General features: G+C 50.9%; 153 protein-coding genes and 1 tRNA gene (1 of these 154 cut by a window edge). 87 read left to right on the top strand and 67 right to left on the bottom strand.

Features of this window, described 5'->3' with window-relative positions; translation table 11 throughout:
• From hemE to K9N57_07635, 5 genes are all read right to left on the bottom strand, one after another.
• Positions 1-221: the 5' end (the start) of a uroporphyrinogen decarboxylase gene (hemE, locus tag K9N57_07615; GenBank protein ID MCF7804040.1), read on the bottom strand. 820 nt of this gene lie to the left of the window's left edge; the window shows 221 of its 1,041 coding nt (coding positions 1-221); the start codon lies at positions 219-221; the stop codon falls past the left edge of the window.
• 115 nt (positions 222-336) lie between these two features.
• Positions 337-1,155, bottom strand: a complete 819-nt coding sequence (locus tag K9N57_07620; GenBank protein ID MCF7804041.1) for a uroporphyrinogen-III synthase — start codon at positions 1,153-1,155, stop codon at positions 337-339.
• Positions 1,148-2,095: a hydroxymethylbilane synthase gene (gene hemC, locus K9N57_07625; protein ID MCF7804042.1), complete on the bottom strand. Its 948-nt coding sequence runs from the start codon at positions 2,093-2,095 to the stop codon at positions 1,148-1,150. Before hemC ends, K9N57_07620 begins: the two co-directional genes overlap by 8 nt.
• Positions 2,088-3,368, bottom strand: coding sequence for a glutamyl-tRNA reductase (hemA, locus tag K9N57_07630; protein ID MCF7804043.1), 1,281 nt, complete (start codon positions 3,366-3,368; stop codon positions 2,088-2,090). Before hemA ends, hemC begins: the two co-directional genes overlap by 8 nt.
• Before the next feature lie 17 nt (positions 3,369-3,385).
• Entirely contained in the window at positions 3,386-4,201 is an 816-nt protein-coding gene (locus tag K9N57_07635; protein ID MCF7804044.1) for a cytochrome c biogenesis protein, read from the bottom strand.
• A 485-nt stretch (positions 4,202-4,686) separates the two neighbouring features.
• Here K9N57_07635 and asnA point away from each other — a divergent pair, with 485 nt between their 5' ends.
• Positions 4,687-5,748 carry an aspartate--ammonia ligase gene (gene asnA, locus K9N57_07640; GenBank protein ID MCF7804045.1) on the top strand — a complete coding sequence of 354 codons (1,062 nt, stop codon included), beginning with the start codon at positions 4,687-4,689 and terminating at the stop codon, positions 5,746-5,748.
• Positions 5,749-6,038: 290 nt separating this feature from the next.
• Here asnA and K9N57_07645 read toward each other — a convergent pair whose 3' ends face one another.
• A complete protein-coding gene (locus K9N57_07645) occupies positions 6,039-6,911 on the bottom strand; it encodes an aldo/keto reductase (protein MCF7804046.1) in 873 nt (290 codons plus the stop codon).
• Positions 6,912-7,686: 775 nt separating this feature from the next.
• Between K9N57_07645 and K9N57_07650 the strand changes: the two genes are divergently transcribed.
• From K9N57_07650 to K9N57_07660, 3 genes are all read left to right on the top strand, one after another.
• Positions 7,687-8,745, top strand: a complete 1,059-nt coding sequence (locus tag K9N57_07650) for a hypothetical protein (protein MCF7804047.1) — start codon at positions 7,687-7,689, stop codon at positions 8,743-8,745.
• Between the two features lie 586 nt (positions 8,746-9,331).
• Positions 9,332-10,777 (top strand): right-handed parallel beta-helix repeat-containing protein, encoded by a 1,446-nt coding sequence (locus tag K9N57_07655; GenBank protein ID MCF7804048.1) that lies wholly within the window; start codon positions 9,332-9,334, stop codon positions 10,775-10,777.
• Entirely contained in the window at positions 10,668-11,738 is a 1,071-nt protein-coding gene (locus K9N57_07660; GenBank protein MCF7804049.1) for a T9SS type A sorting domain-containing protein, read from the top strand. The genes K9N57_07655 and K9N57_07660 overlap by 110 nt, the downstream gene beginning before the upstream one ends.
• A gap of 393 nt (positions 11,739-12,131) precedes the next feature.
• On the opposite strand, the gene K9N57_07665 is transcribed toward K9N57_07660, so the two are convergent.
• Positions 12,132-12,722, bottom strand: a complete 591-nt coding sequence (locus K9N57_07665; protein MCF7804050.1) for an ATP-dependent Clp protease proteolytic subunit — start codon at positions 12,720-12,722, stop codon at positions 12,132-12,134.
• Positions 12,723-12,935: 213 nt separating this feature from the next.
• On the opposite strand from K9N57_07665, the gene K9N57_07670 reads away from it, so the two are divergent.
• From K9N57_07670 to K9N57_07685, 4 genes are all read left to right on the top strand, one after another.
• Positions 12,936-13,784 (top strand): SDR family oxidoreductase, encoded by an 849-nt coding sequence (locus tag K9N57_07670; protein MCF7804051.1) that lies wholly within the window; start codon positions 12,936-12,938, stop codon positions 13,782-13,784.
• 611 nt (positions 13,785-14,395) lie between these two features.
• Positions 14,396-15,193, top strand: coding sequence for an aminotransferase class I and II (locus tag K9N57_07675; protein ID MCF7804052.1), 798 nt, complete (start codon positions 14,396-14,398; stop codon positions 15,191-15,193).
• Positions 15,183-15,578, top strand: coding sequence for a DUF3037 domain-containing protein (locus tag K9N57_07680; protein ID MCF7804053.1), 396 nt, complete (start codon positions 15,183-15,185; stop codon positions 15,576-15,578). The genes K9N57_07675 and K9N57_07680 overlap by 11 nt, the downstream gene beginning before the upstream one ends.
• 34 nt (positions 15,579-15,612) lie before the next feature.
• A complete protein-coding gene (locus K9N57_07685; GenBank protein MCF7804054.1) occupies positions 15,613-15,900 on the top strand; it encodes a cytoplasmic protein in 288 nt (95 codons plus the stop codon).
• 3 nt (positions 15,901-15,903) lie between these two features.
• On the opposite strand, the gene K9N57_07690 is transcribed toward K9N57_07685, so the two are convergent.
• The 6 genes from K9N57_07690 to K9N57_07715 all read right to left on the bottom strand — a co-directional run bounded on the left by K9N57_07690 (position 15,904) and on the right by K9N57_07715 (position 21,371).
• A complete protein-coding gene (locus K9N57_07690) occupies positions 15,904-16,245 on the bottom strand; it encodes a P-II family nitrogen regulator (protein ID MCF7804055.1) in 342 nt (113 codons plus the stop codon).
• Positions 16,246-16,297: 52 nt separating this feature from the next.
• On the bottom strand, positions 16,298-17,512 hold the full coding sequence (locus K9N57_07695) for an ammonium transporter (GenBank protein ID MCF7804056.1): 1,215 nt from the start codon (positions 17,510-17,512) through the stop codon (positions 16,298-16,300).
• 155 nt (positions 17,513-17,667) lie between these two features.
• Entirely contained in the window at positions 17,668-18,375 is a 708-nt protein-coding gene (locus K9N57_07700) for a hypothetical protein (protein MCF7804057.1), read from the bottom strand.
• 752 nt (positions 18,376-19,127) lie between these two features.
• Positions 19,128-19,445, bottom strand: a complete 318-nt coding sequence (locus K9N57_07705) for a phosphotyrosine protein phosphatase (protein ID MCF7804058.1) — start codon at positions 19,443-19,445, stop codon at positions 19,128-19,130.
• Positions 19,446-19,449: 4 nt separating this feature from the next.
• The gene (locus K9N57_07710) at positions 19,450-20,541 is read right to left on the bottom strand and encodes an aldo/keto reductase (protein ID MCF7804059.1); all 1,092 of its coding nucleotides are present in this window, start codon (positions 20,539-20,541) and stop codon (positions 19,450-19,452) included.
• Positions 20,542-20,795: 254 nt separating this feature from the next.
• On the bottom strand, positions 20,796-21,371 hold the full coding sequence (locus tag K9N57_07715) for a thioredoxin family protein (protein MCF7804060.1): 576 nt from the start codon (positions 21,369-21,371) through the stop codon (positions 20,796-20,798).
• A gap of 608 nt (positions 21,372-21,979) precedes the next feature.
• Between K9N57_07715 and K9N57_07720 the strand changes: the two genes are divergently transcribed.
• The 5 genes from K9N57_07720 to K9N57_07740 all read left to right on the top strand — a co-directional run bounded on the left by K9N57_07720 (position 21,980) and on the right by K9N57_07740 (position 26,134).
• Complete coding sequence (locus tag K9N57_07720; protein MCF7804061.1) at positions 21,980-22,183, top strand: cold-shock protein; 204 nt, start codon at positions 21,980-21,982, stop codon at positions 22,181-22,183.
• A 312-nt stretch (positions 22,184-22,495) separates the two neighbouring features.
• The gene (locus tag K9N57_07725) at positions 22,496-22,741 is read left to right on the top strand and encodes a hypothetical protein (GenBank protein MCF7804062.1); all 246 of its coding nucleotides are present in this window, start codon (positions 22,496-22,498) and stop codon (positions 22,739-22,741) included.
• Positions 22,742-22,855: 114 nt separating this feature from the next.
• On the top strand, positions 22,856-23,377 hold the full coding sequence (gene cyaB / locus K9N57_07730) for a class IV adenylate cyclase (GenBank protein ID MCF7804063.1): 522 nt from the start codon (positions 22,856-22,858) through the stop codon (positions 23,375-23,377).
• An 83-nt stretch (positions 23,378-23,460) separates the two neighbouring features.
• On the top strand, positions 23,461-25,566 hold the full coding sequence (locus K9N57_07735; protein MCF7804064.1) for a S9 family peptidase: 2,106 nt from the start codon (positions 23,461-23,463) through the stop codon (positions 25,564-25,566).
• Between the two features lie 16 nt (positions 25,567-25,582).
• Positions 25,583-26,134 (top strand): GNAT family N-acetyltransferase, encoded by a 552-nt coding sequence (locus K9N57_07740; protein MCF7804065.1) that lies wholly within the window; start codon positions 25,583-25,585, stop codon positions 26,132-26,134.
• Between the two features lie 50 nt (positions 26,135-26,184).
• Here K9N57_07740 and K9N57_07745 read toward each other — a convergent pair whose 3' ends face one another.
• The 4 genes from K9N57_07745 to K9N57_07760 all read right to left on the bottom strand — a co-directional run bounded on the left by K9N57_07745 (position 26,185) and on the right by K9N57_07760 (position 30,787).
• Positions 26,185-27,504, bottom strand: coding sequence for a pectate lyase (locus K9N57_07745; GenBank protein MCF7804066.1), 1,320 nt, complete (start codon positions 27,502-27,504; stop codon positions 26,185-26,187).
• Positions 27,505-27,748: 244 nt separating this feature from the next.
• Entirely contained in the window at positions 27,749-27,931 is a 183-nt protein-coding gene (locus K9N57_07750) for a PKD domain-containing protein (protein MCF7804067.1), read from the bottom strand.
• Positions 27,932-27,940: 9 nt separating this feature from the next.
• A complete protein-coding gene (locus K9N57_07755) occupies positions 27,941-29,365 on the bottom strand; it encodes a DUF1593 domain-containing protein (GenBank protein MCF7804068.1) in 1,425 nt (474 codons plus the stop codon).
• A gap of 147 nt (positions 29,366-29,512) precedes the next feature.
• Positions 29,513-30,787: a radical SAM protein gene (locus K9N57_07760; protein ID MCF7804069.1), complete on the bottom strand. Its 1,275-nt coding sequence runs from the start codon at positions 30,785-30,787 to the stop codon at positions 29,513-29,515.
• 252 nt (positions 30,788-31,039) lie between these two features.
• Between K9N57_07760 and K9N57_07765 the strand changes: the two genes are divergently transcribed.
• Together K9N57_07765 and K9N57_07770 are read left to right on the top strand one after the other, a co-directional pair.
• Positions 31,040-31,492: an Hsp20/alpha crystallin family protein gene (locus K9N57_07765; GenBank protein ID MCF7804070.1), complete on the top strand. Its 453-nt coding sequence runs from the start codon at positions 31,040-31,042 to the stop codon at positions 31,490-31,492.
• Positions 31,493-31,751: 259 nt separating this feature from the next.
• Positions 31,752-32,192 carry an Hsp20/alpha crystallin family protein gene (locus tag K9N57_07770; GenBank protein ID MCF7804071.1) on the top strand — a complete coding sequence of 147 codons (441 nt, stop codon included), beginning with the start codon at positions 31,752-31,754 and terminating at the stop codon, positions 32,190-32,192.
• 64 nt (positions 32,193-32,256) lie between these two features.
• Here K9N57_07770 and K9N57_07775 read toward each other — a convergent pair whose 3' ends face one another.
• The 24 genes from K9N57_07775 to rpmH all read right to left on the bottom strand — a co-directional run bounded on the left by K9N57_07775 (position 32,257) and on the right by rpmH (position 60,800).
• Entirely contained in the window at positions 32,257-32,490 is a 234-nt protein-coding gene (locus tag K9N57_07775; GenBank protein MCF7804072.1) for a cold shock domain-containing protein, read from the bottom strand.
• A gap of 83 nt (positions 32,491-32,573) precedes the next feature.
• Positions 32,574-33,041 (bottom strand): peptidylprolyl isomerase, encoded by a 468-nt coding sequence (locus K9N57_07780; protein ID MCF7804073.1) that lies wholly within the window; start codon positions 33,039-33,041, stop codon positions 32,574-32,576.
• Positions 33,042-33,360: 319 nt separating this feature from the next.
• Entirely contained in the window at positions 33,361-34,047 is a 687-nt protein-coding gene (locus tag K9N57_07785) for a hypothetical protein (protein ID MCF7804074.1), read from the bottom strand.
• An 84-nt stretch (positions 34,048-34,131) separates the two neighbouring features.
• A complete protein-coding gene (locus K9N57_07790) occupies positions 34,132-34,563 on the bottom strand; it encodes a single-stranded DNA-binding protein (protein ID MCF7804075.1) in 432 nt (143 codons plus the stop codon).
• Between the two features lie 125 nt (positions 34,564-34,688).
• Complete coding sequence (locus K9N57_07795) at positions 34,689-35,204, bottom strand: hypothetical protein (GenBank protein ID MCF7804076.1); 516 nt, start codon at positions 35,202-35,204, stop codon at positions 34,689-34,691.
• Between the two features lie 257 nt (positions 35,205-35,461).
• Positions 35,462-36,091: a DivIVA domain-containing protein gene (locus tag K9N57_07800; protein MCF7804077.1), complete on the bottom strand. Its 630-nt coding sequence runs from the start codon at positions 36,089-36,091 to the stop codon at positions 35,462-35,464.
• Positions 36,092-36,104: 13 nt separating this feature from the next.
• A complete protein-coding gene (locus tag K9N57_07805; GenBank protein MCF7804078.1) occupies positions 36,105-36,422 on the bottom strand; it encodes a YggT family protein in 318 nt (105 codons plus the stop codon).
• Positions 36,422-37,135, bottom strand: coding sequence for a YggS family pyridoxal phosphate-dependent enzyme (locus tag K9N57_07810; protein MCF7804079.1), 714 nt, complete (start codon positions 37,133-37,135; stop codon positions 36,422-36,424). The genes K9N57_07805 and K9N57_07810 overlap by 1 nt, the downstream gene beginning before the upstream one ends.
• A 56-nt stretch (positions 37,136-37,191) precedes the next feature.
• Positions 37,192-39,786: a M6 family metalloprotease domain-containing protein gene (locus tag K9N57_07815; protein MCF7804080.1), complete on the bottom strand. Its 2,595-nt coding sequence runs from the start codon at positions 39,784-39,786 to the stop codon at positions 37,192-37,194.
• A gap of 189 nt (positions 39,787-39,975) precedes the next feature.
• Positions 39,976-42,384: a DNA gyrase subunit A gene (gyrA, locus tag K9N57_07820; GenBank protein ID MCF7804081.1), complete on the bottom strand. Its 2,409-nt coding sequence runs from the start codon at positions 42,382-42,384 to the stop codon at positions 39,976-39,978.
• A gap of 94 nt (positions 42,385-42,478) precedes the next feature.
• Positions 42,479-44,404, bottom strand: coding sequence for a DNA topoisomerase (ATP-hydrolyzing) subunit B (gyrB, locus tag K9N57_07825; protein ID MCF7804082.1), 1,926 nt, complete (start codon positions 44,402-44,404; stop codon positions 42,479-42,481).
• A gap of 13 nt (positions 44,405-44,417) precedes the next feature.
• On the bottom strand, positions 44,418-44,702 hold the full coding sequence (locus tag K9N57_07830) for a DUF721 domain-containing protein (GenBank protein MCF7804083.1): 285 nt from the start codon (positions 44,700-44,702) through the stop codon (positions 44,418-44,420).
• The gene (gene recF, locus K9N57_07835) at positions 44,699-45,811 is read right to left on the bottom strand and encodes a DNA replication and repair protein RecF (GenBank protein ID MCF7804084.1); all 1,113 of its coding nucleotides are present in this window, start codon (positions 45,809-45,811) and stop codon (positions 44,699-44,701) included. Before recF ends, K9N57_07830 begins: the two co-directional genes overlap by 4 nt.
• A gap of 87 nt (positions 45,812-45,898) precedes the next feature.
• Positions 45,899-47,017 (bottom strand): DNA polymerase III subunit beta, encoded by a 1,119-nt coding sequence (gene dnaN, locus K9N57_07840; GenBank protein MCF7804085.1) that lies wholly within the window; start codon positions 47,015-47,017, stop codon positions 45,899-45,901.
• 596 nt (positions 47,018-47,613) lie between these two features.
• Entirely contained in the window at positions 47,614-48,969 is a 1,356-nt protein-coding gene (locus tag K9N57_07845; protein MCF7804086.1) for a peptidylprolyl isomerase, read from the bottom strand.
• Positions 48,905-49,744 (bottom strand): peptidyl-prolyl cis-trans isomerase, encoded by an 840-nt coding sequence (locus K9N57_07850; GenBank protein MCF7804087.1) that lies wholly within the window; start codon positions 49,742-49,744, stop codon positions 48,905-48,907. Before K9N57_07850 ends, K9N57_07845 begins: the two co-directional genes overlap by 65 nt.
• Positions 49,737-51,389, bottom strand: coding sequence for a peptidylprolyl isomerase (locus tag K9N57_07855; GenBank protein ID MCF7804088.1), 1,653 nt, complete (start codon positions 51,387-51,389; stop codon positions 49,737-49,739). Before K9N57_07855 ends, K9N57_07850 begins: the two co-directional genes overlap by 8 nt.
• Positions 51,390-51,495: 106 nt before the next feature.
• A complete protein-coding gene (gene mfd / locus K9N57_07860; GenBank protein MCF7804089.1) occupies positions 51,496-54,750 on the bottom strand; it encodes a transcription-repair coupling factor in 3,255 nt (1,084 codons plus the stop codon).
• A gap of 15 nt (positions 54,751-54,765) precedes the next feature.
• Positions 54,766-56,679 carry a tRNA uridine-5-carboxymethylaminomethyl(34) synthesis enzyme MnmG gene (mnmG, locus tag K9N57_07865; protein ID MCF7804090.1) on the bottom strand — a complete coding sequence of 638 codons (1,914 nt, stop codon included), beginning with the start codon at positions 56,677-56,679 and terminating at the stop codon, positions 54,766-54,768.
• Positions 56,680-56,932: 253 nt separating this feature from the next.
• Positions 56,933-58,297, bottom strand: coding sequence for a tRNA uridine-5-carboxymethylaminomethyl(34) synthesis GTPase MnmE (mnmE, locus tag K9N57_07870; GenBank protein MCF7804091.1), 1,365 nt, complete (start codon positions 58,295-58,297; stop codon positions 56,933-56,935).
• 42 nt (positions 58,298-58,339) lie between these two features.
• Entirely contained in the window at positions 58,340-60,097 is a 1,758-nt protein-coding gene (gene yidC, locus K9N57_07875; protein ID MCF7804092.1) for a membrane protein insertase YidC, read from the bottom strand.
• On the bottom strand, positions 60,090-60,329 hold the full coding sequence (gene yidD / locus K9N57_07880; protein MCF7804093.1) for a membrane protein insertion efficiency factor YidD: 240 nt from the start codon (positions 60,327-60,329) through the stop codon (positions 60,090-60,092). The genes yidC and yidD overlap by 8 nt, the downstream gene beginning before the upstream one ends.
• Entirely contained in the window at positions 60,326-60,673 is a 348-nt protein-coding gene (rnpA, locus tag K9N57_07885) for a ribonuclease P protein component (GenBank protein MCF7804094.1), read from the bottom strand. The genes yidD and rnpA overlap by 4 nt, the downstream gene beginning before the upstream one ends.
• Entirely contained in the window at positions 60,666-60,800 is a 135-nt protein-coding gene (gene rpmH, locus K9N57_07890; GenBank protein ID MCF7804095.1) for a 50S ribosomal protein L34, read from the bottom strand. The genes rnpA and rpmH overlap by 8 nt, the downstream gene beginning before the upstream one ends.
• Positions 60,801-61,358: 558 nt before the next feature.
• Between rpmH and dnaA the strand changes: the two genes are divergently transcribed.
• The 10 genes from dnaA to K9N57_07940 all read left to right on the top strand — a co-directional run bounded on the left by dnaA (position 61,359) and on the right by K9N57_07940 (position 72,852).
• Positions 61,359-62,729 carry a chromosomal replication initiator protein DnaA gene (dnaA, locus tag K9N57_07895; GenBank protein MCF7804096.1) on the top strand — a complete coding sequence of 457 codons (1,371 nt, stop codon included), beginning with the start codon at positions 61,359-61,361 and terminating at the stop codon, positions 62,727-62,729.
• Positions 62,730-62,874: 145 nt separating this feature from the next.
• Positions 62,875-63,480 carry a transcriptional repressor LexA gene (gene lexA, locus K9N57_07900; protein ID MCF7804097.1) on the top strand — a complete coding sequence of 202 codons (606 nt, stop codon included), beginning with the start codon at positions 62,875-62,877 and terminating at the stop codon, positions 63,478-63,480.
• An 85-nt stretch (positions 63,481-63,565) separates the two neighbouring features.
• The gene (locus K9N57_07905) at positions 63,566-64,957 is read left to right on the top strand and encodes a sigma-54 dependent transcriptional regulator (GenBank protein MCF7804098.1); all 1,392 of its coding nucleotides are present in this window, start codon (positions 63,566-63,568) and stop codon (positions 64,955-64,957) included.
• 113 nt (positions 64,958-65,070) lie between these two features.
• Complete coding sequence (locus K9N57_07910) at positions 65,071-66,465, top strand: sigma-54 dependent transcriptional regulator (GenBank protein MCF7804099.1); 1,395 nt, start codon at positions 65,071-65,073, stop codon at positions 66,463-66,465.
• 301 nt (positions 66,466-66,766) lie between these two features.
• Positions 66,767-67,369, top strand: coding sequence for a hypothetical protein (locus K9N57_07915; protein ID MCF7804100.1), 603 nt, complete (start codon positions 66,767-66,769; stop codon positions 67,367-67,369).
• Between the two features lie 76 nt (positions 67,370-67,445).
• On the top strand, positions 67,446-68,708 hold the full coding sequence (locus K9N57_07920) for a hypothetical protein (GenBank protein ID MCF7804101.1): 1,263 nt from the start codon (positions 67,446-67,448) through the stop codon (positions 68,706-68,708).
• Between the two features lie 244 nt (positions 68,709-68,952).
• Positions 68,953-70,350: a hypothetical protein gene (locus K9N57_07925; protein ID MCF7804102.1), complete on the top strand. Its 1,398-nt coding sequence runs from the start codon at positions 68,953-68,955 to the stop codon at positions 70,348-70,350.
• 155 nt (positions 70,351-70,505) lie between these two features.
• Positions 70,506-70,970, top strand: a complete 465-nt coding sequence (gene bcp / locus K9N57_07930) for a thioredoxin-dependent thiol peroxidase (protein ID MCF7804103.1) — start codon at positions 70,506-70,508, stop codon at positions 70,968-70,970.
• Positions 70,971-71,035: 65 nt separating this feature from the next.
• Positions 71,036-72,322: an MFS transporter gene (locus K9N57_07935; protein MCF7804104.1), complete on the top strand. Its 1,287-nt coding sequence runs from the start codon at positions 71,036-71,038 to the stop codon at positions 72,320-72,322.
• A gap of 134 nt (positions 72,323-72,456) precedes the next feature.
• Positions 72,457-72,852: a hypothetical protein gene (locus K9N57_07940; GenBank protein ID MCF7804105.1), complete on the top strand. Its 396-nt coding sequence runs from the start codon at positions 72,457-72,459 to the stop codon at positions 72,850-72,852.
• 15 nt (positions 72,853-72,867) lie between these two features.
• Here K9N57_07940 and K9N57_07945 read toward each other — a convergent pair whose 3' ends face one another.
• From K9N57_07945 to K9N57_07975, 7 genes are all read right to left on the bottom strand, one after another.
• Positions 72,868-73,497 carry a DUF3108 domain-containing protein gene (locus K9N57_07945; GenBank protein MCF7804106.1) on the bottom strand — a complete coding sequence of 210 codons (630 nt, stop codon included), beginning with the start codon at positions 73,495-73,497 and terminating at the stop codon, positions 72,868-72,870.
• A gap of 361 nt (positions 73,498-73,858) precedes the next feature.
• Positions 73,859-75,034, bottom strand: coding sequence for a glycosyltransferase (locus tag K9N57_07950; GenBank protein ID MCF7804107.1), 1,176 nt, complete (start codon positions 75,032-75,034; stop codon positions 73,859-73,861).
• A gap of 6 nt (positions 75,035-75,040) precedes the next feature.
• The gene (mgtE, locus tag K9N57_07955; protein MCF7804108.1) at positions 75,041-76,393 is read right to left on the bottom strand and encodes a magnesium transporter; all 1,353 of its coding nucleotides are present in this window, start codon (positions 76,391-76,393) and stop codon (positions 75,041-75,043) included.
• A gap of 125 nt (positions 76,394-76,518) precedes the next feature.
• Positions 76,519-77,421 carry a CPBP family intramembrane metalloprotease gene (locus K9N57_07960; GenBank protein MCF7804109.1) on the bottom strand — a complete coding sequence of 301 codons (903 nt, stop codon included), beginning with the start codon at positions 77,419-77,421 and terminating at the stop codon, positions 76,519-76,521.
• Between the two features lie 274 nt (positions 77,422-77,695).
• Positions 77,696-78,487 (bottom strand): RNA methyltransferase, encoded by a 792-nt coding sequence (locus K9N57_07965; GenBank protein MCF7804110.1) that lies wholly within the window; start codon positions 78,485-78,487, stop codon positions 77,696-77,698.
• 177 nt (positions 78,488-78,664) lie between these two features.
• Positions 78,665-79,945: a histidine--tRNA ligase gene (hisS, locus tag K9N57_07970; protein ID MCF7804111.1), complete on the bottom strand. Its 1,281-nt coding sequence runs from the start codon at positions 79,943-79,945 to the stop codon at positions 78,665-78,667.
• On the bottom strand, positions 79,942-80,301 hold the full coding sequence (locus K9N57_07975; protein MCF7804112.1) for a DUF2007 domain-containing protein: 360 nt from the start codon (positions 80,299-80,301) through the stop codon (positions 79,942-79,944). The genes hisS and K9N57_07975 overlap by 4 nt, the downstream gene beginning before the upstream one ends.
• A gap of 122 nt (positions 80,302-80,423) precedes the next feature.
• On the opposite strand from K9N57_07975, the gene K9N57_07980 reads away from it, so the two are divergent.
• Positions 80,424-80,870 carry a PTS sugar transporter subunit IIA gene (locus K9N57_07980; GenBank protein ID MCF7804113.1) on the top strand — a complete coding sequence of 149 codons (447 nt, stop codon included), beginning with the start codon at positions 80,424-80,426 and terminating at the stop codon, positions 80,868-80,870.
• A gap of 848 nt (positions 80,871-81,718) precedes the next feature.
• Here the strand turns inward: K9N57_07980 and upp are convergent.
• From upp to K9N57_07995, 3 genes are read right to left on the bottom strand one after another with little or no spacing between them, the layout of a single operon-like run.
• Entirely contained in the window at positions 81,719-82,348 is a 630-nt protein-coding gene (gene upp / locus K9N57_07985; protein MCF7804114.1) for a uracil phosphoribosyltransferase, read from the bottom strand.
• A 16-nt stretch (positions 82,349-82,364) separates the two neighbouring features.
• Complete coding sequence (locus K9N57_07990) at positions 82,365-86,123, bottom strand: hypothetical protein (GenBank protein ID MCF7804115.1); 3,759 nt, start codon at positions 86,121-86,123, stop codon at positions 82,365-82,367.
• The gene (locus tag K9N57_07995) at positions 86,123-87,463 is read right to left on the bottom strand and encodes a replication-associated recombination protein A (protein MCF7804116.1); all 1,341 of its coding nucleotides are present in this window, start codon (positions 87,461-87,463) and stop codon (positions 86,123-86,125) included. The genes K9N57_07990 and K9N57_07995 overlap by 1 nt, the downstream gene beginning before the upstream one ends.
• A 735-nt stretch (positions 87,464-88,198) precedes the next feature.
• On the opposite strand from K9N57_07995, the gene gap reads away from it, so the two are divergent.
• The 33 genes from gap (at position 88,199) to K9N57_08160 (ending at position 146,846) form a co-directional block, all read left to right on the top strand.
• Positions 88,199-89,197: a type I glyceraldehyde-3-phosphate dehydrogenase gene (gap, locus tag K9N57_08000; GenBank protein ID MCF7804117.1), complete on the top strand. Its 999-nt coding sequence runs from the start codon at positions 88,199-88,201 to the stop codon at positions 89,195-89,197.
• Between the two features lie 172 nt (positions 89,198-89,369).
• On the top strand, positions 89,370-89,813 hold the full coding sequence (locus K9N57_08005; GenBank protein MCF7804118.1) for a hypothetical protein: 444 nt from the start codon (positions 89,370-89,372) through the stop codon (positions 89,811-89,813).
• Positions 89,814-89,825: 12 nt separating this feature from the next.
• Entirely contained in the window at positions 89,826-90,428 is a 603-nt protein-coding gene (gene rdgB / locus K9N57_08010; GenBank protein ID MCF7804119.1) for an RdgB/HAM1 family non-canonical purine NTP pyrophosphatase, read from the top strand.
• A gap of 239 nt (positions 90,429-90,667) precedes the next feature.
• Positions 90,668-96,841 (top strand): cell surface protein SprA, encoded by a 6,174-nt coding sequence (gene sprA, locus K9N57_08015; protein MCF7804120.1) that lies wholly within the window; start codon positions 90,668-90,670, stop codon positions 96,839-96,841.
• Positions 96,842-97,774, top strand: a complete 933-nt coding sequence (locus K9N57_08020) for a M28 family peptidase (GenBank protein MCF7804121.1) — start codon at positions 96,842-96,844, stop codon at positions 97,772-97,774.
• 68 nt (positions 97,775-97,842) lie between these two features.
• Positions 97,843-98,655, top strand: a complete 813-nt coding sequence (locus K9N57_08025; protein MCF7804122.1) for a hypothetical protein — start codon at positions 97,843-97,845, stop codon at positions 98,653-98,655.
• A complete protein-coding gene (locus tag K9N57_08030; GenBank protein ID MCF7804123.1) occupies positions 98,652-100,259 on the top strand; it encodes a hypothetical protein in 1,608 nt (535 codons plus the stop codon). The genes K9N57_08025 and K9N57_08030 overlap by 4 nt, the downstream gene beginning before the upstream one ends.
• Before the next feature lies 1 nt (position 100,260).
• Complete coding sequence (locus tag K9N57_08035; GenBank protein MCF7804124.1) at positions 100,261-101,217, top strand: hypothetical protein; 957 nt, start codon at positions 100,261-100,263, stop codon at positions 101,215-101,217.
• A 204-nt stretch (positions 101,218-101,421) separates the two neighbouring features.
• On the top strand, positions 101,422-102,345 hold the full coding sequence (locus tag K9N57_08040; GenBank protein MCF7804125.1) for a hypothetical protein: 924 nt from the start codon (positions 101,422-101,424) through the stop codon (positions 102,343-102,345).
• 64 nt (positions 102,346-102,409) lie between these two features.
• Positions 102,410-103,006 carry a hypothetical protein gene (locus K9N57_08045; protein ID MCF7804126.1) on the top strand — a complete coding sequence of 199 codons (597 nt, stop codon included), beginning with the start codon at positions 102,410-102,412 and terminating at the stop codon, positions 103,004-103,006.
• A 1-nt stretch (position 103,007) separates the two neighbouring features.
• Positions 103,008-103,559: a hypothetical protein gene (locus tag K9N57_08050; protein ID MCF7804127.1), complete on the top strand. Its 552-nt coding sequence runs from the start codon at positions 103,008-103,010 to the stop codon at positions 103,557-103,559.
• A gap of 83 nt (positions 103,560-103,642) precedes the next feature.
• Positions 103,643-104,737, top strand: a complete 1,095-nt coding sequence (locus K9N57_08055; GenBank protein MCF7804128.1) for a divergent polysaccharide deacetylase family protein — start codon at positions 103,643-103,645, stop codon at positions 104,735-104,737.
• Between the two features lie 91 nt (positions 104,738-104,828).
• A complete protein-coding gene (locus K9N57_08060; GenBank protein MCF7804129.1) occupies positions 104,829-105,518 on the top strand; it encodes a pyridoxine 5'-phosphate synthase in 690 nt (229 codons plus the stop codon).
• 366 nt (positions 105,519-105,884) lie between these two features.
• A complete protein-coding gene (locus tag K9N57_08065) occupies positions 105,885-106,862 on the top strand; it encodes an asparaginase (GenBank protein ID MCF7804130.1) in 978 nt (325 codons plus the stop codon).
• Positions 106,863-107,023: 161 nt separating this feature from the next.
• Positions 107,024-110,518, top strand: a complete 3,495-nt coding sequence (locus tag K9N57_08070; GenBank protein ID MCF7804131.1) for a lamin tail domain-containing protein — start codon at positions 107,024-107,026, stop codon at positions 110,516-110,518.
• 513 nt (positions 110,519-111,031) lie between these two features.
• Positions 111,032-113,212, top strand: a complete 2,181-nt coding sequence (locus tag K9N57_08075) for a hypothetical protein (protein MCF7804132.1) — start codon at positions 111,032-111,034, stop codon at positions 113,210-113,212.
• Between the two features lie 34 nt (positions 113,213-113,246).
• The gene (locus K9N57_08080; protein MCF7804133.1) at positions 113,247-115,877 is read left to right on the top strand and encodes a T9SS type A sorting domain-containing protein; all 2,631 of its coding nucleotides are present in this window, start codon (positions 113,247-113,249) and stop codon (positions 115,875-115,877) included.
• Positions 115,878-115,938: 61 nt separating this feature from the next.
• Positions 115,939-117,501 (top strand): hypothetical protein, encoded by a 1,563-nt coding sequence (locus tag K9N57_08085; GenBank protein MCF7804134.1) that lies wholly within the window; start codon positions 115,939-115,941, stop codon positions 117,499-117,501.
• Positions 117,502-117,505: 4 nt separating this feature from the next.
• Positions 117,506-120,271 carry a TonB-dependent receptor gene (locus K9N57_08090; protein ID MCF7804135.1) on the top strand — a complete coding sequence of 922 codons (2,766 nt, stop codon included), beginning with the start codon at positions 117,506-117,508 and terminating at the stop codon, positions 120,269-120,271.
• Positions 120,271-121,380: a PorV/PorQ family protein gene (locus K9N57_08095; protein MCF7804136.1), complete on the top strand. Its 1,110-nt coding sequence runs from the start codon at positions 120,271-120,273 to the stop codon at positions 121,378-121,380. Before K9N57_08090 ends, K9N57_08095 begins: the two co-directional genes overlap by 1 nt.
• A gap of 1 nt (position 121,381) precedes the next feature.
• Positions 121,382-122,791 carry a hypothetical protein gene (locus K9N57_08100; protein ID MCF7804137.1) on the top strand — a complete coding sequence of 470 codons (1,410 nt, stop codon included), beginning with the start codon at positions 121,382-121,384 and terminating at the stop codon, positions 122,789-122,791.
• 410 nt (positions 122,792-123,201) lie between these two features.
• Entirely contained in the window at positions 123,202-125,835 is a 2,634-nt protein-coding gene (locus tag K9N57_08105) for a T9SS type A sorting domain-containing protein (protein ID MCF7804138.1), read from the top strand.
• A 4-nt stretch (positions 125,836-125,839) separates the two neighbouring features.
• Positions 125,840-127,828 carry a lamin tail domain-containing protein gene (locus K9N57_08110; protein MCF7804139.1) on the top strand — a complete coding sequence of 663 codons (1,989 nt, stop codon included), beginning with the start codon at positions 125,840-125,842 and terminating at the stop codon, positions 127,826-127,828.
• Between the two features lie 302 nt (positions 127,829-128,130).
• Positions 128,131-129,033 (top strand): type IX secretion system membrane protein PorP/SprF, encoded by a 903-nt coding sequence (locus tag K9N57_08115; protein ID MCF7804140.1) that lies wholly within the window; start codon positions 128,131-128,133, stop codon positions 129,031-129,033.
• Complete coding sequence (locus K9N57_08120) at positions 129,030-131,540, top strand: helix-hairpin-helix domain-containing protein (GenBank protein ID MCF7804141.1); 2,511 nt, start codon at positions 129,030-129,032, stop codon at positions 131,538-131,540. The genes K9N57_08115 and K9N57_08120 overlap by 4 nt, the downstream gene beginning before the upstream one ends.
• Positions 131,541-132,014: 474 nt before the next feature.
• Positions 132,015-133,352, top strand: a complete 1,338-nt coding sequence (locus K9N57_08125; protein MCF7804142.1) for an outer membrane protein transport protein — start codon at positions 132,015-132,017, stop codon at positions 133,350-133,352.
• Positions 133,353-133,363: 11 nt separating this feature from the next.
• The gene (locus K9N57_08130) at positions 133,364-135,337 is read left to right on the top strand and encodes an endonuclease/exonuclease/phosphatase family protein (GenBank protein MCF7804143.1); all 1,974 of its coding nucleotides are present in this window, start codon (positions 133,364-133,366) and stop codon (positions 135,335-135,337) included.
• Positions 135,338-135,659: 322 nt separating this feature from the next.
• A complete protein-coding gene (locus K9N57_08135) occupies positions 135,660-136,574 on the top strand; it encodes an endonuclease/exonuclease/phosphatase family protein (protein MCF7804144.1) in 915 nt (304 codons plus the stop codon).
• Between the two features lie 241 nt (positions 136,575-136,815).
• Positions 136,816-140,652 (top strand): carboxypeptidase regulatory-like domain-containing protein, encoded by a 3,837-nt coding sequence (locus K9N57_08140; protein ID MCF7804145.1) that lies wholly within the window; start codon positions 136,816-136,818, stop codon positions 140,650-140,652.
• A 400-nt stretch (positions 140,653-141,052) separates the two neighbouring features.
• Positions 141,053-143,428: a T9SS type A sorting domain-containing protein gene (locus K9N57_08145; GenBank protein ID MCF7804146.1), complete on the top strand. Its 2,376-nt coding sequence runs from the start codon at positions 141,053-141,055 to the stop codon at positions 143,426-143,428.
• Between the two features lie 89 nt (positions 143,429-143,517).
• Positions 143,518-144,906 (top strand): hypothetical protein, encoded by a 1,389-nt coding sequence (locus tag K9N57_08150; protein ID MCF7804147.1) that lies wholly within the window; start codon positions 143,518-143,520, stop codon positions 144,904-144,906.
• A gap of 159 nt (positions 144,907-145,065) precedes the next feature.
• A complete protein-coding gene (locus K9N57_08155; GenBank protein MCF7804148.1) occupies positions 145,066-145,857 on the top strand; it encodes a TonB-dependent receptor in 792 nt (263 codons plus the stop codon).
• A 233-nt stretch (positions 145,858-146,090) separates the two neighbouring features.
• Positions 146,091-146,846, top strand: coding sequence for a hypothetical protein (locus tag K9N57_08160; protein MCF7804149.1), 756 nt, complete (start codon positions 146,091-146,093; stop codon positions 146,844-146,846).
• A 530-nt stretch (positions 146,847-147,376) separates the two neighbouring features.
• On the opposite strand, the gene K9N57_08165 is transcribed toward K9N57_08160, so the two are convergent.
• Positions 147,377-147,766 carry a DUF423 domain-containing protein gene (locus tag K9N57_08165; protein MCF7804150.1) on the bottom strand — a complete coding sequence of 130 codons (390 nt, stop codon included), beginning with the start codon at positions 147,764-147,766 and terminating at the stop codon, positions 147,377-147,379.
• A gap of 367 nt (positions 147,767-148,133) precedes the next feature.
• Here K9N57_08165 and uvrA point away from each other — a divergent pair, with 367 nt between their 5' ends.
• From uvrA to K9N57_08195, 6 genes are all read left to right on the top strand, one after another.
• Complete coding sequence (gene uvrA / locus K9N57_08170) at positions 148,134-150,977, top strand: excinuclease ABC subunit UvrA (GenBank protein MCF7804151.1); 2,844 nt, start codon at positions 148,134-148,136, stop codon at positions 150,975-150,977.
• A 312-nt stretch (positions 150,978-151,289) separates the two neighbouring features.
• On the top strand, positions 151,290-152,315 hold the full coding sequence (ruvB, locus tag K9N57_08175) for a Holliday junction branch migration DNA helicase RuvB (protein ID MCF7804152.1): 1,026 nt from the start codon (positions 151,290-151,292) through the stop codon (positions 152,313-152,315).
• Positions 152,312-153,388, top strand: a complete 1,077-nt coding sequence (gene queA, locus K9N57_08180) for a tRNA preQ1(34) S-adenosylmethionine ribosyltransferase-isomerase QueA (protein ID MCF7804153.1) — start codon at positions 152,312-152,314, stop codon at positions 153,386-153,388. The genes ruvB and queA overlap by 4 nt, the downstream gene beginning before the upstream one ends.
• Positions 153,389-153,447: 59 nt before the next feature.
• Positions 153,448-154,176, top strand: coding sequence for a 2-C-methyl-D-erythritol 4-phosphate cytidylyltransferase (gene ispD / locus K9N57_08185; protein ID MCF7804154.1), 729 nt, complete (start codon positions 153,448-153,450; stop codon positions 154,174-154,176).
• Positions 154,173-154,649, top strand: a complete 477-nt coding sequence (ispF, locus tag K9N57_08190; GenBank protein MCF7804155.1) for a 2-C-methyl-D-erythritol 2,4-cyclodiphosphate synthase — start codon at positions 154,173-154,175, stop codon at positions 154,647-154,649. Before ispD ends, ispF begins: the two co-directional genes overlap by 4 nt.
• Before the next feature lie 3 nt (positions 154,650-154,652).
• Complete coding sequence (locus K9N57_08195; protein ID MCF7804156.1) at positions 154,653-155,282, top strand: DedA family protein; 630 nt, start codon at positions 154,653-154,655, stop codon at positions 155,280-155,282.
• A gap of 608 nt (positions 155,283-155,890) precedes the next feature.
• Here K9N57_08195 and K9N57_08200 read toward each other — a convergent pair.
• Together K9N57_08200 and K9N57_08205 are read right to left on the bottom strand one after the other, a co-directional pair.
• Entirely contained in the window at positions 155,891-159,139 is a 3,249-nt protein-coding gene (locus tag K9N57_08200) for a T9SS type A sorting domain-containing protein (GenBank protein ID MCF7804157.1), read from the bottom strand.
• Between the two features lie 18 nt (positions 159,140-159,157).
• Entirely contained in the window at positions 159,158-160,831 is a 1,674-nt protein-coding gene (locus K9N57_08205) for a T9SS type A sorting domain-containing protein (GenBank protein MCF7804158.1), read from the bottom strand.
• A 1,076-nt stretch (positions 160,832-161,907) separates the two neighbouring features.
• On the opposite strand from K9N57_08205, the gene gltX reads away from it, so the two are divergent.
• The 10 genes from gltX (at position 161,908) to rplI (ending at position 170,067) form a co-directional block, all read left to right on the top strand.
• Positions 161,908-163,371: a glutamate--tRNA ligase gene (gltX, locus tag K9N57_08210; GenBank protein MCF7804159.1), complete on the top strand. Its 1,464-nt coding sequence runs from the start codon at positions 161,908-161,910 to the stop codon at positions 163,369-163,371.
• Positions 163,371-164,270 carry a 4-(cytidine 5'-diphospho)-2-C-methyl-D-erythritol kinase gene (gene ispE, locus K9N57_08215; protein ID MCF7804160.1) on the top strand — a complete coding sequence of 300 codons (900 nt, stop codon included), beginning with the start codon at positions 163,371-163,373 and terminating at the stop codon, positions 164,268-164,270. Before gltX ends, ispE begins: the two co-directional genes overlap by 1 nt.
• A 24-nt stretch (positions 164,271-164,294) precedes the next feature.
• A tRNA-Gln gene (locus K9N57_08220) sits at positions 164,295-164,365 on the top strand.
• Between the two features lie 49 nt (positions 164,366-164,414).
• A complete protein-coding gene (locus K9N57_08225; protein MCF7804161.1) occupies positions 164,415-165,362 on the top strand; it encodes a ribose-phosphate pyrophosphokinase in 948 nt (315 codons plus the stop codon).
• A 21-nt stretch (positions 165,363-165,383) separates the two neighbouring features.
• Positions 165,384-166,055: a 50S ribosomal protein L25 gene (locus K9N57_08230; protein ID MCF7804162.1), complete on the top strand. Its 672-nt coding sequence runs from the start codon at positions 165,384-165,386 to the stop codon at positions 166,053-166,055.
• A 22-nt stretch (positions 166,056-166,077) separates the two neighbouring features.
• Entirely contained in the window at positions 166,078-166,647 is a 570-nt protein-coding gene (gene pth / locus K9N57_08235; GenBank protein ID MCF7804163.1) for an aminoacyl-tRNA hydrolase, read from the top strand.
• Between the two features lie 20 nt (positions 166,648-166,667).
• Positions 166,668-168,710: a sodium-translocating pyrophosphatase gene (locus tag K9N57_08240; GenBank protein ID MCF7804164.1), complete on the top strand. Its 2,043-nt coding sequence runs from the start codon at positions 166,668-166,670 to the stop codon at positions 168,708-168,710.
• A gap of 21 nt (positions 168,711-168,731) precedes the next feature.
• Positions 168,732-169,241: a 30S ribosomal protein S6 gene (gene rpsF / locus K9N57_08245; protein MCF7804165.1), complete on the top strand. Its 510-nt coding sequence runs from the start codon at positions 168,732-168,734 to the stop codon at positions 169,239-169,241.
• A gap of 122 nt (positions 169,242-169,363) precedes the next feature.
• Positions 169,364-169,588: a 30S ribosomal protein S18 gene (gene rpsR / locus K9N57_08250; protein MCF7804166.1), complete on the top strand. Its 225-nt coding sequence runs from the start codon at positions 169,364-169,366 to the stop codon at positions 169,586-169,588.
• A gap of 35 nt (positions 169,589-169,623) precedes the next feature.
• The gene (rplI, locus tag K9N57_08255; protein MCF7804167.1) at positions 169,624-170,067 is read left to right on the top strand and encodes a 50S ribosomal protein L9; all 444 of its coding nucleotides are present in this window, start codon (positions 169,624-169,626) and stop codon (positions 170,065-170,067) included.
• A gap of 260 nt (positions 170,068-170,327) precedes the next feature.
• Here the strand turns inward: rplI and K9N57_08260 are convergent, their stop codons facing one another.
• Positions 170,328-170,828, bottom strand: coding sequence for a DUF2231 domain-containing protein (locus K9N57_08260; GenBank protein MCF7804168.1), 501 nt, complete (start codon positions 170,826-170,828; stop codon positions 170,328-170,330).
• A gap of 513 nt (positions 170,829-171,341) precedes the next feature.
• On the opposite strand from K9N57_08260, the gene K9N57_08265 reads away from it, so the two are divergent.
• The 6 genes from K9N57_08265 to K9N57_08290 all read left to right on the top strand — a co-directional run bounded on the left by K9N57_08265 (position 171,342) and on the right by K9N57_08290 (position 175,615).
• The gene (locus K9N57_08265; GenBank protein MCF7804169.1) at positions 171,342-172,481 is read left to right on the top strand and encodes a hypothetical protein; all 1,140 of its coding nucleotides are present in this window, start codon (positions 171,342-171,344) and stop codon (positions 172,479-172,481) included.
• Between the two features lie 98 nt (positions 172,482-172,579).
• Positions 172,580-173,122 (top strand): hypothetical protein, encoded by a 543-nt coding sequence (locus tag K9N57_08270; GenBank protein ID MCF7804170.1) that lies wholly within the window; start codon positions 172,580-172,582, stop codon positions 173,120-173,122.
• A 5-nt stretch (positions 173,123-173,127) separates the two neighbouring features.
• Entirely contained in the window at positions 173,128-173,706 is a 579-nt protein-coding gene (locus K9N57_08275; GenBank protein MCF7804171.1) for an FMN-binding protein, read from the top strand.
• Positions 173,703-174,194 carry a hypothetical protein gene (locus tag K9N57_08280; protein ID MCF7804172.1) on the top strand — a complete coding sequence of 164 codons (492 nt, stop codon included), beginning with the start codon at positions 173,703-173,705 and terminating at the stop codon, positions 174,192-174,194. Before K9N57_08275 ends, K9N57_08280 begins: the two co-directional genes overlap by 4 nt.
• Before the next feature lie 549 nt (positions 174,195-174,743).
• Positions 174,744-175,079, top strand: coding sequence for a DUF2268 domain-containing protein (locus K9N57_08285; protein ID MCF7804173.1), 336 nt, complete (start codon positions 174,744-174,746; stop codon positions 175,077-175,079).
• Positions 175,080-175,261: 182 nt separating this feature from the next.
• Positions 175,262-175,615 carry a DUF3467 domain-containing protein gene (locus K9N57_08290; protein ID MCF7804174.1) on the top strand — a complete coding sequence of 118 codons (354 nt, stop codon included), beginning with the start codon at positions 175,262-175,264 and terminating at the stop codon, positions 175,613-175,615.
• Between the two features lie 3 nt (positions 175,616-175,618).
• Here the strand turns inward: K9N57_08290 and K9N57_08295 are convergent, their stop codons facing one another.
• The 4 genes from K9N57_08295 to K9N57_08310 form a co-directional block, all read right to left on the bottom strand.
• On the bottom strand, positions 175,619-176,998 hold the full coding sequence (locus K9N57_08295; GenBank protein MCF7804175.1) for a tryptophanase: 1,380 nt from the start codon (positions 176,996-176,998) through the stop codon (positions 175,619-175,621).
• A gap of 327 nt (positions 176,999-177,325) precedes the next feature.
• On the bottom strand, positions 177,326-177,658 hold the full coding sequence (locus K9N57_08300) for a tRNA-binding protein (GenBank protein ID MCF7804176.1): 333 nt from the start codon (positions 177,656-177,658) through the stop codon (positions 177,326-177,328).
• A 205-nt stretch (positions 177,659-177,863) separates the two neighbouring features.
• On the bottom strand, positions 177,864-178,313 hold the full coding sequence (locus tag K9N57_08305) for a peroxiredoxin (protein ID MCF7804177.1): 450 nt from the start codon (positions 178,311-178,313) through the stop codon (positions 177,864-177,866).
• A gap of 89 nt (positions 178,314-178,402) precedes the next feature.
• Positions 178,403-179,305 carry a complex I NDUFA9 subunit family protein gene (locus K9N57_08310; protein MCF7804178.1) on the bottom strand — a complete coding sequence of 301 codons (903 nt, stop codon included), beginning with the start codon at positions 179,303-179,305 and terminating at the stop codon, positions 178,403-178,405.
• Positions 179,306-180,038: 733 nt separating this feature from the next.
• Between K9N57_08310 and K9N57_08315 the strand changes: the two genes are divergently transcribed.
• From K9N57_08315 to K9N57_08330, 4 genes are all read left to right on the top strand, one after another.
• The gene (locus K9N57_08315; protein MCF7804179.1) at positions 180,039-181,175 is read left to right on the top strand and encodes a Zn-dependent exopeptidase M28; all 1,137 of its coding nucleotides are present in this window, start codon (positions 180,039-180,041) and stop codon (positions 181,173-181,175) included.
• Complete coding sequence (locus K9N57_08320; protein ID MCF7804180.1) at positions 181,172-183,592, top strand: penicillin acylase family protein; 2,421 nt, start codon at positions 181,172-181,174, stop codon at positions 183,590-183,592. Before K9N57_08315 ends, K9N57_08320 begins: the two co-directional genes overlap by 4 nt.
• Positions 183,593-183,627: 35 nt before the next feature.
• A complete protein-coding gene (locus tag K9N57_08325) occupies positions 183,628-185,454 on the top strand; it encodes a M20/M25/M40 family metallo-hydrolase (GenBank protein ID MCF7804181.1) in 1,827 nt (608 codons plus the stop codon).
• Positions 185,455-185,969: 515 nt separating this feature from the next.
• Positions 185,970-187,907, top strand: a complete 1,938-nt coding sequence (locus K9N57_08330) for a T9SS type A sorting domain-containing protein (protein MCF7804182.1) — start codon at positions 185,970-185,972, stop codon at positions 187,905-187,907.
• 215 nt (positions 187,908-188,122) lie between these two features.
• On the opposite strand, the gene K9N57_08335 is transcribed toward K9N57_08330, so the two are convergent.
• The 3 genes from K9N57_08335 to K9N57_08345 form a co-directional block, all read right to left on the bottom strand.
• The gene (locus K9N57_08335; GenBank protein MCF7804183.1) at positions 188,123-189,112 is read right to left on the bottom strand and encodes a Ppx/GppA family phosphatase; all 990 of its coding nucleotides are present in this window, start codon (positions 189,110-189,112) and stop codon (positions 188,123-188,125) included.
• 255 nt (positions 189,113-189,367) lie between these two features.
• Positions 189,368-191,530 carry a S46 family peptidase gene (locus tag K9N57_08340; GenBank protein MCF7804184.1) on the bottom strand — a complete coding sequence of 721 codons (2,163 nt, stop codon included), beginning with the start codon at positions 191,528-191,530 and terminating at the stop codon, positions 189,368-189,370.
• Positions 191,531-191,685: 155 nt separating this feature from the next.
• Entirely contained in the window at positions 191,686-192,324 is a 639-nt protein-coding gene (locus tag K9N57_08345) for a LysE family translocator (GenBank protein MCF7804185.1), read from the bottom strand.
• Positions 192,325-192,602: 278 nt separating this feature from the next.
• Here K9N57_08345 and K9N57_08350 point away from each other — a divergent pair, with 278 nt between their 5' ends.
• A complete protein-coding gene (locus K9N57_08350) occupies positions 192,603-195,890 on the top strand; it encodes a protein kinase (GenBank protein ID MCF7804186.1) in 3,288 nt (1,095 codons plus the stop codon).
• A 149-nt stretch (positions 195,891-196,039) separates the two neighbouring features.
• Positions 196,040-199,285, top strand: a complete 3,246-nt coding sequence (locus tag K9N57_08355) for a UvrD-helicase domain-containing protein (protein ID MCF7804187.1) — start codon at positions 196,040-196,042, stop codon at positions 199,283-199,285.
• Positions 199,286-199,313: 28 nt separating this feature from the next.
• Here K9N57_08355 and K9N57_08360 read toward each other — a convergent pair whose 3' ends face one another.
• The 5 genes from K9N57_08360 to K9N57_08380 form a co-directional block, all read right to left on the bottom strand.
• Positions 199,314-199,901: a YdeI family protein gene (locus K9N57_08360; GenBank protein MCF7804188.1), complete on the bottom strand. Its 588-nt coding sequence runs from the start codon at positions 199,899-199,901 to the stop codon at positions 199,314-199,316.
• Positions 199,902-200,111: 210 nt separating this feature from the next.
• On the bottom strand, positions 200,112-200,540 hold the full coding sequence (locus tag K9N57_08365) for a DoxX family protein (GenBank protein MCF7804189.1): 429 nt from the start codon (positions 200,538-200,540) through the stop codon (positions 200,112-200,114).
• A gap of 37 nt (positions 200,541-200,577) precedes the next feature.
• Positions 200,578-200,946: a DoxX family protein gene (locus tag K9N57_08370; protein ID MCF7804190.1), complete on the bottom strand. Its 369-nt coding sequence runs from the start codon at positions 200,944-200,946 to the stop codon at positions 200,578-200,580.
• A 161-nt stretch (positions 200,947-201,107) separates the two neighbouring features.
• Entirely contained in the window at positions 201,108-201,572 is a 465-nt protein-coding gene (locus K9N57_08375) for an SRPBCC domain-containing protein (GenBank protein MCF7804191.1), read from the bottom strand.
• A 348-nt stretch (positions 201,573-201,920) separates the two neighbouring features.
• Positions 201,921-202,313, bottom strand: a complete 393-nt coding sequence (locus K9N57_08380) for a GxxExxY protein (protein ID MCF7804192.1) — start codon at positions 202,311-202,313, stop codon at positions 201,921-201,923.
• Positions 202,314-202,461: the final 148 nt, after the last annotated feature.

Here is a 202,461-nt window from a genome sequence, read left to right on the forward strand (position 1 = left end):
ATAATCGCCGCATCCACACCAACGATATCCACCGGCTGGATGGTTACCTCCGCCGCCAGTTCCGGCGTTTTGCACATGGTCAGAAAATCTGCCTTTTCCCGGACTGCCCGGTACTCCGGCAGATACCGCCCAGCCTGGCGCATCATCCAGACTGGACGACGTTCGGTTTGTTCTCGTTTTGCGGCTTGTAAAATTAAATCGTTCTGTAAGTTTTTTGACATTTAAAAACCGTGTTATAGTGTTAGCGTGTTACTGTGTTTTAGTTGTTGAAGTCTTTTCCATCTTCATTCATACTTCTTGGCGCTTTTGCGAGAATCTTTCAGTGTATTTCGGTGTTTAAAGAGTTTTTCTCCGTGACCTCTGCGTCTCAGCGGTAAATTTTTTATGTTTCGAAATTTCTTCCAGCATGTGCTCAACCGTATATTCCTCCGGAACGACCGCAACCTCAACTCCCGCCGACTCGATTGCTTCTGCCGTGATCGGCCCAATGGCGGCAATTATGGATTGGTTGATGAGTTCGCCCGGTGATTCAGCGGTTTCCGCCAACAATTCATAGAAATTTTCGAAGGTCGACGGACTGGTAAAGGTCAGATAGTCAACAGAGCCGTCTCTGAGCAGGGGGATCAACCCAGAGGCGGCTTCTGAATCCGGTGATACGTTGCGGTATGCTTCCAGCCTGGTAACTTCAGCACCGTGCGACTTCAGCCCTTCTTCCAGCGTCCTCCGCCCTTTATTTCCGGTTACCTGCAAAAAGCGCTTTCCATCGATATTCTTCTTCGCGAAGTATTCGAGCAATCCCTCTGCAGAGAAGTCCTCCGGAACGACATCAACTTCGATAGTGCTCTCTCGAAGCGCCTCGGCGGTTTTGCTTCCCACGGCGGCGATATTGGATTGTTTCAACCGGGATAATTCCGAAATGTTAGAGAGTCGAACAGTCAAATGCTTTACACCGTTGGCACTTGAGAAAATTATCCAGTCATACTCTTCCAGAGTTTTGATAGCAGCATCAACCTCGTCCCAGATCTCCGGCGGCTCGATAGCGATTGTCGGAAAAATCACTGGCTCTCCGTCCATTTCCCGGATCAACTCAGCCATCTCAGAAGCTTTGGGCTGAGGCCTGGTCACCAATATGGTTGCTCCATCCAGATTATTCATTCGGTTCCAGCGCCTCGCGGACTTCCAGCAAGATTTCTTCGGCTCCGTCCTTCAGCAGCTGGTTGGCCAGTTGGATACCCAGCGATGTGGCATCGTCCGGCGACCCGGAAATTTCACCGCGCACAGACTTGCTGCCGTCAAGTGCGCCTACGTAGCCTTGCAGGTTCACCTCACCGCCAATCACTTCGCCGTATGCACCGATGGGCACCTGGCAGCCGCCTTCCAGCTTCCGTAAAAATCCCCGTTCCGCGCGGGTACCGGCTTCGGTATCCGCGTCATTAATTGGCGCAACTATCGCTTTAATCTGGAAATCGTCGGAACGGGTTTCAATACCCAGCGCACCCTGTCCCACCGCCGGCAACATAATATCCTGGCTGATGGTCTCGGTGGCTTCGTCTTCCATCTCCAAACGGACCAAACCGGCTTTTGCCAGCACCATCCCGTGCCAGTCTGAGTCTTTCAGTTTCTGGATACGCGTTGGCACGTTACCGCGGATGTCATGAATAATGAAATCCGAGCGGTAATTCAGAAGTTGTGATTGCCGGCGCAAACTTCCGGTGGCGATGTGAGCGCCTTCCGGTAAATCCGCCAGCAGAGTACCGCCTTTGGAAACAAGTACATCGCCGGGATCTTCGCGTTCGGAGATGGCAGAAATTGTGAGTCCCTCCGGTAAAACCGTTGGTAAATCTTTTAAACTGTGGACGGCGAGATCGACAGTGCCGTCCAGCAGACGATCTTCCAGCGCTTTGGTGAACAGTCCCTTGCCGCCGATTTTTGAAAGCGCCGTATCAAGGATTTTATCTCCCTCGGTCTGAACAATCTGGATTTCTATGGAAAGTTCCGGGTGATGCTCTTCCAACTGGCTTTTCACCCAATTCGACTGCCAGAGCGCCAGATCGCTGCCCCGGCTGCCGATGATTAATGTATTATTATTACTCATGCATTGTTTCCTTCAGGTCGAAGAGTTCGTAAGCCGCTTCAATTCGTTTCAATTCACCGTTGCCGTTCTGTGCTGCTTCCCGGAGTTGCATCATCGGAGTATGCAGAAATTTTTTCATCAGGATTGAAGTCAGCTTGTCCAGATCCTCCCACTCGTCCTCATCAAAATATTTGCGCGCCTTTTCCAGCTCCTCCTGCCGGAGCTGTTCGAACTTTTTGTGCAGAGAGGCGATCACCGGCTTTACATCCAGGGTTTTTATCCAGTCCGTAAACGAGGCAACTTCCTCATCCACGATTTTCTCTGCGACTGGAATTTCCTCTTTCCGTAGATCCAGATTTTTATTCACGATGGTATTCAGGTCGTCGATATCGTTGAGAAACACGTTATCCAGCTTGTTCAATGCGGGATCGATATCTCTGGGAACTGCAATATCTATGAGAAATAGCGGTCTGTGGTTTCGTTTGGACATTACCTTCTTCACCATCTCTGCGGAAACCGTAAAGTCCGGCGAATTGGTGGCAGAAATGACGATATCCACCTCGCCGATCTTCTCGCCATAGGAATCAAACGGCAGCGCGTATCCACCAAGTTCTTCGGCGACTTTTTCCGCTTTCTCAAATGTACGATTGGTAATGTAGAGCGTTTTGATATCCCGGGATTTAATATGCCTGGCCGTTAATTCACCGGTTTCCCCGGCCCCAATCAGTAACGCCGTACGTTTTGACAGGTCGCTGAAAATCTTGTTTGACAGTTCCACCACCGCCGAACTCACGGAGACTGCCCCAGCGCCGAGCTCTGTCTCATTTCTTACGCGCTTACCGACATGAAAGGCCGAGTGAAACAGTGTATTTAAAATGGTACCGGTGGTTTCCATATCCGAGGCCATCCGAAATGCGTCTTTCACTTGTCCAAGGATTTGCGGCTCCCCCAGTACCTGGGAATCCAAACCGGATGCAACTCTGAAAAGATGTTTGACCGCATCGGCTTTTTTCTTCACATATGTAATTTCCGGGTTCGACCAGATCTCGATATTCCCGGAGATATTCAGTAGTGTCCGCAGGCACATCAGGTAGTGCGGGTTAGATGGCCCAACGATATACCACTCAGTCCGATTACACGTGGACAGTCCCACCACCTCTGAAAAATGCCCGGTCGCTTTTATGGCATGCAGAATGGAAGACATCCTGTCAGGCGACACCGCAGCACATTCCCGCTGATCCACCGAGGCGGATTTATGATTCAGGCCGAGAACGTATATTTCAAACGCTTTCATGGTTCTTCCTGATTTACTTAATAGAACTTGTGAAACGAGGTTAAAAAGTAGTTTACCACCGTCATCGAAATCACCACTGTGGTAAATCCCGTCAGTGAAACATAGGCGATGCGCTTCCCGCTCCAGCCCAGCCACCTCTTGCTGGCGATCACGAACCCGAAAATGGCCCAGGTAATCAATGCGAGCATAATTTTCCAGTCAAACACGATCAATTGCTCAAACGCAATTTTCGTCCAGACAGCCCCCAGGAAGATGGTGATGGTCAGGAATGTAAACCCCGCCGTCGCCGCCTTGGTGTTCATCGCATCCAACACTTCCAGGGAGGGGAGTTGATTATAAAACACACTAAACCGGCTACCCTTAATATCATAGAAAAGCAAAAGGTAGAGCAGTGCGTAGAGCGCAGAAATCGCGATACTGGAATATCCGAGAATGGCCGAACCGGTGTGAACACTGAACAGCGGTGACTGTAGGATAGGATTAATATCCGGGATAAATTCGATTGTTGCCGAAGATGCTACCTGAAAAATTGCCACGAGACCTATTACGAAAACCCCGGTCGTTTTGACGGACAAGATTGATTCAATCCAGAGATAAATGAGTGCCATAGCGAAGGCGATGACGGTCATCACTTCTGCCGGGGACGCCGTCGGAAAATGCTGATATGCGACCGTCCGCAGGGTGAGGTCCGCTGCATGGATCAAAAGCGTAACAATCAGGAGAGGCGTCAGATACCGTTCAACATCAACCTCATCAGCAAAAAAGTGGATGGCATACAGGATGGCGGTCGCCAAATAAAAAACGGGAAGCAGAATATTGAGCAGGTTTATCATTTTCGGTTCTCGCGGTTAGTATTCAGTCGTTAATATATTTACAATCTTCATGCCACCAGCGATGAAAAACACAACACCCTCCTGAAAGCGTTGTAATATAAGCGCTGATGAATTATGAGCAAAACCCTCTTATTCATTTATAATAAAATTCGGGAATGCGTTGTTTCAAAATGAAACTCCGTTTTTCAGAATGGAAGAACCGAAAAGGAATATGGGTATATGGTATAGGGGAAAACAGGGGGAGATTGAAGGTTGGAGATGGGAGACTGGATATTGGAAACTCGAAATTAGAAACTAGTCACTTGGAGTGTGACACTTAATATTATATTCTTTACAAAACGCAGAATATTCGGTTCATGACTTTTTATAACTTGAACACTTGAATACTTGAACACGATATCGCTGTTGTTTCGAACCCCGTTTTTTCATAGACTTTTGTTTCGTTTTGCAGGGATCTGAAAATATCAAACGGACGGGAGATGAATATGACCACGGAATCGGCGGACGACGGACGGCTGCATATTCCCAAAGATTACACATCTGCGCTAGATTTGCGGGCCACGGAAGAGGCCATCAAATTTATTAAAGATACGTTTCAGGAAAATATTGCTGAGGGACTGAGTCTCTCACGGATTTCCGCTCCGATTATGGTGCTGCAGGACACCGGAATCAATGATCATCTGAGCGGTACGGAAACACCGGTGACATTTGACGTTCCTGACATTCACCAGTCGGCAGAAATTGTACAATCATTGGCCAAGTGGAAGCGGCTGGCGCTGGCGGATTACGGATTTGAGCCGGGCGAGGGCCTCTATACGGATATGAACGCCATTCGTCCCGACGAGACACTGGATAACCTGCACTCCATCTACGTGGATCAGTGGGATTGGGAACTGGTGATGCACGAAAATGAGCGAACTGTGGAATTCCTGCAGGAGATCGTGCGGGAAATTTACGCTGAAATCGTCCGTACTGAGCGGAGAAATCACGAGGCGTATCCGGCTCTCAAAGAACCGTTTCTCCCGGACGAGATCACCTTTATTCACACCGAGGAACTCGCTCAGCGCTTTCCGAATATGTCACCGAAAGAACGGGAAATTGCCATATGTAAAAAGCATGGCGCGGTATTTCTCCGCGGAATCGGCGCCGATCTGGAACACAGCGGCCAGGCCCATGACAACCGGGCGGCGGATTACGACGACTGGACATCTGTTGGTGAGGACGGTCATCCCGGGCTGAACGGCGATATTCTGGTCTGGTATCCGGTGCTGAACCGGGCGTTTGAGATCTCTTCCATGGGTATTCGCGTCAATCCGGAATCACTGCGAACTCAACTGGAGTTAAAAGGCGAACTGGAGAAGCAGAATTTTTATTTCCACAAGCGGTTATTAAATGGCGAATTGCCGCAGACCATCGGCGGTGGCATTGGGCAGTCCCGGCTCTGTATGCTGATGCTGCGGAAGGCGCACGTGGGGGAAGTTCACGCCAGCATCTGGCCGGAGGAGATGCGAGTCACCTGTGAGAAGCACGGGATGCAACTGCTGTGAAAACCGGTATAAGGTAGAGGGGAAAAGCGTGTTTGTGCGTTAACTGTTATTGTAATCAAAACCTTCCTTTTGTATCAGAATCGGAAAGCAGGTCAACCGACGATATAAATTAGCCCCCCAATTTATTGTGGGGATGGGGATATTTGAAGTATGGAAAGTCCCTGCAGCGGCGATCGTAATTGGTGGAATTTATCCCAACGGATCCCCGGGCTAAAGCCCGGGGCTATTCATCCGTTCCTTAGGTGCGGATAACCTGAACACCCGAACACCTGAACACTCTAACACTTTCTTTACGCCGTCACCTTCGGAATCCGCTCGATTAAGTCGTCGAGTTCCTCTTTGGCCTCTATACCGATGGTGAAACAATCCACAAAATCGTGAGTCAGCGAGTAGCGCAAAGATTCGTCAATTCTATGAACGAGCCGACCGTCGCCGAGGAGCTTCATGCCGATGACACCCTTGCCGTTCCGCTTCATTTCTTCCAATACGGAGGCGACGGTTTCGGTATCCGCATCCATGCGGATGCCGAACGGGTTGATCCGCGCCAGATCCACCTCTACCCAGTCGGAACGCGCCGCCGTCTTCAGCGCCCGGAGCGTGTGACACGACACGCCGTGGGTACTGACGATCCCGTCCTGCTTGGCTTTTGCAATGACTTCCATGGCACCTTGCTTCTGCTGATCCCAATCCTCGTCGCGCATCATATGCAGCAGGAGAATGTCAATGTAATCGGTGCCGAGCTCCTTGCGAAACCGATCCAGGTCGGCTTTCATTTCTCTGGCTGAAGAAGCGTGGGTCTTGGTCAAAATCTGCACCTCTTCTCTGGGAACGTAATCCAGCGCCTCGTTGAGGTGCGGATGCGAACCGTACGCGTCCGCCGAATCCCAGAAGGTAATCCCGTTCTCGTAGCCGTGGCGCAGCAGGTCAGCCAGTCCGCTGATGCCGAGATCTCTGGTCTGCTCCGAACTCCCGCCAAATCCGGAGGTGCCGGTCCCGATAGCCAGCCGGCTCACTTCCACATCGCTGGGACCGAGTATAATCCGGTCATCGGCGTAGAGCGTTTTCTGCTCCGCCAAGATATCAGTTCCGGCAGCACCAAGTGCCAAGGTGCCGACGCCGCCCAGCGTTTTTCGAAGAAATTCCCGTCTATTTAGTTTGGTCATTGTTTTTCACCGTTCGTTTATTGATGCGTCCGAAAGAAGATAGAGGATCCCAACGAAAAAGAAAAATTCCGCAGTCGCCGATTCTTCCTTTGCCCATCAAAAACTCCGGTCTTCCATCATCGCTATCATTCCACTGGGCAACGCCTTGTTCGTCAGCTGACCTCGCCGAAGGTTATCCTTCGTTCATACACCTTTTCTCTTGATCTGAAAAAAAACAAATTTTTAAAAGCGATACAGTCACTACTGTCCGGTTATTGAAAATTTTGAGGTATAATCGAACGCTATATTATAGATATAAAAAAATGAAACTGTCGAATATTTTTCTTGCAAATCCATATAGGGGGGGGGGGGGGGGGGGGGGGTATCTTGCAATTGGTACAGTATAAATCTCGTTTTATAGTTTATGTGTTCTTTTTTTTAGGGGATCTGGTCGGAGAAGGTTTTTACAAAAATTAGCCCAGGGACCTCGATTGATGACTCCAAAATTTCACTAGCCATTCCGGGATTTCGCCCTTGAAAGACTTTACCTCTTGAAAGGGAGACATAATTCTTTTTAATCACTTAGAACAGAAGGCGCCGAATAATGCAAAACAGGACTAAAAAATTTTCCTTTTCCTAGATAAGGAGCCTTAGTTTTTATGTATATAAAACCTTACCTGTCATAGGAATGATCGGGTATTGTAACCAGAGGGATCTCTAGGAAAAGTTCCTGTACCTCTCAGCGCAGGGAGTTTATAGATACATCGATTCAAGTCATTCTTCATGAGGTGTAAAAATGTGTATTCCTCATTCTGTTACCGATGGCTTTTCATCCCTTATTGTCTTTCTCGCTTTTTTTATGGCAGGGTGTAATAATAATCCCGTCACCCCCAAAGACCTGGAACCCGGCCGCCGGGACTACATCTGGACCGTAGACACCCTAAATATGCCGATGAATTATATTGCATCAGTCTGGGGCGCCTCCCCCAATGATGTCTGGGCGGTGGGCGCCGGCGGCACCTATAAGGATCGATTGCTGCACTATGACGGGGAAGATTGGTCAACTTACACCAACGAACCCATCTGGTGCACCGGAAATGTCATCTTTGGTTTTAGTGAGGATGACATCTGGATGGGAGGAGGCGCGGGCTGGTTGGAGCACGGGGCGGGCATCTGGCATTATGATGGCGCCAAATGGTCGCAATATTATGTATACAATATCAAAAACTCCCCTATTATGTATGTACAAGATATTTGGGGGGCAGCACCCGATAATATTTATGCTTCTGGTTTGTTCGTTTTTAACGAAGATTCGACCGAAAATGCCTATGGATTTTTATTACACTTTAATGGAAAAAACTGGGAGGAGATTGCAAAGGCAGATTTTGAATCCCAATTTTTAACAGTCAGGGAAGAAAACGGTACCGTATATCTCTTTTCGAGTTCTTCGAGGGTTGATGGTAACTATCATTTCTATAAATTGGAAGAGAAAAAACTGGTACGGCTCTATTCAAACTCAGATGCTCGCGGTTTGTATAGTATAGATGGGAATGTATATTTCGTAATCGGCCAAGGTATCTTCAGGCATTTGAATGAGAAGTTTGTAGAACAACTATCTATTAACAATGAAAATTTTACTGGGCCCATTTATGGAAGAAACGAGGTTGACCTTTTCTTCGGTATGGTTGATGGACTTACCCACTATAACGGGACTGGAGTTGAGTACCTTTATACATCTCCACAAAAAAACATTACCTTGAGGAAAAATGCCGCCGTTTTTAAGAGAGAAGTATTTTTTTGTGCATTAAATAAAAACTTGAAAAATTTAGTATTCCATGGAGAACTAAAAGAATAAAGGAGATCCCACCGCCCTAAAAAAAAACAGGGAGCGGTGTTGCGACCACCGCCCCCTGTGACCGAATAGCTTTTTCAGGTTGGCGCCCTACTTAACAATCTGTCAGGATTGCTGTGGCTATTCGTGTTTCTAATAATAGGAATCTTTCATCCAATCGAAAAGGAATATTGCTATGAAAAAGTATCTGTTTTTGATTTTGAGCCTTGTATTACCGTTAAGTTACCTTATTGCTCAGCCACCATTAATTGGTACGATAACGGTTGAATGCTCGAAATATCAAGCAAAAGAGCGATACTGGTACAATCCTAATATACCAGAGGAGGAGACAATCTATTTAGCAGGTGACGAGTCGGTAGGAACTGATGAGGAACCTCCTTATGTCACAAATACGTATCGGGCACTATTCTATGCAAATTTCCCAATCCTTGATATTCCAACTAATGCAAATGTGACAGAAGTAAGAGTAAATTATTCAAATGATGGATCTAGTCAATATACCTTTACTCTAAGAGCGAGTGATTATGTTGAAGATGACCCGAATGATGATCCAGACACATACGATGAAGATGTGTGGAACGCTGCCGGTTTGGGACAAACAATTGAACAAGGGATTGGTTATGGGAGTGGTTCATTTATCTCTCCCGAAATTAAGAATAATATAAGTACCAATTTCCCCAACGAGGGATTTACTATCGGTGCTGTATCTGACGATGAGGGTGTGGATGGTTCTGAAGCAAATCTGGATATCGAACTCGTAGTGACCTATGAGTATGAAGGAGACCAGATCATTTCCCTTACTGCTAAGAACGATTTGGATGGGGAGGATGGTGCTCATATAGGGGTAGGATTCTATCCAAACGTCTCACCACAATCCAAACAAAGCCCATATGAATTCGATGCATATGTTACACAACGCATTCGATTAGAAGCGTATGATAACAATCCAGATGCTAGTGGCAAGCTCTGGTTCTTTAATGATACGGAGCACACGCAAGAAAAAAGCGAATGGAGAGATGAAAGTGGTGGTTCTGAATTTCTTTCTAGCTCTGCGTCATATACTACTGCTCCGCTGGCCACTGCCGATGACGGCGCTGTATATACCGCCTACCTGCGCACCACGGATTACACCACCAGCGGCACTATGACCGGAAATGAAACCTGGTGGACTCCGGTTACCGTGACTAATAATCTGACTATAGGCTCGGGCGTAACATTAACCGTAAAGGAAGGAACGACCGTCCAGGTGTCCAACGATAAAAAGATATCGGTCTACGGCACCCTGAATGCGGACGACGCCACCTTCACCGCCAGCACCAACGAATGGGACGGCATCGTGTTTGAGTCCACCGGCACCGGCGATATCGAATATTCGACCCTGAGCTATGCGAGCACAGCCGTTCAGTGTAATAGCACGTCGGCCATCCTCTTCGGCAACACCTTTCATCATAATGGGTACCATTTCAAGGGGATTGGACGAGGCTCGCTGACCACCATTTGGGAAAACGACTTGTCCAATGCAGATTATTATGCGATCTATTTAGATAATCATAGCGCCTGGATAGACGGTAACACTATCGATCTCACCAACGGCGCGGTGTATGGGCTTGCCATTTATAATAACTATTACAATCCGGGCGCGATTATTATCGAGAATAATAGTTTCGCCGGCGGCACCTGGACAAGTGGAATTCGGGTGATCAGCGGGACTGCCACCATTCAGGACAACGATATCTATAATACTGGTACGGGGCTTTTGTCCGACCGAATGTCCAATCCCAAGCTGCGGCTTAGCTCTAACGACGGCAAGAACGTGATCACTGATAACAGTACGGGAATTAGTGTTATGGAAAATGCCCTGATCGATATGGGCAGTGGTTACAATACCATTGCAGATAATTCGTCAAGGAATCTCCGCAATTACAATGAAAGCAATGAAATCAACGCAGTTTATAATTATTGGGGCGCGGATCCCCCCGCCGGCGAACAAATTCTATGGCGACATCGACTACAGTCCCTGGCTCGACGAAGATGAAACCAATCGGTACCCGCTGGGATTTCTCAAACCGACACAGCCCGTCTCGGTTGAGGAACCGGTCACCCTGCCGGAAAGCGGGAAGAGAGATGCAGACCAAGCCCTTCAAGACCAGTTCCAGCAGGCCCGTGCGCTGGAATATGAGAAGCGCACCGCCGAAGCGGTGTCAGCGTATACGACCGTCATTGCCATGAATCCGAATCATACGTTGGCGGTCCATGCCCTGCATCATCTCATTCTGTTAAAAAATCAGGCGCATCTGAGGGCCGGCGGAACCGCAGTCAGTCGATCCGTCCGGGACAGCTACCCGGACGCCACGGTAGCAGGCTGGGCCATGAACTATCAGCTCCAGCAAGCCCTCAACAGTGGGGACTATCAGACTGCGCTGGCGCTTGGTCAGCAGATCCGAACCAAATTTCCACGAACCTTGTTGGCCCGGGAATCCTTGCAGCAAACCTGGACGCTTCACCACTTTTTCCTCCAAGAGCCTGAGAAAGCCAGGGACATCATTGCGCAGTATGAACAACAATACGGAATGGATGAAGAGTTGTTATTCATGAAAATCGAAGCCAACCTGATTAGCAAAGAAGAAGCCGAAGCAATCCAGGTGGCGTTGATGCGAGGGATGGCGAAGCCGGGAACGACTCCAGGACGGGAAACTCCCGCGCAGGCAGCGCCAGCCACCTATTCGCTCTCCGAGAACTACCCGAACCCATTCAATCCGGCCACCACAATCCGATACGGGCTTCCGGAACAGAGTAGTGTCACGATACTGATATATGACCTGTCCGGCCGGTTGGTACGGGAGTTAGTAAATACGGATATTGATGCCGGGTACCATACAGTTGAATTTGATGGTAGCACGCTACCATCGGGCATTTATTTGTACCGAATGAATGTGCGCAGTCTCGAGAGCGACAAGCGGTTTACAAAAGTCGGCCGCATGATGTTGCTGAAATAACTACCGGTTTATACGTTGAACTTACCAAGCCCCGGCTCGTGGTGAGCCGGGGCTCTTGTTTGTATATTCGAAATTTCCCTTTCTTCAAATTTAGATCAGAAATAAGGTTAGTTTCGGCTGGGATTCCTTTACGTAGAGACATGACATGCAAAGGGTGTGTGAGAATATTGTGTCAAAAAAAATTCCAGCCGGCACCCCGCAATTCTCAAACAGTCAAAAATATACCTTATAAACCACTGATAATATTTGATGTAGAGACGTTCCATGGAACGTCTCTACTGGGAGGGTTATCTGATTATCACGCACAATTTCCCTCTTGATATTCTGTTTTACACAACCTCCATGGTGCGCCTCAACTCTACAAGATCCTTACAATATGTCAACCCATTGGAATTACGCACCCAAATCCTTCCGGTTGGTAACGACCTTGGAAATCAACCCATACTCCACCGCTTCATCCGGGCTCATCCAGTAATCCCGGTCGGTATCCTCTTTGACTTTTTCCAGGTCCTGGCCGGTCTCCTCGGAGATGAGTTTATTGATCTTCGTCCGCATCTTGTCGATCTCCTCGGCAAAGATCTCGATTTCGGTGGCCACGCCCTGCACGCCGCTCAGCGGCTGGTGGATCAGATAGTGGCTGTTGGGCAGACCGACTCGATGATCTGCCTCTGCGCCCAGCAGAATAATGGCGCCGGCGGAGGCGACCAGTCCCATGCCGATGGTATACACTTCCGGCTCCACGAAGCGGATCATATCCAGGATGGCAAACCCGGAGTCGGCGTCGCCGCCCTGGGAATCGATAAACACTTTGATTGGGTCATCGCCATTCGCCTCCAAAATTAGGAGCTGCCGCGCGAACCGCTCGGCCATCTCTTTGTTCACCTGCCCAGTCAGCAGAATACTCCGGGTGCCGAGCATCTTTTCCATCAGCACATTAGACTGCTTCTCGTCCTTGTCATTATCTTTGGAATGAATCGAGTGCATCATATTCATCATTACTCCCTTATCTGTTATATCAGTCATCTGTCAATTTTTCTCCGAAACACTAATTTATCCATTCAGCGCGAGGATTTCATCACCTGAGAAGAATTACTCCCAGCGAAGGAAAACAGCGTTTGGCTTTCCCTTTGTTGAATCTCCGTAATCTGAAATGTAAGCTAAAATCAATGATGAGGCGAATTCTATAATGGAGATCCTATGGAAAACAAACGCATACTGGTCACAGGCGCCACCTCGGGAATCGGTCGAGAGACAGTTCGGGGACTGGCGAAGAAGGGCGCTCAGATAATCGTTATGAGCCGGAATGAACAGAAATGCCGGGAAACCGTCGACGAGTTGAACGATACTACCGGCCGCTCAGATGCGGATTATTTTGTCGCCGATCTCTCGATCATGGACGATATCCGCAGCGCCGCAGAAAAATTTCAGGAGAAATACGATCGCCTGGATGTTCTCCTCAATAACGCCGGGGCCATATTTACCTCACGACAGGAGACACCGGACGGATACGAAAAAACCCTGGCGCTGAACCATCTGAACTACTTCCTGCTCACCAACCTGCTGCTGGATACGCTCCGGGACAGCGCTCCCAGCCGGATTGTCAATGTCGCCTCCGGTGCGCATTACGGCAACGACATCGACTTTGACGATCTCCAGCGCGAACAATCCTACAGCGGATACAAAGTCTATGGCGAGTCCAAACTGATGAATATCCTGTTCACCTACGAACTGGATCGCCGGCTGGACACCGACGACGTGACGGCCAACGCGCTGCACCCGGGATTCGTCGCATCCAATTTCGGACACAATAACAGCCTCCCGGTACGAATACTGATGTCCCTGACGCAACTCTTCGCCCGCAGCGAGAAAAAGGGCGCCGAAACCAGCATCTATCTCGCCTCCTCTCCTGATGTGGAAGGTGTCTCCGGAAAGTACTTCTCTGATAAAAAACCGAAGGAGTCCTCGCCTCAATCCTACGATGAAAAAACCGCACGGCGACTGTGGGAGGTAAGCGAGGAGCTTGTCGGGCTGGAGATGACGATTTAATGAAGATTGAGGAAGGGAAAAAATCGGAGTCCGGAAAGGGTAAAACGGTATATGGTTATAGGGTATAAAGGTATAAGGGTATAACACATTATCCTTGATGTTGTATCCTAATTTTAGCCTCGAATGATGTGATAAGACTGGATGAAGAATGAAAATGGAAAAGGGTGAAAAGGCGAGTCATGATCATTTGAAGGGGTAGAAATTGAGTCCCGCAGGGACGCTCTGCTATCAGCCCACCAATTTATTGGTGGGAAAACAAATGCCTAAAAATTCAGACAAATCCCGGCAGGGATGACTGAACGGATACATAAATATCCAACCGATGAATCCGGATAACAGATGTTTGTTGTCCGTCGTTAGTGGTTCGTTGTGAGTGGGTAGTTGGATAAAACTCGCGGGATTCCCCGGTGAATTTTTCACGAATTTTACGACCAACAACGAACCACCAACGACGAACAACCCCGCTAAAGCGGTAACTACCAACCAAATTGTAGTTCCCCTTCTCCTTTCTCCCGGAATTATCAATGTGACCATTTTTACGGCTCAACGTTAACCCCCCGTAAAATTTCCCATGCATTCCATACGGTGAATTCCCTACATTTACCCCAATTATGACAATTTCCACAAAAACGGACATCCATATCCCAACCGTCACCGCCATGCGGTACCATACGCCGTTGCGGCAGGGCGGTTCGCTGCCGGCGGTGGTGGAGTGCGACGACAATAATCTGTACGTCATGAAGTTCGTCGGTGCGGGACAGGGTCCCAAGGCGTTGATCGCGGAGCTGGTTGCAGGGGAGATCGCTCGTGCGCTGGAGTTGAATGTACCGGAGCTGGTTTTCATTGAGCTGGAGCCGGAACTGGCGCCATCCGAGCCGGATCCGGAAATTCACGATCTCCTGGACGCTAGCGTGGGACTCAATCTCGGGATGCGGTTTCTCCCGGAGGCGTTTGAGTACAGTGCGCTCAGAAAAAATCGACCGGATTCGGAATACGCCTCCAAAATCGTCTGGTTCGACGCGTACGTGTTTAATATGGATCGAACGCCGAGAAATGTAAACATGCTCATCTGGCAAGATGATCTCTGGTTGATTGACCACGGTGCCGCGCTGTATTTTCACCATAACTGGCCGGGATACGAGAAATATATCACATCGCCGTTTGACCGAATTCAGGATCATGTCCTTCTACCGTTTGCGGAAAACATACCGGCTGTTGACGCCGGGATGCGCGAAATCCTGACCGATTCACTCTTGCGCTCCATTACGGCACAGATACCGGACGCATGGCTTGCGAACGACACCTTTTTCGAAACGCCGGATGAATATCGCTCCGCCTATTCGAATTTTCTGATACAACGTCGGGACCAATCGGAAATTTTTGTGAATGAGGCCAGTGATGCCCGATAAGCATCCGTACAATTATGCCGTCATCCGGGTAGTACCACATGTGGAACGGGAGGAGTTTGTCAATGCCGGGGTGATTCTGTTCTGCAAGGCGAAGCGCTTTCTCCGGGCAAAGATCTGTGCGGATTACCGGAGGATCAAAGCGTTAGCACCTTCTCTGGACGAAAAGGAAGTCCGGGAACAGCTAGAGCTCATTCCAAGGATTTGTGCCGGCGGAGACTCCGCGGGTTCTATTGGACGCGAAAGTCAGTCAGAGCGTTTCCACTGGCTGACAGCCCCACGGAGTACCATTATTCAGACTTCCCCGGTACATGCCGGACTCTGCTCCAATCCTGAGACAGAACTCAACGACCTGTTCGACCAATTGGTAACGGTGTCACCGAACTGACGTGACAGCACAAATAATATTTTTTAAGTATTGAATGTTGTTCGAAACTATCCAGGTCGAAACGTACAGCGGTTATAAAGCAGATGAGCGCCCCACTTCCTTTATTTTGCAGGGAGAAGCCTACACAATCAGCGAAATTGAGGATCGCTGGTATGAGGGGGGCAGGAGAGCAGGACGCCCGACTCTGCGATATTTTAAGGTGCGAACCACTTCCGATCACCGATTTTTACTCCGGTATGACCCCGGCCGGGACGTCTGGGGAGCCCGAATACACGGACAACAGTCCTCAGACAACGGCCGGAGCTCCCGGAGGGAGAAGTAACCACTATTCGATAGCGGACTTGCCGGATTCTTTCGTCCGGATCCGGATGCTGTCGTCCACATCGTAGATAAAGACCTTGCCGTCGCCGACATTCCCGGTTGAGGCGTGCTCAATCAGGGTTTCCACGATATCTCGATACTGTTCTTCGGTGGCAACGATCTCGATTTTTATCTTTGGCAGGAATTCGATGTGATATTCGCTGCCGCGGTAAAGTTCCGTCTGACCGCGCTGGCGCCCGAATCCTTTCACCTCACTAATGGTCATCCCGTGGATACCAATCTCCGCCAGCGCCTCGCGGACTTCGTCCAGCTTAAACGGTTTGATGATAGCTTCTATTTTTTTCATGCATTACACTCCTCTTGCAGTCATTTCATGTGGTAAAAATTTCATCGACCGGTTATTTATCCTGTAAGATCTGAAACTGTGGGTAGGCTTCCATCCCGTGCTCGCCTACATCCAGGCCTTCGCGTTCTTCGTCCTCCCCGACACGGAGTCCCATACTCATTTTAATGCCAAGGAAAAAGAGGTAGGCCAGTCCAAAGGAAAAGACACCGTAAGCAATCACCCCCACGAACTGCATGCCCAGTTGTCCGATTCCAGCCATATCACCAAAAATGCCAACCGCCAGGGTACCCCAGATCCCGCACACCAGATGCACTGAGACGGCACCCACGGGATCGTCGATTTGAATCTTGTCGAAGAACACCACTGAGAACACCACAATCGCTCCGGCGATGAGCCCAATTATTATGGCCGAACCCATCCACATCTGATCCGCGCCGGCGGTGATGCCTACCAGCCCGGCCAGTATGCCGTTCAACGCCATAGACAGATCGGGCTTTTTGCTGACGAACCAGGACGTAAACATGGCGCCCAGGCCTCCTGCGGCGGCCGCGATGCTGGTGGTCATCAGGGTACGCGACACGGCGGCCGCGTCGGCGCTTAGCACCGAGCCCCCGTTGAATCCGAACCAGCCCAGCCACAGCAAGAAGACGCCGATGGCGGCCAGGGGCATATTGTGACCGGGAATAGGCCTGATGCGACCCTTCACGTATTTACCCAGGCGGGGTCCCAGCAGCATTGCGCCGGCGAGTGCTCCCCAACCTCCCACGCTGTGTACCAGGGTGGATCCCGCGAAGTCATAGAAGCCCAGGGCATCTAACCAGCCTCCGCCCCACTTCCACGAACCGGCGATGGTGTAGACCAGTGAGACGTACAAGGTGGTGAAGACCATGAAACTGGACAGTTTGATACGTCCGGCCACCGCCCCGGACACGATGGTACCGGCTGTGGCGGCAAACATGGCCTGGAACAGGAAATCCGTGTAATAGGTATAGCCTGTACTATATGCCGAAGTGCCCCCGCCCGCCGGAAGTGGAATTCCCAAACCGGCGATCCCTATAATTCCATTGAATTCGCCGGGATACATGAGGTTAAACCCAACGAGAGCGTAGGTAATTATCCCCGCACACACGATGAAGGTGTTCTTAAACAGGATGTTGACCGTGTTTTTGGACTGGGTTAATCCCGATTCCAGGGTGGCGAATCCCAGGTGCATGATAAACACCAGGGCCGACGCAATTATTATCCAGAGGTTGTTTACGGTGAACATTTCCAAAGAAACATCACCTTCGCCGGCCCATACAGGCCCGGCGGCCAGGAGCAGTATCAGTCCGAAGACCTTTCCAAAGAATGATATATCCGTTTTTGTTTTCAATTGATTCCTCCGTTTGCTTCGTACTTTAGTGTCACCAACGTTATTGATTCCTACAGACTCAAACCGAAATACAGCCAGTTCACCTCCATGTCCGGATTGATGACATAACTTGCGAAATAGGATCCCCTGGACGCAGAGAGTCCGACCTGGACCGGCGCAAACTCACCATCTGTGGTGTAGACGCCGTTTCCGAGGCCAACCACCAGTCCGGATGACACATCGCCTTCTTCATAGAAATCGTAGGAACCTTCGATATAGATGGAGTTATCATCGTCACCGAAGACGTTCACACCGGCGGCGACCCCGAAATCACCGAACGCTCCGGAGCCGAGGACTTCAACAATGTGTCCAGTTGCATCCGGATCGAATTCGAAGAATCCGTAGGTGCCGTCCGCCCCCGGCAGTGCCGGGAAAAAGTAATCCGTCAGCGTGACACCGAAATCGCCAACCCTGTAACTCGCATACAGATCGTTCTCATTTGCTCCCGGCGACGACAGACTCCAGGATGACCAGGCGCCAACTTCGAGGTTGCCTGCAGCGTAGCCAATCCACGGCTGGACGGCGGCGCTGCTTCCGAAATCCACACCGCGCCAGACGTACCGGCTCACCACGTCCGCGCCGAGATCCAGCTGGGCAGACACACTATTTGCGCTGAACATCACTGCCAGCGCCAATAATACACCTGCCCATGGACGGCCAGACCGGATTCCGCCGGTTCTTCTATTTGTTGACTCTGTTGATGGTTTCTGTTCTTTCATCTTGTCTCTCCTTTTTTTATAGTGCCAGATGTTGGTCGTGTATCCCACTGAATTAATGGAACAACAGAAACTTAAACGGCGGATATTTTACCGTTTAAAGCAAAATAACCGCCAAAAAGTTATTATCAGCTTTCAAAGTGCCATTATAACTGACAAAACATCCGTTTATTGAGCGGTTTTTTCATCAGTCGCCAAAAAACTACTTTCCAAAAATTTACTAGTCAAGCTTTTTTCGATAAAAAAAGACCATATGAATACTATTTACATATAACTATGGACAATTATTAATAATAATGATGTATTAATGGACAAATGACATTCCATTGTACGAGAAACATATTATTGCATAGAATGAAACGGTATTGGGTGCTACAGAGGAGGTTTTAAATGCGATACCTGATAAAAGAGTGAGTTACCTATTGAACTGAATCAGTAGTGACCCATTAAATTTTCATTAATTGGTATAACATACTGATATAAAGTAACTTATAAAGAATAGATCATTTTTCGATTCGAAATCCAAATCAGTCTTTTACCGACTGTAAGTTCAATATTATCAATAAATATATTTTTCATTTTTTGCTTAACGAGACAGTAGTGGAACTGAATAATAATTATAAACCGGAGGAGGGAAACTAATATCCGGTAGACAACAAACAACTAACCACGAACAACGAACTAAAAACAACCGCTAAAGCGGTGACAACCAGCAGGAACAACGTGTTTACTTGCACGCTGATTCTTACCAAAACTCAGTCTAAATACGGCTCCACTTTCTCTTTGAGCAGAGATTTGAGTTCCGGATCGTCGCGGAGGTAGATATCAGGGATGCCGAGCATGTGGACTTTTAGGTCCGGGTAGATGTCCGGGAACTGCTGCTTCAGGAATTGCCGGTGGCGCTCTTCCATCACAAAAACCTGATCCGCCCAGCGAAGTTTTTCAGGTGTGACCGCATCCTGCCCGGTCGCAATCATACCGACATAATCCGTGGAATACCCCATGTCGCGGAAGAGCGCAGCCCCGGTGGGACTGCGCTGCATAGCCGCGGTGCACATAAACAGAAGATTCATCACTCTAAGAATCGAACTCTTGTTTCTTAAACCGGAGATCTTCCCAGGCTTCGTCACGCTCATACATCTCCGGATTCAGCACCTTGTTCCGCGGATCCTCGCCTTCGTTGAGCTGGCGCACCATCCACTTGGGATACGGTGTTCTTGTATCGGATACATCATCAAGGAGCCGCAAATCCTCGTCGGTCAGTTCCAGATCCACGGATTTGATATTGTCTTCCAGATGATCCAACGTCCGCGCCGCAATAAGTACGCTGCTTACAGCCGGACGCGAAAGCGTCCACGCCAGCGCGACCCGTGCCGGACTTGCATTGTGGCGTTTTCCGACCGTTCGGAGCGCATCGATGATCTCAAATCCCTGCTCCGAATCCAGCGGCACGAATTGTCCTGCATCGGCAAACCGGGAATTTTCCGGCGGCGGATTGTCGCGATCGTACTTTCCGGTTAGAAATCCGCCGGCCAGGGGACTCCAAGCGAGAATCCCGAGGTCGTGATATTCTGCCAGAGAAATAAATTCGGTCTCCAGTCCGCGTCCTGCCAGACTGTAGTACATCTGCGCGGTGACGAATTTTTCCAGGCCCTCCTTTTCCTGGATGCCCAGCGCCGTCGCCGCCTGCCAGGCGAGATAGTTACTGAGCCCGATATACCGCACCTTCCCCTGGCGCACCAGATCATCCAGGGTTCGGAGCGTCTCCTCCAGCGGAGTATGGTAATCCCATCCGTGCATCTGGTAGAGATCGATGTAATCGGTCTGCAGCCGCTTCAGGCTGGCGTTAATCTCCCGCATAATGTTAACGCGAGTGGCGCCGCTGTGGTTAAAATTTTCGTCGCTCATGGGCAGACGAGCTTTGGTCGCCAGCACCAGGTCCTCGCGCTTTCCTTTAATAGCATTTCCTACCAGTGTCTCGCTCTCACCGCGACTGTAGACGTCGGCAGTATCGATAAAATTGATGCCGTGGTCCAGGGCGAAGTCAACCATCTCGTTGGTCTCTTTTTGACCGAGATTTCCCACGTTCATCCCTTTGCCAAATTGCATGGTGCCGAGACCCACTTCGCTAACGATGAGGCCCGTGTTGCCAAGTTTCCGATACTTCATAATTATACCTCCTTTAGATAGAAGAATAGCACGCAGATGAACGCAGAAACAACGGATCGCAGATAAAGAAATAAACTTAAGCCGCCAAGATACGCGAATTGACACGAATAAAAACACCAATTAATTGTATCATTTTTTACAAAGAGTTTTCTTGGCGGTTATTGGCGTTTCTTCGCGGCCTTCTGGCTTTTAGCTGTTTTTAAATCTGCGGATATCTGCTTAATCAGCGTCATCTGCGTGCTATTTCATCGTATTTACCCGAAGTACTCCGGAGCGTTACCGGGCTTCCACTTGATATTGCAGCCGACCGACGGGGCTTGCTCTTCCGGAATCCCCTCACCGGCCAGCATCTTGTTCACAGCCGCCGTGAGGTCCGCTCCGGTCGGCTCCACGCCGTTCCCGGGACGGCTGTCATCGAACTGTCCCCGGTAAACCAGTTCATGATCCGGGTTAAAAAGATAGATATCCGGGGTGCAGGCCGCCCTATATGCTTTTGCCACTTCCTGGGATTCGTCGTAGAGATACGGAAAATCCAGGTCGTGTTTTTCGGCGAATTGCTTCATCTTCTCTGGCGAGTCGTCAGGGTATTCTTCGACATTATTGGAGCTGATCCCGACTACGTGCACGCCATTTTCCCGATACTCTTTGGTGCGCTCCGAAAGTTTCTCAACAATATTTTTTACATAGGGACAGTGATTGCACATAAAAATCACCAACACCGGATCACCCTCAAATTCATCACTTGAGACTGTGTTGCCCTCATAATCCGGAAGCTCAAAGGGCGGCAGTTTCGTGCCCAACTTCAACATGGTTGATGGTACGGATGTCATACTTTCCCTCCTTCATCTTCAAGTTTCATCTCACTTCAACTTTTAAAGCTTCGAATTTTTTGTGTCAAATGCAATTCTCCTAACTGCCGTGTTATCGAGTTCATGTGTTTCCCAGGGGGATCCCTTTGGGGCAAGTGGTTAAATAAAACCAATGATTTTCCTTAGCCCCGTGCGAATACATTGCGTATCGCAACTTACGTAACAAAAATGTTCTTCGTCGGTTAGTCGGTTATTAGTTGTTAGAGAAAAATTGCTACCTGGAATATACCGTCTACTGAGGCCCCCCGACATTCATTCCACATCAAACAAAGAACCACCTACAACAAACATATTTTCGGTCTCCGGCCTCCGTCCCCTTGGTTTCTATATCTAACAATTGGCGTTCATACCCGTTTATTTGCGTAATTGTGGTCCAATTTTCACCGATTTGATAAAAAACAACCCATTTCGCTTGACAAAGCCACGGAGTTATGGTATTCTTGCGTTGCAAGTGGCAGTAGTAGTTCGAAAGAAAGAAGTTCCGCATTCCGGAATTATGTTTTTGATTAGAAGCTCTGCCCGAAATAAGAGACACAACGCAACAAACAAAGGAGTTACCAATGGCAGAGCTGACAGAAGGCACTGTAAAATGGTTTAACAATGACAAAGGCTTCGGCTTTATCGAACGCGAAGAAGGCGACGACGTCTTCGTGCATTATAGCGCGATCGAAGGTTCGGGTTTTAAATCGCTGAACGAAGGCGACCGGGTCGAATTCAAAGAGACCTCCGGACAAAAAGGCCCACAGGCTGAAAACGTACGGATTGTTCAGTAACGAATAATCCAGACGTAATCTATCAAACGCCCCCGGGGAAAACCCCGGGGGCGTTTTTTATTTACACGCACCTAAAAAAACACAACTCACCCCTTAATCCCCTCTCTTCAAAGAGAAGGGAAACAGAACTTTATTCAACCCGCGTCCCCTTTCTCTTTGGAAAAGAAAGGAGACAGGTGATTGAGCGGTATTCCGTCTGTTTTTCCTTTTAACCTTATACCAAATTCCCCCCTATACCTCTTTCTGTTCTCAATTGACTTTTCTACCGGAAATCATCACATTCAGTAAAGTGAACTAATCCCAGAGAAGTATATGAGCAAACGCCCCCAACAAGGTGAAACGCCGGAAGGATTTTATCTTCGGACAAACCGCTGCATCCTTGATCCAACCGACGGCGAATGTCCAAAAGCCGTGATGGTCAATGGCCGGTTGTTTTGCGGTGTTGTTAGTATTCCGGTCATGTATCTTGATGACCTGTGTGGTGTTCTCTGGCGTGATGAGCCGCTTGAACAACACCTGGAGAAATACCAGGAATCGGATCTACGGGTTCCGGTATAATTCGCTTTCCTTACATACTATTATACAAAGAACTCTAAAAAAATCGGCCGGTTACATCCGTCTTCCCAATTTTTCAGTGACGAGTAGGCCGCAATCGTGTAAATTTAGTCTCCTATGCCCTCCAATATCGAAATAAAAGCGCATATCAGGGACACCGGGTCCCTCGAAAGGAAACTCAGGGAACTGGTGGGCGACCCGGTGAGTAAATTCACGCAGAAGGATACCTTTTTTAACGCACCATACGGCCGGCTGAAACTTAGGGAATCCCCGGATTCTCCCCCGGAATTGATCTATTACGAACGGGATGACACGCCCGATCCGACAGAATCCAGATACAATAGAATGGCTTTGAGTGAAATGAATTATTTCGCGGAAATCCTCTCCGCCTCACTGGGCATCCGGGGGGTCGTGGAGAAAAAACGGAAGCTCTATCAGTACAAAAACACACGGATTCATCTGGATACCGTAGAAGATCTCGGCACATTTGTGGAGCTGGAAGTCGAACTCACGGATAACCTGTCCCGGGAAGAGGGACATCAAATGGCCTCCCAGCTGATGGCTTCTCTGGGAATACAGGAAACGGACCTTATCGACAAAGCCTATATTGATTTGCTTGAAGAACGCCAGAAACAATAAAGTCAGACTGAACGACGCCTTGGAGTTCGATCAATACACCGTAAATTATCGTAAGTATCAGACATAGCGTTGAGGAGTTTATAATGCAAAAACGGTTCTTATCCTTTTTTCTGCTGATAATTTTTGCCCTTCCGTTATCAGGCCAGCAGCGAGCGTTTACTTTGGACGACTATTACCGGGTCAAATCTGTGGGTGGTCCCCAAGTGGCCCCGGACGGGGAAATACTGGCGTTCACCATGACGGTCTACGACCTCCCGCAAAGTGAGAAGGAGACCCAGATCTGGCTCGTGAACGCAGACGGCAGCAATCCCAGGCAACTTACCGATATTGAGGAAAACGCCTCACGTCCACGCTGGCACCCCGATGGAGACGAATTATTGTTTGTTTCCAAAGATACGGTCACCGAAAAATCGCAGGCATTTTCTATCACCATCGATTCCAAAGAAGTGAAACAGCTGACGAGTTTCAGCATGGGTGTTGATAACCCTCGCTGGAGCCCCGACGGACAATACCTGGTATTCTCTTCCAGAGTCTTCCCTGAAGCCGGCGCTGATTCAGAACAGAATAAAGCACTCCAGGAGGATACGGATGCCGGCCCGGTAAAAGCGCACTATGCCGATAACCTCCTGTACAGGCATTGGACCTATTTTAAGGATGGAAAGCGTCGTCACCTGTTTTCCAAAGATCTCACGAGCGGCGAACTGGTGGATCTAACGCCAGGCGATCGGGAATCTCCCCGGTTTGACCTGGGTGGTGGTCCCGGATTCGACATCTCTCCGGACAGCAAAGAGGTGGTATTCGTTTCCAATCCGGACAGCGTGCCTGCCGCCTCCACCAATGGTGACCTCTGGACAGTCCCGATCGCCGGCGGAAAACTCACGAATCTTACCAAAGATAATCCGGCCTTCGACGGCCATCCGCGCTATTCTCCGGATGGCAAATACATTGGGTATACCATGCAGCGGCAGCCGGGATACGAATCCGATCTTATGCGGCTTGCGCTCTATAACCGGAAAACCGGCGAACGCCGGGTGCTCACCGAAAATTTCCGCAACAATATTTCTGATTTCCAGTGGACACCGGACTCGAAGACCATTTACTTCGATTCTCCTTTTCAGGGTTATTATCCCCTCCGGCAGCTGTCAATTCATTCCGGAGATATCGAAATGGTTGTCCCGGAGGTGTACACCCGGGGATTCGACATGGGCCCGGACGGGAAAACCATCTTCTTCGGCCACACCGCCGTTGATATGCCGACTGAGATCTTTTCGGTGCGCTCGGACGAGAGCCGTCAGACCCAGTTAACGCACTTCAATAAGGACCTGCTGAAAGAGGTGGATTTTCGTCCGGTGGAATCCACCTGGGTGGAAAGCACTGACGGGAAGAAAATTCAGGTATTTATTGTGAAGCCGCACAATTTTGATCCGGACAAAAATTACCCGCTTATCCTGAATGTGCACGGCGGCCCGCAGGGAATGTTCGGGAACAGCTTTCGCGGCGATTACCAGATGTATCCCGGCGCCGGCTACGTGTTGGCTTTCAGCAATCCACGGGGTTCCACCGGATACGGGCACGAATTCACCGCTCAGATCTCTGGAGACTGGGGTGGACAGGTCTTTGAAGATCTGATGGCGGTCAGCGATTATCTGGAGAGCCTGCCGTATGTAGATGCCGACCGAATGGGCGCCATGGGATGGTCGTACGGCGGCTACATGATGAACTGGTTTGAGGGACACACCGACCGCTTCAAGGCACTCGTCTCCATGATGGGCGTGTACGATCTCCGATCGTTTTACGGCGCGACTGAAGAGCTCTGGTTTCCGGAGTGGGACCTTGGCGGCCAGCCCTGGAATTCGGGGCAGTACGAAAAATGGTCCCCATCCAGTTATGTCGAAAATTTCAGCACACCGTGCCTGGTCATCACCGGGAAAAAGGATTTTCGCGTCCCGTATACCCAAAGCTTACAACTGTTCACCGACCTCCGGAAGATGGGAGTCAAATCCGAACTCATCGTCTTCGAAAATGACGGACACTGGCCGGACCGGCTCAAATCCATGCCCTTCTACTATAATGCGCACCTCTACTGGTTTCATAAATACCTCGGCGGCGATCCGGCGCCGTACGATATGACCGATATGTGGCGAAACCAGATATTACAATGGGGCGCCGAAGATTCCAGCGACGAATAAAAAACCGGCCGCTGGGATGAGTCCCCATCGAACGTTCACGGAAAACCGCATCAAGATCCGCCCGTACCGGGAGGACGATCTTAAAAAACTGTACGAGGCAGCCAAAGAATCAGTCGAGGAGGTGTATCCCTGGCTGCCGTGGTGCCATCCGGCCTATTCCAAAGAAGACAGTGAAGCATGGATTGATCACGCGACGCAGTCCTGGGAGGATAAAACGGAATTCAACTTCGCGATATTTGCGGAGGATGAGAGTCGATTGCTTGGGGGCGTGGGACTGAATCAGATCGATCAGCCGCATAAAGTGGCAAATCTCGGATATTGGGTGCGAAGTTCGGCCACCGGGCAGAGTATTGCGACGACCGCCTCATTAATGACAGCCCGGTTCGCCTTTGAGGAATTGGAATTCAACCGGATCGAAATCGTGATGTCTGTAGATAACGTGGCCAGTCAGCAGGTTGCCGAAAAGATAGGCGCTACGAAAGAAGCCCGGCTCCGGAATAGACTGGAGTTACATGACGAGCTTCATGACGCATTTCTCTATGCACTCCTGCCGGAGGATATGATATAAAAGTTGATATTTGAGAGAATATCCACTGATCTACAGCCTGATTCTCCTTGTTAATCCGTCCAACCTGAATCCACCAGACTGTTCAGATATTTTTCCAGCATGGTATATCCATCGGGTGCGACATTGTTCCGGTCACTGGCATCTTTGGGATCAAGCCCGTTCTTCTTTTCCCAACTATCGGGCATGCCATCACGATCAGTATCGGTTGGTGCTGGCTGGCTCTGTAAATCCGGCCAACCGCCGACTTCGCTATGGCTGTCGATGATATTTCCCGAGTGGTTTTGGACATGCACAACAATACGTGAGTCCACAGCATCACGATTCGGGATACTTGCACCACCATGGGTAAGCACTTTTTCAAATGCCCTCTGTGGATCATCGGTTGCTATTGTTCCCGCTGAGAACGGCTGATTCTGTTTGTACGCGTCAATCTGCTCTTGACTCCAGTCGGCACCGAACCTCACCACCTCCCACCGGTTGCTCGGTTTCTCGTAGTCATAGTAGTTGTTTTGGAAGTACGCCTTGTTGAACGGCGAACCGGTCTGATAGGCAATACCGTTGTTTTCGGAATTGGCGCCGGGAATTAAATAATTTCCAACGTAGTTCAGTTTGGTAATACTTTCCGAATCGGCATTGTAGCCGGCATGCGCCCCTCCCCAGTTGTATATGACGTTATTGCGAAAATCGAGCAGGAGGCCGTCCGGATCTTCCTGGCGGGGATTCCTGTCGTAGTTGCCGGGACGGGGGTTGCGTCCCCGGTTATGGGCGTAGAGGTTATGATGGTAACTGTACCGGGCTCCCCCGGTTCCCCGGATGAGTGAACCGAAACCGTGGTTTTCGAAATTCAGCGCCTCGGTGATAAAACACCATTGCACGGTCACGTCGGTCAGATCAGGGTCGCCGGTCGAGGCCGAGAGGACCTCGTCGGTACTCCAGCTGGCGGAGCAATGATCGACTATGATATCATGGCCTTCAGAAATGGAAATCGCATCGCCTCGCTCCCCTTGGTCACCAAGCCTGGATCGGAGGTAACGAATCACCACGTCATGGGTGCTTATTTCGAGTGGGGCGTCCCGGAGACAGATGCCGTCGCCGGGAGCCGTTTGCCCCGCAATGGTGATATACGGATTTTCAATGGAAATCTCGCCTTCAAGGATAATCGTTCCCGATACATCAAAGACAACCGTACGAGGACCTTCCTGCTGGATCGCCCACCGTAAGCTTCCCTTTCCATCATCGGTGAGGTTGGTTACGTGGAGTACACGGCCATCACGACCGCCCTGCGCAAAGGCGCCAAATCCTTCCGCGCCGGGGAACGCTTTTATCTTCTGCTCAACCTGCTGTGTATCTTCTTTCGCACCTGATGAAATACGTGGTTGCGCGGGTAAGATACGAACATTCCATCCCAGGAAAATAATCAGTATTACAATTTTGCCAAAGTCTGTCACCGTGCCTGGTTTCATGGTTCCTTTCTTTTGCACTCTTTTTCATATGCATTGGATCATGGAGTTATTGTTACGATCACTCTTTTATACCAGGTGAGCGGAGGCTCTCCCTTATCGGTCACCTTTAAGATAAAATGAGCTGTGTGTTCTTGTTCGACCTCAGGGGCGTTTACCCATACGCCCCGGGATAGTGAAACCACCGGCAACTCAGATTATCGCCATCCGGATCGCTCGTGCCGCTCGCATCCAAATCAAACCCCTCGCCCGATTGTATGGTGATTGCTTCAGGGTGCCCCAAGGCAGGAACGGGCGGATGATTGGCTTCCTCATATGATTGCGTGCACCAGTCCAACCGGGGTTCTTATGATCCCGCAGTCACAACCACCCGTTGATACCGAGTGAGGGGCGGCGTCCCCTGATCCGTCACCTCACAGATTACATGGATGGTTTCGCCACCACCGGCATCGGCGGGCATTGTGAACAAAGCATCTTGCGTTTCGGCATCCTGAAGAGCGATAGCCCCGCCATAGGAGTCCGCCGCCTGATACTGCCACCAGCGGTAGTTTAGTTCATCCCCATCGGGATCCCGGGTGCCCCGGGCACTTAGTTGGACTGTTTCGCCGGGCTGAACGGTTAATTCCCAATTGTGAGCCAGTTCGACCGCTGGCGGATGATTCGCTTCTGCATACGACTGGACGCACCAGTCGGCCCGGACGGTAAAATCGTTCTGGATGGCATCAATCCAGCGCCACTGGGGTTTGAAATACTCGGTGAGTATTTCGCCGTTCGGAATTTCCTGCCGCAGGCGTACGCGGCCGTACGCCGTTTCCGTGTACCATCGTCCCTCGGGATACTCATATCCGACTTCCGGCACGGGATCGAGCCAGGTATTATCACGCACGCTCACAAAACGACCGCCCCAACCCCCCCAGCCGGGTGACTCTGCGCTACGCAATCCGGTCGGTATAACGTGCAGAAACGCAGGCGTGTCGCCCTCGGACCGGAACCGTCCATTATCATGCGCCTGGTACAAATTGAGCAGAGGGCCGTGATCCTGCAGCAGATGCTGGTTCATCCATTCTGCGGAATAATAGTGTTTCTTTTCCTCGGGTATCTCCCTCCGCTGATGGTCGTACGCCATGGCAAGGAACTGATCGGAGATGATCGTTGGAATATTGTGCTGCCCCCAATGGGGCCGGATATATGATTGATACGTCGAATCCTGCTCCCAGATGAAGTAAAACCGGATCTTGTTCGCCACCTCCTCCATTTTTTCCGGGTGCTCTTCCTCAATGGTCTTCAGCGCCCGCGCGATGGTGTTGGGTCCGCCCCAGGCTTGCAGCCACACCGGCCGGTCGTCCGACTCATCCAGGAGGACGTCCACAATCAGCCGGGAGCCCGGAGTCTTTTCATCCATGGCGCCTTCTGCCTTTACATTCCCGAGCTTGGTCACCGATTGTAGATACTCCGGCGTGGGATAGTCCGGGTCATGCTTGATCAGGTTGGGGTAGACGTCAGCGTATGCCTCCAGGTATGGTTGAACCCAGTCATCGCCGGCCCAATTATGACCGTGTGCGTGGTATTGGGAGCTCGAAGTGACAATACCCTCGACGTCCAAATCATTAGTATAGAGCAGAAATCGCACTATGGAACACTGATCGTCAATTTCGCCATCCGTGGTGGCAATCACCCTTGGGTTGTTGAGATCTGTGGTTGGAGTAGAGCATCCGGAAAAGAGGAGTGCCGAAAATACAATGAGTACCAGAGCAGCTATCAGGTGTTTCATTGAGTCGCCTCGCATTTGTTTGGTAAATCGAAGGATCCTCTTTGGGGCTGATTTCCGGAAATATTGATTCTAAATATAGCGCTTTTAATAACGCAATTCCTTAGCTCCGCCGGATTCCACTCGGAATGACGATTTCTAGGCACACGCTTAATATAAGAATTCACGAATATCGTACCTTGTGATCATCGGGCCGGTTTTGGGATCCCGATAGCGTAATCCTTCACGAATCTGCTGTTCCTGCGCACGTCGATCATGCCAGGACAATGCCTCAATACCCGCTTCTTTAGCAACATCCTGATACGACGTGTTATCCTGCGGGTAAAAATCGGAAAAGTAAATAAAATCATCGGCGTCCAGATTCATGCGGTTCACCGCATCTATGGTATGTTCAACATGGACCCGCTGATACTTCTTGCCACCGGCACCAATCAATATAATGACGCCGACATTCACTCCGCCGGCTTTGATGTTATTTACGGCGTCCACCATTTCACTTTTGCTACCGGGTTTTTGTAGAAACTGTAGCAGTGCTTCACTTCCGCTCTCCATCCCGATGTAGACCCGTTGGACTCCGTGGTCGGCCATCTCGCGGAACTGCGACGCTGATTTATATTCCCCGGTAAACAGGTCGATGAATGAGTAGATCCCGTCAAAGATGACTTCGCCGTTCCGCCGGCGCCGGGCGACTTCCCGTTTTCTCTCGTTATCGGCGATGATAGTATAATGTTCGTGTATCAATCGAAGGATCTTCAGCAACCGCTCCTGGGGCATGATAACCGCGTTGGCATCCGCCAGGAAAATGGATTGTCTGAGTCCGATACTCTCACCAAAGAAGTCATTCACCCCGTGAATATGTCCTTCAACCGCCTCCGGCGATTTGATTCGAAACGGACGATCCTGATAAAAATTACAAAAGGTGCACTTATTGTAGGAGCAGCCTTCCGTGATCTGCAGTACCAGGGAGTAATACTGATCCGGCGGCAAAATGGTAACCGGTTTGTATACTTTGTGGAATTGATCCGCATCCGCTTCCAGCGCCTCAAAGTCGTATGCCAGGCATCGGTTAAACCATTCCCAGGCGATATCTGTGCCTTCCGGCATCTCGATGTTATAACGTTCCGAATGTATTTTAATGTTGGTGAGCCGCCTTGTCATCCGTTGGAAAAAGTCTTTGCGTTCGTCATCGGAGAGTTTCCGGCGGCGCCGGCGCTGCCCTTCACTGGAATAATCGGTCCATTTCATGAGTACGCTGTTATCCAATCCGCGCTTATAATTGATGCCGTCCACGTAGGCGCCGATGAGGCGCCCCTTCCGGTCAAAGGAGTAACTGGTGATGATATCTATAGATACGGAAAAAGCGTACGGCTTCGCTTTAAAGAGTACGGCGCTCTTTTCTTCAATGGAATTCTTGGAGTCTGGCATAGTACGATAAATTAGGGGATGGAACGGAACTCTGCCAAGTTGAATCTCCAGTGTGTCAATTTGCGTTTAGTTCTGTCAATTTTTCCAATGGCGTGTTTCGGTTTGGCATCTGGAGTGGCCTCCTGACTGCCAAATTTTCCATTCAAATCGATTGGCATATCCCTTGTAACTATAATTAGTGAAAATGAAGAAAAAAGATTTCAAAACTCTGATAAAAACCAAATAAAGAATAACTAAAAGGAGGTATTCATTATGGCTCTTACACGATGGAACCCAACAAATGAACTGATGAGTGCATGGAATGATTTCGATCGGCTGTTCAATCGGCTGACGCGTAACGTGGACACGGAAGACACCGAAACCAGCGTTGGTAACTGGCGTCCCGCCGTTGACATTACGGAACGCGAAAAAGATTATGTGGTCACCGCTGAACTACCGGGAATTGATGAGGACGATATCAGTATCTCCATCAAGGATAACGTGCTGACGCTGAAGGGCGAAAAGAAGTTTGAGAAGGAAGACTCCGACGAAAACCGTCACTATCGTGAGCGGGTATACGGCTCCTTCCAGCGGATGATTCGCCTGGACAGTGACATTGACAGCGACAATGTGAAGGCTGACTACGAAAACGGTGTTCTCACCATCACGATGCCGAAGACGAAAGAAACCATGCACAAACAGATTCCGGTGAACTTTAAGAAATAACTGAGTTCACCAACTGATGATTCAAAAGCCCGGCAGTCGCCGGGCTTTTGTTTTTATACCCTGTTCTTATCTCTGCCAAAATGGTTTCCTTTATGACATTTGACGAAAAATTCTGCGTCACCGTGGCATCGGGATCATGCAATCCGACAGCTCCGTTTCACTAAATATGCCAAGTTGGCGAGTAATTCCCGCTGGCACGAGACTTGTTTTATATACAGCAACTATGAATGATAATACACCGACAACCAAGGAGGACAAAATGACACGCATAAGACTTGCCCCCGCTCGCCATCGCACACGCAATCACCGGAGGGGTTTTGACCAACTGTTTGACTCAATGCTTTCGGAACGGGAATCCGAATCTCCGGAATTTACGTCACACTGGCGACCAAACCTGGATGTTGTGGAAGATAAACAAGAATTTGTGCTCTCTGCCGAGCTTCCCGGAGTGGCACAGGACTCCATTAACATCTCATTTAAAGATAATGTGTTGGAACTTCGTGGTGAAAAACCGCTGAATGAAGAAAACACCCCGCATTACAACGAACGCCGTTTTGGGACATTTCATCGCGCTGTTCGGTTTGATGCCGACATTGCGCAGGATAAAATTCGGGCCGATTACAGCAATGGGGTTCTGACTGTTACCTTGCCAAAAACGAAAGATTCACGTCAACGAGAGATTGCAATCAACTTCAAGTGATGTTGCGAACCCACAACAGGTAAACTACGAGCCGGTCCGACGTGGCCGGCTTTTTTACTGCGGATTATTCTTCTTCCGTCTTCGCCTTATAGGAATAGTTAAAGGATCCGGGGCGTTTTTTCTTAACATTCGTCGCCTTTTTCCCCTTTTCCGTCTCCTCCACTTCAAAGGTCACCTCGTCCTCCTCCAGGAGGTCTTCTTCCGTTTCAGACCAATGGACAAACAGGTCTTCGCCCTTATAGACGATGAATCCGTAGCCCTTTTGCGCGTTAAACCATTTTACTTTTCCCTGTGCCATGATGTACTACCTTCTTTTGATTTGAACAGACTAACCGGATTAACTGATTCCGTCGAGTCTATTACACTGTTTTGTTTTGCGGATTACTGGTTCTCTTGTCCTGAACTGTAGTCGCCTTCTTCTGCTTCTCGTACTTCCTGAACGAATACATTGAACTTCAATTTTTTTCCGGCGAGCGGATGGTTGAAATCGATGGTAACCGCATCGCTGCTGACGTTTTTCACTTTCACAACCCGCTCTTCCTGATCCGGGACCTGGGCGACAAACTCCATCCCGGGTTTAATTTCCTCGTCTTCAGGAAACTTGTTTCTCGGGACTTCCGTCACCGCTTCATCATCGTATTCGCCGTAGGCATCCTCTGCCTTTAGCGTAACGGTTTTTTCCTCTCCGACTTCCATACCAATCAGTTCTTTTTCCAGTGCGGGTAGAATTTTTCCTTCACCGACAACAAACTCTAAGGGTCCGCGCTCATCAGATGAGTCGACCTGCTCCCCGTCTGCGGTCTGAACGTTATAATCCAAAGTAACAAAAGTATCATTTCCTATTTGCACGTGAGCCTCCGTGGGCTATTTTCACAATTTGCTATTATCTGACTTAATATAATTCTCTTAAAAAAGACCAATGAGACCGATCGTTCGGTACTATACCGAAATATCCCGGCCCATCAGATTTTTACAGGAATATAACTAGCTTATGTACAACCGTAATCGAATTTGTTTTCGTTCTATTTGAAAAACACGTCCCCTATGCCCGAAAAAAGTACCTATTTGACGAAATAGTGTCAAGATATTAAATGCGAACGTTCCATTATTTATTTCAATTTATCTGTACAGAGAAGAGAAGCACCCTCTTCCAAGAGGATCAACTTGATTACTCCGGCCGCTGACGAAACGACCGATCTACTCTGATCGGGAGCGGTGTAAATGGCACAGGCGGTAGCAGGTGAACCTGGAGTGAATCCTTAATTATCTGTTTTGCCCATTGATCCCGAACCTGCGGATGCCCCTGGATGGTAACATATACCGTAAAACGGTCTGAGAGGCTGTACCGGGCGACCATCTGTTTCATCCAATGATAATCTTTGCTGGTATCGAGCGTAAAGAGGATTTCTCCCTCTTCACTGAGATAATTCAGGTTGGGCCAGTAGTTGACATCCGGATCGCCCCGGCTTGGCATAATCGGCGTCAGAACGACATTTGTCCGGGGATCCACCAGGGAGATATCTGTGGCATTGTTGGTGTGCACAATCACCCGGTTATCAAAATCGCCAAGCAAATAGGTTATAAAGTGGTGAATGTGCGTCTGACTCAGGGGATCATCAACCGATACAATTTGTCCTTGTGCATCGAAGGACACAGCGTGTATCTGAACCGTATGTAATTGACGTAACGGGCGGGTCAGCAGATGAACCAATGCCTGAAATGATATGGACGTATAGGTCTCATCCTCTTCAGGGAAAACGCGTTCGCTGGCAAGCTGTATCTGTATTGACGGCCGCCCGGCCTGCGCACATCCCCACGCAAGACTCCGCCAGATTCCGGCAATTTTAAACTGCACTGTTCTGATTTCTCCCCTTTGAAAAATCGATATCTGTCAGAACAAGATTATTACTTTCCGCCAGAAGAAGCAAGGATCACTGCATTAGAACGGCAGATCATCCATTTCATCTTCTTCCGGTTCAGGCTGCGGCGCGCTGGATTCGCTGGACGTCTGGCTGCCAGTATCTCCTCCGCGTCCACCCAGCATGGTCAGCGTGTCCACCACAACTTCCGTTGTATACCGCTTTACGCCGTTTTTGTCTTCCCAGTCCCGGGTTTGTAGCCGGCCTTCAATATAGAGTAACGACCCCTTATCCACATACTGTTCGCACAACTCGGCCGTTTTCCGCCATGCCACGATTCGGTGCCATTCCGTGCGATCCTGGCGATTCCCGTTATTGTCGGTCCAGGTTTCGTTTGTCGCCATTGTGAAATTGGCGACAGCCGCCCCGGAATTTGTATACCGGACCTCCGGCTTTCCACCGACATTTCCGACTAAAATAACCCTGTTGGCACTACCACGTGCGTATGCCATTTTCTCCTCCTTTGCTCACTATTGAATATCAGTTAAACTCTGAACGACCTGGTGTCGACAAAAAAACGAACAAACTTCGTACAAATAAATTCTATCCAATTGCTTTATAATATGCAAGTGCTTTCCTAAAAAAATTTTCCTGCCCCCCGTACCAACAACTGATGGAGACACTCCGCATCATCTGACGAGATATCACGGTCCTTTTCGTCCGAAGAAACCAGAACAGCGCCAATTTCCATACCAGTGTGCTTTGCTCCGATTGATTCAGGTACTAATTCACTGGTCAGATAGCACTGCCCGACTTCCCCGATCGCCTGGCGTTCCGACGGCGACATATCGGCGATATCATCTACGGCGACCAATACCCCGTCGATTATTTCCTTCCCGGTGAGAAACCGTAATTCGTCTCGTATTTTTCCGGCGAAATCAGCCGGGTAGACATCCGTCATGTCCGGAAACCTGGTGCCAAACCTATCTGCATTGGGGCCAATCAGCGGATTATCTCCCAGCAAATTAATATGATCCCGGACGATCACAAACGCGCTTTCGCTCTCCCGGAAAGAAACGGCAGTCCCAATCATTAGTAACCGGTTAATTCCGCACAGCCGGGCTACGCGAACCGGAGTAATCCTATCCTGCAAAGAGTCTGTGTCAACCACCCCCGCAAACAAAATTTGTTTTGTGTTTGTCTCCGCGAAATAAAAGCCCCCACCCACCAAAAGCTCCATTCCAGGGATATCTGAATAGGAAATTTTCTTAATATCGTCGAATTTGCGTATAGCCGGGAGGACCCGAGGGGTGAGAAGAATTACAGTCGATACTGTGTTAACCGGAAGACCAGCTTCTTTCAGTATATCTGTGTTTGGAAGTGTATTGCTAAGAGTTGCCACCGGAGAAATTACGGTCTGCCTTCATCATCTATAGTGATATCGACTTCGTCGTCGTCCAAATCCTCAATATCTTCCTCATCAATATCCTTGTATAATTCTTCGTCCAGTTCGCGCATTTCCTTTTTCATATTCTCTGCGTCAAATTCCTCGTCGTCCTCAATCTCATCAAAGTCCATTTCGTCGATATCTTCCACCTCATCCATGGCTTCCAACAGTTCCAACTCGGAACGGAGCAGGTTTTTGATTTTTACAATAAACGTATCCCGCTGAATTTTCAACCGTGTGATTTCCTGCTGAATTTTACTGGCTTCCTTCCGGGCCTGCTCCACTATACGGTCCGCGCGGGCCTCAGCATCCGCGATAATCAGCTTGGACTCCTTCTTGGTATTGGCCAGTGATTTGTCGGACGTCTCCTTCGCAACGATGAGGGCATTCTGCATGGATTTTTCGATCTGGCGGTACTCATTCAGCTGTTCATCGTATTGCTGAACCTTTTGCTCCAGCGAGATCTTTTCCCGGTTCAGCGCCTCCATTTCATCCGCCATCATCTCCAAAAAGTATCGAACTTCATCCGGATCGTACCCGCGAAACGTCTTTTTAAATTCGTATTTCCGTATCTCTATCGGCGTAATTTTCACAGCAGCTTCCCCCTCAGGGCGTTAATGTTTGTCCTAAATCAAAAAGCGATTCAATTAAAAAGATGTCAATGAAGTAGAGCGCCAGAAAGGCAACAATGGGTGTAAAATCAAATCCCAGGGATTGGCTTTGTTGGCGGAGCTGCGGGATATATCGATGAAACAAGTTTAGTAGCGGATCGGTGACATTTTCCAACAGGATCACAAGTTGGTTGCTCCGGTTTACCGGCACCCAGGAAAGCACCACACGGATGATCAGAAGCCAATAATATACCGTCACTACAATCTGCAAAATTGTCGCCACCGCCGTCACCAAATTTCCGATTAGAAACATCAGCGACTTAACCTTTCTCCAAAGATAGCGCGCCCGATCCGCACGTGCGTCGCGCCCTCCTGGATAGCAATTTCGTAGTCGTTAGTCATGCCCATCGAGAGGGCTCCAAATTCAATAGATCCGTAATTCGTCGTATCGGTCTTCTCTGCAAGCTCCCGGAGCGCACTAAAGGATTTCCGAAGCCGGGATTCCTCCTCCGTGAGCGGCGCCATAGTCATGAGACCGTTCACCCGGAGTCGCGGACATTCCTCCTCAATTAAATCCATTAGCGGAGCCAGTCGATCCGGATCAATGCCGTATTTGCTCTCTTCGCCGGAGGTGTTCACCTGAATGAACGCTGTAAAATCGCTAATTTCCTCTTTGGCAAGTTGCTTTTGCAATCGCCGTGCGAGTCTCTTGCTGTCCAAGCTGTGCAGCTGCTGGAACATCCGGATCGCATTTTTGGCCTTATTCCGCTGTAAATGCCCGATCATATGCCACTTGATATCGTACTCTGATAGCTGCGGTTTTTTTTCTTCCGCCTCCTGTATCCGGCTCTCACCAAAATGCCGGATACCCGCCTCAATCACTGGAAAAAAATCTTCGGCCGGGTGTGTTTTCCCCACGGCAACCACAGTGATGTCATCTCTGGTGCGACCGGATTGACTGGCGGCCTGGTCTATCCGGTCAAAAACTTCTTTGATCCGATTTCCTGTAGCGGTTGTGTCATTCATGAGATGGCAAAATATCCGGTTCCGGTATTTGATGCAAGAGAAAAGCGGGCATCTGATTACCGTATCAGCGTCAATTTCCGGATTTGCGGCATTTCCCTTCCAACGGACAACCGCAGAAAATAGATCCCGGATCCGACCGGATGTCCATAGGCATCACGACCGTTCCACTGCACGGTGTAGCTGCCGGATTCCTCCCGGGAATTAACGAGTGTTCGGATTGTTCTCCCGCGAAGATCGTAGACGGCCAAGTGCACGGGTGCCGGATTACTTATCCGGTACGGAATCGTCGTCACTGGATTGAACGGATTGGGATAGTTCGGCAGTAGCTCGGTCGCCCCAGGTAAGGCATTCCGGTCGGAGCCCACGGCGAGAATCGTCTGGCTCTGCACCTTGACATCATCGACATACCAACCCTCTTTTGTAACATAGGCGTCTGAACCGAATCGGAACCGAATGATGATTTCTCCGAAATAATCATCGAGCGGAACCCGAACCTGTTCCCAACCGGTAAATCCGGAAAAGACCGGCGTTTCGGCGTCAAACGGCGAGTCGGGATTATCGATAATTTGATACGGATATCCTCCTATCGGGGTTACGGCTTCCCAGGTACGCCCACTGTCCGCGGTTATTTCCACCCGGCCGCCGTCCCAGGCATACCCGGGAGCCGAAGAATCGTCTTCGGCATCCAGATATTGCTTAAATACCAACTCGTAATCGATGGAATCCTCTAAATACAAGACAGGCGTTTGTAACGCGGCATCGGAATTATCGCTGTAGAGATTCCGGGCGGGATCACCCACTTTCCAGCTGTATTTTCCGCTGGTCGTAGCATTTCGAACAGAACTGAGATGCCACTCGTCATTAAATTCTTTTGTTACGGGAAAATGAGACCAGATAAGGTGTCCGGTCTCCATGTCGGCATCAAAGCCGTATCCCTGATCTATAATAAAATCCATGGAATCGGAAAAGGTAAAACTATTCCGGCCAGTCGCGTGGAAATACACTCTGGAAATACCCCATTCGGCGGCATCCGGATTGACCTGCACAATGAAACTCGTATCATCCCGGACCTCGGTATCTGCTTGCAGCGTGCCAACATTAATGGAATCTCTGAGGATTGTCAGATCCGGGTGGTTACTTGAAATGAAGATTGACGCATTTTCTAGCTTCGTCCCTTCATTTTTTATCGCCACGCCGATGGTATCGATCTCTCCGCTATTCAGTGCGCCGTTTCCGTTTGAGCCCCTGTCGTAAATTCGGAAACCCTCAAAGGTAAGCAGCGGCCGCGATATGGTCACTTCTGCGTCGAACGTAATATCTGAATTTATCTCTGCGATATTCGCGACCCGAACGAAGGTATCCTCTCCGGAATAACTCTTACTGTTGGGTATCGTGTTATAACTAAATTCCATATTGGAGGATGTACCGGGATATGGATCTCCGGCATCGGAGGCGTTATTATTTTCCAGATCATACTGTCCGTCAGCCTGCTCCAGCGCCACTTTTTTATGCCAGGCGTACCCGTTGTTTGAGATAGATTCATCAATGTGCCAGATTAGAAGTCCTTCTTCGGGTAGTGATTCATCAAACCCCCTCTGCTGCCGGTTTTCGAGCAAGAAATATTCGTTTTCCATCTTGCCTTCCGTCCAGAGTCTGTACGCTTTCGGCGTTGATTCGGCCGGCGGCAGCTCTAACCCGTTTGAATCTGCCGATAACACCGTTGGCGTTATCCAGCCCAACTCTTTTTTACACCAAGCGTCGAAATGGACCGGCCGCTTACCCCCACCACCCCACGATCCGCCAGCCATCATGGACCAAAAGCCAATACCGGCTGAATTCCCGTCCGAATCATCAGTATCATACAGATCGGGCAAGCCGAGAATGTGACCGAATTCGTGTCCGAAGACACCCATTCGGACGAGACTGGTATCATGGAGTTCCGGCTCCATGGAATAATCTCGGATTTCAACCTCATCATAGGTGACCGGTTCAATTGACCATTTATGCGAATGAATATCTTGATCGCTGCCGCTGGTTTCCCGGCCGTCACCGGCATGGACGATAAACAAAGCGTCTACGATTCCATCCCTGTTGTTATCGTACTGGGTAAAATCTACAAGGGAATCCGCCGCCGCGATGGCGTCCTCTGTTAACTTCTGAGCGTTGTTGGGATATGAGCCAAAACCGTATTGGTCATCCACATAATAAGAGTAGTTCTCCGGCATTCGCAGCCAGGGTGTTATCGTTCCGGTAATCCCGATTTCTCCGTAAGAATTCTCCAAATACCAGTCGTTCATACTCCCCGTGGAATACTCGTTTTCGGAAAATAGCAAGGTGTCAAATTCAGCAGGCGTGCTGGCTGAATCAGCCTGATGATCAGCGAAATCCACGAGAATTACTAGTGCGTTTAAATAATCGGCCTGTGCCGCTTTACCAAACCCCGACTTTCGCAAATTACTCAGATCCGGAGCATACTTTGACGGTGTATCAATCCCGCGATTATAGTGTGCGTTTCTCTGATTTTGATACTGCTTTAACAACCCCTGTTTCCGCCATTGTTCCTTCACTTCGGGAGTCGGTTCTATGCCGATGAGCTGACCCGTGGTCAGGAGACAGGCAATTAGAACCGTAAACATATATTTTTTTCGCATTACTTTCTCCTTAAAAGGACTATCAATTTGGAAAGATACTACTTCGGGCTGGAAGTACCATGAAATAGGTCACACCAATAATTGGGAAATACGGATATAGGTCAGTACAACCAAACACTCAATAGTAAATCTAATCCGGGCACAGAGATCAACGTATCTCTGAGAGACCGTCACCGCCGGTTTCGTCTTTTATTCCTCATCGTCATTCTCCTCCCCGTTCTCATTTTCAACGACCCGGGTGACGGCGGCAATTCTGTCGCCTTCGTCCAGTCGGATGAGTTTTACACCCTGGGTATTTCGTCCAATGGTCGCGATGGTCTCCACAGGTTGACGAATCAAAACGCCTTTCTGGGTGATTATCATCAGATCATCGTTGTCCACGACCTCCTTCAATGCCACCATCCGGCCGACCTTTTTCGTGGTCTTGATGGTAATTACGCCCTGGCCGCCACGTTTTTGAACGTTGTAATTCAGTACTTCCGTTCGCTTGCCAAATCCGCTCTCAGAAACCGCGAGGACCGTGCCCTCACGCTTCACCGGCACCATACCAACCACTTCATCGTCGTTATCTTTAAGGGTGACGCCTTTTACACCCTGCGTGCGGCGCCCGGTGGGACGGACATCGCTTTCGTGGAAGCGAATAGCTTTCCCGTTTGCGGTTCCCAAAATGATATCCTGATCGCCGTCGGTTAAGCTAACTTCAATCAAGCGATCTCCTTCGCGAATATCTATTGCGTATATCCCGCCCTTTTGCGGATTGGAGTATGCCGCCAGCTCGGTCTTCTTTACCTGGCCGTTTTTGGTGGCCATGGTGACGTAATGATCCTCGGTGAACTCCTTCACGTTCAGGAATGCGGTCACCGTATCGCCCTCGTTCAGATTGAGGATATTGACAATTGCCCGGCCCCTGGAGGCTCGTCCGGCCTGTGGGATTTCGTGCACCTTGAGCCAGTGGACCATACCGAGCTCCGTAAAGAACAGCATGTAGTCGTGGGTCGACGCTATAAACAGGTGCTCGATGAAATCATCGTCCTTGGTGCCTGCGCCCTGCAGTCCACGACCGCCCCGCCGCTGCCGGCGAAACGTGCTCACCGGCGTCCGCTTGATATAGCCGGTATGCGTGATAGTAACCACCATTTCTTCATCGGCGATCATATCTTCGATGGAAAATTCCTTGGCATCACGGATAATTTCCGTCCGCCGCTCATCGCCAAACCGTTCCCGCAGCTCGGTCAACTCTTTTTTGATGATGCTCATCCGCTGGGGCCGGCTTTCCAGGATATTTTCCAGACGGGAAATGGTCTTCAGAATTTCCTTGTATTCTTCCACCACCTTTTTGATTTCCATGCTGGTGAGTCGCTGGAGCCGCATATCCAGAATTGCCTGCGCTTGTGCCTCGGAAAACTCAAACCGATCCATCAGCGCTTCCCTGGCATCCGTCGGGTTATCCGATCCCCGGATGATCTTGATGACTTCATCCAGGTTATCCAGGGCAATTTTATAGCCTTCCAGGATGTGCGCACGTTCCTGGGCTTTGTTCAGTTCATACTCGGTTCTGCGTACCACAACCTCGTGCCGGAAATCGATGAAGTGCTGGAGCATCTCTTTCAGCGTCAGGACTTTCGGTATGCCACCCACCAGCGCGATGCTAATAACACCAAACGTTTCCTGCATCTGCGTATGCTTGAACAGCTGGTTCAGCACGACCTGCGCTATCTCATCTCGTTTGAGCTCAATGACAATCCGAACACCCTCTTTATCCGACTCATCCCGGATATCCGAAATGCCAGTAATTTTTTCGTTCCGGACGTGTTGGGCAATTTTTTCAATCAGTTTGGCTTTGTTCACCTGGTACGGCAGTTCGGTGACAATAATATTTTCCCGGTTCCCCTTGACCTGCTCTGTCCGTGCGCGGGCTCGCATAGTAATTTTTCCGCGACCGGTTTCGTACGCCTCCTTGATGCCGTCCGCTCCATAAATAATCGCGCCGGTGGGAAAATCCGGCCCTTTGATGTGTTCCATCAATGCATCAACTTCGAGATCAGGATTATCGATTAGCGCTTCGATGCCATCGACCACTTCGTCCAGATTATGGGGTGGAATGTTCGTGGACATTCCGACGGCAATACCGCTGGAACCGTTGACTAACAGATTCGGCAAGACGGTCGGCAGTACGTCCGGCTCTTCCAGCGTACCATCGAAGTTGTCGACAAAGTCAACAGTCTCTTTCTCCAGATCCCGCAGCATTTCGCCGGCGATCCGGGACATCCGCGCTTCCGTATAACGCATAGCTGCCGCACTGTCGCCGTCCACCGATCCGAAGTTGCCCTGACCGTCCACTAGCGGATACCGGAGTGAAAACTCCTGTGCCATCCGGACCACGGTATCGTACACCGCCGAATCGCCGTGCGGATGGTATTTCCCCATCACTTCTCCGACGATTCGGGCGCTTTTCTTGTATGCCTTGTTATAAGTGAGTCCAAGATCCTGCATTCCGTACAACACCCGGCGATGCACCGGCTTCATTCCGTCGCGCACATCGGGCAGTGCCCGGGAGACGATCACGGACATGGAGTAATCGAGATACGAATCCCGCATCTCGTCGTTGATACTAACCGGAGTTACTCGTTCGCGTTGAAGATCCAACTTCCGTTCCCTTCTATGCTAAAATTGTTTTTTTATCCAAAGATGTCTAGACGTCCAGGTTCCGCACGTAGCGGGCGTTTTTCTGGATGAAATCCCGGCGCGGTTCCACTTTCGGCCCCATCAGGGTAGAGAATGTCCGATCCGCAGCGGCGGCATCTTCCAGCGTCACCCGGAGGATGGTTCGCTTCTCCGGATCCATGGTGGTTTCCCACAGCTGATCCGGATTCATCTCACCCAGACCTTTGTAGCGCTGTTGATCCACCTTGGACGACCGCCCGTTTTTCCGGAGCCGCTTGGTGATAATCTGCCGTTCTTCGTCATCGAACGCATACATCTCCTGCTTGCCGGATTTCAGTTTGTAGAGCGGAGGCTGAGCAATGTAAATATGCCCGCCATCCACCAACGGACGCATATAGCGGTAGAAAAATGTTAGCAGCAGCGTCCGGATGTGAGCGCCATCCACGTCAGCATCGGTCATAATGATAATCTTGCCGTACCGGAGTTTCTCGATATCGAATTCGTCGTCACCGATACTCGTCCCCAGCGCTGTAATAATTGTCCGGATTTCATTGTTATTCAGAATCTTATCCAGCCGCGCCTTTTCCACGTTCAGAATTTTACCCCGCAGCGGGAGAATCGCCTGAAACCGGCGATCCCGGCCCTGTTTGGCGCTGCCGCCGGCTGAGTCTCCCTCCACCAGGTAAATTTCGCAGTGCTCCGGATCCTTGATGGAGCAATCGGCGAGTTTTCCCGGCAGGGCGCTGTTATCCAGAATACCCTTCCGCCGGGTGAGTTCCCGGGCCTTCCGCGCCGCCGCTCTGGATCGAGCTGCCTGCTCCGCCTTGTTAATAATGTTTTTGGCCACCCGCGGGTTCTGCTCCAAAAATTCGCTCAACCCGGTGGTCGAGACAGAGAGAACTATCCCCTTGACTTCGGAATTGCCGAGCTTGGTCTTGGTCTGCCCCTCGAACTGCGGCTCCGGCACTTTAATAGAAATAACGCAAGTCAGTCCCTCAAGAGTATCTTCACCGTTGAGCGTGAAATCGCCCTTGAAGAGGTTGTTGTTCTGCCCATAGGTGTTCAGGGTCCGGGTGAGGGCCGTTTTAAAACCGCTGAGGTGGGTTCCCCCTTCAACGGTATTGATGTTGTTCACAAAGGTAAAAATATTGTCGGTGTAGCCGTCGTTATACTGCATAGCTACATCGACTTCCACCTCTTCCTTTTTATCACTGAAGCTGATCACCTTGTCGATGATGGGATCCCGGCTTTCGTCCAGATACTGGACAAATTCCACCAGGCCGCCTTCGCTCTGGAAAACCTCTTCCGTACCGTCCCGGTGATCTTTCATCACGATCTTCAGCCCGGGATTCAGGAAGGCCAACTCCTTCATCCGGTTGGCGATGGTGTTATAGTCAATACTGATCTTTTTGAATATTTTACTATCCGCCTTATAGGTGGTAATCGTCCCGGTTTCGTCTGTGGTTCCGATCTGCTCCAATTCACTGGTAATCTTCCCATAGGCGTATTTCTGTTCCCAGATTTCACCGTCCCGGTGAACTTCTACCCGGCACCATTCCGATAGACCGTTGACTACTGAGACTCCGACGCCGTGGAGTCCCCCGGAGACCTGGTAGGTTCCTTTTTCGAACTTCCCGCCAGCGTGTAGTGTGGTCATCACCACTTCCACCGCAGGGCGCTTCTGGGTGGGATGTTCGTCCACGGGAATACCGCGCCCGTTATCCCGGACGGTCACGCTATTATCCTCATTCAACTCGACGATGATCTCGTCACAATAGCCAGCAAAGGCTTCATCGATGCTGTTATCAACAACCTCGTACACCAGATGATGCAAACCGTGCTTGCCGGTATCGCCGATATACATCGCCGGCCGTTTTCGTACCGCCTCCAGCCCTTTCAGAACCTGGATCTTGTCGGCACGATAATCATTAGGCAATTTCTGTTCTTTAGCCATGCAAACCCCTTATCTATACGAATACAATCTGTTTAACAATTTTTTTCCCAATCCGGGTGTTAAGATCCTTCTTAATCTGCTCCTTGTGAAACTGCAACTCGTTCCGCCAGGTGGGTGAGTCCACCTTCACAATCAATTTGCCGTGTTCTATTTTTTCCGGATGTGTTTTGGATGCCAGTTTTTCGCCAACCACCTCATCCCAGAGTTCCAGCGTTTTACTCTGATCCAGCGGCCCCTTCAGGTCATACTGGTCTATCATCTTTTCGAGGCTCTCCGCCAGTTTACTCATCCCTTTCATGCCGCGGCTCCCTGGCTTTTGAACTCTTCCATATCAAAAACTTTAATACCTTCTCCAGAGATGTCGATTCCGTGCTGCCGGACATCACTCAGGTCCGTCGAGGTGATGAGCATCTGTCCCCGATCGTCCAGCGCACTCAGGATTCGCTGACTCCGCTGAATATCCAGTTCTGCGAACAGATCGTCGAACAGATAAATCGGTGACTGGTTCTTGGCGTTAGCGATGTAGCGACCCTCCGCCAGTTTCAGTCCGATCAGGATAATTTTGTGCTCACCCTGGGACCCGTACTCTCTCAAACTATTCCCATCCATATAGAGATCGATCACGTCACTCTGGGGGCCGACCATGGTTCGACGAAAGGCTAACTCCTGATTTCTCCGCCGATCCAGTGCCTCCCGGAACTCGGAGTCGAACTGGTCATCATTTTCATATGCCACCGATGGGGAAAAGCGAATCTGAACCGACCGTTCCAGACCGTTTAATGATTCATACACCGTCTGGAAAAGCGCCCGGAAATTTTCGAAGAATTCCTGCCGAGCTTTTTCGATTTTTGCGGCCTCTGTGATGAGTTGATCATCATAGACGGAGATAAGCGTTTCATCCACTTTGCCCGCATTGGAATCAGCCGCATCCTGCAGAATCGCATTCCGCTGATCCAGCACCTTGCCGAGTTGAATAAGATTTTCCATATGATCCGATGACGCCTGGGACATCATTTTGTTGATATATTTCCGTCGCACGGCCGGTGGACCGGTTGTAATTTCTCCATCTTCCGGGGTCAACGTCACTACGGGATAGCGCCCAACCACTATGGAGAGCTTATCCTGCTCTGCCTTATTGATGAACAGTTTTTTCCCTTTGTTTGGCATATAATTCAACTGGATCAAATCTGTTTTGTTATCATTGGAAAATTCGCCTTCCAGCTGGTAAAAATCCGTATTGTGCTGCACCAGATGCCGGTCGTAATGCGTTTTAAAACTTTTTGCCACGGCCAGACAATGAATCGCCTCCAGCACGGTAGTTTTACCGCTCCCATTCGGCCCATAGAGAATATTCATCGCCGGGCTGAATTCAGCGGTCTGCCTATCATAGTTCCGGAATTGCGTCATAGTTATCCGCCGCACTGGCATCTGAGTGCCTGATTCACTTCCGCCTGTTTCGAAATGTCACGTCTGTTCGATAATCGATCAGAATAATTACTCGTTCAACCGTATCGGCATGAGCAACATGGTGATGTCCTCATCCTGCTCCTGTTCCGACGGATAAATCAGACCGGCACTAATAGGGGACTTCAGTTTGATGATGGCTTCCTTGGTATCGAGATGACGGAGAATATCCATCACGTAATTCGCATTGAAACCCAGGGTGAGCGCTTCACTGGTATATTGCACGTTTAACTCTTCCTGAGCCGATGCGTTATTTTCCGGGTTATCCGTGGCAACAGTCAGTTTATTATTATCAAAATTCAATGTCACCTGATGTGTCGACTTATTTGCGAAGATATTCACTCGCTTCAGCGTCGACAACATCTCGTCGATATCCGCCAGCACTTCCTTGTCATTATCAGACGGAATGACACTGTCGTAATCCGGGAAGCGCTCATCGATAATCCGTGTATACACAACGGAGTCGTCAAATTCTACCTTCACATGATTTTCGCCGACCTGTAATCTGGTTTGTCCCTCGGAGGATTTAATATTACTGCTGACAATATTCAGAAATTTTGTGGGAATAATTACGTCGCCCTGGAAGTTCTGTGATCCGGCATCCTGGCGAATGCAACGGACTAGCCGGTGCCCGTCCGTGGCAACGGCTCTTGTATCAGACGGCCGAAACTGAAAGAGAACCCCCGTCAGTGCCGGCTTTAATTCATCTTTGGAAACAGCAAAAGCTGATTTGTCTATTAGCCGGTTCAGGATGTCGTTTTCCATCTCCACGGTCTGCTCTTCGTCCATTGAGGGCAGCGCCGGAAATTCTTCCGGATCCTTCCCGGCAATATTGTAATCGCCGAATTCCGTATCCAGTTCAACCTGTAACCCCTCATCCATGGAGAAGTGTAATTCGGTCTCAGGCAGCTCGCCTGTAATATCACCAATAAATCGCGCTGGAATTGCGACCTGACCTTCTTCCTCTACCATCACAGGAATAATTGTCTGCATGGTGATTTCAAGATCGGTCGTCCGCAGGATCAGTTTATTCTCTTCCGCCGTAAAAAGGATGCAATTCAGGATAGGAAGCGTAGACCTGGCCGGTGCGACTTTCGCGACCTGCTGGATGGCGCTGTGCAAAACTGCTTTTTCAACTGAGAAACGCATAAGTTGTCTCCTGTGGAATTCGGCTAACCCACTGATTTTTCTATGTCTTATTCAATTTTAATAGATTTATAAAATCTACTTAAAATCCACTGTTTCAACAAGGATTTTTTAGGGTTCTTCAGACTTATCTTTGCTATACAAAATAGGCTGAGGGGGTGGTTATCCACCGTAGAACTATAATTAATAATTGGGTATAATACTTTAATTATAATAATAAGCACTGTGGATTTGTGGATAACTTTTTTCGGCCTACCCTTGAGCGTATTTTCCATAGGGATTAGAGCAAAATCCCGAGCCAGCTTTTTCTGTGAATTCATGTGCATAACTCGACTGATTTCGTTCGTAACTGTGTATAACTCCCGATGAATTCTCCCAGGGGAACTTATCCACAAAAGTTGTCCACAAAATGTGGATAGATTAACGGCGGTATTAAAGTGTTCACATGTTTAAGGAAAAAATACCTGTACTATAATATTCAAGATTTCTCTTAAGAATCCCACGCACTATAATACCGTACTGCGATAAAAATCAGGTGATGCGGTAACCGTAAATTATTCACCTGAACACTTGAACACTTAAACACTCTACCACTGTCGTTATATATTCTGGGGGCTGATTTTTATATCTATGTAAAACTGATCCCGGAGGTTACTGAGCCATTTTTGGTATTCCTGTTGTTGCTTTTGGCGAAGGACCATCTGTTCTATTTCTACCCAGTTTTTATCCAGGGTGACTTCTCCACCAGGTTTCATATCATTCAGTTTTACAATGTGCCAGCCGTATTGTGTCTGGAATGGTTTGCTAATATCTCCCGCTTTCATAGTATCCACGACCTGTTTGAATTTTTCAACCTGCAAGTTCGGGACCTCGAACCATCCCAGGTTCCCGCTATTCAGTTCAGCGCCGGTATCTTCGGAATGCTGTTTGGCCAGAGAATCGAACGAAGCTCCCGTCAGCGCTTCTGCGCGCAAATCGTTCAGGCGTTGAATGACGGCCTGGTTATCCTGATCCGTTGCCTGGGGCGAAAGCAAAATATGTTTTACGTGGATTTTTTCACCCCGGCGTTCTTCCAATTTGATGAGGTGATAGCCGAAGTCGGTTTTGATGATATCAGAGAGCCCGCCCGGGTCAAGCGCAAACGCCGCTTCTTCAAAGGCCGGTACTAATGTGCCTCTCTCTACAAATCCGAGATCTCCCCCTTGCTGCCTGGAGCCGGGATCCATGGAATGCTGTTTGGCCAATTCTGCAAAATCGGCACCGGACTGGAGTTGCTGCTTTAAATTCCGGAGTTTTTCCACGGCAGCGGAATCAGCACTTTTGTCGGGCCGGACACGTAATACTATATGGGAAATATTCACCCGTTTTGGCATCGCCGGAATACTGTCCTTATAAGTATTATAAAATTGTTCCACTTCACGACGGCTGACGGACAGATCCGCAAATTTTGTGGATTGGTACTGTTCTACCAGTAATCGTTTCCGGACATCTTCCCGATACTCGTTTCTTATTTCATTCATTGACATCCCCAGTGCCTCTTCCAGTGCCTGTTCGCTTCCGGTCTGGGCAATCATATTGTCGATCTGTTGTTGCAGGGCCTGTTCCACCTGGTGCTCTTTGATAATAATGGAATCTTCTTCCGCTTTGGCCTGAATAATTTTTTGATCGATGAGCGACTGAAAGACCTGCTGTTTCAGTCGATTAAACTCCTGGGGATTATTGTACGGATTCATCCCCATCTGCATGGCTTGCATCTGGGCGTACTGCCTGACCTCGCTCAACAGGATATAGTCATTCTCCACAACGGCGGCAACTCCGTCGACGAGTCCTTGTTGTGCTGACATCGGAGTAGCAGACAGAACAAGTAACAGCAGCGGGATGAGAAAAAATTTATTTACTGACTTGCTGGTTCGGTTCCCCGGAAATATTGTTGTACATCTGTTTATTAATTTCAAAATCAATCACTCCCTTAAGGCTGTCTAAAACTTCATAATAATGCTGTTTTTGCTCGGTTACGAGCAACCGCTCCCGGATTTCGTCCCGGACCTGTTCAAGTGTCTGATAGGTTCCGGCCTGAAAGCGTTGCTGGACCACAAGTACATGATAGCCAAAGTCCGATTCCACCGGCCGTAATACGCCGCTGGCCCTAGTGCCAAAGACAGCATCCTGTAATTCCTGTACCATATCACCGCCGGTCACAACCTTGGTGTCCGGCCTGTTTTTCTGATACAGGAGGGTTTTTTCTTCTGCGGTCCCGTTACTCAAAATATTGTAAACTTGACGTGCCGTATCCTCATTTGCCGCAAAATAATGAGTCACCTCGGCGGCATCATGCTCCCACATGAAGACCTGTTTGTGCTCCTCGTAATACTCCCGGATCTCCTGTTCGCTGACTTTGAGCGAGGTGTAGATATTATACCGAATGTAGGTATCGGCGAGGAGTTTTTTCTTAAAGGACTCCAGCCGGTTCTTTAAATACGGATCCTGATCCAGATCGTGTTTCAATGCCTGCTGAGCTAAAATTTCCGTATCAATCCAGTCATTGAGAAATCCCTGCAACTGGGCCTCGGGAATTTTACCGTCAGGGTCAATAATTGACAGAAATTTGAGATCATCTCTGGTAAGATAGGTGTCATCCACCCGCGCTAGATAATTCTTCGAGGGCTCATTCTGGTCACAGGACCAAAGGAGCGCAGCGGCGAGGAGAAAAACGATCCCCCTCTTACACATTATCAAGTACCGAGTAATAAATTTCACTCCCGTATTTCTGCTCCAGGTTTTTCAGGTTCTTTTCAATTAGTTTCGGACGATACATATCAATGTAGTCCTGTTTGACCGTGCCTTTGATTTCTTCATACGGATGGGTTTCCCCCTTGTTCCTGTCCAGTAATTTGATAATTGACCAACCCGTGCCAACCTGGAGCGGCCCTTCAACGCTACCGATTTCCATGGCAGTGGCCTTTTTTCCGATGGCCCCGTAACGGTCTGTCGTAAACCAACCTAAATCACCGCCGGTTTCCTTGAATTCAGGTCGTTCGGTATACTGAGAAGCCAACTCATTGAACTCGGCGCCGGCATCGAGTTTACTCCGAACCTCATCCGCCGTCTCTTTATCACTCACATAGATTTCCCGGACATGGACCTCCGACGGCTCGGAGTACTTATCCGCTTTCATCTTTTCATAGAAAGCCCGAAGCGAATCATTTGCCGGCGGAAAATCCCGCAACACGGAATTTTCCAAATAGTAGGTATCCAGGACCTGGTCTTTTTCCCAGCGAAGTTTGTATTCGGTATCGCTATAGTTTTCGATTCCGTATTCATCGGCATACATCGAAATATATTCTTCCTGCAGGATCCGATTGACCATTTGCATCAGAAAGTTTTCATTCTGCATTATTCGGGATTTTTCATTGGTAATGGTGTTCAGCATCTTCCGAAACTGATCTTTCGTAATTTCACCGTCCCCTAAGGTCCCAATGGGCTGATAGTCGATCTGCGCAACCATTTCATTGTATGTCGGCTCAGAACCCGTGTCACTCATCTGGGTGTAGACTTTAACCAGCTGTGCAACATTATTTTTAATCGCTTCCGGATTAGAGGAAAAGTTCGTTTCTTCCTTGATTTTCTCGAGTGTCGCCCGGGTCCGCTGCCCAAGTTGTTGGCGCCGGGCCCGCTGAAGCCGTTCTTCGATCTGGGCTCTTTCCTCTTCAAACGTTCCTCTGTCTAACGTATCAACATCAAGCACCTCGATCAGGTGATAACCGTAGCGGGTTTTTACCGGATCGGAGAGTGTGTTGAGCGGGAGATCCCAGGCGGCTTCCTGAAAGCTTCCCACCATTTGGCCCCAGCGAACGGTTCCGAGATCTCCGGTATCGGCCACAGCCTGTCCCGTTGAATATTCTAGCACCGCTTCCTCAAATGTCAACTCACCGGATTCTATCTTTTGTTTAACGGTTTTCGCCAATTCTTCAGCTTCCTCCGGGCTGCGATCCTGAGAACGACTGGTTGTGCTATCAGCAATCAGGATGTGTCGAATGTGTCGGCGCTCATCCATATTCTCATAGGTCTGCCGAATCATTTCATCTGTGATCACGCTGTCCACAACGTACGCCTCATATAGCTGGGAGACCTTGATTCTCCGCTGCTTGCCATGGATTTCATTCTGCACTTCATCCCGCTCATCCATTCCCTGCTGTTCAGCATCGTACGCCCGAAGCACCGTATGATAAAACGATTCGAGCTGTTCCACTTGCCGGTCGCTGGCCACCTCAGAAAAATTGCTGCTTCGGGTAGATAAAAAATATTCTCCCGAAATCGACTCTCCATCAATAACAGCAGCCGGTCCCGGCCCTTTTTGACCACAACTAACCATCATGAGTGCTACAAAAACAAATAAAGTTAAAGAAAAAGAAACTTTCATTTTAATTTGTTTAGGAAACGTCATTATTTCTTTCCCTTTGTTATTAGATTGATATAAACTATTAATTTGATTCTGGAAATTTAACCGTCTCGAGTAGTTGCATCAAGAAATATTTTATTGACTCCAACTGATTCCTGTACTGACGATATTTCAAGATGAACCGGAGTTGATCTTCCGGAACGAACTTGGGGATAAATCGGTTTTCCGACAGTTGCAACATCGTCGGAACGACCTCTTCGTAATTAATAATTCCCTGCATCTGTTCATCCGGCATAAAGGAACCGGCGACCCGATCCTCTTTGATGCGGAGTTTCTTGATGCCCAGTTGATTACATAGACATCTAACCCGCATGGATTCCACAAGATTCATCACCGGTTCGGGCGGAGTGCCGAATCGATCCTCAATCTCGCCGGCAATCTCGTTGACCTCTTCCACTGATTTCGCACCACTGAGCCGGCGGTAAAAATCTATCCGGAGATCCGGTTCGGGCACGTAATCCTCGGGGATGTACGTATCGAAGGCGGCGTTGACTTCCGCGTCCACTGTTTCCGTCGAGGAAATTGGTTCCATCCCGCGCTCGATCTGCTTCTCCTGGATAGCCTTGTTGATCATCTCCATATACAAGTCGAATCCTATGGAATCGATGAATCCGCTCTGTTTGACCCCCAACAGGTTTCCGGCTCCCCGCATAGCAAGATCTTTCATCGCAACCTGGAATCCGGCGCCGAGATGGGTGAAACTCTCAAGCGTCTGAAGCCGGCTCCGGGCGTCTTCGGTCATAGTTTGCGTCGATGGCACGAGCAAATACGCGTATGCCCGTCGGTTCGCTCGGCCGACCCGACCGCGGAGCTGGTAGAGTTGCGCCAGCCCCATATGGTCTGCGCGATTAATTATAATAGTATTGACGTTCGGCATATCAATCCCGGACTCGATAATCGCCGTGGAAATGAGCACGTCGTACTTTCGGTGCAGGAAGTCCACCATCACCTGCTCCAGTTGGTGGCCTTTCATCTGACCGTGGCCCACCGCAAACTTCAAATCCGGCATAATAGTAGAGAGCCGCTTGTGGATCACATTGATATTTTGAATTCGATTGTGGACAAAATACACCTGGCCACCGCGGTTGATTTCCCGCATAATGACCTCCCGGAGAAACTCGTCCGTGAACGAGGCGATCTCCGTGTAGATCGGGAGGCGCTCCTTTGGCGGCGTCTCGATCTTTGAAAGATCCCGGGCGCCGGATAGCGAAAGTTGGAGCGTTCTCGGAATCGGCGTGGCTGTCATCGAGAGGACATCCACGCGCTCAGTCATCTTTTTTAGATTTTCCTTATGCTTGACACCGAACCGGTGCTCCTCGTCAACGACAATCAACCCAAGATCTTTGAATTCCACATCTTTGGACAGCAGGCGATGGGTGCCTATAACAATATCTAATTGCCCTGATTTCAGATTTTTTAAAATCTCTTTTTGTTCGTTTTTTGTTCGAAACCGGGAAAGCGAGGCTGTTCGGATTGGAAACCGTTGAAATCGCTCATGGAAGGTTGAGTAATGTTGTTCAGCGAGGATGGTGGTCGGCACCAGAACCGCCACTTGCTTGCTGTCGGAGACGGCCTTAAAGATGGCGCGCATAGCCACCTCGGTTTTGCCGAAGCCCACGTCGCCAATCAGAAGGCGATCCATGGGAAAGGCCGATTCCATATCTTCCTTCACCTCCTCCGTAGCTTGGATCTGATCGTCGGTTTCCTCGTAGAGAAAGGCTGATTCCATCTGCATCTGCAACTCATCATCTTCGGAAAAAGCATACCCCTCAATGGAGTGTCGGTTGGCGTAGAGATCGACCAAATCGTCCGCGATTTCATCGACGGCCTGCTGTGTTCGGCTCTTCTGCTTTTCCCAGCGATTGGTTCCCAGTTTGTGGACTGTCGGACTGGTACCTTCGGTGCCCTGATATTTTTGCACCCGGTGAAATTTCTGCAGCGGAACGAACACTTTATCACCGTCCTGATATTCGATGACGATACATTCGTATTCACCAGCGCGCTGCTGCACCTTTTGGAGCCCGCGATAGATGCCGATACCGTAATCCTGATGCACCAGGTAATCGCCAAGGCTCAGGTGATCGACGGATTTTGGAATCTCTTCGTGGGCAAACTTCTGGAACGTCCGGCGGGGCTTAAACCGGCTGTAAATCTGATGATCTGTATAGACGGAAATTCCGGCGTCCGGATAGGTGAATCCCTGGGAAATTTCCTGGGAAAAAATGTACTGGTATTCGTGCGGTTCCAGGACCTTTTTCAGCCGGTAGACCTGCTCGGCATTTTCGCAGCAGATATACACAGAGTGCCCCCGTGCCAGGTCGTTTGAAATCTGGGATTGGAGCACCTCCAGGTCACCATGCATGCTTTCCTGTGCATTCGATCGAAAATTGAGCACGGATTGGTTGCCCTGGGGCGGTACCTTATAAGAATAGACGTGATTAAAGGCCCGGGAGAGATTTGCGACATAGGGCTCTGTTTTGTCTTCGTCGGGGGATTCCGCAGTAATTTCATCATAGTAATGCCAAAAGACGACAGCGCTCTCCGGCAAATAATCCCAGAGATACGATTGCGTTTCCGGCTCCGGGTCTTCGCCGCTAATCTCCGGCGGGATTTTGACGGCACTTTTTTTATCAATAGATCGCTGGGAGGAGATGCTGAACGAACGGATGGATTCCAGCTCATCACCAAAGAATTCCAACCGATACGGGTTTTCCGCACCTAGCGGAAAGACGTCCATGATCCCCCCCCGGACACTGATTTCCAGGGGCTGGGTGACCATCGATTCTTTGGAATAACCGAAATCGATCAAATTCCGAAGCAAATCCTCAAACGGGTACTCTTCCCCGGTTTGTATTTCCATGGTTCGTTGTTCGAACGATCCGCGACTGATGATGGGCTCGGTCAGGGCATCGCGCTCAGCCACGATAATGGCCGGCTCCGGCCGGAGCACTTTCTCCAGAGAGTCCACGCGAAACTCGTCCGAGGTTGCCCGGAAATACCGCCCCTTCGCATGGGTTTCCCCTTTCGGAAAATACCCGACGATCTCTTCGCCGTATACAATTGAAAGATCATCGCGGAGGTACTCTGCAGAGCGTTGTTCGGGTGCTACTATCAGGAAGGTAGATTTTTTCTGTTTCCAGAGCTCCCCGGCAACAAAACTGGTGAGAGATCCTGAAAGCCCGGCAATACCTGAAATCCGCCCACCGTCGGCCGACAGGCTTCGCATCGTCTCCGATCTACGGACAGCCGCTAAAATGGTTTGAAGATGGTCAGCCATGTTTCACGTGAAACATTATGCGGCGGAAGCGGTGCGCTTCAGGTGAACGGAGAGAATCGAGATGTCTGCGGGTGTGACGCCCTGGATGCGGGACGCCTGTCCCAGCGAATGCGGCCGGATGCGCTGAAGCTTCTCCCGGCCCTCATTGGACAGGGCGTCAATGCTGTCGTAATCAAATCGCTCGGGAATAATTTTGCTTTCCTGTTTTTTAAAAGATTCGACTTGGCCAAGTTGCCGATCGATATATCCCGCATACTTTACTTCAATGCCGACCTGTTCCGTGGCGTCATCAATATCGACGTCGTATTCAATGGCGTTTTCCACGATTCGCCGAAGGGCCGGGATCGTGTCAATCTTTACTTCCGGACGTTTTAATAGGTTGACTGCCGGCTGTTTTTGGTCAATCTCTTTGGTGCCGGCTTTCCGGAGAGACTCGTTGACCTCCTGGGGCTCCACTGAGACATTTTCCAGCGCCTCAATTCCGGCGTCGATGGCGCTTCGCCGATCTCGTGAATACCGGTACACGTGATCCGGGATCAAACCCAGGTCGTGGCCATATTCCATAAGCCGGAAGTCGGCGTTGTCGTGTCTCAACAGTAACCGGTATTCGGCGCGGGAGGTGAACATCCGGTACGGTTCATGGGTAGCCTTCGTTACCAGATCATCGATAAGCACGCCAATATAGGCCTGCGAGCGATCCAAAATAAGCGGATCGGTATCCCTGAGATGGTTTGCGGCGTTTACCCCAGCGATGAATCCCTGGGCGGCGGCTTCTTCGTAGCCGGATGTTCCGTTGATTTGCCCAGCGAAAAACAGCCCCTTCACCTTTTGAGTTTCCAAAGAGGGTTTGAGTTGTGCAGGCGGAAAAAAGTCGTATTCGATGGCGTAGCCCGGCCGGAGAAATTCGGCGCTTTCCAGACCGGGAATGGTTTTCAGTGCCTTCTTTTGTATGTCTTCCGGCAAGCTGGTGGAGAAACCGTTCACGTAAATCTCAGGGGCATCCCTCCATTCCGGTTCGAGAAAGATGTGGTGGCTATCCCGTTGGTCGAACCGAACAATTTTGTCCTCAACGGACGGACAGTACCTCGGCCCTACCCCTTCGATGACACCTGTATACATAGGCGATCGATCCAGTCCACTCCGAATAATTGCATGGGTCTCTTCTGTGGTTCGCGTGGAATGACATGGTACGTTGTCAGGATTAAATGATTTCGGATTGGTTTGAAATGAAAACGGCACCGGATCGTCGTCCCCGATTTCGACGCTGGTCTTCGAGAAGTCGATGGTTTCCTTTTTTAGGCGCGGCGGAGTTCCGGTTTTTAGGCGTCCGGACTCGAATCCGATACTGTTTAGATATTCCGTCATCCCTGAAGAGTGCTTTTCGTCCAGCCGCCCGGCTCTGATCTTTCGCATGCCGATGTGAATGAGTCCATTCATAAATGTGCCGCAGGTCAGGACGGCCGTCCGGCACGAAATAGTACCGTGTTGCCTGGTTGCGACCGCGGTGACTCTGCCGTCTTTGGTTTCCAGTCCGATCCCCTCGTCCTGGAGGAGGTAAATATTCGGTTCGGCGACAATCCGGCGGGTCATGTCCCCCGGATAGGTGATTTTATCCGCCTGGGCCCGCGGGGACCAGACCGCCTGTCCCTTGGACTTATTCAGCATTTTAAACTGGAGCCCGGTCTTGTCGATGACCTTCGCCATCTCCCCGCCAAGGGCGTCGAGCTCTCGCACCATATGTCCTTTCGCAAGACCACCGATGGCCGGATTGCACGACATTCGTGCGATTGCATCCAGATTGAGTGTTATTAATAATGTGCTATATCCAGAGCGCGCCGCTGCCAGCGCCGCCTCTGATCCGGCATGCCCGGCCCCAACGACAATGACGTCGAACTGATCGGGTTTATGAGATGTTTCACGTGAAACCATATTTTATGACAGTGTTTTAGTGTTTATGTGTTCAAGTGTTATTGTGTTTTGGTTAAAAAAGTCATGGTTCAGGCGTTTCTGGTTCCGGATTGGTGGTGCATATTGTGTTTGTGGTACTCCGATAGAGATCAAGCGTTTTAGTTGTTCGTTGTTAGTTGAAATACTTCTTTTCTAGTCTCGGGGATCAAGTGGCCGGTTACGATTTTCCTTTTGCCTTCTCCTTATACCTTATATCCCTTTGTACTCTTATCTTCTATTTCCCGATGCAAAATTTCTCAAAGATGTTGTTTAGAATGTCGTCGGTTGTGGTCTCGCCGGTGAGTAAGCCTAATGAGTCCAGCGCACCTCGCAGATCCAATACAATGAACTCGGAGGACATCCGGTTGTCCACACTTGTTATCGCTTTGTTGAAAGACGCGATAGCTTCCTCGAGCGCTTTACGGTGCCGCTCATTGGTTATGACCGGTGTGTCAGAGGTTTCCGCATAATTATTTCCCTCAAGGACCATGTCAATTATCCGATCACCGATAAGGGAAATTCCTTCCATCTCTGTCGCCGAGGTGTAAATGGAATTTCCGTTCATTTGTTCCGGTTGCGTCTCCAGTAGGTCTATTTTATTGTAAATAGTAATTACCGGGGCGTTGCCGGATCCTGGGCTGTCTTCATGCTCCCCGTCGTTATACACATCGATAATATGCAAAAGCACGTCTGCCTGGTTTATAACCTCCTCGGCCCGAGAGACTCCCATAGATTCAATTGCGTCCTCGGACTCCCGAAGGCCAGCGGTATCCACAAGGCGTATCTCCACGCCGTTGTGGGAAATCGCTTCTTCAATTGTGTCTCTGGTGGTACCGGGAATATCAGATACAAGCGCCCGTTCTTCTTGCAATAAGGCATTTAAAATACTAGACTTACCAGCATTTGGTTTCCCTACGATGGGTGCATAAATACCACTTCGATAGATTTTACCGTTTTTATAGCTATCCACAAGTTGCTCACACTGCGATTTCAGCGCGGTGATTTCCGATTTGATCTTACTGTATTGGGTCTTTTTTATCTCTTCCTCGGAAAAATCCAGCTCCAGTTCCAATAATGAGATGGCATCAATGAGGCGTTCCCTGATACCTGAAACGGTTTGTTTCAGTCGGCCATCTAACTGTTGAAGCGCTATCTTATGGCTGGAGGAGGTCTGTGCAGAAATTAAATCAGAGACAGCTTCGGCCTGAGTGAGGTCTATCCGTCCGTTTAGAAAAGCCCTTTTGGTGAACTCACCTGGGTCAGCTATCCGGATATCCGATTTTAGCAAGGTGTTCAGTATCTTTTGCGCGACGTAGTGTCCGCCGTGGCAGCTAATCTCAACGACGTCTTCGGCGGTAAACGATTTTGGCTTCTGGAAATAGGTGACGACGACTTCGTCTATCTCTTCCCCGGAGTCGGGATCGATAAAGTGCGTATAGTATGCCCTGTGTGGGTTGGGGAGAGTAGATTGTGTGATGCAATTAGCTACTATGTCAGCAGATTTCTCCCCAGAAACCCGGATCACGGCCAACCCGCAAACTCCGGATGGTGTGGCTATGGCTGCTATGGTGTCGTCTGTTGAACTTATTTTTGCTGACATGGCACATCACCGGGTTGCCCCGTGTTTTTGCATTGACGAAAATTACTCGGTTTTTGCCGGTGCAGCAGACGGCACATCGATAAACCATTTCTGCTGTATAATCGTCATCACGTTAAAAAGAGCATAATACAAGTTCAACCCCGACGGGAAGTTGTTAAATATCAGGAGAAAAACAACCGGCATAAACCACATCATCATTTTTTGCTGCTGCGTTGATGCGCCGGACGTCATCCGCTGCTGGAAAATCATGGTAACGCCCATGACAATAGGAAGCACATTGACATTCGCTCCATACAGGGGAAGGGAAAACGGGAGCGTAAAGATCGTGTCCGGTTGTGAGAGATCTGTAATCCACCAGATAAATTCGGCGCCGCGCAGCTCGATTGTCGTCCGGAAGACAATGAATAGCGCATAAAGCAGGGGCATCTGGAACAACATTGGCAAGCAACCGCCCATCGGGTTGACGCCGTGCTCCTTGTAGATCTTCATCATCTCCTGATTCATCTTCTGGGAATCGTCTTTATATTTCTCGCGGAGCTCCTTCACTTTGGGCTGAAGATTTTGCATCTCCTTCATGGAGACATAACTTTTTTTGGTCAACGGGAAGACTAGAATTTTGACAAAAACACCAAACAGGATTAGCACCAGGCCGTAGTTTGCGATGTATTTATGCATTGTCGTAAACGCCCAGAGAACCCCCTTACTGATAGGCCGGATAATCGTCCATCCAAAATTCATCATCCGCTGGAAGTCACGGTCATACCCGTTCAGGACATTATAATCCAATGGTCCCATGTATACAAAAAAGGAGTCGCGCTGCGTTGCCGTTTCACTGTAAGGCATTATTATCCCGGCATCGTAATTTTCGAGGTCGAGATCTCCGCGTTTTTGTTTGGTGCCGGTAAGGTGCATCCCAATTGCATCTCTGGAAATTGGCGTTATAATGGAGGCAAAATATTTATTCCTGACAGCGACCCACCGGGTTGTTCCCTCAAACGATTCGGTTTCTGGTTCCCGGGCATCAGCCTTTGCGGCGTCTATATCGACGAGCTCGTCTCCCAGAAGGCTGTATGCTTTACTGTATTGTAAGTCATCCCGCGCGTTGTTTTCCGTAATAGCGATCCCGCTGTTCCAGGTCATTGTATACCGCCTGTTAGCAATGATGTCCCTAAAGTGTTCCAGTGAAACAGTCATACCAATGTGATATTGATCGGGAAAAAACGTGAGAGTACGGGTCAGGGTCCCCCCCTCGCTGGTATTATAGGAAAAACTTACGGAGAGAGGAGAGGTAATCTTCAGAGTATCAGGAAGCTCTTTATATCCATCCACTGTTATATTGAAGACATTATCTGCATAGCTGACCGTGTCCCCTTCGAACCCAATAGTTGAAAACTGGAGGACTCCATTCCGTTGCCGCTCCGGAATAAGTTCCGCGTACGGCTCCCCGTGTGGCCCCGGATAGTTTTTTAATTTAATTGACGTAAATGTCCCGCCACCACGATTGGTAACGGCCATCCAATAGTCTTCGGTTTCGACAACGATGGTGTCGGATTGTTCCATCGCTTGTGTCAGTTCCGGTTCGGGTTTCGCTTGAGTGCGCTCAGGAGTTTCCGGAGCTGTTCTGTTTTCCGAAACGGTCGTTCTCCTCAGAGTATCAGCGGGATCAGTTTGATCTGAAGTATCAACAACACTCGTTCGATCTTGTTCCGTTTCCGGGGGGTTGATCATTTCCCAATACATCGGCATCAGGATCATAACGAGTAAGATGAGAACAAACGCTACAACGGTGTTTCTATCCATTTTCGGTGCCTATCTCTTCCGGGGTCGGGACGGGATCGAACCCCCCGTCGTGCCAAGGATGGCAACGCCCGATACGCTTGGCGCTGATCCAGAGTGCTTTATGCCCGGGATGTGTTTGAAATGCCTCGATGGTATATTCTGAGCAGGTGGGGTAGTATCTGCAGGAAGAAGGAAAAAGAGGGGAAATCAGGAGCCGATAAAACCGGACAATCAGAATGGCGATTTTATTTATAACTGCTGACATAACTCAGTAAACTCTGATTCAATTTGGTGGTAGCCCGGAATATCCTGTTGTGGAAATATCTGAAAGATGACTGCATAGTTAGTCGGAATCAGTTGTTTGTGTGTTCGATAAAATTCTCTTAGATACCGACGTAACCGGTTGCGTGTAGCCGCATTCCCCGTGCGCCGGCCAACCACAAAGGCTACCTGTGTTTTGCTCCAGGGCGCTACAATCAGCTGACCAAAACGCCCCCGAATTCGGCGCCCGGAGGAAAAGACCTCCTGGAACGCCCGTTTCTTTTTTAATATATGCTGCTTTGGGAGCGTATTATTGCTATCGTGTGGCTCAGGCAGAGAGTTTCTTTCTTCCTTTTGTCCTGCGGTTCTTTAAAACACGGCGGCCGCTTTTCGATTTCATCCGTTTCCGGAACCCGTGTTTATTTTTCCGTTTTCTTTTGCTTGGCTGATATGTGCGCTTCATAGTGATCAACCCTTTCTGTCTGTTTTTCCCATAGTTCTATTATCTGATTCGAGCTTTGAAATTTAAAAAACCGCACGGGAAATACAAGCAGTATTGATAATATGGAGCGGTTTCTGTCCGGGGTGGTTTCCCGCCCCTGGTGGTCTTATACGTAGAGAAATACGGAAACCGCTTAAGGGAGAAGGCGTCGCGGACCAGGCGCGTACCTGCTTAAATAAAAAAAGCATAAAATGTGGTAAATTTGCCTTGACATGTATGAGGTGTATTGTAACTTGTTCCAGACCAAGAGAGCGAGTGTTGATAACTTGTGAATAGTGTGGATATATGGAATGGTTGGTTTTGATCGCTTTTTTTCGTACAGCGGTGACTTCAGTGGAGGCTTGGTACCCACCTTCTTTATAAATTACTGTATATTAGTTGTTTATGTTGGATTGAAGTGGTTGGATCGGCTGTAGGGTCAGCTTGGTGCCGATGGTTGTAACTATTCATAGGTACGCACGAACTGTGCGTTGTACAAGGTGTTGATAACTTTCAAAAATAGTTGAAATTGAAAGGTTTATGGAACAAAAGCTCGAATCCCTGTGGCAGGATTGTTTGGAGGTAATTAAAACCCGCGTTCCAGACCAAACCTATGAGACGTGGTTTAAGCCAATTAAGCCGGTCAATCTGGAAGAAGAGAAATTAACCGTTCAGGTGCCGAGTCAGTTCTTTTACGAATGGATTGAAAATCATTACAGAGATTTGATTCATTCTACCTTGGAGCAGGTCTCCGGGAACGGGTTAAAACTCATGTATTCAGTCGTGTTCTCCGACGAGGACTCGGCCGATTCGGATACGCCTACCCCCCGCCCTCAAACACAGCCGGACAAGTCGTTCCGGGGACACGCCGGACCAAAGACATTTCTAAATGAACGCTATACCTTCGATAATTTCGTTGAAGGCGACAATAACCAGTTTGCCCGCGCAGCGGCCGTTGCCGTCGCCGAGGCCCCGGGTGGAACCTCGTTCAATCCCCTGGTTCTGTACGGTGGTGTTGGTCTGGGTAAAACCCACTTAGCCCAGGCAATCGGGAACAAGTCTCTGGCAGACGGTACCGCTAACCGGGTGTTGTACACCTCCAGCGAAAAATTTACGTTAGAATTCATTAATTCGATTAAAAACAATAAAACCACAGAATTTTCCGAACAATATCGGAACGTAGATTTGCTTATCGTGGACGATGTCCAGTTCTTCCAGAAAAAGGAATCCACGCAGGAACAATTTTTTCATACGTTCAATGCCCTTTACCAGGGGGGAAAACAGGTGGTGTTGACGTCTGATCGGCCGCCAAAAGAACTATCCGGGCTCGAAGAGCGACTCCTCTCCCGGTTCCATGCCGGGCTCATCGCCGATATCCAGCCGCCGGATTTGGAGACAAGGATCGCGATATTGCAGCATAAAGCCCAGGAAGATAACATCGAAATTTCGTATGACATCCTGGAGTTCCTGGCAGCCAATATTACCACAAATGTTCGGGAATTGGAGGGCTCGCTGATTCGGTTGCTTGCGTTTTCCTCGTTATCCAATACGGACATTACCATCGATTTAGCCAAGAAGGTGCTCCGGGAACTGGTCGGGAAAAACTTCAAATCGGCTGTTTCCATAGAGGATATTCAGGCAATCACCGGGGAAGTAATGGACGTAAGTGAGTCCGATCTCATTGGAAAAGGCCGGAAAATGGAGGTGGCGCTCGCCCGGCAGGTTGCGATGTATCTGAGTCGGGAGCTCACCAACTCATCTCTGAAAACCATCGGGCTTCATTTCGGTGGCAGGGACCACAGTACGGTTGTCCACGCCTGCAACGTAATAGAGGAAAAACTTAAATCGGATGAAACGCTGCACTCTCAGGTGAAGTCGGTGAAGCATAAAATCGAAATGAGTCAATTGTAGTTCCATTTTCAATTTTTGTACGAAGAATGGTTGCCATTCAGCAGAGTTCGATCTAACTTTCATTTCATTGCGGACAAGTGTTTGTTGTTGGTTTTACAAACAATAAAATAGCCTGGAAGTCCAGGCATGATCCGGCATTCATTCTATGTACATAACCAAAAAGCAAAAACAGGTTCTGGAGTTCATTGCCTCGTATATTGAGGCACAGGGGATTGCTCCCACTTATGAGGAGATTGCGGATCACTTCGGCTACCGGTCTAAGGGGACGGTGCATAAACATATCACCAACCTGGAAGAAAAAGGGTACCTGAAAAAGGACTGGAATCGCAGCCGGGGCCTGGAGGTGCTGCGGAACCCCTTCAAAAGCTCGGAGTCCGAACTCCCCTTGCGAGGCCGTGTCGCTGCCGGCGAACCGATTGAAGCGGTGGAAGATTCCGAATTGATTGCTGTACCGTCTGACATGATTGGAAACGGTGAGCATTATGTATTGCAGGTGCGGGGGGATTCGATGATTGAGGAGAATATCCAGGACGGCGATTACGTTATAGTGCAACCTCGCCAGACAGCAGAGAACGGCGACATGGTCATCGCGCTGGTTGACGAAGACGAAGCGACACTGAAAAAATTCTATCGTGAAAACGGCACAGTTCGCCTTCAGCCCGCGAATCAAACGATGGAACCCATCTTGCTTTCAGCTGATCGGGTTCGTATTCGCGGACTGGTCATCGGGGTTATGCGAAAATATACGTAGGTTTATTCGCGGGGATACCGCACTCTGATATTACGTGTAAAATTGACCGCTTACCACTAGCATGAAATGATGGCACAGTAGACGTATGGCTCTCATCTATGTAGTCGACAAAGATCCGCATGTCTGTGACACCGTGCAGATTATGCTCGAGTCCGAAGAGTGGGACGTCCAGACATTCGACAGCGCAGAAGACTTTTTCCGGCAATTTAACGCCATAAAATCCGACATCGTAATTACCGACTATCATCTCCAGGGAGTGACTGGCCTGGAAATTATGGAAAAGGTCCATGCGGCCTCGCCGGAGATTGAAGTCGTGATTATCACAGAGACCGGCGATGAGCAGACGGCGCTGAATACGATGAAAGCCGGGGCGTACGACTATATCAAAAAGCCGTTGAATATTCAGGAGTTGCGTGTGGTGGTAGAACGGGCGCTGCACTCCAAAAAGATCGGTGACAAGCTCTCGTACATGTACAACCAGCAGCGAAAAATGTTTGGCTTCGGTGAATTGATTGGGAGCTCACATGAGATGCAGCGGGTGTTTAAAATTATCCGGATGGTCAGTGAGTCCAAAGATACCCCCGTCGTCATTGTCGGGGAAACGGGCACGGGGAAGGAATTGGCTGCCCGCTCTATCCATGCCAACGGCACCCGGAATACGGAGCCGTTTGTGGAAGTAAACTGTGGCGCCATCCAGGAGAATTTGCTGGAATCGGAACTGTTTGGCCACGAACAGGGAGCCTTTACCGATGCGCGAAAGTCCAAGCGGGGATTGATGGAGGTCGCTTCCGGTGGCACCTTTTTTTTAGATGAAATTGCCAGCATGGATTTGTCACTGCAAGTCAAGCTCCTGAAGGCCATAGAAGAGAAGAAAATTCGCCGGGTCGGCGGCGTCAAAGATATTTCCATTGATATCCGGGTGCTGGCGGCGACCAGCCGGCCGCTAGAAGACCTGATTGCGGAGGGGAAATTTCGGGAAGATTTGTACTATAGGCTCAATGTAATTAGCATAGAAATGCCGCCGCTCCGGAATCGCGGAGAAGATATCAAGCTGTTGACCCACCATTTTATCGATCAGTTTAACGAGGAGTTCAAATATCGGGTGACGGGCATTTCGGATGCGGCGGAGCATCTGCTGATCCAACACGACTGGCCCGGAAACGTCCGGGAACTCAGAAATGTTATTGAACGGGCGGTGTTGTTGAAAAAATCCGGTGTCATCGATACCCATCACCTGTTTCTGGTACCGAGTTCGCTTGGTAAGCCCGCACCATCAGACGATCAGGAAAAACGATCCAATGGCGTCTATATTCCCGAGGAAGGGATTGACCTTGAATCGAAGGAGACGGAATTAACCCGGAGGTATATCGAAGCAGCGCTCGAAAAAACCGATGGCAACAAATCACAAGCAGCTCGGCTGCTGGGGATTAGCCGCGGCTCGCTCCGCTATCGCATGGAAAAAATGATAAACCCGTAATACTTCTTTGCCTGTCCAGCCTCTGGAGTCAACAAATATTCGTTTGTAGACCTGTAAATTATTTTTGATATTAAATCCAAATATTATCACAAGACTAAGCGAGATATTTGTGTATGGCCGTTCTTTATATTATTGATGACGAAGTTCAGATCTGTGATATGCTTACCACCCTGTTCCAGGATAAGTCAGACTTAGAGGTCCTGACGTTTCAATCTGCCCCGGCTGCCCTTGAACATTTATCGTCTGTTGCCCCGGATGTTGTGATTTCCGATTACTATATGCCCGAAATGAACGGTATGAAATTCCTCCAGGCGTTAACCCGGGAATCACCGGAAACTGAATTAATTATGATAACAGGATACGGCGACCAGGATACAGCTGTTGAGGCGTTGGAAAAAGGCGCATATGATTATCTGAAAAAGCCGCTCAATTTAAAAGAAGTCCTGTTGGTTGTAGAGCGGGCACTGCAGTCCAAACAAAAGGAAGATCGCCTTTCCTATATGTATTCCCAGCAGCGGAAGATGCGGGGATTCGGAAAAATGGTGGGCAGTTCGCCAGAGATGCAACGGGTTTTCAAGATGATCCGAACGATGGGGGATGCCGGTGATTCTCCTGCCGTAATCCACGGCGAAATAGGTACAGGGAGGGAAATGGTCGCCCGCACAATCCACGATAACGGAAAACGGAAGCAGCAAAATTTTGTCGATGTCGCCTGCGGCGCACTGCTTGAGGATCAGTTTGAGCTGGAATTATTCGGTTCTGAAAAAAAGGTTGGTGGAAAGCACCCCGAGCCACAACGGGGATTGATAGAAGTCGCAAATGGCGGAACCTTGTTCCTGGACGAGGTTGGTGGACTGAGTTTGAAGAATCAGGCAAAGATTCTGAAAGTCATGGAAGAAAAATCTTTTCGGCGAATCGGTGGAGAGAAAAAGATCCCGCTGGATGTTCGGATCATCGCGTCAACAAGCGAATCACTGGAATCTCTGGCGGAACAGGGGCAAATGCTGGAAAGCCTCTATTACGGCCTCAACGTGATATCGATTACCGTGCCACCACTCCGGGATCGCGGGGATGATGTTTTGTTGTTAGCCGATTTTTTTATTGATGAATTTAACCGGGAGTTTAACTTTAATGTGACCGGTATAACGCCGGAGGCACAATCCCTGCTGAAAAAGCATGACTGGCCTGGCAACGTTCGCGAGTTGCGAAATATAATAGAGCGGTCGGTCCTTCTGAAAAAGACCGGTGATATTGATACGCATCATCTGACACTGATTCCGAGTTCACTGAGAAATAACGGACCACAATCAGAATCGGGGCTCCACATTTACCTCCCGGAAGACGGGATCGATTTTGAAGCGCTGGAAAAAAAGTACCTTGAGACTGCATTGAAGCGGACGAACGGGAATAAGTCGAAGGCCGCACGACTGCTGGGGATGAGTCGGAGTACATTTCGGTATCGGATAGAAAAGTTTTTTACGGATGCGGAGCTGGACACATTGCAGTAGGTGTTAATTTTTCTTTCCGATCTGTAATGTAAATCTGACACCTTGAAGTAATTGGAGGTGATATGAATCACACATGTCCCGGTTTTTATGTGTGGATACCCACCGCCAGAATTTTTTTATTACTTTAAGTGGTAGTTTTTGCTACAGTTATAAAAACACGGGATCTAAAGCGGATCGGAAGTTGCATAAATATTGGCTGCCGGTGAAATAATTTTCACTGGAAAACTTTGCTTTTTTTATTTGGAAAGATTGAACAATGCAGCAATACCAAGGTTTCGTTTTAACAGGAAAGGATAAAACGATGAAACGAGTGACAACCCTGAGTTTTGGACTGGTAATACTGGCATTTCTGGTGCTGACGGGGTGCCAAAGTTCGTTAACAGGACCGGATGTTGATGCGTCAACCGCACAAGGCCTCTCCATGAAGGCAGTAAACGTTTCGCCGAACATTATGGGGTCCGGGCTTGCAAAAGAATCACTTCCGCTGAGCCATAGTCGGATGATTACAGCGAAGGAAGGTGGGCGACTCGGAGGTACGCAGACCGGTGGTAATTTCGTTGAGATTCCAGCTGGAGCATTGGAAGAATATGGGAATCTTTACATGACTTTAAAAATCTATATAGATGATGATGTTACTCTCGACGAGAACACGCCACCGCAAAAGGTGCTTATCTTTGAGATCACCGGCCGGGAACACAAAAACGGCGATGCAATCGAAGAGATCTATTTGGATGGCACCGCAACAGTTGCCGTGAGTAGGGACTGGTTAGAAGACGCTCCCACACATCTGGTAAATGTAGAGAACACCGACGATAGTAATGTTGTAGATGTGGATTCAGAGGGAGATTTCTATACGGTTGAGGTTACCCACTTTTCAAAATGGTCGTGGGTTATTTTAGAATAGCAGTGAACAGCGAATGAGTTGGATTCTGAACGGGATAGGCAAAAATAACCTGCAAAAAAATTGAAAAGAGTCATTTATGAAGAAAAACAAACAGTCCAAGGATAAAAATTCCGGGGTTCTATCTGTTTCGTTTTTCCGGTATTTGATCAAGGAGCTCGAGGCGCTCGTCGGAAGTGAGGTCATCCGGGAGTTTGAAGCGGTCAAGAGCCGGCGGGATCGGTATCTCAGGGAAGAATGGATTCCACATACCGGGAAAGACGGATCGGAATTTTTTCGTGAAATAGATTACGATTATCTGCTCACCCTATTAAAAAATCACTATCTGGAGGCGGACAAAAACCTATTTGATCTCTATATGGTGACTGCCAGAACCTGTATTCAGTTTGGCGAGCTGCAAAAAGCTCACGACCTATTGGGCACTCTGGATACTCAGGTTGAAGATACACCGGAAAAGCGAACCCAGTATCTCATGCTCAAGGGAAAATGGGCTATCTACGCCCGGGATCTGGAGCTGGCCCAGGCATGCTATCAAGAGGCGCTCGATTTTTATAAATCCTCTGATAATAAGCCCGGAATTATCAAAGCGTTGAACAATCTGGGTATAATCACCTTCGAACTGTGGGAAACTGATCAGGGAAAACGGTATTTTCAGGAAGCCGAGCACCTTATTGAAGGATATGACGGATCTGTTGATCCGGAAACCCTCATTTCCGTCAAAACCAATTTGGGGATTCTTGACGGTCTGCAAGGGAATTATTCTGGTGCAATCCGACAATTTGAAGCGCTCGAATCCGAAAACCCTGAACTCGAAGGCCTCTCAAAGATTAAGGTACTTTTGAACAAGGGCGTTGCTCTTAAAGGTGCCGGAAATCTCGAAACGGCTGAATCGATCCTCGGGAATGCGGCCGCCGAAGCAAAGGAGTTACCCAGTTACCACGCCTTTGGCGACGCTATTCTGGATCTGTCCGAAGTTAATATTCTGCAGGGTGATTTTAAGGAAGGAAAACAGAATCTTTCCGATGCATTTAAAGTCTTTTCAAAAATGCATGACCGGGCAAGTCTCGCTGAGACGTACCGGATTTTTGGTGTGCTATACCGAATGCAGGATTATGACGACCTGGCTGCCTCTCAGTTTGAAATCAGCATTAAACTCGGAGAAGAGTTCGGGAATTTGTTGTATCTAACCGAGACATACTACGAATATAGCCTGCTGGCAAAGAAGCTCGGGAAAACGCAACAGCAGAAAGAATATCTCTCCGAAAGCCTGTCTTATGCGAAAAAAATGCACGCGAGCCACCGGGTAGAAAAACTCGAACAGGAGTTGGCTGACCTGGCCTGATAACTCCGGTATCGCAACTGTTAGACGCTGAACATTACAAATCCGACTGCGGGTAGTCTGTGGATTGTGTGTAATTTCGCCATTATTAGATCTAAATCACATTTCTTCCGGGTATAGAGCTGCTCTCTTCCACCCAATAAATTATCCGAGCATCTTTATGTAATATTTTGTATCCTTCCAACAAATAATCTACTATCGAATACGGCAACCGCCGAACATAGAGGACGGATCCCCAAACCGGGCGATGATTGTTTCCAGGATAAAAATTGAATATACCACCGGACTGATTCTGGAGGTGGATGATACCTTTGAGAAGTGGACGGAAAATTCACTGGATACCTCTGCGACCTTTAAACAGTATTTTGAAGTGTTTTCGACCTCTTTCCCCGGTATGAACCTGAAAGATCAGGTTGAAAACGGCGGAATTCATTTCATGATCCTGGAACCGCTGTTCGAAACTAAATTGGGTGGTCCGTTGATCACATATATTCAACCGGAACAGAATCTCCTGGATACCGAGCTGGAGTTAGCCCTCTATCCCCTGGAGGAGAATTCGCTTTCCGTAGAGTGGGATCAGGAAATTCCGGATGAGGTGTTCGACTCTATTACGGATTTCCTGTTAATCTGTGGACCGGATTTCACCATAAAAAAGGCCAACGACGCAGCAATTTCGGTGTTTGGTAGCTCAGAGGATATCGTTGGAAAAAAATGTTACAACGTACTTCGGGATCAATCAGCGCCGTGTGAAGATTGTCCCCTGCCCCAAACACTCGCGCAACGTAAGGTTGTACCAAATGAGCACTACGATACGCAGCTGGGTGAATACATGGAAACCCGAACCTATCCACAGGTTTCCGGAGCAGACAAACTGAAATCTTTTACCCTGGTGACCCGGATGGTCTCTCATCGCCGGGAACAGGAAGTGGAAACCACACAGAATAAAAAGCTCCAGGCCCTTGGGCAGATGGCGTCAGGGATCGCACACGATTTCAACAATATGCTGACAATTATTCTGGGCCGACTCCAGCTATTGAAGCAGGGAATTTCAGACACGAAACTGTCCTCGAATCTCAAAACTATTGAAAAAGCGGCGTTGGACAGCACCGAAATTATCCAACGATTACAGGAGTTTACCCGGCAGCCGGAGCAGGAATCCGAAGGCGCTATGGTTATCCTGGATATGAATGAAGTCGTCTCTGATGTTGTGGACTATGCGCGGACCCGGATTGAACGGGCGAAAAAGCACCGGGGGGTTCACATTGAGATCGAGACCCAGATAGCAGATGTAGCCAAGATTGAAGGAAACAAAGCGGATCTCCGGAATGCCCTGTTAAATCTGATTTTTAATGCGGTTGACGCATTGGATGTGGGCGGATTGATTACCATTTGGACGGACCAGGCATCCACATCGGTTGAAGTGGGCATATCGGATACCGGTGTGGGAATGTCCCCGGAGACAATAGAGCGAATTTTTGATCCGTTTTTCACTACCAAAGGGGAAAAAGGCAACGGGCTCGGTCTGTCAGAAGTGTATGGAATTATCAATCAGCACAACGGTACAATCGATGTGGACAGCACCCTCGGTGAAGGTACCACCTTTACGATCCGGTTTCCCAAATTTATTGAAGAAACTGCTTCCTGACGTTTAGTAAATCGATCGTCCCTTCTTTGGAAAAATGTCTCGGATAGTCCGGTGATCTCTTTATGTGACCTTTTGGGTCACAATACAGCTTGCAGGACCCGTACGTGCGCTCTATTTTTCCCTTCTTTGTGAACTCAAACTGATGAGGTGGGACTATGTTAGAAGTAGGAGAGAAAGCGCCGGATTTTACGTTAAATGATGCCGGGGGAAATCCCCATACACTTTCGGATTACCGTGGACAAAAAGTGGTGGTCTATTTTTATCCCAAAGATGATACACCCGGCTGTACCAAAGAAGCATGCAGTTTCAGAGATGCGGATGAGGTCTACCGGGAGCATAATATCAAGGTGTTTGGCATCAGTAATGATGATGAAAAATCCCATCAGAAGTTTAAAGAAAAGTATAACCTACACCATACATTGCTGGCGGATGTAGATAACGAGGTCTGTCCCATGTATGGTGCGTATGGAACAAAAAAGATGTATGGCAAGGAGTATGAAGGCATTAAGCGGATGACGTTTCTGCTGGACGAGGACGGCGTTATTACCAAGATTTTTAAACGCGTGAAGACGGATGTGCACGCGGAGGAAGTCCTCGATGCCTTCGGATTGAGCGAATAAGAAAGCATACGCGATTCCCGGGTGTTTTCCTTTCCTGAAAGCCCTCTGGAAGTCGCCGGTTCTGTATGAGAAATAACCGTACACCGCTCCTCATCCTCTTTGTCGTCGTGTTCATCGATATGGTGGGCTTTGGGATTATCATCCCGCTGTTGCCATATTATGCACAGACATTCGCCGGTGAAATCCGTGCCGTTGGCTCCTGGCTGGGGTTGACCATGGCTCCGGAGGGCGTGGTGATTGCCGTCCTGTTCAGCGTGTATTCGCTAATGCAGCTGATATTTTCGCCTATTTGGGGTCGGCTTTCCGACAATTTCGGCCGACGGCCTGTGCTCATGTGGAACCTGCTCGGCTCGGTAGTCGCGTATTTCATCTTTGGAATTGCAGGCTCGCTGTGGGTGCTGTTTCTCTCCAGGGTGATTCAGGGTGTAGCCGGTGCGAAAATTGCCACGGCTCAGGCGTATGTTGCGGATATTACAACACCGGAAAAACGCGCCCGTGGAATGGGGTTGATTGGCGCCGGACTTGGTTTGGGATTTGTTTTTGGACCCGCGATCGCTGGAATTTTGATAAGTCTGGAAACGACAGTCCTTTCCTTTCCCTGGATGGATGCCCTTCTTCAGCACAATATTTATTCGCTGCCGGGATACTTTGCGGCAATATTGGCACTGGCGAATTTTGTGCTGCTTTACTTTCTGTTGCCCGAACCGGACAGAAAAAAACGCACCCCAGATAAAGCACAGAAGCGGTTTTGGAATGCTACCAAACTTCGCACCATACTTGGCAATCCCCAGCTGGTTCTGCTGCTTGGAATTGTTTTTCTGGCGACAACGGCGTTTTCTTCCATGGAATCCATGTTTGCGCTCTGGGGAGAATCGTCCCTGGGTATCGACGAAAAGACAAACAGCTATCTCTTTGCGTATATCGGAGTATTGATAGCGATTAATCAGGGCATGCTGGTTGGCCGGCTGGCGGAATGGCTCGGCGAACGGCGTCTTGTCGTTATCGGGACCGGTACGCTGATGCTGGCGCTCGTGGCCCTGCCTTTTTCCGGTTCGATTTGGACCTTAATGGTTGTGCTGGCGTTCCTGGCCTTTGGGAGCGGAATTAATACGCCGTCGCTCCAGAGTTTAATTTCCCAGGTGAGTTACGATTCGGACGTAGGCGGAACGCTTGGCATTTCCCAATCCACATCCAGTTTTGCCAGGATTGTCGGGCCGCTTTTGGGCGGCAGCGTTTACGATATGTTCGGAATTTCGTATCCGTTTCTGTTCGGCGCGGGCATCATGTTGGTGGCGTTTGGGATCAGTTGGCGCCTGTTCGATCGGAGGTCGGAGCTCGTCTTTGAAGCCTGACACAATTCACTCACTCCATGGAACAGGAGCGTGAACCGGATGAGGTACAAAATCCCCCTGTTGGTTAGTGGCATTGTCGCACGGAAGTGGTGGGATAAATGACTATGAATAGTAGCACCGGGATTTAATACATCATGAAAAACAGACTCTTGTTATACGGCGGATTAACCTTGCTGGCAATAGCATTTGCCGGAAAAGTATTGGGGGTTCCAACCGCACTGTTTTGGATCCTGTTTGGCTTTGCGATTACGCTGAAAGCGACGTTTCTTTTCACTGTTTTCCGACAAAAGCGAAAAATATCGAAGGTTGGTCTCTATTTAATTCTTGCCGGGGTCGTGTTGATCATGCTGTCACTCCCTTTTAAGGCTGTTTATCCAATACCCTGGCTTCGAAATACTCTCTTTTATGGCGCCATTACTCTCAAGGTTGCGGGGGTGGTTTTGTTACTGGTGAAAAAACCTTCCAAAGATGCTATGGACAGGTCAACTCAACAAATGAGCAATACGTCGTCTGCTGTTGAATCCAGGTGAAATAAACAGCCGAGCCTACTCTTTCAGGTGTGCCCAGACCGAAAACGGTGACATGGGCACGTAAATCCGGTAAATCGTATCCGTGGAAATATCGACCCAGAACCGAAGTGTCCGGTCTTTTGTCGCAATATTTGCTGAGAGGTAGTCCGTCCGCCCGGTCATTTTTTCTCCGCCGATCGGTTGAACGAGCTGCGCTTCTACCACCTTGGTTTGTACTTTCTTCCCAAACGGATTCACGACTTCCGTCCCCAGAACCCGGAGTTGAATCTGCCAGCGCTGGCCGTCGATTTCCACTATCTCAGTCCGGGATTCTCCGGAGGACCACTCGTGATGTTGTATCCAAAGCATCGCGGAAAACAGGCTGTGTGTACTCTCCGGAAAATTTGTTTTTTCTCCTGACGGAAGTGTGATGGTGTGGGCTTGCGTATCATATAAAAAGACCTGACGATCTCTGTGTTTACCCTCGTGGATCTTTTTAACATATTTTCTGGGATTCCAGGTTTCCGGCTCCGCCTGAATTGTGTAGGTGTTGGAAATTTCGTAGATATAGGAAAACGCCGGTTTAATTTCCGCGCTGTAACTACCGGTCCAGACGTCTTGATTCTGGATGGTGGAGATACTGACGTTCAAGACGGGGATCTTCATGTAACTGACCGTATAATGGTATTCTTCGGCGTGTAGGGGACTAATTGTCCAGAATACAATTACTAGAAATATGAGCCTCCCCACCAATGAATTGACGGGCTGAAAGCAAGCGCCCCTCCGGGGCTTGAATTTTTCTCCTTCTTCACTTTTCATTCTGCATTCTTCACTTTTTCTTCGCGGCGCGTGTTGGGTACTTTATCAATGGATATTGGATATTCGTTATTCATCGGTTATTTCATCAGCCATCCCTGACGGAATTTGTATGAATTTTTATGCATTTGTCTCTCCACTAATAAATTGGTGGCAGGTTTTATTCTTTTCCTTTTTCCCTTCTCCTTTCTCCCTCTTCTTCCCCTATACCCTATCCCTGTTCTTTTTCCCCAATCTGTTTCACCTCTTTCCGGGTCCGGCCCTTCCAGGAGTAGTTGAAAAATACGCCGCCGAGACCAGTCACGATGATGTACGGAATCTGCAGCAGGGTCCAGACCGGGAACTGGCCCATCAGATCCCGGCGGGCATAGATTTGCGTTGCGTAGTTGAGTAGTACGAACTCGCTAAGTGCTTTCACAAGATATCCGGCGCCGACAATTATCCAGAATCCCGGGTTGAACAGAGCGTAAAGAATCCCACCGATAAAGACGACATACATCGAGAAGACGGCCACGAGATATGCGAAAAATGCCGGGTCCATCCAGAGCTGAATTGGAGCGTCGGAGGCCCAGCGAATACGCTGATGGAGGAGATCCTTTAGCGTCAGTTCCGGTGAGGTGTTGTTATAGGCCTCCGGAGTGCCGGCGAAGACGATCTCGAATTCGGTCTTCCGCCGGATAAGCTGGAGGAGCAAGACATCATCGCCGGTGGCGCGCTCGGCAATAGAATCATACCCGCCGACCTCCTGGAATGCGGACTTCCGGAATCCCAGATTCTGTCCGGATGACGCCAGTGGAATACCGTGATTCAGGGCGCCTTCGTTGGCGGCCATCAGCGCCAGGAAGTCGAACGCTTGCCACTTTTGCAGCCAGGATCGCCGGTCGGTGACACTGACGCCGGAGTAACCGACCACCATTCCGACATCCTCGGTAAAATAGGAATTCATCGTGCCAACCCAGGTGGGCCGGACGATGCAATCGGCATCAACGGTGAGGATAATATCGCCGCGGGCCTCTTTGATCCCGACAGTCAGAGCGTATTTCTTAGGTGAATAGTTGTCCGGTGTTTCCTCCACCCGGAGCAGCCGCAGCTCCTCACTTCGCTGGGAATATTCTTTCACGGTTTCTGCCGTGGAGTCGGTGGATTTGTCATCCACAACGATGACTTCATAGCGATCCGAAGGATATTCCTGCTTTATCAGGCTGTCCAGGAGCGCCGGGATGTTCTCTTCCTCGTTCCGGGCGGCGATGATAACGGAGATGAAGTGTTTCTTTTTGTTGGAGCCGGCTTGACGGCGATGGAGTCCCACATAGAAAAAAAGCGAACTGGCGCTGTACAGCAGCACCGGAAGCCAAAACAGTATTATTACAAGAAAGGAAACGGTCAATGGATTTTACAGGAGTGCCATGGCGATTGAAAAATAGATTAACAGGCCGAGGATATCGATGGAAGTTGTTACGAACGGCCCTGTAGCAATGGCAGGATCCACGTTGAGTTTATTCAGAACAATCGGCGCAAATGCTCCCATGAGCGCTGCCAGGATCATGACGGCGCAGATTCCGAGCCCCACCACTACCCCGACCATTATTCCGGAGGAGGTATAGATTATTTTTACCAGGATTGCCAGCGCAATGCCGTAGGTAATTCCAAGGATTAAACCGACACGTAATTCTTTGAAGATCACGTGTCCCGCTTCCCGGATGTTGACCCGACCGGTCGCCAGCCCTCGGATGACAATGGTGGCGGACTGGGTGCCGATATTCCCGCCCATTCCGGCGATAATCGGCATGAAGGCAGCCAGGGCGACGACTCGTTGTAGGAGATCGCCAAAGGAACTGACGATCATCGAGGCCACTATCCCGCCGATCCAGGTGGCGAAAAGCCACGGGAAGCGGAGCTTGGATTCCTCATAGGTGCTCTTCAGCAAAATTTCCCGATCCCGGCCGGCGCCGGCCATCTGGAGAAAGTCCTCGGTGGCCTCTTCCCGGATAACGTCGATGATGTCGTCGACGGTTACAATGCCCAGCAAATGGTTTTCATCGTCCACCACCGGCAGCGCCAGGATATTGTAGCGGCCCACCAGCCGGGCGACCTCCTCCTGATCCGTTTCCGGGAGCACGCTGACCACCTGGGTGATCATAAAATCTTTCAGCGCCTTCTTTGGGCTAACCATCAGTAGCTGCCTCAGCGAGCACACGCCTTTTAGATGATTGTCGTCATCCACCACATAGACGTAGAAAACCATTTCGCTGTTTTCGGACTGCTGGAGCACCTCGATAGCTTCTGACGCGGTGGTATCCTCGTTCAGCGAAAACGCCTCCGGAATCATGATACCGCCGGCGGTATCCTCCGGGTAGCCCATGATAGCTTCCAGGTCGATGGCGCTCTCCGGCTCCATAAGCTGGACGATTTCGCCGGAGAGATCGTCCGGGAGCAAGCCGAGCACGTCCGCCAGATCATCCGTGGCCATCTCGGAAAACAGCTCAATAACCTGTTCGCGGGTCAGCTGGTTAATCAGTTCCACCCGGAGCGAATCGTCCATTTCACTCAGGACTTCCGCCGCGTGATTCCGGTCGGAGATCAGTGGGAAAATTTCCCGTCGTTCCGGCTCGGTGAGGTAACGAAAAATGGTGGCCAAATCGGCGGCGTGAGTCTTATGGAGAATTTTCTTAAGGTTGGCGTGAGCATTCCGCCGATTCAGCCGACGCAACGTGTCCAGCAATATGTTGATCTCTTGCGTAAGCATGACTCCCGTCGTTTTTCTAAGATATTATCGCAATTATGTAATATGCCAAAAAAAACCGCCTTTCTATAGAGAAAATTTCGTATCCCAGAGAAGGATTGGGGTGCCCGATTCCGTCCGCGGGAAAATTAATTCTCCGGAGGCAGGGAAGGATGATCCGACTCGGCTAAATTGTCTTTCGGAAAGATGGTGTCGGACTGTCGATCTTCCAGTGGAAACTCCCGGTTGATTCGCTGAAATCCGTAATAGGTGCCGGCGATGGCCAACCCAATCCAGACCGGCGAGACGTGATTTCCCATTTGGTACCAGCCCAATCCGTTGGGATCGAGGTTGGAGAATAACAGCGATAATCCGTTGATACTCATATGTGCCGCAATGCCGGGCAGTACACTCTGGGATCGCCAGGACAGATATGACAATACAACGCCAAACACATAGAGTTGCAGGATCCACCAGGTGTTCATGTGCAGAAGCGCAAACGCCAGCGCCGTGGTCAGGATTGCTTTGGTAACGTCGCGAATCCGATGCTCCAGCGTAGTCTGGAGGAATCCCCGGAACAGCAACTCTTCGGCGATAGGCGTAATGACAACCAGCGCCCCGACAATGAGGAGAAACTCGCCGAATGAATTTATCTCGAAGAACATCAGCGATTCGTCCAGCCACGCTGGCGGCTCGATAAACATGGAAATCACGCGATCGAATTCGTCGCCCAGCACAGAAATACTGAGACCAATAATCGCCGCCCAGAGAAACACCGTCCAGGTAACCGTGCGCAGCCGGTAGAGAAACCGCGGATTATAATTATTTCGGAGGACGTAATAAGCGCTCGGCAGTAGAATAAAAATTTCCCCGATGAAGATGTAAATCCGGGCACTTTGCGGTATAACTCCATCCTCCGGCTGAATAAAGAACGCCGCAAAAAAGTACGGCAGCAGGATGCTGAGAAACACGATACCAATCGTTGGCCAGCGCTTCGGGAAGCGGGGAGCATCGGAGCCGGAATCATTTTTTGGCTTAATGGAGTCGTTCATACCGTCAGTTCTCAGAGGTTTCTAGGGTCAGTATTTCGTACTGCGTATTGTGTATCTTGAATCTCAATCTGTTGTGACGCCTTGGAATAAGATTCCAAGGCTATTGGAGCAAGCCGCGCAATTTTATTGCGAGGTAAATGGTACATTAATAATTGAATCGATAGTTTTTCTCCACTGTCGGCGACGCTGATAGCGGTCACCGACAGAAATGGCGTCTCTACGCAATACGTATTTATTAGGTCTAATCAAGCCCAATTCAATGACGTCTCGCGTTTCAAGTTTCAATCGCTGTCAACGCGTAAAGTAACACCGTCCCCGCCATGGCCACGTTCAGTGAGTCAGCCGGACCATCACCGGGTATGGTAAGTTTTTTGTTCGCTGATTGTCCCAGCGATACAGAAACGCCGTGGGCCTCGTTGCCCAGCACCAACGCCCAGGGTTGGTGCAATTCCTCACGGGAGATTTGATTGACTCCAACCCCATCCATATCAGCGGTAAAAATTGAATAGGATGTGTTACGCAGTTGTGCAAGGACGGGAAACCAGTCATTGATTTCCAAAACTGTTACCCGGAACACCGCGCCCATAGACGCGCGCATTACCTTAGGGTTTGTCCACTCCACGCTGCCAGGCCCGGCAAGGATTTCCCGCACCCCGAACCAGTCTGCGGAACGAAGCAGCGTGCCAAAATTTCCGGGATCACTGATACCATCCAACAGGAGTATTTCCGGGTGCCAGTCCGGTTCCGGCTCAAAGTCCGGGCGGTCCGGAATATCCGCTAATACCGCCACACCCTGCGGGTGCTCGGTGTTGGTGATCTTTTGCATCTCGTGACTGGAAATCTCCGTCGGGTTGAGGTGTTTTTCCCCGGCAACGCCGAACAGTACTTCCGAGTCATCCCGTTCGGCAAAATCCCCGGTATAGTACATCTCCCGGAGTGGCCAGTCCGAGCGGAGTATCTCCTCACAGAGCCGCACACCTTCGATGACGCACTGCCCGTGCTCCCGGCGAAATTTCTTCCGGCTCAGGGAAGAGAGGTGTTTTAGCTGACGGTTGGATAATCCCATAAAGACAGTGTTATAGTGTTCGGGTGTTTATGTGTTCAAGTAAAATTATGTTGTGGATATTTATAATAAAACGGGAATCAGGTAGCTTTGATGTGGATACCTTCGAATATTTAAAACTGTTATTTTGAGGGTGGATGGGCTTTGCGATCTCTGCGTCTCTGCGGTGAACTTTTTGAGTTACAAGTTGCGTTTGAAGAAGCCTCCTAATCCGTCAAACGACACCATCTGTTCCTCGCCCGTATCCATGTTCTTTATCGTCGCCTCGCCGGCTTCCAGCTCGTTTTCGCCGAGGACAATGGTGTAGTCCGCATTTTGGCGATTGGCCTCGCGGAACTGAGCTTTGACGCTCCGCCGGAGAAAATCCATATCACAGTGGACGCCCTGCTCACGGAGTCTTTGTAATATTTTATACGCACGATTTCTGACTGAGTCGCCCACCAGCACGATAAACAGGTCGATGGAGTCGGTGAAATCCGGGAAAAGACCTTCGGATTCCAGCGCCATGATCAGTCGTTCGATACCCGCAGCAAATCCCACGGCCGGCGTCGAATTTCCGCCGAGTTCTTCAACCAATTTGTCGTAGCGACCGCCGCCGCACAGCGCATCCTGCGCGCCCAGCAGATCGCTGGTGATCTCAAAGGTTGTGCGGGTGTAGTAATCCAGTCCGCGGACGAGTTTATGGTCGAGCATATAGGGAATTTCCAACTCATCCAGCAATTCCGTCACCGTGCCGAAGTGTTCATGGCACTCATCGCAGAGATGGTCGGTGATTTTCGGGGCATGCGCGTCCAGAATTCCCTGGCAGGATTCATTTTTACAATCGAAAAGTCTCAGCGTATTGGACTCGAATCGCTCCTGACACGTTTTGCAGAGATCCGACCGGTGGGGTTCCAGTTCGGTTCGCAACGCTTCCAGGTAATCCGGCCGGCACGCGCTGTCGCCGATGCTGTTCAGCCGAAGTTCCAGGTGTCCGGCTTCCGCGGTGAGACCCAATCGCCGATACACATCCATGGCAAATGCAATTACTTCTACATCTGTTTCCGGATATTCCGAGCCGATGGCTTCGATGCCGTACTGGTGAAACTGGCGCTGTCGTCCCGCCTGGGGGCGCTCCTGCCGGAAGAGCGGCGTGAGATAGTAAATTTTGCTCAGCGGATACGTCTGATCATAATGATGCTGAATGTAGGAGCGGATGATCGGGGCGGTGAGTTCCGGCTTCAGGGTGAGGCTGTTTTCGCCCTTGTCCAGAAAGGTGTACATCTCTTTGGTGACAATATCGGTGTATTCGCCGACCCCCCGGGCGAAGAGTTGGGTCTCCTCGAACACCGGTGTGCGGACTTCTCTGTAATTATATTCCTCGGAGATTTTGTGAATTGTGTTTTCAATGTACCGCCATTTGGGCGACTCCTCCGGGAGAATATCATTAGTGCCTTTGACGCTGGTAATGTGCTGACTCATGATTCGGCTGTGTCCCCGCCTTCCTCATTGATCATCGGTTCGATCACGTCCAGCGCCTCGTCTTTGAAATCTTTGGGTACAAACAGCTTTCCGCTGGTCCCCACCAGGTTTGCGCCCCGAAGCAAATACGCGCTGCTCATGAAATCGAAGGAGAGATAGTTCGGGATTTCCGCGTTATCCAGGACTTCTTTTATCATTTCCGCGTACATAGTGCCGTTGACCTGATACAGCTCCACCCATTCCACTTCCTTGTATTTATCCGGCGCCGGCGGTTCGGTGCTTAGCTCAACGCCGCAATCCGGACATTCGTCCACTTCATCCTTAAATTCGTATCGACAACTGTGACAATATTTCATAATCGGCTCCTTTCGCCACTCCCGTATTGATTGACCGAAAATTATGAAAAGTCACCATAAGAACAAAGGTCATTCACCATTTCCGTTGCAAAGTAACCGGGAAGGCTGTAGCTTTTTCCCCTATGGATTTAGAATCCCTTTTACAGCCCGAAACGATACTGATCGACTGGCATCCCGCTACCAAAGATGATGCGATCGCCAGTTTGGTTGAGGCCATGGCGGATGCCGGTGTCATCCAGGATCGGGAGATCGTGCTTCATGATGTGCAGACCCGGGAGCAGAGCCTCTCCACCGGATTGGGTGACGGCATCGCCTATCCACATGCGCGATCGTCTGCGGTGGACAGTGTTGCGATGGCGTTCGGTATCGTCCGTGAGGGGCTGGAGTTTGAGTCCCGCGACGGCGAGCCGGCAATTTTTATCCCGCTGATGGTCAGTCCCAAAGATGGCGGAGCCCCGCACCTGTACGTGATGGCCGAGATCGTAAAGAAATTGGAAGATCAGGACGTCCGGGAGCAGCTACTAGACGCTGAAAGTCCGGAAGAGGTGTATCGGATTCTGGCTGAGTAAATTTCGGATTAATTGATTAACAAAGATGCTTACCGTCGTTGTTCCCTTTCAGGGACGACGGTGGTATTTTTTTATCGACCGCGAACGGCGCTTTAAGCGGCCGTCCGCTGGAGAGTTGATTTAGAGCTCCGGCGGATTGTCCCAACCCATAGGCCCGTGCTCAAAACGATACTTCAATCTGTGCAATAAAATATCTTCCCAGGCGCGCCAGACATCTACTGTGGGAACGTTGATCTCCACCTCGCAGTGGATGATGCGAACTGATGTATCAGATATGGTTGAGATTCCTTTTGTTGGAGGTAAGGGTTATATTCCGGACTTCCCGTTTCTCTCTCCCCGCAGACCCTTTCAGGCTCAGCGACCCCTGAAAGGGTCAATTACCGGAATTACACCACAATGGCTATAGAACTCGAAATCATATTTTTAGTTTTCGTTTAGGCCTCCAATTCAATTTCGATCTAGCGGTCAATCGGTGGAGGAAGGCAAAACCAGTTGTTTGAGCGGAGTGAGTTTCTGGTTTTGCCTCGGAAACGATTGGAACCGATACCGAAATTGAATTGGCAGCCTTGACTTTTTCGCCCTTTTGTGTCAAGACAAAAGGGCAATAAAAAAGTGTGTTAAAATTAAAAAATAGCCAAGGATAGGCATTCGGATAGTTCGCGAATACTCAGGATTTTAGTCAGAGATAGGGTAGTCTTCCGGAGGGATCTCCTGCATCAATACCACCTTTGTTCCCTCTCAGGGACATTGGCGGTATTTTTTTATCAACCGCGAACGGCACTTTAAGTGGCTGTCCGCTGGAGCCTTGCAATCTCATTGCAAGGTGAGCGTCCATTAAATTCTCATAATCACAACGTATTATACTGCCGGTCGCCGGCATCGCCCAGGCCGGGAACGATAAAGGCGTCGTCATTCAGCTTTTCGTCTAGCGCCGAGGTATAGATGTGAATATCCGGGTGTTCATCGTTCAACCGCTCTACCCCCTCCGGCGCGGCGATGATACAAAGGAAGGTAACGTTGGTCGAGTCGGTCTGTTTCTTGACATGCGTGAGCGCCAGCGAGGAACTCCCGCCGGTGGCCAGCATGGGATCGATGACGAAAATGTGAGAGTCATCCGAGATATCCGGGAGCCGGAAGTAGTACGACACCGGATCCAGACTCTCCTCGTCCCGGTACATGCCGAGATACCCGACCAGTGCGTCCGGCACCGTTTCCAGGATCGGATCTACCATTCCCTGGCCTGCGCGGAGAATCGGCACCAGCACGATCTCGGTGTCGATGAGTTGACCGCCGGTCGACGCCAGCGGTGTTTCTACAGTGACATCTGTCGCCGGCAGATCTTCCGTGGCATGAAAAAAGAGGTGGCGCGTGACGTTTGCCATGGCGCGACGGAAGTCGGCCGGTCGGGTCTGCTTGTTCCGAAGTACCGTAATCCAGTGAGAGATCAAGGGGTGCTCAACCAGTGTCAGATTTGTCATGCCGATTTCCTTCCGTTTAATATCCGTAACGATTGCTCCGGCCGCCGCGGGATTCCACCTTCACATCCTGCAAACTCGGCGACTTCACGTTGATTTTCAAATAATACCCTCTGCCGTAGCCGGTGGGTGTCCAGGTAAAGTACATCTCCCAACAGTGGAGATCCCGGCGGATAGTGAAATCCGTACTTACCAACTCCCGCTTGGCCATATCAAACCGGGAACTTACAGAGACTGACCAATTTTTGGAGAGATTCAGCTCGGTATTGGTGTTCATCCAGAATGTCGGCTCCGGTTCCACGTTTGGATTATTTTTGTTAATTGAATACCGGAAACTCAGCCGCACGCTCCAGAATTGGTTGCTGCCGGTGCCGAAGGACTGACTGGCCGACGGAATCATCGCGTCGCTCATTTGGTTCTGTGCCGAAAATGCTCCCAAACCTGTCGTATCGGTCATTGCGGTATCGATAGCGGCTGAGTCCTGCGCCGTAACCTGTTTGAAGCTCCGTCCGGATAAATTGAATCCGGTGGAGAGGCTCAGGTTGGTCATGCGCGGAAAGGCCGCCAGTTCATTGGAATCGTATTGATACGGGTCGTGCCGCATGGAGACGTCCAACGACAGTTTGCGTCCCAGCGATGCGCGCAAGCTGCTGGAGATCTGATTCCACGGTTTTTCCTCGGCTACGAAGTTGTATCCGGTACTGATATTCCAGGTCAGGAAGTCAACCTTGTTCTCGGTGGCGGCCGTATCCGAGCGCGACCCGCCGGACAGATATTTGGCCTGGAACACGTTCCGGAGACTTATAGACAGGCTTTGGCGCTCACTGGCACGGGTACCGCCGACTGCCGTCCCCCTGAACCGGTCAAACTTGCGTACACTGCTATCCGGCATGGTACCATAGAAGTAATAGTCGTAAAACCGGTCGGAAAAATCCGGGCCGATATTATAGCTGACGTTTGGCGTCATTACATGCCTGACGGCGGTCACCGGCCCGAATGGTATCTGAAACAGGCCGTACAGTTTGGTGGAAGTGCCAAAGGAAAAGTTGTAGGTATGGCGGGCCCGGAATTGGGTAATTTTCCGAAACTGAACATTGCCGGAAGAATCGACCTGGACGGTATCATTGACGACTACCGGCTCCCGATAGGCCGGTACCCAGTCTTCGCTAACATTGAGACTGGGATTGAAGCTAAAATAACTCAGGATTTTCCGGGGATTACTGAAACTTAAACTATGCTGAACGCCCCGCTGGTACTCGTCGATATACGTGGAATCGGCTCCGAGATCAATCTGCCGACCATAGGGATCGATATAGGTGGAACCAGTAATCAGTCGGTGCTCGTGGCGGTTCCGGAAGTTGGAGTTGTAGGAATAATTAATATTATAGAACCACTTGTTCTTGGTCTCATAATTGGCGAGTGCCGGCGCCTTGAGTAGCTTATCTGTTCCCCGGCGAAACGATAACTGCGGTAATGTTTCGGTGATGTTTCCGTTCTGCAAATTCTCCGTTCGCTGCAGGTTCACCGACATGGAGTTCTTGGTGCCCTCCCACCGTTTGTTGAGCGTCGCGTTGGAGACGATCTGCTGCCGGAGACGATCCTGACGATCCAACGAGGTTTCCCGGAGAAACTGGCTGCTGCTCACGTACCGGCCATTCACCCGGAGATCCATGGTGGGATCAATTGTCTGATTATGCGTGACGCTAATCTGGTAGTTCTCCGTTCGTGCTGCACGGAAAATTTCCTTATCATAATTAAAGCCAATATTTCCATTGAAGGAGTAACGTTTATTGTATCGCAATCGTTGACGGACCGAAATTCCGCGCTTTTCCCAGAAGTCGAGCTGGACCCGGTAGTCCCAGTAATCGCTGGGCGCCCAATAGAAGCCAAGGCCTTTCAGGTACCGCCCGGATCGGCTGCTCTCGCCCCAGGTCGGCAGGATGTACCCGGAGTTTCGCCGCCCGGACTTTTGAGGAAACACAGCAAATGGCAGCCCAAATACCGGGACATCGTGGATATACATTACAATTGGCCGCGCCACCACCAGGTCCTGGACAATCATTTTCATTCTGTCGCTTTGGAAATGATAGTGCGGCCAGTCCAGGTCACAAGTCGTGTAGATGCCGGAGTTGACGTAGAGCGTCTTCTCGCCCCGTTTCATGATTTTCTTGCCGGTATAAAAGCCGTCCTCGAATTTCGTCTGACCCTGGATCACGCGGCCGCGCTGAGTTTTGATGTTATACATGAGCGTGTCGCCGGACATTGGCTCCTGTCCCCGCTGGGTGAACAGCGGCACATTCCGCTGGTACCGTTCCGCATCGACGGAATCCGGCAGCGGCGTGGCAATGAGCAGATTACGGTTCCAAAAGACGTCGATGAGACCGGCCTCCAGCTCCATGCCCTGATACCGGGCGTCCGCCTCGTACTTGAGATTGGTGATCCGCTCCGGTACCTGGAAGACGATGTGATCGGCTTCGTAATAAATTGTGGTATCGACAGAAGTATTCGACCGGTGCGGCTTGAACGTGCCTCTGGTGCCTCCAATGACGTCAATTTGTTGGAGCGAATCGCCCAGGGATGAAAAACTCAGGATAATCGTATCGCCGCTGGTCTCGTTGATGCCTTGGTACACCGAGTCGTCAAACACATGATAGGTACTGGTGGCCATACCGGACACCCGGGTCCGCCGAATCTTGTTATCCTCCAGCCACATCCGCAGCTGAGTACCCCGGATCACGTTTTCTTGACTGATAGTGTCTCTGACCGTCCGAACGGAATCGGTCGGAGCAGCGAGCGTGTCGGTCGTATCCGCTGTCACGCTAATCCGGCGGTTCACATACCCTTTGGAAACGGAGCGGACTTCTGCATCACTGGGAATATACACCTGCCGAACCTTGTCATCGTGGAAGTACAAATGAATGGTTTCGCCACGGATGGTGTTCTCCGTGTAAAATACCACCGGCGACTGTTCCAGCACCGCCTCCTCCTGCTCCTCGCGGAAGGTGGCCAGTTCTGTTTCCGCCCGCATAGAGTCACGGGTAATCACCACTTGCTCCTGCGCCACATAACTCCCGCTGTCCGGATTCCCGGTTATGGTATTTCCGATAATCCGGACTACGTCCTGCCCTGTCGAGTCCAACTTGGTCAGGATTGGCCGCCGGATGGCTTTCAGCGACTCTGTCCGCAGGTTTTGGGTAATAACCGGCCCGGTAATCCGGATCTGCCGGGAGGGATCATACACTGAGGCCGGCGATTCCGAACTCCCGTAAATTTCCGCATCCCTCGTCGCCTCGTTGTACCAGACGGAATCCGCTGTCACCCGCTGACCCTCCTCCTGCAAGGTTACGTTTCCTGCGGCGCTTGCCACGTCCTTTTCGGTGAAGTATCGGATGCGATTACCGTGCAGCGACCGGTTCCCGGATCTCAGGTGGGCGTTACCTTCTGCGAATAGTAAATTACGTGTGTTGTAGAGAGTGAGCGTATCCGACGTGAGCGTGTCTTGTGCCCCGAAGACCCGGACGTTCCCGGTGAAGATGGAAACATCCGTCGCCTCATACCGGACGGCATGGTCGCAGAACATATCATATTCCCCGCGCCGAAATTGCACAGCGCCATCGAGGATTTGAATGTTTTTTCCATTCTCCTGGGTGTTCCGCAGCTCGTCCGCATGGATTAACTCCAGCCGGTCCTGTGCCGGGGATTGGTCGGGCAGCATAATCCCTGCGATCAGAGAAAAAATTACTATCCCAGCGATGTGAAGAGCTGCGGAAGTTCGCATTAGTCGGACTCGTCGAACTGGTATCGGTTAGACCAAAAGCGGCTGAGCCGCTCCCGGAAGTACTTCTCCCTCCCAAGAGATGACGGATGATAAAAAGCAGCGTTTTTTTCCTCGTCCGGGAGGTACTGTTGCTCGGTGAAGTGCTCCTGGTGATCGTGCGGGTAGTCGTACCCTTCGTGGTATCCCTCGGACTTCATCAGGTCAGTCGGAGCGTTCCGGATATGCAGCGGCACTGATCCGGCGCCGTGGTTCCGGACGTGACTCATAGCGCGGTTAATAGCCATATACGATTCGTTGCTTTTGGGCGTACTGGCCAGGTACGTTGTAGCCTGCGCCAGAATGATCGCAGCCTCCGGCATCCCTACGTAATCGATGGCGGTGAATGTCGATGTGGCCAGCGTAATTCCGTACGGATCGGCGTTACCTATATCTTCGGAGGCGCTGATGATCAAGCGCCGGGCGATGAACTTGGGGTCTTCCCCGCCCTCCAGCATCACCGCCAGCCAGTAGATAGCGGCATCCGGGTCGCTTCCCCGGATGCTTTTGATGAATGCAGAGATGGTATCGTAGTGGTAGTCGCCTTTTTTATCGTAGAGCTGCGTTCGGTGCTGGAGAGCCTCCCGGATGTCATCCTCTGCGATTTCCAGCGATTCCTGATCGACCTGGTCGTCGCGCTGCTGCTGAAGCGCAATTTCCAGCACGTTCAGCAGTCGCCGGCCGTCACCGGCGGCGCTATCCAGGAGTAGATCCTCCGCCTCTTCCGACAGCGACAGGTTAACCTGCCGGAGGACGACGTCTTGTTTCAGCGCCCGTTCCAGGATTCTCTTGAGATGGTCCTGCTTCAGCGGATGCAGCCGGAGCACGCGGCACCGCGAGAGCAGCGGGGAAATTACTTCGAAACTCGGATTTTCCGTTGTGGCGCCTATAAGTACAATTGAGCCATCTTCCACGGCATGCAGCAGGGCATCCTGCTGAGCCTTGTTAAAGCGATGGATTTCATCGATGAACAGGATGGTGCGGGTCTGCTTTTGCTGGAGGAGTTCAGCCTTTTCGATTATTTTGCGCACATCTTTGACGCCGGAGGAAACCGCACTGAGCTGAAAGAATTTCGCATCCACCGCGTTGGCGCAGATCTTGGCCAGAGTAGTTTTGCCGGTGCCGGGAGGCCCCCAGAAGATCATGGAGAAGAGCTGCCGGCTCCGGATGGCGTTAGCCAGAATCTTCCCCTCGGCGACCAGATCTTCCTGGCCGACAAATTCGTCGAGGGTTTCAGGGCGCAACCGTTCCGCGAGCGGGGGGAGCGGCCGCTCTGAATTTTCGTTTGTTGAAAAAAGATCCATGCGCTTTCGTACTGTTAGTGGGCTAAAATGTTCGTTTGCCTATGCATTAAAAGCATTTGGCCCTGAGAAAGCCCCCTTCCTCATAGAGATTCCTTCCGGGGTGACAATCTCAGAAAAATCTTCATAGGAGTAGCATCTCATTTCCGACGGCAATATAATAAAAAGGGGATAGTTAAAGACAGTGTTAAAAAGCAGTGTCAGAGTGTTCGGGTGTTTATGTGTTATAGTTGAAACCGTCGTCTGCCTTGAGTCGGGTGTCCCCGGTCTATGGTTTAGAGCTTTCATGTCGTTGGTAGTTCCCGCTCATTCGACCAGGCCCGTCAGTGGCCCGGCCTTTGACGGGTTCATGACAGGATTTTTCCGATTCCGCCTTTGAATGAGATTCAAAGGCTAGCCTCGTAATCTTATTACGAGGCGACAATAACCACAGCATCTCTTCCAATGATTTGGAGGGCTGAAAGCAACCACCCCTGCGGGGCTTGGTGCTGGAAATTCAATTTTTTCATTCTTCATATTTACTACGCAGTTTTTTTATTTCTTTTCCCTCTCCTCCATTTTCCCTTCTCCCTCTTATTCCCCTATACCCCCTTATATCCTATAACCCTATACCGTTTTTTCTCTTTTCCGACCCCCATCTGTTCGCGTTGTTATCGGCTTGCAATAGGCACCTTTTTGATCTACTTTTTTCCATTCGATTCGGTGGGGTAAAGACTTGACAGAATACAGGAGGTTCAATTGGCGGTACGAGTTGCAATAAACGGGTTTGGGCGGATCGGGCGATCCGTTTATCGGGCGGCCCATTCACTGGATGCCGATGTGGAATTTGTGGCGATAAATGATATTGCCGACCCGGAGATGCTGGCCACAGTGCTGAAACATGACTCTATCCATGGCAGGTTTCCAAAGAAGGTGGAGGTCAAGGACGATAAGCTAGTCGTTGATGGCGATGCCGTCAAAATCATGAATGTCCGGGAGGAGAAAGATCTTCCCTGGGCGGACCTGGATGTCGATGTATTGGTAGAGTCCACCGGGAAAAAGCGCCCCCGGAAGGAACTGGAGAAACATTTACACGCGGGCGCCAAAAAGATCCTTTCAACTGTTCCGTCTGAAGAGCCTGCGGATGCGACGGTTGTCTACGGCGTCAACCATCATGATTTGGCTGGCGATGAGCAGATTATTCTGAATGCGTCCGGAACCACAAATTCTTCAGCGATCCTGTGCAAGGTGATTCATGAGCACTTCGGGATAGAATACGGGTATCTCACGACGATTCACGCCTATACCCTGGATCAAAGCCTGCTGGATTATCCACATGAGGATATGCGCCGGGCCCGTTCTGCTGCACTGTCGATTATTCCGACGACCACCCATGCCGGATATACCATTGAACGGGTTCTCCCGGAACTGGAAGGCAAGATAGACGCCATGTCCTACCGGGTACCGGTCTCCGATGGTTCTATTGTTGATTTATCATTGCAATTACGGAATGAAGCCACCATCCATGATATAAATGTGGCGATGAAAACGGCGTCGGAAAGCAATCTGAAGGGCTTGTTGCATTATACGAATGAGCCGTTGGTCAGCGTTGATATTAAAGGGAGTACGTATTCGGCCATTTATGACGCTCAGCTGACCCGTGTGTTGCGCCCGAATTTTATCAAAGTCTCCGCCTGGTACGATAATGAAACCGGATACTCGCATCGGGTCGTTGATCTCATTGAAAAACTTGGATAACCGAGTACGGTTTTTTTTGTGATACACTCAAACTTCATTATACCTGGAACCCAAGTTAGTACAGCCTTCCGGCCCATAATATCAGCTCGGGAGTTCTCTCTTGTATTGATGGCGTATTCTTACTATACTACGCCGCAATTGCAAAGCGAAAATTGGTGTAAATGAGGCGTCAATGGGACAATTAGTAGGGGTACACCGGGGGATGACACAACCCGGATCGCCGGAGACAATCAACTTTGCAGAAGTGAGTCACGGCGTTGGTATGTTGCAGGCGGACACCGCCGGGGGTGTGATTAATCTGGTGGAAAATGAAGTGTATATCGAATGTCAGGAAAACGACCTGGATTACGACTCCGGTGATTTCGGGGAACATCTCACAGTAGAGTGGGTTGCTCTGGATACGCTGCAGGCCGGGGACTTAATATTTATTGAGGATGAAGTCCAGCTCGAGGTGATCGCTCCGTATCACATCCCGGATTGGGTGGAGGGGCTGACGGATATTCTCGCGGTGGTGGAAGAGCCTATTGGTGTGCAAACCAAGGTCATATCCGGCGGAAATATTGCGGTGGACATGATGGTCCACGTGGAACTGCAGGGTGCAACGGAAGAATATTAAGCCAGAGGTCTAATGGTTAGTACTATCATTATCGCTTCCGGGAATCAGGATAAGGTGGCGGAGATTAGAGAGATTATGGCCCGCCCTGGTCTCCGGATTAAAACGCTAGCGGAGTTTGAGAATACGCCCGCCGTTGTAGAAGACGGGAACACACTGTACGAAAACGCATTGAAGAAGGCGCGTGTTATCTATAAATCGCTCGGGGTTCCGGTGCTGTCGGATGATACCGGGTTGGAGGTTGATTACCTGGACGGCGCCCCCGGGGTTTTTTCTGCCCGATATGCAGGCGAAGATGCTACGTATGAAGATAATGTACAAAAATTGCTTCGGGAATTACGATCAGTACCTCGAAAGAATCGTTCCGCCCGCTTCCGAACGGTGGCCGTGTTTTTTGACGGACAACAGGATTTGAGTGGTGAGGGAACCGTCGAAGGAATAATTACGGAGGAGCCCCGAGGTGACGGTGGCTTTGGATACGATTCTGTTTTTGAAGCACTGGAGACAAAGCAAACATTTGGTGAAATGAATGGAAAGGCCAAAAATGCTATTTCCCACCGGGGACGCGCACTCCGGAATTTGTATCTCACACTTCAACAGCACAATATTCTCTCTTAATCCCAACGTCAAGGAGGACTCGCGACGAAAGTTGTTATCGGACAGAACTGAGCAGTAGAAAGAGAACAGGCGTAAATATCAAGAAGTATACGGTAACAATTTTCCTCCGAGTAGTAATACTCATCTTAGGCGGTGTATCTGTTTGGTCGGGCACCCCGGCAGATCTGTACGCCCAGACGAAGGAACAACCGGATACCACGACCGCGGTCGACGACTCTATTTTTACGGCGTCGATTCCAATGCCCGCCCCCCCTATTAAACAGCCCTCGCTGTTCGAAGCACCGAAACGCGGATTGAGTCTGGCGGACCGGGACTCTACCCTGCCACCGCCGGTTCCCTTTCCCTTGCCCCTTATTTCTGGGTACCGGCGTGTGGAGTCGACTGATTCGACCGGGCACCAGCTTATCATCTCGCAGCAGTACCATGGTCAGGACGTCACAATCCCTATCCGAATGTCGCTGGATAACTACTACGAATTGAAGCGGGAACAGAATCGGCGGCTGTTACTGCGTGAGGCGCTCACCGAAAGTCTGCAGCCGGCCGGCAGAGCCGGTGGCGGAAGCATTGAGCTGATCGGCGCGGACATCGGTGGCCAGCGGGTATCCCTGCGGGTAAGCGGAAATGTCAATATCGAGGCGCGGGCGCTCCGGGAAGATAAAAATTTGACTACCACGAGCATCCAGGCAGAGCCCAATACCAACATTTTGTTCAACCAGCGCCAGAACTTCAACATCGAAGGGAACATCGGTGACCGGATTAATGTTTTGGTTGACTATAATTCTGAGCGGGATTTTCAGTTCGAAAATGACGTGATGATCAATTACACCGGGAGCGAGGATGACATAATCCAGCGAATCGATGCCGGAAATATCAATTTATCACTGCCAGGGACTCAGCTGGTCACCTTCAGTCCCAACAGTAAAGGTCTCTTTGGAATCAGAACGGATATGAAGCTCGGCCCAATCGATGTGGTAACAGTTGCCAGTATCGAACAAGGCAAAAAGCAAAAGGTGAAGTACGAGGGCGGCGAATCAAGCCAGGAAGTTGAAATTTACGATTACAATTATATTCAGGATAAATACTTTTTCCTGGGTCAGGAATACAGGGATCGGTTTTATCCATTGGATAATGCCAATCTGCATTCCGTCCTTCCCACGAATTTGCAAATAGATGAAATTGACGTCTATAAGAGTTTGGTGGGAACATCTCTGGAGGACGGAAATCTCATTACTGCCAAGGCATGGCCCGAGCCGGATGATAAGACCTATCGGTCTGACGAGGCTCAGGAGGCCGAATTCCAGCTCCTTACCGAGGGGGCCGATTACACAGTAGACCGGGATCTGGGATATCTCCGCCTGAGTTCCAATATTCAGGATACCGAAATACTGGCTGTGGCATTTACGACCATGAATGGGGATACTGTCGGGCAGCTTGATGTCAATCCCAACGATAGTTCGGCAATTGCGCTAAAAATGATCCGGCCGCAGAACCCCAATTTCGGGGACCACGGGTGGAACCTGATGATGAAAAACGTCTACTCTCTGGGGACGGTTAATCTGACCGAAGATGGCTTTGAGTTCCAGATTGTAGACACCTACACCGATCGGAACGATAACCTGAACGAAGACGGGGTTGACTGGCTCCAGGTCTTCGGACTGGATCGCTTCGATCAGGAAGGCAACCCGGTGCCGGATGATAAAATTGACATTACAAATATCGTTGACCTGCAGAACGGAGAAATCTTTTTCCCGTACCTGGAGCCGTTCCGTGCCGCTAAGGCAGCAAAAGCAGCCGGGCTGGATACCATGCCGGGTGAATATAATCCGAGGCTGGATACCACGCTCTCCCAGTCCGAGATGTATGAATCCCGGAACAGTACAACCATGAGCCAGCAGTCCAGCTTTAAGATGGTAGCGAGCTATTCCAACCAGAGCTCCAATATCAATCTCCCGGGATTCAACATTATCGAAAACAGCGAGGAAGTCCGCCTGAACGGGAACAAATTGAATAAGGGCACGGACTATACCATCGATTATTTTATGGGTCAGATTACGTTGCTGGAGGAGGACGCGCTGAAACCTGGGCAAGATCTGGAAATAATGTACGAGACCAACGAGATTTTTCAGCTGGATAAAAAGGTGGTGATCGGGGGCCGGGCGGAATATAAATTCGGCGACAACTCCTTTCTCGCCGCAACGGGTATGTACTACAGCAAATCGTCCATTGATGATAAGGTCCGGGTTGGTCAGGAACCGTTCCGGAATTTTGTCTGGGATGTCAACGGTCGCTATCGCCAGGATTTTGGTTTCGTAACCAAGGCTGTGGATTTCCTCCCCCTGGTCCGGACAGACGCCCCGTCCAATTTCGAGGTGGAGGGGGAATATGCCCAGGTGATCCCGAACCCGAATACCCAGAACTCCAGTCTTGACAACGATGGCGTTGCGTATATTGACGATTTCGAGGGGAGTAAAAAGACCACGACTATGACGGTTTATCGCCGAAACTGGACGACGGCCTCCCGACCGGAAGGGTATAATGACTCTGACCGGGGCTTCCTGTTTTGGTATAACCCCAGAGGCGGAATACCAACCCGAAATATCTGGCCGGAAAAAGAAACCAGCGTCCGGACCCAGAATAACACGACCGATATCCTGAATATCGTGCTGGATCCCCGGGCAGCAGTCGGTGACCGCCAACCGATGCCCAGCGATTCGGTATGGGCCGGCCTCATGCGCTCCCTGCCCTCTTCTTATCGGGATCAGACCGAAAGTAAATTTATTGAAATCTGGGCGCGGGGAGACGACGGCACCATCAATATCGACCTGGGAAAAGTGTCCGAAGATGTAAATGGCGACGGAGAATTGAATACTGAGGACATAAAGCGCGGCGGAATCCGGAACGGAATACTGGATGAAGATGAGGATGTTGGAATTGACGGGCTGACGGATTCCTCTGAAGTTGGAGTGTATGCGGGAGACACTTTAAATATTTTCAGCGATCCGGCGCTATTTGAAAAATACGGATTACTGGAGGGTGACCCTGCCGGCGACAATTATAATTACAGCGACCAGGGGGAGAAACGATACGACTACCGGTTTATCAACGGCACCCAGGAAAACGGTGAGGAGCAGGACGGCCGACTTCCGGATACGGAGGACATCAACCGGAACAATATCCTGGACCGGGAAGACCGGTTCTTCTCTTATTCCATCCCGCTGGATACGGTAAATAATCCGTATTACGTTTCACAGACGGTTTTCCCGAATACGGATGAGTTTGACTCCCGCGTCCGGGGCAAACCGACCGGTTGGAAACTGTACCGGGTACCATTGACAGACTTTGTGGAAAGCCGCACACACCCCGGCGCATCCATGGAAGAAATTGAATTTACCCGGATGTGGTTCTCGGATTTCGAATATGAGGATGGAAATCAGGATACCATCAGCATCGCTCGTATGGAAATCGTTGGGAACGAATGGATCGAAAGCCAGGTCCGGGATGTTTTTGCCGATACCACCCGGGGTGACAGCAGCTTTTCCGTGACCGTTATTAACAATGAGGAAAACCCCGAATACAGTTCCCCCAACGGTGTCCGAGGCGCCGAGGATCGGGTAAATAATATCACCTCCAAAGAACAGTCGCTGGTGATGAAGATGGCGAACTTCGACCAGTGGTACCAGGGCGTTGCTGTCAGGGACTTTAAGCAAAACCAGGAATTATCGCTGCTGGATTACAAAAAAATTGAGATGTTTATCCACGGGGATAACTTTGTGAATTCAGGGGATCATCATTTGCAATTTTTCTACCGCCTTGGCCGATCGTCCCGGGACAATGAGCATTACTATGAATACCGGACAACGTTGCAGCCCGGCTGGCAGTCCATGGAACTGGATCTGGACTTTTTGACCCAGTTGAAGACGGCGGATAGCCTGACGTATGAAAACGGCGCAGCCTTTCCTCCGGGTGAGGGCCGGGCTTTCGGACAAATCTTCTTTGAAAAGAACACGATCATATTCCGGGATACTTCCGTTGCAAATCCGTATGAGTTGGTAGTCTATGGCGAGCCATCGCTGGGAAAAATTAACAATATGAAAATGGGTGCCCGGAATTTCACCGGTGAAGATTTACGAAATCTGCGTAACGGCAGAACCACGGGGTCCTGGCCTGCATATCATGGAGAAATTTGGCTCAACGAACTCCGGGTAACCGGCGTCCGCCGGGAAGGCGGAACGGCGATGCGGATGCGGGCCTCCATAGATTTTGCCGATCTGATGTCCGTCTCCTTTAGCACAAACCGCGTTGACGCGGATTTCCACAAGGTTGATACCCAGTGGGGCGATAACATGAACACGGAGTCGTACGACGTTAATGTGAATTTTAATGCTCATAAATTTCTTCCGGAGTCCTGGGGGGTGCGTATCCCTCTTCGGGGCCGTTATAATGAATCGTTGCAGGTACCCAAATATCTGCCGGGGAGTGATCTTTTAACCAGGCGCCTGAGTCGGACGCTTACTGATGCGGCGGTGCAGGATACCATGCGGAAAATAGAATCCTATTCCCTGCAGCGATCGTATGGTGGGCGCATCTCCCGGAGTGGCCGCTCAGAAAATTGGATCCCCAAATTTACCATAAATGCGGTGCAGCTGAGTTACGACTTTAGCGAATCCTACTCACGAGGTGTTACCTACCGGTATGTTAGACAGCAGACCAACACAACGCAGGGGAGTTATAACGTGCAATTCCCCAAGGGAAGCGGACTGGAGCTCTTTAAGTGGATGAAACCGCTCCCCCTTTATGGCGACGCTCTCAGCGGGAAAAAATTCTTTTACCTTCCGACAAAATTTGATGCCTCGGCCTCACTCCGGGAGCAGTGGTCCGACAAGGCAACCCGGGTGTCCGGCTCCAATCCGCCCTCCTCGTACAACCAAACACTGCAGCGGAGTTTCGGAACAGGATACAGCCCGTTTGACAACTTATCGTTTACATTTTCAAAGACGATCAACTCCAACGCATCCAATTATCGTGGTGACCGTCGCTGGGAAATGGTCAAATTCCTGAAGCCCGGGCAAATCACCGGTGTAAACGAAAGTTATAACTCCACGTTTAATCCGACGCTGGCCAGTTGGCTGCGACCGTCGTTTCGGTATCAGTCGTCCTACCAGTACAATAAACGCCTGAGCCAGGATGTGGATGTGGCGGGAGTTGGATACTCTCAGCGGGCGTCCGTGAACTTTTCCCTGGATCTGCAAAAGATTAAAGAATCGTTCTCCGGCGGGGGCTCCTCACGGCCCGGCGGACGCCCCGGAGGCAGATCCGGAGCCGGTCGGCCCGGTTCGCGGCCAAGTCCCGGCGAAGACGACAGCGAGGAGGGGGCGGAGGAAGAGGAGGAATCTCGTTCTCTGGGTGAAATGGCCGATGTCCTGTTAAACAAGCTGCAGCCCATAAATTTCACGTTTAACAAAGGCAGAACCGGCCGGCATAACAATTTGGTGGACGCCCCAGGGATACCGTATCGGCTGGGATTTGTGGTTGATCCGGACGTCATGGTGGATTCTGCTTTTGCGGGACAGTCCGGGAACCGTAATATCACGGTCAACCAGGATCTGAGTTTGCGGTCCGGTATTAACATCACCAGGAATATCAGCGCTACCTTGAGTTTTAGCCAGGGGCAATCGAAGACGTTCACCCCGTCACAGGTCACCAGCAATCGACAAAATGATTTTGTACTGTTACAGTTCGGCAAAGAAGAATACCAGCTCGGCGACGACGAAATCACCGGCCTGCCATTCCCGGGGTGGAGTCTGCGCTGGAGCGGACTGGAAGACCTGGCAATTTTCCAGGGATTTGCGAAAAGCGTCTCCATGGATCACAGTTTCACCGGCCGGTATGAAACGAATTACCGGAATGGAGAACAGCGCGGGGCTTCCTATACCCAAAACCTCCAGCCGCTGGTGGGATTGCGGATGACGCTGGAGCATGATATTTCCATGCAAACCAGCTTTGGGCTGACCAAAAAGGTAGCGTCGGATCTTACCAGTGAACTCCCGTCCATCGATATCTCTAATCGACAGAGCTTCTCCTTTTCCACCAGCTATCAACGAAACCAGGGTATGCGGCTGCCGCTGCCCTATCTTAGAGACCTGACCCTCGATAACAGGATCAATTTTTCACTGACGTTTGACTACAGCCGGTCGGTAAGTGAAAAAAGCATCGGTGGGCAGGAATTTCAGATACTCGGCAAAGATTATAGCTGGCAGGTGCAGCCGAAAATCGACTACTCCTTTACCGATAAGGTCAGCGGCGGTATTTACTATAAGTACGGTAACCGGTATAACAACCGGACCAATGCCAAGGGCAAGCCGACCAAATTTACCGACTTTGGTTTGACGGTCAACATCCAGATTCGGGGCTAAATGCGTAAACTCATATTTCTGACAGCAATCGGATTTTTTCTGACTGGAGCGCTGGTATGTGCTGAGACTCCGGTACCGGAGTTCAATGAGCAACAGGCATGGGACTATCTGCTGGCTCAGACCGATCTCGGGCCGCGGGCACCGGGGACCGACGGACATTATCTCGCCAGAGATTTTTTTGTATCGACCCTCAATAAATTTACTGATCGGGTGCGGGAGCAGCAATTTATCCACACGTTTCCCTACGAAGAGTCCCGCTATGATTTTACCAATATTATCGCCGAATTCGGTCCGGCATCCGGAAAACGAATTTTACTGGGCGCCCACTGGGATACCCGACCGTGGGCGGATATGGAACGGGATCCGTCGAAGCGGAACCAGGCGATCCTTGGCGCTAACGATGGCGCCAGCGGCGTGGCGGTTCTCCTGGAATTTGCACGGATTTTCAGGGACCATCCGCCGCCGGTGCCGGTGACCATTGTGCTGTTCGACGCGGAGGATATGGGCAAATCCGGCTATCTCGGGGAATACGCCGTCGGCTCCCGCTACTTTGCGGAAAACCTGGAGAATCCCGATGAATACCGGTATGGCATCGTTTTGGATATGATAGGCGACGCGAATCTCCATCTTCCGATGGAACGATACTCACGCAAATTTGCGCCGGATCTCACCCGCCGGATCTGGGATACCGCTGATTCGCTGGGATATACGGCCTTCCGGAATCGCATCGGAGTCTCAATCCAGGACGACCATCTGATGCTCATCCGGCACGCCGGGATTCCGTCGGTAGACATTATCGACTTTAACTATCCCGACGAATCGCATAGATTCTGGCACACTTTACAGGATACGCCGGATAAATGCAGTCCGCGGAGCCTGAAGGTGGTAGGCGAAACAGTGCTGCATGTGATATACAATGAACAGCCAGAGTAGCAGGGAAAAAGAAGGAAAAAACAAATTATTGAGAAGTTGAATGGTTTTATGAGGGAACAGAGGATATCGTGAAACGGAGATACGGATTCCTGCTGGTCATTCTGTGGGGAGCATTACTGCTGTTTACCGCTTGTGAAGATGAACTGCCCACAGAAGTCAAGTTCCGGGAGCTTGCCATCGACTCTGTGGAGGTTTTCAGAAATGTTGAGCGGAATATCCTACGGATCCAGGCGAGAATTCTTCCGGCAACCGGGGCGCCGATCGACAGTGTCTGGTTCAAGGGATATCAGCCGGGAGCGGATACGGCCTCTGTTGAAGCGGTGCTGTATGATGACGGCACGCATGATGACGTGATCCCGTTTAACGGCTGGTACTCAGGGGCAACGCCCGCCGGGTTTTTGGTGCCGTATCTTCCACCGGATTCCAGCCTGCAATTCAGATTCGAGGTGTTTGTCCGGGATTCCTTGAACACTGACAAGTCCCGCATCAAGACGTACACCCTGCCGTACAATTATCCCGCGGATATCTTTGAGGTCGCGGCGCCTGAAACGCTCAATGCGGCGGTATCTGAGTTGGGACTTGTGCGGGCAGCCGTTCGGGATTCCAACGGCATCAACGACATTAAACAGGTGTACCTGCAACAATATGCCAAAGAAGTAAACGGCGACACTCTTCAGAGTCCGGGCCGCATCACACCGCTCAGCAACCGTGGCGATTTCGAGCAGACCGGCGATGCCACGGCCGGCGATTCGGTCTATAGTGTAATTGTCCGGACGGCTCCGTCGCTGGAGCCCGGAGCGCGGTTTATGCGAATTGTCGCCGAAGATTATAGCCGCGCCAAAGATACATCCTATGTAACCATTTATATCGAGAATCAATGAAAAAATTACTCTTATTACTGCTGCTAATCGGAATGACGACTCCCCTGTTTCCGGGTGAGAATTCTCTTTCTCTGGAAGACAAAAATATGCTGGATCGGCTCCCCGGTAACAGCGTAGGCGATATCGGCATCGGGTCGGACTCCACGCTCTGGATAGCCGCCGGAGGTGGTATTGCCAAGTCTACAGATTTTGGAAAAACCTGGCAGATATTCCGTCACGATATTACCGACAATTTCCCCAGAGGAAGTGCATCGGCGCTGCAGGTTCGTGGAGACACGGTCTGGACGGCCACTGTCTTCGATTCCTCCACCGCTCAGGGGGATCTTTCCACCGGCGGCGGGTTGGCACGCTCCTTTGATGCCGGCAGCACCTGGACGTACATTCCCCAGCCGGTGGATACCACCACGTATGTGGATTCGATGTACGTTGCTTACGGGGATACATCGGTGCTACTCAATCCGCCGACTACTACCAATATCCTGAACGTGACGTATGATTTGGCGTTTGAAGATTCCGTCGTCTGGATCGCTTCCTGGGGCGGCGGTATCCGGCGCTCTCTGGATTACGGTAACACCTGGCAACGGATTCCCACCCCAATGGACAACATGGAATATTTAAGCCCGAATTCTATCCCGGATGATTATGAGATCCGTCTGAGTTCTTCCAGTGAAGGAGCGGAAGTTGAAAACCAGAAGGGATTCTCGGTGGTGCTGGACGGGCAGGATGTCTGGGTCGGGACTTCCGGCGGCATCAATCACAGTACGGACGGCGGCCTCACCTGGCGCCGGTTCCACTTTGGCAATTCCGGGATCAGCGGCAACTGGATTCTCGCAGCAAAAAAACAGTCCACGGCCGGTGGCCGTGAATATCTTTGGGCCTCAACGGGACAGACATTCTACCAGGGAGAAGTCAGCGGGATCAGCGTGTACGATTACCAAACCGGGCAATGGCGCACGTCCAAAGAAGTCCGGTTCGCCAACAACTTTGCCACAAGCCCGATGACCGGCGCCGTCTTTGCTGCTACCGACGCCGGAATCTTCAAGACTACGGATTCCGGCTATTCTTGGGAGCCGTTCGGGACGATTTACGATAAGGAGACCGGCGAGCCGGTCTACGGCGCCAGCGGCAGCCGAGGCATGCTCTACTCGATTTCAGCGCTGGTTGGCCCCTCGCCCACAGCGGCTCCGGAGCGGCTGTGGATCGGTACGACTGACGGGCTCGCCTATACCGACAACGAATACGACTGGCACGTGCTCCGGGCGTTCTCTTCCACGAGTGCGGAAGAGTCTGAGAATTTCTACGCCTATCCCAACCCGTTTTCGCCCTCCCGGCATAATCTGCTGGAGGACGACGGTCATGTCCGGTTTCAGTACGACATGCGGGCCTCGGGATCGGTGACTATCCGGGTGTACGATTTTGCCATGGAAAAAGTGGCGGATGTGGTCGTAGACAAGAGTAAATCGCCGGGCCCCGCATCCGAGTCGTGGAACGGCGAAAATCTGCTGGGTGACGTGGTGGCCAACGGCGTGTACTTCTGTAAAATAACGGTAAATGAAAATGGGCAATCCCGCACTCACTGGACCAAACTCCTGGTGATAGACTGATATGAAACAACCTGACCGAGAACACCTTTGGAACCGAATAATCGTAGCCGTTTTATTGGTTGCATTTACCTGTTTGTTGCCCGTTGCAGGTCAGTCACAGACCAACGCCGGTTACGCCGGGAGCTTCCTGCGAATGGGGCTCGGCGCCCGGGGGATCGGAATGGCCAATACGCTCCCCGCCGGAAGCCAGGATGTGTACGGATTTTTCTACAATCCGGCGGCGCTCCCAACGTTGGAATCCAGACACTTCGGCACCACGTACGGATTTTTACCGCTGGATCGCTCCTACAACTACATCGGATTTGCCATGCCTTTGCCGCCCACGGCTGGCATCGGACTCGGCTGGTTCTCCACCGGTGTCGATGATATTCAGGGGCGCGACTTTTCCGGAAAAAAAATCGAGACCTACAGCGTCAGGCAGCATACGTACATGATCAGTTTCGGCAACCGGTTCAGCAAGTATGTAAGCGTCGGAGCCCTGTTGAAGATTATGCGAAACGATCTCCAGGAGCTCGCCGCCACAGGGGTTGGGTTTGACATTGGCGCTGTGATCCAACCGCACCAACGGATAGCTCTGGCCGTGTCCGCACAGAATTTCAACGCTAAATTCTCCTGGAATACGGAAGATGTTTACTCCCAGGGATCAACGGTAATCAATGACTTTCCGCTGATATTTCGGATAGGTGGCCAGGTACAGGTGCTCGATAATCTGGATCTGTACGGAGAATATGAACGAAGCGACAGGGGTGCGGTTGTGTTTCGGGGCGCGGCCGAATATGCACCGATGGAGATGGTGCGGATTCGCGCCGGTGTGGCAGACGGGCACCTTCGCTTCGGCGGAGGACTGGAATACGGCTTCTTTGGGCCGGTAGAAAACACGTCCATGGACTATGCATTTGTGCCGGGACTGGTCGGGGAAGGCATATCGCACTATTTTTCGTGGTCGTTTCAGTTTTAAAAGATGAATAGTACGCAGATTAAGACACAGGACTGATTGAAAAGGAAAACTCAAAAAATGAGATTAAGATGCAGTCATCTCGACCGACTCCCGGCGGCCGCCGGGAGGAGCGGAGAGATCTCGTACTGGAAACGCAGAAGCTCCCAAAATGAGATTTCTTCTCTCGTATTAAATGAAAGACTTAACTATGAAATTGTGAGATCCATGAAAAAAATTACCCTGACATTATTTATTGTACTGATCGCCGGAAATCTCTCCGCCCAAAACCAAAATTATCACGCGTCCGGGCTGGCGTTTTTACAGGTGAATCCGGACAGTCGGTTAACGGCTCTCGGGGGCGCGGGCGTGGGATTAAGTGCTGCAAACGGCCATACCGGTCCGGGTAACTTCCTGATAAATCCCGCAGTTTACCAGGAATCGATACGCTCAACGGTGCAGGCCGGGCACTCCTTCTGGCTTGCCGATGCCGGAATTGAGTTTCTTGGGGTGGTGTTTCCGGTGGGAAGCTGGAACACCGGGATTTCCATGACCTCGGCAAATATCGACGGATTCGAACTCCGGGATCACCGGGCCACTGACGAACCGCTCGGCGAGTTTGGCGCCCATTATCTTCGCGCCGGACTCCATGCCAGTACAATACTGACGCCGGAACTCTCCGTTGGCGCTCGCATGGATTTCCTGTACGAAAAGATCTATTACGAGATGGCCAGCGGCGGGAGTATATCGCTGGGAGCCCAATATCGGTTAAGCGATGATCTCACTCTCGGTGCGACGATAAACCATTTAGGGGTTATGTCTGAACTCCGGAGCGAATCGACGCCGCTGCCAACCTCGGCCCGGATCGGCGTGGGAATTACCAGCGAAATCCCCGAGGTGAATATCGACTACAATATTCTGGTAGATGGCGGCACCTATCTCGGCGATTATTTTTTCGTGGTCGGGGGATACGAACTCTGGTACCGGGACCTCCTTGCCCTGCGCGGCGGGGTGCAATTTCTGCCGAGTGGATTTACGCCCTCCCTGGGCGCCGGTATCCGTTGGGGCAATCTGAGTTTCGATTACGGCATTCTGCTTCCCGAACACCAGATGGGTACGCCGCACCAACTCAGTCTCCATCTCCGTTTATAGTCTGGCTCCGTTGACATTCGCCGGGTTCGTGACTACTTTCTTTTCTTTGGTAAAGGAGTCATCCGTGAAGCGGATTATTTATATCATCGGAATAACCATCGTCCTTCAGGGACTTTCGGGTTGTGATGCGTTGTTCAATACCCGGGCGGTTGAGCCGCCGGAGCAGACCTCCGGAGGCCAGTGGCAGCCACCGACCACACCCGAGCAGGTTCTGACCAACATGGAAAATGCCGTACTGGAGCGCAATGCCGATAACTTTATTCGGTGCCTGAGTGATTCTACGGCCGGGGAAAAGCCGTACGAGTTTATTCCCGATGACGAAACCAACGCCACCTATTCCCAGATATTTCAGGACTGGCACCTCGAGGATGAAAAACGGGTCTTCCAGGAAATGGATAAAAATGTGCCCAGAGATTCACTATTCCAGTTATCCTTCGCAGAGGATGCTGAAAAATTTGAGACAACGGACTCGGCCCGGATCGAAATCCTATATACTTTACGGGTACATCATACCTTAGAAAATTTACCCAGAGATGTCCGCGGCAGGGCACTCTTCACGTTCAGCAGAAACGAGAGCCAGCGGAACTGGGTTCTCCATCGCTGGAAAGATTTTCGGGAAGAAAATGCGCCGTCATGGAGCCGGTTAAAGGCGGGGTTTTAATATGATTCGCTGGATGGGACTGATGCTTGGCGCCGGTTTGCTCGTGATCTCCTGCACAAACATCTTTGCACCCAAAATCGGCACAATTGGGGGCGATTCCGATCTGTTTATCACGGAGCAGCAGACACCGGAGGATGTCCTTGTGAATTTCAGGTACGCCTACATTTTCCACGACTCTCTGGTGTACAGCCGGATTATCGATTCCTCGTTCGTTTTTTCCTATTATGATCCGGATGCCGGGGGATCCGGGCGGTACCGATCCTGGGGACGGGATGTGGAACTCCGGACGACCGGGACACTGTTCCGGGTCTTCAACAATATTAATGTGATTTGGAACAGCACTGTGGACAGTGCTTATCGCATGGTGCCGGAGGACAGCACATGGCGGGACTCTTCCTTTGCGGAATCCAACGAAGCACTCCTCAGCAAAAGTTTCGAATTGACGCTGGATCAGGAGATCAGCGTCACCGGAAACGCGGTGTTCTATTTCCGGAAATCGACATCAAATGGTAAATGGCGCATCACCCAGTGGATTGATGAGTCGATTTTTTAATCTGTGGCAATTGTGCCGGATATTTCCGTATGTTTACACCTTTTTCTAACGAGAAAGCAAGCAAATCCTGGACAAGTAGATAAATGAAAGAGACAGAGACTGACGAAAAGCCGTTATTAGTCGTTTTCATCGGCGTGGGAGTTTTACTAGGTGGTCTGCTGGTTTGGTTTATTCTCTCGCAGATCTTTACCTCTGAGCGGTCGTATACCAAAGCCTCGGAAAAATTCCGGCAGGAACTGCCCCGGCAGATCGTAGCTGCTGGACCCGGGCTGCATTTCAAAGATCTGAGAGAGTCGGAAGATGCGCTCCCGGAACTGGCGTTCGCCTACGGATCGGACGGAGATATTGATGAGATCTCCCGGCGGGTGGAGCGTATCATCACAGCCGGTTTTTCCATCGTCGACCGGGCGAAGCGACCAGACATCCGGGCGTACGGTTTGAGTTTTAAAGGCAAGCCGGTCGGACGCGTTATTTTGACAAGAAACGGTTTCCCGGGCCAGGCAACTGTGGGAATTATCGTTGACGATTTTGGCTATTACGATAACGAGATAATCGACGGCTTCATGGATCTGCCGCCGAAACTCGCGTTTGCGGTAATACCGGGCCATGCGTATTCACAGAAAATTGCCCGGAAGGCCGCCGATCGGGGCTTCGACGTGTTGATTCACATGCCCATGGAACCCCAGAAATACGAGGGCGGCGAGGAAGAGTTTATCCTGAAGTCCGGAATGAGTAGCCGCCAGGTTATCCAACGGCTTAACCGGGCGTTTGCGCACCTGCCGATGGCCGTCGGTATGAATAATCATCAGGGATCGCTGGCAACAGAAGATGCGGATTTAATGCAAACCGTGTTGCACATTCTGAAAGATCAGGATCTCTTTTTTGTCGATAGTTATACTACCGCGAATACGGTAGGATACGAGTTGGCAAAAAAACTCGCGGTGCCCACGGGCAAGCGTGCGGTCTTCCTGGATAATAAACCGGATACAACCTATATCAAGAAGCAGTTTGCAGAGCTGGTGGATGAGGCGATGGAAAAGGGGCGCGCTATCGGAATTTGTCATAATAAAAAGCTCACACTCGAAGTGTTGGAACGTTATATTCCCTATTACGAGCAACAGGGCATTCGGTTTGCAAAGATTTCGGAAGTACTGGAATACCCGGCAGTCGTCCTGTAATGCTAAAATTTTACAAACCAGGGATGTGAGTTCCCGAAACGTTTTTGATAATGCGTTTATATAATGCAAATGCGTTAGTTATGGAGTTTTTATGCCGTTATTAGAGTTGAACCTCGATTCGTTTGCAAAGATCCAGAGCGATTTAAAAGTCCCCGGCGTCGATCCGGTCATGGCTGCAGGGATCGCCGAGATTGCCGGTGCAGACAGCGTGGGTATTACCTCCACGGAGGGCGAGTCCCGACACGCCCGGTTGATCCTGGAGACTACGCAGACTCGCTTTAACTGGCACGTGCCGATAACGGACAAGGCCATCGAAGCTGTGATGACTCACCCGCCGGATATGGTGACGTTTATCGATCACCGCCGGGACGGCGATTGCGTGGATCTCAGGGGAGCGTCGGATCTGAAGCAGGTTTTCTCCCAGGTTCGTCCGGTGAAGTCCATGGCGGTCTCTGTGCGGATTGCCGCGGATGTGAAGCAGCTCAAACGGGCGTACAAGCTGGGTGCGGATTACGTGGAGATCAACAGCTGGTCCTATGTGAATGCCAGCACCCAGGAAGAGCGCCTCGAGGCACTGGAGAACATTTCCGGCGTGGCCCGTATCGCATATAAATACGAAATTGGCGTGATCGTTTCCGGCGGACTGAATTACCAGAACTTTCGTGATATAGCCGAACTGGAGTCGGTGGAGACTATCGTGGTCGGCAGAGCTATTCTGGGTAAGTCCCTGTTCATTGGACTGGAAAACGCACTCCGGGATTTTATCTTCCTGGTGAAGTAAAAAAATAGCACGCAGATTCCCGCGGAAACAACAGATAAGCGCAGATAAAAGACAAAAGAATTTCACCGCAGAGACGCAGAGAACGCAGAGAAAGACAAAACCAACTAACCACTGAAAACCACTGAAGACACAGGGAAATTACAACAAACACATACCAAATAAAGTGGGGAATACCGGCAGGTGAAATATACCGAACACCCGACCGGTTTTAACCATAACACTTTAACACTTCGCCGCGGGGAAATACTATAACACGTCGTTACCTTAACACCCGAACACTCTAACACATTAACACTCTAAAACTATTTTGATCCCCCCAACACACCTCATTTACTTATTCCATAGAAAAGCCTGGCGGGTTGTCCCGTGCAATTAGTTGCGAACGTCATCCGCGGCGACAGAGTGGAGAGCATCCACCGAGCCGAAGCCGTGGTAGTCGATTCCGCCGGGAACACAATTTTTGCCACCGGGAACCCGGATCTTCAAACCTACGTCCGGTCCAGCGCCAAGCCGTTCCAGGCGTATCCGCTGGTGGAGTCCGGTGCTGCGGAGTCATTTCATCTCACGCCAAAAGAGCTCGCCCTCTGCTGTGCATCCCACAACAGCGAGCCGGAACATTTGAAAACCGTCAGAAATGTACAGGAGCGGACCGGAATCTCCGAAGAGATGCTCCTCTGTGGCACCCACAAGCCACTGGACGAAGAGACGGCCAACGATGTTTTACGCAATGGTTTGGAACTGACCCCGAATTACAACAACTGCTCCGGGAAGCACACCGGCATGTTGCTGGCCTGCAAACACCTCAGTCTCTCTCTGGAGAATTACGGTGATCCGAAACATCCGCTGCAGGTACGGATCCGTGAATATCTGGAAAATATCCTTGAGCGATCTCCGATTCATATGGGGATTGACGGCTGTTCTGTCCCCACGTTTTTTCTGACGATACGTGAGGTTGCTTCTGCATTTCGTCGCCTGGCTTCTGCCGATGACCCGCTCCTGGCAACTATATATAATGCCATGACTCAGGAGCCGTACATGGTGGCAGGGCGGAACCGGTTCGATACCGCCATTATGGAGGCAGCCCCGGGGAGTATCATCTCCAAGGTCGGCGCCGAAGGCGTGCGGGCACTGGGGATTCGGCGAGGCGACGAAATCTATGGAATGGCATTGAAAATTCTGGACGGAAATAAGCGCGCAAGCGCACCGGTTGCCCTGAAGATTTTTGAACATCTTGGATGGCTGGATGCCCTGTCACAGAAGGGGTTGGGGGAATATATCTCGCCAAAGATCGCCAACAGGGCCGGACTGCGTGTGGGGCAAATCACGGTTCGTATTATTCAGTAATTGCTTAGAGGAATGAATTTAGATATAATAGAAGTCCATAAACGATTTAAAATTTTTATAAAGACAGAGCGGTTTGAAAAAATCAAATTTGATGCCCCCCATCGTCTACCTAACATTTACATCATTTTTTTACCACGCAAAACACAAAACACGGAGGACACATGAAACGACTGTTACAGTATAGCGCACTGGGAGTCTTGTTGCTATTTGGGCTATCCCAGCTGCACGCTGATGTGATTATCAGCGAAGTCGCCGATCCTGGTGATGTATACCAGGCACGGTTTGTAGAAATTTACAATGCTGGCGATGCGTCAGTTGATCTTACTGGATGGACTATTCGGCGATATGTGAACGCCCACACGGATTCTGGGGTTGTTGAATTGTCCGGATCACTTGCAGCAAAAGCAACCTATGTAATTGCAAGCGATTCAACTGATTTTAACACTAATTTTGGAAAGTATCCCGATACGGATGGAAGTGCTATTTCGGGGAACGGTGATGATACGTATGAGCTCTTTGATGGTAGCGCAGTTATTGATATCTATGGAGAGGTAGGAACAGATGGAACAGGAGAAGCGTGGGAATATGAGGACGCTATCGCTTACCGGAACGCCGACATCGTCACCGGTAATACTGTGTGGACCGCATCCGAGTGGACTATCATGGCAGGCGATGTTGCCGATGCCACCCCGGGCGTCCATCCGGTAGTAGATTCGGATCCGCCTGCAGTGACAAATGCGTTTTCCTGGGGAAATAACCCTGCGACCAGCGATCAGTATATCCGCATCGAATTGTCAGAACCGGTGACACTGGCGACTGGTGAATCGACGGCGAATTACAGCCTTGCTTCGGAAGGGGAAGGTATAAAAAGTGCGGTGTTTGAAGCCGGCGATTCCAGTATCGTCTATCTCACGTATGAAGGTGGAACCATCGACGGGAAAGATACTCTGATTGTCAATAACCTGGAAGACGCTAACGGCAATACCATGTCCGCACCTGACAGCGTGGCTTTCTACGCCGGCATTACCTCCATCGCAACCATCCAGGATACTACAGGCTCCGGCAGCGATTACTCGGCACTGTACGGTGAAACGGTTACAGTAGCTGCGATTGTTACCGGGGGCGACGCCAGTTTCGGCAGCAGTCAGTTTGTACAGGACGCTCCCGGACCCTGGAACGGTGTGAATGTCTACACCTGGGCAAACGATCTTGTCCGGGGCGATTCCGTCATGATTACCGGTACGGTGACCGAATATTACAATAAAACCGAGATCGAAGATGTATTGCAGGCTGTGGTCCTTGCCAACAACGTTGATCTTCCTGCAGCGTATGAAACTACTGTGGCTGATATGGATACTAACGAATCCCTGGAAGGCGTCTTTGTTGATCTTGGGAAAGTCGCCGTGACAGATCCAAGTCTTGGAAGTGGTGAATTTCAGGTGACCGACGCTACAGGAAATGGCATTGTCGATGATGCCGGAAGTTACACGTACTCACCGATGGCGGGTGATTCGCTTTATATCAAAGGTATTGTCGATTATACGTACGGCTCATACAAACTCGAACCCCGCGATGATAACGATATTGAAAAATTTTACCCGCTCGCTCCGAAGATCGAAGGTGCTGTATCCTTGTCCGATACCTCAGTGGGGATTCGGTTTACAGCGCTGTTAGATACAACATCAGCGATCGATACGGCAAATTACGCCCTTGACAGCGGCCTCGCTATCGATACAGTGTATTTTGTCGATAGTGTGACGGTTGAACTTATTACCGGTAGCCAGGGCGCCGGATTTACCGATTCTCTGGCAGTAGCCAATGTAAAGGACACCGCCGGCGTGGCAATGGAGGCTGCAAAGGTAGGAGTCAATCTCGGTCTGTGGAATCTGAGTGATGTCACAGCTCAAACAGAAGATCCGGAATTTCCCGATCATTTTGGTGAAATATTCCGGGCTCAGGGTATTATTGTCTCCACGGATTTTCAGGGTTCAAACGATGAATACGTTATGCAGGATACCACAGGCGGGATCACATTATTTCAATGGGATACGCTTGGTGTTAATCTGAATTACAGGGATTCTGTACAGGTGGTTGGTGAAGTCAATCAATACAACGGAAATAACCAGTTAATGCCTGTGGAGAATGAATTTGTAACGGTGCTCGGATCCAATGCATCCCTCCCGGATACCCAGGTTATTACGATCGGTGAAATGGGAGAAGGATACGAAAACCAGGTGATTCGTATCGAAAGGGTGACGATGGTAGAGGAGCCGTCAGAATGGCCGGAAAGTGGTTATAAGAATCTCCATATTACAGACGGTACTGATACACTCGTTATGCATATCGATGGTGATACAGAGGCTCTAACGGCAGCGCCGCCTACTGGCAAATTCACTATCACGGGAGTTGCGGGCCAATATTACGATTACCAGATCAGGCCTCGCTTCCATAGCGACTTCGAATACCTGGAATCCAACGTGCTGCTGTCTGAGGCGTATTCGGCGTTTGATAATGAAGTCATCCTCGAGTTCACCGGTGTGCTGGATCAGACGAGCGCAGAGAATACGGCGAATTACTCGTTCGACAGTGGTGCCACAGTAGAAACGGTATCTCTGGACAGCAACGTTGTCTCCCTCGGCATCGTTCCACCGGCATCCGGAACCCATGACACGCTAAGTGTTACCGGCGTGTCCGATACCAGCGGTAAAGAGCTAAACCTCGATATCCCGATTAACACGGGTATCTGGACCATCAAAAATATGATGGTGGATGCTGACGATAACGGCGTACCGGATAATTCGGGTCAACTGTTTGTGATTACCGGTACGGTCATTTCACCGGACTTTGGCGGTGATGAAGAGTGGGATCAGGCCTTATATGATGGCACTGGCGGAATCTTCGGGTTCTCCTTTGAGGATACCCTGTTTGCTCTTGGTGATTCCCTTATGATTTCCGGTGAATTGACTGACGACAATTACAAGGATGAGATTGAGGTATGGGATGGCAGAAAACTCGGTACAGGCGCCGTTCCCGAGCCCAAGGTTGTGACCCTCGGCGACATCGGTCAGACCCTCGAAGGTCAGTTAGTCCGCGTGAACGATGTACACATCGAGGATGCGGCGCTCGATTGGCCGACAGCCGGCAGCAGCGCCAGCCTGGATGTCACCACGGAATCCGATACGCTAACCATGCGGATTGACAGCGATCTGACGCTGGACGAAATGCAAGCGCCGGATTCCACGCTGATCGATCTCATCGGGATCGTGGGACAGTTCTCGTTCGATGATCCGCTGGCCGGTTTCCAGATTTTGCCGCGCTTCCCGGAAGACATCATCGAGAAGGAAGCCGTCGGAATCGGAAACGAAAATGGTCTGCCCATGGTCTTCGATCTGGAGCAGAACTATCCGAATCCGTTCAACCCGACGACGACCATTAAGTACCAGCTGCCGGAGCAGGCCAACGTCCGGCTGGTGGTGTACAACATGCTCGGCCAGCAGGTACGTACCCTGGTCAACGAGCAGAAGGAAGCGGGTTATTATACCGTGCAGTGGGACGGTATCAACAATAATGGCGTGAAGATTTCCTCCGGTGTGTATTTCTATCACATCAAGGCAGGCGAGTTCAACCTGACGCGGAAGATGGTCTTCATGAAATAACCTCTTTCTCGTTTACATTGAGGTGTAACACAATTACAGGGCAGCGGATTTCCGCTGCCCTGTTTTATTTTGCCAACCAGAAAACCACGTGTGTAAACCCGGGGGCTCCATTTGAAAGTAAAAATAGCAGGCCAGTCATCCTGAGCGACTCCGCCGTGGCGGGAGAGTCGTCCCAGGGGGATCCCTTCGGGGAGGGATCTCGTTGTCCATACTCCGGAGGTTCCTTCATGGGGTTTCTTCTCCGGAAGGAGTTGATGCCGGGAGACTCAATTCGTTCGCTCGGAATGGCAGATGGGACTTCTGTCGGTGTTTTCCGCCGTGGCGGTGTCACCGACAATATACTAGAGGAAAGACCGTCACCGACGCCGAAAGTGCTCTGTGAGGGATCACAAAATTCACTTCCCTGTTTTACAATCTTTTTACGAAAAAATTCGACCGGAATCTTGCTTTGGGTTTTGGATTGTATTAGGTTCTGTTTCTGACATTTGAAACCCGAGGACTAATCGAGCAGTAGTGAATAAATATACATCCCCCCTGTTTTTCATCTTACTCTTTCCCTGTCTTTTGTTTAGCCAGCTCGCCAGACAACATCAACCTTCAGATATGTACCGGTTTGCTGCAGACCGGCCGGCCAATGACTATAACAACTGGACTACTGCAGCAGAATTCGGGATGACGGTCACGAATTTTGGTATCCTGGGTGAGGGCTGGACCAACCCGAATCAGCCGTCGGCACTGTATCAGCAATACAGCCCCCAGGCGAAAAAGCAGGTTTCCCATTTCTCCTACTCCGGGCTCTGGATCGGCGGTCAGATCGGAAATGAAAGTCGCGTATCCACTTCCATTGTCGACGGGGTTTTCGACTACGGAGAAGAGGGATTCGAGTTTAAGCCCACAGGGCAGCCGGGCGATTCCATCGCAATTCGATCCAGTATCCGGACGGATCAATATTTCAATACGGATGCGGTTTCTCACGAAGACTTCGTTACCGACTTTGATGACGTCAGCACCGATGGCCTCGGAGATACCCATACTCCCCTGGGCATCCAGGTGCATATGGAGGCGTATAACTGGAACTATACCTTCGCCAATTCCTTTGTCATCCTGAATTACACAATCAAAAACGTCTCGGAACAGATTGTTTCCGGCGGACATGACATCAAGAACATCTACGCCAGCATCTGGATGGACTGCTCCGTTGGCAATATGAATTATACCAACATCTACGAACCGGGCGGCGGCTTTACCTGGTACGATAACCTGGATGGATTTGATAATTCTCCGGACGATAACGGGTATCCGCTGGACATTGCGTATCAATACGATGCCGACGGTGACAACGGCTGGGCCGAGAGCTACATCGGGATGAAGGTACTCGGTTCGGACGTACCCAGAGATGTCTGGAACAGTTACTATCGCCAGTGGGTCTGGACCTCAACGCAGAATACGGATTATCCCGACTACACCATGCCACAGAATGATGAGGAACGATATAACCTGATGCAGGTCAACGTCCAGCCCAGCGGAGACAGCGAACTCTATTACGATAACGGCAACAGTTCTTATAATCAGTTTCCGTCAGAGCAGGACAGCTGGATTATGATGCTCTCCGGCGGCCCGTTCGGGCATCCCCTGGTGAATTCCCAGGGAGATACGACCTACGTGCTGGAGCCGGGCGATTCGGTGAATGTGGTGTTTGCTATTGTCGCCGGATTCTGGGGAAACAAATCGCTGAACGATATGCCGTCCCGCCGCACGAATCTCCGGACGAACGCCGGCTGGGCGCTGAAGGCATATAATGGCGAAGATACGAACGGCAACGGTGAACTGGATGCCGGTGAAGACGCCATATTCTCCAATGGGAAAATCGATCGGTATATCCTGCCGGCGCCGCCTCCCTCACCGCGACTTGCCGTTGTACCTGGCGATCGCAAGGTAACACTCTACTGGAACGATACTCCACTCTCAGCCCTGGATCCGGTGAGCCGTGAAGCCGACTTCGAGGGCTTCCGGATTTACGGCGCCCGGAAAACACAGAGCGGCACCGGAAGTTATACTCTTTTAAAGGAATACGATTTACGCAATGATATCGGGTTTGATACCGGACTGGACGACGTTCGGATCTATGATAGTAATGGTGCGCCGTCGGATACCACCATCGACGGCGTCAAGTATCAGTATCGCTGGATGAATACCGGCCTGAAGAATGGCTGGACGGACAAGAATCTGTATGCCATCACCTCGTATGATCGCGGCGATGAGCAGCTGAACCTGGCGAGCCTCGAGAGCAGCATCAACGAAAATCGCGTCTTTGCCGTCCCCGGCGTCAGGCCGACCGAAGATAACCGGGTTGGAGTCTATCCCAATCCGTACCGGGCACGCGCATCGTGGGACGGATTCGGGGAGCGGGAGCGACTCATCTGGTTTATGTATCTGCCGGAACGCTGCACTATCCGCATTTACACACTGGCCGGTGACCTGGTGGACATTATCGAACATGATGCAAATACATATCATGCTGCCGATGTCCAGGGGATCCAGACCGGGGAGAACAGTAAGTTTTCCGGCGGAGAACACGCGTGGGACCTCATCAGCATGCACGACCAGGCAATTGCGTCAGGAATGTACATGTACACCGTGGAAAACAAGGAAACCGGGCACACGAAAATCGGAAAATTCCTGGTCATAAAATGAACAGAACGATTAAATCAGGGCACAGGAGACTCAAATGAAAAAACTGTTAACTGTGATTTTATCTCTAGCATTTCTGACTGCAAGTATGGGCTTCGGTCAGGACATTACACGTATTTATGATATTCAGTATACCGAAGATGGCGGTGATTCACCGCTGGTTGACCAGGAAGTGACCGTTTCTGGAATCGTCACCGGTGAATCGTATGCTTACGGGAGCGAATTTTTTCTGCAGGATTCGGTTGGCGCCTGGAGCGGGATCCTGGTGCATATTGGCAGCGATGCTGATTCTGCCTTCCAGGTCGGACAGGGAGATTCCGTCACCGTGACCGGTACCGTATCCGAATACTTCGGCATGACCCAAATCGAAGCCTCCAGCGTCACCATCGACTCCATGTGGGCAGGCGATGTCCCCCCGATTACAGTGACCTCCGGGGAAATCGCCACTGACGGCGCTATGGCTGAAGCTTATGAGGGCGTGCTGATAAAAGTTGAGAAAGCCGCCATTTCCAACGCAGATCTCGGCAACGGCGAATGGGGAATCGATGACGGCTCCGGCGAAGTCCGGGTGAACGATAATGCGGATTACTATTTCTGGCCGTCGGAATACGACAGCGTGGAGTATGTGATCGGTCCGCTGAACTATTCATTTAATGATACCAAAATCGAACCCCGGCTCGCCAGTGACGTGGTGCCGGTGAGCGAATACACGCGGATTCAGCGGCTGCAACAGGTCCGCGGCAGCGATCTGGCACGTATCGGCCACGTGGAGAACGACGATACGCTCGATTACACCTATTATTACAACTACGATGATTCGCCATTACCGAATGCAGAGCCCTTCAAGATAAAGGGGATTGTTACAATGCCGACCGGTTTGAGCTATGCGGGAGCCGGGGTGAAATTCATAATGCAGGATCATCATGGTGGTCCGTGGAGCGGAATTTTACTTTATAGTCCTGATTCCACTACCTTTCCAGTTCTCTACGAAGGCGATGAGGTTTCAACTATAGGTTATGTTGGAGAGTACTCCACCGACGAATCGAATATGACAGAATTTTGGGTGACCGGAGAGGTAAATATCACCTCTGAGGAGAACCCGGTCCCGGAACCGTCTGAAGTCCAGACCGGTGATTTACGCTGGCCTACCACCGCTGAACAGTGGGGTACGGTGTTTGTGAAGTTGAAAGACGTTATCATCACCGAGAACGATTACAATTTTGGCGAATGGGGTGTGGATGACGGATCCGGCGAAGTCCGTATCGGTAACGATTCCGATAGTCTGTCGAATTTTAATCGGCCTCCGCTTGGAACGGTAGTGGATTCTATCACCGGATGGGTCTATCACCATTTCGGCTATTACGCCGATTCCTCCACGTACAAAGTGGAACCGCTGTACGAAAAAGATGTCGTGATCGGTGAGGGGCCGCCGAACATCCGGAACTATGCCCGAACGCCGGGAGCGCCCACTTCGGATGACGTGGTAACCATCTCTGCGGATTTCGCCGATAACTCTGCGGTGACTTCGGCAAAGCTCTTTCACCGAGTTAATGGCGGTGCCTACAATTCTACTGATATGCAATTGGACGAGGGTATCACATATACCGGAAATATACCCTTCTACAATAATGGTGACCGGGTCGATTACTTCCTGATGGCAGAAGATGATAATGGAACGAGTTCGACGCTGCCGGCGGATACCACAAAGCTAAACTTTTCCTACACGGTGGCGAGTCAGTTAACAATCTCCGATATACAGTACACGCCCTGGGAATTGGCGCAGACCCCGTATGAAGGCGTAGAGGTTTCTGTAAGCGGTGTCGTGACAGCAGATACACTGTTTAACAGCAACTTTGAAGCGTATGTAATCCAGGAATCTGGCGCCACCGAATGGGGCGGCCTGTTTGTCTTTGACCTGAATGAAACATTAACACGCGACCAGACCGTGACCGTCTTTGGTACAGCCACAGACTACAACGCCGATTTCCATTTCAAATGGGACGGCCTTACCGTAATTCTGGCCGACAGCGTTCAGGTTGGTGATACCGGTGACGGGATTGAACCCATGGTGATGACTGCGGCGGATCTCGAGGCGGAACCTGAAAAGTATGAAGGAATGCTGGTCCGGGTGAACGACATCGAGGTTACGGCTCTGAACCAGTACGACTGGTCGGTGACCGATGCCTCCGGCGGTGAAATCCTGATTGATGATGATATCGTCTATACCACGTCGGATTCGTCATGGTTCGCGAGTCTCGGTGTCGGTGGTGGTATCGAATATGTCACCGGAATCTGGACTTACAGTTTTGGGTCGTTCAAGATCGAGTTGCGCGATACGGATGACCACGGAGTTGCCACCAGTGTTGAGCCGGACAGAACGCAGCCATTCGCTTACAGCCTCTCGCAGAACTATCCGAATCCATTCAATCCGACCACCAATATCCAGTTCTCACTGGCGGATCAGGGGCCGGTGACTATCGCGATTTACAATATTCGCGGTCAGATGGTCAGGGCGCTGGTCAGAAACCAGACCATGGAAGCCGGATATCACACACTGAACTGGGACGGTACGGATAAGAACGGACGCACCGTCGGATCTGGTGTCTATATTTACCGGATTCATGCCGGTGACTTCATCAAAGCCAAAAAAATGACGCTGCTCCGATAAACTGATTACCGGAAATGCCGTGGATTCCATCAGGAATCCACGGCTGCATCCGAACAGACGAATGAAAATACTCAGATACCAGATCGTCCTGCCCCTCCTCCTGGGGATAGTCTTGGTGTTCGCCGCCTGCGAGCTCCGGAATCCGCTGGAGCAGCCGTTGGACAACGAGCGTGTGGGTAACCAGCCGCCGGAAACGCATATCTTTTTGCCGGACAGTCTGTGGGGGAGTGTACGGCTCGACAGCGTGTTTGCGGATGACAGTACATTCGTCGGTTTCGACACTACCTATGTCTATGACAGACAAACGGGAAGCGACTACCTGGAGTTTGTCCCGGACACCACGGAAAGCAAGAAGGTGATTCACTGGTGGGGCGACGATCCGGACGGTGAAGTGGTGGCCTACGAGTACAAGTGGAATTACGAGTCCCAGTGGACGCTGGACTCGGCGGAATACGATACGTTCTATCTGCCGATTCGGAGTGCATTCGACCAGTTTGAATTCCAGGTGCGGGCCGTGGATGACAGCGGGGCGGTAGATACTTCTCCCGCCAAACTGACTTTCCCGGTCTTCAACTCGCCACCTGTGGCCGAATTTGTGCTGAACAGTAACCCCAGCGGTAGTTCTTCGGATACCACCAAGACCTTTCCGACCCGGACGTTTCTCTGGTCAGCTATCGATCCGGACGGCAGCGAGACAATTGTTGGTGTAGAATATTACCTTGCAGACGAAGTTCTGGCGGACACCAGTCTCCCGGATACGATTACCTGGCAATCGCTTGAGGCCGACGCTGATCGGGTAACTCTGCGCGATATTGAGCCGGGATTACACACATTCTTTCTCCGCATTCGGGATATTGCCGGGGCTTACAGCGATACTATTCAGTTTCCGGATCCAGGTTCGGACAGTCAGCCGGGCGCCTGGCTGGTGAAGGGGCCTGTTGGGGGAGTCTGTCTCGTGAACGACTATCCCTTGGGTGGCGTTGGCGACCTGGGTGAGGGCGACGTGGAACTCCAGTACCGGGATTGGCTGAACCAGCTGTACGGGGAAGACGGCTATTCCATCTGGCGTATCGGCTCTAACCTTTGGCACCCGGAAAACAAATTGCCGTATGCCCAGGAAGATATAGAGGCAACGCTGAGTTATTTTGACAAAATTATCTGGTACCAGTACTCCGGAGCCCCCCATTATCCGGACGCCGCTCTGGGGATCAACAAGTACCTGGCCGGTGGCGGGAATATGATTTTAACAGCCATTGAGATCGACACTTCGGCCGTATTCGTGCATGTGGATACTATGTTTACCGTGAATCCGGAGGGGCGGTTTAGAGGCGGGGAAGAAGTTGTGTCGAAAGTAGATTCTAACCTCACCCTTACAAATCCAAGCGTTATCGGGAAGCGAATGAAATCTCTGGTGCCCGGAGATTCAAACAAGGTGCACTATCAATTGAACCAGGAAGGTGATCCGGCTTGGGTGGGAAAACCCTCCGTTGGATATCTTGATAAAATTGGAGGCGCTGAAGGGGGAAAGCTACTCTTCTTATCAGTCCCATTACACAAGCTAAATGGTAAGGATAATGTCCCCGACATGCTGGACTATTACCTGAACACAGAATTCGAACAATAACCCTATGAAACGACTCACACTCATCGCTGGGGTGCTGTTACTGTTTGCCAGCTTTACGCAGGCACAGCAGGGCGGCCGGATTACCGGGCAGGTGACGGATGCCAAAACCGGCGATCCGCTACCCGGCGTAAATATCATTGTCCGGGGAACCTACTACGGTGCGGCCACCGATGAAAAGGGTCAGTACCAGATCCTGAATATCTCACCCGGAAACTATGAGCTCCAGGTGAGTATGATCGGGTACAAGCGGATTCTGAAGACCGGCGTAAACGTGACGGCCGGCGAACGGGTCACATTGAATTTCGAACTGGAGCAAACCTCCCTCGCATTAGGACAGGAAGTGGAAGTTATCGGTGAAAGGCCCCTGATCGACGTGGACGAAACTTCATCCACCGTCCGCATGGGCAGCGATGACATCGACAATCAGATCGTCAATACTGTGGATAACGTGATCCAGCAGCAAGTGGGGGTCTCCTCGGTGGACAACGAGATCCATATCCGTGGCGGCCGGGTGGACGAAAGTCTGTACGTCATCGACGGGATGTCTATCAAGGATCCGCTTTCCGGGAATGCTTCCAACGTGTTTATCACCGCCGAGGCGGTGGAGGAACTGGAGGTTATCACCGGCGGATTTAACGCAGAATACGGCCAGGCGATGTCCGGCGTCATCGACGTCAAGCTGAAGGCCGGCAGCGATCGCTATACCGGTGGCTTCACCTATATCACGGATAAATGGGCGCCCGGAGTGTTCAGGGATTTCAATACCGACCGGCTGGAGTTCAATATCGGCGGCCCGGAACTCCTCAACAATTACATCCTGAAGAATATCGGACTGGAACTCCCCGGTAAGTGGTATTTTTTCGTCAGCGGCTACGGCCGGCTGTCCGATACCTACCTCCCTCATGCCAGTGAACTGTATCCGGCACGGGACTGGCAGGAATCGTTCGCCCGGCGGGAGGAGAACGACTACCATCTGCTGGGCAAACTGACCTGGAAGAAAAACGCACAGCAGACGCTCTCGTACTCCTATGATCGATCCCTGAAGATCAATCAGGGCTTCTTTATGAACAAGACCTATACCAACACCTATTATCCATACTATTACGAGAATATTCTGGATAACTACAACACGATGACCCGGGAAAATATCATCAATAACCTGAGCTGGACCCATACTCTCAACTCCCGGACGTTTTACGAGCTGAGTCTGGGCCGGTTTTTTACCGACTTTCATTCGGCCGCCCGCGGATTACACTACTCGGAATATCGCGAGCATCAGGATCTGGAGCCCATCCGGTACGAGGCCAACGCCAATGGCAATATCAATGTTGAATTCGGCGATGAGTTCTGGGATCAGGGCATGCCGCCGGATTGGTTCGACTACTGGAGCGAAAACCTGAGTGCCGAGTTCGACTTTACCTATACCACCGGCGGGCGCCACACCTACAAAACCGGCTTCGATATGCGCGCCACTACCATGCAACTGATTCACATCGATACGCCGTGGTGGGGCGACAATCCGTTCGGGCGCGCCTTCGACATCTACCGGGTCCGACCGTTTGACGGCGCCTTTTATCTCCAGGACAAGATTGTATTCGACGGCATGATCGTGAACATCGGGATGCGGTACGACTTCTGGTTTCCCGGCGAAAAGGTGGACGAGTTGATGACCACGGACATGACCTCCCTGTCGCCAACCATCAACGATTTTGCCAAGCAGACTTACAAGGAGGAGACTTTTGAATTTTTTGGCCGGCGGGGCAAGGCGCATCTCAGTCCACGGTTGGGGATTTCCCATCCGGTGTCGGACAATGATGTTCTCTATTTCAACTACGGACATTTCTCCCAGCTACCTACATATCAATACGTGTATGCCAACCTGTTTACCAGGGATGAAAACAGCTATTCCCTCTTTGGGAATCCGAATCTGAGTCCCAAGACCACCGTTTCGTATGAACTGGGCATTAAGCATAAGTTCGATGAAAATACGGTACTGGAATTCAGATCGTACTACAAGGATATGTTCGACTACGAGACTTCCGCCAGCATCACGCTGTTCGACCCGGCCAAGGGGAACCAGAGTTTTCTGATGTACCTGAACATGGATTACGCCCGGGCGCGTGGTGTCGAAATTGTGTTCCGAAAGCGGTTTGGTCGCTATTTCGCCGGTGACGCCAACTTTTCCTATTCCCAGGTGACCGGAAAGAGCTCCACGCCGTATGACAATCTGCTGGTCACCGCCGGGCGGCTGGACGAAAAGCCGCTGGGCGAGAGCTTTCTCAGCTGGGATCGCCCCGTCAGTTTCTTTGCGAATCTACACTTTACTATGGATCGGGAACGCCGGCCTCATCTTTTGGGATTGCCCATGCCCAATGACTGGCGCACAAGTTTCCGCATCGAATACAATTCCGGGCGTCGCTATACGCCGTATACCAACATCTCGCTTGTCAAACAGGGCGATACCTGGTATTACGACGGCGACCGACGCAGCGACGAGCCGTACTCGGCTATTACGCCGTCCTGGTGGAACATGGACGTGAAAATCTCCAAAACACTGTACGATGGTATCTTCCGTTCGCTCCTGGTGCTGGAAATCGAAAATATCTTCGACTATAAGATTCCCCGGCGGATAAACCCGTTTACCGGTGAGCCGTACGACCCTGGCGAGACTATCCCGTATTATCTGGCCAATGCACCGAATCCCAACTTTGATCCCTCCCGCTACCGGGAAGGCCGCGTCGCAAAACTGGGCATGAAGGTGGACTTCTGATGGGATTTGAACAGAGGAAATTCAATCAGGAGAATGGTCGTGAGGAAAAGAACAGGCGTTCACCCTTCGACAATCTCAGGATGACGGCTGACTGTCCGCTGCAAACAGTGCGTGCTCTCATAATCATAATCCTTGTGATAACGGTGTCTTTTTCCGGAACCGCTTACGCCCAGGGCAACCTGTTCCAGGTGCTCGGTGGCCAGCGGGCGGGCACGTCATCGTTTCCGTTTCTGAAGATTGGTGTCGGCGCCAGGGCAGCCGGCATGGGCGAAGCATTCGTCGGTATCGCGGACGACGCCTCGGCGCTCTACTGGAATCCGGCCGGGATCGCCCAGACCGGTGGAGCGGAGTTTATCGGAACGCATACCGCCTGGCCTGCTGATATCAACTACGAATTTTTAGGCTATGTTCAGCCCGTCGGCCGAAACATTTACCTCGGCGCCAGCGCCGGATTCCTCCACATGGATCCCATGGAAGTCCGGACGGTTTACAATCCACATGGTACCGGTGAATATTTCAATTACAGCGATATGGTGCTGGGGGCATCTTTTGCAATGCGGATGACCGACCGGTTTTCCTTCGGCGTAACGCTGAAACATGTACAGGAAAACCTGGCCGGCCTCATCATGGACGGACAGATGCTGGATCTTGGCACCTTCTACTGGACCGGATTCAAGTCGCTCCGCTTCAGCGTGGCGCTGACGAATTTCGGCCCGCAGGTGGCGCCAGCGGGCACCTATGAAAAGCCGCTCATCGCCGGCGGAACCGGCGAATTCAAATATTCGGAATTTTCCCCGCCGACAGTCTTCCGCATCGGGAGCGCCATGAATTTAATCGAAACCGGCGCCCACGTCCTGACCGGATCAATTCAGCTAAACCATCCCGTGGACAACGCCGAAAATTTCGTCGCCGGCGGGGAATATAAATTCATGGATATGCTGGCACTCCGCGGCGGATATAAACTGAATGCCGATGAAGGTGGACTGGCGTTCGGCGCGGGAGTGGAAATCCCCATGATCGGCATGGAAAAATTTCGTTTCGATTACGCTTATACGGACTTTGGACGACTGACCTCTGTCCACCGCTTTGCCATAGGATTTGAGCTGTAAAATGACACTCCGAACCCAATTCAGAATATATGCGCTCACCTTCCTGAGCATTTTCATCGTCACTTGCGGCGATAAACGGCCATTACCCACCGGCCCGGTGGACAGCGGCAGAAACGTCGCCGCCGGGGACACTATCTACACCCGGGTAAAGCCGGACTGGCCGGCAGAGAATGGTTTCTCTCTCAACGATCCCCGGGATATTTGCGTAAACCGGGACGGTTACGTTTTTGTGGCCGATCGCGGGAATTCCAGGGTTCTGGTGATGAATAAAACCGGGCGTGTCATCGAATCCGCCGACGCCTTCGGCAACAAAAACTTCGATGACCTGGCGGCAATTCCATCCTGGGAAAATTCAAGCGAAGTAATTCAGCCCATGGGAATCTCCGCCGACGCCCGGATGAACATTTTTATCGTAGACAGCACCAACCACGTGTACGTTTGGAACCAATACGTGAATAACGTGGGCGTTGAGGCAGTCGCGTCCGGCTTTATTTTGGAGGACAATCCGAACCAGACCATCTCTGCGGAACAGTTCTATCGCATGGGCGCACCGGTTCAGGATATCGAGGGTGTGGCATGGTCGTCAGAGCAGGCGCGTATCGATTCCCTGCTGAAGCCGCGGATGTTTTTCTCCACCTCGGTGGCGCACATGATCTCCGGCAGATACGGCAACGCACCGGAAGAGAGCCGGTTTAACGCGGTCGCCGCCTGGATGCCGCAAAATATCGCCTCGCCATCCAGAGACGGCTCGGTCTATCTCACCGACGCCAGCTTCTACAGCCGGATCGTCCGGGTGGACTATCAAAGGTACCGGATGGTGCGGCTCACCAACGGCCAGACCATCTGGCTGCACCGAGGGAAATTCCAGTCGTTTGCGGTGAGTAAAGGGACAGGCCAGGGCACGGTGATGTCCCCTACGGGGCTCTATTTCCAACAGTTCAATCAGGATCCCAAACTGCTCTACTCTCAGACCGACAAAAACTTCGGCGCTCATCGGGTTTCCCTGACCACCGGCGAATTTGACCTCATTCAGACTGCCGATATCGGAGAAATCGGGCGGTTCCAGAACGCGCGGGATATTGCGGCCGATGAGAACGGGAATATTTACGTTACGAATACCGGCAAAAATTACGTGGAGGAGTTCAGCCCTAAAGGCAACTTTTTGCGGTACCTCGGTACCGAAGAAGTCCGCATCGATACCACCGTGACCGATACCCTTATCTCGGGCGGGGATACCTCATACGTTGATGTGGACTCCACCTTTATTCGCTACGAGCCGAACGTGTTGCAGCGACCGTCAGCGGTGGCGGTCTCCGACGGCGAAGTCTATATCGCCGATCCCGGCGAAGGCCGGATTGTTCGGTACAAACTTTCCACCGATGTGGACATCAACCGCGGTGAGCGGGAGTAACATCAGGGAATGCTGAGAAACACGTTCATTCCATGAATGGTGAGGTATACTCGCTATTTCTCCGTCTTTTTTTAGCAGAGTCGTTGCATGGAGGATGTACGAGAATACCGTCTCAAAATTTTTTCTTAGGATTTCTGAAAATTTACCATTTCTTAAATATAGGGTAACCTATTGATATTATTGGCAGTAGAGACGTGCCATGGCACGTCTCTACTCGGAAGAAAATGCGATGATTACTCAGGACATTGGAATATAATTTTCCGAAGGAACCGGGTATTGCTTTGCGGCATTTCTGATAGTACCTTCCCCTGCAATTTGACACGGAACCGGAGTATTTGACGCGCACGTATGAATCAGTTTCTACCTTACATTTATTCGATTAAAACGTCCAACCATATTCAGGAGTTCTTATGAAAAAACTTACCATCGCCGCAATCCTGCTGGCCTTACCGCTGCAGATCTTTGCGCAGATTTTTATTAACGAAATCGATTACGATCAGCCGAGTACCGATACCGGCGAATTCATAGAACTCACGGGAACGGCAGGAACGTACAATAATGTGACTATCGTGTTGATGAATGGTAATGGAAATACACCATATAATACCATTGATCTTGGAAATATTACGCTAACCGATGAGACCAACGGTTTTGGTTTTTACGTCATTGGTACCGGTACTGTCTCAGAAGCGGATTTTAATTTCTCGAATCCGGACAATAACGTCCAGAACGGCGCTCCTGATGGAGTTGAATTGCAAGTCGATGGAACGATCGTGGACGCAGCCTCCTACGAAGGTGAACTAAACGATTCCAACGGCGATCCCATGGAAGTGGCAACGCCGGACGATTCCTACTGGGAAGGCGACGAGGGCAAATCCATTGGCCGGGTCGGGCTGGACGGCTCCCGCTGGGAAGTGATGGACAATTCGCCGGGGGCAAAAAACAACGGTCAGTCATTGGAACAGGGACTGCCTGTGATTTCCAACGTGTTCCATTCGCCGAGTCCGCCGAACGAAACCGAAAGCGTAACGGTCACCGCTGATGTCACCGATGCTGATGGCACAATCTCTTCCGTGGAACTGTTCGTCTCCATTGATGGCGGGGATTTTTCGTCCTCGGCTATGACCAACTCTTCCGGCGACACTTACTCCGGCACTATCGCTGCGCAATCCGTTGGTACGGAAGTCTCCTTTTACATCGAAGCTACCGACAACGATACCAAAACATCCCAGAGTTCCACATACGAATATACGGTGATAAGTTCTTCCGGCTACTCCATTGCGGAGATTCAGGAAACCAGTGATGCCGGCACCGGGGGCGATTGCTATCCCTCCCCCTATGTTGGACAACCCGTATCTTTCTCGGGAATTGTTACTGCTTCCAGTGAGGGGACGAGATTTGTACAGGATGCCAGGAGTCTTTGGAGCGGCGTGAAGGTTTATGATAGTGACGCGACGTTTACAGTTGGTGACAGTGTATCCATTACTGGATCAGTCTCCGAATATTTCGGTATGACAGAGGTCTCGGACCTAAGTGACTATACAATTCATACATCCGACAACTCGATTTATGATCCTATGGAAGTCTCAACCGGAACGCTGGGAGGCGGTTGTTCTTCCCAAGGTGAATCTTACGAAGGTATGTTGGTTGTGCTGAATGATGTGACGGTCACCGGCACAGCTGACCAGTATGGACAATGGTTTGTCGATGATGGAAGCGGTGAGGCAGAGATCGAAGACACCTTTTTTCCATATGAACCGACTGCCGGCGAACAGTTTGATCAGATTATCGGCGTTGTGAATTACGGATATGAAGAATACGAAGTGCTGCCCCGTTCGGAAGATGATTTGGTGAAAAACGCAGACGCCCCCACCATCTCTGGCATTACCTCCTCGCCGGATTTTGTTCGGGCCAATAACCAGATCGAGATCCGGGTGACTATTGAGCCGACGGTTGGCAGCATCGACTCTGCTGTAATCCTCTACGGCTCCGGCGGCAGCTTTCCGAATACGGCAGCACTGTACCCGGAATCCGGAAACGAGTATGTCGGTATTATTCCGGCCCAAAGCGGGAATTCGGAGTTTCAGTATAAAATTTACACAGAAGACGATCAGGGGAACAGTGTTGAATCCCCGGAGAAAACGATATTTGTTGCTGCCGAGTCGCCGATGGAAATCGGGACGCTCCGGGACGACATATCGACGTATGAGGGGCAGGTTGTGACGGTCTCCGGCATCGTGACCATCGGCGCGGGAGTGCTGGTGGACACCCGCACCGAGGCGTACATCCAGGATGCGTCCGGTCGCGGTGTGCAGCTGTTCCATCCGGACTTAATGGACAATATCGCCCGCGGTGACAAGGTAACGGCAGTCGGGCGTGCAAGCGTATTCGATGGAATTCTTGAGATAGAAAACTTCAGATATACCATCGAATCCACAGATAACACGCTGCCGGAGGCGGAAGAGCTGACCATCGCCGAAGCAAACAATTCCGCCTGGGAAGGAACATTCATCCGATTCACCGGCACTATTACCGATAAGTGGTGGGCCGGTGGCGGTACCAATCTGGAGGTCGCGGACGAGACCGACACAACTATCGTACGGATTTGGGACGTGACCGGGATCGACACCACAGACTTCGCCGTTGGAACGCAAGAAAAATTCCGGGGCGTAGCGGGTATTTACATTGACGACGGACAAACAGTACACCAGCTACTCCTGGGCTACGAATCGGACTACGGCACCCAGGTGTCCACCGATCCGGAGGATTTGACCCAACCGCAAAAATTTGCGCTTTCCGGGGCGTATCCAAACCCGTTTAATCCGGCGACCAATATTACCTGGCACCTGGACAAGGCTGGACAGCACGAATTGGCCGTCTACAATCTGCTGGGACAGAAAATCCGGGTACTGAGCACCGGGTACGCCACGGCCGGCCGGCACATGACCCAGTGGAACGCCGGCGACCAGCCGTCCGGCATCTACTTCTTCCGACTGACCGCCGACGGCCGGACGCTCATCAAAAAAGCTACCCTGCTGAGGTAAGCCTGTGAAATTGTCTACTCTGATACGCGGAACCCTGCTCTTTTTTCTCCCGGCCATGCTACTGGCGCAGCCGGATCACGTGGTGATCTCGGAGTTTGTTGTGCAGCCCGACCCCGGGGAGTATATCACGGTTCATAATCCTACGGGAAACACCGTTGATCTCTCCGACTACTACATCACCGACGCCACCGACACAGTCGAAGGCGATTACTACTACAACCTGCCCTCCGGCGCGGATTACTGGAGCGGAGCTGGCACCGATTTTATCGCCCGGTTCCCGGACGGTTTTACCATAGATGCCGGGGCCAACGTGATCATTGCCATTCACTCCGAATCCGATTACCAGAACGAGTACGGTTCCCTGCCGGATCTGGTGCTGAAGGAGGATTTTCGTCCGGCGGAGGCCGGCGAATCCACAATTGGCGGCATCCCGTTTATTTTGGATGACAATCAGGAAACGCTGGTGCTCTTCACCTGGGATGGTTCCGCCTCCACGGTGCAGGACGTGGACTACCTCCTCTGGGGCGGTCGCTTGCAGGCCATCGATAAAACAGGAATCTCCGGACACTCTGCGGATACGCCGGCCGATCAGCAGGAGTTTATGTCCAGCCACGGCGTGGGAGACAAGCTCCAGCGCATCAGCGGCGAGGGGACGGAGACCCAGTCCGGCGGCAACGGTATCACCGGTCACGACGAGACCAGCGAAAATCTGAGCAGCACCTGGCAGACAGCTTCGGTGGGGAACACTAAGCCGGAAATCAGCAACGTAGCACTTACTCCTGCGTCGCCGATGATTGACGCTAATCTCACCTTCTCTGCACAGGTAACCGACGACGGATCGGTGGCGAGCGTCGAACTGGCCTACACGTTCGGAGGCAATGAAAACTCGTCGGCCATGTCCCCTGGCCAGAACGATACCTACAGCGTAACGCTCGATGCGATGGGGGAAGCCGGGACGCTGAATTATCGAGTCCGCGCCACAGACGACACCGGTTTGCGGGACTCCACCCGAATCTTCAGCGTGGAGATTTCAGAACCGGCGCCGGAAATCACCATCGCTGAAATCGTCGACAATCTCTCCGAGTACGACGGCCAGACCGTCACCGTGGACGGCGTGGTCACCATGCCGGCCGGGCAGCTGCGAACAACGTTCACCGAGGCGTATTTCCAGGACGAATCCGGCCAGGGGATCATCCTGTACCGCTCGTCGCTGGATACCTCGTTTCATCGCGGCGATTCCCTGGAAGTCACCGGCACGGTTACCGATTTCAATGGAACACCGGAGCTGGAATACACGGGTATGACGTCACTGAAGGAAAACGCCGAGCTCCCGGTGGTTGAGTTGACCATCGAAGAATTTAATACGCTTGAGTACAACTGGACGTACGTGGAGGTCTGGGGTAAAATCACCGCCCGGCAGGATCTTGTAGGTGGTGGGACAAACGTTACCATTGAAGATCCCACCGGCGCCACCACCACCGTCCGGATCTGGAATTCCACGAATCTGCTGTACAATGAGGATGAGGATCTGGTGAGCCAGGCCATGGACGACCTCCTGCAAGTTGGCAACCTGGTTGACGTCCGGGGTGTTGCCAGCGAGTTTAACGGCGAGAGCCAGGTACAGCCGGCGTTTCCGGATGAGATTTCCGAGCACCAGGAGGGCGAGGTCGGCGACTACCAGGCGGAATTGAACGTGGCGCCGTATCCGTTCGTGCCGCAGCTGGGGGAGAATATCGCGTACGAGTTCAGCTATCCTGCCAACAGCCGAATCAAGTTGAGAATCTACGATACCTCGGGCCGCTACGTGACCTCGCTCTACGACGAATTCCGCGGACTCTCCTTCTACATCGAGGGCACCTGGGACGGCCGGAACGAGATCAACGAGATCGTGCCGGCCGGCGTCTATGTGATGCACCTGGAGGTCACCGACGTGCAAACTGGCGATCTCTCCACGGATACCGCCCCGGTGGTAATTGGAGTGTACGGGAAATGAAAAACCATAGATTAGCCGCGAAGGACACGAATAAAAACGCGAAGAAAGAAAAAAAAGATAATGAAATACCCAAAGACAAAGATCGCAGGATATCAGCACATCCTCTCTTCCATAATCTCCATCATTATATGACAGATACACGGTTACTTGCTGCAGACATAACAGGAAATGCGCTTGTAGGGACGCTATTTATAGCGTCCGCCCACAAATATCCGGGACGGCGAAAAAGATACACGGACGCGGTGAACCGCGTCCCTACAAGATCGATTGGCGTATCCAGGGCGGAGACATCGGAGAATTCTTTGATTAAAGTAATTACCACAATTGTGGTTGGTGTCATGGTCGTGCTTGCTGGATTCAACGCCCAGGGACAGGTGACGTCGTCGCAGGCGTATTACGGGGCGCGGAACGCGGCGCTGGCCGGCAGCGACGTGGCGCACCAGGATGACGCCTGGGCGGTTTTCAATAACCCGGCGGCGCTGTCGGGCATGCAAGGTCTCTCAGGGGTCTTTTCCTACGAAAATACCCTGGGACAGTCATTTCTTCCGCATGCGCTGGGCGCTGTGGTTTATCCCATGGAAAACTGGGGTAGCGTTGGACTGGGATTCGAGAATCTTGCCGTCAACTACGTGGGCCAGGATCTCACCAGCGAGACGGCCGTCGGCTTTTACCACGGATTCGATCTCCAGAATGATGCGAATTCTACGCTCTCCTTCGGCTACGGCGTCAAATACCTCCAGGTGGATTACGGTCAGTCCGCTGGGCCGTCCGGCGACGGCTCCGACGGCATCGATCTCGGCGTAAGCCGGGCGGTAGGACTGGATATCGGCTTCCTCGCCAGCCTCCGGGAGCGGCATTACCTGGGCGCGAAGGTGCATAACATCAACTCCCCGCAGATGGGCAGCGGCAACGCCAGAGTCGATCTACCGATAAAACTGCAGATCGGCGCGGCCTATTCGCCGTATCATCTGGTCTGGACGACCTTTGCCATGACCCGAGAGGCCGGCACCGAAACCCAGTATCACGCCGGACTCGAATACCGTATTATCGATCAGTTGACGCTCTATTCCGGCGTTCACTCGAATCCTAACCGGTTTGGCGCTGGACTCCGGATTCGCTACAAATTCCTCATGGCGGACTACGGAATGATCACCCATCCGGTCTTTCCCCTGACCCACCAGTTCAGCCTGGGATTCGCTCTGTGAGAAGGATCATCTCCATAGTGATACTCCTCCTGGTGGCGCTGCCGATCCTGGGCGTTACACCGCTCAACGTCAACCAGGCAACTTTTAAGGAAATTCAGGAATTGCCGCTCACCCACCAGCAAGCGGAGGCGTTGTACAAATACGTGCAACTGCGCGGCCCGGTGACGAGTATCTATCAGTTACGGGAAGTCGAAGGTATCGATAGCAAGGCATTGAATGAACTGAAGCCGCTTATCTCAATGAGCATCCCGGATACTACCGAGACCGTTTCCCGATTAGTGAACTATTACAATCGCGTGGAGAACTGGACGAGCACCGAGGGCGCCAACGAGGGGCTCATCGAGCTCTGGCTGGAGCGTTTAGCGGAACCGAAGAACATAAACGACGCCACCTACAACGACCTTATCGCCCTGCAGAACGTGAGTCCCGTGGACGCTGTGGCCGTCCTGCAGCGACTGGAAGAGGGATCCATCAACTACCCGGATGCGCTGGAGACCGCCATCGGTCTTTCCTACTACGGCTACCGGAACATGCGGGACTTTTTCCACTACGGCGATTACGATCCGTACGACCAGATGCATCTCTGGTATAACGTGACGTATCAGACGTTTCCGGCGGCGAGGGCGTTTGGTGACGACGTGACCATCCAGACGCCGACGGCAACTGCGGACGCGGCGCCGGGAGCTTCCACCATCGGCACCCATCCCGGGGAGTTGCAGCACAAATTTTTGGCGACCATCAACCGCCACTGGAAGGCCGGGCTAGCGTATCACCGACAGCTGGGCGAGGCGAACCGCACCACCACGCTGGCCGGCATGACTGTCCCAGAGATGAAATACGCCGTCACCTACCGGGACCTCCAAATCGGCCCGGTGACATTCGAGCGGATCATCGGCGGGAACTTTATGGCGACCTTCGGCCAGGGTGTGGTGTTCGAGAGCACGGATTACTTTTCGCCGCGCCGCTCGGGCTACGGCTGGAGCAAGCGGGTGCCGGGCGTGTTTCAGGATTTGTCGAGTTCATATGAGTACGCCTTACGCGGCGGCGCATTCCAGGCCAGCGCCGGAAATTTGGATTTTTACGGGTTTGCCTCCAGGCATCCCAGAGATGCGGTGCTGAATCCGGACGGCGAGAGTTTCTCCACGCTGATTACCATGTACCCGCGCTCCGACGTGGGCTACGAAGGGCCGTTGCAGCAACCCATGAAGAATGTGGTAGACGAGGTGACCTACGGCGGGCACGCAAGGTACACCTTCCGGCCGGGGACGTATATCGGTCTCTCCTCCTACGAGAGCCTGTACGATCGCCGACTGAATCCGGACATTTCGCGATCGGTCATCTCTGCGGAGAACGCCAGCCGGTTCCTCACCACCAGCGGCAACAGCGCCGACCCGGAGATAGGGGCCATGTACGGCAATACCGCGGAATCTCCTCTCTGGTCTGAGGCGCAATCGCTTCGGCGCGTCATGGGCGTGGACTTCTCCACCGTTATCCGGAATATCGCGCTCCAGGGCGAGTACGGCATCGTGGATAAAAACGGTGACATAGGAGATTTCTCCGACGATCCTGGCGCGCTGGTGCTTACGGGATTCCTCCAGTTCGACAACCTGAACTTTCTGATGGTCTACCGGGATTACGACCTGGGATACGACAACCCGTATCAGCGTTCGTTCTCCAATTATCAGCGGTACAAGGGCACCATTTTCGAGGATACGTTTTATCTGAAGGATCCGGTTTACGGCTACCTTTATAGCGCCCAGGCCCAGCCCCAGGCGGAGCGCGGAGTCTACATTGGGTCGCGCTACCAGTTTCATCGCCAATTCGTTCTGGACACAGATTTCGACACCTGGACGCGGGTGGCGGACAACGCCCGGTATTATCGCACGGTGCTCAGCCTGGAATACCGGCCGGTGTTCAACTACCGGTTCGACATCCGGCAGAAGTGGCAGTCGCGGGGTTCCTTCAACATACTCGATCCGTCCACCTTCTTTGCCAGAGAAACGATTATCCGCGGCGAACTCCGGCTTTCCAATTATAATAATTTGGAGCTTCGATACGTAAACTCTTCTGTGGATTTCACCAACCGTCGCCGACTCACCGTCGACTGGGAGACCGCCGGCGAAGAACCGTCTCTGGTCGGAAACGCCGGCACCGGCAGCGAAGCGCTGGCCATGCAGGTGGAACACAACTTCACCGACCAGCTGAGCCTGGTGAGCGAGGTGATGGTCTATCGCGGCTTCATCTGGAACTTCGAGGATACCGATTTCCGGGTGTTCGACAGTCCCACGGATGCGCTGCGCTACTGGATTTCGCTGTTTTCCCGGGTCAACGATAACCTGGCGTTTCGCGTTAAATGGACGGTGGATCACCGACTGCCCATCACCAATCACAACTTCGAGCCGATGGATTCTCAGAACGTCTACCCGGACACGCGCCTGGACTGGGAGACTATCACGACAAGGGCGTCCACATCGGATATCCGGGTGCAGCTGGATTACGCGTTTTAGGAAAACGGGTATAGGGGTATAAGGTATAGGGGAAAAGATGGAGAACGGAGAAGGGAAATAAAAAACCGCGAAGAAAAAATGAAAATTGAAGAAAGAAAACTGAAAAAGTTGAATTCCCGGCACCAAGCTCCGATAGGGGCGATTGCTTTCAGCCTACTAATCTATTGGTGGGGATGCTTTAGTAATTGCCGCCTCGTAATAAGATTACGAGGCTAGCCTTTGAATTTCATTCAAAGGGGAATCGGAACAGTCCTGTCGGTGACCGCTCCAGGCGTCGCCGACAGTAGAGATCAGTGACATTGAAATCTTATTTCAAGGCGGGACTGGTGATAATCTTAAAAATCACCTCGCAATGAGATTGCGAGGCTATCCTATGAGAATTAAAGCCAGAAGACACCGAGCCCATGACACGTGACGTTTTTAACAATAGCACAATAACACGGTAACACACTAACACTTATCGCAGATAAAAATATGAAAAACCTCAGAACCACCATCACCGCAATTGCGGTCATCGGAATGATAATCACACCCGGCATCGGGAGCGCCCAATCCTATTTCTCCCTGATACTCCCGCAGGAGTTCGGGCCGGAGACGGCGGGTTACGTAAGTCAGGGCGCCACCGGTGTGGCGAATTCCGTGGGCTACGTGAATCTCTGGACGAATCCCGCCGCACTAGTCGCTGGGGAAGCTAATTACAATGTATCGGTCTCATCGACGCTTAGAAGATTTACCGAGGATCGCTCCTTTCCGGCGGTCGATCTGTTCGAGGACAAGGTGACGGACAATATGTATGCGTCCAACGGCCGGTGGTATCCCGGCTATGCCGGCGGAGCCGTGGCGAATTTCGGCGGGTTTTCTGTGGCAAGCTCCTACACCCCGGTCTGGGATATGCGATATAATTACCGTGAAGAGGTGCGCTCCAGCCTGGGTTCCGGCGTATATAATCGCGATCCGGTGGCGGGTTATCACAACATTGATCGGAACGGACAGATCTACGCCGCCAGCCTCGGCGGGAACGTATCTCTGGTGGAAAAATTGAGCGTCGGCGTCGCGTATCACCTGCTGATGGCGGATGATTTGTCGAATGAATATTCCGTGAACGTTCTCCGGGAAGACGATCCCGCGCTGAGCGCGGCATCGGATACGGCGTTCGCCAGCGATATCGGTCTGGACGGCACACCCGGACTGCTCACCGCCGGACTGGCCTACGACATCAACTGGCGGTTCCGGGTCGGACTGAACTATCGATCCGGCGTCACGTTGACGCAGACCGGCCTGGCCAGCGTGCCGGGATTCCTGAATCGCGTTGCACTGCCGGAGTACGAGCGCTCTGCGGAACTTCAAACTATTGAAACGCAAATCCCGGGAAAAATTGCCCTCGGCATCCGTGGGAAAATGCAAAATCCCATTGCCACCAGCGCCCAGGTGGAAGTCCACTACACCGACTGGTCGAATTACCAGGTGACCTACGTCGGCGCCCCGGATTCGGCGAACACCATGCCGGAGAATTTCCAGGAGACTCTCGAGTATCATCTTGGTGTGGAGCATCTGCTGCTCGGGAAAATCCCGTTCCGGTTCGGATTCATCTATGCGGAATCTCCGCTCGGTCGGGAATTCGAGCAGACGAAATTTACCATCGGCGGAAGCTATCTCTGGGGAAATGTCACCCTGGATTTCGGCGCGATCTTTAATTCGGTGACCTACGATTACGTGGACATCTTCCCAGCCGACGCCGAAACCGGCACCACGCTGGAGTCAGTGAACGAGTCTAATGTCCGCGCCACCTTCACGCTCTCCTACGCCCTGTGAGGATTTCCCGAATGAGTAAACGATACGGACTTATTGCTGCGTTAGTTGTCCTGCTGAGCTCCGCTGCGTTAATCAGCGGCGAGCGCGAGAATACCCAGACAATCCATCTGCTGTTTACTAACGATCTGCTGGGCGGAATCGCTACTGTGCCGGCCGGGTTCATGAATCCGGAGAATCCGCCGATGCTCAGCGGCGGCGCCGGTGCGTATACCTATGTGCAGGATATCCGGAAAAAGGCGGAGAAGCGCGGCGAACACACGCTGCTGCTGGACGGCGGAAATTTCTACAGCGGGACGGTGCTTGGCACCTACGACCGCGGTGCCACCATGATCAAATGGATGAACTGGATGGGCTACGATGTCGCCGCCATCGGGCCGTTTGACTTCGATTATGGTGTGGAGAATATGCAGCGGCTGACTGAACTGGCGGAGTTTCCATACCTCTCTGCGAATATTCTGTCTGAATCGTCCGGAGAGTCGGTAGAGTTCACCAGGCCGTATATCCTCAAAGAATTCGGCGATGTGACGGTCGGAATTTTCGGACTCACCAACGCCAATCTGAAGGAACAGGTGTTGCCGTCACGTGTGAAAAGCATCACTGTCCAGCCCCCGGTTTCGGTCGCCAAAGAACTGGTTCAGGCGGTTAAGTCCCAGGGCGCCGACATCGTGATTGCCCTCACCAGCCTCGGTCTGCCGTACGACCGGCAGGAGGAGTACGAAAATTTCATCGAGCGACTTGATCAAGGCGACACCGACTGGTCGGATCAACCGGTGAACGCACTCCAGCTGGCGCACCTGGTGCCGGGCATCGACATCATTGCTACCGGCGGGAATACCGCGGGCTATTACTCTCCCTGGGAAGATCCGGTGACGCATACGCTGGTGATCCAGAACTACGGGAACGGCTCCGGACTGGCGCATCTGATGCTGAAAATTGACAAAGAGACCAAATCGCTGGCGGGCTACGACACGCCGCTGGACGATGGGATGTCCATCACTCTGCTTCAGGACGACATCCTTCCGGATCTCACCATGCGTGATTCCATCGACGTCTGGACAACTCAGGCAAAGAAATCTCTGGACAGAGATTATTCCAGAACCATCGACTCACTGTTCGCGGTTTCTTCCGGCAATGGCTCTTCAGCAATGCCCGGATATCAGCAGAAATTATCATACGACTGGGACATTCCGTCGGTGAACCAAGTCAACGGTATCGAAGCCATGACCTGGAACATCGAGCAGTTTCCCCACGCCGGGGATACCACGGTACAGAGCGTAGCGGCCGTCCTCCGGGATTTGCAGCCGGATATTGTGGCGCTCCAGGAGATCGGAAATCTGGCGGAGTTCGAGCGGCTGATGACGCTGGTTCCGGAATACGGCTACACAGTCTCGCAGCATTCATCTTTTTACGATCAGGCGATTATTTACCACAAAGATGTCCTGACCTTCCTGGGACAGCGGGAATTTTTCACGCTGAACGACTACTACTTTGCCGGGCGTCCCCCGTTTCAGGCGGATTTTCTCTGGCGAAATGGCGATGCGGCGGTTCCGCTCTCGGTGGTGAATCTGCACCTGAAGTGCTGTGGCGACGGACTCTACAGGCGGCAGCGCTCCATGGAGCAACTCCACGAAAACCTGAGAGCGCAAATGGCGAATGGAAATACGAATATCATCGTGATGGGCGACTGGAACGACGAACTCGGGGACACCGGGATCTATCAGTCGTTTTATCCGTTCCTGGAGGACGCAACACACTTCCGCTTCGCCACCATGGAAATCGCGGACGATCCGGAGCAGGCATCCTATCCCTCCTGGCCGAGTTTCTTAGACCACATTCTGTATTCCAAAGGATTGTTCGACGAGCAAGCGGCAGGCGGAAGCACAGAAACCGTGCGACTGGATGATTACCTCGGGAGCTGGGATCGGTATGAATCGCTGATTTCCGATCACCGGCCGGTGTTGTGGACGATACCGGTTGGGGAGTAAAGTAAAAGGAAAAAGGGTATAAGGTATAAGGGTATAAGGGAAAAGACGGAGAAGGGAGAAGGGAGAAGGGAGAAAGGAGAAAACCAGCACCAAGCCCCGCAGGGGCGATTGCTTTCAACCCACCAATTTATTGGTGGGACTACTGAAGCATTAAAATCCCGCAAATCCCGCCAGGGATGACTGAACGGGTACATAAATATCCAGTAATAAAGTACCCACGAACAACATGAGAGATGCGTTCGACCCGAGACTTCGGACACAGGACAGTTTCAACAATAACACAGTAACACCATAACACTTTAACACTAAATTTTCATAGTAGATGAAAAACTTACTCCGCTCTAAAACCTCTATCCGCGCCATCTTCCTGGCGCTCACGCTGTTCCTACCGTTATCTTGCGGCCAAATCACCGAAGTCGAGGACAATCCCAACGATGTGCCGGATCTGAACGGGATCGCCCAGGTGGAAATCGTTACCTGGAACCTGGAGCAGTTTCCCCTGGAAGGATCTGCCACGGAGGACTCGGTTATTAAGCTGATGCGGGGACTAAATGCTGACATATTCTGCCTCCAGGAGATCCAGAATCCGGCCGTGCTGGAGCGGGTGGTCTCGAATCTGGATAATTACGCTGTTTACTCTTCCGAATTTACGGATTATATGCGTCTGGCTGTGGTGTACCGGGTCTCGGATTTTGATGTTTGGGATGTTTCTGAGTTGTTTGTAGACGACGATTACCCGTTTGCCGGTCGCCCGCCGCTCCGGGTGGATTTTACCTTCCGGGGTGCCAACGAATTTCCTTTCACCGTTATAAACTTGCATATGAAGGCGTTTGGCGATCCCGAAAGCATTGAACGTCGCCGGGAAGCTGCCGGTATCCTTCATACCTATCTGGACAGCGTTCGGGCTGCCGGTGTGGACACGAATCTGGTGGTGGTCGGCGACTGGAACAATGATCTCACGAATATGTCAAATGCAAATCCGTATTACATCTTCTGGGAAGATGCAGAAGCGTATCGTTTTTTGACCTATGATCTGGCTACCGATGCCAGCGACTTTTACGACTCGTATCCCGGCTGGCCCAGCTTCCTGGATCACATCCTGGTGAGTAAGGCGCTGTTCGACGAAGCGGAAAATAATGACGTGGAAACACTGCGGCTTGACGATTATATGGACAGGTACCTCTCCGTCGTCTCGGATCACCGGCCGGTAAGTTGGCAATTCATACCAAATTATTAGATTGCCCCTGATTTTCAATTTATTCACACCCTAAATTATTTTAATGAGTTCCGCATTATTTTATACTATCAAGTAATAATCTACAGTACATTTAACTATTGGGGTTAAATATCCAGTTCACATAATAATATTATGTGACATTAATCACGGTTTCCGGGCGGGATTATGATGTATCATCTTATGTGATTATTTCCGGGATATACCTGCAAAATTCAATGAAAGTTTTAGGAAGGGGGACGTTATGAAGAGGTGGTGCCATATCTTTGTGTGCGTGCTAATGGGGAGCGCGCTATTTGGGTATTTGTACGCTGGAACCGGTGAGGCCGGAATGGATGTATCCGAAAGCCAGGAGATACCGGCTTCCGTTCAAAATGCGATTCAGGTGCAATCGCTTATTAATCTGCAGTACCAAAAACAGGCGACTCTTGGAAAACAGCATCAGTTGCAAGCTGCCAGAGAAGACCAGACGCGTCATATTCGCACCGGGCGGCATAAATTCCGCAGGAACGCGTCGGAATACCGACATGTAATTCAGTCTCGCTACTCCTCTCAAATTCAGCAACGATATCAAACTGCGCCAGTGGAGCCTCGTATTGTAAATGGTCTGGCCAAAATGATGCTGGCGGATACGCTCGGTCTACGGTTTAACGGTGAAGTTGCCACATCCGTAATTGTGGGCGAAGGCGGGATGCTGACATTCGAATTTCCCACCGGCGAGACCGAGGCCGTCCTCCGGGTCGTCTTTGACCTGAATTACAACGGTGTACCGGATATCGATGATATTTACATTGAAGATTTCGAGGCATGGCTTTACGACAACGATCCCATGGATATGGATGGCACGGACTCCCTGTACGCGTTGGAATACGATCCGGAGGTGTGGGAAGGTCTCCCGAACGTCCAGGGTGGCTTCTTTTTTGAAGTCGAAAGCGGGGATGTAATCGAGACTGTCTTCGTGGAACAACTGCCGTATGAGACGGATCTTACCGTCTCAGGTACCGTTACCGATGAATCCGAAACCCCGTTACTCGGCATCGCCGTAATAGCAGAAATGTATAACACCGGCGAGGGTGCTGAATATTTCATCATCGATTTTACCGACTCCTCCGGGGTTTATGAGCTCGCGCTTCCGCAAGTCGGAACCTGGAATATTATGTCGTTCGATGCACTGTGGTTAGCAGGTGGACTATTCCCGAACAATTCGTATATGGATTGGTATGTGGATCTACCGGTGACGGACATGGATTTCGTGTACCTGTCCGGGAGTGCGCTCATCGAGGGACAGGTTTTAAATCAGTTTAACGTTCCGGTTGGAGGCGTTGGCGTATATGCAGAATCCTACTGGGGTGAGCAGAGTCTGTACACCACCACGGATGACCAGGGAAATTTTTCCTTTTCGGTACTTCCGGGGGATTACTGGATCGGAATGGACAGCGAAACCCTGTTCCCGGCGTATATGGCTCCTGAGGATCAGGATGTGTATGTAGACGATGAAGCCTCCGCCTGGGTGGACTTCACGGTGTATTCCGCGAATTCTACCATTACCGGGACGGTTACGCAGAATGGAAATCCGGCTCCGGGTGTCGGGGTTTCTGCATGGCACTGGGACTTCGGATGGACTCAGACCATGACAGGAGCCGACGGTAAATATACGCTGAATGTGTATGACGGACCGAATCCCGACGATTATTATTATGTAGAGGTCGATCATTGGGGCTTGCCTGATTATATATTCATTCAGCCCTATGGTTATCATGACGTGTTACCGAACTCCCAGCAGATCAATTTTACGCTGATTTCAGTCAGTGGCGGAATTTCCGGTACGGTCGTCAATACACAGGATCCGACTGATACCCTCTATTTTGCATGGATAGACCTGTGGAATACGAAATCGGGAGAGTGGTATTATACCGGGGTCGATTGGAAAACAGGGCTGTACGAGATTTATCTGCCGCCGGGTGATTATGAAGTGTATGTGGGCGCTGAGGGCTTTTTTGACTTCGGTCCGGATTTTGTAACTGTGGGCGAGACGCTTATCGAGCACAAGGACTATGCCCTTGATCCATATACTATTGTTGGAAGCTTCAGCGGGAAAGTCACCGATGCCGGCAACCCGGGGACGCCGATTCCGGGAGCGTGGGTTGATGTCTGGAACAACCAGTACTATGACTGGGCGGAAACCGACGAAAACGGTGAGTTTTATCTTGACCTGCCAGCTGGAGAGTATGATGTCTGGGTCGGGGCGGATGAATATTTTGGTATTGATGCTTTTATCGTAATCAACGAAGGTACCCACATCGTCCGGAATTATTCCCTGGATCCCCAGGGGCAGTTCGCAGGGGGATTGGAGGGCTATGTTTACGATAATCAAACCAGCGATCCGATTCCCGGCGCTGAAGTAGCTATAGGGAATGAGAATTACGGTATTACTATCTGGACCGACTCTTATGGCTATTTTGAAGTGAGTCTCCCGGAGGGATTTTATTGGCTGGACGTGTGGTCGCCGGGTTACACCACGTTATACGATACGGTATCGGTGGATGAAGGGTTTGTGTACAGGGACTTTTACCTGCGTCCCGGTATGCAGAATCTCGGTGAAATTTCCGGTACGATAACTGACAATAACTCCGGTGATCCCATTGAAGGTGCGATGGTCTTTGTCGCATCAACCGATTTCAGCTACGGCAATGTGGCATTCACCGATATGGATGGTCAGTTTTATATGCCGGCAGTTCCGTTCGGTGAATACAATCTTATGGTCGAGGCAGAAGGATATTTTCCCGGATATCGCCTTAAGTTCTACGTCGATAACCAGAATATTGCGCCGTATTTCGACATCAAGCTGAACGTCGGTGAGTTCGCCTCGGCCTTCCGTGGCGTTGTACAGAACGAAGCCGGTGGCCCTATTGATATGGCGCTAGTCCTGGCTTTTGACGTGGATAATGAAGCCCGCTTTTTTGCGACATTTACAAATCCTGACGGTACTTACTTCCTGAATGTTCGGAATAACGGTACCTACCAGTTGGTAGCAGATGCGCCAGGATTTTATCGGTGGTTCAGTGAAGAGATCTACTCGGTCGTAGACGATACATTTGATATCAATATTGTCATGGAAGAGGGTGGGACCAACGCCGAACCGCCGCAGTTTGCGGGTATCCACGATGTCCCGAACGATCAGGGCCGGCAGGTTCGCCTGAACTTCCATCCCGGCCGGCAGCCGGACGGTGGAGATTTCATTGGCTGGAGCGTCTGGCGGGAACTCCGGATGACCGGCAGAGATGATCTCTGGGAATTCGTGAACTATGTGCCGTTCCATGATATGGAGATGTATTCACTGGTGGCGGCTACCATGATTGATTCCAACAAATACACCGGACCGGTCCAGGAATACTGGACTGCCTTCAAGGTGAGCGGCCACACCTACGATCCGTATTGGTTCGTCGATTCCGAACCGATGCGGGGTTACTCGGTGGACAATCTGAAACCGGGAATTCCAGGTAATCTTTCCGGGGGTCTGAGCGAAAATGTAGTTCAATTGGCGTGGGAAGCCTCCGATGCTCCGGATCTCCAGTACTATTCGGTGTATCGGGGTACCAGTGCCAATTTCGCACCTTCCGCATCGAACCGGATCGGGCAAACTACAGTGGTGCAGTTCTCCGATGCGTCAGTGACCGAATTTCCGGCGTATTATAAGGTAACGGCAACGGATCTTAACGGGAACGAAAGTTCCTCCGCTGGGGCGGGATTCGAGATTACCAACCTCGCAGCCGAGGCCGGTATTCCTGACGAATTCCGGTTGGCCCAGAACTATCCGAACCCGTTTAACCCGACGACTACCATCGAATACCAGCTTCCGGCGGATGGAATCGTATCCGTCGGCGTATATAATATCCTCGGGCAACCGGTGAAGGTCCTCGCGGATGGATTCCGGCAGGCCGGGTATTTTAATACGATCTGGGATGGAACGGACAACGCCGGAAATCTGGTGGCTTCCGGGATGTATTTCTACAAAATCCGGGTGATTGCTGACCAAAAGGTGCAGTACCAAGACATCCGAAAGATGGTATTAATGCGTTAATCCGAATAAGCTTCAACATGATTGGATTTGGCACGGCCCCGGGGGGAGATTTCTCCCGGGGCTGTGTTGTTATAGCAGAATGTTTCTCATAGTATTACCGAATTAATCAAATTTTCGTCTGGTGAACTTTCCTATTGTTTTCAGGATAACCCGGATATATAATTACTAATGTATGCAAACGGACCCGACTGGTGGTTACCGAGTTGGTGACATGTCCTCGTATAAATCCCCCTTGTGTTCTGACCGACGATGGAAATTCGGACACCAATCTCATACAGCGTATATCTTTCGATGCACCAGAGGAAGATCGAAATCGGATCTGGTATGTGATTATGGTCATTGCATAAACAATAAAAGTTAGAGTAAATACTATTAAAATTAATTAACAAGGGAGGTATGTATGAAAAAATGTTATAGGGGCGTGTTCGGGGTTATCATCCTGGTTTTGGGACTGTGGATTCCGGCGGTGGGACAGACGGATCTGGTCCTGCAGAATGAAATCAACACAGACTACGTGACATACCTGGACAGTTTGGAAACGGTTTGGCTGGACCAGGTGACCAGCGTCGGTGGTGATACTCCGGAAACGATGAAGGCACATATGGGGTTGGCGCTGTTGGGGCTAGCGTATACACACGTCGATGGTGACACGTTGGTCAACGACCTGGAGCCAGTACTGAACGATGCGGGAGACAATTTCACGAGTCTCCTGGATACGCTGACGAGTACACTAACTCCGTTTTTGACCGATCCTGAGAATCCGACGGCGCTTGTAGACATGCTGGAGGAGTTTTTCGCCTCCGGTGATTACGAGGCTTTTCGCGACTCCGTTGATTTCTACGCGACTCAGATTGAGCTAGATATGGATGAGGCAGACTGGCTGTTAAATCGCTTTTTTGATGCAGCCGGCGAAAACCTCGCCCAGGAAAATTTTGGGGCGCACCTTGATTCCGTTGCCCGGGGAACCGCTGATTTTGAATTTCGGATGCAAATCATGGGATCAGCCTACGAGGATACCGTTTTCATTTTTGATCGGGCGTTTTTTACGCGCATGGATTCCCTGGCCGCCGAGGCCGAAGTCTGGGCGACCCACTTTGAGGATGGCGGGAACATGATCGACGCGGTGATGGACGACCCAGACGGGGACGTGATGCCCGGTGTCAACGAACTGCGGGCAGGTATCGTGGTGATGGACGAATGGGTGGATTCCCTGAAGATTCTGCTGGTGAAACAGCCGCTTGCGCCGCTGGAGGCCGATACCGCCGCGTTGAGCGATTTTCAGGATTTTCTCCGGGAAACTGATGCGCTGCTCGCCGGTGAAGAGTACGACTTCGGACCGTCTGCAGAAGCGAAGACCATCAAGCCGCTGGCTATTCTGCAGAATATGCCCGGCAGGGGCCTGGAAGATCTCTATGTCGATTTCTATCGTGCGGGGGATCCGGCTGCGTACACCTTCGGCGGGATTTTCCCCAGCGGACTGGATAGCGAAACGCGGAATCTGATCACCGCAGACGGTGTCATTAACGCCGATGACGGCGAGGAGGCCACCGCCGATCGGTTGCACCAGTTACGTCTTGTCTGGAGGCAGGAAGTCAACGCGGCTCCGGAAGATCCGGACGCGCACCTGGGCCTGGGACTGGTGGAACTGTTCGATATGGTGAATCTCCATGCAGACCGCTACGCCAGGGCGTTCGATTTGCTTGATCAGGGTCGTGTGGATGAACTGGTGGCGACCTTCAACTGGGACAGTCTGGATATCAGTGACGAAATGCGGTCAATTGATACCCACGTCAGTTACTATGTGGAGTCGGAAAGTCCGACGCACTTTATTCTTCTGGAAAAATACGGCGACGATGACGCCGGCCGGTACGAAATTGGCGCGAACTCGGACTTCGGTATTGTGCATGTTCCGGTGCCCCAAGTGGTTTTTGTGCGGGCTAACCTACAGATATTGGGCGCCGGCGTGGGGGCCATTGCGGACGGGCTGAAATCCATGTATACAGAGATGGAGGATATGTTTGTGATGGAGCTTGATCCCTCCTATCTTGATTTCAGCGACGTGGAGAGCGACAGCCAGCTGATCCGAATCCTGGAGCAATCCAACCCGGATTTTATGACGGTTACAAAGTATGGGGTGGACAAAATGCACGATATCGGTGCAGACCTGGCAGAGGGCTTCGGGGACGTGAACGACTTCTTTGACAGCATGGAAGATTTGGCCATAGCCATGAAACCGTATGAAACGGACTTCGATATGGATGGGCAGATTTTCATCGATGATATGGCGTTTATGAATGATATGACATGGAGTCTTCACCAGGATTTTGCCCATCCGGACAGTATGGTGATTATCGAAGACGAGCGCGTGAATCTTTCCGCGTGGTTTGATGACCCACCGGAAAGTTTCCTCCGGATGTGGAAGAACTATGTCTGGGGCGTAGACAGCACCCTGGGCGGACTGTTCCCGGACCGGTTCAAGGTAGATGTAAGTGACGAACTGCCTACACTGCCACGGAAATTCGTCGTGTATCCGGCCTATCCGAATCCGTTTAATCCGGTGACCACGTTATCTTTCGACCTGCCCCACAAGGAACAGGTAAGCATTGGGATATTCGACCTCCGGGGCGAACGCGTCGCGACTCTGATGAACGAGACGATGGAGCCGGGACGACACCACATCAACTGGAATGCCGGTCAGATGCCGTCCGGGATGTACTATGCCAGGATCCGAACCGGTTCGCAGTTGAACACGGTGAAGCTGGTTCTGTTGAAATAATCCATCGAATTCGTATGATTCAATCTTTTACAGGGAGGTGGCGGTATGCCTGCTGCCTCCCTGTTTTTTTTGTATTGATGGGAGTAACTGTGGTTGCCGGGCAACCGGCACCTGCCAGCTTAAACTATTTGCTTAATTTTCCGGAGACAAATGCCCTCTCCAGAGAAGATCTGAGCGATGCAGAGCCAAACCTTCGGAGTAATCTCTCATTTCTGGACGGTTACCGCAAAACCTATCAGGGTGACCGACTCTTCCGGTGGTATCAATCCCGGGCCGCTCTGAGATATACCACTCCGATGCAGGTGAATGAAACTCGGGTGCTTTTGCGCGGAATAACCGAAGTCCGGCAAAGCCGCACGCAGAACCGGGATGACTTTACCTCCATACAGGTCGACATCCAGTCCCAACAGATAACCGGCGGTGTCGAGAGCGCCTTTCTTTATCAGCGGGCATTGCTCGGCGGTAAATTATTATACAGGAAGATGTGGTACGAGAGTCCCGTTACTATCATTGAATATCCGATATCCGATGAACCGAGGCAGAACCGGTTTTTTTACGACTGGCTGGAACCGACGTTCGGTCGGGAGATGGATTTTCGGGGAACCGGCGAGGGGTACGATCTGGCGTTCTACACTGGCCTTCCGGTGTCTTCCGGATACGTAATGCAGCTGCAGTACGGGTATTCTGCCACGTCGCACCACCCGGTGTTGCACTATACGAACAGTTCCAACCGGGAAGAACTCACCGGCTTAAGAACACTCGGTCTGCCCACCCGGATAACAAACGGTCTCTTTCGGTTCGGGATACGCGATCATCGCAGGGCTATAAACTATTCGGTCACCGCATTTCGGGCGAATGCTGATAATGATCTCGAGAATAATCCCCCGGAGACCGAACCGGTGATGCTGGATTTTGTATCGCTGGGAGGCGTCGTGTATGAGCAGTCCGGCGCGAACTTCCGCTGGGAATATCAGGGATTTCCCTTTTGGATGAATACTGGCCTGGGATTAAGCCGGATTGATGGCTCAGTGGAGGCGAGAACACCGGTGCTGGGCTACTACGATGGCGTCTTTCCGCTTTCTCACGCCGTCACCGGTGAATTTTCCGGTGAGATCTTTTCCCAGAGAATTCAGGGTGGATACGCTCACAGAATCGGGGAGTTCATTGGAGCTTTTGAAGCGGAATATACACACAGCCAGATGGATATTTCTTTGGATGGTCAGGGCGAGTTAGAGTTTAACCTGGCCTCAGAGGATATTGAATATCCAGTGCAGTACGAGGTCCATCTGATGCGGTTCCAGGGAGAGATTACCTATACAGTCGGACCGGGACGGCTTGGGTATCTGGCGCTACAGCTCATTCCTGTGGTTAATCGGCTGGATGAAAATCCCATCAATCTTACTCCGGAGGAACCGGCGCGGGATGTTTCCCACGGCGGTGGGATGGAACACCGGATTTTTCTGGAACTCCGGTTTTGAACCCGGTTTCTCAGTGAAAGCATGACCCGGGTGACAATCCCAATCGATCCGGCTGCCGGGAAATTGGTATTGATTCTCAAGAGGCCCCCCTCTATATTTCTTCGAACTGCTTGAGGTATTGCATCTGGTAATCCGGCCACGCTAACTTGTGAGTGAATTATGGGCTTGTACAAACGATATATTTTTATCATTGGAATGATTTTATTACTGGGCTATTTCACTCCAACGAAAGCCCAGGTGGAATCCTATCCCCAACCACCGTTCCTCATTAATATCCCAACTGCAGGGAGCCTGGATCGGGGTAGCTATGCCACCGAACTCCGGATGATGCCGGAAGGCGGCGTACTGGCCGGTGTGGATATCGGCTTGACGAGCCAGTTCATGCTGGGCGTCTCCTACGGCGGCTCCCACATCATTGGCGAAGATTCCGTCGGATGGAATCCCCAGCCCGGCGTTCAGGTGAAATACCGGTTGTTTGACGAATCTATGAAATTTCCGGCAGTGGCGGTCGGTTTCAATTCCCAGGGATACCACGAATATATCAGGAGTTTGGATCGGTACACCCTGAAGTCTTCCGGGTTTTATGTGGCGCTGAGCAAGAACTATCAGTTCCTCGGCAACCTGGGGTTGCATGCTGGCGCGAACTATTCGCTGGAAAATGGCGATGGTGACTCGGATCCCAACCTGTTTTTCGGCATTGACAAGGACATTAACCGTGAAATTTCCCTGATGGTGGAATACAACGCAGCGCTGAACGACAACGAAAGCGGCAGCGGTATCCAGGAGCTGGGCCGTGGTTACGGCTACCTGAACGCCGCCGTCCGGTGGACCTTTGCGCAAAAATTCCACATCGAGTTTGACGTGAACAACCTCCTGCAAAACCGGCAATACGGCGACTCCACTCCCCTGCCTAGCCGGGAGCTGAAGATCGTGTACATCGAATACTTTTAACTGACTTGATATTTGAATCCGAAAGATCCACCATACTTCTGAGCCAGAAATTAGGGTGTTAGTATTAGTGTCCAAGTATTCCACACAAGTTCGTACTGCGTATTACGTAATTCGAGGCTGGAGACGGTTCACAGAGCGCTGGATACAGGACATAGGACACGAGACACTTATTAACTTGAACACCCGAACACTCTAACACATTAACACGTCGTTTTAACTTAACGAGGCTTCCAATGAAAAAAATCCGTCTGCTGTTTATCGTTCCGGTACTGCTACTGTCAACAGTTGTATTGGCGCAGGATGTCGACTCGCTGATTCAACAGGCAGATGCGCTCCATGAAGAGAGCCGGTACACGGATGTCTATAACTTGCTGAAAAAAGCAGAGGAGTTCGCTCCGGACAACTTCGAAGTCGTCTGGCGGCTGGCCCGGGCACATTTTGATCTGTCGGATAACAGCGAGGATCCGGCGACCGTCGAGAAGCACATTCGCGCGGGATTCACCTTTGCGGAGAAAGCACTGGAGATGAACCCCAATCGGGCAGAGTCGCATAAATGGTACGGGATACTCATCGGCCGGGTCGGTGAAATCGAAGGGACCAAGCAGAAGATTAAAAATTCCTACAAAGTCGCCGAGCACACGAAAAAGGCCATCGAACTGGATCCGGAAGATGCGGCGAATTATCATGTGATGGGCCGCTGGCATTTTACCCTGGCCGACCTGAGCTGGGTGGAGCGACAGGTGGCCAGCGTTATCTACGCCAAGCCGCCGCAGGCAAGTTTCGACAAGGCGAAGGAGTATTTTCAGACCGCTATAGACAAAGATCCGGCAGGCATCAGGAATTACGTCTGGCTCGGGAAGACCGAAGAACAGCTGGGGAACAAGTCGGCGGCACGAAATGCCTACCAGAATGCGCTGAATCAGTCTGCAAATTCAGAAAGCGATCGCAATCTCCAGAAAGAGGCCCGGGAATTGATGAGCGACTTATAGGTTAAAAATTAGTAGAGAATGCCCCGCCGGTACTGTTGTTGAGGGTGCCGGCGGTTTTATTACGAATATTACCTACATATTGTTTGTTGACCCTTTCAGGGTCGCTGACCCCTGAAAGGGTCTCACACCTCCCCGGCGTAAATTATACGCCAGCCATTGCAAGCGAAACGAAGTGAGTCTCCCGGCAGGGACTCCTTCCGGAGGAGGAATCTCGGAAAGGAACCTCCAGGGATAATTGGCGAGATCCTTCATCTCGCTCCGCTCGCTCAGGATGACTGGTATTTTTTTCCTCACTAAATCCGCCTCGCAATGAGATTACGAGGCTAGATATTGGAGCCGTGGAATCTCATTCCTAGGCGGTGTAATTTGGTCCTTCCGCCGCCGATCGCTGACAGCGTCGGTGGCGGTATTTCTATGTTAATCAATACACTGTCGGCGACGCTGGTAGCGATCACCGACAGTAATTTACATATGACTACAATGGTACCATTTTGTAGTTGTCTAACGCGAACACTTAAACACTGGTGTTCTCACTCCCGCCGCCCCCGCTTCTTTGGAGCCATCGCCAAGGCGATCCATCCGACGATAAACGCCACGCCGCCGAACGGCGTTATGGCGCCAAGCCAGGAGATGCCGGTAAATGCCAGCAGGTAGAGGCTCCCGGAAAACAGGATAATCCCTGTAAACATCGACCAGCCGCTGATTTTGGAATACCGGCTGCGCCAGCGGGTGTAGGTCCACGCCACGGCGAATAGGCCAAGGGAATGGTAAAAATGGTACTCGACGGCGGTATTAAAAACGGACATACGATCCGGAGGGAGAATGTCACGAAGTGTATGTGCCCCGAATGCGCCGGCGATGACTGCCAGCGCCGCTGAAATCGCTCCAATGGTCACCATCGCTCTGTGGAATTTTCGCATAAGTCTTTCACTCGTTTTACACGTTGTTCACAAACTGCCCGAAAACTAATAAAAATTATCCGGTTCCAGAAGGAGAAAGGCGGTCACCGGCCTCGTGTCCATCACCCGCCGTCACATCCGAATGGTTGTTGTGGGTGGTGAATCAGAGAATTCCCTGAGATCTCTTCCCCGAGGTAGTTCATTTGTTTGTTGTACGAGGTTGTCTGTTTAGCGGGGCTTCGCGTTCCTCTGCGGCCAAAAGGGTTTTTTATTTGCATGTTATTCTTGGCCAAAAGTAGTACAAAAAACGTAAATAGCACTTTTATGTAGAGAAGAAATCGTGTATTTTTCCAGATCGGCGGAAAATGTAATGATACTGGAGTGATAGATGTCCCGACGGGATAAAATAATTATCAAGGGCGCCCGGGAGCACAACCTCAAGAATATCGACGTGGAGCTCCCGCGGAATAAGTATATCGTCATCACCGGGCTCTCCGGATCCGGGAAATCGTCATTGGCGTTCGATACCATTTATGCAGAAGGTCAGCGTCGGTACGTGGAATCGCTTTCCGCGTACGCCCGGCAATTCCTCGGCATGATGGAAAAACCGGACGTGGATTACATCGAGGGGCTCTCGCCTGCTATCTCCATTGAGCAGAAATCCACATCGAAGAATCCCCGCTCCACAGTCGGCACAGTCACCGAAATTTACGATTATCTCCGTCTGCTCTACGCCCGGGTCGGTAAACCGTACTGCTATAATTGTGGTCAACCAATCCAGAAGCAGACCGTTCAGCAGATTGTGGACAGCGTCCTAGGTTTTCCCGAAGGTGCCAAGATCCAGGTGTTGGCGCCGGTGGTCCGCGGCCGCAAGGGCGAGTACAAGGATGTCTTCAAGGAGATCAAACGCGAGGGTTTCCTCCGCGTCCGCGTGGATGGTGACATTAAGGAAATCGACGAAGACTTCTCGCTGGATAAAAATAAAAAACACGAGATTGAGGTAGTCGTCGATCGCCTCGTGGTCAAGGATTCCATCAAGGATCGACTCACTGATTCTCTGGAAACAGCACTGAATATAGGCTCCGGACTGGTACTCATCGACCAGGTCGGCGAGGAGGAGCATATCTTCAGCGAGCACTTTTCGTGTCCCAAGTGCGAAATCAGCTACGAAGAGCTCTCTCCACGGATGTTCTCCTTCAACAGCCCCTACGGCGCCTGCGATGTCTGCGACGGTCTGGGGACACAGATGGAGATCGATCCGGAATTGGTAGTGCCGGATCACGGTAAGAGCCTGAACAAGGGCGCCGTGAAGCCGATTGGCGTCCAACCCCGGGGCAACTGGTACTCGCGGATCCTGAAGAGCCTCTCCCGGGAGTACGATTTCAAGTTTACTACGCCCTGGAAAAAAATGTCCGAAGATGCCAAAGATGCCATCCTGTACGGCACCAAGGGCGAGCGAATTACCGTGGAGTACACGTCCGACAAAGCCCGCGGCGAGTGGAACCGGGAGTTCGAGGGCGTGATTCCGAATTTGCAACGACGCTATAAGGAGACTTCGTCCGGTGGGGTCCGGAACTGGATCGAGACCTACATGCGGACGTTGCCGTGTCCCGGTTGCGACGGCGGGCGGATCCGGAAGGAGGCGACGGCTGTTAAAATTAACGGGACGAATCTTCCCGACCTCACGGCAAAGTCGATCAAGGAAATTGCGGACTTTTTTGATCCGGATAACGGCGGGCTGAAACTTACCGAGACACAGCAGAAAATCGCCAGGCAGATCGTGAAAGAGATCCGGGAACGGCTCCGGTTTCTCATCAATGTGGGGTTAGATTACCTGACGCTGGATCGCGGCGCCAGGACTCTCTCCGGTGGGGAGGCCCAGCGGATCCGCCTGGCAACGCAGATCGGATCGCAATTGGTCGGTGTGCTGTATATCCTGGATGAGCCAACTATCGGCCTGCACCAGCGGGACAACCAGCGGCTCATCAATACGCTGACCCATCTCCGGGATATCGGGAATACGGTCATCGTGGTGGAGCACGATCCGGAGACAATAGAATCGGCCGATGTCGTAGTGGACCTTGGCAAGGGGGCCGGCGAACACGGCGGCAATGTTGTGGCCATGGGAACGCCGGAGGACGTCAAAAAGACGGAAGATTCCATCACCGGGCAGTTCCTTTCCGGCAAACGGAAAATCAAATTGCCGGAGGAGCGCCGGAACGGGTCTGCTAACGAAATTTTCCTGAAGGGCGCCCGTGGCAACAACCTGAAGGAGATCGATGTTTCATTCCCCCTGGGGAAATTTATCTGTGTTACAGGCGTTTCAGGTTCAGGGAAGAGCACCCTGGTGAACGAGACGCTGTATCCCGCGCTGGCAAAGCATTTTTACGACAGCAGCAAGCAACAGCCGCTGCCGCACAGCAGCCTCAAAGGGCTTGACCACGTGGATAAGGTCATCGACATCGACCAGTCACCCATCGGACGGACGCCACGATCCAATCCCGCGACCTACAGCGGCGCATTCACGCCGATCCGGGATTTGTACAGTGATCTGCCAGAGTCGAAAATCCGGGGCTACCAGCCGGGGCGATTCAGCTTTAATGTAAAGGGCGGCCGGTGCGAGGAGTGCTCCGGAGACGGCGTGAAAAAAATTGAGATGCACTTTTTACCGGACGTCCACGTGACCTGTGAAGCCTGCGACGGCAAGCGATATAATCGGGAAACCCTGGAGATCAAATATAAGGGCAAGAACATCAGCCAGGTGCTGGATATGACCGTGACCGAGGCGCTGGAGTTCTTCCACAAAGTACCGAAGATCCGACGGAAGCTGAAGACACTGAAGGACGTGGGCCTTGGGTACATCACCCTGGGACAGCAGTCCACCACGCTCTCCGGCGGTGAGGCACAGCGCGTCAAGCTGGCCACCGAACTCAGCAAGATCGGCACCGGTAATACCATGTACATCCTGGATGAACCGACCACGGGACTGCACTTTGCCGATATCGAGATGTTGTTAAAGGTATTGAATCGCCTGGTGGACCGCGGAAATACCGTCATCGTCATCGAGCATAACCTGGACGTGGTAAAAACCGCGGATCACATTATCGACCTCGGGCCGGAGGGTGGTGACAACGGCGGGATGGTTGTGGTAACCGGGACCCCGGAGGAAGTAGCGAAACATGATACCTCGTACACAGGAAAATTTTTATCTGAGATATTGAGAAATAATTAACCGGAAACAAATTCTGAATTTGGGATTTTAGGCGGAAGCCGTGAAATAACTTGTTTTGCGGGGGAGCATAAATTAGATTGACGCCATCAAGTAGGGAGTATCCCCCGCAAAATTTCGGGAGAATAAACAGACTGCACTTACTGACCGGGAATAGCGAATTCATTTGAATGGATCTGAGAAGATTCATCAATTCCCCACTCATCCGGTACCTAATAATCCCGAATTAGGCTACAGACCTTACTGGGCAAATTGAGAAATAATTACGAACAGATGATAAAACGAAACGAAAAAACAAGATACTCAATATAGATTATGCGTTCCGAAGCCACTCAACCGGAGGTCCTGGAGGAAGAACGGGAATTTGATTCCTCGCTTCGCCCGACCACTTTTGACGATTTCGTCGGACAGAAGAAGGTCGTGGACAACCTGAAGGTGTTTATACAGGCAGCGGCCGAGCGGAATGAAGCGCTGGATCACCTGCTGCTGTTCGGTCCGCCGGGACTGGGAAAAACCACGCTGGCGCATATTGTCGCCCATCAGCTGGGTGTGCAGATTAAGGTCTCCTCCGGACCGGTGCTGGAACGTGCGGGCGATCTTGCGGGACTGTTAACGAAGCTCGGTCCCAGAGATGTCCTGTTTATCGACGAAATCCATCGCCTGAACAATGTGGTGGAGGAATATCTCTATTCTGCCATGGAAGACTACAGCATCGATATCCTGATCGACAAGGGACCGAATGCCCGGAGCGTACAGCTTTCTCTGGAACCGTTTACGCTGATTGGCGCCACCACGAGAGCCGGACTGCTGACTTCGCCAATGCGGGATCGGTTCGGTGTGGTCTCAAGGATGGATTATTATTCGGCCAAAGAACTCTTTAAAATCGTGAAGCGCTCCGCAAGGATCTTGGACGTGGGGATCGAAGAGGAAGGCGCTATGGAAATCGCACGACGTTCCCGGGGCACCCCGCGGATTTGTAATCGGCTGCTCCGGCGTATCAGGGATTTTGCCCAGGTCAAGGCGGATAACGTAATTACCAGGCCGGTGGCCAGGGAATCCCTGGAACAATTGGAAGTGGATGAATTTGGACTGGACGAAATGGACAAACGAATACTGGAGGTGTTGGTGTCCAAATTCGATGGTGGTCCGGTCGGTTTGAACAGCCTCTCTGTCGCCGTGGGCGAAGAGAGCGATACCATCGAAGAAGTGTACGAACCGTTCCTGATCAAGGAAGGATTTATTCAGCGCACGTCCCGGGGGCGGAAAGCAACCCCGCTGACGTACGAGCACTTCAACCAGAACTCCGACAAGCGTTCCACACAAGAAGGACTCTTCTCATGACAACTACAAACAGTGTTGATCCCATATTACAAAGTGATAAAGCCCAGCTGGAAGATTTCGATTACGAACTTCCGGAGGATAAAATTGCCCAGTACCCAGTAGAGCCCAGGGATAGCTCCCGGCTTATGGTGGTGAACCGCAGCACCGACACGCTGGAACACAAGGTGTTTACGGATGTCATCGATTACCTGGACGAGGGCGATGTGCTGGTGCTGAACGAAACCCGGGTATTCCCATCCCGGCTGATCGCCGTGAAGGATCAGACCGACGCCAAGGTGGAGGTCTTCCTCCTTCGGGAGCTGGAAACCAACATCTGGGAAGTCTTGGTGAATCCGGCGCGGAAAGTCCGTATCGGCAACAAGCTGACCGTCACCGAGGAACTCCAGTGTGACGTCATCGACAACACCATCTCCGGCGGACGGGTCGTCCGCTTCCTGTATGACGGCGACGATTTCTATGATATCATCCAGGAAATTGGCCAGGCGCCGCTGCCGCCGTATATCGATCGGGACCCGGAGCCTAAGGATAAGGAGACCTACCAGACGGTCTTTGCAGAGAATCGGGGGGCCGTGGCCGCGCCGACAGCCGGTCTGCACTTTACCGAAGACTTGCTGAATAAGATACAGAAAAAGGGCGTGAAACTGGCGCGGGTAACCTTGCACATTGGGTTGGGAACGTTCCGTCCGGTCACCGTCGGCGATCTCAATCGTCACCGGATGCACTCCGAGAACTACCAGATTTCCGTGGATGCCGCAAATACAATCAATGCGGCCAGAGATGCCGGCAAGCGCGTCATCGCCGTGGGGACCTCCAGCGTACGCGTGCTGGAGACGTCTCATTTGGCCGGGAAAAAGGTGGTGCCCGGCGAGGGCTGGACCGACCTGTTTATCTATCCGCCGTACGACTATCGTATCGTAGACGGAATGGTCACCAACTTTCATCAGCCGCAATCCACGTTGATTATGCTGGTAAGCGCATTCCACACCACTGACGGTATTATCGATGCGTATCAGACGGCGTTGGACGAAGGCTATCGCTTCCTGAGCTACGGCGATGCCATGTTGCTGATTTAACGATAAATCGGAAAACCGAGAACTCCCGGGAATGGGCTAACGCGCCGCGCCATCTTCTCATGACCTCCACCCAGCAAACACCAGTTATTGCCGTGATTCCCGCTGCTGGTTCCGGCACACGATTGCAACCGGCGCTGGGCCAGCCAAAACAATTTGCTCTGCTGTCGGGTACTCCGGTTCTGACACATACCCTGCAAGTATTCCAAAGATGTGAGTCTATTGACGGCATCGTCATTTCCACTCACCAGGATTATATCGATCGCATCCAACAAGACATCATCAGACCGTACGGAATTTCTAAAGTGGTGAAAGTCATACCTGGCGGGGAGACCAGACAGGACTCGGTTCGGAACGGATTGGATGCTGTCGAAGAAGTCTGCCCGGAAATAGCCGTCGTGCATGACGCCGCCCGGCCATTCGTGACGCCGGAGATCATTACGGCATCGGTGGAGACGGCGCGAGAGTTTGGCGGCTGTATCGTTGGAATTCCGGTGGTGGATACTATTAAACAGGTATCCGAGCACAGAATTAAGTGCACCGTTGACCGCAGTAAGCTCTGGGCGGCGCAGACACCGCAGACGTTTCAATATAACCTATTGTTGCGGGCATTTGATGAGGCGAATCAATCGGGATTTCAGGGAACGGACGAGGCGATGTTAGTGGAGCGTCTCGGAGAATCCGTTCGAATCATTGAAGGGTCCGGGCGAAATATGAAGATCACCACGCCGGAGGATTTTGCAATGGCTGAGGCGCTGATGACTCAAAGTAAAACGTCGGAGCCGGCGTGACCGTCCGTGTCGGCATCGGATACGACGTACACCAGTTGGTGCCTGAGCGGGATCTTGTTCTGGGCGGCGTTACTATTCCAAGCGATAAGGGCGTACTTGGCCACTCCGACGGCGACGTTCTCACCCATGCCATCGCCGATGCGTTGCTTGGCGCCGCGAACCTGGGTGATATCGGTGAGCATTTTCCCTCCTCCGACGATAATATCGCCGGCATCTCCAGCCTGGAAATCTTAAAAAAAATCCGCCAAAAAATCTTAAATACCGGCTACGAAATTGGAAATATTGATGCCACCATCGTACTGCAGGAACCGAAAATCGCCGGATATCTTCCCCAAATTAAAGCCAATCTTTCCGAAATTCTCACAATTGAACAATCACTTATATCAATCAAGGCAACCACTACCGATCATCTCGGCTTCGCCGGCCGCGGCGAGGGTGCGGCTGCCATGTGTGTAGCGAGTCTCAGAAAATAATATATGGACGAACTCCAGCTGTTTCTCCTTGAGGTTTCGCCGATCTACGCGTATAGCCTGCTCTTTATTACCACCGCGCTCGAAAACCTCTTTCCCCCGTTTCCCGGAGATACCGTTACGGTAATCGCGGCGTACCTGGTCGGCCGGGATTCTCTGGGCATCTGGTGGACATATATCATTACAACTGCCGGAAGTTTGGTCGGGTTTTTGGTGTTGTACGGCGTCGGACTGCGGTTCGGCCGGGGATACTTTTATCGCAAAGATTTCAAATATTTCGGCAAATCCACGATTCAGGAAGTGGAGCAGCTGTTCGACCGATGGGGTATTCTGATTATCGCCGTCAACAGGTTCCTGTCCGGCTTACGTGCGGTGATTTCCCTGGTGGCCGGTATCGCCGAGTACGACTGGCGCGTGGTCACCGGACTGGGATTCATCAGCTGCGTGCTCTGGAACGGCGCCCTGATTTACGCCGGCAGCCGGGTCGGCGAAAACTGGGAGACGGTGTTGTTTTATATCCGCCAATACAATGTAGCGGTGTTCATCATCGTTGGAGCTGCGGTGTTGTTTTGGGGATATTTTCATTTGTATCTGCCGGTGAAGGCAGCCAACAGAGGTGAAGAGAAAAAGAGGTAAATGTTGAAGCTGGGAGACCGGAAACCGGAGACAGGAGAAGGGAACAGCCCCAATGGGGTATTCATACGTGATCCTGGAGAAAACTCCCAGGAATTCTTTGAATATCCAGCCGATGATTCGCCGCGGTGGAGAAAAACCAGAGTCCCATAGGGACGATGTGCTATCAGCCCACCAATTTATTGGTGGGATCCTGATTCGAGAATATCCTGCTAAATCCCGTCAGGGATGACTGAATATAGTAAAAGAATATCCAACCGACGAATAACCAATCTCCAATGTCAAAGTGCCCCACACCGCGTTCCGAATGAAGAGTGATGAATGAAAAAGGAATAATAAACGGAGGCCGAAAGACCGAAGGCTTTCATGCTCGTACCTCCGGATGCCGGTTTTACACAATTCCCCTGTAATTGCGTTAAAATGATTTTGTTTTGCGAAACTCTTATTTGATGTAAGGAATATGGGCAAGGTTTCATCCGGGAAAATATATGCACTAGTTTGCCCGTGAGTTCAGATTTTGTGACAATTTCCCGGAAATCCATTAAAACACTAGCCCCGGCTGGAGTAAAGCCGGGACTGATCATTTTACACCACTATTTTGTAGTGACCGGCTACTTCAACAACAACATCCGCCCAGTTTTCGTAAACTGCTGATCGCTTTCCAGACTCCGGCTGGTCATCCGATACAGGTACATGCCGGATGGCAAGGAGTTACCTTCGAATTCCACGGTGTGGTATCCGGCCAGCTGGTCGGTATGCACCAAGTCCTGAATCAGACGCCCGGACAAGTCATAGACCTGGAGGGAGACTGCACTCTGCTCCGAAAGCGCATATCGAAGAGTGGTTGTCGGATTAAACGGGTTCGGAAAGTTTGCTAAGAGGGCGTAAGCCGTCGGCAGATCCTGCGTGGCGGGTGCCGGCGGAGATTGGGATCCGCCAGGTTTGCTCAAGTATTGGTTTTTCATCTCATGGGCAGTGTCGCTGTCAATCAACCCGGCGGTGAGTTGCATGTCGATTAGATTCTCATCAACGCCGTATTGCGTCTCATATTGCTTGATTACTGTGAGTGCCCCCTCAGAATCATCGAAAGCAAAGGTGGTAAGCACCCATTCCTTATACAGTGCATCCCTGGCAGCCCGTGTCTCAGGATACTTCTTGACGATCCGGTGACATAAATCCACGGCCTCCCCGTATTGTTTGGCGAGACTGGCCTGGTTCGCCTGATATCGCAGTGCCCAGGCGGCCACACGGGAACCTTCGTATTTCTTTGCCATCGAACGCATTTCCGGAACGGTTGTTTTATTGCCCCTATCCGCTCGTAAGCCCATGTATTTGCGGAACGCCATCACGGCCAGGTCGTGATCCGGATTCATAGCCACCACTTTCCGATATTCCGGAATGGCGTCGGTATATTGCTTTGCCCGCTCCATTCCCCGGGCCTTTTGAAAGGCTGCAATAATAGCAGCATCTCCATTTCCCGCTGGAAGCATTTCTGGATCAGATCCACCATCAGGTTGAGAGGTGGTTCCCTTCTGAAATCCCGTCGGATAGCGATCGGTTTTATCCTCATCCTCATACGGCGTGTAATCAATACTCCCGTAGAATTTCCCCGTCGGAGGCGGAACCGCGCCCCAATAATTGTCACGGGCGAGAACTGTAATGCTACTATTGTCATTGTAAACATTGTAGGAGGAATTACCGGCAATAGTACTCCACGAATAATCCAGGTACGCGTCGGAATAATCATGGACAGCCACACCGACCGTATTGTCTGTGATTACATTAAGCCCATCCTCATCACTATATTGCCAGAAGCGGGGATCACCTCCGTCATAGGATCGAACTCCAGTCCCATTGTTGTAAATATCATTTTCACGCAACACCCCCCGGGAATCATCGAACCGGATGGCGTAGGTTAAACTGTTATAGATATCATTATCCAGGATTTGTACCCCGGTTATACTACCATAGTATTGCACCACTTTGATGAGTTCGGTATCTTCCTGATCCCCATCAATGTCGTTGCCCTCCACTGTCGCTTTCCGCTCGGAGAGGTAAATACTGCCGTAATCACTGCTGAAAAACGTATTATTTTTAATGTTCAGCGGCGTATTGGATCCATACCCCTTAATCTGGTATGTGCCGTGTTTGAAATCACAGTATTGAATAGTCAGGCTGGCATCGAAGCAAACGACGGCATTTTCGAAATGCTCAAAATTGCAGTGTTCCAGCGCGCCGCTACTCCCGGAATAGAATCTGATCCCGGTCCACTTGCCGGAGCCGTCATGATCGAAGTTGATTTTGCTACCGGATGTTCCAATGGCCTTGAGCTGCGAGCCACTCCTCACCTTGATGCCGTCTGACCCGTCCACTTCGATGGTCGTCCCGGGCAGGATGGTCAGTGTGGAATTATTATCGATGTACAAATCATCGGTAATCGTGGCCGTCCCTGCCCAGGTCATACTTTCGGTGATCGTGCCACTCCAGGAGTGGGAGCCTTCGTAGTAATTGGGATAAATATCAGCAGTCATAGTAGCCTGACTATCGCCAATATTCAAAATAGCGAAGTGCGAAGATGTCCCATCTTGATTGTCCGTATTCGGCGCCGTGTAAGCTGAGATTGAACGGACATTACTTGTCCCAGGGAAAAAGTCTCCTAAATCGCCGGTATTTCCATAATTGTAATCTAGGTCATTTGTACCATCAGCTTCAATTATCTTTACTTTAAATCCATTATTAAACAGTTGAGTACCCTTATGATATACTAGGAGACCTCCGCCCAATTCTTCTGTATTGGGACCTCGATAAAGGTAATCAAATCCAATGGGTTGTCTGTTTTCAATTATAAAATATTCACCTTGATTCCAATCACTCAGATCCATCCCATCCAGGTCATAAACTAGTGCAAATGAAGTATTCTCCACCGCAGGAATTTGCTGGTCTACTAAGTTTGAGCTAATGGACTGGGGATTGAGCCAATCAAGTTGCATCTTTTCCCAAACAGAAAGATGAGGTGGACACTCTTTTTCCGCCCATCCAAATGAACTGGCCCATGTAGCCATTAGTGAAAAGTCCCCTAAGCCATCTCCATTACTCCCTCCTCTGTGGTCTAGGAATCCAAACATATGACCAAATTCGTGCGTAAAGGTGTAAATTCCAGCGAGCCAACCACCCGTACCTTGTCCACCCCATTTTTCATTTGTCATAAATTCATCACCATAACGTTCAGCGTTTGGTGTTAATCCGTCGCTGTCTGCTGTAGATGTAATGCGGCCATTAGCGTAAACAATCGCATAAACATCAAATTCGCCTGAGGTCATTAAACCGGCATTTATGGCTTCATTTTGGGCACTCTGGACTAAATTAGAACGTGAGACTCCATAGGACTGATTAATGTAATGATCCTTATTGTAGGGTGCTCGGAACCAGTCAATGCGTGATTGGCCATTAACATTGACAGTTGCATTTACAATCCGACTTTCAGCGGTGAGAGAAAACTGACTGTAAGATACCTCGTTACAATAATCCATAAAACTTCCGTATACAGTCCGTCCATCGGGTGAAATTGTGTTGTATGAATTGGTGGTGAATAATGGATTATAGTAATTCGAATAAGAATAATAGGTGATTTCACCATTATCTATACTTTTTACACTCCCCCGTGCCTCAAGGCTGACATCCGCATCAGCAAATTCAATATAAAATACGCCCATTTTCAGTGAAGCGGGAGCGCTTGGAATAACGACCGGTTCTCCATCACCAACACAACTTTCAGGCAGGCTAGATACCGTATCACCGCCCTGGGAGAAAATTGGCATAAAACAAAAAAGTGTTGTTGTGACTGCCTTTATTATTTTCATGATAATCTCCTGTGAGGGTCATCGAAGTAGTACGATTTTTGTTGCAATCGCCTGTGTTTTAGTCACTAATCGGCAAAGATAAATGCCGGTGCTCACCTCCCTCCCATTATTATGGGAACCCGACCATTGATAACGATAATCGCCAGGTCCTTGTTGTTGGTTCACTAGTACGGAAATGAGTTCACCGCGTATATTATAAATAGCCAAATGGACCAATTGAGTACTTGCGAGGTGATACTGAATTTGAGTCTGACTATTGAACGGGTTGGGATAGCTCTCATATAAAACAGTCCCCGTCGGTATCGATGTTTTCTGTTGATTAATTCGGGTGATTACGTGCCCCAATTCCCCTTTGTGGTTTATCTGTTGTCCGTAAATCCCAAATAGGTTACTAACCGGTTCCCGTTCGTCCCAAAACAAGAGTGTTCCCCCATCGCCTGTGGGCACAAACTGCCTTCTCCCAAAGCCCCTGAGCCAGTTTTCTCGGGCAATAGTCAGGATCCCGGGTTGTGACCATTTAAGCATTCCTGTAGGATCGACACATTGGGTATAAAAATTATCTACTGAATCAACACCAAGTTCTCTGGAAGGCTTTAACCCGAAAAACCCACCAGTGCAATCCGGAGCGTGGGCAAAATATTCAATAGGTTCCGACCATAGAACCGTCCCTGTACTGTCTATGTGTTGGGTGGAATCCAGGAATTGGTAATTCGCTTCGGTTTCCCAACTTACATAGGCCCCCCGGTGACCATCTGAAATTAAATGAAATGATGGCGTATGCACATCGTGTTTAATTGGTATTCTTACATCACTCCAGAGTTTTTCTCCCGACAGATTCAGCCGTTGTAGGCCGATATAACTCTCCGCTGATAACCGCAATCCCGCATAAATGAGTCCTTGAGCCCCATCCGAGACAGCCCGATTACTCAACCCCGCCGAATCCGCCATCACCGGCGCTTCCCACACCGCCGTCCCCTCGGCACTGTACCTGCTCACTCGGGAATGCGCAATAAGATAGACACCCTCATTCTTATCGTCCACCAGGGCAATTCTGGGATCCGGTCCTGGTATGGTCGGGAGACCATCATCCTGGAGCAAAACGTTCCCTGTCTGATCAATATGTTGTAAATAGACGTAGTCTGAGTCGGATCGCCAGTCATACCAGGCGATAAACGCCCCGCCTTGCCCGTCCGGAGCCATCGCCTCCCAGAGGGTTGGCGTATACGGGGGCTCCATATAGGCACGCACCGGCACCCCATTTCCCGCCCAGATGGTATGGCCAGCGCTATCAATCCGTTGCGCGTAGAGTGCATTACTGGAATAATCGAACGTAATCGAGCCTTCATGGTCACTGTAGTCTCTCCATAACACGATGGCCCCACCTGTCTTATCGGGGATGATCACCTCCGGCCGTTGCGTCCGCGGTGCCTCAGAAATACTGGTATCCCATTCAATATAGCCAAAGCGGTTTACTCGCTGCATATAGAGATCATGACCATACTTTGCATACGCGATATACGCTCCTCCCTGATTATCTGTTACGACCTGGGGATAAATGTGACTTTCCGCAGCGGGGGTTAATCGTAAATTGTTGGAAGGGTCAGTGGCCCATTGTCCCCTTACTTCCTGTAATCCCAGGCAATTCAATCCAACTACACTCCATAACGCGACCATTGACAACTTTTTAAACATATCGTATACCATTTTCTAGACCATTGTTTCTATTCGTAAACCACTCTACTTTTTTCAATACAGGTAATCTGAATGCATATCCTGAATTATTCATGAATATTTTTTTAGAGGCACTGTTCAAAGATCTATACCCAAAAAAAGCCAAAGAGTCTACCATTATTAGACGAGATCTGAGTGACACTTTACGGCGTCAACCTAAGCTTATCGAAGGGTGAACGCCGGTCCCTATCGCAACCTCCTTGCCCACACACGGATAATCCCGATAATTGAACATTTTTTCCCGGTTCGTGAATAAATTAAGCTAAATTAACATTTTGGTTCCGCACATTTTCCCTAATGGGATGAACCTTAAACGCGCAAAGGACTTCAGACTGGCTGGTAACAACCTGGCGATAAAAAGAAATTACAGTTTCATTTTAATTATACCCCCCCCTCCCCCGTTGTCAAGAGGAAAGTGTTTTTACGTGCATAAATTTCTCGTCATGTCCAATGGAAAACATACCGTATGACATATTGCTTTCGGGGCAAAGTAACGAAAAGGGAGAACCTGTTCGTGGTTGGTTGTTCGTCGTAAAAGACGAGAAAGCAGAAAGGAGAACGGAAAACAGGGAATGGGATGGAGAAGGTATTTGATCTCGGTTTCCCGATTAAAGTCCGCAAAGCGGGTTTAAGCGGGAGATAATTAATGATTCAGGTCCCACAGTCACTGCCTCGCAATGAGATTGCGAGGTTATTCATTGGAGCCTTTGAATCTTATTCAAAGGCGGACTCCTGTCGGTGGTCCCTGCCGCGATGGAATCGCTGACAGTAATGTATATATCAATATTTTCACTACCGTCACCGACCTCAACAGAGGATCGGCGACGGATTGTTTACGCGGCTAAAGCCGCGACTACAAACAGGAACACTATAACACAGAAATACCCTGTTAAACCCGAGTACTCTAAAACGTGAACACCCGAACACTATGACACCTGAACAATGTTTTTACACTGTCTTTTCACCCTTGCTTTCCCTAGCTTTACAGAATTGAAATTACAAAACGCACAGGCGGAGTAATTATGGAGGAGCCTCAATTGAAGGGTGTAAAAGTTCGGTTTGCCCCGAGTCCCACGGGATTTCTACACGTCGGTGGACTGCGGACGGCGTATTATAACTATCTCTATGCAAAAAAGCAGGGTGGTACGTTCGTGCTCCGGATCGAGGACACGGATCAGACACGCCTGGTCAAGGGCGCGGTGGAAAACCTGATTGAGACGCTGCACTGGGCCGGGATCGAGTACGACGAAGGCCCGGAACTATCTAAAAAAGATTCACGTGGTGAAAACGGACCGTACCGTCAGTCAGAGCGGCTGGACATTTATACCGAATATGTGAATCAGCTGGTGGAGAACGATTACGCCTATCACTGCTTTTGCTCCCAGGAGCGGCTGGAGAAGGTCCGGAAGCAGCAGCAGGAGATGAATCGCCGCTCGCAGTACGATAAGCACTGCCGGAAACTTTCCAAAGAAGAACGGATGAGCAGGCTGGACGCTGGTATGCCCCACGTGATCAGAATGAAAATCCCGGAGGATGACGGCACCGTCGAATTCAGCGACAAGGTCCGTGGTGAGGTGGCGATTCCGCACGAAAACCTGGATGATCAGATCCTGATGAAATCCGACGGTTTTCCGACATATCATATGGCCAATGTGGTGGACGATCACCTGATGGGGATTACACATGTGATTCGCGGTGAGGAATGGCTGCCGAGTACGCCGAAGCATATTCTGCTGTACGAATATTTCGACTGGGAACCGCCGGTGTTTGCCCATCTGCCGCTGCTATTGAACGAAGATCGATCCAAACTCTCCAAGCGCCAGGGTGACGTGGCGGTAGAGGATTATCGGGAGAAGGGATACCTGCCTGAGGCGCTTACCAATTTTGTGGCCCTGCTGGGCTGGAGTCCCGGCGATGACGAGGAAATTCTTTCCACCAAAGAATTGATACGCAAGTTCAGCCTGGATCGGATTAACAAATCCGGTGCCGTGTTCAACGTGGAAAAGCTCCAGTGGATGAACGGTATGTACATCCGGGAGACGGAGACGGACAGATTGGTCGACCTGGCGCAGCCATTTCTCGAGGAAGCCGGCTTTGATACCGGTAATCGCCGGAAGATGACACTGATCATCGACGCGGTGAAGGAAAATCTCCGGTACCTGGCGGAGATTCCGGAAGTCACGGAGGTATTTCAGCCGACGCCGCTGAACATTGATACGGAAGCCGAGCCAGAACTCGGGGAAATGCTGGCGAAAGATTCCTCGAAGCAGGTCTTTGCCGCGCTGGCCGATCAGTTTGAGGAGCAGGAGGAAATTACCAAAGATACCTTCATGGCTATCATGAAATCTGTTCAGAAGGATACCGGAGTCAAGGGTAAAGATCTCTGGATGCCGGTCCGAATTGCTTTGACCGGCGAAATGCACGGGCCGGAGCTGCCGGCGGTTATTGAAATCCTCGGCAAAGACCTCTGCATCAAACGCTTCCGGGATCAGCTCGGCTGATGGACGCACTCCGGCTCCGCTCCAACGCGAAAATAAACCTCGGGTTGCGCATCACCGGCCGGCGGGACGACGGCTATCACCTCATAGAGACAATCTTCCAGGAAGTCGATTTCGGCGACTCTCTCTTCTTCGAAAAGACTGAATCCCCGGGGTTCGAAATCATCACCGAGCACCAGGGCTTGCCAACCGACCAATCCAATCTTTGTTATAAAGCATTTGAACTATTACGTGATCGATTTCCCGGAATAGATAATGTTCGGTTAACCGTCGACAAGCGGATTCCCATGGGCTCCGGACTGGGCGGTGGAAGCAGTAACGCCGCCACCACGCTGATCGGACTGGCGAAGTTGTTTGACCTGGACATTGCTCCAACGGATCTCACATCTCTGGCAGTACAAGTTGGGGCTGATGTGCCTTTTTTTCTGTACGGCGGCGCTGCCCGTGCTTCCGGTATCGGTGAGGAGATTGAGCCGCTTACGACATCTCTGGGAAGTCCGGTGGTTATCGTGGTGCCGGATATCCACATTTCCACGGGGTGGGCGTACGCTAATGTTAAATACGACTTGACTTCCAGCGACATTGAAAATAAGTTTAAAGGCTTTTTTGACAACAGGGAATTCGACCGGTGGCTCGTAAACGATTTTGAGCCGCTGGTAACGGAACGATATTCGGAGATCGGTGACATCAGGCAGCGCCTGATGCATCTCCGGGCTGACCACGTGAGTTTATCCGGAAGCGGGTCGGCGATCTTCGGAATATATTCGGATAGCGCGGCGGCGCAACAGGCAGTGGAGGCGCTAAAGAAGGATTATTTCAGCGTACTCGCCAATCCGGTTGCCCGCACCCAGCCCCGAATGCAGGCGGTCCTGAGCAGTTCGGCACCTATCTCACCTCTCTGAATATCATCCATTATAACTTTTCACTCGGGGGTCGTCTAATGGCAAGACCTCGGCCTTTGGCGCCGATAATTGGGGTTCGAATCCCTACCCCCGAGCGAAATTTACAAATGCTATTATTAATGATTGTGGAGCAGAGAAATTTCTATGTCGGTTGACTCTCATCCAGCGAAACTGTTTGCCGGGCGTTCGAACCCCGAGCTCGCCGGTGAAATTTCCGAGTACCTGGACCTGCCGCTTGGCGGGCTGACCATCAAGAATTTCAGTGATGGCGAGATCTGGGTGAAGTTCGAGGAGAATATCCGAGGCACGGATGTCTTTTTGATTCAGTCGACCAATCCACCGGCGGAAAATATCATAGAACTACTGCTGATGATCGACGCGGCCAAGCGGGCGTCCGCCCACCGCATTACGGCGGTAATTCCGTATTACGGCTATGCCCGGCAAGACCGGAAAGAGCAGCCACGCGTACCGATTTCCGCCCGGGTGATGGCGACGCTGCTGACGAAGTCTGGCGCAGACCGTGTTTTAACCATGGACCTGCATTCCACCCAGATCCAGGGCTTTTTCGATATCCCGTTCGACCACCTCTATTCCAAGATTGCGCTGATGCGGCATATCCGCGAACAGGGATTGGACGATGTCGCTGTCTTGGCGCCGGATGTGGGCAGTATTCCAATGGCCCGGTCCTACGCCAAACTCCTTGGCGCCTCACTGGCGATTATCGATAAGCGACGCCCGGAGCCGAATCGCTCGGACGTGATGAACGTAATCGGCGAACTGGACGGGAAAGATATCTTTTTAATTGATGATTTAGTGGATACCGCCGGCACACTGACCACAGCCGCTGAGGTCGCCATGGGTAAAGGCGCCCGGTCGGTCGAAGCGCTGGCAACACACGCAGTGCTCTCCGGTCCGGCTGTGGAGCGTATCAAGAATTCCCCGATTAACGAACTCACCGTGACGAATACGCTCCAGATACCGCAGGAGAAACGGTTTGATAAGTTGACTGTGATCAGCGTCGGCGAAGTCTTCGGCGAGGCGATTCGTCGCATCCATGAGGAAGAATCTATCAGCTCATTATTTAATTTCTAAACGCACAATAAGGGAGAACCGATGGCTACAGTTGAGTTAAAAGCGAAAAAACGGAAAGAGCTCGGGAAGAAGGCGACCAAGGACCTTCGCAAGGACGATCAGATTCCCGCCGTGCTCTATTCCAGAGAAGTTGAGGCCACTCCGATTTCCATAGATAAAAGTGACCTGTTCTACGCCATGCAGACCGGTGCCCGGGTAATCAATCTAAAGGTTGGCCGGAAAAAGCAGCCGGCAATTTTACGTGAAGTACAGCACCATCCGGTGACGGACGAAATTCTGCATATCGATTTTCTTGGTATCGTAGAGGGGCAGGCTGTGGAAACCCGTGTTGGCATCAGCCTGGTCGGTGAGCCGATTGGCGTCCGCGAAGAGGGCGGAATCCTGGAACAGATTATGTGGGATGCGGCTATTCGGACCATCCCGAGCAAGATCCCTGAATCGCTGGAAGTAAACGTAGATGAATTGCACATGGGTGATTCAGTGCAGGTGTCCGATCTGGAAATGGAAGGTATTGAGATTCTGGAACCTTCGGACCGGGCAGTGGCAACGGTGGTCCATCCGACACAGCTCGTGGTCGAAGAAGAGGAACCGGAGGAAGAAGAACTCGAACTCGAAGAAGGCGAAGAACCGGAAGAGGGCGAAGAAGGCGAAGAAGAATCTGGTGAAGGCGAAGAAGAAGAGGCCACGGAATAATCCGGTCGGCATATGAGTGGTTATGAAGTATATCATCGGACTCGGAAATCCGGGCAAGAAGTACCGCGAGACGCGGCACAATATTGGGTTTCGGATTATCGATTTTCTGACGGAAAAGCAGCACGTCACGCTTATGTCAGGGAAGGGTGAGTACCTGCTCGGCGAACACCGGTCCGGGAAATATGCTTTGGTAAAGCCACTCACATACATGAATAACAGCGGAAATGCGATAACGGATATGCAACGACACCGACAAGTGAAGCTCCGGGAGACGCTGGTCGTCTACGACGACCTGGATCTTCCCCTGGGGACCATGCGGTTTCGGCCCGGCGGAAGTGCCGGGACGCATCGTGGGATGGAATCTGTTGTGGACAAAATTGGGACCACACGTATTCCACGACTCCGAATCGGGATCGGTAGTGAGTACAAAACCGGACCGTCTGAAGACTTTGTCCTGACGCCATTTGCTACAGATGAACTGCCGGTAGTGCAGGACGTCGTAAAAACCGCTGCTGACGGGATTATGAGCTTTATTCATGAAGGTATCCAAAGAGCAATGAATACCTATAATAAACGCGATCTCGCAACCTAACGAAGGAGGATTTTCTCCGCATGACTCAATTAATCTATTTGATACCCGCGGCTGGCATTATCGCATTGCTTTATGCCTATGTGAAAGCTTCATTTGTGAACAAAAAGGACCCCGGTTCAGAGCAGATGGCAACTATCGCCAAACATATCCGCGAAGGCGCCATGGCATTTCTCGGGCGGGAATACAAGGTGTTGGCCTTGTTTGTCCTGGCCGTTGCAATTTTAATGATATTTGGCTATCCGGGCTGGAATAAGCTCATTGCCGTTTCATTTGTCGTTGGCGCGTTTTGTTCCGGTTTGGCCGGGTTTATCGGCATGCGGGTGGCAACCGCAGCGAATTCCCGCACAACGCAGGCCGCAAGAGGCAGCTTGGTCTCTGCGTTGAATATCGCTTTTTCCGGCGGGTCGGTCATGGGAATGAGCGTTGCCGGACTCGGCGTGCTCGGTCTCAGTGTATTGTTTATTATCTATGGGAATGCACTCGGACAGGATGTTAACACCCTCCAGGATCTGGTCCTGCCGATTTTGACTGGTTTTAGTATGGGCGCCAGTTCCATTGCACTATTTGCCCGAGTCGGTGGCGGTATCTATACCAAAGCCGCCGATGTTGGTGCCGATTTGGTCGGTAAGGTTGAGGCGGGCATACCGGAAGATGATCCCCGGAACCCCGCAGTAATCGCCGATAACGTCGGCGACAATGTTGGTGATGTGGCCGGGATGGGCGCCGACCTGTTCGAATCGTTCGTCGGTTCCATTATCGGGGCGATGGTATTGGGTGCCACGGTCGTCCAGCAACCGATAGATATGGTTGTACTGCCGCTGTATTTGGGAGGCGCCGGCATTATCGTCTCCATCGTGGGAACTTTTTTGGTCCGCACCAAAGAAGGCGGCGACCCGCAGAAGGCGCTGAATATTGGTACCTTTGGCGCAGCGGGCATTATGGTAATTGTGACTTATTTTATCATCCAGTGGCTCGTACCGGCGCAGTTTGAACTGAACGGCGTGATGTATCAGAGTACAGGTGTGTTCTGGGCGACCATCGCCGGGTTAGTAGCCGGTGTGCTCATCGGTTTATTTACTGAATATTATACCTCGGAAGCCCGGGGCCCTGCCCGGAGTATCGCGGAAGCGTCACAGACCGGGGCCGCCACTAATATTATTAACGGGCTCGGGGTTGGAATGACGAGTACCGCCCTGCCGATAGTTGCACTGGCGCTGGCGATCCTTATCTCCTATGCCACCGCCGGATTGTACGGTATCGCTATTGCCGCGCTGGGAATGCTTTCCACCATCGGAATCCAGCTGGCGGTCGATGCGTACGGCCCGATCGCTGATAACGCAGGCGGCATTGCGGAAATGTCCGACCTGCCACCGGAAGTCCGGGAACGGACGGATAAGCTGGACGCAGTCGGTAATACCACCGCAGCCATAGGAAAGGGTTTCGCCATCGGTTCCGCAGCCTTGACGGCGCTGGCGCTGTTCTCAGCATTTCGGACCGTGGCCAAGGTTGAATCCATCGATATTGGCAGCGCCAATGTGATGGCCGGGCTGTTCATCGGTGGAATGATGACGTTTCTGTTTTCCGCGTTTTCCATGAAGGCGGTAGGCGATGCGGCCTTCGAAATGATTAACGAAGTCCGCCGCCAGTTCAAAGAAATTACAGGATTGATGGAAGGCAATGCTGTGGCCGAACACGCCAAGTGTGTGGATATCGCGACGACCGCCGCAATTAAGCGGATGGTGGTACCGGGACTCCTGGCAGTGATCGTGCCCATCGCATTCGGCTTCTATGATAAATATATGCTGGGCGGAATTCTGGCCGGCGTGACGGTGACCGGCGTGCTTATGGCTATCTTTATGGCCAATACCGGCGGCGCCTGGGACAACGCGAAAAAATATATTGAGTCCGGCGCACACGGCGGCAAGGGCAGCGACGCGCACAAGGCGGCGGTGGTTGGTGATACCGTCGGCGATCCGTTTAAGGATACGGCCGGTCCGTCTCTCAACATTCTAATCAAGCTAATGTCAGTGGTGTCGTTGGTTATCGCACCGCTGATCGCATAAAATAACACGAGGAGTGGAAGAGTGAGATATTACGAGAATCTGTTCATTGTCAACCCGGGATACGAGGACGATGCGCTCCAGGCGATAAAAAACGAGTATTCGGAGTTTATCACGGAGAACGGCGGCCGCGTCTACAGCGTGGACGACTGGGGCAAGCGTCGTTTGGCGTATTCCATTGACAAGCAGAAGTATGGGACGTATGTCCTCATCGAATTCGGAGCGGAAGGATCCATCGTCCGGGAACTGGAAGAATCCCAGCGATTAAATGACAGTGTGATTGCACATCTGACGGTACGCCTGGACGAGGAACCGGACCTCAGTAAAGAACGAAAAAAGTATCTTGATGAAGAAGAGGATGGGGAATCCTTCGAGGAAGATGATGACGAGGACGATGAGGAAGAGATCGACGATTCCGAAGAGGATGAAGATGGTGAAGATGAAGAGACTGACGATGATGAGGATGAAGACAAAGATGAGGATGAAGAAGAGGATGAGGACGAAGTAGACGAAGAAGACGAGGAAGAGAAGTAAATAAACAGGTCGACAGGCTGAGTTCGTTTTGATCACGGACCAGCGTAATCTCCTCTTTACACGTCATCGAAAACTAAAATGCCTCAATGGCGTAAATCAGCAATAAACGGAGTATCAATTATATGGCAAGACGAAAGATATGTAAATTCTGTGAAAATTCGCGGCGGATGCAGATCGACTACAAAGATCCCAAGACGCTGCGGAAGTTTATCACGGAGCAGGGAAAAATTATTCCTCGCCGTATCACGGGAACATGTGCCAGGCACCAGCGTGATTTGACGAGCGCCATCAAGCGCGCCCGGAACATTGCACTGCTGCCGTACACGTTCGATGTGACAGACAATTAATCCTTCACAGCGAGGAAGATGAGGAGTACATACCAATGAAGATAATACTACGTCAGGATGTGGAGAAACTGGGCGAGGCCGGCGAAATTGTCGACGTCAAGCCGGGTTATTTCCGGAATTACCTGCATCCCAGAGATATGGCAATGCGCGCCACCGATTCTAACCGGAAAGTCTATGAAGAAGAGCGGCGCATGCAGCAGGTCCGCGAAAACAAGGCGAAGTTCGAGGCGCAGAAGGTGGCGGACAAGCTGGAAAACGTTTCACTGAACGCTCCGGTACAGGTCGGCGAAGAAGACAAGGTGTTCGGATCGGTCACATCACAGGATATCGCTAAACTGCTGGACGAGCAGGGTTTTGATATCGATAAGAAGGATATCCTGCTGGATGAGCCCATCAAGGCACTCGGGATTTACAACGTGCCGGTCAAATTGCACAAAGATATCACCGGCGAAGTCAAAGTCTGGGTTATTAAGGAATAGCGCCCGGCGCGCTTCGTCGAATCTGGTGCACACATAACGTCACCGGAAGTTTTACGACAAATTATTCAACCTTGGGTTCGCTTTTCCACGTTTATCCCGTGTGGCGTATTGGTGTGATTTTAAAAAAGATGCCATTTCTTAGAGAGATGGTATCTTTTGGGTTTCGGAGCTTCCGTGATAGAAAGGTAGCCCCATTGGGGCAGGCATGCTTTGTCTCTACGGGGTAGAATTTCTTAGTTGGAACAAACAGTATGCGAGACTTAGTTGGATAACGTATCGGATGCTACCATATGTGTGGTATCCGCCTGAAGCTGTTCAACCTTGATTTGAAGTTCCTTCACTTCCTGCACATTTGTCCCGTGTTCGAACACCAGTTGCCCGCCGAGGAATCCGGTGGTCAGTACAAGTACAGTCCCGATAATAGCCACTGTTAAATAGAGTGCCTGCCATCGTTTTCGGATAACCCGATCCATGTTCGAGCGCCAGATAAAAAGCAGCGTAAACACACAGGCTGTAGCAATCCCGAAGTATTGGTGATATCCCAGAACAGTATCCACACCATCCGTAAATATTGCGCTGTTTTTAGCGTAGAGTCCCGTAATCACTGCAAACAGCGCCGCGAAAAATCCGAGAAACAGGTTCCACCACCCCACGGTCTGTAAGTGTGGTCGATCGGTGGTGATAGCCAGTAGATCGAAGACCACGCTGACCGTCAGCAGCGCTACAGCAAATCCGACAACGAATGGGTGGAGGTCTAACACTGGTTACCTTTTACTCCTTCGTTTTTTCCTCATCTTAATCATAATTTTGCTCTTACACATAAGTCAATGTTCAAGTGTTCTTGTGTTTCCCAAAGGGATCCCTGCGGGGCAGGTAACGGCGTTTTACAGTGTTAACGTGTTACCGTGTTATGGTTACGGTCAGGCGTCTTGCGTCCCCAGTCCAGTGTCAATTGTGGCTTTTTCTTGGTAGTAACCACTTTAGCGGTGTTTGTTATTCATTCGTTGTTGATTGGGCTATTTTCAGAGCATTCGGTGTTTCATCTATTATTAATTTAATGTTTTTTTGCACCCTTCGCGGCTTTACGAGTCACTTTTTCTCTCAAAGCGGTATGCAATTTAATGCAGCTTCTCGTTATCCCCAAGTCGTATCGTTGAAATTGTCAACAATTGACACTTGCAGAGCATTCGGTCTTCGGCTATATTATTGACGCAATTGAGATTCAGTCTCAATTAAATGATAACGATTATCAATAAATTAGAATGGAGAGATTAATGCAGTTTGCTATGATTCGTCGTCTTTCGGGTATTCTCGCTTGCTTTGGGATAGTTTTGTTCGCGCTACCGGCATTGGCACAGGATCGGCCGGCAACCCCTGGCGGTATCTATGATAAACCGTACATTGAAGAAGCCGGGCGCGGTACGGCAATCGGTGGATACATCGATATGGAGTGGGAAATCACCGAGGATAAAAATACATTCGATCAGCACCGGTTCATCCCGTTTATCTTCAGCGAAATTAATGACCGGATCCACTTCGCCACCGAAATTGAATTTGAACATGGTGGGCGGGTTCCCGGCGATGGCGAAATTAAGCTCGAATTTGCGGCGCTGGATATTCAATTCACAGAATGGCTGACCTACCGTACCGGTGTGTTGCTTGCGCCGTTGGGTAAGTTCAACCTGGTGCATGACAGCCCGTGGAACGATTTTGTGTCTCGTCCCCTGGTTAACCGGCAATTGATTCCTACCACTCTCTCAGAGTCCGGTATGGGGTTCCACGGTACCATTTATCCCTCGGAAATGGGTGTTCTTGGATATGAACTGTATTTGGTGAACGGATTTAACGAGGGTATCATTGCAGGTCCAAACCAGGTACGCACCCGCGGTGGCCGCGGTTCGCTGGCCTCGGATAATAACCAGTCGAAATCGCTGGTGGGCCGCCTGGTGTATAGCCCCGTGCTTGGCATGGAATTCGGCGGGAGCTTTCATACCGGCAATTACGATGACGGCGATGAACTCCGGCTAAGTATTTTGGGATTAGACGCAACTCTTCAAAAAGGACCGTTCGAATTATTACTGGAAACTGCGTACTCCAGTACTGAAATGATGGTCAATTCAACCGTCGGACAGTTAGGATACTATGTCCAGCCCAATTATCACTTTGGTTTCGGCCTGATTCCCGGATTTCCTGAATCAAAGTTCACGGCGATGGCCCGCCTCGGTCGTATCAATTACAATATGGATGCGGATGGCGATATCGCTAACCGGTATACCGTGGGACTCAACTGGCGTCCTATTGAGGATACGGCGGTAAAGGTGGAGTACCTTATCCAGGAGGAAACGCCTCTGAATTCGACCACCGCCAATGAAAGCGAGGGTACATTCTTCTTTGGCGCCACTTCCTATTTTTAGAGCGTAAAACAAATGAGATCCTGTCTCAATAGGATTGAAAAGCCCGGTCCGGGATCTTACATTACGCAAGCTGGCGTAATTTTGGGAGAATGAACTAAATGAGTGAAACACTCACGATAAAATATAAAGAACTGTTATCCCTGATGGAATCTGTGGAAAATGGGATGAAACAGTATTACATCGGTCTGGCGGAGCGTTTTACCAATCGGGATTTGCAACATCTCTGGATTATGATGGCGCAACAGGAAGAGACACATATCAGGCTGGTGCGCCTGATGCGCAAACGCAGCGCCCGGGATGAGGATCTGCAAAATTCCGAAATGGAAGTGAGCACCGAAAGCATGGAAACCATCAGGGATTTTCTCGATAACTATCAGAAGGTTTTAGACGATCCAGAATTGTCAATTAAACAGGGATTCCAATTGGCGTTGACGCTGGAAAGTCTGGAACTGGAACCGATTTATAAACCGTTTATCGCCAAACAGGATGAACCGACCCAGGATGTGCTTGAAGAACTGCTCGAGAGTGAAGATATGCACCTCAATATTCTGGTGAAATCGGTCAAACGGCATATTAATGACAAAAAATTCCATCAGTATGCCGACAGCGTTCTGCAGGAACATACGGCCCACTCTAATTGAGCTGTATGAAGACTCTCCTGTCCGGCCTCTTTGTCTCTTTCCTTTTCGCTCTCCCGCTGTATGCCCAGGAGCAACCTCCCAGCGATGTTGATCTCGGACCGGCACAATATCTCCTTACTCCCGCCGAGGCGATTCAAGAGATTTTCGGTACGAATGTAGACACTCGTATCGATACCATTCGAATAACTCAACAAATACGGGACACCCTTGCAACTGAATTGCATCGGTCCATCCCTGACTCGACATATATAGTGCAGCAGGTATTTAAGGAGGGAAACCGAATCGGTTATGCCATGGAAATCAACGAATACGGAAAATACCGACCGATTACAATGTTAGTAGGCGTAGACGCGGATTTCCAGGTGGAGGGCGTTCGGATATTAGTATACCGTGAGAACCGTGGAGGCGAAGTGCAGCGGGAGCGGTTTCTCTATCAGTACCGAAATATGACCACAGACGACCCCGTCCGCATTAACCAGGACATTATTAACATTTCCGGTGCGACTATTTCAGTCCGTGGAGTCAATGCAGGGGTTCGGCTGGTTCTGCATCTGCTGGAAGCCTATTACGGTCAGTCCCAATGAGTTCCGTAACGGAGATTCACCTATCCGAACTGCCGGCATCGCTCAGGAAGATGCTGGCACTCTTCCTGATAACATTAACTGCAGCGTATCTCATCGGACTGGGATATGTCTACTTTAACACGGATATGACCTATACCGGAGTGGCCGAGGATTTTCGCGGCTCTGAGACAGAGATGAAATTTGAGAAACCGGCCGGGGAAATGTTCCAAACCGTGCACAACCATATGTTTGGACTCAGCCTCACATTTCTTCTGACCGGAGCTATATTTTTTTTCTCTTCCTTTCCCCCGGGGATATGGAAAACTTTTTTCCTCACCGAGCCATTTATCTCAATTATCGTCAGTTTCGGCAGCTTCTGGCTGATTCGCTATTTTTCTCCGGCATGGACGTATTTACTGATGCTTTCCGGTTTTCTCATGGCGCTGGGGTTTTTTGTGCAGGTAGGGTGGTCACTGTACGATTTGATGATTCGGCGGGGTGAAGAATAAAAACATCCATACCAGTCATCCCGAGTGAAGTTCCGGTTTGTTGGGACGGAGTCGAGGGATCTGGTCAATTTTATCCCGGAAATCTCATCACGAGATTCCTCGGCTCGCTTCGCTCGCTCGGAATGACATACTATTCCTACCTATGATGGTTAGAATTATCCCAGTCATCCTGAGCGATGATTCGAGGCAATCGAACCGCAGACGTCCCCCAAAGGGAGCCCTACGGGGAAGGATCTCGTTCGCTCACCTCCGTTCACGAAATTCATTAACCGAACCCACCCGCTACACTCAATTGGAGTGAGCGCTTCCGGCGTCACTGACAGTGAGTTGACAGAGCCAGAATAACGGTCATCGACGCTGTTAGCGATCGGTGACGGAAATGACTCTCCCTGGCAAAAATAGGTGGCAGCCGGCAAAGATAATATTATGCAAAGATCCCCGCATTTTCCTGTTGCATTTCACGCCAAAATTATTTATTGCATCAACTAAAGTCGCCTTCTATATTAGCGGCGTAATTGGCACATTAAACACATAACGAATCGAAATATTATGATAAGTCTTGCGTGTCCAAATTGTGAAGAACCGCTGGAAGAGGAATCCCTGGAAAAATCGCTGATTTGCCCGCATTGCAGTATCAATATGAAGCAGCCGAAGTTTCAGGATTTCCTTGAATACTTAATGATGCAGGGGATTGTGGAGGAAGTGGATTTTTTCGATCTGCAGTTATATGGCGATGAGATAATGAGCCCGTTTCAGTCCGAATTTGACGATGCGGATACATCACCATATGAAAAAGGTTCCACCCCATATACGCCGTATCGGGATAATATGGATAATATGGCGGAGGGTGAAGACACCGAACAAGATGAGGACGAGGACTGGTAGAGAGAAATAGTACCTGTAGCACTGATTAAGTAGTTGCTTGCGACGGCATTGTGAGAGTTATTTCCTGCAATGCCGTTTTTTTATGTGTTCATTACGTTGCATCCTGTTTTGGAATCACGGTCCGGTTCCGTACCTTTACACAAATTATTCGAAACCATTTAGCACAACATGTGGAGTAAAATATGTCAGACGATGAAAACAAAAAGTCCAAGAACCCACAACAGGGTCAACAGCAGCAGGTAAATATCGAATTACCCGAGGAGTTGGCTGACGGCGAATATGCGAATTTTGTCGTTATCACCCATTCTCATGCGGAATTTATCCTGGATTTTACCAGAGTGGTACCCGGGAGTCCCAAGGCGAAGGTGCAGTCCCGGGTTATTATGGCGCCCCAGAATGCCAAAGCGCTTCTGAACGCGCTGGAAAACAATATTGAGCGATACGAACAGCAGCACGGCGAAATTAAAGTCCAGAGTAATCAGCAAGGCCCCGGACCGTTCGGATTTAACCCCCCGGATGACGTCCTGCCGAACTAGATTTTATGCGTTGATTGGGAGCAGTCGGGCTGTGAAGTGCCGAAGCACAGGCGCTTCCTTGACGATCCGTAATCCTTTGAGTTCGTCACGTCTTTCATAGATTTCGATTATTGATTCCGCAACGTACTGCATCTGCATATTGGTGTAGACGCGCCGCGGTATGGCTAAGCGGACTAATTCCAGATCCGGATAGACGGTCTCGCCTGTGTCCTGATTTTCATGAGCAAACATCAGCGAACCGATTTCTACGGCACGAATGCCAGCGGCCACGTACAGCTCACAGGTAAGCCTCTGTCCCGGGAACTGACTTTGTGGGATCTGCGGGAGAAACGATTTTGCGTCAAGATAGAGTGCATGTCCCCCGGTCGGCTTAAGATACGGGACGCCGGCGTCGTCCAGCATTTCTCCGAGACTCTGCACCTGCGAAATGCGATAGGCCAGATAATCTTCGTTCAGCACTTCCCGGAGTCCCCGGGCGATGGCTTCCAAATCCCGGCCGGCCATGCCGCCGTAGGTCGGAAACCCTTCGATGAGTATCAGCCGGTTGGTGATCTGCTCGGCCAGCGCATCGTCATTCATGGTGATAAAGCCGCCCATATTGACCAACCCGTCCTTCTTGGCGGACATGGTGGCGCCGTCGGCATACGAAAACATCTCCCGCGCAATCTCTTCGATAGATTTATCCGCGTAACCCTCTTCCCGCATCTTGATGAAATAGGCATTTTCAGCAAACCGGCATGCGTCCAGATAGAGCGGTATATTGTATTTTGACAGTATTTCTTTGGTCTCCCGGAGGTTACGCATTGAGACGGGCTGACCGCCGCCGGAATTGTTGGTGATGGTGATCATGCAGAGCGGGATGCGATCCGCGCCGTATTCATCTATGGTAGCCTGCAGTTTATCCAGGTCCATGTTTCCCTTGAACGGGGCGATGACCGTAGGATCTCTGCCTTCATCCACCACGAGATCGACGGCCTGGGCTCCGTTATATTCCACGTTGGCACGTGTGGTATCAAAATGAGTGTTGTTCGGGATAACCGAATTTGCATTGCAGATGGTCGAAAACAGCAGGTTTTCCGCAACTCGTCCCTGATGCGTCGGAATGACGTGCTCAAAACCGTAGATATCTTTGATTGCTTCTTCAAAGTGATAGTAATTGCGGCTGCCGGCGTAACTTTCGTCGCCGTGCATCATTCCGGCCCACTGGTTGTCACTCATGGCGGAGGTGCCGCTGTCGGTGAGCAGATCGATATATATTTTTTCGGCGGCGATATTGAAGACGTTGTATCCGGCGTCCCGGATGATCTGTTCGCGCTCTTCCCGGGTGGTGCGTTCAATCCGTTCGACGACCTTAATCTTGAACGGTTCGGGGGGATATTTCATGACCGGATCCTTTCGTTTGAGAAATTGATTACGTGCAAAACAAAATGATGGACTGAGGAGTTTACCATGCTGGTATCAATATAGAGTAACGGGAAAGGATGCACAAGATGAGGAAATTGCATCCGTTGAAGATTGCTCTCGGCATCGTTACTGGTATCGAGTTGAGCAAACACCGCCCATGACGCTGCGAGCGGTCATGGGCGGGAGATAAATTAATCCAAGCAATTTGTTGTAATGAACTTTAAGGTGATTATTAGAGAAAATAACAAGACCCTTCCAGGGTCAGCGATCCCTGAAAGGGTCCCCATAGAAGTGGCTTATGAGAACTCAATACACCACACTCCCGTTTTTAATAGCCGAATCCGGACGCAACAGCACCACTCCATCGTCGGTGTCGACGCCCAACACCAGCACCTCGGAAATGAATGGTCCAATCTGCTTCGGCGGGAAGTTGACGACGGCGATAATCTGTGTTCCTTCGAGTTCTTCCAAAGAGTATAAATCGGTTATCTGTGCACTGGATTGTTTGACCCCCAGCTCGCCAAAATCGATAATCAGTTTATACGCCGGCTGCCGGGCCTCCCGGAATTCCTCGGCAGAGATAATCGTTCCGGCGCGGATGTCGAGTTTTGCGAAAGTATCGTAGGTGGTTTGGCTCATGACTCCAGTGTTCGAGTGTTAAGTGTTCGCGTAACAGACCTTTTTCGCAACCCCGCCCCGGAAGGGGCTCCTACTGGATCAAAGCCGCTATATTTTATTACAATTTGGGCAGGAGGCTCTGCGTTCTTAGCGTCTTTGCGGTAAATTTTTTTGTCTGTTATCTGTGCTAATCTTTTGTATCTGCGTTCATCTGCGTGCGATTAGTTTATCGCTTTTCGAAGTAGTCCAGAATTTCCTCCGCATGGTCGGCCGGTGTGACGTTGGGATAGACTTTGATCACGGTATTGTCTTCATCCAGCAAGTAGGTAATGCGCTTGGCTCCCATCAGATCGAGCAGCCCCCGGGAAGCGCCGTAGTTTTTTGCGACTTCTTTGTTGGAGTCGGAAAGCAACGTGAACGGCAGGTTGTATTTCTCCTTGAACTCGGCGTGGGATTCCGGCGAGTCATAACTGATACCGATGACGTCGATATCCGCGTCTTTAAAGGCATCGTAATTATCCCGGAAACTGCACGCTTCTTTGGTACAGCCGGGAGTATCATCTTTGGGATAGAAATAGACTACGGTCGGCGTTCCCGTAAAGTCCGATAAGGAGCGCATTTCGTTCTGACTGTCCGGCAGTGAAAAGTCCGGGGCGGTATCGCCTGATTTGAGCATGTCATTCTCCTTTGCTATTGTTTGGTTGGCCGGGTAAAGGAACGCAACCGTTAACAGAAAAACCACCATTGATGTGAGCAGCCGGATCCTCATTCCGTGTCTCCCAAATATCGGTTAATGCCTTCCTCGAATCCGACAGGGTCCAAGTCAAAGTCCTCCCAGGCCCGATTGTCCTCGGTGATATTTTCATCGTAGAGCATGATGATCTGCGCTTCGGTCACCGGAAAAAATGGCAGAGACTGGAGGAGTTTCGCCATCCACTGCATTAGCACCTTCGGTATGTGCAGGAACAGGGCAAAGGTGCCTACGGTACTTTTCACCCGGCGCATCATCTCGGTGTACTCATAGCGATCCGGGCCGCCGATTTCATAGATTTTCCCAATCGACTCCGGCGTGGTCAGCGCCTGCACAAACGCCTGACTTACGTTAGAGATATGCACCGGCTGCATCCGGTACTTTCCTTTACCGATAATGGGTAGCACATGAAAGGTTTTCATCATATCGGCGAAATAATTAATGAATTCATCCCCTGGGCCAAAGATGATGGACGGCTTAAAGATAGTGTAATCCAAACCGCTCTCCCGCAGTTGGTCTTCCACTTGTGCTTTCGTGGTAAAATATCCGGATTTCGAATCAAGCTTTGCGCCTAGTGCGCTCATGTAAATGAACCGGCCGACATCGTTTTCAATCGCAGCATCGATGAGGTTTTCCGAAGCTTTTACGTGCATTTTCTGAAAGGTGATTCCTTTCCAGGGAAACTCCCGGATAATGCCAATGATGTGAATGACCGCGTCGCAATCACCGAGGCTCGGGGCGAAACTAGACTTGTCCAGGGCATCCCCTGTGACGATCTCAATTTCATCACGGGAAACCGGTAGTTTTTCTTCGGAGCCTTCCCGAACCAAGGCTTTCACTTCGTGTCCGGCCGACAGCAGATCCGTCAAAATTCGGCTGCCGACGTATCCCGTTCCGCCTGTGAGAAAAACCTTCATAAAACTATCTCCGATTATTGGGCCATTTTGCAAAAAGATTGCAAGGCTTCTTATGGTAGCCTTTGAATTTCATTCAAAGGCGTTCACGTATTTTACGTGTTTCTAAAAATGTAGAGACTGCCGGGATGAAGGTCAAATCCGGTGAAGGGTATAAGGGGATAAGGTATAAGGGTATAAGGGTATAAGGGTATAAGGGTATAAGGGTTTAATGGGCAGCGATGCCGTTGTTTCGTAATTTTGCCCCTCTCGTTCTTATTTATATGATAAAAATTGAGATCCTCGAAAGTCCCGGCGGGACGGTATGCTTTCAGCCCACCAATGTATTGATGGGTTCAGGCCGCAATATTCTTTCATTCAATCCCGCCAGGGATGGCCGAAGAGGAAACCGCAGAATATCCAATAACGAATGCCCAATGTCCAAGTACCCCGCCCAACTCCAAAGGAAAAATGAAGAATGAAGAAGTGAACGACGGAGGCCAGAGACGGGAAAAAAAGCCAAACAGGATCACGGGTGATACAGGGCTGGGGCCACGAGACCTATTGCGGGTTTAACAAGAACACGGTAATACTCTCCACCGCCAAGGCTGCGGAAAGCAGACGCAGTTACTTGAACACCCGAACACACTAACACTTTAATGCGGTAGTTTACCCAATAACATATTGTAAACTGCCGGCACTCCCTCTAACTTTTCCTCTTCCGACAATGCCTTCCCCGCGAGACATACTGACGAGTTTGACCGCGCTGCCGCACCGGGCGTCTGCTTCCGATCAGGAGCGTGAAGCCGCCGGCACGATCGCCGGCTGGCTCCGGGACATGAATCTGGATCCGGCAATCGAGGAGTTCCGTGCCGTCAGCTCCTACTCCTGGGAGCTGATTGGCATCGCGCTCCTGTTTGCAGCGGGTGTGGCGCTCGGGCCGTTTCATCCGTTCATTGGCACAATATTCGTTGTTCTCGGTGCCTGGTCGTTCTGGCGCCATTTTACCGGATTCAATACTCTGTTTTCGTACATCATTCCAAAGAAGCAGTCACAGAACGTCACAGCTACCATTCCGTCCACCGGGGAGACGAAACGCACCGTCGTGCTGATGGCACATTACGATACCGCCCGGGCGGCGCTGCTCTGGGCGCCAGCAGTGGTCAAAAATTTCCGGCAGTCGTTTGTACTAAACGCGGTTCTGGCATTTGCCGCGGTGCCGTTTACATGGCTGGGGAGCGAATGGGGAGTCCATCTCTGGTATCAGATTGTTGCGCTGGTGCTTGTGGTGTATTTTTTAGCGCAGGTCGGGATATTTATCCAGAGGGAAACGGTCCATTCGCATGTCAATGGTGCCAACGATAACGGCAGCGGGGTGGCGGTCATGCTGAATCTCGCAGAGAAGTATGCAGAAAGTCCGTTGGAACATACGGAAATTCAGGTGCTGGCCACCGGATGCGAAGAATCCGGCATGTATGGCGTTAAGGCATTTTACAATGCACACGGAGATGATCTTTACCGGAATGAGACGTATTTTCTGAACTTCGATAACGTGGGTGCGGGGACGCTGAATTATTGTCTTGGGGAAGGCATGCTCACTTTCTGGCCGTACGATGCGGAAATTGTGCAAATAGCCAAAGAGGTGAACCAGCAGCCGGCTTTTCAGGAAGTGGAGACGTGCCGGTACCGTTTGGCGTATTTCGACACCCTGCCGCTGGTGCAGGAAGGGTACAAATGCATCACGTGCATCGGATTGACATCGGAGAAAAAGATCCCGAACTGGCACTGGTATTCGGATACCATCGAAAATATCGACTGGGGGACCATCAATATGACCATCGCTTGGGGAGAGTCAATGATTGAACTGTTTGATCAAGGCGGAGACGCATCATGAAAAAATGGGGAATTATCGTTGCCGGTGCCGTTGCCGGTCTTGTTGCAATTGTGCTAATTGGGTTCAGCATTTATCTGCAGATTATCAAAACGGCCGAACCGGAATACAGCGGCCGTATCACACTACCGAACTTGCAGGAGGAGGTATTCGTCCAATACGACGAATACGCCGTGCCTCATGTTGAGGCGCAAAACCAGCATGATCTTTACTATACCGCCGGATACCTTGCAGCCTCGGAGCGGATGTGGCAGATGGAAATGACGCGGCTGGCGGGACAGGGAAGGTTAGCGGAATTTTTGGGGCCGGAACTCCTGGATTTCGACAAATATCTGCGTACCATCGGCTTCCATGAGATGGCGCTCCGTCTGAAGGATCACATCTCCGAGGAATCCATGGCAGTCTATTCCGCGTACACCGCTGGAATTAATGCATACATCGACACGCACAAAGATAATCTACCGCTGGAATATCGTCTGCTGGGATTCGAGCCGGAGCCGTGGAAGGTGGAGCACAGTTTGGTATACGTCCGCCTGATGGCCTGGGAACTGAATATCGCCTGGCATCTGGATATTGTCCTCGGCGACGTTGTGGACCGGGTTGGCGAAACTAAAGGCCAGGATATCATACCCAGATATGATTCAAATAAACCGGTGATAATTCCGGAGCAGGAAGGCCGGTTTGCAGATGGATTAACCCCATTCCTTCAGCTGGATCGTGAATTCCGCGAATTCCGGGGCATTGACGGGACCCACATCGGCAGCAACAGTTGGGTGGTATCCGGTGAGCGATCCGAATCCGGCAAGCCGATCCTGGCCAACGATCCGCACCTGAGTTTCACTCAGCCGTCCAAGTGGTACGAGATGCATCTCCGGGCGCCGGGCATCAACGTGGCCGGGGTGACGCTGGCGGGACTCCCCGGCGTGGTCATCGGACATAACGACTCCATCGCCTGGGGCTTTACGAGCGTCATGGCGGATGATGCGGATTTTTTCATCGAGGAGGTGGATCAGGACAATCCGTATCTCTATATGTACGAAGGTCAGTGGACTGGTATGGACCAGCGCAGGGAAGTTATCGAGGTCAAAGGTGCTCCGGCGGAATCGCTGACAGCGCGGATTACCCGTCACGGTCCGGTGGTGTCGGATATACACCCGATGACGAAAAAGTCCGACCGGGTGGTGGCGATGCGATGGACAGGCCACGAACTCTCCGATGAACTGGCCGGCATCCTGGCCATCAACAAGGCGTCCGACTGGGACGAATTCAGCGAAGGGGTCGGCGAATTCCACGTTCCCGGTCAAAACATGATCTATGCGGACATCAATGGGAATATCGGCTTTCGTCCGGCGGTAAAAATCCCGTTGCGCCGGACCGGTACGGGTAATCTGCCAGTGCCAGGCAACGTGAACGACTATGAGTGGATCGGATTCCGGACGCCGCTCCAGCTGCCGTATCTGTATAATCCGGACGAGGGTTTTATCGCCACCGCCAACAACAAAACTATCGACGACGGGCGATATCGGTACCACATTTCCAACCTGTACGAGCCGCCGTCGCGGATCCAGCGCATCCGGGAGTTGCTGAATTCCAAAGAAGTTCATAGCGCAGATGATTTCAAACAGTATCAAATGGATTACCTGTCGCCCCACGCCCGGGAGGTGACGCCGTATTTCATCCAGGCATTCAGAGGCGTGGAGGTCGACGAGGTCTACCTGGCTCAATCGCTGGACTGGTTCCGGACATGGGATTACCGGATGGATACGGAGTCGATTCCCGCCACCCTGTTCAATGTGTCATTTATGAAGTTGGTGGAAAATACCTATAAGGATGAGTTGGGCGATACCCTCTATCACCAGTTCATCCGGCTGGCGAACGCGCCAATCCGGAATCTGTCCTGGTTGCTGGAACGCCCGAACAATCTCTGGTGGGATAATATCGATACCCCGGCGCTGGAGACGAGGGATGCCATTCTCCGGAGTGCGGTAGCGGATGCCGTGCAGTGGCTCCGCGACAATTTTGGCCGGAGCATGGTGAAATGGCAATGGGGGCATCTGCACCAGGTGACCTTTCCCCACTCCATTGGCGAGGCCAGCGGGTTTGCCGATGCGCTGTTCGGGCTGAATATCGGTCCGTTCGAGATTGGCGGATCCGGCACCACCGTGAATAATGGCGAGTATAATTTTCAGGAGCCGTATACCAACATACTGGGACCGTCCATGCGGCACATCACGGACATGGCGGATATCGACGGGGCGCTCAGCGTGATCTACAGCGGACAGTCCGGTCATCCGTTCAACCCGCATTACGCCGACCAGGTTGAGATGTGGCGGACCGGTGAATACCACCGGATACCGCTTTCCAGAGAAGCCGTGGCGGAGCAGGCCGTGGATTCGTTATATTTGGTCCCTGAGGAGTAACACGAACCGAGTCGAAGTCACAGGAGTACACATACATGACATCCAGTATCCATAGCTTGAGTAATCTGATGGCAATGGTGGGCAGTTTTGCGCTGGTATTCATTCTGATCGGTTGCACCGGAGAAGAAACGCCGCGGGTGGATAGCCCGGCCATCACGGGCCAGGAGCTCCGTGAGCACGTGCGGTTTTTAGCGTCGGATGAACTCAAAGGCCGCGAAACGGGAACACCAGGAGCGAATCGGGCTTCGGAATATCTCGTTGAACAATTCAAGGAAAATAAAGTGCAGCCGGGAAATGCCGGGGATTATTACCAGCGATTCGGGTTTATCGCCGGAGTTGAATTAGGACAAGAAAATGCATTTACACTCTATTCACGGAATAAGGAGCAGCGCCTGGAACTGAATGAGGACTTCCGGCCGCTGGGGTTCTCGACCTCCGGAAAGGTGTCAGGCGGACTGGTGTTCGCCGGCTACGGCATTACCGCGGAATCGCTGAATTATGACGATTACGCCCGTCTGAACGTCGATGGGAAAATTGTACTCGTGCTCCGGTACGGCCCGGAGGGGGACAACCCCCACGGTGAATTCGGCGAGTATCTATCGTTACGGTACAAGGCAATGAATGCCAGAGATCACGGAGCCGCCGGGATTATTATTATCCCCGGCCCTGATCCGTATCCCGAGGATGAGCTGGTGAAGCTCCGCTACGACCAGGCTGCGGACGCCGGAATCCAGGCAGTTTCGGCGAAGCGGGAGCCGTTTCAGCCGCTGTTTGTGGCTGCCGGCGACTCCCTGAAGGAGATCCAGGCGGATCTGAATCTTCACAAGACTGGTGGCGGTTTCGAATTTCGCAACGTCTCCGTGCGACTTCACACCGATCTGAAATATGTCCGGAAGATGGGGCGGAATGTTATCGGTTTTCTTGAGGGGACTGATCCAACGTTGCGCCATCGGTCTATCGTTATCGGCGCACATTACGATCACCTGGGCATGGGCGGCCATGGATCGCTGGTACCGGATACCAGTGCCGTTCACAACGGGGCGGACGATAACGCCTCCGGGACCGCCGGCCTCCTGGAATTGGCCGAATATTTTGCCGAAGCTGAAAACCGACCGGAACATTCACTGGTCTTTGCGGCGTTTTCCGGCGAGGAAATCGGGCTGCTCGGATCGTCAAAGTTCGTGGAGGAACCGCCATATGCTCTGGACAGCACATTGGCCATGATGAATATGGATATGATTGGACGACCGAAGGACAGCACGTTGATTCTTGGGGGGACCGGAACCTCTCCGGTCTGGGATTCCCTGCTCACCGGCGTCAACGCATATTTTGGCTGGAATCTCACTAAGAGTAATGTCGTTGGTGTGGGTGCCAGCGACCACACGTCGTTCTACGGGAAAAATATCCCGGCACTCTTTTTCTTCACCGGGGTGCACGAGGACTATCACCGTCCCAGCGATGATTGGCAGCGACTGAATTATCCGGGTTACGAGGAAGTGGTCCGTTTCGTCGCCGGTGTGGTGGATTCACTGGATACCTTTAGGAAACCGCTGGAATTCGTTGAAACCGGTATGGAACGGGACAGGAGTACCGATTTTCGCGTTTCACTGCAGATTATCCCTGACTATGCGGCGAATGTTCACGGACTCCGGATCTCCTCTGTCCGGGACGACGGTCCGGCCGCAGAAGCCGGCATGCAGGCCGGCGACGTTATCGTTCAGTTCGGCAGTAAGAAGATCAACAACATCTACGACTACACCTTTGCCCTGCAGGAGTTCGAGGCCGGAACGGTCGTGGATATTATCGCTCTGCGCAACGGCGGGCAACGACGGTTTACCGTGCAACTGGAGCGACAGCAGTAAAACAAGCAGTGTTCAAGTGTTCACGTTAAAAACCGTGTTAATGTGTTACTGTACTATGGTGTTATTGTTTGTAGTCGCGGCTTTAGTCGCGTAAACAATTCGTAGCCGTTCGCCTTAGCCGTTGGTGAGGGTAGTTAAAGTATTAAAATTTCAGTCACTGTCGGCGACGCTGATAGCGGTCACCGACAGAAGTGCTCCTTTGGATAAGATTCAAAGGCTCCAATGAATAGCCTCGCAATCTCATTGCGAGGTGGTGACTGTGGGGCCTGAATCATTAATTATCTCCCGCTTAAAGCCCGCGAAGCGGGCTTTAAGCGGGAGACCGAGCTCCTAAACCTTCTACTTCCAATACCCCGTATTCTCTACTCTATTCTCCAGGCGCCCTTTTTATACGCAATACGCAACAAAACCTGTTGATTTAGGCTAAATGTGAGCGTATCGTATTTACGTTAATTTCAGTTTTCATCGTTTCATGTAATTATTTGTTTTTGCTGAATGCGAAAGGAGGAGCGGAGATGCGCTCCTGGCACCGGTTTTTTTGTAGTGGTCTCATTGGTATTATTAAACGTTCATTCGTTTTTGCTGTCATTCTCCTGATCATCGTTCCGGAAATCTTCGCCCAGGAACCGTCGTGGCATACTTTCCGTGTGTTACCGCTTGAGGATATAGAAGTTGTGCAGATCGTTCCAAGTATACATGAAGACTCGTTGATATATGGGATTGGTTATGAGATCAATTCTCCTGTCTTTATTAAAACAGATGATCTTGGTGCCCATTGGACAGTATACCCAATTGAGAACTTAACTAAGGTTTCTGCGTTGGATGTTCAATACAAAGACAATAAGGATATCTTCTATGCCACCGGGAACTCGGGAATTGTCCAATCCACAGATGCGGGCATGAATTGGGAAGGAATAGCGGAAGATTTTACCGATTATTCGTTTGAATCGTTAGCTATCATAAGCGATACAATTTATGCTGGCACTGGCTTGAATGAACACAATGGCGGCATTCTTACGAGTTATGACAATGGTTCGACCTGGGAATTTCACTCCATCGTAAGTGACACGATTCACGCCATTACACATCTTGAGGTTTCCCGCGATCATTCCTCTATTATATTTGGATTAACAGATTCATCTCGCGGGATAATTCGAAGTAGGGATGCCGGACAACATTGGGAACATATTCCTGTTTCATGGAATGCTTTTCTTCGCATCACGGATGTTTTTATTCCGAAGGAAGGGAATCTCCATCAACGAGAGGTCGATGACCAGTTGTTTGTGGTGGTCGAATCGGGTGAATTGTATGGCAGTAATGACTGGGGAGAGACATGGCATCTAGTCCAAAAACCCCATTCATTTGACCCACTTGATGTAGGTTCCGTTCCTAGTCAAACCATTCAAATGCTCCAGCATCCGAACTATCCATGGCTCATTTATATTATTACAGAGCAGGATGGTTTATGGGGCTCTCTGAATGTTGATAGATTTAGCCCACAGCCTCCATCATGGAGGAATATACCCTTTCGATCCTGTGCCCTGACGGCGTCCGGTGATCACCTCTTTTTTGGGGGTGAGAATGGAGCAGCCATTTTTCAAATGGAAGTCAATCCACCTCACACAAACTGGGAGCGGTTTTATCCCATGCATATTGGCGATTTTTGGGTCTACACTGTTGATGATTTGGGGAATCAATGGGAGGTAAAGCAACGTGTTGTGAGCGATACAGTCCTTCATGGAGTCAAATGGCAGGTACTCCAATACGAAGGCGCAAGTGGGCAAACCTTCGCACGCATTGATAGTGCGGGAAACATTTTGAGAAAAAATTTTGTTGGTGACGATCCTTATCGCTGGTTGGAGTTAGATGTCGCGTGGGGAGATACCATGTCCTACGAACCGTATATTTCGGACGGATATTTTTGGGAGGTTACTGGAGTTGATACTATACAAATTTTGCCCTCGAGGAATCCGAATGATATTCGTATAACATATTATCAAGATTATTTAACCTATACCAGGCTCCAACTCCAAGAAAATCTCGGCGTCGTATATGAACGATGGGAGGGAGGTGTCTATCGGCAATTAAAAGGAGCATATATTCATGGCACGGTGTATGGAGACACACTTTTTCGGGTGAATATTGCGGAGTCAGACATCGAAATTCCGGAGCGAATCCAGCTTTCACCGCCGTTTCCGAACCCGTTTAACGCGGCCACCACCATCCCGTTTGCAACTCCGGAGCCGGGGAATGTCGACATCAGACTTTTTGACCTTCGCGGACAATTTGTGGATGAGATAATGTGGCGAGGAATCACCGCCGGGAATTATAGGGTTCCGTACAACAATCCGAAATTGGCATCCGGAATGTATCTATTAAGGCTTGTGTTTACTCCTGAAGCAGATCCATCGACTATGCAAATATTGTCCAGGAAGATGGTGGTGGTGAAATAGGCTGGATTATCGCGTAGTGTCCGCCTTTGAATGAGATTCAAAGGCTCCAATGAATAGCCTCGCAATCTCATTGCGAGGTGGTGACTGTGGGGCCTGAATCATCAATTATCTCCCGCTTAAACCCGGTTTGCGGACTTTAAGCGGGAGACCGAGCTCAAATCTCTTCTACTTCCCTTTCCCTGTTTTCCCTGCTCCCTTTTCCCCTAATCCCGGTTTTACTCTTTTCCGGTCTCCTGTCTCCGGTCTCCAGTCTCCGTCTCCATAAGTTCGTACAGCAACCCGTATCGCACCCCCCGGTCGTTGACCAGCAGTTCGTCAAAGCCGAAGTGACGCATAATTTCCAGCTGGATAAGCGCACCCATGATGATCACGTCCGCGCGTTTGGGTTGGAGCCCGGGGATCTGTTTCCGCTCCTCCAGCGACATGGAGCAAAAGAGTACCAGAAGATCTTCGATTTCATCGATGGTGAGCGGCTGCTTGTGGATATCCTCCGGGATATACGTTGCCATCTCCTTCTCGACTGCCAACAATGTAGTGACCGTACCAGCTACACCAATGAGTGTTGTTTCCTCTGCAGAGATTTGAAGATCGCTTAACTCAGTAGCGAGTTGAACCCGGATCGCTTTGCTTGCTGATTGCAGTTCTGTTTCTCCAGGGGGATCGTTTTTTATCATCGATTCGGTGAATCTGACGGTGCCGATATCCAGGCTCCGGGCGAACCGGAATTCGTTTGTGTTTCCAAAGATGAACTCGGTGCTCCCACCGCCGATGTCCACCACCAGAAGATCCCCGGAGACGTCGGAAAACTCCTGCTGGGTGGCGAGAAATGTCAGCTGGGCCTCGTCATCACCGGTAAGGAGGCGAATGTCCCAGTCCAATTCGTTTTTGACCCGGTTGATGAACTCCTCGCCGTTAGCCGCATCCCGCATGGCGCTGGTCCCACCGATGATTGTCTCATTCGCACCGACTTCGTCGCAAATTGTTCGATACCGCTTTAGGGTATCAAACGTTCGCTCCATGGCATCGGGGTGCAGCCGGCCGGTTTTGCCTACGTCCTGTCCCAGCCGGGTGATTTCCACCTCGTTCCGGATCGGGTGAAAGCGACCGTCCCGGTATTCGGCTACCAACAGCAGTGTGGAGTTGGTGCCGATGTCGATTGAGGCGTATATATTATGTGCAATTATATTCATTTCAAACCTGACCATGTGAAAAATATCTACCTGTGAATATTTTCCCCCTCGATTATGAAGACCCTTTCAGGGTCGTCGACCCCTGAAAGGGTTTGTCAGAACCGGGCGTTTAAACACCACAATATAATTCATCGGTGTTTACCAGTAATAGATCAACAGACGTTATCCTGAGCCTGTCGGCCCGGAAGGGCTCCCTCCCGGGAAAGGATATACGTCTGGGAGCCACTCTTCGACGAGCTAAGAGTAACTCCTCCAGTCGCCTTATTGGTCCTACTCAATCGTCAGTTCATCCAGCACGTAGTCGTTTTCCGCGAATTTATCCAGAATGTACAGTATGTAGCGGGCGTCGACGCTGATGGATCGGGTGAGTGCCGGATTGAATACCCAGTCCGCGGAGATGCTTTCCCAGTTGCCGTCGAACGCGATGCCGATGAACCGACCCTGGCCGTCCATGACCGGGCTCCCGGAGTTTCCGCCGGTGATGTCGGTGGTATGCAGGAAATCTACCGGGAGATCTATAGGGTAGCTGTCGATATACTGCGGCGGGACATCTCCTTCGCGCAACAGTTTCAGCAGACGGTCCGGGGCATCAAACGGATCCTCGCCGGTATGCTTTTCGAGGATGCCCTTGGCGCTGGTGATGTGTTCGTAGATGACCGCATCTTTGGGAGAATAGCCGTCTACCATGCCGTAGGTCAGGCGCGGCGTAAAGTTGGCGTCGTGATACATATTACCGCCTTTCCACTCCCGGAGTGCCTGTATCCACGTGGGACGTAACTGGTTCAGCTTCCCCTTAATGCTTTTATCAAAGTTGTCCAGCCGATCTTTCGCCGGGCGCAGATCCATGGCAAAATCGATCATCGGATCGTTTAGCGCCTTCATCTCCTCGCGGCTCATTTCAAAGATCTCCAGGCGCCGCTTGATATCGGTGAGCTGGGTGTTGGCATACAGATCCTCGACGAACCGATGGATGGCCTCTTCGATGGGAAGATCCGGGTTTTGCGCATAGATTTCACGCACTGGCGCGATCTGCAGGTGTGTCGGAAGTTGACTGAACTCGCCCAGAAAATATTTCAGGATTTCTTTATCCACCGCCGGATTGAATTCACCCTGCATAAGTTTGAGGCGTTCCTTTAGTCGCGGGATGTTCCGCTCCATGTAGGTAGATTCCCGCTCCAGATTCGGTTTCTGCTTCTGGAGTGACCATTTGTCCATCACCGAGGCGGCGTAGTACGTTCGTGTCAGCCATCCCATGCTGTCCATGAGCAGTTGCTGAGGGTAGATGGAATCCTGCTCCGCATACACCTGCTCAATCTGGGACAGTACCTCGTCGTACTTCTGCTGCCGGGATTCCTCCTGGTTCACCCATTGCCGGAAATCCTGCTGCAGATCCTGCTTGACGCCCAGGAGATCCGCCCGCTCAAGGCCGTCCAGCATGCCCTTAAAGTTCTTGTAGTAATTCTCCAGACTGGCCACGCGATCCGCATAGGTGATAGTCAGCGATTCGCTCTCCGCGGTGTGGGTCTCGATGAGGTTCATCACGTTTTCGTACATATCTATCTGAAAGGGATAGTATTTCTCAACCGCGTACTCAACCGAATACGAGGTACGATACCGCTGAGTCCCGCCGGGGTAGCCGATAATGAAGGTGAAGTCGTCCCAGTTGACACCATCGTCTGTGAATTTGAGGTACTGTTTCGGTGTGTACGGCACGTTATCTTCGCTGTGTTCCCCGGATTGCATGTCAGCGCCCGCATAAAGCCGGAAAAAGGCGAAATCGCCGGTGTGACGGGGCCACATCCAGTTGTCGATTTCGCCGCCGTAATTGCCAATAGAGGCCGGCGGAGCGTAGACCAGGCGGACATCCTCGAATTCCAGATACTTGAACAGGTAATATTTCAGCCCGTCGGAAAACTCGGAGACGTCGTAGTGCCAGATGTCGGCGGCATCCGATTCCTTTTCTTCCTCGAGCAACTTGATGGCGTCCTGGATGGCCTCATACCGATCGGCCGGAGCCATATTGTCAGTAACATCAGCGGTGATGCGGTCAGTGACATCGGTAAATTCAACCGCCAGATTCGCCCGGTATCCGGGTACGTATTTCTCCTTTTCCCGGGTGGTCGCCTGATAGCCGTCGCGGACGTAATTATTCTCTTCGTCGCTGAGTCGCTGAAGTGCCGAGTGTGCCACATGATGGTTGGTAATAACCAATCCGTTCTCCGAAACGATACTTCCGGTTCCGCCGCCGATCTGCACGATGGCATCCGAGATAGACGGTGCATCCGGGGCATAAATCTGTTCCTGGCTGAGTTCCAGACCAGCCGACTCCAGCTCGGACATGGGTAATCGGTTCAGCAGCCACATCCCCTCTTCGGCGGATAGCGTTGAAACAGCAAAAATAATTACGAGGAAAACACGGAATAATACACGCATAATTCGTTACTCCTTCTGAAAAATTAATACGAAATCTATATGCTGAAAAAGTAACCAACTGGTGAAGCGAAAAACACCGGAATTTTCTGGTTGGATGCTTAAAATTCAGAGATAGTATATTCCGTACCGGAATTTGAGCGGGATGAACAACTGCGCTATTTTTTTGTGACAGCGAGACCAAGGCCCAGCAAAAAATAGACGAGGCCCGAAAACCAGGATTTGACTATATGAAACCAGCTGCTCCCGGAGATCCACTCGCCAAGCGCGCCAAAAAAATAGGCCACAATAATGTTGACAACAGTACCACATGCGGTGAAGATCAACCCCAGCAGAATAATATTGAAGGGAAAATACTGTGCACCCGGATCAACGAATTGCGGCAAAAACGCCATAAAGAACAGGGCGACCTTCGGATTGAGGAGGTTGACAAGAATCCCTTTCCTATAGATCGCAAGAAGGTTATCCGGGCCTGAAAATGCCGGTGAGCCGGCAGGATCATTGTTTCGGCGGGAATCCAGAATGGCTTGTAACCCCAGGTAGATTAAATACAGCGCTCCGGCCCACTTCACTACCTGGAATCCGATGGAAGAATAGAAAATAATCGCTGAGACTCCGACGGCAGCAGCCGAGATATGGAACAGGGCGCCCGTGCCGACACCTAACGAAGAGACCAATCCGGCCATTTTACCCTGTGTCGAACTTCGGGTGGCCACATACGTCATATCCGGGCCGGGCGTGATGTTGAGCAGTAAGCCTGCTGAGAGAAAGACGAAAAAGTGATGTATTTCGATCATTGGGAACCGGAATTCTCCAGGTTGGGATAGAAAAATCAGAGAAACATAGTGACAGGTGTCCTAATATGCCAGTAGAGGAGAGGGTTTAAAAAATTCCCGGTTCGTTTTCCCTTTCCATTTCCTCGCCCCTTCACGTATCTTCTGGAATATAAAAGTCGCATTACAATACGATGCGGTTTTTTACTTATGCCAGGTCCGGATAAACCTTCAAATAGTGTTGTCTGAAGGCCACCCCCATCCGGCTCATTCCATTTTAACTATATAAACTGATGTGTCATATGGATATTCGTATACTATCGTGTGTCTTCTTTTTGTTTGCGTTCGCTACTTCCGCGGTCGCTGCCAACATACCCAATGTACAATTTAGTCATCTCTCCATTGAAGATGGATTGTCCCAAAATTCTGTGGTAGCGATGTTGCAGGATCAGAACGGGTTTATGTGGTACGGAACGGAAGATGGGCTGAATCGGTATGACGGCTATCAGTTCACGATCTTCAAGAATGAACCCGGTGACTCCACATCTTTGCACAACAATTTTATCACCACCCTCACGCAAGACTCCAGCGGTCAGATCTGGATCGGTACCCTCCGGGGTGTCTGCCGATATAACCTCTCCGAAGGGAAATTTTACCGATATGATCATTTTACAACCATACGCAATAACTATATCAACTCCCTGTTCACGGATCGGGACGGCCGGGTGTGGGTCGCGACTTCGGACAGCGGCTTCGGTTATATCGATCCCAAAACCGATACCTATCAATCGTATCAGGCGGCCGATAGCGAAGATGGGGGACTGTTGCATAACAATGTGTACGAAGTGTGGCAGGATCATACCGGCGATTTCTGGATCGGCTCCCAGCTGGGATTCCAGAGATTTGATCCCGGGTCGGAATCCTATTCGGAAATGCAGCGGACAGAGGGGTCTGTCCGGGCATTCTCCAGAGATGCCGGGGACCTCTGGGTTGCCACCTACGGCAGCGGCCTGGCCCGGTACGATCTCCGGGAGAAATCCATGCGGTATTATCGTCACTCAGCGGAAGATCCTTCGACAATTGGCGCAAACAATCTGATGGATATGCTGTCCGGACCGGACGGTCATCTCTGGATTGCTACTATTGAGGGCGGATTGAATATTTTCGATCCAACGACGGAGCTGTTTATCCGGTACAAGAACGATTCCGAAGTCCGGCGGAGTATCAGCGGCAACTTTGTAGAATCGGTATACCAGGATAACGTTGGCCGAATCTGGGTTGGTAATAACGCCGATGGCATCAACATTTACGATCCGCTGGAACAGAAATTTACGGCGTATCATGCCAATCCGGATGATCCGCACGGGTTAAGCGACGGGATGATTTATGCCATCTACGAAGATCCGGACAAAGCCGGAGAATCGGTCTGGATTGGCACAGATAAGGGCGGCTTGAATTATCTCAATCGCAACACAGGTCGATTTACCGTCTTTCAGCACGATTCGAATGACCCGAATTCTTTGCTCCATAATTCAGTGCGAAAGATTCATAAAGATGACAACGGACTGCTCTGGGTGGGCACGACTTACGGAATGGTGGTGTACGACGAAGTTGATCAGTCGTTCGGTTTTTTCCATGAAAAGAAGGAGTTTTTCAATGGACTGAACATTCGCACTGTCCTGGACGATCCCCTCCAACCGCAGCGGTATCTCTGGATCGGCGTCACCGGGGAGGGGTTATACCGCTTCGACCGGCTAATGGATACTCACGTTTACTATTCAACGAACCCCAGCGATTCTGTCCGCTTGAGCAGCACCCAGATCCGGGCAACATATGGCGATGCTTCGGGAATTATCTGGATTGGTTCCCTGGGCGGGGGACTGGACAAATTGAATCCGCAGACCGGCGATGTTACACATTATCTGAACGATCCGGAGGACTCCACGAGTATCGGCAGCAATATAGTACTGAGTATCTACGAGGATACCACGGTTACGCCACAGGTCCTGTGGCTTGGTACTGCCAACGGGATCGAGCGGTTTGACGTCAGGAATGAAACGTTTACCCATATCACAGAAGACGATGGTCTGCCGAATAACGTGGTCTACGCCGTCCTCGGCGATGCCCAGGGGGATCTTTGGGCCAGTACGAATAAAGGGATTACCGAGTTCAACCCGGATTCCGTGACCTTCCGGAATTTCGACGTGAAGGACGGCCTGCAAAGCAACGAATTCAACGCAGGAGCGTATTATAAAAGCCCCACCGGTGAGATGTTCTTTGGCGGCATTAACGGGTTCAACCTCTTTCATCCCGACAGCATCCGGGACAATCCGGTGATTCCACCGGTGTACGTCACCAGTTTTCGAAAATTCGACCAGGAGGTGGAATTCGAGAAAAGCCTCTTTTTAATGGACGAAATCCAATTGGATTATGACGAAGATTTTTTCTCGTTCGAATTCGCTTCCCTTAATTATACTGCGCCGGAGAAAAATCAGTATGCCTATAAAATGGAAGGGTTCGACCGGGATTGGATCTACTGCGGCACCCGGCGGTATGCGAGCTATACAAACCTTGATCCGGGAAAATATACCTTCCGGGTGAAGGCGTCCAATAACGACGGCGTTTGGAACGAGGCCGGCACATCTATAGTGATTGACATTGCTCCGCCGCCGTGGAAATCCTGGTGGGCGTACACACTGTACGTCATTGCCCTGGGATTAACGGCTACCGGGACGCGCTGGGTGTATCATAACCGCAGGAGCATTCTTGCGCTGCGGAAGCGCAAAATCTCCCACTATCGTCTGCTGGAAATCATCGGACAGGGGGGGATGGGGGAGGTATTCCGCGCGCTGGATCTGAATTCCAAAGAAGAGGTGGCCCTGAAGCTTTTGGGCCCCGAGCTCCTTGAAGATCAGGAGAACCGAGATCGGTTTATCCGCGAAGGGCAGACTATGCGGTCGTTTACCCATCGCCATATCGTGAAGACATACGAGTTCGGCGAGGCCGATGATCAAGGATATATCGCAATGGAATATCTTACAGGCGGGACGCTGGAGGAGTTTCTCCACGCCGAGTTTCCGTTTTCGAACACCGAGTTCCGCCGCTTGGTGCTGCAGATTTGCGACGGCCTGGAGGAAATCCATACCCAGGGGATCATCCACCGGGATATCAAGACCGCCAACATCATGCTGGACGCCGGGAAGGACGTGCGTATCATGGATTTCGGCCTATCCCGGTCACCATTGGTGGCGACAATGACATCGCTGGGCACCGCCATGGGCACTTTGGGGTACGTGGCACCTGAACAAGTCACCAACATGAACGTGGATCACCGCACGGATATCTTTTCCCTGGGCGTTGTGCTGTACGAACTGTTGACCAACGAACTTCCGTTCAGCGGCCGGAACGAAATGGCGCTTATCCATTCCATATTCAATACCATCCCGCCACCACCCTCGTCCATCCGCCCGGAGATTTCCCCGGAGATGGATACGGTTGTGGAGCGCTGCCTGGCGAAAGAGGCCGAAAACCGATATCACTCAGTGAGCGAGCTAAAGGATGTGTTTTCCCAAAGATTTCGACCGATCTGAGGGCATAAAATCGGGTTTGAAGTTATTGCCGGGATTCCCTGGCTGATTCACCGGCGGTTCGTTTCTCCCATGTTCATCCCTTGTATTTAATTGCGCAATTATCCATTTTTTGTCGATTAGAATTAGTCGAACGGATTCCATTCAAGCCTATGCGATATATTGCCGATTTACACGTCCATTCACATTACTCCAGAGCCACCAGCAAAGATCTGAATCTGGAATCCCTGTATCAGTGGGCGAAGATCAAAGGTATTAACGTGGTGGGCACCGGCGACTTCACTCATCCGGGCTGGGTTACAGAGATGAGAGAAAAATTAAACCCTGTCGGCAACGGATTTTTCGTCCTGAAAGATCCGCCGAAAGAACCGGCTATCCCGGGGATTCAAACCCGCGACATTGACGTCCGCTTCTGTTTGACCGTGGAAATCAGTTCCATCTACAAACACGGTGACCGCGTTCGGAAAAATCATAACCTGCTGTTTGCGCCTGACTTCGACACCGTTACCCGGATTAACCACAAACTCGCCTCTATTGGAAATGTAGAATCCGACGGCCGCCCCATCCTTGGTCTGCCTTCCAGAGATCTCCTGGAAATTGTGCTGGAAACCTCCGACCGGGCCCACTTGATTCCGGCGCACGTCTGGACTCCGTGGTTTTCCACCTTCGGATCCAAGGCGGGATACGACAGCATCGATGCCTGCTTCAGGGATTTGACGGAACACATTTTTGCGTTGGAGACCGGCCTCTCCTCCGATCCGCTGATGAACGGCAAACTCAGCGACCTCGATCGCTTTCAATTGGTTTCGAATTCCGATGCGCATTCTGCAAGTAAACTCGGCAGAGAGGCGAATCTCTTGGATACCGAACTGACGTATGACGGCATGTTCGATGCCTTCCGCACCGGGGAGGGATTGCTCGGGACGTACGAATTCTATCCCGAAGAGGGGAAATATCACCACGACGGTCACCGAAAGTGCGGTATCTCAATGGAGCCGAATGAGACACAGAAGTACAATAACATCTGTCCGGAGTGCGGCAAACCGCTGACCGTCGGCGTACTCCATCGAGTGGCAGATCTGGCCGACCGGGAGGAATCTGAAGGGCGCGATAATTACGAGTATCAGATTCCGCTTCCGGAGGTCCTTGGGGAAATTGAGGATGTCAGTCCCAACACCAAGACCGTTCGCAAAAAGTTTCGAGAGGTGATTTCATCCTTTGGCACCGAGTTTGAACTTATGCGGGAGATTCCCATCGAGGATATCCGGCGGGAATCCGGTCCGGTGCTGGCGGAGGCCATTCGTCGAATCAGGGAAAACGAAGTGATCAAAAAAGCGGGCTTCGACGGCGTCTTCGGCGAAATCAAAGTCTTCAATGAGGGGGAAATCGACCGGATTCGCGGACAACTTGGCTTTTTCGGGATCGACGAACACAGAGTTGAAAAACCTGCCAAAGCCACTGCACCACAGTCGACTTATCAATCAGATGACGCAGATAAAGCAGAGCAATCGACCGGACTGAACACACAGCAGGAGCAGGTGCGGCAATCACTGGACGGCGCGACGCTGGTGAAGGCCGGGCCGGGTACGGGAAAAACACACACACTCGTCGAGTGGATTGCGCATCAGGTGGAGTCCGGCAATGCCCGTCCGGATGAAATTTTGGCTATCACGTTTACGAACAAGGCGGCCGGCGAATTAGAGGAGCGGTTGATCCAGCGGATCGGCGAAAAAGCAAAGCGAGTTACATCCGGCACGTTCCATGCACTTTGCTGGCAATGGCTCCGGGAGCGCAACCCGCAACTTAACACGGTGTATGACGCCTCCGCACGGAAGATGACGCTCCGCATTCTGTTCCCGGAGTTGGAGCGTTCGGATATTAATTCGCTGAACGATGAATTGATAGAATATCTGGAGTTGGGTGTCCCGGTCGCAAGAGAGTCTCGTGAAAAAATCCGGAAATACCGGGAGTATTGTCGGGAACAGGGCGCAGTGGATCTGTCCGATCTCATTCGCGCGACGGTTGAAAACCTTGAAGAGCAGTCGGACTGGCTCGGAAATATGAGAAATCGTTACCAGGCAATTGCGGTGGACGAATTCCAGGATATCAATCCCATGCAGTACCGGCTGATCTCGTTGCTGGGGCGCAACCGAAATCTGCTGGCCATCGGCGATCCGGATCAGGCTATCTACGGATTTCGCGGTTCGGACGTGCAGCTGTTCTTCGAATTTGCCGAAAATTTTTCTGCCCGGGAGATTTCATTACAGCAGAATTATCGTTCCACGGACATCATTCTGAACGCGGCCGGCTCGCTTATCAGCCATAATGAGTTGCGTAGCGGCGTGGAACTCCGGGCTCGCAAGAAAACCGGGGCAAGGATTCGACTGTATGAGTCAAAGAATCCGTTCGAGGAGGCGGACTATATCCTGGATGAGATCGCAAAATATGTCGGCGGTACGGAAAGTCTCACTTCCGGAGAATATACGGATTCGGATTACGAATATGCTTTCAGTGATATCGCCGTATTGTTCCGGACGCACTCCGTGGGAGAGGCGCTGTTCAAATCGTTTTTGAAATCCGGCATTCCAGTGCATTACGGTGACGGGACTGCGTTTCTGGCTGAACCGCCTTTTACTGTGGTCGCCAACATATTGCGGCTCAGTCTTAAACCGGACAATCACATCGTGTTACGGGATTTACTTGAGGAAAATTACGGCTGGACTTCCGAACGTATTCATTCGCTGATTAGCACGCTGAATACGAAAGATATTACCATCTTCGGAGACAATTCACTGGAAACTATCGCTCAGAATAGCCGCGACGACCTCGATGACCTCCGCTCGGTATACCAGGCTATCGAGCAATCGTTGGATTCCAATCGCATCGCCGAAGCTATCGAAGAAATCTGCGACCATTATTTGGCTGAGTCGAGCCTCTCCGAATCCGACTTCCTCAAAAAGGAGACCCTGATCGAACTTGCGGAGGAATCAAACGGCAATGTCGAGGATTTCCTGGAGCAGATGCAGCTGAATCCGTATACCGACGCCGGTCGACTCAAAACCGAGGGCGTGCATCTGTTGACCTTCCATGCCGCCAAGGGACTGGAGTTCCCCGTAGTGTTCATCGCCGGTGCTGAAGAGGGCGTGACGCCGCTGGATCGCGAGGATATCGATATCGAGGAAGAACGGCGACTATTTTACGTTGCCATGACCCGCGCGGAGGATGAACTACAGATCACCTGTGCGAGGGAGCGCGCCCGGTTCGGGGAAATTCAAGAAAAGGATCCGTCACGCTTCATCGGCGAAATTCCGGATGATCTGCTGATACGGGTGACGATGGAAAAATCTCCCGGGAAGAAATCTGTTACCTCGGATGACGAGCAGCTCGGGTTGTTTTGATTTGTCTCTCAACTAACGCACAAATCTCTTATTCCCGTAACCCCTTCCCATCCAAAATTTTCGGTATATATTTTTCGACCCTGCGCTTCCGGGTTTTGGATTGTTTCGCTCCGGAAAAATGGAGCAGGTATCCCCGTTGTCGTCCCGGTGTCAATGCCTCGAATGCCTCTTTCAATTCAGGCATCTCATCCAATTTCTGTTGAAACTCTTCGGGGATGTCGTATTCCTTCGTCTTTTTAAATTCCACTTCCAGACCGGCTTTTTCTGCTTCGATAGCTTCCCGGATATAGTCTTTGATAACCTGTTCCTGGTCTACGATTTCCTGCACACCAGTGAACCGAATCTGCCGGGCTGACTGTGTATTTTCCGTCTGTTGGATCAGGATGTCCTCCGGATCTTTTAACAAGACTCCTTTATGAAACAGCAGCGCGCAGTATTCCTTAAATCCATGGATTAACACGATATTATTTCCCTCAAAGGTGTAACAGGGATGCATCCACTTGAAATCCTCGGTGAGATCACAATCAAGACAGATCGTTCTTAATTGATTGAACTCTTCCTGCCATTGGTCGGCTTTATTGAGGAATTCCTCAACTTGTGAATTCTTTTTATTCATGTAATTACCCTTTTCTCAGATTTATCATAAACTGCTTTCATCGCGAATGGACGCTAATAAACGCTAATTCTTAAAAAATAAAAAATTATACTTCAGAGCACACAAATTACTCTTGGTTTCGTTTACTAATTTCAATTCGATGAACGGTGTGTTGTCCTACGTATTTGTTGTTCGTGTTCATTTGCGTCCATTCGCGGTTGACTGTTTAATTCATTTCTGTCTAATTGATATTAGTCTACGGGTTTCAGGCCTGAAATACCACGAGAGCACCGTCAGAGTTAGAAGCAGTATTGACGGCAATAATTCAGTCACCGGATCACCCACAGCGATGTGGGTAAATATTGCTCCGGACATGACAAAGAAAAATCCGGCATACGCCCATTCCTTTACCAAAGGAAATTTCGGGATCAGCACGGCTATCACTCCCAACAGTTTCCAGATCCCCAGTATGGTCAGAAAATAGACCGGGTAGCCCAAATATTTAATACCATAGACTCCGGGTGGCGCGATGGCGCCTTCCGCTTCCACCTGCAATAACTGCAGGATTCCGGTTGCGGTCATCCCCAATGCCAGCCAAAGCGTGGCAATCCAATATATGATTTTCCCTGCCCGTCCGGCAGGCGAGTTGCTTTTTGTCATGATATGTTATCTCCTCGTTTTTTCTGAGTCCATATTTTTAAAGTGGCTGAATCGCAAACCGACCGTATGCCAAAAACGCGCTTATGACAGCCACGACACTCCAATAGATTATCGGGCTATTATTTGTCTCGTCCGAAACCAGGTGAACCGCACAAAAAAGAAGCATTTCCGCGGCAATGCCTGCTGCTGCGATAGGTGCCAGAATACCCAGTGATTTAACAATGGCAGGAAGAACCAGACACAGAACCAAACCAACCTCAACAATGCTCATCGAAATCCAGACCGGGTGCGGAATTGCTTTCAGCGAGGGAATAGCTTGTTCTGCCGGGTTTGAAAACTTCCACATCGCACCGATTGCGGTATGCAGGGCGAGCAGGATTTGCAATACCCATAAGAATATATTCATGGTTATTTATCTCCTTATTGGATTTAATCTTAAGCATAAGCGGACGCGATAAATCGCGTCCCTACAACTATTTTTCAAGATGCCATCTGGGTTTAAAGAATCGTAACTTGAACGTGTGTATCCCGTAGTTTCTTTGTTTTTCTCGACCATATCATCAAGGATTATTTCAATTTGCCCACAACCTCCTGCAGACGGTTATGCGCCATATTCAAGCCTTGGGCAAAGGGCAGCTGCAACACTTGATCCCGGTCTGCCACTGATCGGAACACCATGTGTATGGTGAGTTTGCTGGTATCGTTAGTCAGTTCTTCAAATTCCAGAAACTGCAGCTGAATGGCAAGGCCCGTATTCTCCATTTCGAATGTGCGGGTGATTTTCTGATTCGGCACAAACTCGTGGATTACCCCGTTGAAGCCGTGTTCGTTTTTTTTGGGATCGGTGGTGACAAACCGGTAGCTGCCGTGCGGTTTGCTTTCCAGTTTCAATACCGTTGTCCCCCTCCACTGCTCCACAAGGTCGGGATCGATGTGCGCCCGGAACAGCAATTCCACCGGTAACTCGAATTCCCTGGTAATCAGGATTTCCTGTTTGCCGTCCTCTGCATGAATTTGTGTTTTTTGTTCCATGCTATTCCTTTATCTATGCCACGAAGACACAAAGGCACAAAGTCCTTTTAGACAGAGTATTTATCCGTTTTTCTTAGTGTCTAAATGGCCTATCCTATTCTTTTAATTTCGATACCTTCCTGTGCTTTACTTTATCTGCCACAAAGACACGAAGGCACAAAGTAGTTCAGGGAGAATATTCACGTTTTTTTTAGTGTCCTGGCGCCTTAGTGGCGTATCCTATTCTTTTTAATTTCAATACTTCAGGTACTTCATTTTATTTATCTGCCACAAAGACACGAAGGCATAAAGTATTTCAGGGAGAATGTTTGCGTTATTCTTTGTGTCTTGGTGCCTTGGTGGCTTCTCTTAATTCCGAAATCTTCTTATTCCATCTTTTATCAGGGGCACATTAAAATTAATGAGATAACCCAAATTTAGTCCCGTAAGCTTTAAGTGGTTGATAATCTGAGCTTCCCAAACGGGGTTCACTAAATCAACGGCTTTCAACTCAGCTATAACTAAATCATCTACAAACAAATCCAACCGTAAACCTTCATCAAACTGTATACCGTCGTAGACAATAGGAATATCAACCTGACGTTTTACCTGATACCCCACTTTTCTCAACTCATGCTCCATGCAGACCTCATACACTTTTTCCAGCAAACCGGGCCCGAGTTCTTTGTGAATTGTGTAAGCTGCGTTGACGATAGCCGTGCCTATTTGCTCTTCTTGTTGTGATAAGTCCTTGTAGTTCATATTTTAATTTGCCACGAAGACACGAAGGCGCAAAGTATTTTAGGGAAAGTGCTTCTGTTTTTCTTTGTGTCCTGGCGCCTTGGTAGCGTATCCTATGCTTTTAATTTCGATACCTTCCTGTGCTTCATTTTATTTATCTGCCACGAAG

Source organism: Candidatus Neomarinimicrobiota bacterium (genome assembly GCA_021734025.1).
GTDB lineage: Bacteria > Fidelibacterota > JAANXI01 > JAANXI01 > JAANXI01 > JAANXI01.

Coding starts and splice junctions, on each gene's coding strand:
- K9N57_07620 (MCF7804041.1), bottom strand. CDS start 1,155: ATGAATAATCTGGATGGAGCAACCATATTGGTGACCAGGCCTCAGCCC.
- hemC (MCF7804042.1), bottom strand. CDS start 2,095: ATGAGTAATAATAATACATTAATCATCGGCAGCCGGGGCAGCGATCTG.
- hemA (MCF7804043.1), bottom strand. CDS start 3,368: ATGAAAGCGTTTGAAATATACGTTCTCGGCCTGAATCATAAATCCGCC.
- K9N57_07635 (MCF7804044.1), bottom strand. CDS start 4,201: ATGATAAACCTGCTCAATATTCTGCTTCCCGTTTTTTATTTGGCGACC.
- asnA (MCF7804045.1), top strand. CDS start 4,687: ATGACCACGGAATCGGCGGACGACGGACGGCTGCATATTCCCAAAGAT.
- K9N57_07645 (MCF7804046.1), bottom strand. CDS start 6,911: ATGACCAAACTAAATAGACGGGAATTTCTTCGAAAAACGCTGGGCGGC.
- K9N57_07650 (MCF7804047.1), top strand. CDS start 7,687: ATGTGTATTCCTCATTCTGTTACCGATGGCTTTTCATCCCTTATTGTC.
- K9N57_07660 (MCF7804049.1), top strand. CDS start 10,668: ATGAAAGCAATGAAATCAACGCAGTTTATAATTATTGGGGCGCGGATC.
- K9N57_07665 (MCF7804050.1), bottom strand. CDS start 12,722: ATGCACTCGATTCATTCCAAAGATAATGACAAGGACGAGAAGCAGTCT.
- K9N57_07670 (MCF7804051.1), top strand. CDS start 12,936: ATGGAAAACAAACGCATACTGGTCACAGGCGCCACCTCGGGAATCGGT.
- K9N57_07675 (MCF7804052.1), top strand. CDS start 14,396: ATGACAATTTCCACAAAAACGGACATCCATATCCCAACCGTCACCGCC.
- K9N57_07680 (MCF7804053.1), top strand. CDS start 15,183: ATGCCCGATAAGCATCCGTACAATTATGCCGTCATCCGGGTAGTACCA.
- K9N57_07685 (MCF7804054.1), top strand. CDS start 15,613: ATGTTGTTCGAAACTATCCAGGTCGAAACGTACAGCGGTTATAAAGCA.
- K9N57_07690 (MCF7804055.1), bottom strand. CDS start 16,245: ATGAAAAAAATAGAAGCTATCATCAAACCGTTTAAGCTGGACGAAGTC.
- K9N57_07695 (MCF7804056.1), bottom strand. CDS start 17,512: ATGTTCACCGTAAACAACCTCTGGATAATAATTGCGTCGGCCCTGGTG.
- K9N57_07700 (MCF7804057.1), bottom strand. CDS start 18,375: ATGAAAGAACAGAAACCATCAACAGAGTCAACAAATAGAAGAACCGGC.
- K9N57_07705 (MCF7804058.1), bottom strand. CDS start 19,445: ATGAATCTTCTGTTTATGTGCACCGCGGCTATGCAGCGCAGTCCCACC.
- K9N57_07710 (MCF7804059.1), bottom strand. CDS start 20,541: ATGAAGTATCGGAAACTTGGCAACACGGGCCTCATCGTTAGCGAAGTG.
- K9N57_07715 (MCF7804060.1), bottom strand. CDS start 21,371: ATGACATCCGTACCATCAACCATGTTGAAGTTGGGCACGAAACTGCCG.
- K9N57_07725 (MCF7804062.1), top strand. CDS start 22,496: ATGAGCAAACGCCCCCAACAAGGTGAAACGCCGGAAGGATTTTATCTT.
- cyaB (MCF7804063.1), top strand. CDS start 22,856: ATGCCCTCCAATATCGAAATAAAAGCGCATATCAGGGACACCGGGTCC.
- K9N57_07735 (MCF7804064.1), top strand. CDS start 23,461: ATGCAAAAACGGTTCTTATCCTTTTTTCTGCTGATAATTTTTGCCCTT.
- K9N57_07740 (MCF7804065.1), top strand. CDS start 25,583: ATGAGTCCCCATCGAACGTTCACGGAAAACCGCATCAAGATCCGCCCG.
- K9N57_07755 (MCF7804068.1), bottom strand. CDS start 29,365: ATGAAACACCTGATAGCTGCTCTGGTACTCATTGTATTTTCGGCACTC.
- K9N57_07760 (MCF7804069.1), bottom strand. CDS start 30,787: ATGCCAGACTCCAAGAATTCCATTGAAGAAAAGAGCGCCGTACTCTTT.
- K9N57_07765 (MCF7804070.1), top strand. CDS start 31,040: ATGGCTCTTACACGATGGAACCCAACAAATGAACTGATGAGTGCATGG.
- K9N57_07770 (MCF7804071.1), top strand. CDS start 31,752: ATGACACGCATAAGACTTGCCCCCGCTCGCCATCGCACACGCAATCAC.
- K9N57_07775 (MCF7804072.1), bottom strand. CDS start 32,490: ATGGCACAGGGAAAAGTAAAATGGTTTAACGCGCAAAAGGGCTACGGA.
- K9N57_07790 (MCF7804075.1), bottom strand. CDS start 34,563: ATGGCATACGCACGTGGTAGTGCCAACAGGGTTATTTTAGTCGGAAAT.
- K9N57_07805 (MCF7804078.1), bottom strand. CDS start 36,422: ATGTTTCTAATCGGAAATTTGGTGACGGCGGTGGCGACAATTTTGCAG.
- K9N57_07810 (MCF7804079.1), bottom strand. CDS start 37,135: ATGAATGACACAACCGCTACAGGAAATCGGATCAAAGAAGTTTTTGAC.
- K9N57_07815 (MCF7804080.1), bottom strand. CDS start 39,786: ATGCGAAAAAAATATATGTTTACGGTTCTAATTGCCTGTCTCCTGACC.
- gyrA (MCF7804081.1), bottom strand. CDS start 42,384: ATGCGGGATTCGTATCTCGATTACTCCATGTCCGTGATCGTCTCCCGG.
- gyrB (MCF7804082.1), bottom strand. CDS start 44,404: ATGGCTAAAGAACAGAAATTGCCTAATGATTATCGTGCCGACAAGATC.
- K9N57_07830 (MCF7804083.1), bottom strand. CDS start 44,702: ATGAAAGGGATGAGTAAACTGGCGGAGAGCCTCGAAAAGATGATAGAC.
- recF (MCF7804084.1), bottom strand. CDS start 45,811: ATGACGCAATTCCGGAACTATGATAGGCAGACCGCTGAATTCAGCCCG.
- dnaN (MCF7804085.1), bottom strand. CDS start 47,017: ATGCGTTTCTCAGTTGAAAAAGCAGTTTTGCACAGCGCCATCCAGCAG.
- K9N57_07850 (MCF7804087.1), bottom strand. CDS start 49,744: ATGTGTAAGAGGGGGATCGTTTTTCTCCTCGCCGCTGCGCTCCTTTGG.
- K9N57_07855 (MCF7804088.1), bottom strand. CDS start 51,389: ATGATGGTTAGTTGTGGTCAAAAAGGGCCGGGACCGGCTGCTGTTATT.
- mfd (MCF7804089.1), bottom strand. CDS start 54,750: ATGGCTGACCATCTTCAAACCATTTTAGCGGCTGTCCGTAGATCGGAG.
- mnmG (MCF7804090.1), bottom strand. CDS start 56,679: ATGGTTTCACGTGAAACATCTCATAAACCCGATCAGTTCGACGTCATT.
- mnmE (MCF7804091.1), bottom strand. CDS start 58,297: ATGTCAGCAAAAATAAGTTCAACAGACGACACCATAGCAGCCATAGCC.
- yidC (MCF7804092.1), bottom strand. CDS start 60,097: ATGGATAGAAACACCGTTGTAGCGTTTGTTCTCATCTTACTCGTTATG.
- rpmH (MCF7804095.1), bottom strand. CDS start 60,800: ATGAAGCGCACATATCAGCCAAGCAAAAGAAAACGGAAAAATAAACAC.
- dnaA (MCF7804096.1), top strand. CDS start 61,359: ATGGAACAAAAGCTCGAATCCCTGTGGCAGGATTGTTTGGAGGTAATT.
- lexA (MCF7804097.1), top strand. CDS start 62,875: ATGTACATAACCAAAAAGCAAAAACAGGTTCTGGAGTTCATTGCCTCG.
- K9N57_07905 (MCF7804098.1), top strand. CDS start 63,566: ATGGCTCTCATCTATGTAGTCGACAAAGATCCGCATGTCTGTGACACC.
- K9N57_07910 (MCF7804099.1), top strand. CDS start 65,071: ATGGCCGTTCTTTATATTATTGATGACGAAGTTCAGATCTGTGATATG.
- K9N57_07915 (MCF7804100.1), top strand. CDS start 66,767: ATGAAACGAGTGACAACCCTGAGTTTTGGACTGGTAATACTGGCATTT.
- K9N57_07920 (MCF7804101.1), top strand. CDS start 67,446: ATGAAGAAAAACAAACAGTCCAAGGATAAAAATTCCGGGGTTCTATCT.
- K9N57_07925 (MCF7804102.1), top strand. CDS start 68,953: ATGATTGTTTCCAGGATAAAAATTGAATATACCACCGGACTGATTCTG.
- bcp (MCF7804103.1), top strand. CDS start 70,506: ATGTTAGAAGTAGGAGAGAAAGCGCCGGATTTTACGTTAAATGATGCC.
- K9N57_07935 (MCF7804104.1), top strand. CDS start 71,036: ATGAGAAATAACCGTACACCGCTCCTCATCCTCTTTGTCGTCGTGTTC.
- K9N57_07940 (MCF7804105.1), top strand. CDS start 72,457: ATGAAAAACAGACTCTTGTTATACGGCGGATTAACCTTGCTGGCAATA.
- K9N57_07945 (MCF7804106.1), bottom strand. CDS start 73,497: ATGAAGATCCCCGTCTTGAACGTCAGTATCTCCACCATCCAGAATCAA.
- mgtE (MCF7804108.1), bottom strand. CDS start 76,393: ATGCTTACGCAAGAGATCAACATATTGCTGGACACGTTGCGTCGGCTG.
- K9N57_07960 (MCF7804109.1), bottom strand. CDS start 77,421: ATGAACGACTCCATTAAGCCAAAAAATGATTCCGGCTCCGATGCTCCC.
- K9N57_07965 (MCF7804110.1), bottom strand. CDS start 78,487: ATGGGATTATCCAACCGTCAGCTAAAACACCTCTCTTCCCTGAGCCGG.
- hisS (MCF7804111.1), bottom strand. CDS start 79,945: ATGAGTCAGCACATTACCAGCGTCAAAGGCACTAATGATATTCTCCCG.
- K9N57_07975 (MCF7804112.1), bottom strand. CDS start 80,301: ATGAAATATTGTCACAGTTGTCGATACGAATTTAAGGATGAAGTGGAC.
- K9N57_07980 (MCF7804113.1), top strand. CDS start 80,424: ATGGATTTAGAATCCCTTTTACAGCCCGAAACGATACTGATCGACTGG.
- upp (MCF7804114.1), bottom strand. CDS start 82,348: ATGACAAATCTGACACTGGTTGAGCACCCCTTGATCTCTCACTGGATT.
- K9N57_07990 (MCF7804115.1), bottom strand. CDS start 86,123: ATGCGAACTTCCGCAGCTCTTCACATCGCTGGGATAGTAATTTTTTCT.
- K9N57_07995 (MCF7804116.1), bottom strand. CDS start 87,463: ATGGATCTTTTTTCAACAAACGAAAATTCAGAGCGGCCGCTCCCCCCG.
- K9N57_08005 (MCF7804118.1), top strand. CDS start 89,370: ATGGGACAATTAGTAGGGGTACACCGGGGGATGACACAACCCGGATCG.
- rdgB (MCF7804119.1), top strand. CDS start 89,826: ATGGTTAGTACTATCATTATCGCTTCCGGGAATCAGGATAAGGTGGCG.
- sprA (MCF7804120.1), top strand. CDS start 90,668: ATGCCCGCCCCCCCTATTAAACAGCCCTCGCTGTTCGAAGCACCGAAA.
- K9N57_08020 (MCF7804121.1), top strand. CDS start 96,842: ATGCGTAAACTCATATTTCTGACAGCAATCGGATTTTTTCTGACTGGA.
- K9N57_08030 (MCF7804123.1), top strand. CDS start 98,652: ATGAAAAAATTACTCTTATTACTGCTGCTAATCGGAATGACGACTCCC.
- K9N57_08035 (MCF7804124.1), top strand. CDS start 100,261: ATGAAACAACCTGACCGAGAACACCTTTGGAACCGAATAATCGTAGCC.
- K9N57_08040 (MCF7804125.1), top strand. CDS start 101,422: ATGAAAAAAATTACCCTGACATTATTTATTGTACTGATCGCCGGAAAT.
- K9N57_08050 (MCF7804127.1), top strand. CDS start 103,008: ATGATTCGCTGGATGGGACTGATGCTTGGCGCCGGTTTGCTCGTGATC.
- K9N57_08055 (MCF7804128.1), top strand. CDS start 103,643: ATGAAAGAGACAGAGACTGACGAAAAGCCGTTATTAGTCGTTTTCATC.
- K9N57_08060 (MCF7804129.1), top strand. CDS start 104,829: ATGCCGTTATTAGAGTTGAACCTCGATTCGTTTGCAAAGATCCAGAGC.
- K9N57_08070 (MCF7804131.1), top strand. CDS start 107,024: ATGAAACGACTGTTACAGTATAGCGCACTGGGAGTCTTGTTGCTATTT.
- K9N57_08080 (MCF7804133.1), top strand. CDS start 113,247: ATGAAAAAACTGTTAACTGTGATTTTATCTCTAGCATTTCTGACTGCA.
- K9N57_08085 (MCF7804134.1), top strand. CDS start 115,939: ATGAAAATACTCAGATACCAGATCGTCCTGCCCCTCCTCCTGGGGATA.
- K9N57_08090 (MCF7804135.1), top strand. CDS start 117,506: ATGAAACGACTCACACTCATCGCTGGGGTGCTGTTACTGTTTGCCAGC.
- K9N57_08095 (MCF7804136.1), top strand. CDS start 120,271: ATGGGATTTGAACAGAGGAAATTCAATCAGGAGAATGGTCGTGAGGAA.
- K9N57_08100 (MCF7804137.1), top strand. CDS start 121,382: ATGACACTCCGAACCCAATTCAGAATATATGCGCTCACCTTCCTGAGC.
- K9N57_08105 (MCF7804138.1), top strand. CDS start 123,202: ATGAAAAAACTTACCATCGCCGCAATCCTGCTGGCCTTACCGCTGCAG.
- K9N57_08125 (MCF7804142.1), top strand. CDS start 132,015: ATGAAAAACCTCAGAACCACCATCACCGCAATTGCGGTCATCGGAATG.
- K9N57_08130 (MCF7804143.1), top strand. CDS start 133,364: ATGAGTAAACGATACGGACTTATTGCTGCGTTAGTTGTCCTGCTGAGC.
- K9N57_08135 (MCF7804144.1), top strand. CDS start 135,660: ATGAAAAACTTACTCCGCTCTAAAACCTCTATCCGCGCCATCTTCCTG.
- K9N57_08140 (MCF7804145.1), top strand. CDS start 136,816: ATGAAGAGGTGGTGCCATATCTTTGTGTGCGTGCTAATGGGGAGCGCG.
- K9N57_08145 (MCF7804146.1), top strand. CDS start 141,053: ATGAAAAAATGTTATAGGGGCGTGTTCGGGGTTATCATCCTGGTTTTG.
- K9N57_08155 (MCF7804148.1), top strand. CDS start 145,066: ATGGGCTTGTACAAACGATATATTTTTATCATTGGAATGATTTTATTA.
- K9N57_08160 (MCF7804149.1), top strand. CDS start 146,091: ATGAAAAAAATCCGTCTGCTGTTTATCGTTCCGGTACTGCTACTGTCA.
- K9N57_08165 (MCF7804150.1), bottom strand. CDS start 147,766: ATGCGAAAATTCCACAGAGCGATGGTGACCATTGGAGCGATTTCAGCG.
- uvrA (MCF7804151.1), top strand. CDS start 148,134: ATGTCCCGACGGGATAAAATAATTATCAAGGGCGCCCGGGAGCACAAC.
- ruvB (MCF7804152.1), top strand. CDS start 151,290: ATGCGTTCCGAAGCCACTCAACCGGAGGTCCTGGAGGAAGAACGGGAA.
- queA (MCF7804153.1), top strand. CDS start 152,312: ATGACAACTACAAACAGTGTTGATCCCATATTACAAAGTGATAAAGCC.
- ispD (MCF7804154.1), top strand. CDS start 153,448: ATGACCTCCACCCAGCAAACACCAGTTATTGCCGTGATTCCCGCTGCT.
- K9N57_08195 (MCF7804156.1), top strand. CDS start 154,653: ATGGACGAACTCCAGCTGTTTCTCCTTGAGGTTTCGCCGATCTACGCG.
- K9N57_08200 (MCF7804157.1), bottom strand. CDS start 159,139: ATGAAAATAATAAAGGCAGTCACAACAACACTTTTTTGTTTTATGCCA.
- K9N57_08205 (MCF7804158.1), bottom strand. CDS start 160,831: ATGTTTAAAAAGTTGTCAATGGTCGCGTTATGGAGTGTAGTTGGATTG.
- ispE (MCF7804160.1), top strand. CDS start 163,371: ATGGACGCACTCCGGCTCCGCTCCAACGCGAAAATAAACCTCGGGTTG.
- K9N57_08225 (MCF7804161.1), top strand. CDS start 164,415: ATGTCGGTTGACTCTCATCCAGCGAAACTGTTTGCCGGGCGTTCGAAC.
- K9N57_08230 (MCF7804162.1), top strand. CDS start 165,384: ATGGCTACAGTTGAGTTAAAAGCGAAAAAACGGAAAGAGCTCGGGAAG.
- pth (MCF7804163.1), top strand. CDS start 166,078: ATGAAGTATATCATCGGACTCGGAAATCCGGGCAAGAAGTACCGCGAG.
- K9N57_08240 (MCF7804164.1), top strand. CDS start 166,668: ATGACTCAATTAATCTATTTGATACCCGCGGCTGGCATTATCGCATTG.
- rpsR (MCF7804166.1), top strand. CDS start 169,364: ATGGCAAGACGAAAGATATGTAAATTCTGTGAAAATTCGCGGCGGATG.
- rplI (MCF7804167.1), top strand. CDS start 169,624: ATGAAGATAATACTACGTCAGGATGTGGAGAAACTGGGCGAGGCCGGC.
- K9N57_08265 (MCF7804169.1), top strand. CDS start 171,342: ATGCAGTTTGCTATGATTCGTCGTCTTTCGGGTATTCTCGCTTGCTTT.
- K9N57_08270 (MCF7804170.1), top strand. CDS start 172,580: ATGAGTGAAACACTCACGATAAAATATAAAGAACTGTTATCCCTGATG.
- K9N57_08275 (MCF7804171.1), top strand. CDS start 173,128: ATGAAGACTCTCCTGTCCGGCCTCTTTGTCTCTTTCCTTTTCGCTCTC.
- K9N57_08280 (MCF7804172.1), top strand. CDS start 173,703: ATGAGTTCCGTAACGGAGATTCACCTATCCGAACTGCCGGCATCGCTC.
- K9N57_08285 (MCF7804173.1), top strand. CDS start 174,744: ATGATAAGTCTTGCGTGTCCAAATTGTGAAGAACCGCTGGAAGAGGAA.
- K9N57_08290 (MCF7804174.1), top strand. CDS start 175,262: ATGTCAGACGATGAAAACAAAAAGTCCAAGAACCCACAACAGGGTCAA.
- K9N57_08295 (MCF7804175.1), bottom strand. CDS start 176,998: ATGAAATATCCCCCCGAACCGTTCAAGATTAAGGTCGTCGAACGGATT.
- K9N57_08300 (MCF7804176.1), bottom strand. CDS start 177,658: ATGAGCCAAACCACCTACGATACTTTCGCAAAACTCGACATCCGCGCC.
- K9N57_08305 (MCF7804177.1), bottom strand. CDS start 178,313: ATGCTCAAATCAGGCGATACCGCCCCGGACTTTTCACTGCCGGACAGT.
- K9N57_08310 (MCF7804178.1), bottom strand. CDS start 179,305: ATGAAGGTTTTTCTCACAGGCGGAACGGGATACGTCGGCAGCCGAATT.
- K9N57_08320 (MCF7804180.1), top strand. CDS start 181,172: ATGAAAAAATGGGGAATTATCGTTGCCGGTGCCGTTGCCGGTCTTGTT.
- K9N57_08325 (MCF7804181.1), top strand. CDS start 183,628: ATGACATCCAGTATCCATAGCTTGAGTAATCTGATGGCAATGGTGGGC.
- K9N57_08330 (MCF7804182.1), top strand. CDS start 185,970: ATGCGCTCCTGGCACCGGTTTTTTTGTAGTGGTCTCATTGGTATTATT.
- K9N57_08335 (MCF7804183.1), bottom strand. CDS start 189,112: ATGGTCAGGTTTGAAATGAATATAATTGCACATAATATATACGCCTCA.
- K9N57_08340 (MCF7804184.1), bottom strand. CDS start 191,530: ATGCGTGTATTATTCCGTGTTTTCCTCGTAATTATTTTTGCTGTTTCA.
- K9N57_08345 (MCF7804185.1), bottom strand. CDS start 192,324: ATGATCGAAATACATCACTTTTTCGTCTTTCTCTCAGCAGGCTTACTG.
- K9N57_08350 (MCF7804186.1), top strand. CDS start 192,603: ATGGATATTCGTATACTATCGTGTGTCTTCTTTTTGTTTGCGTTCGCT.
- K9N57_08355 (MCF7804187.1), top strand. CDS start 196,040: ATGCGATATATTGCCGATTTACACGTCCATTCACATTACTCCAGAGCC.
- K9N57_08360 (MCF7804188.1), bottom strand. CDS start 199,901: ATGAATAAAAAGAATTCACAAGTTGAGGAATTCCTCAATAAAGCCGAC.
- K9N57_08365 (MCF7804189.1), bottom strand. CDS start 200,540: ATGACAAAAAGCAACTCGCCTGCCGGACGGGCAGGGAAAATCATATAT.
- K9N57_08370 (MCF7804190.1), bottom strand. CDS start 200,946: ATGAATATATTCTTATGGGTATTGCAAATCCTGCTCGCCCTGCATACC.
- K9N57_08375 (MCF7804191.1), bottom strand. CDS start 201,572: ATGGAACAAAAAACACAAATTCATGCAGAGGACGGCAAACAGGAAATC.
- K9N57_08380 (MCF7804192.1), bottom strand. CDS start 202,313: ATGAACTACAAGGACTTATCACAACAAGAAGAGCAAATAGGCACGGCT.